The sequence below is a fragment of the Streptomyces sp. NPDC091387 genome, from assembly GCF_044756945.1.
GTDB lineage: Bacteria > Actinomycetota > Actinomycetes > Streptomycetales > Streptomycetaceae > Streptomyces.
In genome coordinates this window covers 227,036-454,663 of record NZ_JBIVTZ010000005.1, presented here as the reverse complement: position 1 = coordinate 454,663, position 227,628 = coordinate 227,036, and the positions used below count along the sequence as shown (strand labels likewise).

198 protein-coding genes, 1 tRNA gene and 9 pseudogenes (2 of these 208 only partly in view) are annotated in these 227,628 nt (G+C 71.3%); 140 read left to right on the top strand and 68 right to left on the bottom strand.

Annotated features, from left to right (window positions below; all coding sequences use genetic code 11):
• Positions 1–147 carry the 5' end (the start) of a glycoside hydrolase family 15 protein gene (locus ACIQM0_RS13700; protein WP_401286146.1) on the bottom strand. Its footprint begins 1,656 nt before the window's first position, so the window shows 147 of its 1,803 coding nt (coding positions 1–147); the start codon lies at positions 145–147; its stop codon lies beyond the left edge, outside the window.
• Between the two features lie 408 nt (positions 148–555).
• Here ACIQM0_RS13700 and ACIQM0_RS13695 point away from each other — a divergent pair, with 408 nt between their 5' ends.
• The 13 genes from ACIQM0_RS13695 to ACIQM0_RS13635 all read left to right on the top strand — a co-directional run bounded on the left by ACIQM0_RS13695 (position 556) and on the right by ACIQM0_RS13635 (position 15,394).
• Positions 556–2,229 (top strand): CTP synthase, encoded by a 1,674-nt coding sequence (locus tag ACIQM0_RS13695; protein ID WP_363025462.1) that lies wholly within the window; start codon positions 556–558, stop codon positions 2,227–2,229.
• 88 nt (positions 2,230–2,317) lie between these two features.
• Complete coding sequence (locus ACIQM0_RS13690) at positions 2,318–2,944, top strand: NUDIX domain-containing protein (protein WP_401286104.1); 627 nt, start codon at positions 2,318–2,320, stop codon at positions 2,942–2,944.
• 221 nt (positions 2,945–3,165) lie between these two features.
• On the top strand, positions 3,166–5,229 hold the full coding sequence (locus tag ACIQM0_RS13685; protein WP_401286103.1) for a tetratricopeptide repeat protein: 2,064 nt from the start codon (positions 3,166–3,168) through the stop codon (positions 5,227–5,229).
• 142 nt (positions 5,230–5,371) lie between these two features.
• Entirely contained in the window at positions 5,372–6,487 is a 1,116-nt protein-coding gene (gene ald, locus ACIQM0_RS13680) for an alanine dehydrogenase (RefSeq protein ID WP_401286145.1), read from the top strand.
• Between the two features lie 401 nt (positions 6,488–6,888).
• A complete protein-coding gene (locus ACIQM0_RS13675) occupies positions 6,889–8,007 on the top strand; it encodes a ParA family protein (RefSeq protein WP_123468964.1) in 1,119 nt (372 codons plus the stop codon).
• Positions 8,004–8,594, top strand: a complete 591-nt coding sequence (locus ACIQM0_RS13670) for a hypothetical protein (RefSeq protein WP_401286144.1) — start codon at positions 8,004–8,006, stop codon at positions 8,592–8,594. Before ACIQM0_RS13675 ends, ACIQM0_RS13670 begins: the two co-directional genes overlap by 4 nt.
• Before the next feature lie 77 nt (positions 8,595–8,671).
• The gene (locus ACIQM0_RS13665; protein WP_401286102.1) at positions 8,672–9,766 is read left to right on the top strand and encodes a segregation and condensation protein A; all 1,095 of its coding nucleotides are present in this window, start codon (positions 8,672–8,674) and stop codon (positions 9,764–9,766) included.
• Complete coding sequence (gene scpB / locus ACIQM0_RS13660) at positions 9,763–10,410, top strand: SMC-Scp complex subunit ScpB (RefSeq protein WP_401286101.1); 648 nt, start codon at positions 9,763–9,765, stop codon at positions 10,408–10,410. The genes ACIQM0_RS13665 and scpB overlap by 4 nt, the downstream gene beginning before the upstream one ends.
• Complete coding sequence (locus ACIQM0_RS13655) at positions 10,410–11,639, top strand: pseudouridine synthase (protein ID WP_401286100.1); 1,230 nt, start codon at positions 10,410–10,412, stop codon at positions 11,637–11,639. The genes scpB and ACIQM0_RS13655 overlap by 1 nt, the downstream gene beginning before the upstream one ends.
• Before the next feature lie 133 nt (positions 11,640–11,772).
• Positions 11,773–12,852 carry an AAA family ATPase gene (locus tag ACIQM0_RS13650; RefSeq protein WP_401286099.1) on the top strand — a complete coding sequence of 360 codons (1,080 nt, stop codon included), beginning with the start codon at positions 11,773–11,775 and terminating at the stop codon, positions 12,850–12,852.
• Entirely contained in the window at positions 12,849–13,583 is a 735-nt protein-coding gene (locus tag ACIQM0_RS13645; RefSeq protein WP_401286098.1) for an NUDIX domain-containing protein, read from the top strand. The genes ACIQM0_RS13650 and ACIQM0_RS13645 overlap by 4 nt, the downstream gene beginning before the upstream one ends.
• Positions 13,580–14,602, top strand: a complete 1,023-nt coding sequence (locus tag ACIQM0_RS13640; protein ID WP_401286097.1) for an ADP-ribosylglycohydrolase family protein — start codon at positions 13,580–13,582, stop codon at positions 14,600–14,602. Before ACIQM0_RS13645 ends, ACIQM0_RS13640 begins: the two co-directional genes overlap by 4 nt.
• A gap of 3 nt (positions 14,603–14,605) precedes the next feature.
• Positions 14,606–15,394 (top strand): DNA polymerase beta superfamily protein, encoded by a 789-nt coding sequence (locus ACIQM0_RS13635; RefSeq protein ID WP_401286096.1) that lies wholly within the window; start codon positions 14,606–14,608, stop codon positions 15,392–15,394.
• Between the two features lie 39 nt (positions 15,395–15,433).
• Here the strand turns inward: ACIQM0_RS13635 and ACIQM0_RS13630 are convergent, their stop codons facing one another.
• Positions 15,434–16,141 carry a DNA polymerase beta superfamily protein gene (locus ACIQM0_RS13630; RefSeq protein ID WP_401286095.1) on the bottom strand — a complete coding sequence of 236 codons (708 nt, stop codon included), beginning with the start codon at positions 16,139–16,141 and terminating at the stop codon, positions 15,434–15,436.
• An 84-nt stretch (positions 16,142–16,225) separates the two neighbouring features.
• Here ACIQM0_RS13630 and ACIQM0_RS13625 point away from each other — a divergent pair, with 84 nt between their 5' ends.
• The 7 genes from ACIQM0_RS13625 to der all read left to right on the top strand — a co-directional run bounded on the left by ACIQM0_RS13625 (position 16,226) and on the right by der (position 21,932).
• Positions 16,226–16,588: a DUF1304 domain-containing protein gene (locus ACIQM0_RS13625; RefSeq protein WP_401286094.1), complete on the top strand. Its 363-nt coding sequence runs from the start codon at positions 16,226–16,228 to the stop codon at positions 16,586–16,588.
• A 4-nt stretch (positions 16,589–16,592) separates the two neighbouring features.
• On the top strand, positions 16,593–17,225 hold the full coding sequence (locus ACIQM0_RS13620) for a TetR/AcrR family transcriptional regulator (RefSeq protein ID WP_401286093.1): 633 nt from the start codon (positions 16,593–16,595) through the stop codon (positions 17,223–17,225).
• A gap of 51 nt (positions 17,226–17,276) precedes the next feature.
• The gene (gene aroH, locus ACIQM0_RS13615; RefSeq protein ID WP_362965575.1) at positions 17,277–17,639 is read left to right on the top strand and encodes a chorismate mutase; all 363 of its coding nucleotides are present in this window, start codon (positions 17,277–17,279) and stop codon (positions 17,637–17,639) included.
• Complete coding sequence (locus tag ACIQM0_RS13610; RefSeq protein ID WP_401286092.1) at positions 17,636–18,721, top strand: prephenate dehydrogenase; 1,086 nt, start codon at positions 17,636–17,638, stop codon at positions 18,719–18,721. Before aroH ends, ACIQM0_RS13610 begins: the two co-directional genes overlap by 4 nt.
• A 301-nt stretch (positions 18,722–19,022) precedes the next feature.
• Positions 19,023–19,739 (top strand): (d)CMP kinase, encoded by a 717-nt coding sequence (gene cmk, locus ACIQM0_RS13605; RefSeq protein ID WP_401286091.1) that lies wholly within the window; start codon positions 19,023–19,025, stop codon positions 19,737–19,739.
• Positions 19,736–20,398 carry a lysophospholipid acyltransferase family protein gene (locus tag ACIQM0_RS13600; RefSeq protein WP_363025431.1) on the top strand — a complete coding sequence of 221 codons (663 nt, stop codon included), beginning with the start codon at positions 19,736–19,738 and terminating at the stop codon, positions 20,396–20,398. Before cmk ends, ACIQM0_RS13600 begins: the two co-directional genes overlap by 4 nt.
• Positions 20,399–20,462: 64 nt before the next feature.
• Positions 20,463–21,932, top strand: a complete 1,470-nt coding sequence (gene der, locus ACIQM0_RS13595; RefSeq protein WP_385345502.1) for a ribosome biogenesis GTPase Der — start codon at positions 20,463–20,465, stop codon at positions 21,930–21,932.
• Positions 21,933–22,099: 167 nt separating this feature from the next.
• On the opposite strand, the gene ACIQM0_RS13590 is transcribed toward der, so the two are convergent.
• Positions 22,100–22,444 carry a hypothetical protein gene (locus ACIQM0_RS13590; RefSeq protein ID WP_401286090.1) on the bottom strand — a complete coding sequence of 115 codons (345 nt, stop codon included), beginning with the start codon at positions 22,442–22,444 and terminating at the stop codon, positions 22,100–22,102.
• A 137-nt stretch (positions 22,445–22,581) separates the two neighbouring features.
• Positions 22,582–23,364 carry a hypothetical protein gene (locus ACIQM0_RS13585; protein ID WP_401286089.1) on the bottom strand — a complete coding sequence of 261 codons (783 nt, stop codon included), beginning with the start codon at positions 23,362–23,364 and terminating at the stop codon, positions 22,582–22,584.
• Positions 23,365–24,023: 659 nt separating this feature from the next.
• Between ACIQM0_RS13585 and ACIQM0_RS13580 the strand changes: the two genes are divergently transcribed.
• Complete coding sequence (locus tag ACIQM0_RS13580; protein WP_401286088.1) at positions 24,024–24,239, top strand: I78 family peptidase inhibitor; 216 nt, start codon at positions 24,024–24,026, stop codon at positions 24,237–24,239.
• Between the two features lie 161 nt (positions 24,240–24,400).
• Here the strand turns inward: ACIQM0_RS13580 and ACIQM0_RS13575 are convergent, their stop codons facing one another.
• Positions 24,401–25,447, bottom strand: a complete 1,047-nt coding sequence (locus ACIQM0_RS13575) for a phosphatase PAP2 family protein (RefSeq protein ID WP_401286087.1) — start codon at positions 25,445–25,447, stop codon at positions 24,401–24,403.
• A 555-nt stretch (positions 25,448–26,002) separates the two neighbouring features.
• Between ACIQM0_RS13575 and ACIQM0_RS13570 the strand changes: the two genes are divergently transcribed.
• Together ACIQM0_RS13570 and ACIQM0_RS13565 are read left to right on the top strand one after the other, a co-directional pair.
• Positions 26,003–27,730 carry an MFS transporter gene (locus ACIQM0_RS13570; RefSeq protein WP_401286086.1) on the top strand — a complete coding sequence of 576 codons (1,728 nt, stop codon included), beginning with the start codon at positions 26,003–26,005 and terminating at the stop codon, positions 27,728–27,730.
• Positions 27,731–27,827: 97 nt separating this feature from the next.
• Entirely contained in the window at positions 27,828–29,039 is a 1,212-nt protein-coding gene (locus ACIQM0_RS13565; RefSeq protein WP_401286085.1) for an acyl-CoA dehydrogenase family protein, read from the top strand.
• A 36-nt stretch (positions 29,040–29,075) separates the two neighbouring features.
• On the opposite strand, the gene ACIQM0_RS13560 is transcribed toward ACIQM0_RS13565, so the two are convergent.
• On the bottom strand, positions 29,076–29,519 hold the full coding sequence (locus ACIQM0_RS13560; RefSeq protein ID WP_401286084.1) for a cell division protein SepF: 444 nt from the start codon (positions 29,517–29,519) through the stop codon (positions 29,076–29,078).
• Positions 29,520–29,826: 307 nt separating this feature from the next.
• On the opposite strand from ACIQM0_RS13560, the gene ACIQM0_RS13555 reads away from it, so the two are divergent.
• Positions 29,827–31,089 (top strand): DUF5685 family protein, encoded by a 1,263-nt coding sequence (locus tag ACIQM0_RS13555; RefSeq protein ID WP_401286143.1) that lies wholly within the window; start codon positions 29,827–29,829, stop codon positions 31,087–31,089.
• A gap of 7 nt (positions 31,090–31,096) precedes the next feature.
• On the opposite strand, the gene ACIQM0_RS13550 is transcribed toward ACIQM0_RS13555, so the two are convergent.
• Complete coding sequence (locus tag ACIQM0_RS13550) at positions 31,097–32,038, bottom strand: ABC transporter substrate-binding protein (RefSeq protein ID WP_401286083.1); 942 nt, start codon at positions 32,036–32,038, stop codon at positions 31,097–31,099.
• A gap of 519 nt (positions 32,039–32,557) precedes the next feature.
• On the opposite strand from ACIQM0_RS13550, the gene ACIQM0_RS13545 reads away from it, so the two are divergent.
• The 8 genes and pseudogenes from ACIQM0_RS13545 to ACIQM0_RS13510 all read left to right on the top strand — a co-directional run bounded on the left by ACIQM0_RS13545 (position 32,558) and on the right by ACIQM0_RS13510 (position 41,252).
• Complete coding sequence (locus tag ACIQM0_RS13545) at positions 32,558–33,424, top strand: amino acid ABC transporter permease (protein WP_363025413.1); 867 nt, start codon at positions 32,558–32,560, stop codon at positions 33,422–33,424.
• Positions 33,421–35,262 carry an FAD/NAD(P)-binding protein gene (locus ACIQM0_RS13540; protein WP_401286082.1) on the top strand — a complete coding sequence of 614 codons (1,842 nt, stop codon included), beginning with the start codon at positions 33,421–33,423 and terminating at the stop codon, positions 35,260–35,262. Before ACIQM0_RS13545 ends, ACIQM0_RS13540 begins: the two co-directional genes overlap by 4 nt.
• Before the next feature lie 110 nt (positions 35,263–35,372).
• Positions 35,373–36,125, top strand: coding sequence for an amino acid ABC transporter ATP-binding protein (locus tag ACIQM0_RS13535; protein ID WP_401286142.1), 753 nt, complete (start codon positions 35,373–35,375; stop codon positions 36,123–36,125).
• Positions 36,126–36,206: 81 nt separating this feature from the next.
• Positions 36,207–37,286, top strand: coding sequence for an LLM class flavin-dependent oxidoreductase (locus ACIQM0_RS13530; protein ID WP_401286081.1), 1,080 nt, complete (start codon positions 36,207–36,209; stop codon positions 37,284–37,286).
• Positions 37,283–38,584 (top strand): NtaA/DmoA family FMN-dependent monooxygenase, encoded by a 1,302-nt coding sequence (locus ACIQM0_RS13525; RefSeq protein ID WP_401286080.1) that lies wholly within the window; start codon positions 37,283–37,285, stop codon positions 38,582–38,584. The genes ACIQM0_RS13530 and ACIQM0_RS13525 overlap by 4 nt, the downstream gene beginning before the upstream one ends.
• A gap of 4 nt (positions 38,585–38,588) precedes the next feature.
• Positions 38,589–39,387 (top strand): annotated as a pseudogene (locus ACIQM0_RS13520) (DUF1684 domain-containing protein).
• Positions 39,388–39,644: 257 nt separating this feature from the next.
• The gene (locus tag ACIQM0_RS13515; RefSeq protein WP_401286079.1) at positions 39,645–40,544 is read left to right on the top strand and encodes a S1 family peptidase; all 900 of its coding nucleotides are present in this window, start codon (positions 39,645–39,647) and stop codon (positions 40,542–40,544) included.
• 228 nt (positions 40,545–40,772) lie between these two features.
• Positions 40,773–41,252: a hypothetical protein gene (locus tag ACIQM0_RS13510; protein WP_401286078.1), complete on the top strand. Its 480-nt coding sequence runs from the start codon at positions 40,773–40,775 to the stop codon at positions 41,250–41,252.
• Between the two features lie 27 nt (positions 41,253–41,279).
• Here the strand turns inward: ACIQM0_RS13510 and ACIQM0_RS13505 are convergent, their stop codons facing one another.
• The gene (locus tag ACIQM0_RS13505) at positions 41,280–42,209 is read right to left on the bottom strand and encodes a DUF4231 domain-containing protein (RefSeq protein WP_401286077.1); all 930 of its coding nucleotides are present in this window, start codon (positions 42,207–42,209) and stop codon (positions 41,280–41,282) included.
• A 331-nt stretch (positions 42,210–42,540) separates the two neighbouring features.
• Here ACIQM0_RS13505 and ACIQM0_RS13500 point away from each other — a divergent pair, with 331 nt between their 5' ends.
• The 5 genes from ACIQM0_RS13500 (at position 42,541) to fxsT (ending at position 51,338) form a co-directional block, all read left to right on the top strand.
• Positions 42,541–43,224 carry a hypothetical protein gene (locus tag ACIQM0_RS13500; RefSeq protein ID WP_401286076.1) on the top strand — a complete coding sequence of 228 codons (684 nt, stop codon included), beginning with the start codon at positions 42,541–42,543 and terminating at the stop codon, positions 43,222–43,224.
• Between the two features lie 236 nt (positions 43,225–43,460).
• Positions 43,461–43,658, top strand: a complete 198-nt coding sequence (gene fxsA, locus ACIQM0_RS13495; RefSeq protein ID WP_401286075.1) for an FxSxx-COOH cyclophane-containing RiPP peptide — start codon at positions 43,461–43,463, stop codon at positions 43,656–43,658.
• Between the two features lie 30 nt (positions 43,659–43,688).
• Positions 43,689–45,917 carry a radical SAM/SPASM protein FxsBH, inactivated beta-hydroxylase extension form gene (gene fxsBH / locus ACIQM0_RS13490; RefSeq protein ID WP_401286074.1) on the top strand — a complete coding sequence of 743 codons (2,229 nt, stop codon included), beginning with the start codon at positions 43,689–43,691 and terminating at the stop codon, positions 45,915–45,917.
• Between the two features lie 187 nt (positions 45,918–46,104).
• The gene (gene fsxC, locus ACIQM0_RS13485; protein ID WP_401286141.1) at positions 46,105–47,406 is read left to right on the top strand and encodes an FxsC protein; all 1,302 of its coding nucleotides are present in this window, start codon (positions 46,105–46,107) and stop codon (positions 47,404–47,406) included.
• On the top strand, positions 47,403–51,338 hold the full coding sequence (fxsT, locus tag ACIQM0_RS13480; RefSeq protein WP_401286073.1) for an FxSxx-COOH system tetratricopeptide repeat protein: 3,936 nt from the start codon (positions 47,403–47,405) through the stop codon (positions 51,336–51,338). The genes fsxC and fxsT overlap by 4 nt, the downstream gene beginning before the upstream one ends.
• Before the next feature lie 57 nt (positions 51,339–51,395).
• Here fxsT and ACIQM0_RS13475 read toward each other — a convergent pair whose 3' ends face one another.
• Positions 51,396–52,280 (bottom strand): alpha/beta fold hydrolase, encoded by an 885-nt coding sequence (locus tag ACIQM0_RS13475; protein WP_401286072.1) that lies wholly within the window; start codon positions 52,278–52,280, stop codon positions 51,396–51,398.
• 425 nt (positions 52,281–52,705) lie between these two features.
• Between ACIQM0_RS13475 and ACIQM0_RS13470 the strand changes: the two genes are divergently transcribed.
• The 3 genes from ACIQM0_RS13470 to ACIQM0_RS13460 all read left to right on the top strand — a co-directional run bounded on the left by ACIQM0_RS13470 (position 52,706) and on the right by ACIQM0_RS13460 (position 56,498).
• Complete coding sequence (locus ACIQM0_RS13470; protein WP_401286071.1) at positions 52,706–53,791, top strand: S1 family peptidase; 1,086 nt, start codon at positions 52,706–52,708, stop codon at positions 53,789–53,791.
• Between the two features lie 224 nt (positions 53,792–54,015).
• Positions 54,016–55,470, top strand: a complete 1,455-nt coding sequence (locus ACIQM0_RS13465) for a Gfo/Idh/MocA family protein (RefSeq protein ID WP_401286070.1) — start codon at positions 54,016–54,018, stop codon at positions 55,468–55,470.
• Between the two features lie 26 nt (positions 55,471–55,496).
• Positions 55,497–56,498 carry an NEW3 domain-containing protein gene (locus ACIQM0_RS13460; RefSeq protein ID WP_401286069.1) on the top strand — a complete coding sequence of 334 codons (1,002 nt, stop codon included), beginning with the start codon at positions 55,497–55,499 and terminating at the stop codon, positions 56,496–56,498.
• Positions 56,499–56,813: 315 nt separating this feature from the next.
• Here ACIQM0_RS13460 and ACIQM0_RS13455 read toward each other — a convergent pair whose 3' ends face one another.
• Entirely contained in the window at positions 56,814–57,887 is a 1,074-nt protein-coding gene (locus tag ACIQM0_RS13455) for a DUF3533 domain-containing protein (protein ID WP_401286068.1), read from the bottom strand.
• Between the two features lie 205 nt (positions 57,888–58,092).
• Here ACIQM0_RS13455 and ACIQM0_RS13450 point away from each other — a divergent pair, with 205 nt between their 5' ends.
• From ACIQM0_RS13450 to ACIQM0_RS13435, 4 genes are all read left to right on the top strand, one after another.
• Positions 58,093–61,572 (top strand): DNA polymerase III subunit alpha, encoded by a 3,480-nt coding sequence (locus ACIQM0_RS13450; RefSeq protein ID WP_401286067.1) that lies wholly within the window; start codon positions 58,093–58,095, stop codon positions 61,570–61,572.
• Positions 61,569–62,576 carry a DNA polymerase thumb domain-containing protein gene (locus ACIQM0_RS13445; RefSeq protein WP_401286066.1) on the top strand — a complete coding sequence of 336 codons (1,008 nt, stop codon included), beginning with the start codon at positions 61,569–61,571 and terminating at the stop codon, positions 62,574–62,576. Before ACIQM0_RS13450 ends, ACIQM0_RS13445 begins: the two co-directional genes overlap by 4 nt.
• Before the next feature lie 188 nt (positions 62,577–62,764).
• Positions 62,765–63,655, top strand: a complete 891-nt coding sequence (locus ACIQM0_RS13440; protein WP_401286065.1) for an esterase/lipase family protein — start codon at positions 62,765–62,767, stop codon at positions 63,653–63,655.
• Between the two features lie 121 nt (positions 63,656–63,776).
• Positions 63,777–65,255, top strand: coding sequence for a trifunctional class I SAM-dependent methyltransferase/NUDIX hydrolase/VOC family protein (locus tag ACIQM0_RS13435; protein WP_401286064.1), 1,479 nt, complete (start codon positions 63,777–63,779; stop codon positions 65,253–65,255).
• Positions 65,256–65,291: 36 nt separating this feature from the next.
• On the opposite strand, the gene ACIQM0_RS13430 is transcribed toward ACIQM0_RS13435, so the two are convergent.
• Together ACIQM0_RS13430 and ACIQM0_RS13425 are read right to left on the bottom strand one after the other, a co-directional pair.
• Entirely contained in the window at positions 65,292–65,798 is a 507-nt protein-coding gene (locus ACIQM0_RS13430; protein ID WP_401286063.1) for a DUF402 domain-containing protein, read from the bottom strand.
• Complete coding sequence (locus ACIQM0_RS13425; RefSeq protein WP_401286062.1) at positions 65,779–66,699, bottom strand: GNAT family N-acetyltransferase; 921 nt, start codon at positions 66,697–66,699, stop codon at positions 65,779–65,781. The genes ACIQM0_RS13430 and ACIQM0_RS13425 overlap by 20 nt, the downstream gene beginning before the upstream one ends.
• A 123-nt stretch (positions 66,700–66,822) precedes the next feature.
• Between ACIQM0_RS13425 and ACIQM0_RS13420 the strand changes: the two genes are divergently transcribed.
• Positions 66,823–67,197, top strand: coding sequence for a GntR family transcriptional regulator (locus ACIQM0_RS13420; protein WP_363025370.1), 375 nt, complete (start codon positions 66,823–66,825; stop codon positions 67,195–67,197).
• A gap of 78 nt (positions 67,198–67,275) precedes the next feature.
• Here ACIQM0_RS13420 and ACIQM0_RS13415 read toward each other — a convergent pair whose 3' ends face one another.
• The gene (locus ACIQM0_RS13415; RefSeq protein ID WP_401286061.1) at positions 67,276–68,382 is read right to left on the bottom strand and encodes a DUF5925 domain-containing protein; all 1,107 of its coding nucleotides are present in this window, start codon (positions 68,380–68,382) and stop codon (positions 67,276–67,278) included.
• Between the two features lie 246 nt (positions 68,383–68,628).
• Here ACIQM0_RS13415 and ACIQM0_RS13410 point away from each other — a divergent pair, with 246 nt between their 5' ends.
• The 3 genes from ACIQM0_RS13410 to ACIQM0_RS13400 all read left to right on the top strand — a co-directional run bounded on the left by ACIQM0_RS13410 (position 68,629) and on the right by ACIQM0_RS13400 (position 70,792).
• Entirely contained in the window at positions 68,629–69,432 is an 804-nt protein-coding gene (locus ACIQM0_RS13410; RefSeq protein WP_385345456.1) for an SGNH/GDSL hydrolase family protein, read from the top strand.
• A gap of 304 nt (positions 69,433–69,736) precedes the next feature.
• Positions 69,737–70,000 carry a hypothetical protein gene (locus ACIQM0_RS13405; RefSeq protein WP_123528064.1) on the top strand — a complete coding sequence of 88 codons (264 nt, stop codon included), beginning with the start codon at positions 69,737–69,739 and terminating at the stop codon, positions 69,998–70,000.
• A 177-nt stretch (positions 70,001–70,177) separates the two neighbouring features.
• The gene (locus ACIQM0_RS13400; RefSeq protein WP_401286060.1) at positions 70,178–70,792 is read left to right on the top strand and encodes a TetR/AcrR family transcriptional regulator; all 615 of its coding nucleotides are present in this window, start codon (positions 70,178–70,180) and stop codon (positions 70,790–70,792) included.
• A 13-nt stretch (positions 70,793–70,805) separates the two neighbouring features.
• Here ACIQM0_RS13400 and ACIQM0_RS13395 read toward each other — a convergent pair.
• From ACIQM0_RS13395 to ACIQM0_RS13385, 3 genes and pseudogenes are all read right to left on the bottom strand, one after another.
• Positions 70,806–71,339: pseudogene (locus tag ACIQM0_RS13395) on the bottom strand (ABC transporter permease); the annotation flags it as partial.
• 105 nt (positions 71,340–71,444) lie between these two features.
• Positions 71,445–71,645 (bottom strand): cytochrome P450, encoded by a 201-nt coding sequence (locus ACIQM0_RS13390; RefSeq protein WP_401286140.1) that lies wholly within the window; start codon positions 71,643–71,645, stop codon positions 71,445–71,447.
• A 37-nt stretch (positions 71,646–71,682) separates the two neighbouring features.
• Positions 71,683–72,093: pseudogene (locus ACIQM0_RS13385) on the bottom strand (TetR/AcrR family transcriptional regulator); the annotation flags it as partial.
• Between the two features lie 450 nt (positions 72,094–72,543).
• On the opposite strand from ACIQM0_RS13385, the gene ACIQM0_RS13380 reads away from it, so the two are divergent.
• The 3 genes and pseudogenes from ACIQM0_RS13380 to ACIQM0_RS13370 all read left to right on the top strand — a co-directional run bounded on the left by ACIQM0_RS13380 (position 72,544) and on the right by ACIQM0_RS13370 (position 74,055).
• Positions 72,544–72,891, top strand: coding sequence for a hypothetical protein (locus ACIQM0_RS13380; protein ID WP_401286059.1), 348 nt, complete (start codon positions 72,544–72,546; stop codon positions 72,889–72,891).
• Positions 72,892–73,086: 195 nt separating this feature from the next.
• Positions 73,087–73,296 (top strand): annotated as a pseudogene (locus tag ACIQM0_RS13375) (30S ribosomal protein S1); the annotation flags it as partial.
• 252 nt (positions 73,297–73,548) lie between these two features.
• The gene (locus ACIQM0_RS13370) at positions 73,549–74,055 is read left to right on the top strand and encodes a hypothetical protein (RefSeq protein ID WP_401286058.1); all 507 of its coding nucleotides are present in this window, start codon (positions 73,549–73,551) and stop codon (positions 74,053–74,055) included.
• Between the two features lie 66 nt (positions 74,056–74,121).
• On the opposite strand, the gene ACIQM0_RS13365 is transcribed toward ACIQM0_RS13370, so the two are convergent.
• Entirely contained in the window at positions 74,122–75,300 is a 1,179-nt protein-coding gene (locus ACIQM0_RS13365) for a S8 family serine peptidase (protein ID WP_401286057.1), read from the bottom strand.
• 276 nt (positions 75,301–75,576) lie between these two features.
• Positions 75,577–76,131 carry a GNAT family N-acetyltransferase gene (locus ACIQM0_RS13360; protein WP_401286056.1) on the bottom strand — a complete coding sequence of 185 codons (555 nt, stop codon included), beginning with the start codon at positions 76,129–76,131 and terminating at the stop codon, positions 75,577–75,579.
• A 790-nt stretch (positions 76,132–76,921) separates the two neighbouring features.
• Here ACIQM0_RS13360 and ACIQM0_RS13355 point away from each other — a divergent pair.
• Positions 76,922–77,314, top strand: coding sequence for a DUF6281 family protein (locus tag ACIQM0_RS13355; protein ID WP_401286055.1), 393 nt, complete (start codon positions 76,922–76,924; stop codon positions 77,312–77,314).
• Between the two features lie 439 nt (positions 77,315–77,753).
• Positions 77,754–77,905, top strand: a pseudogene (locus tag ACIQM0_RS13350) (sulfite oxidase-like oxidoreductase); the annotation flags it as partial.
• Positions 77,906–77,943: 38 nt separating this feature from the next.
• Here the strand turns inward: ACIQM0_RS13350 and ACIQM0_RS13345 are convergent.
• The 3 genes from ACIQM0_RS13345 to hmgA form a co-directional block, all read right to left on the bottom strand.
• Entirely contained in the window at positions 77,944–79,161 is a 1,218-nt protein-coding gene (locus ACIQM0_RS13345) for a type ISP restriction/modification enzyme (protein ID WP_401286054.1), read from the bottom strand.
• Between the two features lie 114 nt (positions 79,162–79,275).
• Entirely contained in the window at positions 79,276–80,061 is a 786-nt protein-coding gene (locus tag ACIQM0_RS13340; protein ID WP_401286053.1) for a GntR family transcriptional regulator, read from the bottom strand.
• A gap of 44 nt (positions 80,062–80,105) precedes the next feature.
• Positions 80,106–81,434: a homogentisate 1,2-dioxygenase gene (gene hmgA / locus ACIQM0_RS13335; protein ID WP_401286052.1), complete on the bottom strand. Its 1,329-nt coding sequence runs from the start codon at positions 81,432–81,434 to the stop codon at positions 80,106–80,108.
• Between the two features lie 122 nt (positions 81,435–81,556).
• Here hmgA and ACIQM0_RS13330 point away from each other — a divergent pair, with 122 nt between their 5' ends.
• From ACIQM0_RS13330 to ACIQM0_RS13295, 8 genes are all read left to right on the top strand, one after another.
• A complete protein-coding gene (locus ACIQM0_RS13330; protein WP_401286051.1) occupies positions 81,557–83,743 on the top strand; it encodes a right-handed parallel beta-helix repeat-containing protein in 2,187 nt (728 codons plus the stop codon).
• On the top strand, positions 83,740–84,597 hold the full coding sequence (locus tag ACIQM0_RS13325) for a hypothetical protein (RefSeq protein ID WP_401286050.1): 858 nt from the start codon (positions 83,740–83,742) through the stop codon (positions 84,595–84,597). The genes ACIQM0_RS13330 and ACIQM0_RS13325 overlap by 4 nt, the downstream gene beginning before the upstream one ends.
• A gap of 65 nt (positions 84,598–84,662) precedes the next feature.
• A complete protein-coding gene (locus ACIQM0_RS13320) occupies positions 84,663–85,946 on the top strand; it encodes a hypothetical protein (RefSeq protein ID WP_401286139.1) in 1,284 nt (427 codons plus the stop codon).
• 45 nt (positions 85,947–85,991) lie between these two features.
• Entirely contained in the window at positions 85,992–86,612 is a 621-nt protein-coding gene (locus tag ACIQM0_RS13315; protein ID WP_401286049.1) for a TetR family transcriptional regulator, read from the top strand.
• Between the two features lie 150 nt (positions 86,613–86,762).
• The gene (locus tag ACIQM0_RS13310; protein WP_401286048.1) at positions 86,763–89,015 is read left to right on the top strand and encodes a molybdopterin oxidoreductase family protein; all 2,253 of its coding nucleotides are present in this window, start codon (positions 86,763–86,765) and stop codon (positions 89,013–89,015) included.
• Between the two features lie 156 nt (positions 89,016–89,171).
• On the top strand, positions 89,172–90,527 hold the full coding sequence (locus ACIQM0_RS13305) for an ABC transporter ATP-binding protein (protein ID WP_401286047.1): 1,356 nt from the start codon (positions 89,172–89,174) through the stop codon (positions 90,525–90,527).
• Between the two features lie 164 nt (positions 90,528–90,691).
• Complete coding sequence (locus ACIQM0_RS13300) at positions 90,692–92,086, top strand: aldehyde dehydrogenase family protein (RefSeq protein WP_401286046.1); 1,395 nt, start codon at positions 90,692–90,694, stop codon at positions 92,084–92,086.
• Positions 92,087–92,151: 65 nt separating this feature from the next.
• Positions 92,152–93,231: a Zn-dependent alcohol dehydrogenase gene (locus ACIQM0_RS13295; protein ID WP_401286045.1), complete on the top strand. Its 1,080-nt coding sequence runs from the start codon at positions 92,152–92,154 to the stop codon at positions 93,229–93,231.
• 8 nt (positions 93,232–93,239) lie between these two features.
• On the opposite strand, the gene ppk2 is transcribed toward ACIQM0_RS13295, so the two are convergent.
• The 3 genes from ppk2 to ACIQM0_RS13280 form a co-directional block, all read right to left on the bottom strand.
• Positions 93,240–94,208, bottom strand: coding sequence for a polyphosphate kinase 2 (gene ppk2, locus ACIQM0_RS13290; RefSeq protein WP_401286044.1), 969 nt, complete (start codon positions 94,206–94,208; stop codon positions 93,240–93,242).
• Complete coding sequence (locus ACIQM0_RS13285) at positions 94,174–95,139, bottom strand: DMT family transporter (protein WP_401286043.1); 966 nt, start codon at positions 95,137–95,139, stop codon at positions 94,174–94,176. The genes ppk2 and ACIQM0_RS13285 overlap by 35 nt, the downstream gene beginning before the upstream one ends.
• 129 nt (positions 95,140–95,268) lie before the next feature.
• Positions 95,269–95,943 (bottom strand): TetR/AcrR family transcriptional regulator, encoded by a 675-nt coding sequence (locus ACIQM0_RS13280; RefSeq protein WP_401286042.1) that lies wholly within the window; start codon positions 95,941–95,943, stop codon positions 95,269–95,271.
• A 63-nt stretch (positions 95,944–96,006) separates the two neighbouring features.
• On the opposite strand from ACIQM0_RS13280, the gene ACIQM0_RS13275 reads away from it, so the two are divergent.
• The 3 genes from ACIQM0_RS13275 (at position 96,007) to ACIQM0_RS13265 (ending at position 98,253) form a co-directional block, all read left to right on the top strand.
• The gene (locus tag ACIQM0_RS13275; protein WP_401286041.1) at positions 96,007–97,158 is read left to right on the top strand and encodes an acyl-CoA dehydrogenase family protein; all 1,152 of its coding nucleotides are present in this window, start codon (positions 96,007–96,009) and stop codon (positions 97,156–97,158) included.
• Positions 97,159–97,255: 97 nt separating this feature from the next.
• Positions 97,256–97,546 carry a YiaA/YiaB family inner membrane protein gene (locus ACIQM0_RS13270; RefSeq protein WP_207316538.1) on the top strand — a complete coding sequence of 97 codons (291 nt, stop codon included), beginning with the start codon at positions 97,256–97,258 and terminating at the stop codon, positions 97,544–97,546.
• A gap of 83 nt (positions 97,547–97,629) precedes the next feature.
• Complete coding sequence (locus ACIQM0_RS13265; RefSeq protein WP_401286040.1) at positions 97,630–98,253, top strand: TetR/AcrR family transcriptional regulator; 624 nt, start codon at positions 97,630–97,632, stop codon at positions 98,251–98,253.
• Positions 98,254–98,274: 21 nt separating this feature from the next.
• Here ACIQM0_RS13265 and ACIQM0_RS13260 read toward each other — a convergent pair whose 3' ends face one another.
• Complete coding sequence (locus ACIQM0_RS13260) at positions 98,275–98,736, bottom strand: MaoC family dehydratase (protein WP_362956430.1); 462 nt, start codon at positions 98,734–98,736, stop codon at positions 98,275–98,277.
• 143 nt (positions 98,737–98,879) lie between these two features.
• Here ACIQM0_RS13260 and soxR point away from each other — a divergent pair, with 143 nt between their 5' ends.
• On the top strand, positions 98,880–99,362 hold the full coding sequence (gene soxR, locus ACIQM0_RS13255; RefSeq protein ID WP_401286039.1) for a redox-sensitive transcriptional activator SoxR: 483 nt from the start codon (positions 98,880–98,882) through the stop codon (positions 99,360–99,362).
• Between the two features lie 78 nt (positions 99,363–99,440).
• Here soxR and ACIQM0_RS13250 read toward each other — a convergent pair whose 3' ends face one another.
• The gene (locus ACIQM0_RS13250) at positions 99,441–100,052 is read right to left on the bottom strand and encodes a hypothetical protein (RefSeq protein ID WP_401286038.1); all 612 of its coding nucleotides are present in this window, start codon (positions 100,050–100,052) and stop codon (positions 99,441–99,443) included.
• Between the two features lie 231 nt (positions 100,053–100,283).
• Here ACIQM0_RS13250 and ACIQM0_RS13245 point away from each other — a divergent pair, with 231 nt between their 5' ends.
• Complete coding sequence (locus tag ACIQM0_RS13245; RefSeq protein ID WP_401286037.1) at positions 100,284–103,130, top strand: penicillin acylase family protein; 2,847 nt, start codon at positions 100,284–100,286, stop codon at positions 103,128–103,130.
• 51 nt (positions 103,131–103,181) lie between these two features.
• Here the strand turns inward: ACIQM0_RS13245 and ACIQM0_RS13240 are convergent, their stop codons facing one another.
• A complete protein-coding gene (locus ACIQM0_RS13240) occupies positions 103,182–104,471 on the bottom strand; it encodes an exo-beta-N-acetylmuramidase NamZ domain-containing protein (RefSeq protein WP_401286036.1) in 1,290 nt (429 codons plus the stop codon).
• 184 nt (positions 104,472–104,655) lie between these two features.
• Here ACIQM0_RS13240 and ACIQM0_RS13235 point away from each other — a divergent pair, with 184 nt between their 5' ends.
• The 4 genes from ACIQM0_RS13235 (at position 104,656) to ACIQM0_RS13220 (ending at position 108,318) form a co-directional block, all read left to right on the top strand.
• Entirely contained in the window at positions 104,656–105,420 is a 765-nt protein-coding gene (locus ACIQM0_RS13235; protein ID WP_401286035.1) for an SDR family oxidoreductase, read from the top strand.
• A complete protein-coding gene (locus tag ACIQM0_RS13230) occupies positions 105,417–107,075 on the top strand; it encodes a class I adenylate-forming enzyme family protein (protein WP_401286034.1) in 1,659 nt (552 codons plus the stop codon). The genes ACIQM0_RS13235 and ACIQM0_RS13230 overlap by 4 nt, the downstream gene beginning before the upstream one ends.
• Before the next feature lie 38 nt (positions 107,076–107,113).
• Positions 107,114–107,707, top strand: a complete 594-nt coding sequence (locus ACIQM0_RS13225) for a TetR/AcrR family transcriptional regulator (RefSeq protein ID WP_123468809.1) — start codon at positions 107,114–107,116, stop codon at positions 107,705–107,707.
• 446 nt (positions 107,708–108,153) lie between these two features.
• A complete protein-coding gene (locus ACIQM0_RS13220) occupies positions 108,154–108,318 on the top strand; it encodes a hypothetical protein (RefSeq protein ID WP_363025315.1) in 165 nt (54 codons plus the stop codon).
• Positions 108,319–108,367: 49 nt separating this feature from the next.
• Here ACIQM0_RS13220 and ACIQM0_RS13215 read toward each other — a convergent pair whose 3' ends face one another.
• Both ACIQM0_RS13215 and ACIQM0_RS13210 read right to left on the bottom strand, forming a co-directional pair.
• Positions 108,368–109,582, bottom strand: a complete 1,215-nt coding sequence (locus ACIQM0_RS13215; RefSeq protein ID WP_401286033.1) for an acyl-CoA dehydrogenase family protein — start codon at positions 109,580–109,582, stop codon at positions 108,368–108,370.
• Between the two features lie 8 nt (positions 109,583–109,590).
• Positions 109,591–110,613, bottom strand: a complete 1,023-nt coding sequence (locus ACIQM0_RS13210) for a phosphotransferase family protein (RefSeq protein ID WP_401286032.1) — start codon at positions 110,611–110,613, stop codon at positions 109,591–109,593.
• 155 nt (positions 110,614–110,768) lie between these two features.
• Between ACIQM0_RS13210 and ACIQM0_RS13205 the strand changes: the two genes are divergently transcribed.
• Positions 110,769–112,058 carry a glucarate dehydratase family protein gene (locus ACIQM0_RS13205; RefSeq protein ID WP_401286031.1) on the top strand — a complete coding sequence of 430 codons (1,290 nt, stop codon included), beginning with the start codon at positions 110,769–110,771 and terminating at the stop codon, positions 112,056–112,058.
• Between the two features lie 78 nt (positions 112,059–112,136).
• A complete protein-coding gene (locus ACIQM0_RS13200) occupies positions 112,137–113,072 on the top strand; it encodes an NADP-dependent oxidoreductase (protein WP_401286030.1) in 936 nt (311 codons plus the stop codon).
• 58 nt (positions 113,073–113,130) lie between these two features.
• Here the strand turns inward: ACIQM0_RS13200 and ACIQM0_RS13195 are convergent, their stop codons facing one another.
• Genes ACIQM0_RS13195 through ACIQM0_RS13180 form a run of 4 tightly spaced genes read right to left on the bottom strand, consistent with a single transcriptional unit; the run spans position 113,131 to position 115,314 of the window.
• Positions 113,131–113,442 (bottom strand): DUF202 domain-containing protein, encoded by a 312-nt coding sequence (locus ACIQM0_RS13195; protein WP_401286029.1) that lies wholly within the window; start codon positions 113,440–113,442, stop codon positions 113,131–113,133.
• Positions 113,439–113,834, bottom strand: coding sequence for a YidH family protein (locus ACIQM0_RS13190; RefSeq protein ID WP_401286028.1), 396 nt, complete (start codon positions 113,832–113,834; stop codon positions 113,439–113,441). Before ACIQM0_RS13190 ends, ACIQM0_RS13195 begins: the two co-directional genes overlap by 4 nt.
• A gap of 43 nt (positions 113,835–113,877) precedes the next feature.
• Positions 113,878–114,390 (bottom strand): NUDIX hydrolase, encoded by a 513-nt coding sequence (locus tag ACIQM0_RS13185; RefSeq protein WP_401286027.1) that lies wholly within the window; start codon positions 114,388–114,390, stop codon positions 113,878–113,880.
• A gap of 30 nt (positions 114,391–114,420) precedes the next feature.
• Complete coding sequence (locus ACIQM0_RS13180) at positions 114,421–115,314, bottom strand: DMT family transporter (RefSeq protein ID WP_401286026.1); 894 nt, start codon at positions 115,312–115,314, stop codon at positions 114,421–114,423.
• Positions 115,315–115,532: 218 nt separating this feature from the next.
• On the opposite strand from ACIQM0_RS13180, the gene ACIQM0_RS13175 reads away from it, so the two are divergent.
• Together ACIQM0_RS13175 and ACIQM0_RS13170 are read left to right on the top strand one after the other, a co-directional pair.
• The gene (locus tag ACIQM0_RS13175) at positions 115,533–117,188 is read left to right on the top strand and encodes an FAD-binding dehydrogenase (RefSeq protein ID WP_401286025.1); all 1,656 of its coding nucleotides are present in this window, start codon (positions 115,533–115,535) and stop codon (positions 117,186–117,188) included.
• A gap of 93 nt (positions 117,189–117,281) precedes the next feature.
• Positions 117,282–118,520, top strand: a complete 1,239-nt coding sequence (locus ACIQM0_RS13170; RefSeq protein ID WP_401286024.1) for an aromatic acid exporter family protein — start codon at positions 117,282–117,284, stop codon at positions 118,518–118,520.
• A 50-nt stretch (positions 118,521–118,570) separates the two neighbouring features.
• On the opposite strand, the gene ACIQM0_RS13165 is transcribed toward ACIQM0_RS13170, so the two are convergent.
• Positions 118,571–119,002: an ASCH domain-containing protein gene (locus ACIQM0_RS13165; RefSeq protein ID WP_401286023.1), complete on the bottom strand. Its 432-nt coding sequence runs from the start codon at positions 119,000–119,002 to the stop codon at positions 118,571–118,573.
• Positions 119,003–119,112: 110 nt separating this feature from the next.
• Between ACIQM0_RS13165 and ACIQM0_RS13160 the strand changes: the two genes are divergently transcribed.
• A complete protein-coding gene (locus ACIQM0_RS13160) occupies positions 119,113–119,877 on the top strand; it encodes a molybdopterin-dependent oxidoreductase (protein ID WP_385033575.1) in 765 nt (254 codons plus the stop codon).
• Positions 119,819–120,508, top strand: coding sequence for a cytochrome b/b6 domain-containing protein (locus tag ACIQM0_RS13155; protein WP_401286022.1), 690 nt, complete (start codon positions 119,819–119,821; stop codon positions 120,506–120,508). The genes ACIQM0_RS13160 and ACIQM0_RS13155 overlap by 59 nt, the downstream gene beginning before the upstream one ends.
• A 41-nt stretch (positions 120,509–120,549) precedes the next feature.
• On the opposite strand, the gene ACIQM0_RS13150 is transcribed toward ACIQM0_RS13155, so the two are convergent.
• Positions 120,550–121,947 (bottom strand): GntP family permease, encoded by a 1,398-nt coding sequence (locus tag ACIQM0_RS13150; RefSeq protein ID WP_401286021.1) that lies wholly within the window; start codon positions 121,945–121,947, stop codon positions 120,550–120,552.
• A gap of 11 nt (positions 121,948–121,958) precedes the next feature.
• Positions 121,959–122,468, bottom strand: coding sequence for a gluconokinase (locus ACIQM0_RS13145; RefSeq protein WP_363025287.1), 510 nt, complete (start codon positions 122,466–122,468; stop codon positions 121,959–121,961).
• 143 nt (positions 122,469–122,611) lie between these two features.
• On the opposite strand from ACIQM0_RS13145, the gene ACIQM0_RS13140 reads away from it, so the two are divergent.
• Positions 122,612–123,313, top strand: a complete 702-nt coding sequence (locus ACIQM0_RS13140; RefSeq protein WP_363025286.1) for an FCD domain-containing protein — start codon at positions 122,612–122,614, stop codon at positions 123,311–123,313.
• Between the two features lie 60 nt (positions 123,314–123,373).
• Positions 123,374–123,571: pseudogene (locus tag ACIQM0_RS13135) on the top strand (amidohydrolase family protein); the annotation flags it as partial.
• A 63-nt stretch (positions 123,572–123,634) separates the two neighbouring features.
• On the opposite strand, the gene phsA reads toward ACIQM0_RS13135, so the two are convergent.
• Positions 123,635–125,515 carry an O-aminophenol oxidase PhsA gene (phsA, locus tag ACIQM0_RS13130; protein ID WP_401286138.1) on the bottom strand — a complete coding sequence of 627 codons (1,881 nt, stop codon included), beginning with the start codon at positions 125,513–125,515 and terminating at the stop codon, positions 123,635–123,637.
• Between the two features lie 285 nt (positions 125,516–125,800).
• On the opposite strand from phsA, the gene ACIQM0_RS13125 reads away from it, so the two are divergent.
• Together ACIQM0_RS13125 and ACIQM0_RS13120 are read left to right on the top strand one after the other, a co-directional pair.
• Positions 125,801–126,886 carry an S-(hydroxymethyl)mycothiol dehydrogenase gene (locus ACIQM0_RS13125; RefSeq protein WP_401286020.1) on the top strand — a complete coding sequence of 362 codons (1,086 nt, stop codon included), beginning with the start codon at positions 125,801–125,803 and terminating at the stop codon, positions 126,884–126,886.
• Positions 126,886–127,515 (top strand): MBL fold metallo-hydrolase, encoded by a 630-nt coding sequence (locus ACIQM0_RS13120; RefSeq protein ID WP_401286019.1) that lies wholly within the window; start codon positions 126,886–126,888, stop codon positions 127,513–127,515. The genes ACIQM0_RS13125 and ACIQM0_RS13120 overlap by 1 nt, the downstream gene beginning before the upstream one ends.
• Positions 127,516–127,536: 21 nt before the next feature.
• On the opposite strand, the gene ACIQM0_RS13115 is transcribed toward ACIQM0_RS13120, so the two are convergent.
• The 3 genes from ACIQM0_RS13115 to ACIQM0_RS13105 form a co-directional block, all read right to left on the bottom strand.
• Positions 127,537–128,472 carry a pseudouridine synthase gene (locus tag ACIQM0_RS13115; protein WP_401286018.1) on the bottom strand — a complete coding sequence of 312 codons (936 nt, stop codon included), beginning with the start codon at positions 128,470–128,472 and terminating at the stop codon, positions 127,537–127,539.
• A 95-nt stretch (positions 128,473–128,567) separates the two neighbouring features.
• Positions 128,568–129,773 carry a hypothetical protein gene (locus tag ACIQM0_RS13110; RefSeq protein ID WP_401286017.1) on the bottom strand — a complete coding sequence of 402 codons (1,206 nt, stop codon included), beginning with the start codon at positions 129,771–129,773 and terminating at the stop codon, positions 128,568–128,570.
• The gene (locus ACIQM0_RS13105; protein ID WP_401286016.1) at positions 129,770–130,837 is read right to left on the bottom strand and encodes a hypothetical protein; all 1,068 of its coding nucleotides are present in this window, start codon (positions 130,835–130,837) and stop codon (positions 129,770–129,772) included. The genes ACIQM0_RS13110 and ACIQM0_RS13105 overlap by 4 nt, the downstream gene beginning before the upstream one ends.
• Positions 130,838–131,141: 304 nt before the next feature.
• Between ACIQM0_RS13105 and ACIQM0_RS13100 the strand changes: the two genes are divergently transcribed.
• Positions 131,142–131,876, top strand: coding sequence for a dienelactone hydrolase family protein (locus tag ACIQM0_RS13100; RefSeq protein WP_401286015.1), 735 nt, complete (start codon positions 131,142–131,144; stop codon positions 131,874–131,876).
• 39 nt (positions 131,877–131,915) lie between these two features.
• Here the strand turns inward: ACIQM0_RS13100 and ACIQM0_RS13095 are convergent, their stop codons facing one another.
• Entirely contained in the window at positions 131,916–132,608 is a 693-nt protein-coding gene (locus ACIQM0_RS13095; protein WP_401286014.1) for a TetR/AcrR family transcriptional regulator, read from the bottom strand.
• A gap of 53 nt (positions 132,609–132,661) precedes the next feature.
• Here ACIQM0_RS13095 and ACIQM0_RS13090 point away from each other — a divergent pair, with 53 nt between their 5' ends.
• Positions 132,662–133,780, top strand: a complete 1,119-nt coding sequence (locus tag ACIQM0_RS13090; protein ID WP_401286013.1) for an FAD-dependent oxidoreductase — start codon at positions 132,662–132,664, stop codon at positions 133,778–133,780.
• A gap of 67 nt (positions 133,781–133,847) precedes the next feature.
• Here the strand turns inward: ACIQM0_RS13090 and ACIQM0_RS13085 are convergent.
• A tRNA-Leu gene (locus ACIQM0_RS13085) sits at positions 133,848–133,935 on the bottom strand.
• Positions 133,936–134,118: 183 nt separating this feature from the next.
• Between ACIQM0_RS13085 and ACIQM0_RS13080 the strand changes: the two genes are divergently transcribed.
• The 3 genes from ACIQM0_RS13080 to ACIQM0_RS13070 all read left to right on the top strand — a co-directional run bounded on the left by ACIQM0_RS13080 (position 134,119) and on the right by ACIQM0_RS13070 (position 136,765).
• The gene (locus tag ACIQM0_RS13080; protein ID WP_401286012.1) at positions 134,119–135,453 is read left to right on the top strand and encodes a M20/M25/M40 family metallo-hydrolase; all 1,335 of its coding nucleotides are present in this window, start codon (positions 134,119–134,121) and stop codon (positions 135,451–135,453) included.
• Between the two features lie 142 nt (positions 135,454–135,595).
• Complete coding sequence (locus ACIQM0_RS13075) at positions 135,596–135,829, top strand: chaplin (RefSeq protein WP_363025269.1); 234 nt, start codon at positions 135,596–135,598, stop codon at positions 135,827–135,829.
• 138 nt (positions 135,830–135,967) lie between these two features.
• On the top strand, positions 135,968–136,765 hold the full coding sequence (locus tag ACIQM0_RS13070; RefSeq protein WP_401286011.1) for a chaplin: 798 nt from the start codon (positions 135,968–135,970) through the stop codon (positions 136,763–136,765).
• A 61-nt stretch (positions 136,766–136,826) separates the two neighbouring features.
• Here the strand turns inward: ACIQM0_RS13070 and ACIQM0_RS13065 are convergent, their stop codons facing one another.
• Complete coding sequence (locus ACIQM0_RS13065) at positions 136,827–137,015, bottom strand: DUF5703 family protein (protein WP_250970632.1); 189 nt, start codon at positions 137,013–137,015, stop codon at positions 136,827–136,829.
• A gap of 47 nt (positions 137,016–137,062) precedes the next feature.
• Here ACIQM0_RS13065 and ACIQM0_RS13060 point away from each other — a divergent pair, with 47 nt between their 5' ends.
• Positions 137,063–137,722, top strand: coding sequence for a hypothetical protein (locus ACIQM0_RS13060; protein ID WP_363025265.1), 660 nt, complete (start codon positions 137,063–137,065; stop codon positions 137,720–137,722).
• Between the two features lie 58 nt (positions 137,723–137,780).
• On the opposite strand, the gene ACIQM0_RS13055 is transcribed toward ACIQM0_RS13060, so the two are convergent.
• Together ACIQM0_RS13055 and ACIQM0_RS13050 are read right to left on the bottom strand one after the other, a co-directional pair.
• Positions 137,781–140,042: a helix-hairpin-helix domain-containing protein gene (locus ACIQM0_RS13055; protein ID WP_401286010.1), complete on the bottom strand. Its 2,262-nt coding sequence runs from the start codon at positions 140,040–140,042 to the stop codon at positions 137,781–137,783.
• Positions 140,039–141,022 carry an aldo/keto reductase gene (locus ACIQM0_RS13050; protein WP_401286009.1) on the bottom strand — a complete coding sequence of 328 codons (984 nt, stop codon included), beginning with the start codon at positions 141,020–141,022 and terminating at the stop codon, positions 140,039–140,041. The genes ACIQM0_RS13055 and ACIQM0_RS13050 overlap by 4 nt, the downstream gene beginning before the upstream one ends.
• Positions 141,023–141,162: 140 nt before the next feature.
• Here ACIQM0_RS13050 and ACIQM0_RS13045 point away from each other — a divergent pair, with 140 nt between their 5' ends.
• Entirely contained in the window at positions 141,163–142,212 is a 1,050-nt protein-coding gene (locus ACIQM0_RS13045; protein WP_401286008.1) for an LLM class F420-dependent oxidoreductase, read from the top strand.
• Positions 142,213–142,459: 247 nt separating this feature from the next.
• Entirely contained in the window at positions 142,460–143,248 is a 789-nt protein-coding gene (locus ACIQM0_RS13040; protein WP_401286007.1) for a ferritin-like domain-containing protein, read from the top strand.
• A 36-nt stretch (positions 143,249–143,284) separates the two neighbouring features.
• Here the strand turns inward: ACIQM0_RS13040 and corA are convergent, their stop codons facing one another.
• The gene (gene corA / locus ACIQM0_RS13035; RefSeq protein ID WP_401286006.1) at positions 143,285–144,280 is read right to left on the bottom strand and encodes a magnesium/cobalt transporter CorA; all 996 of its coding nucleotides are present in this window, start codon (positions 144,278–144,280) and stop codon (positions 143,285–143,287) included.
• Positions 144,281–144,339: 59 nt separating this feature from the next.
• Between corA and ACIQM0_RS13030 the strand changes: the two genes are divergently transcribed.
• The 5 genes from ACIQM0_RS13030 to ACIQM0_RS13010 all read left to right on the top strand — a co-directional run bounded on the left by ACIQM0_RS13030 (position 144,340) and on the right by ACIQM0_RS13010 (position 151,100).
• The gene (locus ACIQM0_RS13030) at positions 144,340–145,050 is read left to right on the top strand and encodes a histidine phosphatase family protein (RefSeq protein WP_401286005.1); all 711 of its coding nucleotides are present in this window, start codon (positions 144,340–144,342) and stop codon (positions 145,048–145,050) included.
• Between the two features lie 105 nt (positions 145,051–145,155).
• The gene (locus ACIQM0_RS13025) at positions 145,156–145,746 is read left to right on the top strand and encodes a DUF3090 domain-containing protein (RefSeq protein WP_363030388.1); all 591 of its coding nucleotides are present in this window, start codon (positions 145,156–145,158) and stop codon (positions 145,744–145,746) included.
• A complete protein-coding gene (locus ACIQM0_RS13020; RefSeq protein WP_401286004.1) occupies positions 145,710–146,549 on the top strand; it encodes an SCO1664 family protein in 840 nt (279 codons plus the stop codon). Before ACIQM0_RS13025 ends, ACIQM0_RS13020 begins: the two co-directional genes overlap by 37 nt.
• Positions 146,550–146,716: 167 nt before the next feature.
• Complete coding sequence (gene mshC, locus ACIQM0_RS13015; protein WP_385039836.1) at positions 146,717–147,946, top strand: cysteine--1-D-myo-inosityl 2-amino-2-deoxy-alpha-D-glucopyranoside ligase; 1,230 nt, start codon at positions 146,717–146,719, stop codon at positions 147,944–147,946.
• Between the two features lie 109 nt (positions 147,947–148,055).
• Positions 148,056–151,100 (top strand): NPCBM/NEW2 domain-containing protein, encoded by a 3,045-nt coding sequence (locus ACIQM0_RS13010; RefSeq protein WP_401286003.1) that lies wholly within the window; start codon positions 148,056–148,058, stop codon positions 151,098–151,100.
• 63 nt (positions 151,101–151,163) lie between these two features.
• Here ACIQM0_RS13010 and ACIQM0_RS13005 read toward each other — a convergent pair whose 3' ends face one another.
• Positions 151,164–152,297, bottom strand: coding sequence for a PAC2 family protein (locus ACIQM0_RS13005; RefSeq protein WP_401286002.1), 1,134 nt, complete (start codon positions 152,295–152,297; stop codon positions 151,164–151,166).
• Between the two features lie 257 nt (positions 152,298–152,554).
• Here ACIQM0_RS13005 and ACIQM0_RS13000 point away from each other — a divergent pair, with 257 nt between their 5' ends.
• From ACIQM0_RS13000 to ACIQM0_RS12980, 5 genes are all read left to right on the top strand, one after another.
• Positions 152,555–153,892, top strand: coding sequence for an L-fuconate dehydratase (locus tag ACIQM0_RS13000; RefSeq protein WP_401286001.1), 1,338 nt, complete (start codon positions 152,555–152,557; stop codon positions 153,890–153,892).
• Complete coding sequence (locus ACIQM0_RS12995) at positions 153,889–154,668, top strand: SDR family NAD(P)-dependent oxidoreductase (RefSeq protein ID WP_401286000.1); 780 nt, start codon at positions 153,889–153,891, stop codon at positions 154,666–154,668. Before ACIQM0_RS13000 ends, ACIQM0_RS12995 begins: the two co-directional genes overlap by 4 nt.
• Before the next feature lie 104 nt (positions 154,669–154,772).
• The gene (locus tag ACIQM0_RS12990) at positions 154,773–155,813 is read left to right on the top strand and encodes a sugar ABC transporter substrate-binding protein (RefSeq protein ID WP_401285999.1); all 1,041 of its coding nucleotides are present in this window, start codon (positions 154,773–154,775) and stop codon (positions 155,811–155,813) included.
• A gap of 2 nt (positions 155,814–155,815) precedes the next feature.
• Complete coding sequence (locus ACIQM0_RS12985; RefSeq protein ID WP_401285998.1) at positions 155,816–157,336, top strand: sugar ABC transporter ATP-binding protein; 1,521 nt, start codon at positions 155,816–155,818, stop codon at positions 157,334–157,336.
• Positions 157,333–158,385 carry an ABC transporter permease gene (locus tag ACIQM0_RS12980; RefSeq protein ID WP_401285997.1) on the top strand — a complete coding sequence of 351 codons (1,053 nt, stop codon included), beginning with the start codon at positions 157,333–157,335 and terminating at the stop codon, positions 158,383–158,385. Before ACIQM0_RS12985 ends, ACIQM0_RS12980 begins: the two co-directional genes overlap by 4 nt.
• Before the next feature lie 100 nt (positions 158,386–158,485).
• On the opposite strand, the gene ACIQM0_RS12975 is transcribed toward ACIQM0_RS12980, so the two are convergent.
• From ACIQM0_RS12975 to ACIQM0_RS12955, 5 genes are all read right to left on the bottom strand, one after another.
• Positions 158,486–159,157, bottom strand: coding sequence for a FadR/GntR family transcriptional regulator (locus ACIQM0_RS12975; RefSeq protein WP_123468707.1), 672 nt, complete (start codon positions 159,155–159,157; stop codon positions 158,486–158,488).
• A gap of 208 nt (positions 159,158–159,365) precedes the next feature.
• Positions 159,366–160,979 (bottom strand): FAD-dependent oxidoreductase, encoded by a 1,614-nt coding sequence (locus ACIQM0_RS12970; RefSeq protein WP_401285996.1) that lies wholly within the window; start codon positions 160,977–160,979, stop codon positions 159,366–159,368.
• Between the two features lie 5 nt (positions 160,980–160,984).
• Positions 160,985–162,535, bottom strand: coding sequence for a glycerol kinase GlpK (gene glpK, locus ACIQM0_RS12965; RefSeq protein WP_401285995.1), 1,551 nt, complete (start codon positions 162,533–162,535; stop codon positions 160,985–160,987).
• A gap of 54 nt (positions 162,536–162,589) precedes the next feature.
• Positions 162,590–163,381 (bottom strand): MIP/aquaporin family protein, encoded by a 792-nt coding sequence (locus ACIQM0_RS12960; protein WP_401285994.1) that lies wholly within the window; start codon positions 163,379–163,381, stop codon positions 162,590–162,592.
• Positions 163,382–163,620: 239 nt separating this feature from the next.
• Positions 163,621–164,403 carry an IclR family transcriptional regulator gene (locus tag ACIQM0_RS12955; protein ID WP_401285993.1) on the bottom strand — a complete coding sequence of 261 codons (783 nt, stop codon included), beginning with the start codon at positions 164,401–164,403 and terminating at the stop codon, positions 163,621–163,623.
• A gap of 221 nt (positions 164,404–164,624) precedes the next feature.
• Here ACIQM0_RS12955 and metH point away from each other — a divergent pair, with 221 nt between their 5' ends.
• The 3 genes from metH to ACIQM0_RS12940 all read left to right on the top strand — a co-directional run bounded on the left by metH (position 164,625) and on the right by ACIQM0_RS12940 (position 170,938).
• On the top strand, positions 164,625–168,137 hold the full coding sequence (gene metH, locus ACIQM0_RS12950; protein WP_401285992.1) for a methionine synthase: 3,513 nt from the start codon (positions 164,625–164,627) through the stop codon (positions 168,135–168,137).
• A 120-nt stretch (positions 168,138–168,257) separates the two neighbouring features.
• Positions 168,258–168,959: an HAD family hydrolase gene (locus tag ACIQM0_RS12945; RefSeq protein WP_401285991.1), complete on the top strand. Its 702-nt coding sequence runs from the start codon at positions 168,258–168,260 to the stop codon at positions 168,957–168,959.
• 377 nt (positions 168,960–169,336) lie between these two features.
• A complete protein-coding gene (locus ACIQM0_RS12940) occupies positions 169,337–170,938 on the top strand; it encodes an ABC transporter substrate-binding protein (protein ID WP_401285990.1) in 1,602 nt (533 codons plus the stop codon).
• A 31-nt stretch (positions 170,939–170,969) separates the two neighbouring features.
• On the opposite strand, the gene ACIQM0_RS12935 is transcribed toward ACIQM0_RS12940, so the two are convergent.
• A complete protein-coding gene (locus ACIQM0_RS12935) occupies positions 170,970–171,641 on the bottom strand; it encodes a response regulator (RefSeq protein WP_401285989.1) in 672 nt (223 codons plus the stop codon).
• 9 nt (positions 171,642–171,650) lie between these two features.
• Complete coding sequence (locus tag ACIQM0_RS12930; RefSeq protein WP_401286137.1) at positions 171,651–172,496, bottom strand: RecB family exonuclease; 846 nt, start codon at positions 172,494–172,496, stop codon at positions 171,651–171,653.
• A gap of 171 nt (positions 172,497–172,667) precedes the next feature.
• Here ACIQM0_RS12930 and ACIQM0_RS12925 point away from each other — a divergent pair, with 171 nt between their 5' ends.
• The 3 genes from ACIQM0_RS12925 (at position 172,668) to ACIQM0_RS12915 (ending at position 175,717) form a co-directional block, all read left to right on the top strand.
• Entirely contained in the window at positions 172,668–173,918 is a 1,251-nt protein-coding gene (locus tag ACIQM0_RS12925; RefSeq protein WP_401286136.1) for a site-2 protease family protein, read from the top strand.
• Between the two features lie 60 nt (positions 173,919–173,978).
• Positions 173,979–174,884, top strand: coding sequence for a tRNA (adenine-N1)-methyltransferase (locus ACIQM0_RS12920; RefSeq protein WP_363030407.1), 906 nt, complete (start codon positions 173,979–173,981; stop codon positions 174,882–174,884).
• 242 nt (positions 174,885–175,126) lie between these two features.
• Positions 175,127–175,717 carry a hypothetical protein gene (locus ACIQM0_RS12915; protein WP_401286135.1) on the top strand — a complete coding sequence of 197 codons (591 nt, stop codon included), beginning with the start codon at positions 175,127–175,129 and terminating at the stop codon, positions 175,715–175,717.
• Positions 175,718–175,756: 39 nt separating this feature from the next.
• Here the strand turns inward: ACIQM0_RS12915 and ACIQM0_RS12910 are convergent, their stop codons facing one another.
• On the bottom strand, positions 175,757–176,068 hold the full coding sequence (locus ACIQM0_RS12910; protein ID WP_363030408.1) for a ferredoxin: 312 nt from the start codon (positions 176,066–176,068) through the stop codon (positions 175,757–175,759).
• A gap of 241 nt (positions 176,069–176,309) precedes the next feature.
• Between ACIQM0_RS12910 and arc the strand changes: the two genes are divergently transcribed.
• From arc to prcA, 6 genes and pseudogenes are all read left to right on the top strand, one after another.
• Positions 176,310–178,076 (top strand): proteasome ATPase, encoded by a 1,767-nt coding sequence (arc, locus tag ACIQM0_RS12905; protein ID WP_363030409.1) that lies wholly within the window; start codon positions 176,310–176,312, stop codon positions 178,074–178,076.
• Between the two features lie 238 nt (positions 178,077–178,314).
• Complete coding sequence (gene dop, locus ACIQM0_RS12900; RefSeq protein ID WP_401285988.1) at positions 178,315–179,826, top strand: depupylase/deamidase Dop; 1,512 nt, start codon at positions 178,315–178,317, stop codon at positions 179,824–179,826.
• Between the two features lie 120 nt (positions 179,827–179,946).
• Positions 179,947–180,165, top strand: a complete 219-nt coding sequence (locus tag ACIQM0_RS12895; RefSeq protein WP_073737565.1) for a ubiquitin-like protein Pup — start codon at positions 179,947–179,949, stop codon at positions 180,163–180,165.
• A gap of 120 nt (positions 180,166–180,285) precedes the next feature.
• A pseudogene (locus ACIQM0_RS12890) lies at positions 180,286–180,477 on the top strand (endonuclease VII domain-containing protein); the annotation flags it as partial.
• Positions 180,429–181,274, top strand: a complete 846-nt coding sequence (prcB, locus tag ACIQM0_RS12885) for a proteasome subunit beta (RefSeq protein ID WP_363030411.1) — start codon at positions 180,429–180,431, stop codon at positions 181,272–181,274. The pseudogene ACIQM0_RS12890 and the gene prcB, both read left to right, overlap by 49 nt.
• A gap of 59 nt (positions 181,275–181,333) precedes the next feature.
• A complete protein-coding gene (gene prcA, locus ACIQM0_RS12880; RefSeq protein WP_401285987.1) occupies positions 181,334–182,212 on the top strand; it encodes a proteasome subunit alpha in 879 nt (292 codons plus the stop codon).
• A gap of 56 nt (positions 182,213–182,268) precedes the next feature.
• Here prcA and ACIQM0_RS12875 read toward each other — a convergent pair whose 3' ends face one another.
• Positions 182,269–183,306, bottom strand: a complete 1,038-nt coding sequence (locus ACIQM0_RS12875; protein ID WP_401285986.1) for a LacI family DNA-binding transcriptional regulator — start codon at positions 183,304–183,306, stop codon at positions 182,269–182,271.
• Positions 183,307–183,439: 133 nt separating this feature from the next.
• Here ACIQM0_RS12875 and ACIQM0_RS12870 point away from each other — a divergent pair, with 133 nt between their 5' ends.
• The 12 genes from ACIQM0_RS12870 to ACIQM0_RS12815 all read left to right on the top strand — a co-directional run bounded on the left by ACIQM0_RS12870 (position 183,440) and on the right by ACIQM0_RS12815 (position 195,585).
• The gene (locus tag ACIQM0_RS12870) at positions 183,440–184,699 is read left to right on the top strand and encodes an MFS transporter (protein ID WP_401285985.1); all 1,260 of its coding nucleotides are present in this window, start codon (positions 183,440–183,442) and stop codon (positions 184,697–184,699) included.
• Between the two features lie 9 nt (positions 184,700–184,708).
• Positions 184,709–186,070 carry a Pup--protein ligase gene (gene pafA / locus ACIQM0_RS12865; RefSeq protein ID WP_356317448.1) on the top strand — a complete coding sequence of 454 codons (1,362 nt, stop codon included), beginning with the start codon at positions 184,709–184,711 and terminating at the stop codon, positions 186,068–186,070.
• Positions 186,071–186,220: 150 nt separating this feature from the next.
• On the top strand, positions 186,221–187,189 hold the full coding sequence (locus ACIQM0_RS12860; protein WP_401285984.1) for an FKBP-type peptidyl-prolyl cis-trans isomerase: 969 nt from the start codon (positions 186,221–186,223) through the stop codon (positions 187,187–187,189).
• A gap of 43 nt (positions 187,190–187,232) precedes the next feature.
• Positions 187,233–187,604 (top strand): FKBP-type peptidyl-prolyl cis-trans isomerase, encoded by a 372-nt coding sequence (locus ACIQM0_RS12855; RefSeq protein WP_401285983.1) that lies wholly within the window; start codon positions 187,233–187,235, stop codon positions 187,602–187,604.
• A gap of 113 nt (positions 187,605–187,717) precedes the next feature.
• Entirely contained in the window at positions 187,718–188,671 is a 954-nt protein-coding gene (locus tag ACIQM0_RS12850; protein ID WP_385033636.1) for a helix-turn-helix transcriptional regulator, read from the top strand.
• Positions 188,672–188,684: 13 nt separating this feature from the next.
• Positions 188,685–189,641, top strand: a complete 957-nt coding sequence (locus ACIQM0_RS12845; RefSeq protein ID WP_401285982.1) for a helix-turn-helix transcriptional regulator — start codon at positions 188,685–188,687, stop codon at positions 189,639–189,641.
• Positions 189,642–189,658: 17 nt separating this feature from the next.
• Positions 189,659–189,937, top strand: coding sequence for a hypothetical protein (locus ACIQM0_RS12840; RefSeq protein ID WP_401285981.1), 279 nt, complete (start codon positions 189,659–189,661; stop codon positions 189,935–189,937).
• Between the two features lie 107 nt (positions 189,938–190,044).
• On the top strand, positions 190,045–190,242 hold the full coding sequence (locus ACIQM0_RS12835; RefSeq protein WP_363074481.1) for a hypothetical protein: 198 nt from the start codon (positions 190,045–190,047) through the stop codon (positions 190,240–190,242).
• 228 nt (positions 190,243–190,470) lie between these two features.
• Positions 190,471–190,764, top strand: coding sequence for a Sec-independent protein translocase subunit TatA (tatA, locus tag ACIQM0_RS12830; RefSeq protein ID WP_401286134.1), 294 nt, complete (start codon positions 190,471–190,473; stop codon positions 190,762–190,764).
• 49 nt (positions 190,765–190,813) lie between these two features.
• A complete protein-coding gene (gene tatC / locus ACIQM0_RS12825) occupies positions 190,814–191,779 on the top strand; it encodes a twin-arginine translocase subunit TatC (RefSeq protein WP_401285980.1) in 966 nt (321 codons plus the stop codon).
• Between the two features lie 18 nt (positions 191,780–191,797).
• Positions 191,798–192,706 carry a diacylglycerol kinase gene (locus ACIQM0_RS12820; protein ID WP_401285979.1) on the top strand — a complete coding sequence of 303 codons (909 nt, stop codon included), beginning with the start codon at positions 191,798–191,800 and terminating at the stop codon, positions 192,704–192,706.
• A gap of 44 nt (positions 192,707–192,750) precedes the next feature.
• On the top strand, positions 192,751–195,585 hold the full coding sequence (locus tag ACIQM0_RS12815) for a DEAD/DEAH box helicase (RefSeq protein WP_401286133.1): 2,835 nt from the start codon (positions 192,751–192,753) through the stop codon (positions 195,583–195,585).
• Positions 195,586–195,975: 390 nt separating this feature from the next.
• On the opposite strand, the gene ACIQM0_RS12810 is transcribed toward ACIQM0_RS12815, so the two are convergent.
• The 5 genes and pseudogenes from ACIQM0_RS12810 to ACIQM0_RS12790 form a co-directional block, all read right to left on the bottom strand.
• Positions 195,976–196,419 (bottom strand): SPW repeat protein, encoded by a 444-nt coding sequence (locus ACIQM0_RS12810; RefSeq protein WP_401285978.1) that lies wholly within the window; start codon positions 196,417–196,419, stop codon positions 195,976–195,978.
• Between the two features lie 113 nt (positions 196,420–196,532).
• Positions 196,533–197,525, bottom strand: a pseudogene (locus ACIQM0_RS12805) (ADP-ribosylglycohydrolase family protein).
• A 155-nt stretch (positions 197,526–197,680) separates the two neighbouring features.
• Positions 197,681–197,857 carry a hypothetical protein gene (locus ACIQM0_RS12800; protein ID WP_401285977.1) on the bottom strand — a complete coding sequence of 59 codons (177 nt, stop codon included), beginning with the start codon at positions 197,855–197,857 and terminating at the stop codon, positions 197,681–197,683.
• Between the two features lie 429 nt (positions 197,858–198,286).
• Positions 198,287–198,931, bottom strand: a complete 645-nt coding sequence (locus tag ACIQM0_RS12795; protein ID WP_401285976.1) for a fasciclin domain-containing protein — start codon at positions 198,929–198,931, stop codon at positions 198,287–198,289.
• 118 nt (positions 198,932–199,049) lie between these two features.
• A complete protein-coding gene (locus ACIQM0_RS12790; protein ID WP_401286132.1) occupies positions 199,050–200,618 on the bottom strand; it encodes a molybdopterin-dependent oxidoreductase in 1,569 nt (522 codons plus the stop codon).
• 231 nt (positions 200,619–200,849) lie between these two features.
• Here ACIQM0_RS12790 and ACIQM0_RS12785 point away from each other — a divergent pair, with 231 nt between their 5' ends.
• Genes ACIQM0_RS12785 through ACIQM0_RS12765 form a run of 5 tightly spaced genes read left to right on the top strand, consistent with a single transcriptional unit; the run spans position 200,850 to position 206,326 of the window.
• Entirely contained in the window at positions 200,850–202,124 is a 1,275-nt protein-coding gene (locus tag ACIQM0_RS12785; protein WP_401285975.1) for an NAD(P)/FAD-dependent oxidoreductase, read from the top strand.
• Positions 202,118–202,843: a DUF1365 domain-containing protein gene (locus ACIQM0_RS12780; RefSeq protein ID WP_401286131.1), complete on the top strand. Its 726-nt coding sequence runs from the start codon at positions 202,118–202,120 to the stop codon at positions 202,841–202,843. Before ACIQM0_RS12785 ends, ACIQM0_RS12780 begins: the two co-directional genes overlap by 7 nt.
• A 44-nt stretch (positions 202,844–202,887) precedes the next feature.
• On the top strand, positions 202,888–204,156 hold the full coding sequence (locus ACIQM0_RS12775) for a class I SAM-dependent methyltransferase (RefSeq protein ID WP_401286130.1): 1,269 nt from the start codon (positions 202,888–202,890) through the stop codon (positions 204,154–204,156).
• Positions 204,156–205,523, top strand: coding sequence for a class I SAM-dependent methyltransferase (locus ACIQM0_RS12770; RefSeq protein WP_401286129.1), 1,368 nt, complete (start codon positions 204,156–204,158; stop codon positions 205,521–205,523). Before ACIQM0_RS12775 ends, ACIQM0_RS12770 begins: the two co-directional genes overlap by 1 nt.
• Complete coding sequence (locus ACIQM0_RS12765) at positions 205,520–206,326, top strand: DUF1295 domain-containing protein (protein ID WP_401285974.1); 807 nt, start codon at positions 205,520–205,522, stop codon at positions 206,324–206,326. The genes ACIQM0_RS12770 and ACIQM0_RS12765 overlap by 4 nt, the downstream gene beginning before the upstream one ends.
• 269 nt (positions 206,327–206,595) lie before the next feature.
• On the opposite strand, the gene ACIQM0_RS12760 is transcribed toward ACIQM0_RS12765, so the two are convergent.
• Positions 206,596–207,375: an anti-sigma factor domain-containing protein gene (locus ACIQM0_RS12760; protein WP_401285973.1), complete on the bottom strand. Its 780-nt coding sequence runs from the start codon at positions 207,373–207,375 to the stop codon at positions 206,596–206,598.
• Complete coding sequence (locus ACIQM0_RS12755; protein ID WP_073737408.1) at positions 207,372–207,956, bottom strand: sigma-70 family RNA polymerase sigma factor; 585 nt, start codon at positions 207,954–207,956, stop codon at positions 207,372–207,374. Before ACIQM0_RS12755 ends, ACIQM0_RS12760 begins: the two co-directional genes overlap by 4 nt.
• A 186-nt stretch (positions 207,957–208,142) precedes the next feature.
• Here ACIQM0_RS12755 and ACIQM0_RS12750 point away from each other — a divergent pair.
• Positions 208,143–208,313, top strand: a pseudogene (locus tag ACIQM0_RS12750) (ABC transporter permease); the annotation flags it as partial.
• A gap of 92 nt (positions 208,314–208,405) precedes the next feature.
• On the opposite strand, the gene ACIQM0_RS12745 reads toward ACIQM0_RS12750, so the two are convergent.
• Positions 208,406–209,248: a siderophore-interacting protein gene (locus ACIQM0_RS12745; protein ID WP_401285972.1), complete on the bottom strand. Its 843-nt coding sequence runs from the start codon at positions 209,246–209,248 to the stop codon at positions 208,406–208,408.
• Between the two features lie 76 nt (positions 209,249–209,324).
• Positions 209,325–210,233, bottom strand: a complete 909-nt coding sequence (locus ACIQM0_RS12740; protein WP_401286128.1) for a 5'-3' exonuclease H3TH domain-containing protein — start codon at positions 210,231–210,233, stop codon at positions 209,325–209,327.
• 319 nt (positions 210,234–210,552) lie between these two features.
• Between ACIQM0_RS12740 and ACIQM0_RS12735 the strand changes: the two genes are divergently transcribed.
• The 4 genes from ACIQM0_RS12735 (at position 210,553) to ACIQM0_RS12720 (ending at position 215,677) form a co-directional block, all read left to right on the top strand.
• Positions 210,553–211,617, top strand: coding sequence for a glycine betaine/L-proline ABC transporter ATP-binding protein (locus ACIQM0_RS12735; RefSeq protein ID WP_385033587.1), 1,065 nt, complete (start codon positions 210,553–210,555; stop codon positions 211,615–211,617).
• Complete coding sequence (locus tag ACIQM0_RS12730; RefSeq protein WP_401285971.1) at positions 211,610–214,246, top strand: ABC transporter permease/substrate binding protein; 2,637 nt, start codon at positions 211,610–211,612, stop codon at positions 214,244–214,246. The genes ACIQM0_RS12735 and ACIQM0_RS12730 overlap by 8 nt, the downstream gene beginning before the upstream one ends.
• 168 nt (positions 214,247–214,414) lie before the next feature.
• Positions 214,415–214,960: a helix-turn-helix domain-containing protein gene (locus ACIQM0_RS12725; protein WP_363030535.1), complete on the top strand. Its 546-nt coding sequence runs from the start codon at positions 214,415–214,417 to the stop codon at positions 214,958–214,960.
• Positions 214,961–214,972: 12 nt separating this feature from the next.
• Positions 214,973–215,677, top strand: a complete 705-nt coding sequence (locus ACIQM0_RS12720; RefSeq protein WP_401285970.1) for a helical backbone metal receptor — start codon at positions 214,973–214,975, stop codon at positions 215,675–215,677.
• On the opposite strand, the gene ACIQM0_RS12715 is transcribed toward ACIQM0_RS12720, so the two are convergent.
• Positions 215,616–216,764 (bottom strand): TDT family transporter, encoded by a 1,149-nt coding sequence (locus tag ACIQM0_RS12715; RefSeq protein ID WP_401285969.1) that lies wholly within the window; start codon positions 216,762–216,764, stop codon positions 215,616–215,618. The genes ACIQM0_RS12720 and ACIQM0_RS12715 overlap by 62 nt on opposite strands.
• 70 nt (positions 216,765–216,834) lie before the next feature.
• On the opposite strand from ACIQM0_RS12715, the gene ACIQM0_RS12710 reads away from it, so the two are divergent.
• Complete coding sequence (locus ACIQM0_RS12710) at positions 216,835–217,767, top strand: LysR family transcriptional regulator (protein WP_401285968.1); 933 nt, start codon at positions 216,835–216,837, stop codon at positions 217,765–217,767.
• Positions 217,768–217,895: 128 nt separating this feature from the next.
• The gene (locus ACIQM0_RS12705; RefSeq protein ID WP_401285967.1) at positions 217,896–218,870 is read left to right on the top strand and encodes an aminoglycoside phosphotransferase family protein; all 975 of its coding nucleotides are present in this window, start codon (positions 217,896–217,898) and stop codon (positions 218,868–218,870) included.
• Positions 218,871–218,908: 38 nt separating this feature from the next.
• On the opposite strand, the gene ACIQM0_RS12700 is transcribed toward ACIQM0_RS12705, so the two are convergent.
• Complete coding sequence (locus ACIQM0_RS12700; protein ID WP_401285966.1) at positions 218,909–219,610, bottom strand: gamma-glutamyl-gamma-aminobutyrate hydrolase family protein; 702 nt, start codon at positions 219,608–219,610, stop codon at positions 218,909–218,911.
• 131 nt (positions 219,611–219,741) lie between these two features.
• On the opposite strand from ACIQM0_RS12700, the gene ACIQM0_RS12695 reads away from it, so the two are divergent.
• Genes ACIQM0_RS12695 through ACIQM0_RS12680 form a run of 4 tightly spaced genes read left to right on the top strand, consistent with a single transcriptional unit; the run spans position 219,742 to position 224,245 of the window.
• On the top strand, positions 219,742–221,109 hold the full coding sequence (locus ACIQM0_RS12695; RefSeq protein WP_401285965.1) for a glutamine synthetase family protein: 1,368 nt from the start codon (positions 219,742–219,744) through the stop codon (positions 221,107–221,109).
• Positions 221,110–221,117: 8 nt separating this feature from the next.
• Positions 221,118–222,482 (top strand): aldehyde dehydrogenase family protein, encoded by a 1,365-nt coding sequence (locus ACIQM0_RS12690; RefSeq protein ID WP_401285964.1) that lies wholly within the window; start codon positions 221,118–221,120, stop codon positions 222,480–222,482.
• Between the two features lie 6 nt (positions 222,483–222,488).
• On the top strand, positions 222,489–223,277 hold the full coding sequence (locus ACIQM0_RS12685; protein WP_401285963.1) for a 3-oxoacyl-ACP reductase: 789 nt from the start codon (positions 222,489–222,491) through the stop codon (positions 223,275–223,277).
• 32 nt (positions 223,278–223,309) lie between these two features.
• Positions 223,310–224,245 (top strand): DUF2510 domain-containing protein, encoded by a 936-nt coding sequence (locus ACIQM0_RS12680; protein ID WP_401285962.1) that lies wholly within the window; start codon positions 223,310–223,312, stop codon positions 224,243–224,245.
• 18 nt (positions 224,246–224,263) lie between these two features.
• On the opposite strand, the gene ACIQM0_RS12675 is transcribed toward ACIQM0_RS12680, so the two are convergent.
• Positions 224,264–225,466, bottom strand: coding sequence for an amino acid deaminase/aldolase (locus tag ACIQM0_RS12675; RefSeq protein WP_363030545.1), 1,203 nt, complete (start codon positions 225,464–225,466; stop codon positions 224,264–224,266).
• A 449-nt stretch (positions 225,467–225,915) separates the two neighbouring features.
• Here ACIQM0_RS12675 and ACIQM0_RS12670 point away from each other — a divergent pair, with 449 nt between their 5' ends.
• Together ACIQM0_RS12670 and mycP are read left to right on the top strand one after the other, a co-directional pair.
• A complete protein-coding gene (locus tag ACIQM0_RS12670) occupies positions 225,916–226,800 on the top strand; it encodes a hypothetical protein (protein WP_401286127.1) in 885 nt (294 codons plus the stop codon).
• Between the two features lie 5 nt (positions 226,801–226,805).
• A protein-coding gene (gene mycP, locus ACIQM0_RS12665) for a type VII secretion-associated serine protease mycosin (protein WP_401286126.1) crosses the window boundary here: on the top strand, positions 226,806–227,628 show its 5' portion. It continues 392 nt past the right edge of the window; 823 of the gene's 1,215 nt are visible here — the first part of the coding sequence; the start codon lies at positions 226,806–226,808; its stop codon lies beyond the right edge, outside the window.

Genomic DNA, 227,628 nt, shown 5'->3' with positions numbered 1-227,628 from the left:
ATGTTCCTCGGTACCCAGAAGTCCCGCGAACACGGCGTGTGAATCGAAGCGGGGCAGGCACAGCCAGTCAGCTGTACCGTCCCGGCAGACCAGGGCTGCGGTCTGCATGTCTCCGATGAGTGCGTAATCCTCGATGCGCCCGGCCACGTGCATCTCCAGTCGAACGGCCATGTCGCCCCGTAGGGCGCTTACTGCGGGTCAAGAGGTCGTTGCTAGGGGTTGAAGTGGGGGAATGTGCAAGCTCATACCTCGCCCTGGGCGAGTGTGCGAGCAGGATACGACGCACCTGGGTGATCCGCGCGACGGTCTTGGGAAGAGAGATGAGCCGAACGGGTGTGGCGTGAAAGACATGCGGTGATCGTGTGTGGCGACTGTGCCGGGTGTGGCCGGAAGCAGGCTCCCCTCGTCGCTGATACCCTGGTAGCCCGTGGACCGGTGGTCGTCTGGCGACAGCAGACGAGGCCCCCGAACCGCAGCGACGGCGCCTCCGGAAATCTCCGGACGGCAACGCCGGAACGCACCTCACGATCGCGACCACGGGAGCCCCCTTTGGCTATGCAGCCCACATCCACGACGACCAAGCACATCTTCGTCACCGGGGGTGTCGCCTCTTCCCTCGGCAAGGGTCTGACTGCCTCCAGCCTCGGCGCCCTGCTCAAGGCGCGCGGCCTTCGGGTCACCATGCAGAAGCTCGACCCCTACCTGAACGTCGACCCGGGCACGATGAACCCCTTCCAGCACGGCGAGGTGTTCGTCACCAACGACGGCGCCGAGACCGACCTGGACATCGGCCACTACGAGCGCTTCCTCGACGTGGACCTCGACGGTTCCGCCAACGTCACCACCGGCCAGGTGTACTCGCAGGTCATCGCCAAGGAGCGGCGCGGCGAGTACCTGGGCGACACCGTGCAGGTCATCCCGCACATCACCAACGAGATCAAGCACCGCATCCGCCGCATGGCGACCGACGACGTCGACGTCGTCATCACCGAGGTCGGCGGCACGGTCGGCGACATCGAGTCGCTGCCGTTCCTGGAGACCGTCCGTCAGGTCCGCCACGAGGTGGGCCGGGACAACGTCTTCGTCGTGCACATCTCGCTGCTGCCCTACATCGGCCCGTCCGGTGAGCTCAAGACCAAGCCGACCCAGCACTCGGTGGCGGCGCTGCGCAACATCGGTATTCAGCCGGACGCGATCGTGCTGCGCGCCGACCGCGAGGTGCCGACCGCGATCAAGCGCAAGATCTCGCTGATGTGCGACGTAGACGAGGCCGCAGTGGTGGCCTGTCCGGACGCCAAGTCGATCTACGACATCCCCAAGGTGCTGCACTCCGAGGGCCTGGACGCCTATGTCGTGCGCAAGCTCGACCTGCCGTTCCGGGACGTCGACTGGACCACCTGGGGCGATCTGCTGGACCGCGTCCACAACCCCGACCACGAGGTCACCGTCGCGCTGGTCGGCAAGTACATCGACCTGCCCGACGCCTATCTCTCGGTCACCGAGGCCATCCGGGCCGGCGGCTTCGCGAACAAGGCCCGCGTCAAGGTCAAGTGGGTCGCCTCCGACGACTGCAAGACCCCGGCGGGCGCCAAGAAGCAGCTCGGTGACGTCGACGCCATCTGCATCCCGGGCGGCTTCGGCGAGCGCGGTGTGATCGGCAAGGTCGGCGCCATCCAGTACGCCCGTGAGAACAAGGTGCCGCTGCTCGGCCTCTGCCTCGGTCTCCAGTGCATCGTGATCGAGGCGGCGCGCAACCTCGCCGAGATCCCCGACGCCAACTCCACCGAGTTCGACGCAGCCACCGCCCACCCCGTCATCTCGACGATGGAGGAGCAGCTCGCGTACGTCGAGGGCGCGGGCGACCTGGGCGGCACCATGCGGCTCGGCCTCTACCCGGCGAAGCTCGCGGAGGGCTCGCTGGTCCGTGAGGCGTACGACGGCCAGCCGTACGTGGAGGAGCGCCACCGCCACCGCTACGAGGTCAACAACACCTACCGCGCCGAGCTGGAGAAGAAGGCCGGTCTGGTCTTCTCCGGCACCTCCCCGGACAACAAGCTCGTCGAGTACGTCGAGTACCCGCGCGAGGTCCACCCCTACCTGGTCGCCACCCAGGCGCACCCGGAACTGCGCTCCCGCCCGACCCGCCCGCACCCGCTGTTCGCCGGCCTGGTGAAGGCGGCCGTCGCGCGCAAGACGGGTGCCGGGGCCGAAGGAACGCCGGGCAAGTAACGGCGCCCCCGCAGGCGTTACGGTTGACCGGGGTACGCGTCCTTCGAGGACGGGTATCCCGGTCACTGTTTTTTGTGGGAGGACGTAGATGCGTTTCCAGGACACGCCCGAGGAGTGGCCGGTCACCGCGACCGAGACTCCCTTCCGGGGCAACAAGACCAGCGTCCGCACCGATGACGTCGCCATGCCGGACGGCACGGTCGTGCGCCGCGACTACCAGGTCCACCCGGGCTCGGTCGCCGTGCTCGCGCTCGACGCGGAGGACCGCGTCCTGGTGCTGCGCCAGTACCGCCACCCGGTGCGCCACAAGCTGTGGGAGATCCCGGCCGGACTGCTCGACATCCCGGGTGAGAACCCGCTGCACGCCGCGCAGCGCGAGCTCTACGAGGAGGCGTACGTCAAGGCCGAGGACTGGCGGGTGCTGACCGACGTCTACACCACGCCGGGCGGCTGCGACGAAGCCGTACGGATCTTCCTCGCCCGGAACATCTCCGAGGCGGACGGCGAGCGTTTCGAGGTCTCCGAGGAGGAGGCCGACATGGAGCTGGCCCGGGTGCCGCTCCAGGACCTCGTACGGGGTGTGCTCGCCGGGGAGCTGCACAACAACTGCCTGGTGGTGGGCGTGCTGTCGCTCGCCGCTGTGCTCGCGGGCGACGGGGTCGAGTCGCTGCGGCCCGCGGAGGCCCCCTGGCCCGCCCGGCCGTTCGAGGCCTGACCGAGGTCTGAGGTCTGACGGGCCGTCCGGAATCCGGGGCAGCCGCCGCGCTGCCGCTCCCCGGACCCTCCCGGATCACCCCCGATCGGAAAAGATGCTGATCCGATCGGGGGACCTGTCCGCCGCGCTCCACCGGATTCGCCCACTCGCCTGAACTACGCTCGGAATGCCCTGACCGGAGTCCCGGCGGGCGACGCGTGCAGCGAAGTGGAGCGTGGCCCGTGACGGATCAGGCGGTGGACACCAGCGGCCCGGCCGAGGCGCCGGGGACCGAGGAGCCGGAAGCCGCCGAACCCTCTCAATTCTTCGGGCGCGAGCGCGAGTTGAAGGAACTCCGGGCCGATATCGAACGGGCCGGACTGGACACCATGGCCGGGCGCAAGAGCGGCCGGGCCCGGGTCCTGCTGATCGCCGGACGCCCCGGTTCCGGCCGCACCGCGCTGGCCGGTGAACTCACCCGGCGGCTGCTCGCCACCGGCGACTACCCCGACGGCCTGCTCCGCGTCCGCCTCACCGAACCGGGCGGCGCCCCGGTCCCCACCGAACGCGCCGCCCGGGACCTGCTGGGCCAGCTGGACGTGGTGGGACCGCCCGGCGCGGACGAGGACGAACTGTCCGAGATGGTCCGCGAGGCCCTCGCCGTCCGCCGGGCCCTGCTGCTGATCGACGACGCACCGGACGCCGAACAGGTCGACCCGCTGCTCCCGGACAACCCGGACTGCCTGGTCGTCGCCACCGCGCAGGGCCCGCTGACCGGAATCCCCGGCGTCCGGCCCTGCACCATCGGCGGACTGGAGGCGGGCCCGGCGGTCCAGCTGCTCGCCCGCACCATCGGACAGGTCCGCATCACCGTCGATCCGCGGACCGCCGAGACCCTGGCCGAGGAGTGCGGGGGACAGCCCGCCGCACTCGTCATGGTCGGGGGCTGGCTGGCCGCGCACCCGACCGCCTCGGTGGCCGACATCACCAAGCAACTGCGGGAACTGCCGGACGACACCGAGCAGCCCACCGGCGCCCGCCCGCTGGCCCGCGCCTTCCGGCTGATCCACGACTCACTGCCGCCGACCGCCGCCCGGATACTGCGGCTGCTCTCCCTGGCCCCCGCCGGACTCGCCGACGCCCACACCGCGTCCGCCCTGGCCGGCTGCTCCGTCTCGGCCGCGCAGACCACGCTCGACGACTTCGTGCGGCTCGGCGTGCTGCGCGGCGACGGGGCGGGTCAGCCCCAGTACGAGGTGCCCGGCTGCCTGGCCCCGCTGCTGCGGGCGCTCCTGGAGGACCGGGACCGGCCGGCCGAGATCCAGCTCGCGCAGGCGAGGATGCTGGAGCGGACGGTGCGCCGGCTCCAGTCCTGCCGGGCGGTCACCGAACCCGAGGGCTCCCCGGCCCGGCGCAGACTCGCCGGGCTGCCGCGCTCGCTGCGCTTCCCCGGCCCCGAGGCCGCCGCCGCATGGCTGCGGATCCGTCGCCCCGCACTGCTCGCCTCCGCCCGGATCGCCGTACAGGACGGTGAACTCGACACGCTGGCACGGCGGTTGGTGGCCGCGCTGGTGCGGGCGCTGGCGGTGCACGAAGGCACGGAGGCGGCCGCACCCGAGCTGTACGGACTGCACGGTCTGGTGCTCGCGGTCGCCGAACGGCGCGAGCTGCCGCGCGAACGGGCGGCGGCCCTGCTCAACCTCGCCGACCTGGACGCCGGGACCGGCCGGACCCGGGAGGCGCTGGCCCGCTACCGGGCCGCGCTCGATGCCGGACGGGCCGCGAAGGACCCGTACGCCACCGGACGCGCGATGGAATCCGTGGGCGGCGCCTACGCGGAGCTCGGGGACTTCCACCGGGCCTCCGACTGGTACGGCCGGGCGCTCGCCCAGCGGCTCACCCAGGGCGAGAAGGCCGACGAGGCACGGCTGTACGGGCGGCTGGGCACCGTCCACACCTACTCCGGGCGGTACGGCGAGGCGCTGCGGAACTGGCGGGCCGCGGCGGCCGGCTACCGCAGGCTCGGCGATCTGCCCGCCCAGGCGCGGGCGCTCAGCGAGGTCGCCCGGGTCCAGGAGTACGCGGGCCGTCCCCAGGAGTCGCTGCATACCTGCCGGCAGGCCGTGGAGTGGGCGCGCCAGGCCAAGGACGTACGGCTGCAGGCCGCCCTTGAGCTGCGGCTGGCCGACACGCTGGACCGGCTCGGTGACCCCGCCGCCGCGGGGCTGCACCGGAGTACGGCCGACAGATTGCTGGGAGAGGAGAGCGCAGCCTACGAAATCCGTAGTGGGTCGACGGAAAATTAATGCTTTGTAAGGCTAGACAGCGGGAAGCCCTTCATTAGACTGGCTCTGCCGCGGGTGTTCGCGGTGTCTCCATTTACGCTGCGTATATGCGGGTATGTGCCGCTGTGCCCGGTAACCCTCTGAGTCAAGGACCGTGATCGACGTGAAGGTCGGCATCCCCCGCGAAGTCAAGAACAACGAGTTCCGCGTGGCGATCACGCCTGCCGGTGTGCACGAGCTCGTCCGTCACGGCCACCAGGTCGTCGTCGAGGAGAGCGCCGGGGCCGGCTCCTCCATCACGGACGAGGAGTACGTCGCCGCCGGGGCGCGGATCCTGCCCACCGCCGACGAGGTCTGGGCCATCGCCGACCTGCTGCTGAAGGTCAAGGAGCCGGTCGCGGAGGAGTACCACCGCCTCCGCAAGGGCCAGACCCTCTTCACGTACCTTCACCTCGCCGCCTCCCGCGCGTGCACCGACGCGCTGCTGGAGTCCGGCACCACCGCCATCGCCTACGAGACCGTCGAGACCGCGAACCGCGCGCTGCCGCTGCTCGCCCCGATGTCCGAGGTCGCGGGCCGGCTGGCCCCACAGGTCGGCGCGTACCACCTGATGCGTTCGGTCGGCGGCCGCGGCGTGCTGCCCGGTGGTGTCCCGGGCACGGCCGCCGGGCGGGCCGTCATCATCGGCGGCGGTGTCTCCGGCTGGAACGCCACCCAGATCGCCGTCGGTCTCGGCTTCCACGTCACGCTGCTCGACAAGGACATCAACAAGCTCCGCGAGGCCGACCGGATCTTCGGCACCAAGGTGCAGACGGTCGTCTCCAACGCCTTCGAACTGGAGAAGGCCGTCGTCGAGGCGGACCTGGTCGTCGGCGCCGTACTGATCCCCGGCGCGAAGGCCCCGAAGCTGGTCACCAACGAGCTCGTCGCCAAGATGAAGCCCGGAAGTGTACTTGTCGACATTGCAATTGATCAGGGTGGTTGCTTCGAGGACTCCCACCCGACGACGCACGCCGAGCCGATCTTCATGGTTCACGACTCGGTCTTCTACTGCGTCGCCAACATGCCGGGCGCGGTGCCGAACACCTCCACGTACGCCCTCACCAACGCGACGCTGCCCTACATCGTGGAGCTCGCGAACCGGGGCTGGGCCGAGGCGCTGCGCCGTGACGCCGCACTGGCCAAGGGCCTCAACACCCATGACGGGCAGGTCGTTTACCGCGAGGTGGCGGAGGCGCACGGCCTCGACCACGTCGAACTGAGCACGCTTCTCGGCTGACGGTTCCCCACCTCCCGGCGGGCGTGGGAGGGGTTCCTTTCCGCGTCCCGTCAACCTCGTGCGTCCGGCCGGACCTTGCCGAGCAAGGTCCGGCCGGACGTGTGTCCGCGCTCCCGCGGGCCCCGCGCAACTCGTCTCGAACGTAACCCTTTAACCGTTTCGTGCACCCGTGAAAAGCGCGCCCGAGGGGCTGCGCACCCTTGACAGAGGGGTGTTCGATTGCCGACACATCGGGCCGGGTCCGGCGGATTGTGTTGCTGCGGAGCGGTGACACGCCATAGAGTCGCCAATCGTCGGCATGGTGCCACGCTGACCTATCGATAAGTTTCCTGGTCACGTCCAAGGAGGTAAGACGACTTGTGAATGAGTCGACATTTACTCCCGGGGGTGTTCAACCAGGGATGCCTGCACGGGGCCAGAGCCCGAACGGGCTGGAGGCTGTCGGCTCCGTCGCTGTCCGCACCTTCGCCACCCACCAGCACATGACGACAGCCCCCCAGATGATGGACGGCCTACACGTGAACGCCATGGCCGGCAACGAGAGTGGCCGGGACACCGCCCACTTCGCCGACTTCGACGAGGCGCCCCAGGGGCGCTTCTACGACCCCGACGCCGAGTACGAGCCCGATCCGGAGTACGCGGCCACTCTCGCGCCCGACGCCGCCCGGCAGCGCCGCGAGCGAGTCGGCCCCACCGGCCGGCCCCTGCCCTACTTCCCGATCCCGGGCCCGCTGACCGATCACGGTCCCGCGAAGATCATCGCGATGTGCAACCAGAAGGGCGGCGTGGGCAAGACCACGTCGACCATCAACCTGGGCGCCGCGCTCGCGGAGTACGGACGGCGCGTCCTGCTCGTCGACTTCGACCCGCAGGGAGCCCTGTCGGTCGGTCTCGGCGTGAACCCGATGGAACTCGACCTCACCGTCTACAACCTGCTCATGGAGCGGGGCATGGCGGCCGACGAGGTCCTCCTGAAGACCGCCGTGCCCAACATGGACCTGCTGCCGAGCAACATCGACCTGTCGGCGGCCGAGGTCCAGCTGGTCAGCGAGGTCGCCCGGGAATCCACGCTGCAGCGCGCCCTGAAGCCGCTGATGGCCGACTACGACTACATCGTGATCGACTGTCAGCCCTCGCTGGGCCTGCTCACCGTGAACGCCCTGACGGCCGCGCACAAGGTGATAGTGCCGCTCGAGTGCGAGTTCTTCGCCCTGCGAGGCGTGGCGCTGCTCACCGAGACCATCGAGAAGGTCCAGGAACGGCTCAACCCGGAACTGGAGCTGGACGGCATCCTCGCCACCATGTACGACTCCCGTACGGTGCACAGCCGCGAGGTCCTCGCACGCGTCGTCGAGGCCTTCGACGATCACGTCTACCACACCGTCATCGGGCGCACGGTGCGCTTCCCGGAGACCACGGTCGCCGGCGAGCCCATCACCACGTACGCGTCCAACTCGGTCGGTGCCGCCGCCTATCGCCAGCTCGCCAGGGAGGTGCTCGCCCGGTGTCACGCCGAGTGAGTCTGCCGGGGGCCGACGAACTGTTCCGTACCACCGGGGGGATGGGGCTGCAGTCCTCGTCCCCCGCGGAACGGCGGCGCAAGGCGAACGGCGAGTCCCGGGTGCCCGCACCGACGGCCGGCGAGAACGACTCCGGGGCCGACGCCCCGGGGCCGGGCTCCGAGGCGACGGCTCCCGCCACGCAGGAGGAGCACGCCACGGCCAGGGCCGACGCGGGCGATTCGCGCAGCCGCGGCGGTGAGAACGACCGGATGGCGGTGGCCGCGCAGGCCGGACGCCGTCCGCAGCCGCCGTCCTCGCAGGAGCCGGTTCCCGCACCCGTCGTCCAGCAGCAGCGCAGACGCGGTGGCGGGCGCGGTGCGAACCGCCGGCCCAGCGGCCGGGAGCGCCACGACGAGAAGATCACGGTCTACGTCTCCGCCGAGGAGCTGATGGATCTCGAACACGCGCGGCTGGTGCTGCGCGGCGAACACGGGCTGGCCATCGACCGCGGGCGGATCGTCCGTGAGGCGGTCGCCGTCGTCCTCGCCGACCTGGAGTCGCGGGGCGACGCGAGCATCCTCGTACGGCGGCTGCGCGGCCGCTGACGGGCGCGGCGCCGGTAGCCTGCCCCGGAGGGCGGGCCGCCGTCCGTCGCCCGTGTCCCGCCGCACCCTGGATCCTCATGCCCCCACCCGACGAGCCCGCCCGCACCACCCGCCGCCCGCTGGGCCGCGGGCCGGGGGGCGGGCCCGTGCCCGGACGGGCGGGGAACGACGAGTGCGCGGAGGCGGAGTCCGCCGTCCCGCCCCCGCCCCCCTCCGCCGAAGCCGGTGAAACGCTCCCGGAAGCACCGGACGCACCGGAAGCACCGGACGACGCTCCGGAGCCCCCGGACACCCCGGCCCCCGCGATCGAGATCACCGTCCCTGTTGCTGCCGCCGTCCCCGCCCCCGCGGCCGACGACGGTCGTTTCACCGTTCGGCTGGCGAACTTCGAGGGGCCGTTCGATCTGCTGCTCCAGCTCATCTCCAAGCACAAGCTGGATGTGACCGAGGTCGCCCTGTCCAAGGTCACCGACGAGTTCATGGTCCACATCCGGGCCATGGGGCCGGACTGGGACCTGGACCAGACCACCGAGTTCCTCGTCGTCGCGGCGACCCTCCTGGACCTCAAGGCCGCCCGGCTGCTGCCCACCGCAGAGGTGGAGGACGAGGGGGACCTGGCGCTGCTCGAAGCCAGGGACCTGCTCTTCGCTCGGCTGCTGCAGTACCGCGCGTACAAGCGCGTCGCCGAGATCTTCAGCGCCCGCCTCGAATCGGAGGGCCGCCGCTTCCCCCGTACCGTCGGACTGGAACCGCACCACGCGGAGCTGCTGCCCGACGTCGTGATCAGCATCGGGGCCGAGGGCTTCGCCCGGCTGGCCGTGAAGGCGATGCAGCCCAGGCCCCGGCCGCAGGTCTACATCGACCACATCCACGCCCCGCTGGTCAGCGTGCGCGAGCAGGCCGGGATCGTGATGGCGCGGCTGCGGGAGGCGGGGGAGATCAGTTTTCAGCAGCTGACCGAGGACGCTCCGGACACCCTCACCGTCGTCGCCCGGTTCCTCGCGCTGCTGGAGCTCTACCGGGAGAAGGCCGTCGTCCTGGACCAGGACGAGGCGCTGGGGGAGCTCATGGTGCGCTGGGCCGGTGAGCCGGGGGCCGAGCCCCTCGTGACGGACGAGTTCGACCAGGAGGCACCGCACGTGCGGGACGAGCAGCAGGGTGTGAAGGCATGAGCGAGCAGGACGTCACCGTTTCCACCGTCGCGGACCTCGATCTCAAGCCCGCCCTGGAGGCCGTCCTCATGGTCGTGGACGAGCCCGCCACCGAGGAGCACCTGGCCAAGGTGCTGGAGCGGCCCGGGCGGGCCGTCGCCGACGCGTTGCGCGAGCTGGCCGACGAGTACACCGTGCAGCGCCGCGGCTTCGACCTCAGGCTGGTCGCGGGCGGCTGGCGGTTCTACACCCGCCCGGAGTACGCGGCGGCGGTCGAGGGCTTCGTCCTGGACGGCCAGCACGCCCGTCTCACCCAGGCCGCGCTGGAGACCCTCGCGGTGGTCGCCTACCGGCAGCCGGTGAGCCGTTCCCGGGTCTCCGCGGTGCGCGGAGTGAACTGTGATGGGGTCATGCGGACCCTGTTGCAGAGGGGGCTGGTGGAGGAGGCGGGCGCGGAACCCGAAACAGGTGCGATCCTGTACAGGACGACGAACTACTTTCTGGAGCGAATGGGCCTGCGTGGCCTGGACGAGCTCCCGGAGCTCGCGCCCTTCCTCCCAGAGGCGGACGCGATCGAGGCTGAGACGCTAGAGGGTGTGCCGTCGTTCGATCCGGACGCACCGGACACCCCGGATACTCACGCAGACGACAAGACGGAATTTTGATGCGAAGCAGTGGCAGGAACAGCGGAAGCGGCAGCGGCGGCGGCAGGAGCGGCGGCAGCGGCGGCAACCGGAGCGCCGGCAGCGGCGGTAGCGGCGGCGGCAGGAGCGGCGCCGGCAGGAGTGGCGGCAGCAGCGGCGGCGCCCGCAGCGGTGGCGGTGGCGGCAGGACCGGCAACCCGAACCCCCGGGTCTCCGGATCCGGTCGCGACGACAAGCAGGAGGAGCGCCCCCGCCGTCCCAGGCCCGAGGAGCGCCGCTACGACGTCGGCAACGACAAGCCGGGCGGCGACGGCGGCACCCGCAAGGGGCGCGGCGCGGCGGCCCGCGGCGGCGCCAAGGGCGGCCCGAAGGCGGCGACGAGCGGCTCCAAGAGCGGCGGCCGGCGTGCCCCGTACGGTGCCCCCGCCCGCCCGCGCGAGCTCGACGCCAAGATCGAGCAGCGCAACCGCGACAGGTACGCGGACAAGCCCGAGATCAAGACGCCCAGGACCAACCCGGGTGCCGAGGAGGAGGGCGAGCGCCTGCAGAAGGTGCTGGCCCGTGCGGGAATGGGCTCGCGCCGCTCGTGCGAGGAGCTGATCGACCAGTCCCGCGTCGAGGTGAACGGCGAGATCGTCGTCGAGCAGGGCATGCGCGTCGACGTGAACAGGGACGAGATCAAGGTCGACGGCCTGACCGTGGCCACCCAGTCGTACCTGTTCTTCGCGCTGAACAAGCCGGCCGGCGTCGTCTCCTCGATGGAGGACCCGGACGGCCGCCAGTGCCTCGGCGACTACGTCACCAACCGTGAGACGCGTCTCTTCCACGTCGGCCGGCTCGACACCGAGACCGAGGGCATCATCATGCTCACCAACCACGGTGAGCTGGCCCACCGTCTCACCCACCCCCGGTACGGCGTGAAGAAGACCTACCTGGCCGCCATCCAGGGACCGCTCCCGCGCGACCTGGGCAAGCGGCTCAAGGACGGCATCCAGCTGGAGGACGGGTACGCCCGCGCCGACCACTTCCGCGTCGTCGAGAACACCGGCAAGAACTATCTGGTCGAGGTGACCCTCCACGAGGGCCGCAAGCACATCGTCCGCCGGATGCTGGCCGAGGCCGGCTTCCCGGTCGAGCGGCTGGTGCGGACCGGGTTCGGACCGATCCCGCTGGGCGACCAGAAGTCGGGCTGGCTGCGCCGGCTCACCAACACCGAGGTGGGCATGCTGATGCGCGAGGTCGGTCTGTAGACCGCCCGCACCCGCGGCCCACGGCCCGCGGCCGGTTCCTGTACTCCGATTTTCGGACAGAACCGGTCGCGGGCCTTTTGCTACCCGCGTTCGACCTTTATAGTCAGAATGACCATTAAGGGACGGGGGGCAGATGAACCGTTTCGCGCACGGACTGGTCCTCGGCAGGTTCTATCCGCCGCACGCCGGCCACCACCACCTCGTCCGGACCGCCCAGGACCGCTGCGAGCGGCTGACCGTGCTGGTCCGCGCCGCCTCGGCGGAATCCGTCCCGCTCGCCGACCGGGTCGCCTGGATGCGCGAGGTTCACCCGGACGTGACGGTGGTGGGCGCCGTCGACGACACCCGGACGGAACCCCACGACCCCGCGATCCGGGACGCCCGCCTGGCCGCACTCACCACCGCCGTGCCCGAGCCCGTGGACGCCGTCTTCACCTCGGAGCCGTACGGGGACGCACTCGCCCGCCGCCTGGGGGCCGAGCCCGTCCGCGTCGACCCCGGCCGCACGGTCTTCCCCGTCTGCGGTACCGCTGTGCGCGAGGACCCCGCGGGCTGCTGGGACTTCCTCGAACCGCCGGTACGGGCCGCGCTCACCCGCCGGGTCGTCGTTTTGGGCGCCGACTCCACCGGCACCACCACCCTGGCCCGCGCCCTCGCCGCCCACTACCGCCGGCGCGGCGGCGTCTGGGCGCTCACCGGGTACGTCGCCGAGTACGGGCGCGAGTTCGGCGAACAGAAGCTGGCCGCGCTGCGCGCCCGGTGGCCGCGGGCCCAGTGGGAGGACGTCGTCCTCACCACCGACGACTTCCCGCTGATGGCCGAGGTCCAGAACGCCCGGGAGGAGGCGGCCGCCCGCACCGGATCCCCGGTGCTCGTCTGCGACACCGACTCCTTCGCCACCACGGTCCGGCACGAGCGGTACGTCGGCGGCCGCAACCCGCTCGTCGAGCGCGCGGCCGACCGGGTCACCCATCACCTGTGGCTGCTCACCGACCACGAGGGCGTCGCCTTCGAGGACGACGGGCTGCGCGACGGCGAGGAGCTGCGGCCCTGGATGACCGACCGCTACCGCGCCGAACTCACCCGTACCGGAAGGAACTTCATCGAACTCACCGGAAGCCGCCAAGAGCGCCTCGCCACGGCCGTCGAGGCGGTCGACGCCCTGCTCGCCCAGGGCTGGGACTTCGCCCCGCCCCTCCCGGAGCGGCGATGAGCGGCGCCGTCCCCGAGGGCTACGACCCGCACGCCTTCGAACCGTTCGCGGTCACCGTCGACCTGGCCGTCTTCACGGTCCGCGACACCCGCCTGCACGTCCTGCTCGTCGAGCGGGGCGAGGACCCGTACAAGGGCCGGTGGGCGCTGCCCGGCGGCTTCGTCCTGCCCCGCGAGTCCGCCGGGAGTGCGGCCCGCAGGGAGCTGGCCGAGGAGACCGGGCTGAGCGAGGACATCGTCTCGGCCCTCCACCTGGAACAGCTCAGGACCTACAGCGACCCGGACCGCGACCCGAGGATGCGCGTCGTGTCCGTGGCCTACGCCGCGCTCGTACCCGATCTGCCCGAACCGCAAGGCGGCGGCGACGCGGCCAGCGCCGGGTGGTGGGACGCCGCAGAGCTCGGCACGCTCGCCTTCGACCACGACCGCATCCTCGCCGACGCACAGATCAGGATCGGCGCCAAACTCGAGTACACCTGTCTGGCCACCGCGTTCTGCCCGCCCGAATTCACCCTGGGGGAGCTCCAGCAGGTGTACGAGACGGTCTGGGGCGTCGAGCTGGACCGGCCCAATTTCCGGCGCAAGGTCCTCACCACGCCCGGCTTCGTCCAGGCCGTGGAAGGGTCACCGCGCCGTACCGGCGGACGCGGGAAACCGGCCGCCCTCTACCGGGCGGGCGCCGCGACCGCCCTGCACCCTCCACTGCTGCGACCGGAAGGAAGAAGTACGTGATCGTGACCAGGACCATCACCAAACAGGCCGCCACCGGTGCGCTGACCGGGCTCGCGCTCGGCGACGCCCTGGGCTTCCCGACCGAGTTCAACAACGTCCCCTCGATCCTCGCCAAGTGCGGGCCGTGGCGCCAGATGCGGCTGTCGAGGCCGGCCGTCGTCAGCGACGACACCCAGATGACCCTGGCCCTGGGGCGCGGCATCCGCGCCGCCATGGACCGCGGACTGCTCACCCCGCTGCGGCTGGTGCGCCCGGTGCGCGACGAGTTCGTCGACTGGTACCACTCGCCCGACAACAACCGCGCCCCCGGCCGCACCTGCATGACCGCCTGCCGGATGCTCGACAGCGACCGGATCTGGCAGGAGGCCAGCCAGACCGGCTCCAAGGGGTGCGGCGCCAACATGCGGGTAGCGCCCGTCGGACTCGTGCCCGGACTGAGCGACGAACAGCGCGCCGGGGCCGCCCAGTTACAGGCGGCCCTCACCCACGGACACCCGACCGCGCTCGCCGCGTCCGACCTGATGGCCCGCGCGGTGTACCTGCTGGCGCAGGGCGCCGAACCGGTGGGCCTGATCGGGCAGCTGCGCAGCTACGCGTACGAGAACAGCAGTCACTACCTCACGCGCTGGCTCGGCGACCTCTGGCGCTACGCGGGCGACTCCTCGCCGGAGCTCTACATCCAGCGGGGCTGGGAGGAGTGCCTCACCGCGCTGGAACGCGTCCAGGACGCGCTGCGCGACCCGTCCCCGGAGACCGATCCCTGCGAGGCGACCGGTGACGGCTGGGTCGCGGAGGACGCCCTGGCCACGGCCCTGCACTGCTTCCTGCTCTTCCCCGACGAACCGGTCACCGCCCTGCGCCGTGCTGCCTGCACCCGGGGCGACTCGGACTCGCTCGGCTGCCTGACCGGCGCGCTCGCCGGGGCGCACCTGGGCTCGGGGGCCTGGCCCAAGGAGTGGTCGGAGCGGATCGAGTACCGCAGCGACCTGCTGTCACTGGGGGCGCTCTGGGACTCTTGAGCCATGGGTACGGACATGACACACCTCCAGAACGCCGGGCTGCCGGTCACCGACCTCGGCCCGGTCGTCACCGGTGAGCGGTACCCCCTGCTGTTCGCCACGGTCTCCGGCGCGCACCTGTACGGGTTCCCCTCCCAGGACTCGGACGTGGACCTGCGGGGGGTCCACCTCCTGCCCGCCGAGGATCTCGTCGGGCTGCGCGAGCCGCAGGAGACCCGCTCGCGGATGTGGGACCGGGACGGCGTGGAGATGGACCTCGTCACCCATGACCTGCGCAAGTTCGTCCGGCTGATGCTGAAGCCGAACGGCTACGTACTGGAGCAGCTGCTCTCCCCGTTGGTCGTGCACACGACCGAGCTGCACGCGGAGCTGGTGGCCCTCGCCCCGACCGTCCTCACCCGTAACCACGCCCATCACTACCGGGGCTTCGCGAACACCCAGTGGCGGCTCTTCGAGCGGACCGGGGAGCTCAAACCGCTCCTCTACACGTTCCGGGCGCTGCTCACCGGCATCCACCTGATGCGCAGTGGCGAGGTGCTGGCCCAGCTGCCGGCTCTCCTCGCCCGGGTGCGGGCGCCCGCCTGCCTCCCCGGCCTGATCGCGGCCAAGGCCGAGGCCGAGCACGGGTCCGCGGAGGGCGTGGACCGTACGGAGATGGCCCGGCACATCGAGTCGCTGCACAGGGTGCTCGACGAGGCGCAGGCGGAGTCAGGGCTTCCGGACGGGCCCGGCGGGTTCGACGCGCTGCACGCACTGGTGGTGCGGGCGCGGCTGGCTCGGCCCTCCGCCTGAGCCGTCACCGGCCGGGCGTGCCGGGGGCCGCCGGGGCGCTCAGCCCGCCTCCGGTGCCCGGAGCGCCGACGCCCGCCGGGCCCGGATCAGGAAGTCCTCGATCCGGGCCCGGTCCGGCTCCGCGGGCAGCGGGGACGCGGGGGCGGCCGCGTCGTTCTCCTCGGCCAGCCGCGTCATGCGCCGCTCCACCTCCGGCCAGGGCACCTCGCCCCGCTTGACCGCGAGCAGCCCCTCGCGGTCCGCGCCCACGTCGATCGTGAGCTCTCCCGTCCGCAGCAGATCCCGGCCGCTCGCCAGCAGCCGCAGCAGATGCATGGCGTGCTTCCAGCGCGGCGCCCCGTACTGCCGTACGTCCGCGTCCAGCTTCCGGCGCTGGCCCAGCGCGTAGCGGACGAACGTTCCGTGGGCCTGCCGGGACAGGAACGCCCCGCGCAGCGAGAGGAGCTCGCGGCCGGTCGCGTCGGCCCGGTCCACCAGAGGCGAGTGCAGGCACTCCAGCACATTGGGGTTGGCGCGCAGCGCCAGTTCGCAGAAGCGCTCCAGCTCCCAGGAGAACTGCTCATCGGCCGGTCCCTCGACATGGGCCGGAGGCTTGTCGAACCGCCAGAACAGCGGGGTCGGCGCGAGGAAGACTCCCCGCCGGTCGGTGTCGCTGCCGTCCGTGGCGAGCCCGAAGGCGCGCGAGCCCATCACGCAGGAGTACACGGTGTGGTCGCGCACCAGCGCCTCGTCGGAGGGAGTGATCATGCGGGGAGGGTACGCGAGCTACTTCCTGTACAGTTGTCCAGGAAGTCGACGCGGGTCGACGCGGAAGGTCGTCAGGTCCTCACCATGCAGACAGCAGCCCAGGTGCTGGTCGCGCTCGTCGCGCTGATCCACGCCTGTTTCCTGGTCCTCGAGATGTTCCTCTGGGACACCCCGCGCGGCCGCAAGGTCTTCGCCACGACACCGGAGTTCTCCCGGGAGAGCGCACCGCTGGCGGCGAATCAGGGGCTCTACAACGGGTTCATGGCCGCCGGGCTCGTCTGGAGCCTGATCGCGGGCGACCCCGTCGCCCGTCCGGCGCAGATCTTCTTCCTCTGCTGCCTGGTCGTGGCCGGGGTGTACGGCGCCGCCACCGTCAGCCGGAAGATCCTCCTCGTCCAGGCGGTCCCCGCCGCCGCGGCCCTCGTGCTCGTCCTGACGGCGGGCTGAACCCGTGGCGCCGGCGACGACCGCGGGCAGCGGCGATCCGCGTACCGCACGGACCCGCGGCAGGCTGCGTGCCGCGCTCCTCGCGGCGTGCGAGGAGCAGCCGCTCGACCGGGTCAGCGTGTCCGAGGTCGTCCGCCGGGCCGGAGTGGGCCGGGCCACGTTCTACCTGCACTACGACGATCTGCGCACCCTCGCCGTGGACGCCTGCGCCGAGATCGTCCGGCAGGCCGTGGACGCCCTGCACGCCTGGGACGGGGCGCCGCCGGGGCCCGACGCGCCGCCCGCGGAGCTGACCGGCCTGCTGGGCGCCGTCCGGGACCGCGCCGAGGTCTACCGGAGCCTGCTGGGCACCGGCGGCGGCGGACCGCTCGGCGAGCTGCTGCACGAGGAACTCAGGGCGCGCAGCCTCGACGAACTCACCCGCCGCCGCCCGGCGGGGACGGGAGCCGACGTCATCGCCAGTGCCGTGGCGGGGCTGTTCGCCGGGGTCCTCGCCGACTGGGTCCACGGGCGCGTCGACGCCACCCCCGCACAGCTCGCCGGAAGGATCTGGCGGATGCTGACCGCCGTGCACGCCACCGCCGCGTCTCACGGACAGGGCACCCCGGCGCGGGACCGCACCGCCCCTCTACGCTGAAACAGCCGGAACACAGGCGCACGGAGCCTACGGACAAGCAAGGAGCACGACGTGGCGGTACGAGCGGTCCGCGGAGCCGTCCAGCTGGAGCGGGACGAGGCCGGGCACATGGACGAGCAGGTCAGCGCCCTCCTCACCACCGTCCTGGAGCGCAACAGCCTCGTCGCGGACGACCTGATCAGCATCTGGTTCACGGCCACCCCCGACCTGCACAGCGACTTCCCGGCCGCCGCCGCACGCGGGATCGGTATCGTCGACGTACCGCTGATCTGCGCCCAGGAGCTGGACATCGAGGGGGCGATGCCCCGGGTGGTCCGGATCCTCGCCCACATCGAGACCTATCTCCCCAAGTCGGAGATCGCCCACGTCTACCTCGGCGCCACCGCCGCCCTTCGCAAGGACATCGCCCAGTGAGAACCGCCGTTGTCATCGGAACAGGCCTCGTCGGCACCTCCGCGGCCCTCGCCCTCGCCGGGCGCGGCATCAAGGTCCACCTCGTCGACCAGGACCCGGAGTCGGCCCGGACGGCCGCCGCGCTCGGCGCGGGCACCGACGAGGCGCCCGAGGGCCCGGCCGACCTGGCGATCATCGCCGTACCGCCGGCGCACACCGCGTCCGTGCTCGCCACCGCCATGCGCGGCGGCGTCGCCCGCGGCTACCTCGACGTCGCCAGCGTCAAGGGCGGCCCGCGCCGCGAACTCGAAGCGCTGGGCGTCGACCTCACCCCGTACATCGGTACGCATCCCATGGCCGGCAAGGAGCGCTCCGGTCCGCTCGCCGCCACCGCGGACCTCTTCGAGGGCCGCCCCTGGGTCCTCACCCCGACCCGCGACACCGACACCGAGGTGCTCAACCTCGCCCTGGAACTCGTCGCGCTCTGCCGGGCCGTCCCGGTCGTCATGGACGCCGACGCCCACGACAGGGCCGTCGCCCTCGTCTCCCACACCCCGCAGCTGATCTCGTCGATGGTCGCCGCCCGGCTGGAGGAGGCCGACGAGACCGCCGTACGCCTCTGCGGCCAGGGCATCAGGGACGTCACCAGGATCGCCGCGTCCGACCCCCGGATGTGGGTGGACATCCTCTCCGCCAACCCCGGACCGGTCGCCGACGTCCTGGCCGGGGTCGCCACCGATCTGGCGGAGACCGTCGCCGCGCTGCGCGGGCTCCAGTCCGCCGACGAGGACAAGCGGCGCGAGGGCACCGAAGGCATCCATGACGTCCTGCGCCGAGGCAACGCCGGCCGGGTCAGGGTGCCGGGCAAGCACGGGGCGGCCCCCGCCTCGTACGAGATCGTCGCCGTCCTGATCAGCGACCGGCCGGGCGAGCTGGCCGGGATCTTCGCGGACGCGGGCCGGGCCGGGGTCAACGTCGAGGACGTCCGGATCGAGCACGCCACCGGCCAGCAGGCGGGTCTCGTGCAGCTCATGGTCGAGCCGAGCGCCGCCCCGGGCCTCAGCGCCGCCCTGCGCGAGCGCGGCTGGTCGATCCGGCCCTAGAGCCTGTATTGGGTTGTCCCGCGGCGTCACGGGGCTGGGCACGCACGCTCGCAGCGTTGCCGAAACGCCCTGGTAGCGGAGCTACCAGGGCGCTCCGGCGCCTTGCGACCGCACGCACCCAACCCCGCTCCTCCTTCCGCGGGACAACCCAATACAGGCCCCAGCGGCCGCCTCCCGGCCCTTGCGGCACCCGGTCCGGAGGCACTTTTCCACAGGGGTGGTCGGGCCCGCGCCCGCACTCGGTAACCTTGTGCGGGGCGGGTTCGCGCGTCCCGTCCCGCCCACCCCGTGTACCAGGAAGGTGTCCACCACCGTGGAAACCGCAAGCGCCGCCGCCCGGACCGCCCCGGCCGCAGTGATCGTCGCCATCGACGGGCCCTCCGGCACCGGCAAGTCCAGCACGTCCAAGGCCGTCGCCACCCAGCTCGGCCTGAGCTATCTGGACACCGGTGCCCAGTACCGGGCGATCACCTGGTGGATGCTGAACAACGGCATCGACGTGAACGACGCGGTGGAGGTGGCCACCGCGGCCGCCAAGCCCGTCATCGTCTCCGGCATCGACCCCACCGGCCCGACGATCACCGTCGACGGCGAGGACGCCTCCGGACCGATCCGCACGCAGGAGGTCACCTCCAGGGTCAGCGCCGTCAGCGCCGTCCCCGAGGTGCGCACCCGGATCACCGAGCTGCAGCGCACCATCGCCCAGGGCGCGGAGAAGGGCATCGTCGTCGAGGGCCGGGACATCGGCACGACCGTGCTGCCCGACGCCGACATCAAGATCTTCCTGACCGCTTCGCCGGAGGCGCGCGCCGCCCGCCGCAGCGGAGAGGTGAAGGGCTCCGATCTCGCCGCCACCAAGGAGGCGCTGATCAAGCGCGACGCCGCGGACTCCGGCCGCAAGACCTCACCGCTCGCCAAGGCGGACGACGCCGTCGAGGTGGACACCACCGAGCTGACCCTCCAGCAGGTCATCGAGTGCGTCGTCACCCTCGTCGGGGAGAAGCAGGCCGCGAAGTGAGCCCAGCCACGCCTGCCCCCACCCTGCGCGGAGCGGCGGTCGGGCGCGGCATCGGGATCGGGCTGATGTACGGGCTGTTCAGGCCCCGCGTGCTCGGCGCGTGGCGGGTCCCCGCCTCGGGACCCGTCATACTCGCGGTGAACCACTCGCACAACGTCGACGGTCCGATGCTGATGGGCACCGCGCCGCGGCCCGTCCACTTCCTGATCAAGAAAGAGGCGTTCGTCGGCCCCCTGGACCCGTTCCTGCGCGGAATCGGTCAGCTGAAGGTGGACCGTACGACCGCCGACCGCACCGCCATCACCCACGCCCTCGGCGTGCTGGGGGACGGCGGGGTGCTCGGGATCTTCCCCGAGGGCACCAGGGGCGAAGGAGACTTCGCCTCGCTGCGCGCCGGGCTCGCGTACTTCGCGGTACGCAGCGGGGCGCCGATCGTGCCCGTGGCCGTCCTGGGGAGCACCGAGCGGCGCGGACGGCTGATATCGGCGCTGCCGCCGCTGCGCAGCCGCGTCGATGTCGTCTTCGGGGAGGCCTTCGAGGCCGGCGACCGGAGCGGCAGGCGGACGCGCAAGGCGCTGGACGAGGCGACCGTGCGGATCCAGGGAAGGCTGACCGGCCACCTGGAGCAGGCCAGACGCCTCACCGGGCGTGCTGAGTAAGACTTGAGTAGTGGACCGCGTGCTGCGTGGTCCATCGATGATGATGCAAAGAGGAACGGACTTCATGAACGACCAGATTCACTCCGGCGGCTCGGACCACGAGCACGGAGCGCTTGGCGATGCCGAGTACGCGGAGTTCATGGAGCTCGCCGCGCAGGAGGGGTTCGACCCCGAGGACGTCGAGGGCGCGATCGGTGAGGCCGGTCACGGACCGCTTCCGATCCTCGCCGTCGTCGGCCGCCCCAACGTCGGCAAGTCGACCCTGGTGAACAGGATCATCGGCCGCCGCGAGGCCGTCGTCCAGGACAAGCCGGGCGTCACCCGTGACCGCGTCAGCTACGAGGCCGAATGGGCGGGCCGCCGCTTCAAGGTCGTCGACACCGGCGGCTGGGAGCAGGACGTGCTGGGGCTCGACGCCTCCGTCGCCGCTCAGGCCGAGTACGCCATCGAGACGGCCGACGCGGTCGTCTTCGTGGTCGACTCCACGGTCGGCGCCACCGACACCGACGAGGCCGTCGTCAAGCTGCTGCGCCGGGCCGGCAAGCCCGTCGTGCTCTGCGCCAACAAGGTCGACGGGCAGAGCGGCGAGGCGGACGCCACCGCGCTCTGGTCGCTCGGCCTCGGCCAGCCGCACCCGGTCTCCTCGCTCCACGGCCGCGGCACCGGCGACATGCTGGACGCCGTCCTGGAGGCGCTCCCCGAGGCGCCCGCCCAACTGTTCGGCACCGCCCTCGGCGGCCCCCGCCGGATCGCGCTGATCGGCCGTCCGAACGTCGGCAAGTCCTCGCTGCTGAACAAGGTGGCCAACGAGGACCGGGTCGTCGTCAACGAGCAGGCCGGCACCACCCGTGACCCGGTCGACGAGCTGATCACGCTCGGCGGCATCACCTGGAAGTTCATCGACACGGCCGGTATCCGGCGCCGGGTCCACCTCCAGGAGGGCGCGGACTACTACGCCTCGCTGCGTACCGCGGCGGCCGTGGAGAAGGCCGAGGTCGCCGTGATCCTGATCGACTCCAGCGAGTCGATCAGCGTCCAGGACCAGCGCATCGTGACCATGGCCGTCGAGGCCGGACGCGCGATCGTCGTCGCCTTCAACAAGTGGGACACCCTCGACGAAGAGCGCCGCTACTACCTGGAGCGTGAGATCGAGACGGAGCTCGCGCAGGTCGCGTGGGCCCCGCGGGTCAATGTCTCGGCCCTCACCGGCCGCCACATGGAGAAGCTGGTCCCGGCGATCGAGACCGCGCTGGCCGGCTGGGAGACCCGTATTCCGACGGGCCGGCTGAACGCCTTCCTCGGCGAGATCGTCGCCTCCCACCCGCACCCGATCCGCGGCGGCAAGCAGCCCCGTATCCTCTTCGGCACCCAGGCGGGCACCAAGCCGCCGCGCTTCGTGCTCTTCGCCTCGGGCTTCCTGGAGCACGGCTACCGGCGCTTCGTCGAGCGCCGGCTGCGCGAGGAGTTCGGCTTCGAGGGCACCCCGATCCACATCTCGGTACGGGTCCGCGAGAAGCGCGGCCGCAACAAGTAGACAGCGGACGACGCGGTCCCGGTGCGCGAGCGCCCGGACCGCGTCCCCTCCCGGGGCCTCACGGAGCCCCGGACACGGAGGAGCCCCGGACCACTCGGAGAACGAGTGGTCCGGGGCTCCTCCGTACCGTCGGGTGCCTCCGCGGCCGGGCTCCGTCGTACGACGGCTCAGGCTCCCCGGGAGCCCGGCGGCAGCGCGGCCTGGACCCGGCCCGCGTGCCGCCCCACCCGCTGCCAGGAGCCGAGGCTCCCGGTGTGCGTACCGGGGCTGCTGCTGCCGTGCCCGGCGGCTCCGCCCGTCCCGCCGGACGCCCCTGAGCCGCCGTGGCCCGAGCGGCCGCCCAGCGGAGCGCGGGAGCCGAAGAACCCGCTGCCGAAACTCGGGAGCCCGAGGCTCTCCTCCCCGCTCCGGTCACCTGGCAACGCCTTGAACGACCGGCGGTACTCGGAGTACAGCGCGTCGTAGATCGGGGTGCGGGACGGGCCACCCGATGGGTCCTGCGCGGGACGCATGGCAGGGATCGGGCTCGGACGCTGGTGGGAGGGGTCGTATGAGTGCACGTACGTGCCAACGACCCCACCGCCCGTCGGATGCGGGCCCGCCGGAGAAATAGCTGTTCGGTAAGGCGCTCCGGGGTGCGCGGCCATGATCAGGTACCGGCCAGCGGCATCGCCGCGGCGACCAGGACCCCGCCCGCCGAGGCCTTCTCCAGCGCGTCGCGCAGCAGGTCCTCGCGGGGCTGCTGGCCGATCGAACCGGCCGGGGCGGCGTAGACGAGCACGGTCTGGGACTTGTTGGCCGCGGCCCGCCAGCCGTCGGTCACCTGGAGGGGCGCGTGCGCCTGCCACCAGGCCACCGGGGCGCCGCCGCCGGTGCCCGGCTGGAGCACCGCGTGCAGCTGCCCCGCGGCGAGCAGGATCGACCAGCCGTGCAGCACCTCGGGGACCTTGCCCATCCGCTGGACCGGGTGGAAGCCCTGCTCCAGCAGCAGCTGGAGGAACTCGTCGCCGCCGCTGCCGTCCGTGCCGGGCCGGGCGATCGCCCCGGTCGGTTCGACGACCAGCGCCGGGTGGAGTTCGTCGTCGATCAGGACGAGGCCGCTGGTGATGCCCAGCACGGCCTGCTCGGGGTTCAGCCCGTCATGGACGTCCTGCTCGCTTCCGGTGATGCTGCGCACGGCCCCCTGCAACTGCTCCTCGGCGACCTGGACGACCTGGGAGGGGATGCAGGTCGCGTGGGCGAAGGCGAGGACCGCGGTCTCGTCGCCGACGAACAGCACCGTGCTGGTGCGTTCCTGCTCCGAGTCGCCGGGGGTGCGGCAGGAGGTGCAGTCGTAACTGCCGGGGGCGTTGTCGCCGACAAGCAGCCGGTCGGCTTCGGCGTCGCCGATCTCGGCGCGTACGTCCTCGCTGACGTCGAGCATGCGCGGCACGGGTGGCTCCTCGAACTCGGTACGTGCGCCGGGCGGTTCCCGGCTCATGAAGAAGACAACGGGTGAGCTGCTGCCGGGGTCACGCGAGAAAGCGAACGGAATCGAACCGAGGAGCCGACCGGTTCGGCGATACCCCGACAAGTCCTGAAATGGTGGCGCGTGGTGCGAGGCCGGCGCCTGCGGAGGAGGCGGTGCCCGTGCCGACGGGAGCCGCGCTCGTGCCGCCCCCGGCGGCGGTGCCCGAGGCGGTTGCTCCGATGCCGGAAAGCGGGTGATTCGGGTCGTCCGCTATACGGGCGGAACCGCGCGGCCGGGCCGGTCCGATGGTGTGGATATTGTGAGCATGGGATAAGGGTGCGATAAGGAAGGATGAATTCCCGACGGTCCACTCGCTTGCGGGAGGTTATCGCGGAGGGAAATCGATGGCCTCCGGCGTCAGATATTCGACCCGCTTTCCGGCCTTCTTCGCCGGTCGTTTCCGGGCTTGTGCGATTACTGTGCGTCGAGTTGTGAATCGCACGTTCGGGTGAGGGAGCCCGGCGGGAACGCGTGTGGTGATCCTGTGACACAAGCGTGACCGGTGGAGGACGTGAGGATGCCGTGCGACCGGCCGGCGCCCCGGGTTACGCCTCCGTCCGGGGCCGCATACGGTGAGAGGTATGGCACCCATACCGACTCCTTCCGCCCAGCCCGACGACACGACCGGCGCGTATGTCGGCCTCACCGCCGACACCGCGGAACGGCGGGCCCGGGAGCGTGGCTGGACCACGGTCAGAGCCCTGCCGCCGGGCGCCATCATCACCATGGAGTTCCGGAGCGGCCGGATCAACTTCGAGGTCGACGGCGGCGCCGTGAAGCGCTGCTGGATCGGCTGAGGGCCGGCCGCAGGTCACCCGGACAGGCTCTCGGGCCCCCGGGCGGGCCCCGGGCCGACGGCGGCGCGTCCCCGCCCCATGAGTGAGGGCCCCGACCGGAGTCGGGGCCCTCACTCATGCGGGGGAGCGGCGGTGCGTACCGTCCCCGTCGCTCGCGGGGGTCAGCCGCCCGCCACCGGCCGGGCCGGTGCCGTGCCGCCGCGTGGTGTGCGGTCCGCGTGCGGCGGGCGGCGGCTGCCGGCCGGAGTGACCGGAGTGCGTTCCGAGCGCACCGCGTGGCCCTGGTGCGCGGGCGGCGCGGTGTGGGCGCGCGGGCGCCCGCCCGCGGCCGTCGCCGTCACCGCGGACGCCTGACGGCTGCCCGCGGCGACCGGTTCGCGGGCCGGGCTCTGCGCCGCGGTCTCGCCCACGGCCGCCTGTCCGGCCGGAACCGGCCGGGGATCGCGCGCTGCGGCGGGCGGGGCCGGCACCAGCCTGCTGCGGGCGCTCAGCCGCTCGCGGGCGGCGAAGATCCACTCCTCCGCCCGGGTGATCAGCGGCTCGCACCACGGCAGGCCGAGCAGGATCAGCAGCCCCGCCGCCCAGCCGAGCACCACATCGCTGAGCCAGTGCGTACCGAGGTAGACGGTCGTCAGGCCGACGCCGAGCGACACGACGGCGGACATCGCCGACAGATAGCGCCTGGCCCGCGGAGTGGCGGCCAGGTAGGCAAGGATTCCCCAGGTCACGACCGCGTTGGCGGTGTGCCCGGACGGAAATATATCGCCGCCGGCGAAGAGTTCGGCCGAGCCGATCTGGGTCGCGTAGTGCGGGCCGAGCCGGCCGAGGCCGTACTTGACCGCCCCCACCGTCGCGTTGAGCAGCAGCAGGGAGACACCCAGTGTCAGCAGGGGGCGCAGGGTGTGCTGCCGCCAGGAGCGCCAGCCGAGCCAGCAGGCGACCATGACGGCCGTGGGCCCGCGCTGACCGAGTACGACGTAGTAGTCGAGGAAGGCATGGATTCCGGGCCACTGCTGGTACGGCCGGAAGAGCATGACCTTCCAGTCCAGGGTCACCAGCCAGGACGACATGAGCACGGCTATGACGATGGCGAGATAGAACGCCAACGTCCCGCCGAAGAGAGCGATGCGGTGACGGCTCATCCGCGGTGTCTCTATCTTCGGCGGTTCCGGCTCCCGGTCCAGGCGGGCAAAGATGTCGGTACGCACCCAATCGACGTTACAGCGAGTGAGTGGGTGACCTGGTCGATCCGGCCGCTTTGTGATGACGATGTGATGTGGACTATGTCTCAGCGCGGTCTGTTTTCCTGAACCTCAGAAGAATCCCGGATTCCTTTCGTTCTCTTTCTTCGGCACTCGCGCCGGAAGAGTTTTTGGATATTGACGGAAAAGCGCACGGGATACCGAAGTGCATTTGGCGGGAGCCCGGGGAGAGCGGAACGGACGGTGTCGGTCCGGTTACTCGACGCCTTCATCCGTCGCCCGGCCGACGATTCGAGGCACCCCCGGAGCTCATCGCACGCACCGCCGAACGGGCCGTTCTCGCAGGTCGCGAGGGGTCTCCTGGTGGGTCGGACCTGCTGGGGGCAGTGGCGTACACCACACTGGGAGGCCGTCGGCGGTATGAGATGGGCCACGTGTAGCCCTGCCGAACTCGCGTACGCTGACGCATCACTCGCCCGTCGATGCCGGGCCCGGAGGGGCAGCGAACGCTGAATCCCCAGGGGCCTGCCGAGCGCGAGGGACCTTTTGGGAGGTAGATGCATGTCCGGGACGACCACAGCCCGAACCCGCCTGCGCGCAGCCGCCGACGGTGCCAATCGATGGGTCGTCCTGGTCGTCCTCTGCCTCAGTCTGCTGCTCGTGGCGCTCGACGCGACGGTGCTGCACGTCGCCGTCCCCGCCGTCACCGAGGACCTGCGGCCCAGCGCCGTCGGCCTGCTGTGGATCGTGGACGCGTACCCGCTGGTCTGCGCCTCACTGCTGATCCTCTTCGGCACCCTCGGTGACCGGGTCGGGCGGCGGCGCGTCCTGCTGCTCGGCTACGCGCTCTTCGGGGTCGCCTCCGCCGTCGCCGCCATGGCCGACAGCGCGGGCGTGCTCATAGCGGCGCGGGCCCTGCTCGGCGTCGGCGGCGCGATGATCATGCCGGCCACCCTGTCGATCCTCCGCCAGGTCTTTCCGGACCGGCGCGAGCGCGCCGTGGCGATCGGCGTGTGGTCCGCGGTCGCCGCGGTCGGCGCCGCCACCGGACCGGTCATCGGCGGCTTCCTCGTCGAACACTTCTGGTGGGGCTCGGTCTTCCTGATCAACATCCCGCTGATGGCCCTGATCCTTCCGCTCGGCCGGCTGCTGCTCCCGGAGTCCCGGGGCAGCAACGACGGCCCGTGGGACGTGCTCGGCGCCCTGATGGCCGCGGCCGGAGTGCTCGGGGTGGTCCTGGGCGTGAAGCGGGCGGGCACCGGCGACGGTCTCCTCGTACCGGCCACGCTCCTGCCGCTGCTGCTCGGGGCGGCGCTGCTCGTCGCGTTCGTCCGCCGCCAGAAGCGGCGGACGCACCCGCTGATCGACATGGGGATGTTCGCCAGGCCCGCCTTCTCCACCGCGGTGGGCTGCATCGTCCTCGCCATGCTGGCCCTGGTCGGCCTGGAGCTGATCGCCGTCCAGTACCTCCAGCTCGTCCTGGGCCTCAGCCCGCTGGAGACCGGCCTGCGGCTGCTGCCGCTCACCTTCGCCGCGATGGCCGCGGGCGCCACCGGCTCGTACACCCTGCGCCGGGTCGGGCCGCGCCGGATGGTCGGCTGGGGCTTCGTCCTGACGGCCGCCGCGGTGCTGATGCTGACCGCGATGGGGCAGCACGACCGGCCGGGCCTGCTGACGGCGTCCTTCGTCCTGCTCGGCTTCGGCCTCCAGTCCACCCTCTTCGGCGCGTACGAGTCGATGCTCAGCGAGGCCCCCGCGGACCGGGCCGGCGGGGCGGCCGCGATCGGTGAGACCTCCTACCAGCTGGGTGCCGGCATGGGGATAGCGCTGCTCGGCAGCGTCATGAACGCCGCGTACACCCCGGGCCTCGCGCGGCTCCCGGAAGCGGGTGTCCCCGCCTCGGCCGGCGCCGCCGCCTCCCGCTCGCTCGGCGAGGCGTACCAGGTGGCCTCGCAGCTGGGCGGCCCGCTCGGTCAGGTGCTGCGCTCCACGGCCCGCACCGCCTTCATCGGAGGGCTGCACATCACGCTGCTGGTCAGCGCCGCTCTGCTGCTGCTCGGGGCGCTCGCCGCGCTGCGGCTGCCGAGGGTGATGGAGTGCGCGCCGGTGCTCTGCGAACCCCGCGAATCCATGGACGGCCGCCGGACAGCGGAGGCCGGGCAGGACGAGGATTCGCGCGGCCGCAGAGGCCGCGAGGCACCCGGGGCCGACCGGCCCAAGGCGCTGCTCCCGCTCCCCGCCGCGCGGCAGCCCGCCGAGGCGACCGGCTCTGGACGCACGGCACACTGAGTCGTAACGTCAGCACGGCGCCGTGACTAACACTGCTAGTTTTCGGCGTTCCCCGTACCGCCCTCAGTACCGTGCGAGCCGCCGGAGGCGCATCCTCATGTCCACCGCTCCGTCCTCGAAACTCCCGCCCTTCGACCCCCGCGACCCCATCGGCATCGACGACCTCCTGGGCACCGAGGACCTCGCGATCCGCGACACCGTCCGGGCCTGGGCCGCCGACCGGGTCCTGCCGCACATCGCCGAGTGGTACGAGAACGGCGAGCTGCCCGGCATCCGCGAGCTGGCCCGCGAACTCGGTGCGCTCGGGGCCCTCGGCATGTCCCTGGAGGGCTACGGCTGCGCGGGCGCCACCGCCGTGCAGTACGGGCTGGCCTGCCTGGAGCTCGAAGCGGCCGACTCCGGAATCCGCTCGCTCGTCTCCGTACAGGGCTCCCTCGCCATGTACGCCATCCACCGCTTCGGCTCCGAGGAGCAGAAGCGGCAGTGGCTGCCCGGCATGGCGGCCGGCGAGATCATCGGCTGCTTCGGCCTCACCGAGCCCGACCACGGCTCCGACCCGGCCGGTATGCGCACGTACGCCAGGCGCGACGGCGAGGACTGGGTGCTCAGCGGCCGCAAGATGTGGATCACCAACGGCTCGGTCGCCGGGGTCGCCGTGGTCTGGGCGCAGACCGACGAGGGCACCGCGGGCGCCGGCATCCGCGGTTTCGTCGTGCCGACCGGTGCCCCGGGGTTCTCCGCACCCGAGATCAGGCACAAGTGGTCCCTGCGCGCCTCCGTCACCAGCGAGCTGGTCCTCGACGAGGTGCGGCTGCCGGCCGACGCCGTACTGCCCGGCGTCACCGGTCTGCGCGGGCCGCTCAGCTGCCTCAGCCATGCCCGCTACGGCATCGTCTGGGGAGCCATGGGCGCCGCACGGGCCAGCTTCGAGGCGGCCGTCGACTACGCGAGGACGCGTGAGCAGTTCGGGAAGCCGATCGGCGGCTTCCAGCTCACCCAGGCCAAGCTCGCCGACATGGCCGTCGAACTCCACAAGGGCATCCTGCTCGCCCACCACCTGGGCCGCCGGATGGACGCGGGCAGGCTCCGCCCGGAACAGGTCAGCTTCGGAAAGCTGAACAACGTGCGGGAGGCCATCGAGATCTGCCGCACCTCACGCACGATCCTCGGCGCCAACGGGATCTCGCTGGAGTACCCGGTGATGCGGCACGCGACGAATCTGGAGTCGGTGCTCACCTACGAGGGAACCGTGGAGATGCACCAGCTGGTGCTGGGCAAGGCGCTCACCGGCCTGGACGCGTTCCGGTGAAGGACGACCACCGGAGCGATCCGGTGAGCGCCCCGCTCAGCTCTGGTTGAAGAAGCCGTCGGCCTGCCGGCCGGGGGCTTCGCCGATGACGACCTGGGTGTCGGCGGGGGTCAGCAGGAAGACCCGGGTCGCCACGCGGTCGATCGACCCGCGCAGCCCGAAGATCAGCCCTGCGGCGAAATCCACCACGCGCTTGGCGTCGGCGGAGTCCATGGAGGTGAGGTTCATGATCACCGGGACGCCGTCCCGGAAGAGCTCACCGATGCTCCGGGCGTCCCGGAAGCTGTCCGGGGTCACGGTGGCGATCCGGCGGTCCGTCTCCTGGGCCGTCTCGGACGCCACCCGCACCCGCGGATCGGTCACCCAGGCCTGTCCGGTCCCGGTCCGTGCACCCTCGGAGTACTCGTCGTCGTCGTAGTACCGCTCGTCGTTGTCCTCTACGAGGCCCAGCCAGGCACTCGCCTTGCGCACCGATCCCATGGACGCCTCCTCTCTCCGCGGTTCCTTGGCGTTCCGCATCTCTTTCGTATCCCTATGGTCGTCCATGATGCGGATCGTGCGCCAAGGGGATAGGCGGCGCGCAGGGCATTCGTGACGGTACTGGTGCAGAGGATGTGGCGATTCGTCAAGGTTCCTCCTGCAAAAGGGCACTGGCGAAAGAAAATATGATGCTCCGGGCCGTACGGGTGACATGGGGGACGTACGGGTGAACGGGACGCTCGATACGATGCACGGCGCGCCCTCGCCCGAGCGTGGCGCACGGCTGAACGGCACCCGGGGGATCGTCGTGTTCGGAATAGTCAGGCCCTGCACCCATCGACTGTCGGAGGGGTTGAAGGCCGAGTGGATGGCCCATCTCTGCGGGCTCTGTCTGGCACTTCGATCCGACCATGGGCAGTTCGCCAGGATTGTCACGAACTATGACGGCCTGATCGTCTCCGTTCTGACGGAGGCTCAGACCGAACGCACACCCGCACAGCGCCGCACGGCGGGGCCCTGCCCGCTGCGTGCCATGCGGACCGCACCGGTCGCGCGGGGTGAGGGAGCCAGGCTGGCGGCCGCCGTCTCGCTGGTGCTGGCGTCGGCCAAGGTGCGGGACCACGTCGCCGACCGCGACGGGCTGTTGAAGCGGCGCCCGGTGGCGGCGGCGGCCCGCAGGGTGGCGGCGGGCTGGGACCGTGCCGGTGCGCGTACCGGCGCACAGCTCGGTTTCGACACGGCGTTGCTCGTCGACGCCGTCGACCGGCAGACCGGCATCGAACTGCTCGCGGGCCCCGGCACCCCGCTGCTGACGGTCACCGAACCCACCGAGACCGCCACCGCCGCGGCCTTCGCGCACACCGCCGTACTCGCGGGCAAGCCGCAGAACGCCGGGCCGCTGGCCGAGGCGGGACGCCTCTTCGGACGCCTCGCGCATCTGCTGGATGCCGTGGAGGACCAGGAAGCTGACGCCGCGTCGGGTGCCTGGAACCCGCTCACCGCGACGGGCACCTCGCGCACCGAGGCCCGGCGGCTGTGCGACGACGCGCTGCGCGGCGTACGGCTGGCACTGCGCGACGCGGAGTTCACCGACAGCAGGCTGGCGCACGTGCTGCTGGCGCACGAACTGCGGCGCTCGGTGGACCGCGCCTTCGCCACGGACGTCTGTTCCCACCAGTCGGGGGGCCTGCTGACCGGGGGAGCGGCCGGTCCCGGTGCAGCCGGCCATCTGTCAGGAGGGAGACACGCGGGGGCGTTCGGGCCGCCGCCCGGCAACCCGTACGCGCCCTCGGGGCCCGGAGCCCCCTTCGGTCCGCCGCAGCCGCCGCCGGAGCCCCCGCGCGACCGGCGCGGACTCGTCATGGGATGCCTGGTGTGGGCGGGTCTCGCCTGCACCTGCCAGATGTGCTGCGGCACCTTCGACGATCCGTGGAGCCGACAGCGCCGCGAGGGGCTGTGCAGTCAGTGCGACTGCGGTGACTGCTGCGACGGCTGTGACTGCTGCGGCAATTGCTGCGACGGCTGTGATGGCTGTGACTGTTGCGACTGCGGTTGTGACTGCAGCTGCTGAGCCCGCGTCACTTGATCTCGGGCGGTGAGATCTGCGAGGTCTCGATCGCCGACTCGCTGATGCCCCACTTCTTCAGGATCCGGTCGTAGGTGCCGTCCGCCTTGAGGCTGTTGACCGCGGCCCGGAAGGCGGGCGCCAGCGGAGTGCCCTTCTTGAACGCGAAGCCGACGTCGAGACGCTTGAACTCGTTGAGGAAGCGCACGCCCTCCTGCTGTTTCACGGCGTACCGCAGCCCGTTGATGGTCGACATCACCACATCGGTCCGCCCCTGCTGGAGCCCGGTCCATACGGCGGCCAGGTCGGAGTACGTCTTCACGTCGTACGGCTTCTTGCCGGCCTCGGCGCACCGGTGCTTGTTCTCCTCCAGCGTCACCTCGAACGTGGTGCCCGCGGCGGTGCCCACCGTCAGCCCGCAGAGCTGGGTCAGATCGGTGACCTTCTTCAACGCGCTGTCGTCGCGGACCGCGAAGCCCTGCCCGTCATTGAGGTAGGTGACGAAGTCGATGGTCCGGCGGCGCTCGTCGGTGACCCCGAAGTTTCCGGTGCCCACGTCGTACTTCCCGCTGCCGAGCGCGGGCAGGATCGCCTCGAACGCGGCGACCTCCCACTTCGGCTTCAGGCCGAGCGCCCTGGCCACGGCGTTCCCGAGGTCGATGTCGGTACCGGCCAGGGTCCTGCCGTCCTCCAGGTAGGTGGCACCGGGCGGGGTGCTGACGCTGGCGGCGATGGTCACGGTCCCGGAGGAGCGCACGGAGGCAGGCAGGAGACCGGTCGCCGTCTTGTCCCGCTTCACCCCCGACACGACGTCGGTCGTGGGGATCGCGTTCTTGGCGGCGGGACCGGCCGCACCGGCGGGGGCGGCCGCCGGATCGCCGGAACCGCACGCGGTGAGAGCAAGCATGGCCGCCGTGATCAGCGCGAAGGCAGCGGTGTGCCGGGTACGGGGCATCAGGGAGGGTTCTCCAGTTTCGGCGGCCGTGCACGGGCGCCGGGCAGCGCGAGGCAGCCCACGGCCGGGGCGGAGGAAGACATCCTGCGACGTCGGAGGACTCGGTGCGAGGGGAGGGCGGAGCGCTGTCGCGTACGCGAGGGCACGCAGGGAGAGAGGCTTCCGCGCCGGTCAGCGGCGCGAGGAGAAGCGGGAGAGGAACGGGAAACGCAGGGGGTCAGCTCAACAGGAACAGGACCACACGCGACCGAAGTCGATGTGGGAGCGCTTGACCAGCCACTTCTGCGAATACATGGCCCAAGTTGAACAGGCATCCGGTGGTCCGTCAACTGGCCCCCGTGTACGGCTCACAGTGTGGACAGGCTTGACATCCCGTTGTGAACAGCGCTTACCTCGGAGGCAGTGGACCGCGCTGAGGGGCCGGTCCGCCTCGTTCTCCGAGCTGTCGCGTTCCAAGCTGTCGTGTTCCGTGCCGAGGGCACGCCCCGTGTTCGATCGCCGCATCCACGGAGCCCTCGTATGTCCGCCCAGACCGATACCCTCCCGCCGGCACTCCCGGCCCCGCCCCTCAAGGACGACGACGCCGACCGGCTGCGCATCGTCCCGGTACGCCGGACCGGCCAGTGGACCGCGGCCGTCGCCGTACTGGTCCTGCTGGCCCTCGCGCTGAACTCCGTCATCCGCAACGACGCCTTCCAGTGGGACGTCGTCGGCGACTACTTCCTGACCACCGCGGTGCTGCGCGGCCTCTGGCTCACCCTCTGGCTCACCGCGCTCGTCATGGTGCTCGGCTTCGCGCTCGGAACGCTGCTCGCCGTCATGAGACTCTCCGCCAACCGCGTTCTCCAGGCCGTCGGCTGGGGGTACGTATGGCTCTTCAGGTCCACCCCGATCCTGGTCCAGCTCCTGTTCTGGTTCAACATCGGCGCGCTCTACCCCGAGATACTCGGCGTCCGCACGGTGAACCTCCTCGGCCCCGTCACGGTCGCCGTCATCGGACTGACGCTCCACGAGGCCGCGTACGCGGCGGAGGTCGTACGCGGCGGCATCCTCTCGGTGGAACGCGGACAGCTGGAGGCCGCCCAGTCCCTGGGCCTCGGCCCGTGGCGGCGGCTGTACCGGATCGTGCTGCCCCAGGCGATGCGCTCCATCGTGCCGCCCGCCGGGAACATGCTGATCGGCACCCTCAAGGGCACCTCGATCGTCAGCATCATCGCCGTGCAGGACCTGCTGTACTCGGTCCAGCTCGTGTACCACCGCACCTACCAGGTCATCCCGCTGCTGCTGGTCGCCACCCTCTGGTACGTCGCGGTGACCTCGCTGCTCGGCATCGGCCAGCACTACGTCGAACGGCACTACGCCCGCGGCACCGCGGACGCCCGGTGAGCCGCCGGCCGTCGCTGGTCGTCATCGGCGCCGGACCGCGCGGCACCGGCCTGGTCGAGCGCATCGCCGCCAACGCCGCAGAACTGTACGGCCACCGGCCGCTCGACCTGCACCTCGTCGACCCCTACCCGCACGGCGCCGGCCGGATCTGGCGCCACGACCAGTCGCCGCTGCTGTGGATGAACTCCATGGCGGAGGACGTCACCATGTTCACCGACGACACCGTCCGCCAGGAGGGGCCCGTACGGCCGGGGCCCGCTCTCGACGCCTGGGCGGCGGACGTCCGCGAGGGCCGGACCGAGCCGCCGGGCGATGCGGCCGAGCCCGGACTCCGGGCCGAGATCGACGCGTTGAGCGGGCAGGACTTCCCGAGCCGGCGGCTGCAGGGCGCCTATCTGCGCTGGGTGTACGAAGAGGCCGTGGCCGCCCTCCCGCCCTCGGTCACCGTCCACGAACACCGTGACCGGGCCCTGCGCGTCACCGGTCCGCCGGACGGCCGTCAGCACGTCCGGCTGGAGGGCCGTACCGAACCGCTCGTCGCCGACCTCGTGGTCCTCACCATCGGCCACCTGGACGCCGAACCGGACGCCGAGCAGCAGGAGCTGTCCGCCTTCGCCGACCGGCACGGTCTCGTCCACCTGCCGCCCGAGTTCACCGCCGACAGCGATCTGAGCGCCCTGCGCGCGGGCGAACCCGTCATAGTCCGCGGCTTCGGACTGGCCTTCATCGACCTGATGGTGCTGCTCACCGAGGGCCGCGGCGGACGGTACGAGAACGGGACCTATGTGCCCTCGGGCCGGGAGCCCGTCCTGCACGTCGGGTCGCGGCGCGGGGTCCCGTACCACTCCAAGATCGGATACGGCTGGCAGGGCGAGCGGCCGGAGCTGCCGCGGTTCCTCGGCCCCGACCGCGCCGGCGAGCTGCTCAGCCGGACGGAGCCGCTCGACTTCCGCCGCGATATCTGGCCACATATCGACAAAGAGCTCGGGTACGCCCACTACCACCGGCTCTTCACCGCCCACCCCGAGCGCACCACCGCGGACCGGACCGCCTTCGAGGAGAAGTACGCGGCCGCCGAGCCGGGCAGCGACGAGCTGCGGGCCCTGATCGCCGCGGCCGTCCCCGACCCCGCCGACCGGCTCGACATCGCGGCGCTCGACCACCCGCTGGACGGGGTGCGCCACTCCTCGTACGACGCCTTCCAGGAGGCGACGCGCCGCTACATCACCGCCGACCTCGACCGCCGGCACGACCCCGGGCACAGCGAGGATCTCGCCGTCTTCCTCGGACTGCTCTCCGCCTACGGGCAGTTGATCCGCTTCGGCGACATCGGGAGCTGGTGGCACGGCTTCTTCAGCTACCTCGCCTCAGGCCCGCCGGGCCCCCGGCTGCGGCAACTGCTCGCGCTCTCCCGGGCCGGTGTCGTCCGCTTCCTCGGCGCCGGGACGAGGGTCGAGGCCGACGAGCGCCAGGGTGTCTTCCGGGCCGGCAGCGTCACCGTTCCCGGCGAACGGGTCGAGGCCCGCGCCCTCGTCGAGGCCCGGCTGCCCGACCCCTCGCCGGAACGCACCCGCAGCACCCTGCTCCGGGCCCTGCACGAGGACGGGGCCGCCGCCACCGCCACCGGACTGCTCGCGGTCGACCCCGGCGACGGCCGGATCCTGGACCGCGAAGGACTCCCGCACCCGCGCCGCTTCGCCCTCGGCCCGCACACCGCGGCCCGGACCGGCGGCGCCTTCACCCGGCCGCGCACCGGCGGCCCGGCCTTCCGGCAGAACGACGCCACCGCACGCGCCGCCCTCACCTTCCTGCGCGGCCTCGCAGGCACCGATGGCTGACCGGTCCGCGCACCTCCGCCCCGAACCGCCCGAGGAACCCCATGACAACGACCAGCCGTCCACCCGAGAGCGAACCGGCCGCGGAGCGCGCCCCCGCACCCGCCGACGCCATGGTGCGGATCCGCGGCGTGCACAAGAGCTTCGGCTCCCTCCACGTGCTGCGCGGGATCGACCTGTCCGTGCATCCCGGCGAAGTGACCGTGATCCTCGGCCCCTCCGGCTCCGGGAAGTCCACCCTGCTGCGCACCGTCAACCACCTGGAGAAGCCGGACCGCGGCTCGATCACCGTCGACGGTGACTTCGTCGGCTACCGCAGGAAGGGCGACAGGCTCCACGAACTCCCCGAGCGCGAGGTGCTGCGCCGCCGCACCCGGATCGGCTTCGTCTTCCAGAACTTCCACCTCTTCCCCCACCTCACCGTCCTGGAGAACGTCACCGAGGCCCCGGTCGCCGCGCTCGGCCGCCCCAGGGCGCAGGCCACCGCCGCCGCGCACGAACTCCTCGACCGGGTCGGCCTCGCCGACAAGGCGCGGGCCTACCCCCGGCAGCTCTCCGGCGGCCAGCAGCAGCGCGTCGCCATCGCTCGGGCGCTCGCCCTCGAACCGAAGCTGCTGCTCTTCGACGAACCCACCTCCGCGCTCGACCCGGAACTCGTCGGGGAGGTCCTCGACGTCATCAAGGACCTGGCGGGCCGGGGCACCACGATGATCGTCGTCACCCATGAGATCGGGTTCGCCCGTGAGGCCGCCGACACCGTTGTCTTCATGGACGAGGGACGGATCGTCGAACAGGGCCCGCCCGCCGACGTACTGGACCGCCCCCGGCACGAGCGCACCCGCGCCTTCCTCTCCAAGGTCCTGTGACCCGAATCCCAGGGTTCCCTGCTCCGGAATCCGGGGTCCTGTGCCCGCTACCGCCTTCGAACCGTGCCGAAAGGGCCCGCCATGCCTCCGATCCGCCCCCTCCACCTGGCCGCCGAGATCGGCGGCCCGCCCCGCTACGACCCGGGGCACTACACCGGCCTGGCCCGGCTCGCCGAGCGCGGCGCCCTCGACTTCGTCACCCTCGGCGACTCGTTCGCCCGGCCGGGACCCGACGCGCTCTCCGTGCTGTCCCGGGTGGCGCCGGCCACCCGCCGGATCGGGCTCGTGCCGACGGTCACCACCACGCACACCGAGCCGTTCCACGTCTCTTCGGCCGTGGCCACCCTGGACTGGGTGAGCCGCGGCCGGGCGGGCTGGCAGGTGGACGTGTCGACGACCGGGGCCGAGGCCCGGCTGTTCGGCCGCCGCCCGGCCGCACCCGCCGCAGAGCTGTGGCGCGAGGCCGGCGAGGTGGCGGACGTCGGTGCGCGGCTCTGGGACAGCTGGGAGGACGACGCCGAGATCCGGGACCCCGCCACCGGGCGCTTCATCGACCGCGACAAGCTGCACTACGTCGACTTCGAGGGGTCCGCCTTCAGCGTCCGCGGACCGGCCATCGTGCCCCGGCCCCCGCAGGGCCGCCCGGTCACCGTCGTCGACGGCACGGCGGACCCGGCCCGGGAGACCGCCGCCCGCCATGCCGACGTCGTGCTCGTACGGGCCACCACACCCGAGCGGACCGCCGAGATCCGCGCCGATGTGCGCCGCCGCGCCGCGGCCCACGGGCGCGACCCCGACGCCCTCCGGGTGCTCGCCGCGCTCACCGTCGACCTCGGCGACGCCGAATCCGCCCCGGAGCCCGGACTGGAGAGCGGACCGCCGCTCGCCGCGCAGGGCACGTACTACCGGGGCGGTCCGGTCGACCTCGCGGATCTGATCACCCAGTGGCACCGCGCCGGGGCCGTGGACGGCTTCCACCTCACACCGATCACCCCCGAACGCGATCTCGAACGGATCGTCAACGGCACGGTGGCCCTGCTCCAGCACCGCAGTCTCTTCCGCACCTTCCACCCCGGCGGGACCCTCCGTGAGCACCTGGGCCTGGCCCGCCCGGCCAACCGGTACGCGCCGGGCCGTGTCCTCCAAGGAGAACGGGCATGACGACCGCCCAGAAACAGCTGCATCTCGCCGCCCACTTCCCGGGGGTGAACAACACCACCGTCTGGGCGGACCCCCGGTCCCGCAGCCAGATCGACTTCTCCTCCTTCGAACATCTCGCGCGCACGGCCGAACGCGGCCTGTTCGACTTCTTCTTCCTCGCCGAGGGGCTGCGTCTGCGTGAGCACAACGGGCTGATCCACGACCTGGACGTGGTGGGCCGCCCCGACTCCCTCACCGTGCTCAACGCGCTGGCCGCCGTCACCGACCGGCTCGGTCTCGCCGCGACCGTCAACGCCACCTTCAACGAGCCCTTCGAGCTGGCCCGCAGGCTCGCCACCCTCGACCACCTCAGCGCCGGCCGGGCCGCGTGGAACGTCGTCACCTCGTCCGACGCCTTCACCGGTGAGAACTTCCGCCGCGGCGGGTACCTCGACCGGGCCGACCGGTACACCCGGGCCGCCGAATGCGTCGCCACCGCCCGTGAGCTGTGGGACTCCTGGACCCCCGACGGCGCCCCGCGCCGCTTCGCCCACCGCGGCGAGCACTTCTGCGTCGAGGGCGAGTTCACCCTCCCGCGCCCCCCGCAGGGCCATCCCGTCGTCATCCAGGCCGGCGACTCGCCGGAGGGCCGAGAGTTCGCCGCGTCCGCCGCCGACATCATCTTCACCCGGCACGGCACCCCGGAGGCGGGCCGCGCCTTCTACGCGGACGTCAAGGCACGGCTGGCGAAGTACGGCCGGGAGCCCGACGAGCTGAAGATCATGCCCGGCGTCGGCTTCGTGCTCGGCGACAGTGACGCCGAGGCGCGGGAGAAGGCGGCCGCGATCCGCCTCCAGCAGATCTCCCCGCAGAACGCGATGCTGGCCCTGGAGCAGGTCTGGGGCCGGGACCTCTCCTCGTACGATCCGGACGGGCCGCTCCCCGAGAGCGACCCGGTGCCCGATTCGGCGCTGGTCCAGGGCCGGGTCAGGACCGGCGACCCCCTCGCGGTCGCGGCCCGCTGGCGCGCGCTGTCCCGGCAGAAGGGGCTCTCCATCCGGCAGACGGTCATCGAGGCGACCGGCCGGCAGCTGTTCGTCGGCAGCGCGCGGACCGTCGCGGCGGAGCTGGCCGGATGCGTCGCCACCGGAGCCGCCGACGGCTTCATCCTCGTACCGCACCTCACCCCGGGCGGACTCGACGACTTCGTCGACGAGGTCGTCCCGCTCCTCCAGGAGCGCGGGGTCTTCCGCTCCGCGTACACCGGTTCCACACTCCGGTCGCACCTCGGGCTCGCGGAGCCCGTATGGAAAGGTTGAGCCCATGAGCACGGACGCACAGCAGCAGGCAGCGCGGGACTGGGACCACTGGCACGAGGAGCGCACCGCCACGGTCTCGGCACCGTACGGACCTCTCTCCCTCACCGGCACGCACTGGCTCTCCGACTACCCGGAGGGCCGAATTCCGGCCGTTCCGGGGCAGTGGCGGGAGAACGGCGACGAGCTAGCTCACCGCGGGCCCCGAGGACGGGCTGACCGTCGACGGGAAGCCGTTCACCGGACAGGTCGGGCTCGGCGCCGACCGCGGCCCGATCGACGGGTCCCGGGTCGCGCACGGCGAGCGGCGGCTGTTCGTGCTGAGCCGTGAAGGACTTTGGGCGGTAAGGGATTTCGACCCGGAATCCGCGGCGCGGCGGGCCTTCCGCGCGATCGAGGCGACGCCGTACGACCCGCGCTGGGCGCTGTCCGGCACCTTCCGCCCGTACGACACCTCGCGCACCGTCCGGGTCGAGAACGCCGACGGGGTCGAGCGCGGACTCGGGCTCGGCGGGGAGATCGCCTTCGGGCTGGACGGTGTCGAGCACACGCTCCAGGTCGCGGTGGAGCACGACGGCTCGCTCTGGGCGGTCTTCGCCGACGCGACCAGCGGGAACAGTAGCTACCGCTTCCGCTTCCTGCGGCCCCCGGCCCCGGCCGCCGACGGCACGGTGGCGGTCGACCTCAACCGTGCGCTGCTGCCGCCCTGCGCCTTCGCGGACCACTTCATCTGCCCCTTCCCGCCGCCCGGCAACACCCTCCCCGTCGCCGTCGAGGCGGGGGAGCGCAGCCGGGTCGACGGCTGAATCACCGCCTCCGTTCCAGCGGTGTCCGGCCCCGGTGCGCGTGGTGCGCCGGGGCCGGACGCATGGGTGCCAGGTAAAGCTCAGGCCAATAGGCCCTCTTGCGCGAGAAGTTGACGCCTTGAATACTCCCGAGCAGCGCTTGTCAGGAGCACGGCAGGTTCGGAATCCGGACAGACTTCTGCCGTGCGGCTGACTGCGCCTCACGGGTCCGGCCACCCCACGGGCGGACCCCCAACCCCCCTCGGGAGGATTGCCAAGTGAGGATCAAGCGCACCACCCCCCTCAGCGGTACCGCGAGACGCACCAGGGCTGTCGCCATTGCCGCAGGTCTTGTAGCGGTCGCCGCGCTCGCCGTCCCCAGCGCACAGGCCAGCTCCACCGGAACGTACAGCGCGAACCAGCTCTCCGCCGCCAGTGACGCCGTCCTCGGCGCCGACGTGGCCGGCACCGCCTGGACCGTCGACCCCGTGAACAAGAAGGTCACGGTCACGGTCGACAGCACGGTCTCCGCGGCGGAGGTCCAGCAGATCAAGGACTCCGCGGGAGCCAACGCGGGCGCCCTGAACATCGAACGCACGCCCGGCCAGATCCGCAAGCTGCTCTCCGGCGGTGACGCTGTCTACGGGCCCGGCTTCCGCTGCTCCCTCGGCTTCAACGTCCGCAGCGGCAGCACGTACTACTTCCTGACGGCCGGCCACTGCACGGAAGGCAGCCCGCCGTTCTACACCAACTCGTCGAACTCGACGAGCATCGGTCCGACGGCCGGCTCCAGCTTCCCGACCAATGACTACGGCCTGGTGCGCTACGCCAACGCCTCGGTCTCCCACGAGGGCACCGTGGGCAGCGTCGACATCACCGGCGCGGCCAATGCCACGGTCGGGCAGTCCGTCACCCGCCGGGGCTCCACCACCGGCATCCACAGCGGCACCGTCTCCGCGCTCAACGCCACGGTCAACTACGGCGGCGGCGACGTCGTCTACGGCATGATCCAGACCAACGTGTGCGCGGAGCCCGGCGACTCCGGCGGTCCGCTCTACTCCGGCTCCAAGGCGATCGGCCTCACCTCGGGCGGCAGCGGCAACTGCTCCTCCGGCGGCACGACGTTCTTCCAGCCGGTCACCGAAGCGCTCAGCGCGTACGGCGTCAGTCTCTACTGACACCCCGGCGGCCGGTTCCGTCCCCCGGGACCGGCCCCCGGTTCGAAAGAGCACTCGAACACGCCGAGCCCCCGCCCGAATTCCGGGCGGGGGCTCCCGCTGACCCCGCGGCTTTTGAGAGGATGTGGCACACGACGGTCGCGCAGGAACAACGGGGGCGGACAGCGTGCCTCCTGGAGGGACGCCCTCCGGGAACCCCCGGCAGAGACCCCAGGGGGATCCAGGTCCGTGAATCGCATCGGAGTGACCGGCCACCGCAGCATCCCGCAGGAAGTGCACGCCCATGTGCTGGCCGCGATGCGTGCGGCGCTCAGCGGGTTCGACGGCGCGGTGGAGGCGCTGTCCAGCCTGGCCGTGGGGGCGGACCAGATCTTCGCCGACCTCGCGCTCGCCCACGGCGCCGAACTGACCGCGGTCATCCCCAGCGGCGACTACGAGGCCTGTTTCGAGGACGGCGCCGAGCTGGCCCGCTACCAGAGCCTCAGGGCCCGCGCCGCACGGGAGGTCCGGCTGGACTTCGCGCACTCCACCGACGAGGCGTACTACGCGGCCGGCGCCTACATCGCCGACCACTGCGACCGCCTGCTCGCCGTCTGGGACGGACTGCCCGCCCGCGGTCTCGGCGGCACGGGGGACATCGTGACCTACGCCCGAGGGCTCGGCCGGCCGGTCACGGTGATCTGGCGCGACGGGGTCGTCCGCGCCTGATCCGGAGCGGAGTCGGCCGGCCGGGTCTCACGTCCGGTGCCTGACCAGCCAGTCCGTGTGCTCGGGGGAGACGATCCGCTCGGTCTCGAACACGGCCGCCGGCCACTGCCGTTCGGTCAGGACGGTCTCCATCGCGGCCTGCATGTTCTCCAGGTCCTCCTCCACCAGTGAGTGCGCGGACACGAGCGGGTGATGACGGCGCATCTCGTTCCAGGCGAGGCAGGCGGCCGCGGCGGCGGAGAACGACCCCGTCAGCGCGAAGGACCCGGCGGCGGAGAACGTCTGCAGCACGGCGAGGACCAGGGCGGGCAGCGTCAGCGCGGCGATGGTGCTGGACCAGACGAACGCACCACGCCGGGCCCCCTGCTGCCGCTTGCGGTACCAGCGCCGCTGCTCGATCAGACGGTCCCGGATGTACGTCTCCTTGCGCACGGTGAACGCCCTGTTCCGCAGCTCCCGCATGGAGGCCGTGATGAGCCCGCCGCCCTCTTCGGTCATCTCCTCGCGGGGATCGTCCCACCCCACCTTCCGTAACTCCTGAAGCCCTTCCTCCAGCCGGTTGGCGAAGACGGCCTCCGGATGCTCTGTGCCGGTGTCGAAGGGGGAGCCGTGGACCGCGTAGCGCCAGCAGTTGGACTTGATGAACTCCGCCGCGGAGCGGTTGAGTTGCCAATGCGACTTTGCTTTGCGCCGGGAGGCCAGGAAGGTCGCGACCAGGACACCGAGATACGCCAACACCGCTACGACGTGCCGGAGTTGAATGTCCCCGCCGACCTCGCCCTGCCAGGGCAGGGCGGCGGGCACGGTACCCAGGACGAGCAGGACCAGCTGACAGCGGGTGGTGTTGACCGCTTCCCGTTGGCGTGCGACCGCGATGGCGTCCGTGTGATGGAAGAGCGCGGGCAGGTCCTCGCTCCGGAAGACCATGGACTGAAGTGGTCCGGGAATCGCCGTCATGTCACCCCGTCTGCAGTTGTGGATATGCCCTTCGAGCCGTACGGCCGGCCTGGCCGTCGCCGGATCGCGGGTGCGGTCCCGGGGCTCGGTAGCGTGCGCGCGGAGGCCTGCCGGGGCCACGAGAGTAGGGTCGCGCCCCGGAGACCGCAATGGCGCCTCCGCGCGGACAGGTGCTGTCCGCGCCCTCGCCGAGACGCTCTCGTGCTATCCGTCGCTCTGTGGGAAAGTCTGACAACTGCGGTGCACGCAAGGCGAGATGACTCGGCAACACGCGGGTGCTCGTCATTCGGCGGGGGGAGCGACCGTGAACGGGGCAGGCCGGAGAGGCGACGTGCCGTTGTCCGATGTGCAGCGCAGGATCCGCCGGAGTCCGTTGCTGTTCACGACTCCTCTGGTGCTGCTCGGACTCCTGGTGCTCGTCCTCGTCTGGGAGATGGTTCGCGCCAACATGACGGGCACCGCGCGGACGCAGTGGCCGTGGCGCCTGCAGTTGCTCGACATGGAGGCGCTGGGAAGCCTGCTGGCCGTCGCGGCGGGTGCCGTCCTGGCCAGGGCGCAGTACGCCCGCACCGTGCGGCCCTACCTGGGCTGGCGGGCGGCGTGGGTGAAGGGGGACCTCAGGGGCGACGTGCGGGCGTGGCGCGTGGGCATAGTCAACGGCGGGCAGCACATCGCGGCGATCGAGTCCTGGGAGTGCCAGGTGGTCATGAAGGGGAGCGGCGTGCGCGCCGGTGCCCGGTGGGCCGGCATCGACGAAGCCGTGACCGAACTGACCGCGGCCGGACTCGTGGTCGCGGAGGACTTCCAACTCGTCGAGTTCGGCCCGGGATTCCCGCTGGTGGGCACCGGAAGCCACGAGACGGTGCTCGTGGGCGCCTTCTCGAAGAGGTTCGTCGAGGACGTCGAGTCCCTGTTCGTGCGGGTACGGGTGACCGACGTCGTGGGCGACAGCCACGAACGCGTAGGGGACTGCATGAAGGGCGCGAGAGCCGTCGCTCGGGCGCCCCTCGACTGAGCCTCGACCGGACCGTGGAAGGGGGGCGGAACGGCCCTGCGGGGCGAGCCGGCCACAAGCCCCCGACCTGCGCGTTACGTCGTCACCCGGCCGGGTCAATGGCCGTCGGGATTTCCTGGATCGTATTGCTGGGTGAACGGAAGGTTTCGAGCTGCGTCGACGTGTGCGGAAGGCTGGGTTGGGAGTAAAGTCATCCCGCTGGGCCCTGTGAATATGCAGGTGCCGACAGCAATCCAATGTCCAGAAACAAAGCATCGAGGACGGCCGTGAAGACCTACGCAACCTCCCCCTCCTTCGCTATCGCGAAGAAGAGCCGTGTGCCACTCACCGAGATCGACGCCCGCAGCGCCGATGCCTCCAGGAAGCTCGGCCGGGTATTCGGTACCTCAGCCGGCCGTTCGACTCAGACTTCGACCTTCAGTTCGGCACTCTGAGAAGAGCCCCGACGTGGCTAGACTGGGGGAATGACAGGACCCCTGGTCCCCTTCCGCGAGATCGTTCTCAAGGTACACAGCCGCTGTGATCTCGCGTGCGACCATTGTTATATCTATGAACATGCTGACCAGAGCTGGCGTACCCGCCCGAAGACAATCTCTGACGAAGCTGTTTCATGGGCGGCTCGACGATTGGCCGAGCATGCGTCCGCGCATGCGCTCGATTCGATGTCAGTGATCCTGCACGGAGGCGAGCCGCTCCTGGCGGGCCCAGCGCGCCTGCGCCGTGTCTGCGAGGAGCTTTCAGCGGCTTTGAACGGTATCGCTGAGCTGGACCTCAGGATCCACACCAACGGCGTCCAGCTCAGCCCCCGATATCTCGACCTCTTCGACGAGTTCGACGTCAAGGTCGGCATCTCGCTCGACGGCGACCGCACGGCGAACGACCGGCACCGCCGCTTCGCCAACGGCCGCACCAGCCACCCCCTCGTGCTCGGGGCCGTCGAACTGCTCCGGCAGGAGCGCTACCGCCATCTCGATCTCGGGCTGCTGTGCACCATCGACATCGAGAACGACCCCCACGCGGTCCTGGACGCCCTGGTCGAACTCGAACCACCGCTCATCGACTTCCTCCTCCCGCACGCCACCTGGGACGACCCGCCGCCCCGGCCGGACGGGTCGGAAACGGCCTACGCCGACTGGCTCCTCAAGGTCTACGACCGCTGGCAGGAACTGGGCGGCCCGGTGCCCGTGCGCCTCTTCTCCTCCGTGCTGTCCACCCTGAGCGGCGGCCCCAGCCTCACCGAGTCCCTCGGTCTCGCACCCACCGATCTCGTGGTGGTCGAGACGGACGGTCAGCTGGAACAGGTCGACTCGCTCAAGAGCGCCTACGACGGTGCGGCAGCCACCGGATTCAACGTGTTCTCCCACTCCTTCGACGACGTCGCCGCCCATCCGGGGGTCCGCGCGCGCCAGCTCGGTCTGGCCGGCGTCAGCGAGACCTGCCGCCGTTGCCCCGTCGTGCGTTCGTGCGGCGGAGGGCTGTACACGCACCGGTACCGCTCGGCCAACGACTTCGACAACCCGTCCGTGTACTGCCGCGACCTGGAGGCGCTGGTGCGCGGCATCGAGACGCGCGCCCCGGTGCACCCCGCGGTGGCGGACCGCGCCGAACTCCTCGACGCGCAGCAGGACCTGACCCGCACCCTGCTCGCCGGCCTCCACGCCGACCTGGACGGCCGCGGCGGCGCGCGGTGGGACGAGGCCTGGGACCTGGCCGGCGTCCTGGAGACGACGGAGGAAGGCGCCGCCGGGCTCGATCACGTGCTCGCGCACCCGTACACCCGGACCTGGCTGCTGGAGGCGCTGGGAGGACTGCGCGCGGATCGGCCCGGCGCCGTGGACGAGGCACTGCGCCTCCCCGACTACCTCGCGGCCGCCGCGGTGCGGTCGGGCCTCGGCCTGACCGTGCGGGCCGACTACCGGGACGGGCGGCTCCACCTCCCCACGCTCGGCGAGCTCCGGGTCGGCCGGGAGGGCGAGCACGGCACGGTCGGGTTGCGGCCGGCCGGGGACGGGTTCGTCGTCCGGCGCGACGACGGCGAGGGCGAATGGCGCGTCCTCGACGGGGTGGACAGCCCCGGCTGGAGCCCGGTGCGCCGCCTCGGCCGGGACGGCGCGCCCCGCTTCGCCCTCGACGACCTGGACCCGTACCGGGACTGCTTCGGCGCTCCTGCGCTGCCGCGGCTCGGGAAGGCCGCGGCAGAGGAGTGGGAAGCCGGTCTCGCCGAGGCGTGGGAACTCCTGGTGAGGGAGGCGCCCGAGCACGCCGCGGCGGCCGCCGGCAGCCTGACGACGCTGACCCCCCTCACCGCCGGACAGCACGCCGAACGGCGGCACGGATACGGGACCGTCGGCCTGACGCGGACGGACGACGCGAAACAGCTGGCGCTCGAACTTCTGGGCGGTTTCCGGCGGACCACCCTGCGGGCATTGCTCGACGTCACCGATCTCTACGCGTCGGACGGGACCTGGACCTATCGCCCCCGATGGCAGGAAGAGGCAGTTCCGTTTTCCCGGCTGTTGGCCGAAACCCATGAACGGGTGGCGTTGTCCGCCCTTGATCCCTGTTTCATGGACGGTATTGACGAGGCGCTCGGCATGATGGGTTCCGCGGCCGAGCCCACGGTCGGGGGAAGGCAGTTCATCGCCGCGCTCAAGGCAGAGGTGAAGGAAACCCAGGACAAGTGGGCCGAATAGCCTCAAGATTGTTACGGCTATGAACGTACAGGGTGAATCCTGGGTATGGATGACTGAAAAGCGGCGTTGAATGACCGAACGCCATGGGGGTGGAGCAAGGTCCGCTCCGGAATGATGAATTCGATCGCACCCCTCGATAGCCTGGGATGCGGTGATCACACAGGACGGGGGTCGTGTGCACGCATCGATGCAGCAGCGAGCGACGGACCATCGGCCGTACTTTTTCCTGAGCTACGCGCATACACCGGGGTACGGCGGTGGAACGGACCCCGATATGTGGGTCGAACGGCTTTTCCAAGATCTCTGCGGTCATGTTATGGCCATGACCGATCTGCCCGCGGGCGCGTCCGCGGGGTTCATGGACCGGGAGATACGTTCCGGGGAGGGCTGGTCGGAACGGCTGGGCAGCGTGCTCGCGAGCTGCCGGGTCTTCGTACCGCTGTTCTCGCCGCGGTACTTCGCCAGCGAGATGTGCGGCAAGGAGTGGTACGCGTTCGAGCAGCGCGCCATTCACCAACGGGCCCGGTCGAACCAGTCGGCCGAGGCGATCGTCCCGGCGCTCTGGGTCCCGGTGCCGCCCAGCCAACTGCCCGGATCGGCCGAGCGGTTACAGTTCAACCACCGTGATTTCGGGGAACGTTACGTCAGTGACGGACTCTACGGACTGATCAAACTCCGGCTGTTCGCCCAGGAATACGAACGGGCCGTCTACGAGCTCGCCAAGCGCATCGTCAGTGTCGCCGACACGGTACGGATCGACACCGGACGGCCCGTCGACTACCGCCTCGCCCCCAGCGCTTTCGGATCACTGAGCAGCGGCGCGGGAGCCCCGCGGCCGATGCAGATCACCATCGCCGCCCCCACCCGGCACGACCTGCCCGAAGGACGGATAGCCGACTACTACGGCGACCATCCGCAGGACTGGAATCCCTACCATCCGGCTGCCGCGCGACCGCTGGCCTATGTCGCCAAGGAACTGGTCCGCGCACTCAACTACCAGGCCGTCATCACCTCGTTCGACGAGGAGTCCGGACAGCGCGAGGGCAAGCAGGAACCCCGTACGCCGGAGATACTCCTGGTCGACCGCTGGGCCCTCCAGGACGAGGACCGCAGACGCAGGCTCGCGGCCTTCGACGCGGAGAACCGGCCCTGGGTGACCATGGTCGTGCCCTGGTGCCGCGACGACCACCAGAGCAGGGCCGCCGAGGCCGAACTGACCGAGAAGCTCGAACAGACGTTGCCGACCAAGATGCGGCAGGGGCGGGCCTTCTGCCGCGCCGCGGCCAAGGGGGTGCCCACCATGGAGGCGTTCGGGCAGGTCCTTCCCCAGGTGGTCGAGGTGGCCGCCCAGCAGTATCTGAGACATGCCACGGTCTATCCGCCGGCGGGCGGGCGGCACAGTGAACGGACGCGACTGATGGGGCCCATGGGCGGCACGCAGTTCATACCCGACATGCACGACCCTGCGACGGATGCGGAGGACGTATGACAGCCGGCCGTGACGGGCGCATCGTCACCTTCTACTCGTACAAGGGCGGTACAGGGCGCACCATGGCCCTGGCGAACACCGCCTGGATCCTCGCCGCCAACGGCAAACGGGTACTGGCCGTCGACTGGGACCTGGAGGCTCCCGGGCTCCACCGGTTCTTCCACCCCTTCCTCGACCCGTCGACGCTCGGTGCCACCACCGGGGTGATCGACCTGATCACCGAGTACGCCTGGGCCGCGACCAACCCCGTCCAGCGGTCCGACGACTGGCACCGCGACTACGCCCGCATCCAGCCGCACGCCGTCTCCCTCAAACCGGAGGCGCTGGGCTGGCAGTTCCCGCGGGGCGGCACGCTCGACTTCGTCTCGGCCGGGCGGCAGAACCGCGAGTACTCCGCCACTGTCTCCACCTTCGACTGGGACAACTTCTACGACCGGCTCGGCGGCGGCCACTTCTTCGACGCCCTGCGTGACGACATGAAGGCCAACTACGACTACGTCCTCATCGACAGCCGTACCGGTCTCAGTGACATCGCCGACATCTGCACGGTCCACCTCCCGGACGTGCTCGTCGACTGCTTCACCCTGAGCGACCAGTCCATCGACGGCGCGGCCTCCGTCGCCCGGCAGATCGCCGAGCGCTACACCGGCCGGCCCATCTCCATCTTCCCCGTCCCGATGCGCATCGACGAGGGCGAGAAGGAGAAGGCGGACGCCGGCCGGGCACTGGCCCGGCTGAAGTTCGACCGGCTGCCGCGCGACCTGTCCGGCGACGAACTCACCGCCTACTGGGGCGCGGTGGAGATTCCGTACCGCCCCTACTACGCGTACGAGGAGACCCTCGCGACCTTCGGGGACGAGGCCGGTCTCAGTAACTCGCTGCTGTCCGCCTTCGAACGCCTCACCGCGGTCGTCACCCAGCAGGAAATCACCTCGATGCCCCCGGTGGGCGAAGAGGTACGGCTGCGCATCCGCGACGCCTTCACCCGGCGCAGGCCGGGCCTGCCCGCCGATCTCCTCCTCAGTTATGTGGCGGAGAACCGCATGTGGGCCGACTGGATCGAATCGGTCCTCACCCGGGCCGGATTCCGGGTCGTCCCGCGTGACGTGTCGGCCGATCCCGCGCTGGCGGACGCCCCGCCCTCCGTGGCCGAGACCGCGACCCGCACGGTGGTGCTGCTCTCCAGCGCCTACCTCAAGTCCCAGCGGGCCGTGGACCTGTGGGACCGGGCGGTCTCCGAGGACCCGGGGGGCGGGCGGCGCCAGCTGCTGCCGCTGCGGATCAGCGATGTCCGGCTCTCCGCGCCCTACATCGACCGCAACCCGGTCGACCTGTTCCGGCTGGACGAGGTGCAGGCCACCACCGCCCTGATGCGGGCCCTGGACCGGTCGGTGCAGCTCGGTGACGCGGCGGCGACCGGTCCCCGGTTCCCCGGCACGGTGCCGAGGATCTGGAACGCGCCGCCCCGCAACCCCGGCTTCACCGGCCGTTCCCTGGTCCTGGAGCGGATGCGCGATCAGCTGGGCGGGGGCATGGCCGTCGTGCTGCCGCAGCCGCAGACCCTGTACGGACTCGGCGGCGTCGGCAAGACGCAGGTGGCCCTCGAGTACGTGCACCGCTTCATGGCCGACTACGACCTGGTCTGGTGGATATCGTCGGAGCAGACCGACGACGTGATCGCGGGACTCGCCGAACTGGCCGTACGGCTCGGCGCCCAGGGCGGCGACGACATGGCCGCGGCCTCCCAGGAGGCCGTCGACCTGCTGCGGCGCGGCGTGCCGTCCGACCGGTGGCTGCTCGTCTTCGACAACGCCGACGACCCCGAACGCCTCAGGCGCTACTTCCCGCAGGGTGGCTCGGGGCACATCCTGGTGACCTCCAGGAACCAGGCGTGGTCCCAGCACGGTGACGCGCTGCCCGTGGACGTCTTCCTCCGGGAGGAGTCGGTCGAGCACCTCCAGCGGCGGGCCCCGGGGCTGAGCGCCGAGGACGCCGCGCAGGTGGCGACCGCCGTCGGTGACCTGCCGCTCGCCGTCGAGCAGGCGGCGGCCTGGATCGCCGAGACCGCGACGCCCATCGACACCTATCTGGAGCAGCTGGCCCGCCAGGCCCCCGAGGTCCTGGCCCTGAACCAGCCCGCCGGATATCCGCAACCCGTCGCGGCGACCTGGAACATCTCCATCGAACGCCTCAAGGAGCGTTCGCCGGCGGCGGTGCGGCTGCTCCAGCTCTGTGCGTTCTTCGCACCCGAGCCGATCTCGGCGAACCTCCTCTACAGCAAGGAGATGATCGAGGCGCTGAAGCCGTACGACTCCTCGCTCCAGGAGAAGCTGGTGCTGGGCCGGGTCATCCGGGAGATCGGCCGGTTCGCCCTCGCCAAGGTCGACCAGGTCTCCAACTCCATCCAGGTCCACCGGCTGGTGCAGGCCGTGATCAGGGCCCAGCTCAGCGACGAGGAACAGCGCGAGGCCCGGCACGTCGTCCACCGCATCCTCGCCGGTGCCAGGCCCGATGACACCGAACCGATCGACAACCCGGAGACCTGGCCGCGCTTCGCCACGATCTGGCCGCACCTGGGCCCGTCCGACGCGCGCAACTGCCGGGACCAGGAGACCCGCAGGCTCCTGATCGACCGGGTCCGCTATCTCTGGAAGCGCGGAGACGTCAGGACCGCGGGCACCCTCGGGGAGGAACTGCGCGAGACCTGGCTGGAGATGCTCGGGGAACGGGACATCCAGTACCTGTACCTCTGCTTCCACCTCTCCAACATCCTGCGCACCCGCGGACGGTACGTGGAGGCGAGGGAGCTCGACGAGTTCACTCTTCGGCTGCAGCGCGAGGTGCTGGGGCCGGAGCACCCGCACACGTACATGACCACCAGCAGTCTCGCCATCGACCTGGGCCTGCTCGGCGACTACGGGCGTGCGATCGAGCTGGCGACCGAAGCGCACGACGGCTTCAACCAGATCTTCCACGAGAGGCACGCCCGGACGCTGGCGGCGGCCAACAACCTGGCGCTGAACCTGCGGAGCGTCGGGCAGTACGCCAGGGCCAGGGAGATCGACCAGGACTGCTACGACCTGCGGTCGGAGGTGCTGGGCCAGGAGCATCCGCACAGCCTGTCCTCCGCCCTCAACCTGGCCCGTGACCTGCGCGAGGTCGGGCGGTACGAGGACTCGGTGGGCCTGCTCAGCCGCACGTACGAGAGCCTCAAGGCCACCCTCGGCCGGACCTATCCGACCACCCTGAGTGCCTCGAAGAGCCTCGCGGTGTCCCTGCGCCGTGCGGGGCAGCTGGAGGACGCGCGCAGGCTGACGGTGGCCACGCGCACCAGGTACCGGGCCAAGTACACCTCGGCGAACCCGGAGTCACTGGCCTGCGACCTCAACATGGCGGCCGACCTGTTCGCCGCGGGGGAGGCGGCCGAGGCCCGGGACACCGCGCAGGAGGTCGTCAACCAGTACATGAAGGTGCCGGGGGAGCAGCACCCGTACACCCTGGCCGCGCAGAACAACCTCGGCGCCTACCTCTCGGGGACGGGTGTGCCCGGGGAGGCGGAGAGGCTGCTGACGAAGGTGGTCGCCTCGATGCGCGAGGTGTTCGGGCGGGAGCATCCGAACACCCTGTTCTCCGTCATGAACCTGGCCAACGCGACAGCCGTCGAGGGCGACCTCGAACTGGTGCTGGAGACCGAGCGGCGGGTGTCCGGCCAGCTCAGGGAGGTTCTGGGGGCGCACCACCCGGAGACCCTGGCCATGACCTCCAACCTCGCGGTCACGCTCGACGCGATGGGGCGCAAGGACGAGGCGCTGAGACTGCGGGCGGAAACCGGTGACGAGCTGGCCCGACAGCTCGGGGACGATCATCCGCTGACCCGGATAGCGAGGGACGAGCGCAGGTTCTGGCGGGAGCTGGAACCGATGTCGGTGTGATCCGGGCCGGGGCTCCCGTCAGGAGCCCCGGTCATCCGGATCACCGGACCGCTGTCCTCAGCAGACCGCGGCCTCCCGTTCGTCCAGCAGCCAGTTGAGCACGGACGGAAGCACGGACAGCGCGTCGAAGTGCGCCGCCGCCGGTTCCATCACGGCGGTGACGTCCGGGATCTGACCGGCCAGCCAGCGGGAGTGGCCGATCGGCGAGAACACGTCCTTCTCGCCGTGCCACAGCATCACGGGACCCGTGATGTCCGCGGGGTCGAACCCCCAGGGCCGGCAGAACGCGATCGCGTCGTCGATCCATCCGTACGCCGATGTGCGCAGCCCCTCACGGTAGTTGGCGAGCAGCATGGTGCGGATGCCGACATCGTTGACCACGACCCGGTCGGAGTCGGTCAGCTCGCGGCGCAGGTCGTCCAGGAGCCGGGCCGGGTCCTGCCGGATCACCGCCGAGCGGCTGATGAAGGACTCCGCGAGCCCGTCGGGATCGGCCGCGGCGGTCGAGTACGCGAGTACGTTCGACGCGGCCATCCCGTCGAACCAGTCGAGGCCCTCTGCGTCCCAGGGGGCGAGGCCCACCAGTGCGGCGGTACGGGTCACCCGGTCGGGCATCATCGCGGCGCAGGCCAGGGCGTGCGGCGCGCCGCCGGACCGGCCGACCACGGCGAAGTGCTCCAGGCCCAGCGAGTCCGCGATGGCCCGTACGTCCTCGACGACATCCACCACCCGGCGTCCCGGCAGCCGGTCGGAACCGCCGTAGCCCGGACGGTCGTAGGCGATCAGCTGCATCTTGCGCTGGTAGAGGACCATGCCGCGTGGAGCGGGGCCGAGCCGGCTGCCCGGCATTCCGTGGAGGAGGAAGACAGGTCTGCCGTGCGGATCCCCCTGACGCTCGACCATCAGATGCCGCCCGTCCGCCACCCGCACCCGACTGCGCACCCCGACTCCTCCGTCCGTCGACCCCGCCCGTTCCGGGCAGCAACTGCCCGGTGTGTGCTGACAGTTCGATGATGGCGCATCAAGGGCACGACCGGCACTCCTTGTCGGAAGTAACCCGTGTTCGCCGGAGGGGACCCGCACCGCATCCGGACGCGCGGACCCAGCATCCGGACCCCGAAGGGCGAGAACAGGACAGGACTACTCCTCACCCGCTGCCGACCCGGTGATCGCACCGGGTGTTCGCAGGCGGAACCGGCAACGCCTGACCTCGGCAAGTGAACACGGTGAGACCGAAGAGGTGTTGTCGTGTGTGCGTCCTGAAGTCGGTCTTGTGTGCTATCTACTCCGTCGGAATAGTGGGCGCCCCATCCTCCGTGTACGGGAGACCCCACATCACCCGTGCGCGGCCCCACAGGAGGTCGAAGTTGAAGCATCGACGCATATCCAGGAAGCGTGCAGTGCTGGCGGGTTCGGCGGTGGTCGCCCTGGTCGCAGCGGGAGCGACGTTCCAGAGTGCGAACGCCAGTGAAGGAACGCCCGAGATCACCGCGCGAACGCTGACGGCCGACGCGGCCGGAAAACTCGCCACCGGTCTCGGGAAGGATCTGGGTGCCGGCGCGGCCGGGTCGTACTACGACGCCAAGTCGAAGAACCTGGTGATGAACGTGGTCGACCAGGCCGCCGCCGAGCAGGTGCGGCAGGCGGGCGGCCGGGCCAGAGTCGTACAGAACTCGCTGACCGAGCTGAAGTCCGCCCGGCAGACCCTGGCCGGCAAGGCCGCGATCCCCGGCACCTCATGGGCCGTCGACCCGGTCAGCAACAAGGTCGTCGTCACCGCCGACCGCACGGTCAAGGGCGCCGACCTGAGCCGGCTCACCTCGGTGGTCGAGGGGCTGGGCGGCAAGGCCCGGCTCAAGAAGTCCGCCGGCGAGTTCAAGCCGCTCATCGCGGGCGGCGACGCGATCTGGGGCGACGGCGGGCGCTGCTCGCTCGGCTTCAACGTGGTCAAGGGCGGCGAGCCGTACTTCCTGACCGCCGGGCACTGCACCGAGGCGATCTCCAGCTGGTCGGACTCGCAGGGCGGCGGGGAGATCGGCACCAACGCGGGCTCGGAGTTCCCGGACAACGACTTCGGGCTGGTGAAGTACACCTCGGGCACGGCACACCCCAGCGAGGTCGACCTCTACAACGGCTCCACCCAGCCGATCACCAAGGCGGGCGAGGCGACCGTCGGGATGACGGTGTCGCGCAGCGGTTCCACCACCCAGGTGCACGACGGCCAGGTGACGGGGCTGGACGCCACGGTCAACTACGGCAACGGCGACATCGTCAACGGGCTGATCCAGACGACGGTCTGCGCCGAGCCCGGCGACAGCGGCGGCTCGCTCTTCGCCGGTGACACGGCGATCGGGCTGACCTCGGGCGGCAGCGGCGACTGCTCCTCGGGCGGCGAGACGTTCTTCCAGCCGGTGCCGGAGGCGCTGGCGGCGTTCGGGGCCGAGATCGGCTGACAGCTCCGCGCAGTGGTGAATGGCCCCCGGCAGTGCCGGGGGCCATTCCTCTGTGTCCGGAGGCGATGGGGCAGGGGGTGCCGGCGGCTTTCCGCCCCCTCGGGGCACGTGCTCGCTCTTGCTCGAAACGCGATGGCGACGAACAACTATTGACATGTCGCGGACATTCCCGCGAGAGTCGTTCACGCCAGTGATGCCGGTCGCGTATCGAGGAGCGTTGTCGCATGCCCGAAACCCCCGAAGTCTCACGCCGCTTGGTCCTGGGAGGAACACTGGCCGCAGGGGCCCTGGCCGTAGGGATCGGATCCGCCGAGAGCGCGTCGGCGGATCCCGTGTCCGGACCGGCCCCCGCCGCCGCGCTCGCCGGGGCCGCCGCGCCCCGGCGCCGGCCCGGCCAGAAGTCCATGATCGGTGTCCCCTTCGAGCCCCACAAGACCGTCCGCGTCGGCGTCATCGGGCTCGGCAACCGGGGCTCCGGGATGACCACGGGCTGGTCCGTCATCCCCGGCTGCGTCGTGGCGGCGGTCTGCGACATCCGCGCCGACCGCGCGAAGCGCACCGCGGACCAGCTCGTCGCCGCCGGCAAGACGCGTCCGGCGGAGTTCGGCGGCTCCGCCGACTCCTACGCGCAGATGCTCAAGCGCGACGACATCGACCTCGTGTACATCGCGACGCCCTGGGAGTTCCACTACGAACAGGGCAGGGCCGCACTCCTGTCCGGCAAGCACGTCGTCGTCGAACTCCCCGTCGCGACCCGGCTCGACGAGCTGTGGGACCTCGTGGACACCTCGGAGCGCACCCGCAGGAACCTGATGCTGTCCGAGAACTGCAGTTACGGCCGCAACGAGCTGGCCATGCTCAAGATGGCCCACGAGGGCCTGTTCGGGGACGTCACCAACGGCCACGGCGGCTACATGCACGACCTGCGCTCCCTGCTCTTCTCGGACACGTACTACACCGACTCCTGGCGCCGCCTCTGGCACACCCGCTCCACCGCGTCCTTCTACGCCATGCACGGTCTCGCCCCCATCGCGGCGGCCATGGACATCAACCGCGGCGACCGGATGACCACGCTGAAGGCCACCGCGACCGCTCCGAAGGGACTCGCCGACTACCGCGAGCGCTTCATGCCCAAGTCCCACCCGTCCTGGAACGAGACGTACATCAACGGCGACCTCGTCACGTGCCAGATCGAGACGGCGAAGGGCCGGATGATCCGCGCCGAGCACGCCGTCAGCTCACCCCGCCCGTACAGCAGGATCAACTCGCTCGTCGGCAGCCGGGGCATCTTCGAGGACTACGCGGGCACCTCGCCCACCGGCGCACGCATCTACGTCGAGCCGGATCACGGCGGCGACACGTGGCGCGACTTCGACGCGTACCGCAAGGAGTTCGACCACTGGCTGTGGAAGGAGCTCGGTGACGAGGCCGAGAACGGCGGCCACGGTGGCATGGACTACATCCTCCAGTGGCGCACGGTCCAGCTGATGCGGGCCGGTCTGGTCCCCGACATCGACGTGTACGACTCCGCTTCGTGGTGCGCGCCGGTTCCGCTGAGCGTCACGTCCCTCGCCGCCAAGGGCCGTCCCGTCGACATCCCGGACTTCACCCGCGGCTCCTGGGTCAACCTGCGTACCGGTCTCGACTCGCGCACCACCGAGATGCCCCCCGTCGCCTGAAGACCTCCCTCACCAAGGAGTACGTCATGAGACCGGCCCGACTCATCAACCCGCTCAGAGCCGTCGCCGTGGCGGCGGCGGTCATGCTCGTTCCCGTACAGGCGGCCTCGGCCGCGCCGGCCCGCCCGGCGGCCGCTTCCGACGCGCGGACCGAGGTGACCGTCTCTCCCGTGGATCTCGACGGACCGGCCATCTCGGAGGTGGAGGTCACCGTCAGGAACACCGCCCCGCAGCGGCTGCGTTCCCTCAAGGTGTCGTTCGCCGGGCCTGTCGGGTGGGCGGTCCAGCCGTCCGTGACCAGCGTGGGCGGCTCCCTCGCGACGGGCGCCTCCGCCTCCGCGACGTTCCGGGTCCAGGTCCCGGAGAAACGTTCCGGATTTGTGCTCCGCACGTTCACGGCGACCGCGGTCTACCAGGGCGGGGACGGCCGCGGAACGGCCACCGGCACCCGGACCGAGCGCTCCGGATCGCCCCTGGCGAACCTGGCGGCCGCGTACAACGGGGTGGCGATCACCGACGAGTCCGCCACGACCGCGGGCGACTACGACGGCGAGGGCAACACCTTCTCCGCGCAGAGGCTCGCCACGGCCGGTCTGACTCCCGGGGCGACCGTCGAGGCCCTGGGCGCGAGGCTGACCTGGCCGGACGTGGCGGCCGGTTCGAAGGACAACGTGGCGAGTTCCGGGCAGGCGGTCGAGCTGAGCGGCAAGGGCACCGAGCTGGTGTTCCTCGGCTCCGGTGTGGGCAGCGGCGCCACGGGCAACGCCACCGTCTTCTACACCGACGGCACATCCGGCACGGGTTCGTTCGGCTTCCCCAACTGGTCGTTCGACCCGGTCACGGCGCACGGTGCGACGCTGGTCAAGTCCACCGACGGCCGCAACCGGCCCGGCGGGTACGGCGACGCCACGGTGAAGTACAGCGTGTTCGCCAACTCGGTCCCGCTGGACGCGTCGAAGACGGTCGCGTTCGTGGTCCTGCCCGCGAACGCGAATGTCCACATCTTCGACATGGCGATCGCTCCCTGACGTCCCCGGGCGCCCCGCTTCGGGCCGCCGGCACGGCAACGGGCTCGCCCGCATCACTCAGGTGACGCGAGCGGGCCCGTTCTCCGTGTTCCGCACGTATGCGTACGTTCGCCGCCCGGTGACGGGGGACCTGGTCCGTGTGGGTGAGCGACCGTCCGTGCCGCATAGTTTCGCGGGAACGATTCGTCCCGCCAGTGCCACCGCGAGGCCGCACCCGAGCCCGTCCCGCGCCTTCGGTTCACGGGCTCCCGAGTGCCCGGTCCGGAGCGGAGATCGCTTGCGCCACGGTCTGACCGCTGCCGGGTCCGCCGTCCGCTAGGCGAGTGTCGAGCCGCCGCTCGCCGTCCCCGTCCCCGTTCCCGTTCCCGTGAGTGGGGACGGGGTGTCGTCCGCCGTGTCCGGCTTCCCGCGCAGGGACAGCAGCAGGGTGATGACCGTGCCGACCACCGCCCAGGCGGACAGCACCAGCAGCGGACCGGTCACCGCGTTGCCCTTGAAGTACGCGATCGAGCGGGCCACCCAGGTTCCGGCCCCCGGCGGCAGCGCGGGGCCGATCGCCCGCCAGAAGTCCGGCAGCATCGGGAGCGGGAAGGCGCCGCCCGCGCTCGGGTTGCCCGCGATCACCACGATCAGGACGGCCAGGCCGATGCCGACGATGCCGGTGAGCGCCTCCAGGGCGAGGGTGATCATGCCGACCGCGAAGACGGTCAGGGCGCCCAGGCCCGACATTCCCCAGAAGCTTCCGGGGAGCGCGCCGAGGATCGGCCCGATGATCACCGCGCCGCCGATGCCGCCCGCGATCGAGTACAGCGCCATGACCCCGGTCCGGATCACGGCGCGCTGACGGTTGGCGGGGCGGCTGCCGGCGCTGATCGCCAGGATCGAGGCGCAGAGGTATCCGCCGACGCACCAGCCCACGACCAGGTAGAAGGACGAGAGCCCGTCGAAGTCCTCGCTCGAGGCCGGGGCCACGTCCACGGAGCGGACCGTGCGCCGCTGGGCGAGGTCGACCTTCGTGATGATCTTCGTCAGCGAGTCGGCCAGCACGGTGCCCCCGCCGGAGGCGACCAGCACGGTGTCGGTGGTGCCGCGGGGATCGACGATCAACGCGCCGTCGATGTCGCGGTCGAGGATCTGCCGGCGGGCGGTGGCCGCGTCGCTGACCGTGCGGGGGTCCAGCGGGCCGCCGGGGAGATCCTTGAGCTCGGTGAGGAGCCGGGCGGAGACCTGCTGGGGTGCGACGACCCCGAAGGGGACGTCCGTCGCCTTCGGCTTGTGCAGTGCTCCGATGTAGGACGCGATGAACAGCAGCTGCAGCGCCAGTACGCCGATGACGAGCAGTGCGGCCCGCGGAGTGACGGCGTTCTTCACCTCATCAGCGAAAGTCATGCCCCCACCGTCCGGGGTGTCCGCCGTTCATGCAGTCGGGGCCGGGCCGAATGGCTGAGAGGGCGGTCGGCGTGAGGGTGGCCAGGCGATGTGCCGAGGGGCGGGCCGAAGGGTGGCGCTCCTCTCGCGTATCGCACGAATGTTCGAACGTGGTCTATGGTGGAGAGCGAGGGGGTGGAGTAACGGATCGGTCCAGGAGGTGCGGGTGTCAGGGTTCACGCATCTGCATACCGTTTCCGGGTTCTCCCTGCGGTACGGGGCCTCGCACCCGGAGCGGCTGGCGGAGCGCGCCGCCGAGCGGGGGATGGACGCTCTCGCGCTGACCGACCGCGACACCCTCGCGGGCACGGTCCGGTTCGCCAAGGCCTGCCAACCGGCAGGCGTGCGGCCGCTCTTCGGAGTGGAACTCGCGGTCGCCCCCGCCGGACGTGCGGAGGGCGACGGGCGTACGCACCGGCTGCGGACCCCGGTCCGCGGTGGTGCCTTTGTCGATGAATCCGCCCCCCGCGTCACCTTCCTCGCCCGCGACGGAGCACAGGGCTGGGCCGAACTGTGCCGCCTCGTCACCGCCGCCCACGCCGCCGTCCCCGACGGCGGCCGTCCCCTGCTCGACCGGTCCTCGCTGCCCGCCGAAGGGCTCACCGTGCTGCTCGGCCCCGCCTCGGAGGTGGGCAGGGCGCTGGCCGCGGGCCGTCCCGACCGGGCGGCCGCCCTGCTCGCCCCCTGGCGGGAGGTGTACGGCGACGACCTGCGGCTCGAAGCCGTCCACCACGGCCGGGACGGCACCGGACCCGGTTCGCTGCGGCTCGCCGCCCGTACCGTCGGCTTCGCCGCGGAACAGGGGGTACGGGCCGTGCTGACCAACGCCGTCCGGTACGCCGACGCCGGGCAGGGCCCGGTCGCCGATGTGCTCGACTCGGCGCGCGGGCTCGTCCCCGTCGACCCGCGCCGCGCCCCGCTCGACAGCGGTGAGCGCTGGCTCAAGGACGCCCGCGCGATGGCCGGGGCCGCCGAGCGGATCACCTCCGCCGCCGGACTCGGCCCCGGTGCCGGGGCCCGGCTGCTCGCGGAGACCCGGCACACCGCCGACGCCTGTGTCGTCGACCCCGAGGGCGATATCGGCCTCGGCTCCGTCCACTTCCCCGAACCGCACCTCGTCGGTGCCGGCCGCCGCACCGCCCAGCGGGTGCTGACCTCCCGCGCCGCCGCGGGCATGGTGCTGCGCGGCTACGACCGCAGGCCCGGCTACTGGGACCGGATGCACCACGAGCTGGACATCATCGCCCACCACGGCTTCGCCTCCTACTTCCTCACGGTCGCTCAAGTGGTGGACGACGTGAGGGAGATGAAGGTGCGGGTGGCCGCCCGCGGGTCCGGGGCGGGCTCCCTGGTCAACCACCTCCTCGGTATCGCCCACGCGGACCCGGTCGAGCACGGGCTGCTGATGGAGCGCTTCCTGTCCAAGCGCCGCTTCGTGCTGCCCGACATCGACATCGACGTCGAGTCGGCCCGCCGCCTCGACGTCTACCGCGCGATCATCGGCCGCTTCGGCGCCGAACGCGTCGCCACCGTCGCCATGCCCGAGACCTACCGGGTGCGCCACGCCATCCGGGACGTCGGAGCCGCGCTCTCCATGAACCCGGCCGAGACCGACCGGCTCGCCAAGGCCTTCCCGCACATCCGGGCCCGCGACGCCCGCGCGGCCATGGAGGAACTGCCCGAACTGCGCGAGGTGGCGAGGGAGAAGGAGAAGTACGGGCGGCTGTGGGAGCTGGTGGAGGCACTGGACGGGCTGCCGCGCGGTATCGCCATGCACCCGTGCGGGGTCCTTCTCTCCGACGCCTCGCTGCTGCGCCGCACCCCCGTCATGCCCACCAGCGGCGAGGGCTTCCCCATGGCGCAGTTCGACAAGGAGGACGTGGAGGACCTCGGGCTGCTCAAGCTCGATGTGCTGGGCGTACGGATGCAGTCGGCGATGGCGCACGCGGTCACGGAGGTGAAGCGCGCCTCGGGGCGGGAAGTGGACCTGGACGCCGTGCCGCCCGGTGACCCGGAGACGTACCGGCTGATCAGGACCGCCGAGACGCTGGGCTGCTTCCAGATCGAGTCGCCCGGCCAGCGCGATCTGATCGGCAGGCTCCAGCCGGCCGGCTTCCACGATCTGGTGGTCGACATATCGCTCTTCCGGCCCGGTCCGGTCGCCGCCGACATGGTGCGGCCGTTCATCGAGGCCCGGCACGGCCGTGCGCCCGTCCGCTACCCGCACCCCGACCTGGAGGGACCGCTGCGCGAGACCTACGGAGTGGTGGTCTTCCACGAGCAGATCATCGAGATGGTCGACATCATGACCGGCTGCGGCCGGGACGAGGCCGATCGGGTCAGGCGCGGGCTCTCCGACCCCGAGTCGCAGGGTCGGATCAGGCTCTGGTTCGCCCAGCACGCGGCGGCCCGGAAATACAGCGCCGAAGTGATCGCCCGAGCCTGGGAGATCATCGAGGCGTTCGGCAGCTACGGCTTCTGCAAGGCGCACGCGGTCGCCTTCGCGGTGCCGACGTACCAGTCGGCCTGGCTGAAGGCCCACCACCCGGCGGCCTTCTACGCCGGGCTGCTCACCCACGACCCCGGGATGTACCCGAAGCGGCTGCTGCTCGCCGACGCGCGGCGGCGCGGGGTGCCGGTGCTGCCGCTGGACGTGAACCGGTCGGCGACAGCCCATCGAATCGAACTGGTGTCCGGTAGTGGGGTAGAGGGAGGCGGGGCGGAGAGCGAGGTCTGGGGGCTGCGGCTGGCGCTCTCGGACGTCCACGGGATCAGCGCGGCCGAGGTCGCCCGGATCGAGGCCGGACAGCCCTACACCTCACTGCTGGACTTCTGGCAGCGGGCCTGTCCGGGCAAGCCGGCGGCCGAACGGCTCGCCCAGGTCGGTGCGTTGGACGCGTTCGGCGCCAACCGCCGTGATCTGCTGCTGCATCTGTCCGAGCTCCACCGCGCCCAGCGGGGCGCGGGCTCCGGTGGCGGCGGGGGCGCGCAGCTCCCGCTCGGCGGCGGGCACCGGACCGGCTCCATCGGCCTGCCCGACCTCAACGAGGCGGAACGGCTCAGTGCCGAGCTGGGCGTGCTGAGCATGGATGTCTCACGCCATCTGATGAGCGATCACCACGCCTTCCTGGAGGAGCTCGGAGCGGTCTCCGCCAAGCGGCTGCGCGAGGCACGGCACGGGGAGACCGTGCTGGTCGCGGGTGCCAAGGCGGCCACCCAGACCCCGCCCGTCCGCTCCGGGCGCCGGGTCGTCTTCACCACCCTGGACGACGGTACGGGCCTGGTCGACCTGGCGTTCTTCGACGACAGCCACGCCTCCTGCGCGTACACCGTCTTCCACTCCTGGCTGCTGCTGGTGCGCGGGGTGGTCCAGCGGCGCGGGCCGCGGAGCCTGAGCGTGGTCGGCGCCGCCGCCTGGAATCTGGCCGAGCTGGCCGAACTGCGGCGTACCGGCGGGCTCGACGCGGTCGCGGCCCGGCTGGCGCAGGAGCCCGCGCCGGAGGAGGCACCCGCCGACGCCGACGGCCGCCGGATCCGGATGCCCACCGGTTACGAGATGAACCCCTGGGCGGACCTCCAGCCGCCCGGCGAGGGGGCGCCCACCGGAAGGAAGCTGTGGCACCAGAGTTCGGGGAGCGCGGGATGAGTGAGCAACCAGAGGCCCCCGGCATCCTCTGCCTGCGGTTCCGCCGGGTCGGCGGCGGCCCCCCGGACAGCGCCGGCTTCGCGGGGCTGCTGGCCCTGCTCGGTTCGTTCACCCCGGCCGTGGAGGCGATGCCGCCCGAAGGGGCGCTCGCCGATGTGCGGGGCGCGCTGCGCTACTTCGGGCGGGACCCGGCAGGTCTGGCCGCGGTGATCCGGGTCCGCGCGCTGGCCCTGCACGGAGTGGACTGTGCGATCGGGGCCGCCGAGAACCCGATGCTGGCACGGATGGCGGCGCGGCGGGCCGGGCCCGGGACGACCTTCGTGGTGCCCGTCGGCGGGGCCGCCGCCTTCCTCGCGGACCGGCCGGCCGCCGCACTGGACGGCGTCGGGGCGGCGACGGCCCGCATCCTGTGCGGATACGGGCTCGACTCCGTCGGCCGGATCGCGGCCGCCCCGCTCGGCACCCTCCAGCGGATCACCGGGGTGCGGACCGGGCGCGAGCTGTGGGAGCGGGCCCGCGGCATCGACCGTACGGCGGTGGTGCCGAACGCCGCCGCCCGGTCGGTCGCCGCCGACCGCACCTTCCCGCGCGACGAGCTGGGCCGGGAGCGGCAGCGGCGCGCGCTCATGTCGCTCACCGAGGAACTGGGCGCGAGGATGCGCGGCGACGGGCAGGTGTGCCGCTCGCTCGCGGTCTCCGTGCGCTATGCCGACCGGACCGGATACTCGACGCTGACCCGCAGCCGTACGCTCCGCGAGCCCACCGCCCACTCCGCGGAGCTCACCGCGCTCGCGTACCGGATCCATGACTCGTTCGCCCTGCAGCGGGCCCGGGTGCGGGGGATCGCCCTGCGCGCCGAGGGGCTCGGTGACGCGGGGCGGGCCGCGCATCAGCTGACCTTCGATCCGGTGGACGAACGGGCGCGGCGGATCGAGGCGGTGGCGGACCGGCTGCGGGCCAGATTCGGACCGCGGGCCGTGATGCCGGGGCGGCTCGCGGCCTGAACCACCGGCCGCGGGCTGTCCTGAAGCCGTGGTTACCACCGCGTCAGTTTTTACCGACGCGTAACTTCCCAGGCAACCTTACCCGTGCGTAGTTTGGCATGAGCACGTAGAACGTCGTCGGAACTTGTGGTCCGGGCCGCAGGGTGCACAGACATCGCAACTCCCTTGAGCCGCAAGGAGACCCCACGATGCTGCCCTGGACCCGTGCGCCGCGCACCCCACGAGCGCGCAGAACCCTCGCCGCACTGCTCCTCGCAGTCGCCGCAGTCGCCACCCCCGCGGCCACTGCCGCCGCAGCCACCCCCGCCGCCGCGGCCACCTCGCGTGGCTGGAACGACTACTCCTGCAAACCCTCCGCAGCCCACCCCCGGCCCGTCGTCCTGGTCCACGGAACCTTCGGGAACTCGGTCGACAACTGGCTCGTCCTCGCCCCCTACCTGGTGAACCGGGGCTACTGCGTCTACTCGCTCGACTACGGGCAGCTCCCCGGGGTGCCGCTCTTCAACGGCCTGGGCCCGATCGACAAGTCGGCCGGGCAGCTCGCGGTCTTCGTCGACAAGGTGCTCGCCTCCACCGGGGCGCCCAAGGCGGACATCGTCGGCCACTCCCAGGGCGGCATGATGCCGAACTACTACCTGAAGTTCCTCGGCGGGGGAGACAGGGTGAACGCCATGATCGGGCTCGCGCCCGACAACCACGGCACCACCCTCCTCGGCCTGACGAAGCTGCTGCCGTACTTCCCCGGCGCCGAGGACCTGCTCAACGCCGGCACGCCCGGACTCGCCGACCAGGTGGCCGGATCCCCCTTCATCACCAAGCTCAACGCGGGCGGCGACACCGTGCCCGGCGTGCACTACACCGTCATCTCGACCAAGTACGACGAGGTCGTGACCCCGTACCGGACACAGTTCCTGGACGGACCCGACGTGCACAACGTCCTGCTCCAGGACCTGTGCCCGGTCGATCTCTCCGAGCACGTGGCGATCGGGACCGTCGACCGGGTCGCCTACCACGAGGTGGCGAACGCCCTGGACCCGGCGCACGCCACCCCGACCACCTGCGCCTCGGCCGTCGGTTAGGGTCTTTCGCCAGGAACGGGTCAGGAGACCGGACGGCCCCGGGAGCGCCCGGGGCCGTCCGGTCTCCCGGCGGCCGTGCCGTGTGGTGGAGACGGCCGGCGGCAGATGGCACGATCGGTCCATGACGACGATCGACTGGGACTCCGCCGCCGATTCCTTCGACGAGGAGCCCGACCACGGTCTGCTCGACCCCGTGGTCCGGCACGCCTGGGCGCAGCGGCTGGAGAGCTGGCTGCCCCAGGAGCGTTCCGAGGTTCTCGACCTGGGGTGCGGCACCGGAAGCCTGGCGCTGCTCGTCTCCGGGCAGGGGCACCGGGTCACCGCCGTGGACCGCTCGCCGCGCATGGTGGAGCAGGCGCGCGCCAAGCTGGCCGGTACGGGCACCGAGGTGCTGGCCGGGGACGCCGCCGCACCGCCCGTCGGCAAGCAGCGGTTCGACGTGATCCTGGCCCGGCACGTGGTGTGGCTGCTGCCCGACCCGGCGGCGGTCCTGCGGCACTGGTTCGGCCTGCTGCGGCCCGGCGGCAGACTGGTGCTGATCGAGGGCGTGTGGAACGGGGTCGGGCTGTCCGCCGCCCAGCTCACCTCGTTGCTCGCTCCGTTCACCGAGCGCATCCACCACGATCGGCTCTCCGGCGACCGCGATCTCTGGGGCAAGGACGTCGACGACGAGCGCTACACCCTGGTGGCCCGCGCCGAACCGCCCCGCCGGCACACCGAGGTCGTGGACGTGCACCTGCTCCTGCGGCGCGGCTCCGACGTCCTGCTCGCCCGCCGGGCCGGCACCGGGTACGCGGACGGGCTGCTGCACGCCCCGTCCGGACACGTCGAGGACGGCGAGGACGTCCGCGAGGGCATGATCCGCGAGGCGGCCGAGGAGATCGGGATCGCCCTGGAACCGGAGGAGCTGCGGGTGGCCCTCGTCATGCAGCACCGGGGGCCCGGCGGCAATCCCCGGACCGGCTGGTTCTTCGAGGCGGAGTACGACCCGGCCCGGCCGCCGTACAACCGCGAACCGGACAAGTGCTCGGAGCTGGCGTGGTTCCCGCTGGACGCCCTGCCGGACGACATGGTCGCGTACTGCCGGGCCGGACTGGACGGCTACCGGGCGGGGGAGCGGTTCCTGATCCACTGGCACGAGGACGGCGACACCGTCGCGTACGAACCGTGGGGCCCCCGCCGCGCGGTCCCGCTGCCGACCGGCGGGGTCCGCACCGGGCGGGTCCACCACATCGAGCTGTGGGTGCCCGATCTCGCGGTGGCCGAGACGGGATGGGGCTGGCTCCTCGGCGAGCTGGGCCATGTCCCGTACCAGCGGTGGACGCACGGGCGCAGCTGGCGGCGGGCCGACAGCTATGTGGTGATCGAACAGTCGCCCGACCTGGTTCCCGGGGCGCACGAGCGGTGCCGTCCGGGCCTCAACCACCTGGCGTTCCACGTGGCGGACCGGGCGGCCCTCGACGCGCTGGTGGCCCGCGCCCCGGACCACGGCTGGCGGCTGCTCTTCACGGACCGCCATCCCCACGCGGGCGGCGACGGCCACGTGGCCGCGTACCTGGAGGACGCGGCGGGGTACGAAGTGGAGCTGGTGGCCGGCTGAGGGCCCCTCGGCCGGTCCGGGCGGCGCCGGGAGCCCTCAGCCCAGCAGGCCGGCGAACCCCTCCGGCGTACGGGCGAGGCGCTCCAGCTCGTCCAGCGCCGCGACGGCGGCACCCGCCGCCTCCGGATCGCGCCCGGCCAGTCCGCTCTCCTCGAACTCGTCCTCGTCCAGGCGCAGTACGCCGGAGCGGTCCGCCGACACCCACAGATCGAGATCCAGGTCCTCGACGACCAGCTCACCGTCCCGGAGCACGGCCGGGCGGGTCACATCGCAGTACCAGCCCTTGAGTTCGCCCGCACCGCCGCGGACCTCCTTCACCGCGAACCAGGCGTCGCGCCAGTAGTGCTCGGTGAACACGTCACCCGGCTCGAAGCGTACGAAGCCGAAGTCACGGACCCGCGGGGAGGCCCAGGGGGCCCGTACCGTCACCCGGGTGCCGTTGTCGGCGAGCAGGGCGGCGGGGTAGCTGATCCTGGTCTTTCCGGCCTTGACCAGGACGACCGTCAGTTCCGCCGGTTCCGCCTCAGCCGACGCTGCGGACATGGCGCACCTCCGTGGCACAGATCTCGTAGCCGAACCAGCGGTTGATCGCCAGCATCGGTCCGTTGCCGGCGTCATTGCCGGTGTACGCGTCGGTGTACCCGGCGGCGCGCGCCCGGTGCAGCGAGTCGTTCTTGGCGAGCTTCGCCAGCCCGCGCCCGCGGTACGCCCGCCGGGTGCCGGTCATCCCCGACCAGTAGCGGCCCGAGCCGTCGCACTCCGCCGCGCTGAACGCCGCGACCTCGCCGTCGACCACCGCCACCGAGGTCAGCCGGTGGTCGAGCCCGGGACTGCGCCAGGTCTCGGTGAGCCACTTCTCGTAGTCCGACGGCTGGGACGGTGTGTCGCCGGGCTCGTCCGCGGTGGTCTCCGCGTCCGCCTCGAACAGCGCTCGCGGGTCGTCGTCGAAATCGGCGCCGGTCCGCAGCTTCACACCCGCCGGGAGCTCCTGACGGGGCGGCAGGGTGCCACCCGCCAGATCCAGATGCATGAAGTGCGCCGGCCGGCTCGGGACGTATCCGTGCCGCTCGGCGAACGCCCGGTCGCCGGGGGTGTCCAGCACCCAGCTGTAGATCTCGGTCGCACCGGCCAGGGCCAGATGCTCCTCGGCCGTGCGCAGCAGCAGGGAGCCCGCGCCCCGGCCGGTCCGCTCCGGATGGACGTGCGGATTGCAGGACGCCTGACCGGGCCGGGGGCTCTCGTGGGACAGACCGGCCTCGGCCGTTCCGATGATCTCGCCGTCCTCCTCCGCGACCAGCAGGCGGTACCGCTTGTCGGGATGGGCGTTCGCCAGACCGAAGACGACCGCTTCCGGGGTGGTCACCATGAACGGGAGCGCCGCGCGCCGTACCCGTACCCAGTCCTCGGCGTCGGAGGTGCGGAAGTCGCGCACGATGACAGTCATGCGCCGGACCGTACCCGGAGGCACCGCCAGGCCGCCCGTGATTTTCCGGCGGCGGGCCGCTCCGGGGCCGGACGCGGGCGGCAGGTGCCGGCGGACGCGGGCGGTGGGGGGAGAATCGGGCCCGTGACTCTGAAGATCTCCGTTGACCCGGATTCCGGCACCGCCCCTTATGAGCAACTGCGCACGCGGATCTCCGAACTGGCCCGCTCCGGCGCGCTGCCGGTCGGCCACAGACTCCCGACCGTACGCGGCTTCGCCGAGGAGCTGGGCCTCGCCGCCAACACGGTCGCCAAGGCGTACCGGGCGCTGGAGGCGGACGGGGTGATCGAGACCCGCGGCCGCAACGGGACGTTCGTCGCCGCCGCGGGGGACGCGGCCGACCGCAACGCGGCGTCCGCGGCACGGGAGTACGCGGAGCAGGCCCAACGGCTGGGCGTGTCCCGTGCGAGGGCGCTCGCGCTGGCGCAGGACGCGGTGCGGGCGGTGTACTCGGGGTGAGGCGGCCCGGCACGGCGTCCTCGGCCGCCCGACGCGGGCGGACCTGCGCCCGCGGGCTCGACCCGCTCCCGCCGGCCCTCAGAGGTACAGGCCCGCGTCCGCGCCCGAGTCCTGCTGGGGGACCGACGCGGGGCCCGTGCCGCGGCGCAGCGCGTACAGCTCCGCCAGGGTCGCGCCCTCGTGGGCCACGTCGCGTCCCAGGCCCTCGTCCGTGCCCAGCCAGGCCACCGACTCCTTGCGGGTCAGCGGGCCCACCTCGATCCGGGCCAGGCAGCGGCCCGGCCTGACGACCGCCGGGTGCAGCCGCTCCAGGTCCTCGTTGGTGGTCACCCCGACGAGGACGTTGCGGCCCTGGCCCAGCAGCCCGTCCGTGAGGTTCAGCAGCCGGGACAGCGCCTGGCCGGCCGTGTGCTTGGCCTCGCCGCGGATCAGCTCGTCGCAGTCCTCCAGGAGCAGCAGCCGCCAGCGGCCCTTCGCCGTGCCGTCGTCCTCGCCGATCGCGATGTCCATCAGATAGCCGACGTCGTTGAAGAGCCGCTCGGGGTCGAGTACGCAGTCGACCTGGCACCAGTCCCGCCAGGACCGCGCCAGGGTGCGCAGGGCGGAGGTCTTGCCGGTGCCCGGCGGGCCGTGCAGCAGGAGCAGCCGGCCCGCGACGTCGTCCGGGGTGACCTTCATCAGCCGGTCCATGGCATCGGCCACCGGGGCGGTGTAGTTGGCGCGGACCTCGTCCCAGGTGCCGGCCGTGATCTGCCGGGTGGTGCGGGAGGGGCCGCGGCGCGGCGACATGTGCCAGAAGCCCATGGTCACGTTCTCGGGCTGCGGATCGGGCTCGTCCTGGGCGCCGTCCGTGGCCTCGTCGAGCACCTTCCGGGCCAGTTCGGGGCTGGTCGCGGTGACCGTGACGTCGGCGCCGCGGTTCCACCGCGAGACGAGCAGCGTCCAGCCCTCGCCCTCGGCGAGCATGGCGCTGCGGTCGTCGTCACGGGCGGCGCGCAGCACCGTGGCGGCCGCGGGCAGCAGCGTCGCCCCGCTCTTGACCCGGTCGAGGGAGGTGCTGTGCGAGTACGACTGCTCGCCCGTCGCGAAGCGGCCGAGGAACAGCGCGTCGACGACGTCGGACGGGGAGTCGCTGTCGTCGACGGTGAGCCGGATCGGCAGCGCGGACTCGGGGTTGGCGGACATGGCGCCCATGATCCGGCACCGGGGCACCCGGCGCACCCAGGTTTCGCCACCTTCCTGCGCGCCGGCCTGGCAGCGGGCGGGCGCTCGCGCGATCTTCCGCGCGCCGGAGTGACGCGCACTCAGGGGACCGGCGCTCAAAGGTCATCCGTTGGACTTGGCATGCACACTTCCGGAATGGCCATCCCTGCTGCTACCACGTAGGTGGCAGAGATCCTGCTGGTCGGTCCAAGGGAGATTCCATTGAAAATGTCCAGACTCGTGGCGTTCTCGTCCTCGCTCCTGCTCGGTGCCGTCATCGCCCTGACCGGGGCGGCCACCGCGAACGCCGCTCCGTCGGTCCAAGCCGTCGACTACGTCGCCCTCGGCGACTCGTACTCCTCGGGTGTCGGCTCGGGCAGCTACATCAGCTCCAGCGGGGACTGCAAGCGCAGCACCCTCGCCTATCCCTCGCTCTGGGCGGCGGCGCACTCTCCCGCCTCGTTCGCCTTCACCGCCTGCTCCGGGGCGCGTACCGGTGACGTGACCGCCGGCCAGCTGGGGCCGCTCAACGCCTCGACCGACCTCGTCTCCCTCTCCATCGGCGGCAACGACGCCGGATTCTCCGACGTCATGACGACCTGTGTCCTCCAGTCGGAGGCCACCTGCCTCAGCCGGATCGCCACCGCCCGCAGCTATGTGGACACCACGCTGCCGGGCAAGCTCGACTCGGTGTACTCGGCGATCAGCGCCAAGGCTCCGTCCGCCCACGTCGTCGTCCTCGGCTACCCGCGCTTCTACAAGATCGGCGGCAGTTGCGTCGTCGGTCTGAGCGACAAGGTGCGCTCCGCCATCAACGGCGCGTCCGACTACCTGAACGCGGCCACCGCCAAGCGCGCGGCCGACCACGGCTTCACCTTCGGTGACGTCACGGGGAAGTTCACCGGGCACGAGATCTGCTCGGGAAGCGCCTGGCTGCACAGCCTCAACTGGCTCGACATCGGGGAGTCGTACCACCCCTTCGCCGCCGGGCAGTCCGGTGGCTATCTCCCCGTCCTCAACTCGGCCGCCTGACACCCGCGCCGACGCCCTTCCTCGGTCCGCCTCGGCCGTCCGCTCCGGTCGTCCGCTCCAGCCGTCCGCCCGAAGGAGGCCCCGCAGGCAGGGGCCTCCTTCGGGTGCCTTCTGCCGGACGGCCCCGGGGTGTCCGATCGCTGACGCTCTGTCCAACTCGCCCTGGAATCGGGCAGATTCGGAGAACCGTCGTCAACCTCCGTATGTGTGTGCTCAATCCTGTGCCCGGGATACACGAGTGTCGTCGCGGGGGGATAGGGTTAACCTGCCCGGGTCGGGTGCCCTCGTACGGGTGGGGAGTGACATGGAACAGATAACGGTGCGCAGCAGGCCGCGAGTGCCTGCTATTACCTGCGGGAGCGGTGCGACGAGTTCGCGCCTCGACCGCCATCTCGCGGTGCTGGGCGGCCCTGTCGTCCCGCAGCGCGATTCCGCGGAGGCGACGCTGCTGATGCGCGAGCTGACCTCGCGCGACGCCGCGCACACACGCCGGAGCAAGAGCGCGCGTGTCTCGCTCTTCGCGCCTCTGCGACGACTGCGACGCTCGCTCTTCGGTAGCCGCCGCTGATCCGACGGCCCCGGTCCAGGTTCCGCGCTGCTGCCCGCTCTCCCGTCATCCCCGGGGCCGGCAGTGGCGCGTCGCCATGTCCGCGTGAGGCTCTCGGCGTGGCTGTGGGTCCCCGTCGGCCTGCGGTGAAATGGGTGGCGAGGTAATTCGGTGTCGAAGTACTTCTAGACTGGCCGTATGCCCGAAAAGCGAGCCGCGCGCCTGAGCCCCGACGAGCGAAAGGCGCAGTTGGTATCGATTGGCGTGGACATGCTCGCCGATTGCTCGCTGGACGAGCTCTCCACCGATGACGTGGCGCGCCGCGCCGGTATCTCCCGGGGGCTGCTCTTCCACTACTTCGACTCCAAGCGCGACTTCTACCGCTGCGTGGTGCGGCGGGAGTGCGACGACTTCGCCGCGGCCACGGAACCGGACCCCTCGCTGGAGCCGGTTCCCTGGCTGCGGTCGTTCATCGCCGGTTTCGCGGCGTACGTCACGGAGCACCGCAAGGTCTATCTCGCGCTGGTCCGCGGCGCCGCAGGCAGCCATCCCGCGGTGGAGGACATCGTCGAGTCCACCCGAGCCACCCTGGCCCGGCGGGTGGAGGAGGGTCAGCGGCGGCTCGGGATGCCGGATTCACCCCGGCTGCTCGTCGCCGCACGGGCCTGGATGGCCTTCGCCGAGGAGGCCGTCACGAGCTGGCCGCTCGACGAACCGGACGCCCTCGCGGAGCTCGGCGCGTTTCTGGAGTCGAGCTTCATCTCCCTGCTGGGCGCGCTGGACCGGCCGGCCGCGCTGTCCGACGGCCCCTGAGGGGCGCCGCCCGTCACTCGCCGCCTGCGTACCGGCGTACGGACAGCGGTACGGCGACCGCGAGCAGCACCGCCGACCGGGGAAGCGTCCCGGCCACCGGATGGGCGACCGGCCAGGCTGCGTCCGCGGCCGGTGCGGCGTTACCGAAGAGATCCCGGGCGGCCGCGGCGGCCGCGCTGATCGGGTTCCACTCCGCGAGGGTGCGCGGCGGGCCGGGCGGATTGCCGGTCGGGATGTACGCGCTGGAGAGCAGCGGCAGGATGAACGTGGCGGCGCCCAGCTGTCCGGCCGCCTCCTCGCTGCGGACCAGCGGCCCGAGCCAGCAGCCCGCCCACGCGGCGGCGAACCGGAACAGCGTCAGCAGTCCGAACGCCCCCAGCGCGGCGGCCGGCCCGCCCTCGATCCGCCGGCCCACCGCGAGCCCGACCAGGATCAGCGCGGCCATGCCGACGGCCGTGGTCAGCAGGTCGGCCGCGGTCTGCCCGAACGGCACGGCGGACCGGCTCATCGGCAGCGTGCGGAACCGGTCCGTCACGCCCGGGTGCGTACCAAGAACGTGGAGTCATGCCGCGGCCGGGACCGCTCCCCGGAGCGTGCTGCCCCTCACGGGAGGCAAGGCGTTCGGGGAGCGGTGCCCGGAACCGGGGTTGGGTCAGCGGGTGACCATGAGCTTGCGGACGCCGTAGTTGGTACCGGTGAAGTCCATGGGGACTTCCTCCAGCGGGGTGGCGAGCCGCAGGTTGGGGAAGCGCTGGAAGAGCTTGGGCAGGACGGTCCTGAGTTCGGCGCGGGCGACGTTCTGGCCGAGGCAGGCGTGGACGCCGTAGCCGAAAGGCGAGCTGCAGGACCAGATCTTCCGAAAACTCGTCGTGGTAGAGGCTGTGGTGCAGCGAGACCATGCCGTGAAGTCCGGCCCACAGCGTCTGCGCGGCCTGCTCCACCGGAAGGGACAGGCCGAACCCGCCTTCCGCGCGGCCGCGCAGTCCGGCGCGCAGGCCGGCGGAAATGTGCCGCGCCGGGTGGGCGCCGATCCTGCTCGGGTCCGCCGCCGGCTGGTGCACCTCGAACATGAGCCGGTAGTGGCCCGGACTGCCCAGGGCGAACCGGCAGTACGCGTGCGCCTGCGCCCGGACCCGGTCCCGCGGATCCGCGTCGCCACCGGCCAGGGCCGCGGCGGCCATCTGGGCGGCCAGTTCGCCGTAGCGGTCCTCGAGCGCCGCCCACACCAGCTCGGTCTTGTCCTGGAAATGCAGGTAGATGCTCGGAGCGGAGATGCCCACCTCCTTGGCGACCGCCCGCATCGTCAGCCGCTCGGAGCTGCCCCATTCGCCGAGCAATCGCTGGACCGCGGCCACGATCTCGCGGCGCCGCCGCGAACCCTGCCCGTCCCGCTGACCGCCACCGGTCGGCCCTGCCTCCATCGCGTGCACTTCCCTTCCGCCAATCAGGTTACGACCTTGGGGGTAATCGTTCCGAGCGGCGGATCAAGGCCGCCGGCTTGCCCCGCGACAAGTCGCTGCGTGCCGTCAGCTTCGACGCGCCCCCACTGGACCCCGCCATCATCCACACTCTTCCTGCGAGTTGGTCAGGAAAGGGCTGCCGCTGCAGCCAGGTGACCCCGCACCCCGGACCGGCTCTCGGTACAGGCACCCTTGCGGAGCCGAGGACCCGGAGAAAGGCGGTCGACAGCTGGTGACTCAGACGGCGAGGATGCCCTTGAATCCGATCAGACCGCACACCAGGAGTCAGGCGTGTCCCGGACCTCGGACGTAGGCCTTGTGTTTGCGCGTGCCGTCACCGTGAGCGACGTGGTGAGCGCCTTGACGGAAGCGGGGTGGTCGCTGGAGGAACCACTCGGGCTCTCCTACGTGGTGAACGACGACGGCATGTTTGACTGGCAAGCGACAGTTGTTGACCGGGCCGACGAGGTTCTGTCGCTACTGGATGCCCCGGACAATCGTGCGTTCGACGTCGCGATCTGCGTCTACCACCCGCAGGCGGGAACCGGTGGCCAGTTGCTGTTCCCGGGGCCGTTCTCAGTGTTGCTTCCTCCCGACGATCGACCGGCGAAGCCTTCCTGGAGCGCCAAGGCTTACTGACATCGCCTGGTACGTGAACGTGCTGATCCCCGCCCTTCTGCCCGTCGGGCTCCTCAGCTACGAAGCACGCGATCTCGTCGACCAGGGATGCTGCGGGCGATCAAGGTGTGGCGGCTGAAGCATGGCGGATTGCGGACGGTCGCCGCAGCTTGAGGGCATGGCCGGCACCTGACGTCGTGTGTCAGGGCTGCGGGTATGGATTGGCAGTCTGAGAGCCCGGAACTCTGGGCGTTCCTGGATTCCCCGCACTGCGGCGACATCCTGTCCGGTACCGTCGCGGCGATCGAAGGGTTCGGGGTCTTCGTGGCCCTGGACGACGGGCCTGGCCATCCCATCCTGCCCGGTGTCGGGTTCCTCGGTATCCCCGAACTGTCCTGGCGGCGCTTGGATGATCCCACCGATGTCTCGGGCCCGGCAGGCCCCGCAAGAAGCCGGACAGCCTCGCTGAGGACAAGGCTTACAACAACGGCTCCGTCCGCGACTACCTGCGGCTCCACGGCGTCCAGAACGCGATCCCGGAGTGCCGAGCCCTTACGTTCCGCCTGGTTACCTTGACGGCGGATCACTGGGCCATTTGATCGCGTTCAAATATAGTCTAGGTTCGGTCGATGAGGCCGCGAGGAAGGCGGCCGCCCGGAGGTATGGGGAGGGGCTGGCGTGAGCCGAAAGTTGTGGCGCTCGATCGGCTTCACAGGGCTGATGATCGCGCTGACCGTGTCCTGTGGCTTGGCTGCGAGGATCTATGCCGCAGACGTTTCAGCGGACCAGGTTCAGGGGCGATGGACCAGCGAAGCGGGCACGTCCCTGACCTTTCACGAGGATCACACCTTCGCTGCCGAGCACTTCGACTGGCTGCGCGCGTCAGACTGCAAGAACCCTTCGGCCCTGTCATCTGGCCGCTGGGCGTTCTACGCATCTGCTGATGCCGACCAGTTCAACGCCGCTGACGAGACGGCCACGCATGGCGCCGTCCTGTCGCTGATCTTCTCCTCCGGCGGCTGCGAGGTAAATGTCTATCTCTTCGGTGACGAAGACCACCCTTCGATGTGTCCGACCGGAGACCCGGATGACGGCTGTCCTGGTGATGGCTATCTGCACCGGAAGCAGACTGCGGCTTCCGCCCTTGATACAGCCGGAACTCGGCTTGCCGGCTCAGGTAAGTAGCACTCGCTTCCAAAGGCAGACGCTGAGCCCTGCGCCCATTGACCGTCCCCCCGGATTGCTTCGAGATCACAACCCGCTGGTGTACAGAAGCCGGTTGGGGGAGCCGTCGGTGACCGAGAGGGTGTCCTTCGTGGATGCGTCGTCGAGCCAGCCGGCCACGGTTGCGGCGTCCGCCTGCGGGTGTGCCGCCTTGTACAGCAGGGCAACGCCCGCTACGTGCGGACTGGCCATCGAGGTGCCGCTCTTGGAGACGCTGCCGCCACCGAGCCTGGCCGAGATGATGTCCTGCCCGGGGGCGAACAGCGACACGCAAGGGCCGTAATTGCTGAAGCCCGTCTGGCGGTCGGTTCTATCGCTGGCCCCGACGGCCAGCACTTCGGGTGCGCTCGCGGGCGAGGCAGTGCAGGCGTCCTTCGCGTCGTTGCCCGCCGCGACCACCGGAAGGACGCCGCTTTCGGCCAGGGCGTCGGCTGCGAGGTTCAGCGCCGGTGAGTAGGCGTCGCCGAGTGAGGCGTTGAGCACCGCGGGCTGTACGGCGTTCCGCGCGACCCAGTCCAGACCCGCGATGGTCCCGGCGATGCTGCCCTCGCCCGAGCAGTCCACTACCCGCACGCTCACCAGCTTCGCCGAACGTGCGATCCCGAAGGTCTTGCCGCCGACCGTGCCTGCCACATGGGTGCCGTGGCCGTTGCAGTCCTGACCGTTTTGGCCGTCTCCGACCGCGTCGAAGCCCGCAACCGCGCGCCCGCCGAACTCGCTGTGGCCGAATTCGATGCCGGAGTCGAGAATGTAGCCCGTCGTGTTCGCCCCGGTGCCGACGGCGTTGAACTGCCCGTCGAGCGGCAGGTTTCGCTGGTCGATCCGGTCCAGCCCCCACGACGTGGCGGCGGCCCGGGACTGCCGCTCGCTGCGCGTGCCGTCGGACACGGCGACGGTGGAGTTCTCTTCGACCGCCGTGACGCCGGGCGTCGCGCGTACCGCGTCGAGCTGCGCACCGGTCAGCGCGGCGGAGAAGCCCCGCAGCACCGTGTCGTAGGTGAACATCGTCTTGATGCCGAGGCTTGCGACCATCCCCGACACGTTCGCAGTCCTGTCGAGCCGGACGATGTACTGGCCCGGCACGGCCCGACCGGAATGGTAGAGGGGGGCGTCCGCCACGGGGGCAGCCACAGCCGATGGCAGGGGGAATCCCAGCGGCGCGATCAACAGAGCGGCGGCGGTCACGCCGCCCCAGAGCATGCGCATATCCAACACTCCATCGCTGAGGCTGTGGGCCTGCGACCCGCCTGGCGGCGGCAGCAGGGCATGGCCCTCGTAGACTCCGACGCCACCGTGCCCCGTTGGCCCCGACACGCCGCCCCTGTCGGCCCCGTCAGCCGATCAGACCCACCCTGCAAGAAGGTGTTCGACAAGCGGCTGCCGCACACAGAGCCCAAGCCCCGTGAGCTGTTCGCGAAGTTGCAGGCCGAGCACGGAACGGCGCTGGTCGTGCCCGACCAGCCGGCCTCGTCGTTGTTCGTGTCAAGCGAACTCGACGCTGAGTTGGGAACCCAGTTCCTCGAAGCCCAATACGGCCGCAACACGGCGGGAGGCGGGAGGGCGGGCGCGCCACTGCGGGAGCAGCCCGACAGCGAGGGCGTGAGTGACCGCCGCTGAGCCCGTCACCTGTGCCAGTCCACGTCCGCGTGCTTGTGGCGCCGTCAGTACGCCGATATGGGCCGTCCGCCTCGGCCAGGCCCGGTATCCCGCAGCAGCGACCACCTGGCCGTGCTCGCGGACCACGAACGCGGGCGACGTGATCTCCTCCAGATCAGCCTCACCAGCGTCCTCATGGCCAGCCATCCGCTCCAAGCTCCGCACATCCTGATGAACGGCCGGCAGTTGCTCCACCGCCAACGCACCGGTGTCCGCCGGCCGGAATCCCCCTGCGGACACGTATGACAGCGCCGCCGGCCCGAGCACCCGCGCGACCGGAAGGGCCTCCCGGATCAACGCAGCGTCCACGACGGCCTCAACCGGCAGCCTCCCCAGTGCGTCACGAACGATCACGGCGGCGCTGTCATTCGGCGTGGTCACGATCGCTGATCCGCCCAGAGCTACCACTCCGACCCAGCCAACCGGGCACAGCCCGGACCGCGGGGAGACCACAACATTCACACCGCACGGCTGGGCGAACGACACTGGCGCCCGCGCCAGTTCCTCCCAGAGCTCACGGGCTCGGGCCACCAAGGGTTCCATCGGCATGGCCTCGATCCTGCCAGCCGAAGCAAGTCGCTGAACCGGGAATTCCGTCGTCCGCGCCGAGGTGCTCGGCGAGCTGTCAGCCGTGCCTGCGGTCCACCGGGCCCAGTGGCCCACGGACGTAGTCCCGCGTCCGGTGCCGGGGCTCCGCACGGACAAAGCGGCGCCCTATCCGCAAGGGGGGATCACCAAGTCCTTCCTATGGCTTGCTTGTTGGTACATCAGTCATGCTGGCGGGTTGCCCGACACGCCGTCACTACAAGCAGCGCGGCCATACGTTCGTGGAACAACCCGACAAAGCCCGTCCCGGCCCTGTGCCGCATATCGGCGGGCGCTTCGGACGGCTGCTCGAATTTGCCGCGCCGCCGGTGCGCCAGGAGCAGTGGCCGACGTCGCTCGGTTGGCCTGAGTGTGATCCTTGCCGCCTGCCCCAGGCTGCGGGATCACATCGCGGGCCGAAAAAACGCGCGGCAAGGGAACTTGATCCGAGTTGCCTGCGTCAAACCGCGGAACACGAGGGCCTCACCATGGGCACGGTCTCGTTCCCGTGCTGAGCGATGGCGAGGTTACTCGGGGAAGAGGAAGCGCCTTTCTTCCTTGCAGCATCCACTGAGGGGGAACACGTATGAGCAGGACCGGGCGATCCACTGGCTTGCTGGTGGCGGCGGCCATGGTGATGTCAGTAGCCGCATGCACAGCCGGCGGTGGGGGCGGTGGCGATGCCTCCTGCGCCAATCTGTACACCTATCAGGACAGATCGTATCTGGACGTGAGTCCAAACGTGAGGTTCACACCCGGGAAGAAGATCGGCGTCGCAACCCACACAACCTGCGATGACACCGGCGGTCAGGATGAGAGCGAGGAGTCGGTTTCGTCAGAGAATGCCTACGAAGTAGACGGCATCTCTCCCAAGGTCGCCCTCGCCATTGGGGACACGCCGGAGACGGCCACGTTCTTCGCCGTTAACTCTGGCAAAGAGGTCCCGTCCGAGGTGCAGAAACTGATCGACGGCTCCTGATCTGAAACGCGGGGTTCGGTGTGCTTCGAAGCTGACACCACACCGAACCCCGCGCACCAGGCGGGGCAGCCACGTAACGACCGTTCTCAGCCTCGCTGTCCAGCTGGGCGCGTCCAGCACGCTCACAGTCGCTAGAGCGGGTGTTCTAGGGGTGAGTCGGGTCGTGATCTATCTGCGCGTTTCGCGCTCGTCGAGCGGGCGGGTCCGGTAGTCCGTCATGCATGGCACGGGCGCAACTGGCCGACGTGGAGCGGGAGTACGCAAGAGAAACAAATCAGGCCGGGCGCCGATGATGTCGTCGAGCGAAGACGCCTCCGGCGGCGCCGCAGCTTCCGACCGAAAGCCGCCCTGCTCGGAGGCTCGCGGGGCGGGCAGGCAACCAAGGGGGCGGAAAGGCGTACTCCTCCCGCCACAACCGCGCCTACTTGTGCAGACGAAACATCAGGGTGGCTACAAAGGGCCCAAGTGGCTTCGGGCCATTGAGTACATGACCCAGGACCGGCGCGGCTTCTGGGGGAGCGTGGCTTCCACAACGTCGCCGATCCCAGCACTGGCCGACGGCACTCGTACCAGGAGGACGAGAGCCGGTAGACGGCCTCGGGGTCAACGGAAAGCTGGTAGCCGCGCTGTCACAGCAGCGCGAACTGCCCGTCCGGGCCCTCCTCCTGGTGGTCGAGTACGGACGCGGGCCGCCGTGCCGCGGCCGCCACCGGCAGTACCCCCGCCGCCCAGAGCTCCTCCGCGCCGATCCGCGGGCCGTGTGCCAGTTCGTCCTGCCGGGGCCGCAGTTCGGCGAGCAGGGCGAGCAGTGTGATCAGTTCCAGCAGCTCGGACGTCCACTCCTGCGGCCAGACTCGGGGCCGTACGGCCTCCAGGCCGTCCGCCCCGGCCACCGTCGTGCGCCGCTCGAACCACAGCTCCAGCATCCGTACGCCGCCGACCCGGAACTCCCACGCCCCGGCAGGCACCGGCGAGACGCGGCCCGTGCCGAGGACCAGCGCCTCTTCCTCGGAGTCGTACGACAGGTCCGACGGGGTGGGAGGCACCGCGGCGCGCACGTAGGGGCGGCGTCCGCCCGGCAGGCGTGGCCGCTCCCCGCCGCGGGCCCCGCGCAACTGGAGCCGCAGCAGCTCCCGGCCCAGCTCCACCCCCGCCAACCAGCGCGCCGTGTCCGCGGGCAGGGGCACCACGCAGCCGGCCGGGGAGTGCCGGGCCGCCGCCAGGATCCACGCGAGCACGCACTCCGCGCCGACCGCGTCCCCGTGACGGTCGCGCAGCAGGGCGAGCAGGCCGGGTGCCAGATTGGGTTCGAGGCCGCCGGGGCGCCGGTAGAGCGGACGGATCCGGCCGGGGCGGCCCGCGGGGGAGTGACCGTCGGGCAGCAGCGCCGTCACGGACAGGGCGGGGCCGGTGTCCTGGGGCACCCGGCCGTGCTCGACGGCGAAGAGCTGGTGCCCGTCGGCCACCCGCCACAGTTCGGGACGGGCGGCGTCTATCAGCCGGTGGTCGGGGAGCAGCCACTGCTCGTCGAACGGGCCGTGCAGGATCCGTACCGGCTCCGGGCACCGGCCGGGCTCGCGGGCGAACCGGCCGGTCCCGGTGTTCTGTCCGGGCAGGGCGGCCACCGGAGTGTGCGGGGTACGGGAACGGGTGGGCCGGAACAGCCGCTCGCGCTCGGCGTCCCCGGCCCGCACCAGGCGGTCCCAGCGGGCCCTGAGCGAGGCCGCGTCCGGAGCCGTCACCCAGGGGCGTCCGGTCCGCAACGGCCGTACGGACCAGGGCATGAGGTCGTCGAGGAGCGGGCCGCTCGGGCCCTCGCCGGAGCCGGCCGCTGCCGGTGCTGCCACCGTGTCGTCCTCCCCGTCGCCACGTCCGCCGCCTTCCCCGGCATCGTAACGGCGCGGCCGGGGCCGCGGCAGGGTGCCTGTGCGGTGGGCCGGGAGGCGGAGGCGGCCGGGGCGTCAGTGCGCCTCCACCGTGACCGAGAACGAGAAGCGGTCGCCCCGGTAACGGATCTGCGCCACATCGACCACCCGGCCGCTCTCCTCGTACGTCACGCCCGTGTAGTACAGGATCGGGCTGAGCAGCGGGACCCGGAGCAGGTCGGCGGTGACCGGGTCCGCGAGCCGGGCCTCGACCGTGTCGGTGATCCTCGCGATCCGGACACCGACCCGGTCGCGCAGCACCTTCGTCATCGGCCAGCGGTCGAGATCGGCGGGGTCGAGCCCGGCCGCGACCTCCGGATGGATCCAGTTCCGGGCCCAGTTGGTGGGCTCGCCGCTCTCCTCGTCGCACCGCAGCCGCCGGTAGCCGACGACCTCCGCGCAGCCGGGGAAGTACTCCGCGACATCACCCGGAACGGCGAACGGGCCGTGGTCGAGCACCGTGGTCAGCTCGCCGGACTGCTGGGCGACGATCGCGTCGATCGAGCCGAGCAGCCGGACCGGTGACACCCGGCGGGCGCGCGGTTCGATGAACGTGCCGCGCCGCCGGTGCCGGCTGATCAGCCCCTCCGTCTCCAGCTCCTTGAGTGCCTGACGCATGGTGAGGACGCTGACGCCGTAGTGCGCGGCGAGCCGCTCCTCGGTCGGCAGCCGCAGTGTGGCGTCCGGGGTGCGGCCCAGTATGGAGGCCCGCAACGACTGCGAGACCTGGTACCACAGCGGCAGTTTGCGGTTCAGGACCAGCGAGTCGGGCGCGAAGGCGGCCCCCTGGGGCGCGGGGGGCTTCAGAGGGGGCTGCGGCACCTTGGGTCACCTGTATTCGTCGTGGCCGGCTCTTGCGCGGCCCGTCACGGCCTGAAGTTGCGGCTCAGACCCTGCCACACCTCGTCGTAGCCGTGCTGGAGGTGTCCGGCGGTCGCGGCCTGCCCGGTCGCCGTGACGGGCCAGCGGGTCTCGAACATGAAGGCCAGGCCGTCGTCGATCCTCTGCGGCTTCAGCTCCGCCGAGCTCGCCCGGTCGAAGGTCTCCCGGTCGGGGCCGTGCGCCGACATCATGTTGTGCAGCGAGCCGCCGCCGGGCACGAAGCCCCCCTTGCCGGCCGTCTTCGCGTCGTACGCGCCCTCGATCAGGCCCATGTACTCGCTCATCACGTTGCGGTGGAAGTACGGCGGCCGGAAGGTGTTTTCGCCGACCAGCCAGCGCGGGGCGAACACCACGAAGTCGACCCCGGCCAGACCGGGGGTGTCCGACGGCGAGGTCAGCACCGTGAAGATCGACGGGTCCGGGTGGTCGTAGCTGATCGAGCCGATCACGTTGAACCGGTGCAGGTCATAGACGTACGGGGTGTGGTTGCCGTGCCAGGCGACCACGTCGAGCGGCGAATGGTCGTACGTCGCCGACCAGAGGTTGCCGCAGAACTTGTTGACCACCTCGACCGGGCGCTCCACGTCCTCGTACGCGGCGACGGGTGCGAGGAAGTCCCGCGCGTTGGCGAGGCCGTTGGCGCCGATCGGGCCCAGTTCGGGGAGGACGAAGGGCTGGCCGTAGTTCTCGCAGACGTAGCCGCGCGCGGTGGCGTCGAGCAGCTCGACCCGGAAGCGGACGCCGCGCGGGATCAGCGCGACATGGCCCGGTTCGGCGCGCAGCAGGCCCAGTTCGGTGCGGAGCAGGAGGCCGCCGTGCTCGGGGACGATCAGCAGCTCGCCGTCACTGTCGCTGAACACCCGGTCCTTCATCGAGGAGTTGGCGTGGTAGAGGTGCACGGCCATGCCGCTGCGCTGCACCGCGTCGCCGTTGCCTCCCAGCGTCCAGAGGCCGGACAGGAAGTCCGTACCGGGCGAGGGCTCCGGGAGGGGGTCCCAGCGCAGCCGGTTGGGATCGGGGACGGATTCGGTGAACGGGGCGGTGCGGACGGCCCCGTTGTCGATCCGGCGGAACGGCGGATGGGCCGCGGAGGGGCGGATCCGGTAGAGCCACGAGCGCCGGTTGTGGGCGCGCGGCTCGGTGAAGGCCGAGCCGCTCAGCTGCTCCGCGTAGAGCCCCAGGGGTGCGCGCTGCGGTGAGTTGCGGCCGTGCGGCAGTGCCCCCTGCGCCGCCTCCGAGCTGTGCTGATTGCCGAAACCCGCGGAATGCCGCAGCCCTTCCGCCGTCTTCCTCGCCTGCTCGATGCCGCTCATGTGCGCTCCCGGTGCCGAAGGAATCCTATGGGTAACCGTAGGAATCAAAAGGAGGTGAGTCAACGGCATTCGTCGTGCGCAGGGGGGTTCCAAAAGTTGAACAATGCTCTACTCTCCGGCACATGTCGTGGACACGAAGACTTCTGGTGATCCTGGCGGCGCTCGCCGCCGCCCTCCTCGCGGTCCCGGCCGCCCAGGCGCACGAGGAACGGCCGGTCACCCTGCCCGACGGAACCGGCAGCGTCCCCGAGCACCGAGGCGGCGAGCCGGACCTCCTGGTCTGCAAGAGCGACCGGGCCGACTTCGAGCACCGGATATCGGGCTTCCCCGACGCCCTGCGGTCCAGGAACCTCAAGCTCTTCGACCGGTGCCAGACGTCCGGCTACCGCCATCTCCAGCAGGCCGTCGACGCGGTCACCGAGCCAGGAAAGAACATCGCGATCCTGCCCGGCCTCTACGAGGAGGAGCCCTCGCTGCCGGCGCCGGCCGGGGAGTGCGCCCGGCTGAAGGCCCCCAACTCCCAGCTCGGCTACCAGATCCTGAGCTACGCCCAGCAGGCGAAGTGTCCGCACAACCAGAACCTGGTGGCGATCCTCGGCAAGAAGGACCTCCAGATCGAGGGCACCGGTGCCGAGCGCACCGACGTCGTCATCGACGCCAAGTACCGGAAGCTCAACGCGGTCCGGGCGGACGGCTCCGACGGCGTCTACTTCAAGAACTTCACCGCCCAGCGCACCACCTTCAACTCGCTGTACATCCTGGCCCAGGACGGCTTCGTCATCGACGACGTACTGACCCGCTGGAACGACGAGTACGGCTTCCTGACCTTCGCCAGCGACCACGGCCTCTACAAGAACTGCGAGTCGTACGGGAACGGCGACTCCGGCATCTACCCGGGCAGCGCGTCCGACATCAACGACGGCTACGGCTACAAGGTCCCGCGCTACTCCATCGAGATCACCGGCTGCCACAGCCACCACAACATGGTCGGCTACTCCGGCACCGCCGGTGACTCCGTCTACGTCCACGACAACGAGTTCGACCACAACATGGGCGGCGCCTCGATGGACAGCGCCTTCCCCGGCCACCCGGGGCTGCCGCAGAACCACGCCCGCTTCGAGCGCAACCTGATCCACGACAACAACGCCGACTACTACCCGTACGTCGCCGACGGCACCTGCGCCAAGCCGCCGGTCGAGCGCGGTTACGAGAACGGTGTGGTCTGCCCGCAGATCTCCATGCCGCCGGGCACCGGCATCATCACCGCGGGCGGCAACTGGAACATCTACGAGAACAACTGGGTCTACGGGCAGCAGCGCGCCGCCTTCTTCCTGAGCGCAGTCCCCGCCTTCATCCGCGGCGAGAGCGCCCTCGGCAAGCAGACCGACACCTCGCACCACAACCGGTACGCCAACAACCATCTCGGCGTGGACAAGGCGGGCAACGCGCGGCCCAACCACGCCGATGTGTGGTGGGACGGCCAGGGCGACGGCAACTGCTGGCAGTCGGACGCCGGCCCCTCCACGCCCCGCTCGCTGCCCGCCTGCGGCGACGAACGCGGCGCGGTCACCGGCCGCACCGACCGCCTGGCGGGCGAGCCCGTCAAGCTCGCCCAACTGCTCGTCTGCGCCGACTACAACGTGCAGGCGCGCCGGCTGCCGGCCGGCTGCGACTGGTACGGGGCACGCGGGATCGAGCGCATCGAGTTCCAGGCGGCCCTGGGCATCGCGGTGGTGCTCGTGCTGGTCGGCGGCGTGCTGTGGTGGCGCAGGCTGCGATCGAGCAGGCTCGCCACGGCGGCCTCGGTCCTCGGTCTCATCGGCCTCGGCCTGGACGTCGCCGGGTCGACCATGGGGCTCGCCTCCTCGTACCTGCCCGCCGTCGCGCTGCTCCTGACCGGGCTCTGGTGGACGGGCATCGGGCTGGTCCTGCGGCGGGAGCGGCCGGGCCTGGGCTGGACCACGGTGGTGCTGGGCGCGCTCACGCTCCTCGACGCACTGGACAAGGGCGTGTTCATGATCCCGTGGATCCCGCTGAGTCCCGCCTGGGTGCGGGGCCTGCTCGGCGTGGTCTGGGTGGTGTGGGCCGTGGTGGCCGCCGCCCGGCACGGCGAGCGGGAAACCGGGAAGCCGGTTCCGGACGGCGGTGCGGGCACGGGCCGGGCGGGCCCGGAGCGGGTTCCGGCCGCCGGTGCCCCCTCTGCCTCAGCGCCTGACTCTGCCTCTGCTTCCGCCTCTGCTTCCGCCCCGGACGGCACCTCGCCGCCGCAGAGTCCCCCGGCTCCCGCCCCGGACGGAGACGCCTCGTGACACGCCTTCAGAATCAGGTGCAGACTGCCCCGCGGTCGCGACCGCGGACCGGCCGCAGGGCCGCCCTCTCCGTGCTCACCGCGGCCGCCCTCGTGCTCGGCGCGGGTGCCTGCGGCGGACGGGCCACCACACATCACAAGCCCGGCACCAGCCATGAGCAGGCCACCGGCAGCGTCGGCCGGCTTCTGTCCTCGGACGACGGTTCCGGTCACCGCCTGCGTCAGGTCGACGCCAAGGGCGCGCCGGAGGTGACCGTCGCCGTGCGGCCGGACTCGGAGGACGGCTGGAACGTCCACCTCTCGGTACGGAACTTCCGGTTCACCCCGGACAGCGTGGGCGGCGGTGCACTTCTCGGCCGGGGCCACGCCCGCCTCTTCCTCGACGGCCATCCGCTCGCCCGGGTCTACGGAGCCTGGTTCCACCTGCCGGAGTCCCTGCTCCGCGGCGCCGGGGGCGGCACCGAACTCACCGCCCGGCTCTACGCCGACGACCACACCGCCTGGGCCGTCGGCTCCACCCCGGTCCAGGCCACCGCCGCCCTCACCGCCACGGCGACGACCCCGCCCGCGTCCACCCCCGCCGAGCCCGCCCCCGGCACCACGCTGGAGATCTCCGTCCGCGACGGCAAGGTCAGCCCGGCGCCGGGGCGCGCCGAGATCAAGAAGGGTCGGACCGTGCGGCTCCGGGTCCGCAGCGACCACGACGACACCCTGCACGTGCACGGCTACGACAAGGAGGCGCGGCTGCCCGCGGGCAGGACCGTCACGCTCACGTTCACCGCCGACCGCACCGGGCTCTTCGAGGTCGAGACGCATGAGTCCGATCTGCTCCTGACCCAACTCGTCGTACGGTGACGGCCGGTCCGGGCGGCGGTAGCGGCACCGGCGGCGATACCGCCGCCGGTGCCGGTGCGGATGCCGTGCGCGTCCTCGCCCATGGCATCGGCGCCCAGCACGACCTGCCGCTCTCGCCCTTCTACGCGTTCGCGGGCGCCTTCGCCGCGCTGTTCGTCTCCTTTCTCGCACTCGGCCTGCTCTGGTCCGCCTCCCGGTTCCGCGGCGGACTGGCGGGCCGCCCGCTGCCGGCCGCCGTCCAGCGCGCGGCCGACGCGCGTGCCACCCGCGCTGTGGCCCGCGCGCTCGGCCTGGCCGCCGCGCTGTACGTCGTGCTGTACCTCCTCCTCGGCCCGGCCGGCCCGGACCGCAATCCGGCCCCCGGCGCCGTCTACGTACTCCTCTGGGTCGGGCTCGTCCCGGCCTCGCTGCTGCTCGGCCCCGTCTGGCGGCTGCTCAACCCCCTGCGCACCCTCCACCTCCTGGCCTGCCGCGTACGGGGGCGCGACCCCGACGCGGGCCGTCCCGTGCCCGCACGCCTCGGGACGTGGCCCGCTGCGGCCGGGCTGCTCGCCTTCACCTGGCTGGAACTCGTCGCCCCCGACCCCGCGTCACCCACCGCACTGCTGCTCTTCCTCGGCCTGTACTCCGTCGTCCACCTCGTGGGCGCCGCCCGCCACGGCGCCCGCTGGTTCGACCACGCCGACGCCTTCGAGGTCTATTCGGGACTCCTCGCCAGGCTCTCCCCGCTCGGCCGCCGCCCCGCCGACCGCCGCCTCGTCCTGCGGTCCCCGTTCAACGGACTCGACGCCACGCCACAACTCCCCGGGCTCGTCGCCACCGTCTGCGTCATGCTCGGCTCCACCGCCTACGACGGCTTCTCCGACGCACCCTCCTGGATCACCACCGTCCAGACCTCCCCCCTGGGCCGCACCACCGCGGCCACGCTCGGGCTTCTGGGCGCCGTCGCCCTCGTCGCCACCCTCTACGCGCTCTGCGCCGGGGCCACCCGGCTGCTCTCCGGCCAACTGCCGCACCCCCTCACCGCCTTCGCGCACTCGCTCGTCCCGATCGCCCTCGGCTATCTCGTCGCCCACTACTTCACGCTCTTCGTCACCGAAGGTCCACGTACGGTCATGGTGGCACTCGGCACTGACAATCCGGCTCCGCCCGAACCGCTCCTGGGGCCGGGCGGTGTCGCCACCCTCCAGGTCCTCGCGATCGTCCTCGGCCACGTCCTCGGAGTCGTCGCCGCCCATGACCGTTCCGTACGGCTCTTCCCGCCCGGACGCGCGATAGCCGGCCAACTCCCCCTGCTGATCCTGATGATCGCGTACACCATCGGCGGGCTGAGCCTGCTCATCGCCTGAGGCCGGTCCGCACCCTCGTGCCCGGCGAAGGAGGCCCACGGCATCATGGAGTCCGTGCCCCATGCGAACACGAACCTCCGCCGCGCCCCCGTGCAGCAGCGCAGCGCCGAGCGCCTCGCCCGGATTCTCGACGCCTGCGCCGAACTCCTCGACGAGACCGGCTACGAGCAGCTCTCGACCCGGGCCGTGGCCGTGCGCGCCGAAGTCCCCATCGGCTCCGTCTACCGGTTCTTCTCCAACAAGCGCGCCCTCGCCGACGCCCTCGCCCTCCGCAATCTGGACAGCTACGCCGAGCGCATCAAGGCCCGGCTGGTCAGCATCCCGGCCGGCGACTGGCACCGCGCCATCGATGCGGTACTCGACGAGTACCTGGCGATGAAACGTTCCGTACCCGGCTTCGCGCTCATCGACTTCGGCGCACCGGCACCCGACGAGGACCCGGCCGACGACGCCAATCACCGGGTCGCGAGCCGGCTCGCGGACCTCATCTCCGGGCATCTGGGCCGTACGTCCGACGAGGATCTGCTGCGCACCGTCCTGGTCTGCGTGGAGGCCACCGACGCCCTGCTCAAGCTCGCCTTCCGCATGGCCCCGGCCGGCGACGAGGCGATCGTCACCGAGACCCGGGTGCTGATCCAGGCGTATCTGGCGCGCGTACTGGAGTGAGTCCGCCCGGTGCACGGCGTCCGGCCCGCCCCGGGCGGAGGGCCGGACAACCGGCTCGCCGCAACACCTCCCCACCATGCGTACCGGTCGGTATGCTCGGCCCCGGTCGACCACGTACGCGCCTCAACGCCGCCGCCCCGGGGAGGGCCCATGCCGCACGACCCCAGCCGTACCCGCACCGCCCTGCGCATCTGCCCCCTCTGCGAAGCCACCTGCGGACTCACCCTCACCATCGAGGGGAGCAGGGTCACCGGCGCCCGCGGTGACCGTGACGACGTGTTCAGCCACGGCTTCATCTGCCCCAAGGGCGCCTCCATCGGCGGACTCGACGAGGATCCCGACCGGCTGCGCACCCCGCTCGTCCGCAGGAACGGTGTCCTGACGGAGGCGAGCTGGAGCGAGGCGTTCGACGCGATCGCCCGCGCCCTGCCCGCCGTCACCGAGGAGCACGGCCCGCAGGCCGTCGGCGTCGTCCTCGGCAACCCCAACGTGCACACCATGGCCGGGGCCCTCTACCCGTCCGCCCTGCTCGGCGCGCTGCGCACCCGGGCCCTGTTCACCGCGAGCACCCTGGACCAGATGCCCAAGCACGTCTCCAGCGGGCTGCTCTTCGGTGACCCGAACTCCATCCCGGTCCCGGACCTCGACCGCACCGGGCATCTGCTGCTGCTCGGCGCCAACCCGCTCGAATCCAACGGCAGCCTCTGCACCGCCCCCGACTTCCCCGGCAAGCTGAAGGCGCTGCGCCGCCGCGGCGGCAGCCTCACCGTCGTCGACCCCCGCCGCACCCGCACCGCGCGCCTCGCCGACCGGCATGTCGCCATCCGGCCCGGAACCGACGCCCTCCTGCTCGCCGCCCTCACCCACGTACTGTTCGAGGAGAAGCTGACCGACCCCGGCGCGCTCGCGGACCACGTCCAGGGGATCGATCAAGTCGCGGAAGCGGTGCGGGACTTCCCGCCCGAGGCGGTGGCCGCGGCCTGTGACGTGGACGCCGGAACCATCCGCACGATCGCCCGGGAGCTCGCGGCCGCCCCCACCGCCGCCGTCTACGGCCGGATCGGCAGCTGCACCGTCGAACACGGCACCCTCGCCAGCTGGCTCGTCGACGTCCTCAACATCCTCACCGGCAACCTCGACCGCCCCGGCGGCGCCCTCTTCCCGCTCTCCGCCACCGCCCGCGCCCCGCGACCCGCCGCCCCCGGCAAGGGATTCGCCCTCGGGCGCTGGTCGAGCCGGGTCTCCGGGTACCCCGAGGCCAAGGGCGAACTGCCCATCTCCGCACTGGCGGAGGAGATCACCGCACCGGGGGAGGGGCGTATCCGCGCACTGATCGTCCTGGCCGCCAACCCCGTGCTCTCGGCGCCCGACGGCGACCGGCTCGACCGGGCGCTGGCCGACGGGCTCGACTTCATGGTGAGCGTCGACCCGTACCTCAACGAGACCTCGCGCCACGCCGATGTGCTGCTCCCCCCGCCGCCGCCCTCGCAGAGCGCTCACTTCGACTTCGCGTTCAACACCCTGGCCGTGCGCAACCAGGTCCGCTACAACCGGCCCGCCGTCCCCCTGGACGCCGACCGGATGGACGAGGGCGAGATCCTCGCCCGGCTCGTCCTGGCCGTCTCCGGGATGCACGGCGCGGAGCCGGACGCGGTGGACGCCATGGTCATCGACCGGACCCTCGGCAAGACCGTCGCCGACCCCCACTCGCCCGTGCACGGCCGGGCCCCCGCCGAACTCGCCGCCGCGCTCACCGGCCGCACCGGCCCCGAACGCCGCCTCGACCTGATGCTGCGCCTCGGCCCGTACGGCGACGGCTTCGGCGCCGACCCCGACGGCCTCACCCTGGAACGGCTGCTCGCCCACCCCCACGGCATCGACCTCGGCCCCCTCACCTCCCGGGTCCCCGAGATCCTCACCACCCGCAGTGGACGCGTCGAGCTGTTCCCCGCGCCCATCGCCGCCGACCTGCCCCGGCTGCGCGACGCCCTCGCGGGCCGTACCGACCCCGACGCGCTCGTCCTCATCGGCCGCCGCCACCTGCGCTCCAACAACAGCTGGATGCACAACGTCGCCGCGCTCACCGGCGGTTCCAACGTCTGCACCCTCCAGATGCACCCCGAGGACGCGGCGCGGCTCGGACTGGCGGACGGTGCTGCCGCCACCGTCACGGGGGACGGCGGTGAGCTGACGGCCCCGGTCGAGATCACCGACGGGGTACGGACGGGCGTGGTGAGCCTCCCGCACGGCTGGGGGCACAGCCGCCCCGGCACCCGGATGTCCGTCGCCGCGGCGACGCCCGGCGTCAACGTCAACCAGCTGCTCGACGGCACCCGGCTCGATCCGCTCTCCGGCACCGCCGTGCTCAACGGCATCCCCGTCACCGTGACACCCGCAGGCTGACCGAAGCCCTGCGGGCCGGTCCGGCGCGGCCCCGAACCCGGCCCAGTGCCCGGCGACCTTTGCGCGAGTCATTCCCTCACCCCGCCCAGTGGGTTAATTTCAGGCCACTGCTGCCGCTCCCCACCGCTCCACCACCATCCTTCCGGGCGGAACCACATGACTCGCGCCATCACTCTGAACAATGTCAGCAAGGCGTACGGGCGGTCCTCGCGTGCCGTCGACCGCCTCTCGCTCTCCATCGACCCGGGCGAGTTCGTCGTCCTGCTCGGCCCCTCCGGCTGCGGGAAATCGACCGTGCTCCGCATGATCGCCGGTCTTGAGGACGTCTCCGAGGGCGAGGTGCTGCTCGACGGTGAACCGGCCAACCACCTCTCGCCCCGCGAACGCGGGATGGCCATGGTCTTCCAGAACTTCGCGCTGTACCCGACCATGACCAACCGGGCCAACATCGGCTTCCCGCTGAAGCTGGAGAACCCGCGCCAGGACCACAACGAGCGCATCGAGAACACGGCCAGGATGCTCGGGATCGAGCGCGTCCTGGACCGGCTCCCCGGCCAGCTCTCCGGCGGCGAGCGCCAGCGGGTCGCCATGGGCCGGGCCATTTCGCGCCGGCCCTCCGCCTTCCTGATGGACGAGCCCCTCTCCAACCTCGACGCGAAGCTCCGCAACCATCTGCGCGCCGAGATATCGCAGCTCACCAAGGAACTCGGCGTCACCACGGTCTACGTGACCCACGACCAGGCCGAGGCGATGTCACTGGGCGACCGGGTCGCCGTGATGCGCGGGGGAGTGCTCCAACAGGTCAGCCCGCCGCGCGAGGTGTACGCCCTGCCGGAGAACGTGTTCGTCGCCGCGTTCATCGGCACCCCGCGGATCAATCTGCTCCAGGCGGTCGTCCACGCGCCCCTGGAGGGCCGGATGTCGATCGACCTCGGCCGCCAGCGCCTCCCGCTGCCCGAACCGCTCAGCCCCGACCACCAGTTGCTCCGCATCCAGCAGGGCCGCCGGATCATCGTCGGACTGCGCTCGGAAGCGGTCCGGATCGCCCCGCCCAGCCAGGCCCGCCCCGGGGAGGTCGCGCTCAGCGGCATCGTCGAGCACGTCGAGTACCAGGGGCACGAGGCACTGGTCCACCTCAACACCGGTTCACAGCCCGCCGTGGTGCCCGATCTGGAATCCGCCCGCCAGGAACGCGGCATCCCGCGAAGGCGCCGCGCCGAAGGCGGAGCCGGCGTGCTGGAACGCCTCAGGGAACGCGCCACCGGGTACGTCAGCGGTCCCGTCGCCGTCCTGGACGAGCCGGGTCCCGAGGCGCTGCCGCCAGGGGCGCGCAGCCCCGACCGCCCCGCGGTCACGGCCAGCGACCTCGTCGTGCGCACCGGCCCCGACATGCGGCTGCGCACCGGGGGCCAGGTCCCGCTCCTGGTGGACCTGGCGCACCTGTACGTCTTCGACCACCAGGGGCGCCGGATCTGCCCGCTGCCGAAGGACGTCCCCGGGCTGGACACGTAACCGAGGCGCCGGGCTCGACCGTTCGACGGAGAAGGAGGCCACCCCGCCCACTCCCGGGTGAAACGGGGGACCACACGTTACCCTTGTCTCTGGCGCCTGAAAACTAACAGCGCTAGTTTGGGGCGTGGACGACCCTGTCCGTCACCGTGCCCGGGAGGAACACCATGAAGGCCCACGACGGTATGTACATCGGCGGCGAATGGCGGCAGCCCGCGGGGGCGGACACGATCGCGGTCGTGAATCCGGCGGACGAGCAGGTCATCGCCCACGTCCCGGCCGGAACGGCGGCCGACGTCGATGACGCGGTACGGGCCGCGCGCGCCGCCTTCCCCGGCTGGGCCGCGACCCCGCCGGCCGAGCGCGCCGCCCGGATCGGCGCGCTGCGCGACGTGCTGGCGGCCCGCAAGGACGAGATCGCCGAGACGGTCACCGCCGAACTGGGCTCACCGCTGCCGATGTCGCAGATGGTGCACGCGGGCGTGCCGGTGCTGGTCGCCGGCTCGTACGCCGAACTGGCCGCGACGTACGCCTTCGAGGAGCGGCACGGCAACTCCACCGTGCTCCTGGAGCCCGTCGGTGTGGTCGGCGCGATCACCCCGTGGAACTACCCGCTGCACCAGATCGTCGCCAAGGTCGCCCCCGCGCTCGCCGCGGGCTGCACCGTCGTCCTCAAGCCCGCGGAGGACACCCCGCTCACCGCTCAGCTCTTCGCCGAGGCCACCGCGGAGGCCGGTCTGCCCGCCGGGGTCTTCAACCTGGTGACCGGCCTCGGCCCGGTCGCCGGACAGGCCCTCGCCGCGCACGAGGACGTGGACCTGGTCTCCTTCACCGGGTCCACCGCCGTCGGGAAGCAGATCGGCGCCACCGCGGGCGGCGCGGTCAAGCGCGTCGCCCTGGAGCTCGGCGGGAAGTCCGCCAACGTCATCCTGCCCGGCGCCGATCTCGCCAAGGCGGTCAACGTCGGCGTCGCCAACGTGATGTCCAACTCCGGCCAGACGTGCAGTGCCTGGACCCGGATGCTGGTGGACGCCGACCGGTACGAGGAGGCGGTCGCCCTCGCCGCGACGGCCGTCGCGAAGTACGTACCCGGCGAGCGCGTCGGCCCGCTCGTCAACGCCAAGCAGCAGGCCCGGGTCCGCGGCTACATCGAGAAGGGCATCGAGGAGGGCGCCCGCGTCGTCGCGGGCGGCCCCGACGCGCCGCTCGGCACCGGCTACTACGTCAGCCCCACCGTCTTCGCCGATGTCACCCCGGACATGACCATCGCCCAGGAGGAGATCTTCGGCCCGGTCCTCTCGATCCTGAAGTACGAGGACGAGGACGACGCCCTGCGGATCGCCAACGGCACCGTGTACGGGCTCGCCGGCGCCGTGTGGGCCGCCGACGACGCGGAGGCCGTCGCCTTCGCCCGCCGGATGGACACCGGACAGGTCGACATCAACGGCGGCCGCTTCAACCCGCTCGCCCCCTTCGGCGGCTACAAGCAGTCCGGCGTCGGCCGCGAGCTCGGTCTCCACGGCCTCGCGGAGTACCTCCAGACCAAGTCCCTCCAGTTCTGAGCCCGTTACCGCCCGAGTCCGCACCGCCCCGAGTCCGCACTCCTCGATCAGCAAGGAGCAAGTCCGTGGTCCGCGCCGCCGTACTGCCCGCCGTCGGAGCTCCGCTGGAGATCACCGGCATCACCCTTCCGGAACCAGGACCCGGCCAGGTCCGGGTCCGTCTCGCAGCCGCCGGGGTCTGCCACTCCGACCTCTCGCTGTCCAACGGCACCATGCGGGTGCCGGTGCCCGCCGTCCTCGGCCACGAGGGAGCGGGCACCGTCGTCTCCGTGGGCGACGGCGTCACCCGTGTCGCGCCCGGCGATGCCGTGGTGCTCAACTGGGCCCCTTCCTGCGGGAATTGCCACCACTGCGGGATCGGCGAGGTCTGGCTCTGCGCCAACGCCCTGGCCGGCGCGGCGAACATCCACGCCCGCACCGCCGACGGCACCGAGCTGCACCCCGGGCTGAACGTCGCCGCCTTCGCGCAGGAGACCGTCGTCGCCGCGAACTGCGTGCTGCCCGCCCCGGACGGCATCCCGCTCACCGACGCCGCCCTGCTCGGCTGCGCGGTGCTGACCGGGTACGGCGCGGTCCACCACAGCGCGCAGGTCCGCGCGGGTGAGTCCGTCGTGGTGTTCGGTGTCGGCGGGGTGGGCCTCGCGGTGCTGCAGTCCGCCCGGATCGCGGGCGCCTCGCGGATCATCGCGGTGGACGTCTCCCCGGAGAAGGAGGAGCTGGCCCGGCGGGCGGGCGCCACCGACTACGTCATCGCCTCCGCCACCACACCCCGCGAGATCCGCGGCCTCACCGGCGGTCAGGGCGCGGACGTCGCGATCGAGTGCGTCGGCCGCGCCGCCACCATCCGTACCGCGTGGGAGTCCACCCGCCGGGGCGGCCGCACCACGGTCGTCGGCATCGGCGGCAAGGACCAGGAGGTGACCTTCAACGCCCTGGAGATCTTCCACTGGGGCCGCTCCCTGACGGGCTGCGTGTACGGGAACAGCGACCCGGCCCGTGATCTGCCGGTGCTGGCCGACCACATCGGGGCGGGCCGTTTCGACCTCTCCATGATGGTCACCGAGCGGATCGCGCTGGACGGTATCCCGGCGGCCTTCGACAACATGATCGCCGGAAAGGGCGGCCGCGCCCTGGTGGTCTTCTAGGGCAGGAGTCAGAGGCTGTCGCGCGACCGGCCCGTCGGCAGCGGCCGGGCCGACGTCTCGCCCTTCTCGAACAGCCGGGAGGCCGGGCCCACGATCAGCGGGTCCGGCTCCCGGGCCACCGACGCGTCCTTGTCCGGGTAGTCGAAGCGGTGCAGCACGTGCCGGATCGCCTCCAGCCGGGCCCGCTTCTTGTCGTTGCTCTTCACCACCGTCCAGGGCGCGTCCGCCGTGTCCGTGTGGAAGAGCATCAGCTCCTTCGCCTCCGTGTACGCGTCCCACTTGTCGAGCGAGGCGAGGTCCACCGGGCTCAGCTTCCACTGCCGCACCGGATCGGTCTGCCGGGCCAGGAACCGGCTGCGCTGCTCGTTGCGCGAGACGGAGAACCAGAGCTTCACCAGATGGATGCCGTCGCGCGCGAGCATCCGCTCGAACCCCGGCGCCTGGTGCATGAATTCGAGGTACTCGGGGGTCGTGCAGAACCCCATCACCCGCTCCACACCGGCCCGGTTGTACCAGGACCGGTCGAAGAGCACGATCTCCCCGGCCGCCGGGAGATGGGCCACGTACCGCTGGAAGTACCACTGGGTGCGCTCGCGTTCGGAGGGCTTCTCCAGCGCCACCACCCGCGCGCCGCGCGGATTGAGGTGCTCGGTGAACCGCTTGATCGTGCCGCCCTTGCCCGCGGCGTCGCGCCCCTCGAAGAGGATGACGAGGCGCTCGTCGTGCTCCTTGACCCAGTGCTGGAGCTTGAGCAGTTCGATCTGGAGGGCCCGCTTGGACGTGTCGTACGCCTCGCGGCCCAGCTTCCTGTCGTACGGGTAGTCCTCCCGCCAGGCGTCGCGGGCCGGGCCCTCGGGCGTCACCAGGGGCAGGCCGCCCCCGGCGGACGCCTGCTTCCGCTTCCCCCCGCTCTCCGGCCGCTTCGCCTTCTTCGTTCCGTGGCTACGGCCGCTCCGCCGCTCGGCGCTCCGCGTCATGACGGGGTCCCTCCATCGACCGGGCCGGATTCCTCCGCGTCGGACCAGTCTGCGGACGCGTCCGGGACACCGCCACCCCGGCAAGGCAGAGCAGCCCGCCGCCGATGGTGAGCAGCGCGGGCACCTCGTCCAGCAGCAGCCACGCCATCACCACGACGAGCGCGGGCACCGCGTAGGTGGTGGCGCCCATCCGCCCGGCGGTGGTGCGGGCCAGCGCGTAGGCCCAGGTGGTGAACGCCAGCGCGGTCGGGAAGAGGCCGAGATAGACCATGTTCAGCGTCGCGGACAGCGGCGCGTCGGCTGCGTCCGAGAGCAGCGCACCGGAGAACGGCAGGCACGCCACCGTGCCGACCAGGCAGCCGAACGTGGTGATCTGGAGCGCCGATCCATGCCCCAGCGCGGGCTTCTGGCCGACGACCCCGGCCGCGTACGCCACCGCGGCCAGCAGACAGAGACCCACGCCCAGGACCGAGGAACTGCCCTTCCCCGACATGGAGAGCCCCACGACCACGGCGCCCGAGAAGGACACGGCCATGCCCAGCACCAGCCGGCGTGGCAGTCCCTCGCCGAGCAGCCGGGCGCCGAGCAGTGCGATCAGGAGGGGCCCGATGTTCACGACCATGGCGGCCGTCCCCGCGTCCACCTGCTGCTCACCCCAGTTGAGCACCACCATGTACAGGCCGAACCACAGGAGCCCGGAGGTGATGATCCCCGGCCAGGCGGCCCGGGACGGAAGGCCTTCGCGCCGTACGAGCAGGAGCGCGCCCAGGGCCAGGGAGCCGGTCAGCAGGCGCCCGAGGGCCAGCGCGCCCGGGGAGTAGGCCTCGCCCGCGCTGCGGATGGAGACGAAGGCGGAGGCCCACAGGACCACGGTGGTGCAGGCGGCGGCGGGGGCCCGCCAGTCGGAGCGCGGGGCGGGGGTAGTCGTCATGGGTCCGACGGTAAGGCCGCGAGGCTTCGGCACCTACCGAATAGTGTCCGGCTCGATGCCCAGTGGCGCGGCCAGGGCGGCGAGCCGGGGCGCGGCCGGGTCGGGGTATGCCATGTGTTCCAGGATGCGTCAGGAACGCTTCGGCGCGGGCCGAACGGTCCCGGCCGCCGCGGGCGGCGTGTACTGGAGGGCGAGGCCGTCGATCAGCGCCCGCAGGCCCGTCTCGAACGCCCCCTCGTCGACCTGCTGGCGGCGCTCGGCCAGCAGGTGGGCCTGGCCGAGGTGCGGATAGTCGGCGGGGTCGTACGCGGTCTCGTCGTCCACGAAGCCCCGGGCGAAGGAGCCGAGCGCCGAGCCGGTGATGAAGTAGCGCATCAGCGCGCCGATGTACGTGGCCTGGGCGGGCGGCCAGCCCGCGCGGACCATGGCGCCGAACACCGCGTCCGCGACCCGCAGGCCCGCCGGGCGGCGGCCGGGGCCCTGGGCCAGCACCGGGACGATGTGCGGGTGCTCGGTGAGCGCCGCACGGTAGGAGACCGCCCAGTCGTGCAGGGCGGCCCGCCAGTCACGGCTGTCGGACTCGTCGAACATCGACAGATCGACCTGTGCGGAGACCGCGTCGGCGACGGCGTCCAGGATCTCGTCCTTGTTGCGGAAGTGGTTGTAGAGCGACGGCCCGCTGACCCCGAGCTCGGCCGCCAGCCGGCGGGTCGAGACGGCGTCGAGCCCCTCGGCGTCCACGAGGGCACCCGCTGTCGCGATGATGCGGTCTCTGCTGAGGAGGGGCTTGCGCGGGCGGGCCATGCGGCACATAGTAGGGCCAGGTCATAAAACTAGCAGTGCTAATTAAAACTGGAGGGTCGAACGATGAACCTGGAGCTCAGCGAGGAGCAGGAAGCCGTCCGGCAGCTCGCCAAGGACTTCGTCGCCCGTGACATCGCCCCGCACGTCGTCGAGTGGGACCGGGCCGAGAGCGTCGACAAGTCGATCGTGAAGAAGCTGGGCTCGCTCGGCTTCCTCGGGCTGACGGTCCCCGAGGAGTACGGCGGCTCGGGCGGCGACCACCTCGCGTACTGCCTGGTGACCGAGGAGCTCGGCCGCGGCGACTCCTCGGTCCGCGGCATCGTCTCGGTCTCCCTGGGCCTGGTCGCGAAGACCATCGCCGCCCGGGGCGACGAGGAGCAGAAGCGCCGGTGGCTGCCGCGGCTGACCTCGGGCGACGCGGTGGGCTGCTTCGGCCTCACCGAACCGGGCACCGGCTCGGACGCCGGGAGCCTGACGACCAGGGCCGTGCGGGACGGCGGGGACTACGTCATCAACGGCTCCAAGATGTTCATCACCAACGGCACCTGGGCCGACGTGGTGCTGCTCTTCGCCCGCACCGACGACACCCCCGGCCACAAGGGCATATCCGCCTTCCTGGTCCCCACCGACACCCCCGGCCTCACCCGCCGCACCATCCACGGCAAGCTCGGACTGCGCGGCCAGGCGACCGCCGAGCTGGTGCTGGAGGACGTCCGCGTCCCCGCCACCACGCTTCTGGGCCCCGAGGGCAAGGGCTTCTCCATCGCCATGTCCGCCCTGGCCAAGGGCCGGATGTCGGTCGCGGCCGGTTGCGTCGGCATCGCCCAGGCCGCCTTGGACGCTGCCGTCGGATACGCGGGCGAGCGCGAACAGTTCGGCAAGTCCATCGCGGGCTACCAGCTCGTCCAGGAGCTCATCAGCGACATCGCCGTGGACGTCGACGCCGCCCGGCTGCTCACCTGGCGGGTGGCCGACCTGATCGACCGCGGCGAGGACTTCGCCACCGCCGCCTCCAAGGCCAAGCTCTTCGCCTCGGAGGCCGCCGTCCGCGCCGCCAACAACGCCCTCCAGGTCTTCGGTGGCTACGGCTACATCGACGAGTACCCGGTCGGCAAACTGCTCCGCGACGCCCGCGTGATGACGCTGTACGAGGGCACCAGCCAGATCCAGAAGCTGATCATCGGCCGGGCGCTGACGGGGGTCTCCGCGTTCTGAGACGCCCTGAGGCCGCGCGCTTCGAACGGGCGTCTGAGTACCGGGCTGAGTACCCGGACGGATGCGGTGCGCGCCGGGCCGCCGGATGCTGAGCGGCATGAGTGAGACGACATCGGTCAAGCAGCAGGGCACCGCCGCCTTCTACGGGCAGGCCGTCGCATCCTTCGGGGTGGCGATGGGCGCGGTGGCCCTCGGGATCTACTTCCTCGACGCGGACGCCTGGGTGCGTGGGTTTCTCGCCATCGGCGTCCTCTATCTGGTCACGTCCTGCTTCACCCTGGCCAAGGTCATCAGGGACCGGCAGGAGGCGGGGCAGCTGGTCAGCCGGGTCGACCAGGCCAGGCTGGAGAAGATCCTCGCCGAGCACGACCCCTTCCAGAAGCTCTGACGATCTCAGCCACCGGACCCCTAAGCGCTTGCTCAGGATCGGGGTATGGTGTTCGTCCTGCTGACTGAGAGGGGCGACTGACGATGAGCACGGCGCAGGAGACCGACGGCGAGAACACGCCGTGGGCCGAAGTGACGCCCGAGGCCGCCCGGCGGCTCCTCGTCGCCGCCGTCGACGCCTTCGCCGAGCGCGGGTACCACGCGACCACCACCCGGGACATCGCGGGCCGCGCCGGAATGAGCCCAGCCGCGCTCTACATCCACTACAAGACGAAGGAAGAGCTGCTCCACCGGATCAGCAGGATCGGTCACGACCGCGCCCTGTCCGTCCTGGAGGCGGCGGCCGACAGCGAGGGCACGGCCGCCGAGCGACTCGCCCGCGCCGTGCGGTCCTTCGTCCGGTGGCATGCCGAACGGCACACCACCGCACGCGTGGTGCAGTACGAGCTCGACGCCCTCGGCCCGGAGCACCGCACCGAGATCATCGAACTCCGCCGCCGGAGCGACGCGGTGGTGCGCCGGATCATCGGCGAGGGCGTGGCGGCGGGGGAGTTCGACGTCCCCGACGTGCCGGGCACCACACTCGCCGTGCTCTCGCTCTGCATCGACGTGGCGCGGTGGTTCAACGCCCAGGGCAGCCGGACGCCGGACGAGGTCGGCGAGCTGTACGCCGACCTCGTGCTGCGCATGGTCGGGGCCGAACGCTGACGCGGTCGCCCCCGGGAGCGGTCAGAAGTAGTACCGCGACACCGACTCGGCCACGCAGGCGGGCTTGTCGCCGCCCTCGCGCTCCACGGTGACGACCGCGGTGACCTGCACGCCGCCGCCCGCCTCCTCGACGCTCTTCAGGACGGCCGTCGCCCGCAGCCGCGATCCCACGGGCACCGTGGAGGGGAAGCGGACCTTGTTGGTCCCGTAGTTGATGCCCATCTTCATGCCCTCGACCCGCATGACCTGCGGCACGAGCGCCGGCAGCAGCGAGAGCGTCAGGTAGCCGTGCGCGATCGTGGTGCCGAACGGTCCCGTCGCGGCGCGCTCCGGGTCCACATGGATCCACTGGTGGTCGCCGGTGGCGTCCGCGAAGAGGTCGATCCTCTTCTGCTCGATCTCCAGCCAGTCGCTGTGCCCCAGCTGCTCGCCCACTCCGTCACGCAGCTCCTGCGCGGACGTGAAGATCCTCGGCTCTGCCATGTTCCTGGTCCCTGCCTTCCGCTCCCGGCCATCCGTCCCAGGCCGTGTCCAAGTGCCTGTCTAAGCGCTTGCTCAGCATGGTTCGCGGGTGCGTTCCTGTCAACGACGGACCGGCCGGGAACCGGGCACGTAGGGTTCGAGGAGTGCCCCAGATCCCACAGACACTCCATGAACTCACGGTCGGCCAGCTCTCCGCGCGCAGTGGCGCCGCGGTTTCGGCCCTGCACTTCTACGAGGCCAAGGGCCTGATCGGCAGCCGTCGCACCAGTGGCAACCAGCGCCGCTACACCAGGGACGCGCTGCGCCGGGTCGCCTTCGTCCGTGCGGCGCAGCGGGTCGGTATCCCGCTCGCCACCATCCGGGACGCGCTCGCCGAACTCCCGGAGGAGCGCACCCCCAACCGCGACGACTGGGCGCGGCTCTCCGAGGCGTGGCGCTCCGAGCTGGACGAGCGGATCGAACAGCTGGCGCGGCTGCGCGACCACCTCACCGACTGCATCGGCTGCGGCTGCCTGTCGTTGGATACCTGCGTGCTCTCCAACCCGGACGACATCTCCGGTGAGCGCATCAGCGGCTCGCGCCTGATGCCGGGCAAGGTCACGAAAAGGGCGTCGGGAGGCTGCTGAGGGCGTGGCCCCGGGTATGTGTGTTGCCCGTCCGGCAGCCGCGTGTCGCGTCGGGCGCCGGGCGGGCCGCTCCGTTCCTCAGGCCACCGATGCCAGGTCGTCCATCCGGGTGCGCCGGGCCTTCGCCAGCGCCGCCCGGGTGAGCACGGGCCGCGGCACCACGATCCCGCACCCGGTGCAGACGGGACCGGACCGCGGCTCGCGGTCCAGGTCCTGCCGCCAGGCGATCCGGGCCTGCGCGCACACCGGGCAGCCGGTGCCCGGCTCCGACTCCAGGGCGGAGATCAGCCGCGCCAGGACCTCCGCGAGCGGGGCCGCCGGGTGAACGGCCGGGTCGTCGCACCGCGCGACCCCGTTCCCGCCCCAGGTGCGCCGGTGCCAGTCGTCGAACGCGCCCGGCCGGCGCAGTCCGTCGTGCTTCTCCCGCCGGCGGCGCTCGGCGAACCCCGCCTCGTAGCCCAGCCAGACCGCGCGGGCCGTCTCCAGCTCCTCCAGCGCGCGCATGAGGCGCACCGGATCGGGGGCCCGGTCCTCGGGCCCGATTCCGTGCCGGGCACACAGGTGATCCCAGGTCGCCCGGTGCCCGTAAGGGGCGAAGCGCTCCAGACACTTGCGCAGCGAGTACCGCCGCAGTGCCAGGTCGCTCCGCGGATCGCGGACCTGTCTCGCAAGACTCCGGAAACCGGCCATTGCTCCGCCACCTCCCTCGCTCGTACTCCGTCGCCCGCACATGCGGCGTCACTGAATGGACGTACAACTGCCCGGATCGGCTCCATCCAAAGGTGTGGGCGTCCAGTTGGTGAGATGACCGATCGTCAGGCGACCGCATGTGACGATTCGGAAAAGGTGACCGATGTTCACCTTACCGGCGCTTCATACCGCCGGTAACCTCCGGCGCATCGGCCTCTCCGAGGAGCATGCATGCCCCCACGCACCGGCACTTCCGCCCGCACCGGCAAGTTCCGAGCCGCCACGATCGCGGCCGTTCTCGCACTCGGTGCCTCTCTGCTGGCCACCGCGCCCCACGCGGGCGCCGCCGAGCCTGATCCCGTACCCGTCAACGACTACTGCCAGGGGCAGTGCGACGACATCCTGCCGCCCGGCGAGAACGGCAACGCCACCCTCGTCGACATCCTCGGCAACAAGGCGTTCGGTACCCATCCCGCGCACAGCGACGACCAGCTCGACCGCTACGACGGGCTGGTCGCCGGGCACACCGGCCTCACCGACCAGAAGCTGACCGACTTCTTCAACGACGCCTCGTTCGGCGTCCCGAAGGGCCAGGTCGAGTCCGTCACCTCGCCCCGCGACGACGTCACCATCACCCGCGACAAGGTGTCCGGCGTCCCGCACATCAAGGGCACCACCCGCTACGGCACCGAGTTCGGCGCCGGATTCGCGGCCGGGCAGGACCGCCTCTGGCTGATGGACCTCTTCCGCCACATCGGGCGCGGGCAGCTGACCTCGTTCGCCGGCGGCGCGCTCGCCAACCAGGGCCTGGAGCAGCAGTTCTGGCCGCAGGCCCCCTACACGGAGGCCGATCTCCAGGCCCAGGTCGAGTACATCAGGACCCATGAGGGCCCCCGCGGCGAACAGGCCATGGCGGATGCCCAGGCCTATGTGGACGGCATCAACTCCTACCGTGACAAGTCGAAGAAGGGCCGCTACTTCCCCGGCGAGTACGTCCTCACCGGCAAGATCGACGCCATCACCAACGTCGGTGAGATCCAGCCGTTCGAGCTGACCGACCTGATCTCGATCGCCTCCGTGGTCGGCGGCCAGTTCGGCGGCGGCGGTGGCGGCGAGGTACAGGCGGCGCTCTCGCTGCTCTCCGCCCAGCAGAAGTACGGAGTCGCCGAAGGCACCAAGGTCTGGGAGTCGTTCCGGCAGCGCAACGACCCCGAGGCCGTGCTGACCGTCCACGACGGCACCTCGTTCCCGTACGCGAACAAGCCCGACAAGGCCGTCGGAACGGCGCTCCCCGATCCGGGCTCCGTCACCACCGAGCCGATCATCTACGACCGCACCGGCTCCGCGGGCACCAACGCGAAGGCCCCGGTCAAGGCCCCGGCCCAGCTCAAGAAGGCCCAGGGCATCTACGACGACGGGGTCATCCCGGAGGGCTCGCTCCCCGGCTCCGGCTCCGGCGCCCAGAAGCGCGGCATGTCCAACGCCCTGCTGGTCTCGGGCAAGAGCACCGCGAGCGGGAACCCGATCGCCGTGTTCGGCCCGCAGACCGGCTACTTCGCCCCGCAGCTGATGATGCTCCAGGAGATCCAGGGCCCCGGCATCAGCGCCCGCGGAGTCTCCTTCGCCGGTGTCGGCATGTACATCCAGATGGGCCGCGGCCAGGACTACGCCTGGAGCGCCACCTCGGCCGGACAGGACATCACCGACACCTACACCGTCGAACTGTGCGAGCCCGACGGCTCCGCGCCCACCAAGAACTCCACGCACTACCTCGACCACGGCGACTGCGCCGCCATGGAGAAGCTGGAGCGCACCAACTCCTGGAGCCCGACCGTCGCCGACTCCACGGCGAAGGGCTCCTACCGGATGCAGGTGTGGCGCACCGGCTACGGCGTCGTCACCCACCGCGCCACGGTGGACGGCAAGCCGGTCGCGTACACCTCGCTGCGCACCACCTACCGGCACGAGGCCGACTCGATCATCGGCTTCCAGATGCTCAACGACCCCTCGTACGTCACCGACGCCGCCTCCTTCCAGCAGGCGGCGAGCAACATCGACTACGCGTTCAACTGGTTCTACGCCGACTCGCGCACGGCCGCCTACTACAACAGCGGCATGAACCCGGTGCGCGCCCCGGGCGTCGACCCGTCGCTGCCGATCAAGGCGGAGAAGGCGTACGAGTGGAAGGGGTACGACCGGGCGGCCAACACCGCCGAGTACACCCCGTTCGCCGAGCACCCGCACTCCAGCGGCCAGGACTACTACGTGTCCTGGAACAACAAGCAGGCCGAGGGGTACGCCTCCGCGGGCTTCGGGCTCAGCGCGGTGCACCGGGCCGATCTGCTCGACGAGCGGGTGTCGAAGCTGGTGGAGGAGGGCGGCGTGACCCGCGCCTCCCTCACCCGGGCGATGGCCGACGCCGCACTCACCGATCTGCGCGGTGAGCAGCTGCTGCCCGAACTGCTGAAGGTGATCCGCTCCCAGCCGGTCACCGATCCGGAGCTGAACGCGGTGGTCCAGCAGCTGGACTCCTGGCGGGCGGCGGGCGCCCAGCGCAAGGAGAGCAGCCCGGGTTCGCACGCGTACACCTACGCCGACGCGGTACGGATCATGGACGCGTGGTGGCCGAAGCTGATCGACGCGGAGTTCAAGCCGGGGCTCGGCGACAACCTGTACGGCGCGCTGACCGCCAACCTCGCCACCGACGAGTCCCCGGCGGCCAGCCACGGGCCGAGCGGCGCGCACAGCGGTTCGGCCTTCCAGTACGGCTGGTGGGGCTTCGCCGACAAGGACCTGCGCCAGGTGCTGGGGCAGCCGGTCAAGGGACCGCTGGCCAGGACGTACTGCGGCAACGGCGATCTGAGCAGCTGCCGCGCGGCGCTGCTGTCCTCGCTGAAGCAGGCGGCGGCGGCACCGGCGGCCGAGGTCTACCCGGCCGACGGCACCTGCAAGGCCGGCGAGCAGTGGTGCACCGACTCGATCATCCACCGGGCACTGGGCGGGATCGCGCAGAAGGCGATCCACTGGCAGAACCGCCCCACGTACCAGCAGGTCGTGGAGTTCCCGGCGCACCGCTAGGAGCGTCCCCGCCGGGCGGGCCCGCACTCCACGGGCCCGCCCGGCCACGCCTCACCGGTACTGCAGATACCGCTTGCGCACGGAGCGGAACGCGGCGAGGTCCTTCGCCCACGCCCCCACGACCTCGTCCGTGTCCGCACCCGCGTCGATCATCGTGCGGACCCGGGTGTTGCCGGTGAGCTTGTCGATCCAGTTGTCCGGCCGCCAGGCGAACCCGCTCCAGGTCTGCTTCGCCGTGATCAGGAGCGCGATCCCGGTGCGCACCGGGTCGAAGACCTCCCGGTCCTGGACGTGCACCTGCACCCCGCCCACCGTCCTGCCCTCGAACTTCGAGAACGACGGCGCGAAGTACGCCTCACGGAAGGCCACTCCGGGCAGGTCGAGCGCGTTCGCGGCGGCCGCCCAGGTGTGGTCGATCCCCTCCGCGCCGATCAGCTCGAACGGCCGTGTGGTGCCGCGTCCCTCGGAGAGGTTCGTGCCCTCGAAGAGGCAGGTGCCCGAGTAGACCAGCGCGGTGTCGGGCGTCGGCATGTTGGGGCTCGGCGGCACCCACGGCAGCCCGCTCGCGTCGAAGAAGTCCGAGCGCGACCACCCCGACATCTTCACGATCTCCAGCTCGGCCGGACGGTCCGCCAGGAACTCCCCGTTGAACAGCAGAGCGAGTTCGGTGACCGTCATGCCGTGCGCCTGGGCGATCTCCCGGCGGCCCACGAAGGTGCCGAAGGCCGGATCGAGGACAGGCCCGAGAGCCGCCCGCCCGGACACCGGGTTCGGCCGGTCCAGGACGACGAACTTCTTGCCCGCGAGGGCCGCCGCCTCCATGCAGTCGTAGAGCGTCCAGATGTACGTGTAGAAGCGGGCGCCCGCGTCCTGGATGTCGAACACGACCGTGTCGACGCCGGACGCCGTGAACACGTCGGCCAGCGGCTGCCCGCTCTTGAGGTACGTGTCGTAGACCGGCAGGCCGGTCGCCGGGTCGTCGTACCGGCCCTCGGAGCCGCCCGCCTGCGCGGTGCCGCGGAAGCCGTGCTCCGGGCCGAAGACGGCGGTCAGGTTCACCCGCCGGTCCGCGTGCATCACATCGACGATGTGCCGGACGTCGGAGGTGACCCCGGTCGGGTTGGTGACGATGCCGACCCGGCGGCCCTTGAGCAGCGCGTAGCCGTCCGCCGAGAGCCGGTCGAAGCCGGTGAGCAGCTCGCGGTGCCCGCCGCCGCCCCCGTGCCCGTGTCCTTTTCCGTGCGGCGCACCGGCGGCCGCGGGTCCGGCCGACACGGCCGTTGCCGCGAGGGCTCCGACGGCACCGCCGGCGGCCAGCAAACCACGTCTGGTCAGGCTCATTGGGCTACCTCCATGATCGCGACATCTGTCATGGTCACGCACGCTAGCGCGCGCACGGGCCGCAGGGAACGAGCGCGACGGGACGGATGTGACAGGAGTGACGCATGAGTCGCGCCAGCCCCTTCCGCGACGACATACCGACTGGTTAGTCTGCTGGTGCAGTCGGCTGAGAGAGGCGGGACCGATGAGTACGGTGCAGGGCGCGGGTGTAGTGGTCACGGGAGCCGGGGGCGGCATCGGCGCCGCGCTGGCCCGCAGATTCGCCGCCGAGGGCGCACGGGTCGTGGTCAACGACCTCGACGAGTCCAGGATCAAGGCCCTCGCCGAGGAGATCGGCGCCGTCGCCGTGGCCGGTGACGCCTCACGGATCGTCGACGCCGCCCGGGACGCCCTGGACGGCACGGTCGACGTCTACTGCGCCAACGCGGGCCTGGCCTCGCCCGGTGACGTCTTCGCCGACGAGGAGGTCTGGGCCGCCGCCTGGGACGTCAATGTGATGGCCCACGTCCGCGCGGCCAGGGCGCTGCTCCCGGACTGGCTGGAGCGCGGCAGCGGCAGGTTCGTCTCCACCGCCTCGGCCGCCGGACTGCTCACGATGATCGGCGCGGCGCCGTACAGCGTCACCAAGCACGGCGTGGTCGCCTTCGCCGAATGGCTCGCCCTCACCTACGGCCACCGCGGCGTCAAGGTCCACGCGATCTGCCCGCAGGGCGTCCGTACGGACATGCTGACCGCCGCCGGATCGGCCGGGGAGCTCGTGCTCGCCCCCAGCGCCATCGAGCCGGAGGAGGTCGCCGACGCGCTCTTCGCGGCCATGGCGCAGGACCGCTTCCTCGTCCTGCCGCACCCGGAGGTCGCCGGGTACTACCGGGCCCGTGCCAAGGACACCGACCAGTGGCTCGGCAGCATGAACCACCTTCAGCGCAAGTGGGAGGCGACCGGCGCATGACCGAGTCGATCTACGCGGCGAAGCCCTGGCTCCCGCTGCTCAGCGAGGCCCAGCGGGCCCCCGTCCACCCCGCCGAGACCCTGGTGCACGCCTTCCGGGACTCCGTCGCCCGCACCCCCGGACACCCCGCGCTCGCCTACTTCGACGGCCGCCTCACCTACCGCGAGACCGACGAGCTCTCCGACTCCGTGGCCGGCCACCTCGCCGCCCGGGGGCTGGAGCGCGGCGACCGGGTCGCGATCATGCTGCAGAACTCGCCGCAGTTCGTCCTCGCGCTGCTGGGCGCCTGGAAGGCCGGGGCGACCGTCGTCCCCCTCAACCCGATGTACAAGTCCGGCGAGGTCGGCCATGTGCTGAAGGACGCCGAGGTCACCGCGCTGATCTGCTCGGACCGGGCCTGGGAGGCCTACCTGCGGGACACCGCGGCAGCCGCCCCGGCCGTCCGGATCGCCGTCACGGCCTGCGAGCTGGACTTCCAGACGGAGAACGACGAGCGGGTGCTCAACTTCGACCGGCTGCCCGACGCCGCCGACGCCGACGATCTGGTCACCGTCGCCCGGCAGGGCCTCGCCGCCCCCGCGGGCCGCGAGCCCACCGCCGCCGACGTGGCGCTGATCAGCTACACCTCCGGGACCAGCGGCACCCCCAAGGGCGCCATGAACTCCCACGGCAACATCATGGTCAACGCCGAGCGCCAGCGCACCGGCCACCCCGTCGCGGAGGGCTCCTCCTACTTCGCCCTCGCCCCGCTCTTCCACATCACCGGCATGGTGTGCCAGCTGGCCCCCTGCCTCACCAACGCCGGCACCCTCGTCCTCGCGTACCGCTTCCACCCCGGCGTGGTCCTCGACGCCTTCGCCGAGCACCGCCCCGCCTACACCGTCGGCCCCTCGACCGCCTTCATGGCGCTCGCCGCCACCCCCGGCGTCACGCCCGAGCACTTCGCCTCCTTCCAGGTGATCTCCTCCGGCGGCGCGCCGCTGCCGCCCGCACTCGTCGAGAAGTTCCGGACCGGCTTCGGCCCGTACATCCGCAACGGCTACGGCCTCACCGAGTGCACCGCGCCCTGCGCCTCCGTACCGCCCGAGCGCGAGGCCCCGGTGGACCCGGTCTCCGGCACCCTCTCGGTCGGCGTGCCCGGTCCGGACACGGTCGTGCGGATCATCGACGAGAACGGCGCGGACGTGCCCTTCGGCGAACAGGGCGAGATAGCGGTGCGCGGCCCGCAGGTGGTCTCCGGCTACTGGCGGCTGCCCGAGGCCACCGCCGCCGCCTTCCCGGACGGCGAACTGCGCACCGGCGACATCGGCTTCATGGACCGCGAGGGCTGGCTCTACGTCGTCGACCGCAAGAAGGACATGATCAACGCCTCCGGCTTCAAGGTCTGGCCGCGCGAGGTCGAGGACGTCCTCTACACCCATCCCGCCGTCCGCGAGGCCGCCGTCGTGGGTGTCCCCGACGCCTACCGGGGCGAAACGGTCCGCGCCTACGTCAGCCTGCGGCCCGGCTCCGCGGTGGAACCGGACGAATTGGGTGCGTACTGCAAGGAACGGCTCGCCGCGTACAAGTACCCGCGCGAAGTCGAGATCCTGACCGAACTTCCCAAGACGGCTAGTGGGAAGATCCTGAGGCGGGAACTGCGTTCACCCCGCTAGAACCGGTTCACGCACCGCACGGAAGGAAGGTGGCGGCTATGGCCAAGGCGACGGACGGGAGCGGTACCCCCGTTCCCCAGCGGCTGCTCGCCGCCGCCACCCGGCTCTTCGCCGAGCAGGGCTACGACCGCACCTCGGTCCAGGAGATCGTCGAGGCGGCCGGTGTCACCAAGGGCGCGCTCTACCACTACTTCGGCTCCAAGGAGGATCTCCTCCAGGAGGTCTACGCCCGGGTCCTGCGGCTCCAGCAGGAGCGCCTCGACGCCTTCGCGGACGCCGACGCGCCCGTCGAGCAGCGGCTGCGTGACGCCGCGGCCGACGTGGTCGTCACCACCATCGAGAACCTCGACGACGCCTCGATCTTCTTCCGCTCGATGCACCATCTGAGCCCCGAGAAGAACAAGCAGGTACGGATGGAGCGGCGCCGCTACCACGAGCGCTTCCGGGCCCTGGTGGAAGAGGGGCAGCGCAGCGGGGTGTTCTCCACGGCCACCCCGGCGGACCTGATCGTCGACTACCACTTCGGCTCGGTCCACCACCTGTCCACCTGGTACCGGCCGGACGGCCCGCTCACCCAGCAGGAGGTCGCCGACCACCTCGCCGACCTGCTGCTGCGCGCCCTGCGCCCTTAGGGCCTGTATGGGGTTGTCCCGCGGCGTCACGGGGCTGGGCACGCACGCTCGCGGCGTTGCCGGAGCGCCCTGGCAGCTCCGCTACAAGGGCGCTCCGGCGCCTTGCGACCGCACGCACCCAGCCCCGCTCCTCCTTCCGCGTGACAACCCCATACAGGCCCTGGAAAGCCGGCGGACGGACGAACGCAGGGCGGGCCTCCCCGGCGGCGGTGCCGTCGTCGAGCGGCGACCCCGGAGGCCGGCGAGTCCGGACCCGCTGCCGCGGCGGAAGAACGACACCGAGATCCAGCGGCTCAGCGGCGACGCGACGCCACGCGTTCAGCCGTGAGGAGGTCGCCGCGACGCTGGAACGCGGAGCTGACGTATCTCCGTCCGTCCACCGTATCGATCGCGGCCGGCCGATCCATCTGTTGGACCGGCCATGAGGTCGGGGTGAAGCTGGATACATGGCGCACATCCAGGCTTCGTCCCGTGTCCCCGCCCTGTGGACCGTGGCCTACGGGCCGCACCGGCCCCGCGGCGTCCGTCTCCTCGCGCGCTGCCTGCTGCGGGTGCGGGCCTTCGCCCGCGAACTGGCGCTCGCCGACCACGTACCGTACGGCGGCTACTGACGGACGCCGGACGGGCCCGTACCGGAGTGCGGGCCCGCCCGTACGGTCCTTACAGGTACTTCTTGATCTCGCGCCGCGCCAGCGACCGCTGGTGCACCTCGTCCGGGCCGTCCGCCAGGCGCAGCGTCCGCGCCGCCGCCCACAGTTCGGCCAGCGGGAAGTCCTGGCTGACGCCGCCCGCACCGTGCAGCTGGACCGCCTGGTCGAGGATGGCGACCACCGCACGCGGGGTGGCGATCTTGATGGACTGGATCTCGGTGTGCGCACCGCGGTTGCCCACCGTGTCCATCAGCCAGGCCGTCTTCAGCACCAGCAGCCGCAGCTGCTCCACCGTGACCCGGGCGTCCGCGATCCAGTTCTGCACCACGCCCTGCTGGGCGAGCGGCTTGCCGAAGGCGTCGCGGGACACCGCGCGCCGGCACATCAGCTCGATGGCGCGCTCGGCCATGCCGATCAGCCGCATGCAGTGGTGGATGCGGCCCGGTCCCAGCCGCGCCTGGGCGATGGCGAAACCGCCGCCCTCCTCGCCGACCAGGTTCGTCGCGGGCACCCGCACGTCGTCGAAGACCACCTCGGCATGGCCGCCGTGGGAGTGGTCCTCGTAGCCGTACACCTTCATGGCGCGCTTCACGGTCAGACCCGGGGTGTCGCGCGGGACGAGGATCTGCGACTGCTGCCGGCGGATGTCCTCGCCGTCCGGGTCGGTCTTGCCCATCACGATGAAGATCCTGCAGTCCGGGTTCATCGCCCCGGAGATGTACCACTTGCGGCCATTGATGACGTAGTCCTCGCCGTCCCGGGCGATCCGCGTCTCGATGTTGGTCGCGTCCGATGACGCCACCTCCGGCTCCGTCATCGCGAACGCGGACCGGATCTCACCGGCGAGCAGTGGCTCCAGCCACCGCTTCTTCTGCTCGTCGGTGCCGAACTGGGCGAGCACCTCCATGTTCCCGGTGTCCGGCGCCGCGCAGTTCAGCGCGGTCGGCGCCAACTGCGGTGAGCGGCCCAGGATCTCGGCCAGCGGGGCGTACTGGAGATTGGTCAGCCCGGCGCCGTACTCGGCGTCCGGCAGGAAGAGGTTCCACAGCCCCTGCCTGCGCGCCTCGGCCTTCAGGTCCTCCACGATCCGCGGGGTGTCCCACGGCGACGCGAGCAGCTCCCGCTGCTCCTCCGCGGTCCGTTCGGCCGGGTGGACGTGCTCGTCCATGAAGGTGAGCAGCCTGGCGCGCAGCTCTTCGGTACGGGCGTCGAATGCGAAGTCCATGGGGTTGATCAGCCTTCCTGGAGGGTGGTGAGGCCGTGCGCGATGAAGACGGGGACGAGATCGCCGATGCGGTCGAAGCCGCCGCCGACGGTCTGGCCCAGCGTGTAGCGGTAGTGGATGCCCTCCAGGATCACGGCGAGCTTGAACCAGGCGAACGCCGTGTACCAGGAGATGGCGGAGGTGTCCCGGCCGGAGCGTGCGGCATAGCGCTCGATCAGTTCGGCGGGGGAGGGGTGGCCGGCCGCGCCGCTGGTGGTGGAGACCGGTGAGGCGGGCAGGCCGAGGTCGGAGCTGTACATCACCAGCAGGCCGAGGTCGGTCAGCGGGTCGCCGAGCGTCGACATCTCCCAGTCGAGTACGGCCCTGATCCGGTCGTCGGGGCCGATCAGGACGTTGTCCAGGCGGTAGTCGCCGTGCACCACCGTCGGGGCCGGGGAGACGGGCAGTTCGCGGCCGAGCGCCGCGTGCAGCTCGTCGATGCCGGGCAGTTCGCGGTTGCGGGAGGCGTCCAGCTGCTTGCCCCAGCGGCGCAGCTGCCGGTCGAGGAAGCCCTCGGGGCGTCCGAAGTCGCCCAGCCCGACGGCCGCCGGGTCCACGGCGTGCAGCTCGACGAGGGTGTCCACCAGACCGAGCACGGCCTCGCGGGTGCGCTCCGCGCCGAGCGGGGCGAGCTCCTCGGCCGTGCGGTACGGGGTGCCCTCGACGTACTCCATGACGTAGAACGGCGAGCCGATGACGGAGTCGTCCTCGCAGAGCAGCAGCGGTTCGGGGACCGGGACGGCCGTCGGGTGCAGTGCGCTGATCACCCGGTGCTCGCGCTTCATGTCGTGCGCGGTGGCCAGCACATGACCCAGCGGCGGCCGGCGGACCACCCAGCGGCCGGTGCCGTCCGTGACGACATAGGTCAGGTTCGACCGGCCGCCCTCGATGAGCCGGGCGTCGAGCGGTCCGTTCACCAGCCCCGGCCGTTCGCGGTCGAGATGTCCGCGCAACCGGTCGAGGTCGAGACCTGGCGGGTGGACTGGGCTCATCGTGCGCACCTCCGGGGTGAATGAACGGTCGGTGTTCATGATGCCGACCAGTCGGTATGTCGTCCAGTGAACTCCCGGAACCGGATGGGGCCGGTCCAGCCCGAACGGCTGCCGGACCTCTGGTGTTCAGTCGTATCTCTGAATAGAGTTCACGTATGGATACAGCATTGTTGATCGACGCAGTCCGGCTGACCCCGATCCTCATTGCCGACCCGCCGCTCCTCAACACCCAGGGCGTCCACCAGCCGTACACCCCGCGCCTCGTCGTGGAGGTCGTCACACGCGGCGGAGTGACCGGTATCGGGGAGACGTACGGCGACGGCAAGTACCTCGAACTGGCGGAGCCGCTCGCCACCGCCCTGGTCGGGCGCCCGGTCAGCGATCTGAACGGCCTCTTCGCCCTCGCCGACGAGGTGTGCGCGGACTCACGCGCCGCCGACGAGCGGGTCGACGCGGGCGGGCTGCGCGGCGTCCAGACCGCGGACAAGCTGCGGCTCTCGGTGGTGTCCGGCTTCGAGGTGGCCTGCCTGGACGCGCTGGGCAAGTCCCTCGGGCTGCCCGTGCACGCACTGCTCGGCGGCAAGGTCCGCGACACCGTCGAGTACAGCGCCTACCTCTTCTACCGCTGGGCGGAGCACCCCGAGGGCGGCGAGCGGGACGACTGGGGAGCCGCGGTCGACCCGGCCGGGGTCGTCGCCCAGGCGCGGCGCTTCGCCCGCGACTACGGCTTCTCCTCCTTCAAGCTGAAGGGCGGCGTCTTCCCGCCCGACGAGGAGATCGCCGCGGTCCGCGCGCTGGCCGAGGCGTTCCCGGGCCGGCCGCTGCGCCTCGACCCCAACGGCGCCTGGTCCGTCGGGACCTCGCTGTACGTCGCCGAGCAGCTCAGGGGCGTACTCGAATACCTGGAGGACCCGGCGAGCGGCACGGAGCTGATGGCCGCCGTCGCGGCAGGCACCGACGTACCGCTGGCCACCAACATGTGCGTCACCACGCTCGCCGAGGTCCCCGAGGCCTTCGCCAGGGACGCCGTCCAGGTCATCCTCTCCGACCACCACTACTGGGGCGGACTGCACCGCACCCGTGAACTGGCCGGGATCTGCCGCACCTTCGGCGTCGGGCTCTCCATGCACTCCAACACCCACCTCGGGATCAGCCTCGCCGCGATGACGCAGGTCGCGGCCACCGTCCCCAACCTCGACTACGCCTGCGACAGCCACTACCCCTGGCAGACCGAGGACGTGATCACCACCCGCCATGTCTTCGAGGACGGCCGGCTCACCGTCTCCGACGCGCCGGGGCTCGGGGTCGAGCTCGACCGGGAGCGCCTGGCCGCACTGCACCGCCGCTGGCTCGACGACGACGGCACGATGCGCGAGCGCGACGACGCCGCCGCGATGCGCAAGGCGGAGCCGGGGTGGGCGACGCCCTCGATCCCGCGCTGGTGAGAGCCGCGCGCCGGGCGGGCGGGCGGGGCCGCCGCGGCATGAGTTGCGCCGCTCCCGGCCCGCGCGGATGGTCGAAGGATGAAGGCGATCAGCTACAGCGCGTACGGCGGGGCCGACGTCATGGAGTACGGCGAGCGGCCCGATCCCAAGGTGGGCCCCGACACCGTCCTGGTGAAGGTGCGGGCCGCCGCGGTCAACCCGGTGGACCGGCAGGCGCGGCAGGGGAATCTGGACTCCGTGCTCGACGCGGTCTTCCCCGTGATCCCCGGCTGGGACGTGTCCGGGGTCGTCGTGCAGCCCGGCGCGGCCGTGGACGAGTTCGCCGTCGGCGACGAGGTCATCGGGTACGTGCGGGAGGACTTCCTCAGCCGCGGCACCTTCGCCGAGTACGTCGCCGCCCCGGTGCGCACCCTCGCCCGCAAACCGCTGAGCCTGAGCTTCGAGGAGGCCGCGGGACTGCCGCTGGCCGGCCTCACCGCGTACCAGGTGCTCCACCGGTCCCTGCGGATCCGCAGCGGTGACACGGTCCTCGTCCACGCGGCGGCGGGCGGTGTCGGCTCGCTGGCCGTCCAGCTCGCCCGCCACGCGGGCTGCCGGGTCATCGGGACCGCGAGCGCCCACAACCACGAGCACCTGCGGCAGCTCGGCGCGGAACCGGTGGAGTACGGGGACGGGCTCGCCGACCGGCTGCGGGCCCTGGCCCCGGACGGGATCGACGCCGCCTTCGACACCGTGGGCGGGGAGGCCCTGCGGGTGTCCGCGCAGACGCTCGCACCGGACGGGCGGCTGACCTCGATCACGGACGCCGAGGTCTTCTCGTACGGCGGCAGGTACGCCTTCGTACGGCCCGATGCCAAGGATCTGGCGCACCTGGCGGAACTGGCCGAGCGGGGCATCGTCACGGTCCACGTCGACCGGGTCTTCCCGCTGGCGGAGGCCGCGGAGGCCCACCGGCTCAACGAGCAGGGGCGCACCCGCGGCAAGATCGTCGTCACCGTGGACTGGGACGGCTGACGGGACCGGCCGCCGGGGCTCCACCGGGTGCGCTCCGAGGCCCCGGAAGGGCAGCCCCTCAGAAGAGCATGGCCGCCGCGAACACGGCCAGCGCGATGGTGCACGCCGCCGCCGTCAGGGCCTCGCGCGCCCCGAGCTGCCGGGGACGGGCGGTGCCCATGCCCTGCACCCGGCGGTTCGCCACCCGCAGGAAGCCCAGCCAGGCGAGCACGCTCAGCGACAGCGCGATGATCCCCGCCGGGCCCGCCCCGCCGTGCAGCGCCTGCTTGCCCGCCAGCAGTGCCACCACCGTGCAGGAGAGCGTGGTGCGGCGCCAGGCCAGCCTGGTCCGTTCCGGCTGCAGGCCGGGATCGCGCTCAGCGGCGCTCACCGCCCCTCCCAGCCGAAGAGGACCACCACCACCATCGTGACGGCGACGACGGCGACCGCGAGACCCAGCAGCGTCGGGAACCGGGAGACCGGCAGGTCCTCGCCCCGCCGCATGGCCCGCTCGCAGCGCACCCAGTGGTTGACCGCCCGCAGGGCACACAGCACACCGGCCGCGAGCAGCGCCAGCGCCAGACCGGCCCGGATCCCCCAGGAGAGCCCCGGCAGGAACTGATCGACCGCGAATCCGCCGCCGATCAGCGCGAGAGCCGTCCGGATCCAGGCGAGGAAGGTCCGCTCGTTGGCGAGCGAGAAGCGGTAATCGGGGGTGTCGCCCTCTTCGCGGATCCGCTGCGGCGCGAACCACAGCCGAAGGCTCTGTACGAATTCGTTCACGTCCGGACCTTATCTGCCGCTTCGGTGCGCGCTGCGGGGCGGTTCAGGACGCCTCACGGAACGCCCGCAGCCGCCGGTGGGCCTCAAGACCGTCCGGCACCCACGGCCAGTCGCCGAGCCGCCGCTCCAGCTCCTCGTCGGTGAGGAAGGTGTGCCAGGCGACCTCTTCCGCCTGCGGCTTCACCGGCAGCTCGCACCGCACCTGGTACACGTACGACCACCAGCTGTGCCCGTCGCCGTCGTAGAGGAACTTGAAGAGCGGCTCGGGCCGGGGGAGGCCCGTGACACCCAGCTCCTCCTCGGCCTCCCGCAGGGCCGCCTCGTCGTAGGTCTCGCCCGTGCCGACCACCCCACCGACGAACATGTCGTAGTGGGAGGGGAAGACCAGCTTGGTGGCGGTCCTGCGGTGCACGAAGATCCGGCCGCCGGCGTCCCTGGCCTCGATGAACGCGCAGCGGTGGCGCAGGCCGCGCGCGGTCGCCTCGCCGCGCGTGGCCTGCCCGACCACCTCGTCGTTCTCGTCGACGATGTCCAGGATCTCGTCAGAAGGTGTCATGCGCCTCATCCAACAGCAGGGGCGGGCGCCTCAGCGCGGTTCGAGGGTCTTGGTGCGCCGCCCGCCCACCGGCCCCTCCGGCATCGCTGGATGCAGCCCCAGCAGCACGATCCCGACCACGATCGCCGCGAGCCCGGCCGCCTGCCAGGCCAGCGCGCCGGTGTCGGTGCGCACCTGGTCGCCGAGGAACCCGATGCCGCAGGCGATCCCGGCCAGCGGCTGGGCCGCGGTCAGCGCGGGCAGCGACATCCGCAGCGGACCGGTCTCGAACGCGCTCTGCACCAGGAGCAGGCCCGTCACGCCCAGCACCAGCACCGCGTACGGCTGCCAGTTCATCACCAGTGCCGCCCAGCCGTTGTCCCCGATGAGCTGGCCGCTGACCCTGGTCAGGGCGTCCTGGAGCCCGTAGAGCAGTCCGGCCGCCACCGCGAGGAGCGCCGGGGCCGCCGTCGCCCGCGAGCGCGCGGCGAACATGGTGAGCGCCAGGGCGATGCCCGCCACCACGCCGATGACCAGCCAGTGCCGCAGCGGGCTCGACACCGCCGTGCCGCCCTTGGGCTCGCCCGCCACCAGGAACGCCGCGACCCCGCACGCCAGCAGCCAGAGCCCGGCCCAGCCCTGCCGGCCCAGCCGCTGGCCGGTGCGGTGGCGGGACAGGGTCATCGCGAAGAGCAGATTGGTGGCCAGGAGCGGCTCGACGACGGAGACCTCGCCCTTGCCCAGGGCCAGCGCGCCCAGCACCATGCCGCAGACCATCAGGCCGATACCGGCCAGCCAGCTCCGTACCCGCATCAGGTCCAGCAGCAGCCGGAACGACAGGTAGTCGCTCCTGGGGGCGTGGCTGGCGGCGGCCTGCTGCAGCACGAAGCCGAACCCCAGACAGCAGGCCGCGCCCACGGCGAGTACGAGAACCAGCACCGACACGCTTCTCTACCCCAAGTCAGGCCGGAAGAGAGTGAATTGTTTCGACGATAACGCCTGGACTCCACCGGTGCGGCCGGAGTACCGCCGACCGGGCGGTTGACGCCGGGGCGGCCGGTACCGAAGATCTGACGCACCAGTAACTTCGCGAGGCGCCGCACGGGTGATGTGCGGTCCTTCCGCCGGACCCGGTCCGGACCGCCCCGACAAGGATGGAACCCATGGCGTACGACGCTGATGTGATCGTGATCGGGGCAGGACTGGCCGGGCTGGTCGCCACGGCCGAGCTGGTCGACGCGGGCCGCTCGGTGATCCTGCTCGACCAGGAGCCCGAGCAGTCGCTCGGCGGCCAGGCGCACTGGTCCTTCGGCGGCCTCTTCCTGGTCGACTCGCCCGAACAGCGCCGGATGCGGATCAAGGACAGCCACGAGCTGGCGCTCCAGGACTGGCTGGGCACGGCGGGCTTCGACCGCGAGGAGGACCACTGGCCGAAGAAGTGGGCCGAGGCCTACGTCGACTTCGCCGCCGGTGAGAAGCGCTCCTGGCTGCACGAGCGGGGAGTGCGGTTCTTCCCCGTCGTCGGCTGGGCCGAGCGCGGCGGCTACGACGCGAACGGCCACGGCAACTCCGTCCCCCGCTTCCACATCACCTGGGGCACCGGCCCCGGTATCGTCGCCCCGTTCGAGCGCCGGGTGCGCGAGGGCGTCGCCAAGGGCCTCGTCACCTTCTGCTTCCGCCACCGGGTCACCGCTCTCGGCCGCACCGGGGGCACCGTCGACACCGTGAGCGGCGAGATCCTGGAGCCGAGCGGCGCGGCCCGCGGGACCGCGAGCAGCCGGGAGACGGCCGGCGACTTCGAGCTCAGGGCCCAGGCGGTGATCGTCACCTCCGGCGGCATCGGCGGCAACCACGACCTCGTGCGCGCGCAGTGGCCGGAGCGGCTCGGCACCCCGCCCGCCAAGATGCTCTCCGGCGTACCCGCCCATGTGGACGGGCTGATGCTCGGCATCACCGAGGAGGCGGGCGCCCACCACATCAACCGCGACCGGATGTGGCACTACACCGAGGGCATCGAGAACTGGAACCCGATCTGGGCCAGGCACGGCATCCGCATCCTGCCGGGACCGTCCTCGCTCTGGCTGGACGCCCGCGGCAAGCGGCTGCCCGTCCCGCTCTTCCCCGGCTTCGACACTCTCGGCACCCTCGACCACATCATGCGCAGCGGCCACGGTTACACCTGGTTCGTGCTCGACCAGAGGATCATCGGCAAGGAGTTCGCGCTCTCCGGCTCCGAGCAGAACCCCGACCTGACCGGCAAGTCCGTCCGCGGCGTGATCGGCCGGGCACGCGCGGACGTACCCGCTCCGGTGAAGGCGTTCATGGACAACGGGGCGGACTTCGTCGTCGAGAACGACCTCGGCGCGCTGGTCCGCGGCATGAACGCGCTCACCGGTGACTCACTCATCGACGAGGCCGAACTGCGCCGCGAGATCACCGCCCGCGACCGCGAGATCGCCAACCCCTTCACCAAGGACCTCCAGATCACCGCGATCCGGGGCGCCCGCACCTACCTGGGCGACAAGCTGATCCGTACGGCCGCACCGCACCGCATCCTCGACCCCAAGGCCGGGCCGCTGATCGCCGTCCGGCTGAACATCCTGACCCGCAAGTCGCTCGGCGGCCTGGAGACGGACCTGTCCTCCCGGGTGCTCACCGCCGACGGCACCCCGCTGGCCGGGGTGTACGCGGCCGGCGAGGCGGCCGGTTTCGGCGGCGGCGGGGTGCACGGCTACCGCTCGCTGGAGGGCACGTTCCTCGGCGGCTGCCTCTTCTCCGGCCGGGCGGCGGGCCGGGCCGCGGCGGAAGCGGTCGGATAGCCGTATCGATCACGGGCGGGGATCACGCGTCCGTCCGGTGGGGTTCGGGGCCGGAAACCGTACGGGGGCACCGGATGCGGGCAGAGGAAGGAGATGCCAGCAGTAGCCGAACCCGTGATCGACCTCGTCCGGCGCACCACCGAATCCGTGCGCGTCCAGACCCTGCGTTCCACGGGTGCCGCGGTGATCGCCTATGTCGTGGCGACGTCGACCCTGTCCCAGCCCGCCCCGCTGACCGCTCCGCTCACCGCGCTGCTCGTCGTCCAGGTCACCCTGTACGCCACGCTCACCACCGGGATCCGGCGGGTGAACGCCGTGGTCGTCGGGGTGCTCATCGCGAGCGGATTCAGCTCCCTGGTCGGACTGACCTGGTGGAGCCTCGGACTGACGATCTTCACCTCACTGATCATCGGCCGGCTGGTCCGGGTGAACGAGTTCGTCCCCGAGGTGGCGATCAGCGCCATGCTGGTGCTCGGTGTCGCGCAGGTCGCCGACACCGCCTGGGAGCGCGTGTTCGAAACCCTGATCGGCGCGGGCGTGGGCCTGCTGTTCAACCTGCTGTTCGCCCCGCCCGTCTGGGTCCAGTCGGCGGGGGCGTCGATCGACGGCCTCGCCCGCGAGATGGGGGAGATGCTCCGCGACCTGGGCGGTGACCTGGGCGGCCGGGTCACCGTCGACCAGGCGGCCGAGCGGCTGCACCGGGCCCGCCGCATCGACCACGACATCGTGGCCGTGGACGCCTCGCTGCGGCAGGCCGAGGAGAGCCTCATGCTCAACCCGCGGGTCCGGCAGGGGCTGCTCTACCGCGTCGTGCTGCGCACCGGTCTGGACACCCTGGAGATCTGCGCCGTGGTGCTCCGGGTGCTGGCCAGGACGCTGACCGACCTGGCCAAGGACCGGGTCGACGAACCCCTCTTCCCCGCCGATGTGGCCTCCGGGCTCACGGAACTGTTCGGGCAGCTGGCGGACGCCGTCGAGAGCTTCTCGATGCTGATCACCACCCCGGTCGCCGCGAGCGCGGAAGGCGCGGAGGCACGGTTGGCCGACGCGCTCACCGTCAGCCGCGCCACCCGGGACCAGGTGGCGGACCTGCTGCTGGCGGCGGTCCAGGACCACCCCAGGAAATGGCAGCTCCACGGAGCGCTGCTCGCCGAGGTCGACCGCATTCTGGACGAGCTCGACATCGAGAAGCGCACGGAGCGCCTCGGCAAGGAGCTCGACCGCCGCTCGGGAGAGATGCACGAGCGCCATCCCCGCCTGCTCGCGCTCAGGCGGCGGCTGGACCTCGTCCGGCGCGCGAACCAGGCGCAGGCCGCCGCGGGCGGAAGGTGAGGAACCGCCCGGCCCCGCCGCGCTGTCCGCCCGCCGCCCCGTCCTCCCGCTCAGGCCGGGGCGATCAGCTCCACGACCCGGAAGCGTTCGGCGACGACCAGGGTGTCGTCGTCGACCGTGAACTCCGGGTCGCCGAGCCCCTCCCGCATCTCGTCGCTGTGCCAGAACCGCTCGTGGCCGGCCCGCCACTGCGCGACCGACGTGTCGCCCTCGCCCTCGTCCAGCACATGCTGGAGGTCCACGTCCCCGAGGCGCAGGATCCGTACCTCCGTCACCTCCAGGACCGCGATCTCCCGGCCGTCCGAATCGATCAGCGCCGACCGCTCACCCACCGGGGGCGGCTCCTCCTGCTCCGCCTCGTACTCCACGAGCAGTCCGGTCGTCGACACCTTCCGGCCGTCGAGCACCGCGGCGACCAGCTGATCGCGCAGCGGTCCCGGGAAGACCAGGAGGAAGGGCTTGAGCGCTTCACGGTTCGGCATGGCGCAAGTCTGGCATCCGCGGTCCGCCCGTGACCGGGAGAATCTGACGGGCCGGTGACGGACCGCCGCCGCCCCTGGCATCCGGCGCCCCGGAGTGCTCGAATCGAGGAGTGAACAGTCCCCCTCCCGGCGCCGGACCCGAACCGGCGGAGCCGGGCCCTGATCCCGACGCGGTCGGCGCCCCCGTCGGCCGCCGCCTGGTCCTGACGATGCTCGGCCTCGGCGCCGCCGGGCTCGTCGCCGCCCCGGTCCTGCAACGGACCATGGAATCGGGTCTGGGCGCGCTCGCCGACAAGGACCCCACCGGGCTGACCGGGCTGCTGCCCAACGGCGGCGGCTTCCGGTACTACTCCGTGGCCTCGTCCGTACCGTCGAAGGGCGCGGCCGACTACCGGCTGACCGTCGACGGGCTGGTCGACCGCCCGGCCACCTACACCCTGGACGCCCTGAAGGCGCTGCCGCAGACCCGGATGGTCCGCGACGTGCAGTGCGTGACCGGATGGCGGGTGCCCGAGACCCCGTTCGAGGGCGTACGGCTCTCGGCACTGCTGGACGCGGCGGGTGTCCGGCCGGGGGCGAAGGCGATCCGCTTCACCTGCTTCGACGGCACCTACAGCGAGAGCCTCACCCTCGCCCAGGCCCGCCGCGCCGACGTACTGGTCGCACTGCGCATGCAGGACCGGCCGGTGTCCCACTCCCACGGCGGCCCGGTCCGGCTCTACGTGGCCCCGATGTACTTCTACAAGTCGGCGAAATGGCTCTCCGGGATCACCGTCACGGACTCCGTACGCCCCGGTTACTGGGAGGAGCTCGGATATGACGTCGACGCCTGGGTCGGCCGGTCCAACGGCCGTGACGACGCCCCCACGACCTGAGGTGCCCGGCCGGGTACGGCGGTTCGGCCGGCCGGTGCGCTGGGTGCACCGCGGCACGGCGGCACTGATGCTGCTCTGCGTGGCCACGGCCGCCTGCCTGTACGTGCCGCAGCTCGCCGAACTCGTCGGGCGCCGCCATCTGGTGGTCACCGTGCACGAGTGGTCCGGGCTGCTGATCCCCGTACCGCTGCTGGCGGGGCTGTTCTCGCGGGCCGTGCGGGGGGACGTCTCGCGGCTCAACCGGTTCGGACCGCACGACCGGAAGTGGCTGCGGGCCGTGCGCCGCCGCGACCACCGGCCCGGCTCCAGGCCCGCCGGGAAGTTCAACGCCGGGCAGAAGCTCTACGCGGCCTGGATCGCGGGTGCGGTGCTGGTGATGGCCGGCACCGGGCTGCTGATGTGGTTCACCGGGCTGGCCCCGCTGATGTGGCGGACCGGCGCCACGTTCGTCCACGACTGGCTGGCGCTGGCGATCGGCATCGTGCTGGGCGGCCACATCGCGATGGCGTACGCCGACCCGGAGGCGCGCCGCGGCATGCGCACCGGGTCGGTCGAGCGGCGTTGGGCCCGTCGGGAGCACGCGCTGTGGCGGATCCCCGCGGACCCGGCCGAACCGCCGGAAGACCGGTGACCGACGATCCGGTCACCGGCCTTCCGGTCTGCTGAACATGCCTAGAGGATCAGCGACAGCAGCAGGATGAAGACCAGCGAGACCACCGAGATGATGGTCTCCATCACCGACCAGGTCTTCACCGTCTGGCCGACGTCCATCCCGAAGTACTCCTTCACCAGCCAGAACCCGGCGTCGTTGACATGGCTGAAGAAGAGCGAACCCGCGCCGACGGCGAGGACCAGCAGCGCGGCGTGCGACGTCGACATGTCGGCCGCCAGCGGGGCGACCAGACCGGCGGCCGAGATGGTCGCCACGGTCGCGGAGCCGGTCGCGAGCCGGATCCCCACGGCGATCAGCCAGCCGAGCAGCAGGGCGGGTATCGACCAGTTCTCGGAGAACTCCAGGATCATCCGGCCGACACCGGCGTCGATGAGGGTCTGCTTGAACCCGCCGCCCGCGCCCACGATCAGCAGCACGCCCGCGATCGGGGCGAGGGACTTCTCGACGGTGGTGGCGAGCCGGCCCTTGGTGAACCCGGCCGCCCGGCCCAGCGTGAACATGCCGACGACGACGGCGGCGAGGAGCGCGATCAGCGGGGAGCCGATCACATCGGTGACCCGCTGGACACCCTGCTCGGGGTCGTCCACCACGATGTCGACCAGTGCCTTGATCAGCATGAGGACGACGGGCAGCAGAATCGTGGCCAGCGTGGCACCGAAGCCGGGCCGGCGGTCCAGGTCCTCGGACGGGCGCTGCGGGATCATATTCTCCGGCGCCTCGATGTCCACCCAGCGGGCGGCGTAGCGGGAGAAGACCGGACCGGCGAGGATCACCGTCGGGATCGCGACCAGCACACCGAGGGCCAGCGTGACGCCCAGGTTGGCGTCGAGCGCGTCGATCGCGACCAGCGGGCCGGGGTGCGGGGGAATGAGTCCGTGCATCACGGAGAGGCCGGCCAGCGCCGGGATCCCGATCCGCATCAGGGAGTAGTTGCCGCGCTTGGCGACGAGCAGCACCACCGGGATCATCAGCACGATCCCGACCTCGAAGAACAGCGGCAGGCCGATGATCGAGGCGATCAGGACCATCGCCCAGGGCATGGCCCGGCCGCTCGCCCGCGCGAGGATGGTGTCGACGATCTGGTCCGCGCCGCCGGAGTCCGCGAGGAGCTTGCCCAGGATCGCGCCGAGCGCGATCAGGACGCCGACGCCCGCGACGGTCGAGCCGAGGCCCGCGGTGAAGCTCGCGATCGTCTTGGCCGGCGCCGCGCCGGCGAACGAACCGAGCGCCAGCGAGCCGATGGTCAGTGCGAGGAACGCGTGCATCTTGAACTTGGTGATGAGCAGGACGATGACGGCGATGCCCGCCAGTACGGCGATGCCCAACTGCGCGTTGCCGGCCGAGGTGATCGGTTCGACGGCGTCCGCTGCCAGCGTCTCGACGCTGAGACTGGTCACGGTGATGATCCTTAGCTGTCCAGCCGGCGCAGTGCCGCGACGGCTCGCTGGGTTATCTCTTCGGGGGTGCCGGACACGTCCACGGCGACGCCGGCCTCGTCGTCCTCAAGGGGCTGGAGGGTGGCGAACTGCGAGTCGAGGAGCGCGGTCGGCATGAAGTGGCCCTTGCGGTCCGCCATCCGTTCCTCGATCAGGGACCGCTCGCCGGTCAGATGCAGGAACAGGGCACCGGGGGCCTCGCCGCGCAGCCGGTCGCGGTAGACCCGCTTCAGCGCGGAGCTGCTGACCACGCCGCCGAGCCCGGCCCGGCCGTGTGCCCACTGCCCGATCGCGTCGAGCCAGGGCCACCGGTCGGCATCCTCCAGCGGGGTTCCGGCCGACATCTTGGCGATGTTCGCGGGGGGATGGAAGTCGTCGCCCTCGGCGTAGGGAACGCCGAGTGCGGCGGCGAGCAGGGGACCGATCGTGGTCTTGCCGGTCCCTGCCACGCCCATCACCACGACGACGTGGGGGGTGCTCATTACGGTGCCTCGCTGTTCTCTTCGATGTCGTCCTCGACATCGGTCCGTCGCGCTACTGAAACCTATACGTACGACTTATTCAAGATGCTGTGACGTAAAAGTCGTACTTAATGTTCCCTGAGGGTCCCCGTACTCTTGTGCTCATGACCACACAGGGCCAGGGGCTGCATACACATGTGCTGGACACCCTCGGTCTGGAGATCGCAGCGGGTGAACACCTGCCCCGTCAGGTGCTGCGTACTGATGAACTGGCCCAGCGATTCGACGTCTCGCGCACGGTCGTACGGGAAGTGATCCGCGTCCTGGAGTCCATGCACCTGGTCGAGTCCCGGCGCCGGGTCGGCGTGACCGTACGGCCCGCCGAGGAGTGGAACGTCTACGACCCGCAGGTCATCCGGTGGCGGCTGGCCGGCGCCGACCGCCCGCGCCAGCTGCGCTCACTGACGGTCCTTCGCTCGGCGATCGAGCCCGTCGCCGCCTCGCTCGCCGCCCGCCACGCCACCCCGGAACAGTGCGCGCAGCTCACCGAACGGGCCCTCGGCATGGTCGCCACCTCGCGCGGCCAGCAGCTGGAGGGGTACCTCGAACACGACATCGCCTTCCACCGGATCGTGCTCAACGCCTCCGGCAACGAGATGTTCGCGCGCCTGGGCGACGTCGTCGCCGAAGTCCTGGCGGGGCGCACCCACCACCAGGTGATGTTCGAGGACCCCGACCCGGCGGCCGTCACCCTCCATGTCCGGCTCGCCGAAGCGGTGCGCGAGGGCGACGCCGCGGAGGCGGAGCGGCTGACGAAGGAGATCGCGGTGGGCGCCCTGCACGAACTCGACGTGCTCGCCCCCTGATCCGACCGCCCTCGGCCTGCCGTTCCTACGGCCTTACGTGCTGCAGCCGCGCGGCGCGGGGACGCAGCCGGCTTCCGGACCCACTTCCACGCGCTGGGCGACCGCGCGGTCCGCCAGGCGCTGGACGCCGTCGAGGCCGCCCGCACCGCCAACGGGCACACCGGCACCCGCCCGCACCTCGCCCATCTCCAGATCGTCCACCCCGACGACTTCCCCCGCTTCCGCGCCCTCGGGGCCACGGCCAACATCCAGCCGCTCGGGGACTGACCCCCGGCATCCCTCCGCGCCGCCACGCGGAGGGACGCCGTACCTCCGGCAGGATCAGCCGGTGTGCCCCTCATGGCCGCCGTGGCCACCGCCGTGCCCGGCGCCGTGGTCGAACTTCATGGCCTGTGGCGGCATCACGACGAACGGCCGCATCATGCCCATGTCCTCGTGCTCCAGCAGATGGCAGTGGTACATGAACCGTCCGTACGCCCCGTCGAACAGGCCGAGCACCTTCACCAGCTGCCCCTGGGGGACCAGGAAGACGTCCTTCCACCCCCGCTCGTTCGGCGGCGTCGGGACCGCGGTGCCGTGGTCGAACTCGACCGGGGAACGGGTCCCGCCGACCGCCGGGTCGAAGCCGTCCAGGGTGTACGCCTCCCGGCCCATCACCTGGAAGTCCGCCAGATGGATGTGCATCGGATGCGTCGGCACACCCAGGTTGAGGAACGACCACTGCTCGTACGTGCTCTCGCCGACCGTGAACCCGAGACCGTCGTTGAAGGTCCGCGCGGTCCTGCGGTACGTGCGCACGGCGCCGTCCTCGCCCCGCACCTGGATCACGCCGTCCGACGGCACCGCCACTCCGGCGGCGTCCTCGACCTCCGTCATCTCCCAGATCTCCGGGTGGCCGCCGCCCCCGAGCGTGCCGGGCGCGGTCAGTACGACGAGCCGGTGCCCGTGCTCCACCTGGCCGTGCTCGTACCGCCGGAAGGAACCGGACAGCACCTCGGGCAGCTCGAAGCCGTCCCGGCGCCCCGTCTCCCGCACCCGGAACTCCATCACCTGCGGGAACGGCACGTCCGCCGCCGGGTCCGGCACGCCGGGGGCGAGCTTCCCCTTGTTGACCAGGCGGACCCGGCGGCCCGCCAGCGACGAGAAGTCGATCAGCAGGTCCATCCGCTCGGCCGGGCCGATCCTCAGCGTCGGCAGCACCTCGTCGAAATCGACCGGCACCGGCCGCGGCAGCAGCCCGCCGTCGCTGCCGATCTGCCGGATGACGCCGGGGACCGGGTTGTTCTCGTCGTCGACCAGCACCAGATCGTAGATCCGCGCGTTGGAGGCGTTGACGAGCCGGAAGCGGTACCAGGCGTCGTCCACGTCCAGGTACGGCCAGATGCGGCCGTTGACCGTGGTGTACGGGCCCAGGAACGGCAGCGAGACCGGCTTCCCGGTCTCCGGGTCGGCCTCCACGACCGTGGTCGTCTTGTGCAGCAGCCGCCCGTTGAGCCGGCCGTCCTCGTCGGTGTCCAGATTGCGGTCCGTGAGGATCAGCGGCAGCTCCCGGTCGCCCGAGGGCAGACCGAGCGCGTCCTCCTCGTCGTCCCTGATCAGATAGGTGCCGACGAGTCCGGCGTACACGTTCCACCGGGTGATGTTCATGGCGTGGTCGTGGTACCACCACTGGGCGGCCTGATGATCGTTCGGATACTCGGAGAGCTGCGCGTCGCCGTGGCCGACCGCGTTGTCCGCCCAGCCGTCGTTGCCGCCGCCCGTCTGCGCGCCGTGCAGATGCGTCACCGTCCACGCGGGCAGCGCCGCGACGTCCGCGTCCGGCTCGACGCCGTCCCGGCCGGGACGGTTGTGCGGCGCCGGCTCACCCGGCTTCACCGGGCCCACCTCCACGGCGGTGACCGGGTACTCGCTCCCCTCCGGGATGCGGTTGGTCCAGGCGATCCTGATCCGCTGCCCGCGCCGCACCTCGATCGTCGGACCGGGCACCGTGCCGTTGTAGCCCCACATCAGGGTCGGCGGCAGCTGCGCGTGCAGCCGCACCCAGGCCGGGGTGAGCGCGATCTCCGTCTCCGTGAGCACGTTCCCGCTGTGCGGACGCAGCACCGGCGGTACGGTCAACGCGTCCGTGTAGGGGACGAGTCCGCCGACCCGCGCCCCGATGTCCTCGTGTTCCCCGCTGATCTTCTCCGTGTGTACGCCCATACGTACGGCAGTCTCGGTCAAGGTACTTCCCCCGTGATCCGTCAGCTTCGGAACCCGGGCCCCTGCCCCCGCAGGTACCGGCTCCGGGCTCCCTCTGCACCGGAAAGGACGTCCCGGAACCGGGCACAGTTCAGCGCTACGTACCCTCTGTCCGAAACCGGTGCGTTCGCGCCGGGGAAGGCCACCCGGTTCGCGCCAACGCGGCGCGCCGCCGTGACACGCTCGCACCGCGTACGGTTGTTCGTGATCGATCTCAGTAAAAGTCGGGAAAGGGAGACCACGGGAATGGCGCAGCAGGTACAAGGGGTCATCGCACCGGGAAAGAACGAGCCGGTACGGGTCGAGACGATTGTCATCCCGGACCCCGGCCCCGGTGAGGCCGTGGTGAAGATCCAGGCGTGCGGCGTGTGCCACACCGACCTGCACTACAAGCAGGGCGGCATCAACGACGAGTTCCCCTTCCTCCTCGGCCACGAGGCCGCGGGCGTCGTGGAGTCCGTCGGCGAGGGCGTCACGGACGTGGCACCGGGCGACTTCGTCGTCCTCAACTGGCGCGCGGTGTGCGGACAGTGCCGTGCCTGTCTGCGCGGCCGCCCCTGGTACTGCTTCGACACCCACAACGCCAAGCAGAAGATGACCCTGCTGGACGGCACGGAGCTGTCGCCCGCACTCGGCATCGGCGCCTTCGCCGAGAAGACCCTGGTCGCCTCCGGCCAGTGCACCAAGGTCGACCCCGAGGTCGCCCCGGCCGTCGCCGGACTCCTCGGCTGCGGCGTGATGGCGGGCATCGGCGCCGCCATCAACACCGGCGAGGTCGGCCGCGGCGACTCGGTCGCCGTCATCGGCTGCGGTGGTGTCGGTGACGCGGCGGTCGTCGGCGCCCGGCTGGCCGGAGCGGCGAAGATCATCGCCGTGGACATCGACGACCGCAAGCTGGAGACGGCGAAGAAGATGGGTGCCACGCACACCGTCAACTCCCGCACCCAGGAACCGGTCGAGGCCATCCGCGCGCTCACCGGCGGCAACGGCGCCGACGTCGTCATCGAGGCGGTCGGCCGCCCGGAGACGTACAAGCAGGCGTTCTACGCCCGCGACCTCGCCGGCACCGTCGTCCTGGTCGGCGTCCCCACCCCGGAGATGCAGATCGAGCTCCCGCTCCTGGACGTCTTCGGCCGCGGCGGCTCGCTCAAGTCCTCCTGGTACGGCGACTGCCTGCCCTCGCGCGACTTCCCGATGCTCATCGACCTGCACCAGCAGGGCCGGATCGACCTCGGCGCGTTCGTCACCGAGACCATCGGACTCGGCGACATCGAGCAGGCCTTCGCCCGGATGCACGACGGCGACGTCCTGCGCTCGGTGGTGGTGTTCTGATGACGGCCCGCATCGACCACCTCGTCACCTCCGGCACCTTCGCCCTCGACGGCGGCGAATGGGACGTCGACAACAACGTGTGGATCGTCGGGGACGACACCGAGGCGGTCGTCATCGACGCCGCCCACGACGCCGCCGCCATCGAGGCCGCACTCGGCGGCCGCACGCTGCGCGCCATCATCTGCACCCACGCGCACAACGACCACATCGACGCGGCACCCGCGCTCGCCGACGCCACCGGCGCGCCGATCCTGCTGCACCCCGACGACCTGCCGCTGTGGAAGCAGACCCACCCGGACCGGGCCCCCGACGGCGAACTGGCCGACGGCCAGGAGCTGAGCGTCGCCGGGACGAGCCTCACCGTCCTGCACACCCCCGGCCACGCGCCCGGCGCCGTCTGCCTGTACGCCCCCGAGCTGTCCACCGTCTTCACCGGTGACACGCTCTTCCAGGGCGGGCCCGGCGCCACCGGCCGGTCGTTCTCCCACTTCCCGACGATCGTCGCGTCGATCAGGGACCGGCTGCTCGCCCTGGACCCGGCCACCGCCGTCCGCACCGGGCACGGCGGCTCCACGACCATCGGCGCGGAGGCCCCGCACCTGGACGAATGGATCGCCCGCGGCCACTGACGACGGCACGGGTGCCGGCGCTCACCCCTCCGGCCACGCGGAGAGCCGCAGCCCGCTCTCGAAGCGGCGCGGCCCTCCCGTGACCGGATCGGTGAACTCCAGCACCCGTGCCAGCAGTTGGAGCGGGCGCGACCAGTCGTCGGGCGCACCCTCCGCCTCGACCACCGGATAGACCGGGTCATGGACGAGCGGCAGACCCAGGCTGTTCATATGGACCCGCAGCTGATGCGTCCGCCCGGTGGCGGGCAGCAGCCGGTAGCGCCCGAGCCCCTCCCGGTGCGCCAGCAGCTCGATCCGGCTCTCGCTGTTCGGCTCGCCCGGCTCCTCCCGGGCGGCGATCACCCCGCGCTCCTTCACGATGCGGCTGCGCACCGTGCGCGGGAGGACCAGCCGCGGCTCGTACGGCGCCACCGCCTCGTACTCCTTGCGCACCAGGCGGTCCCGGAACAGCGTCTGGTACGCGCCCCGCTCCTCGGGCCGGACGACGAACAGCACCAGTCCCGCCGTCAGCCGGTCCAGCCGGTGCGCCGGCTGCAGCAGGGGAGCGCCCAGCTCGCGGCGGAGCCGGGCCACGGCCGTCTCCGTGATGTGCCGGCCGCGCGGTGTCGTCGCCAGGAAGTGCGGCTTGTCCGCGACGACCAGGTGCTCGTCCCGGTACACGACACCGACCGGGAACGGCACCGGCTCCTCCGGCGCGAAGTCCCGGTGGAACCAGAGGTACCGGCCCGCCCCGTACGGCTCCCGGCCCGTCACCGCGCCCCGGACCGAGACGAACAGGCCGCCCGCGAGCATGGAGTCGACCTGCTCCGCCCCGATCGCCTCGCCGAACCGCGCCAGCAGATGATCACGGACCGTGGGCCACTGCCCGTCGGGATCCTCCGGGAGCCGCACCCGGACCGGATCGATCCCGTCACGCTGCGGCAGCGGCGACGGGGGAGGCTTCGCGCGGCCCCTCACCGGAGCCCGCCCGCTGTTCCGCCCGGCCCCGGGGTGCTGGTTCTCATGGTGCGGAGAATCCTTCCACAGGAACGGCGCCCCGCGCGCCGGACCCGTCAGGCGCGCGGGAGGGGCACCTTCTCGGTGCCGCAGCCGATGCGCTCTGCCTCCGCCGCGACATAGCCGGGCAGCAGATCACCGGTGAGCCCGAACTCGCCCTTGTCCGTCTGCGTCAGCTGCTCCACCACGAACACCACGTGACCGGTCTGACAGGACGCCCGGTACACCGCCCGGTTCCCGGCCAGCCTCCCGTAGCCCTTGGTGCCCTTGAAGGGAACGCCGGAGCGCAGCGCGTCCCAGGAGAAGATCTCGGCCAGCGCCGGGTCCACCACCGTCGTCATCCGCAGCACCGGTTCGCGGGAGCCGCCACCGACCTCGCAGACCCGGGCCGGGCCGTTGCCGCCACCACCGACCCGGGTGCGCGACAACTCCTTGCGGTACGCCGCCGGCAGGGCGAGCCCCTTGGTGCCGCAGAGCGCGGCCACGTCGGTGTCCTGCCAGGTCACGACAGCCGGCAGGGTCCGCGGTGACCGGTAGCCGCCCGAGCAGCCGAAGGACCGGATGACCCCGTTGGCCGCCTCCACCAGGGTGTCGGTGAGGGCGACGCGGTCCTCCCGCGCGAGCTCCGAGGTGACGTCCAGGCCCGCCATGCCCATGCTGACGTCCACCACGGTGGGTCCGGAGAACTCGCCGCGCCCCGTGCAGCCCTGGGGCAGCGCCAGCCAGCCGCGCGACGCGGACGCCATACCGGGGAGGCCCTCGCCCAGCGACACCATGCCGGCCGCCAGGAACTCCTGCGGCCACTGCCTACCGTCGGTCCCTCGCAGGCCGTCCAGCTGGTGCACGTCGACGGTCACCTGGCGCATGACCCGGTCGTTCCTGAAACTGGTGATGCGGCACTGTCCGTACGACAGCCCGTCACCCTGCCGGCTGCTCTGCAGCGGCTGTTCGGCGACCTCGGTCCTGCGGTCACCGAAGAGCTCCGACACGGTGGCGTCGCCGAGCGAGTCCCAGCAGGGCGCGGGCCCGAGGAACGGAAGGGTGTCGGTGCGCCAGGCGACCGCACCGGCGCCGAGCAGCGCGCCGACCAGACCGGCGGCGGTGACGGCACGGGCCGTACGGCTCCGCAGCAGGCGGCGCACGAAGGAGGGGCGGTCGCCCGCCGGAACGGTGGGCTCGTCCTTGTCCGGCCCGGCGCCTTCGGGAGTGGTGGATCCGGTTCCGGAGGGACCGGCGTTCTCGGGGTACTTGTCCTCGCTCACGCGTCCTCACCGTCCCCGCACCCGATGCGCTGGCCCACGGACTCCGCGAAGCGGTCGAACACCCGCCGGTCGTCGGGTCTGCCCCGGCCCTTCAGGCCGGTCTCGACGTTTCCGTAGAACACCGTCGGACGGCCACCGCAGGTCGTGCGCAGCAAGCCGTGCGCGGAGCCGGCGGGAAGGCCGTCGAACAGCGCGACCATGCGCGGCCGGCGCGCCATCACATACTGCGCCGACGGCTCGTCGGGTGCGCGTGCGGTCCGCCACGCCACCGAACACGTCTGGAGCCGGTCGGTGACCGTGCCCACCTGCTGCTGGTAGCGCGAACCCTCGCCGAAGTCGAAGGTCATGCCGGGTATCCGGCACAGCGGACTCTCCGCCCGCTCGTCGTCCTCGGCCACCGTCACGATGGGCGAGGTCGTGTGCAGCGGCTCGCCCGGTGCGCAACCGGCCTTCTCCATCGTGGTGTTGGCGGCGTCGAGCAGCATCCGGCCGACATCGGCGGTGCTGCCGATCGCGAACGGCATGGCCACCTTGCCGAGATGGCCGTCGCCCGAGCTGTCGCTCCGGATCGTCACGGCCGACGGCCTGCCGTCCGCGTCGCACTCCTGAGGCAGCACCAGCATGGCCCGGTCACTGGCGACCAGCCCGTCGAGCCCGTCCGGGAGCGGCGAGGCCGAGCCGTGGAAGTACTGGGCTATCCAGGCCCGTCGCTCCTTGGCGCCGGCGGGGACCGGCCCGTACTCCAGGGTGATCTGCTCCTTGAAGGTGAGCGGCTGGTCCGAGTCGTCGTCCTCGACCTCGGAGGTCACCGCCAGGGTGCAGCTGCCGTGCGGCCGACCGGCCGAGGGCGGCGCGGACTCGGTGGCCCGCCGCTCGGAGCCTGACTTGCCGAGTGCCTCGTCGCCGAGGAACGACGCGCCGCTGTCCTGCTCCCACGCCCCCCAGCAGTAGGTGTCGCGGAACGGCCAACTGTCGGTGGCCCAAAGGCCGATGCCGGACGCGAGCACCGCCCCGGTGACCACCCCGGCAAGGACCGTGACCCGCCGTCTTCCCCCGCTGACCATGACATTTCCCCCTTGCGAACCGCGACGGACACAGCGGAGCCGATGCTACGGCGTCAACGGACGGGACGTGCAGGGAGGTTGGAGCCGGCTGCTGGCGCCGCCCTCGGCCGGCGGGCTACGCTGCGCGGCGATGACTACCGGGACGGCCTTGCGCCACACACGGATTGGCTACCCGGCGCTCCACTGAGCGCTGTACGGGCCGGAATCGGCCCGCTGTCCGACCGAGGATCCGGCGCTGCCGCGCGGGCTCCACCTCCTGTCGTGTTGACCACAGATCTGGACGTCAACCACGACAGGAGAAACCATGCCCAGCAAGATGCTGCGGATTCCCACCGCGGACGGCCAGGCCGAGGCCTTCGCCGCCTTCCCCGACCGCGGCGAGCGGCACCCGGGGGTGCTGATGTACGCGGACGGCTTCGGTATCCGGCCCGCGCTGCGGGAGATGGCCCTCGAACTGGCCGGACACGGGTACTACGTGCTCGTCCCCCACCTCTTCCACCGGCACGGTCCGGTGCCGGTGGTCGAACTCCCCGAGCACATCGGGGAAGAGGACCGGCCCCGGGTCATGGCCCAGGTGATGCCCCTGATCCAGGCGCACACCGCTGAACGCGTCCTGAGCGACACCGACGCCTACCTCCGCTTCCTCACCACCCGGCCCGAGGCCGGTGCCGGTCCGGTCGCGGTGACCGGATACTGCGTCGGCGGACTCCTGGCGATGCGCACCGCTGCCGCCCACCCGGGCCAGGTGGCCGCCGTCGCCGGATTCCACGCCCCCGTGGGCGCCGACGGTCCGGGCCTCTTCTCCGGGCTCACCGCCGAGGTGTACCTCGGTCACGCCGAGGGCGACATGACACCCGAGGCGCTCCGCGAGCTCAACCGGTCCCTGGACGCCGCGGGTGTCGGCCACACCTCCGAGATCTACCCCGGCACCGTCCACGGCTTCACCATGGCCGACACCGACGCGTTCAGCGCCTCCGGGCTGCAGCGCCACTGGGACAGCCTGCTGCCCCTCCTGGACCGCACCCTGGCCCATGGCTGAGGTGGCGGCGCGGACCCGGCCGCCACCGTGAGCTGACCGTCAGGCCGGTGGGAGGGCGAGCCTGGCGGCCACGGCGTCGAGGACCCAGTCCAGGCCGGTCGCGAAGGATGCCTCGGCGTCCACGTCGGTGCCGTCGTACACGGCCTTGGACAGCGCCGGGAAGCGGCCCGTGGCCAGCATCCTCGTCAGATGCGGGCCGCGGGCACGCTGCCAGTCGTGCTTGGACAGGCCCGTGGCGCGCTCGGCCCGCAGGTTCGTGATCTCCCGCCTGATCGCACCGTTGAAGTAGGCGCTGACGGTCTCCACGGCGCGCATGACGGTGTCGATGTCGGCGAGGCCGTCGAGGGCGGACAGCGTGGCCTCGCCCACGGCGAGGCCGTTCGGTCCCAGGGCCGGGCGGCCGCCGAGCAGGTCGGCCAGCCATTCATGACGGAGAGCGGCCTGCCGGGTGCGATGGGCGAGGACGCGCAGCGCCTCCCGCCAGTCACCGGGCTGCTCCTCGGGGAGGATCTCCGCCTGGACCTCGTCCAGCATGAGGTCGAACAGCTCCTCCTTGGTGGAGATGTATCCGTACAGCCGCATCGGGCCGGCGTTCAGCCGGGCGGCGACCTTGCGCACCGACACGGCCTCCAGCCCGCCCTCGTCGGCCAGCGTGACGGCGGCGGCGACGATCCGCTCCCGGTCGAGCGGAACGGGGCGCGTCGGCGGCTCCGGCCGGTCCCACACAGTCATGGCCCCATCGTACGCTTGCGATGCATTGCATCGCGGCAATACAGTGTATTGACATGAGACATCGAATCGCCGTGGTCGGCGGCGGCCCTGCCGGCCTTGCCTTCGCCCGTGTCCTGCACCGCCATGGCTACCCCGTCACCGTCCTCGAACGCGATCCAGCCCCCGACGCCCGTCCCCCGGGCGGCACCCTGGACCTGCAGGAAGGGCTGGGCCAGCTCGCGCTGGACAAGGCGGGGCTGCTGGCGGAGTTCCAGGAGCTGTCCCGCCCCGAGGGGCAGGCCATGCGCATCCTGGACACGGACGGAGCCGTCCTGCGCGACTGGCAGCCCCGCCCGGATGACCGGGCCAATCCCGAGATCGACCGCGGACAACTCCGCGACCTGCTGCTCGGCCCCCTCGACGTCCAGTGGGGCCGGGACGTGACGCGGGTGGTGCCGGGGGCCCGGGACGGCGCACTGGTCCGCTTCGCCGACGGGCGGCAGGAGGCGTTCGACCTCGTGGTCGGCGCGGACGGTGCCTGGTCCCGGGTCCGCCCGGCGCTCTCGTCGGCGACACCTCACTACACCGGCGTCACCTATGTCGAGACCTCCCTGGACGACATCGACACCCGCCACCCCGATCTCGCCCGGCTGGTCGGCGACGGCTCCCTGGCCGTGTTCGGCGTGAACCGGGCCCTCGTCGCCCAGCGCAACAGCGGCGGCCACGTCAAGGCGTACGCCCAGTTCCGCGCGCCGCTGGACTGGCACGCGGACCTGGACCTGGCCGACGTCGAGGCCATGCGATCGAGCCTGCTGGCGCTGTTCGACGGCTGGGCCGCTCCCGTCCTCGATCTCCTCCGCCGCGGCACCGCCTTCGTCCACCGCCCCCTCTACGTCCTGCCCGTGTCCCATACCTGGGCCCATGTCTCCGGGGTGACGCTGCTGGGCGACGCCGCCCATCTGATGCCCCCTCTGGGGGCGGGCGCGAACCTCGCGATGCTGGAAGGCGCCGAACTCGCCGAGTCCATCGCCACTTGCGCCGGAGACCTGGACGAGACCGTCCGCGCCTTCGAGGAGCAGATGTGGGCACGGGCCGGCAGGTGGGCGGGGATGACGGCGGCCGGTCTGGAACGCCTCTTGGGCCCGGACCCCGCCGAGGCCCTCGCCGTCTTCGACGAGGTCCAGCCGTCCTGACCGCCGGGCGCGCGAGCACGTCGCGGCCCGAGAAACAGAAAAACCCCACATGAAGTGGGGTTCCTGCTGGTGTCCGAGGGGGGACTTGAACCCCCACGCCCGATAAAGGGCACTAGCACCTCAAGCTAGCGCGTCTGCCATTCCGCCACCCGGACCAGGTGTCTGTCTCGCGGGCCGTGCCCGTTCCGACGTGGAAAACCATAGCAAACATTGGGAGGTGCTCGATCACGCGCGGGTCGGTGTGAAGGGCGCATGACGAGAGGTGGGGGGCCTTGGGCGTGCGGGCCGGGCGCGGGAGGATGAGGGGGAGCACCGCAGCGACAGTGGAAGGAACCAGCGTGAGCGAGACCAGAGCGGCCCGGACCGGCTCGGGCGAGAGCGCCGAGAACGAGGTCGTGGACCTCTGTCGTGATCTGATCCGGATCGACACCAGCAACTACGGGGACCATTCGGGGCCGGGCGAGCGGCTGGCCGCCGAGTACGTGGCCGAGAAGCTCGCCGAGGTCGGGCTGGAGCCGCAGATCTTCGAGTCCCACAAGGGCCGTGCCTCCACGGTGGCACGGATCGAGGGCGAGGACTCCTCCAAGCCGGCCCTGCTGATCCACGGCCACACCGACGTCGTCCCGGCGAACGCCGACGACTGGACGCACCACCCCTTCTCGGGCGAGATCGCGGACGGCTGCGTGTGGGGCCGCGGCGCGGTCGACATGAAGGACATGGACGCGATGACCCTCGCGGTCGTGCGCGAGCGGATGCGCAGCGGCCGCAAGCCCCCGCGGGACATCGTGCTGGCCTTCCTCGCGGACGAGGAGGCGGGCGGCACCTACGGGGCCCGCTATCTCGTCGACAAGCACCCCGGCCTGTTCGAGGGCGTCACCGAGGCGATCGGCGAGGTCGGCGGCTTCTCGTTCACGGTCAACGAGAACCTGCGGCTCTACCTCGTGGAGACCGCCCAGAAGGGCATGCACTGGATGCGGCTGACCGTGGACGGCACGGCCGGCCACGGTTCCATGACCAACGACGACAACGCGATCACCGAGCTGTGCGAGGCGGTCGGGCGGCTCGGCCGGCACAAGTGGCCGGTGCGGGTGACCAAGACGGTGCGGTCCTTCCTGGACGAGCTGTCCGACGCGCTGGGCACCCCGCTGGACCCCGAGGACATGGACGCAACGCTGGCCAAGCTGGGCGGCATCGCGAAAATGGTCGGCGCCACCCTGCGCAACTCCGCCGCCCCCACCATGCTGGGCGCGGGCTACAAGGTGAACGTGATCCCCGGGCAGGCCACCGCCCATGTCGACGGCCGCTTCCTGCCGGGGTACGAGCAGGAGTTCCTGGCCGACCTCGACCGGATCCTCGGCCCGCGCGTCAAGCGCGAGGACGTGCACGGCGACAAGGCACTGGAGACCGATTTCGACGGTTCGCTGGTGGACGCGATGCAGATCGCGCTCAGGGCGGAGGACCCGATCGCCCGCGCGGTCCCGTACATGCTCTCGGGCGGTACGGACGCCAAGTCCTTCGACGACCTGGGGATCCGCTGCTTCGGATTCGCCCCGCTGAAGCTCCCCCCGGAGCTCGATTTCGCGGGCATGTTCCACGGTGTGGACGAGCGGGTGCCGGTCGACGGCCTGAAGTTCGGCGTGCGGGTTCTTGACCGTTTCATCGACAACAGCTGACCTCGCGCCGACTTAATCGACAGCGTGTGCGTACAGACCGGAATGAGTGAAAGGGGCTTCCTGCTCGTAGCCCGATTGCTTTCTCCTCGTTACAGGTGATGCGGTCCGCGGCTGGGACCGCATTTGCCAACTAGGAGGAATAATGATCAAGAAGATCGTCGCCGCTGCGGCTGTCACCGGTGGTCTGGTGCTCGCGGGCGCCGGCATGGCCGTCGCCGACGCCGGCGCCCAGGGTGCCGCTATCGGCAGCCCCGGCGTGCTCTCGGGCAACGTCATCCAGGTTCCGGTTCACGTTCCCGTGAACCTGTGCGGCAACACCGTGAACGTCATCGGTCTGCTGAACCCGTCCTTCGGCAACACCTGCGTCAACGCCTGACGTTGTGCGTCAACCCGCAAGGGTTTGAGCCCGGTCGGCCCCGGAGCGCGCGCCATGTGCTCCGGGGCCGCCGGGTCCTTTGCCTCCGCACGGTCAAGTCCGGGGGTATTCCGGAAGGTAGAAGGCAGGAAACAACCTATGCGACAGGTCACGCGTAAAGGCCTGATCACCATGGCGGCTGCGGGCGGCGTTCTCGCGCTCAGTGGCGGTTACGCGCACGCCGACGCGGGAGCGTCCGGCGGCGCATCGAATTCCCCGGGGGTGCTTTCAGGGAATTCGGTACAGATCCCGGTCGAGGTTCCGGTGAACGTCTGCGGTAACTCCGTGAGCGTCGTCGGACTGCTCAACCCGGCCATGGGAAACACGTGCAAAAACGGTTCGGGAGGTGCGGCCGCGGGCCGGACCGGATCGACCGCGGGTACGTCGGGCGCTCACGCGCCGGACAGCCGGACCTCCGGCAGCCGCGCGTCGGACGACCACGGCCAGGGGGCGCGGACGGGCACCGGCAAGCACCGGGCCGCCCGTACCGACAACGGGGGCGGGGCAACGGCGGAGGGGTACGCACAGGGCTCACCCGGTCTGCTCTCGGGCAACCAGGTCCAGGTCCCCATCGACATCCCCGTGAACGCCTGCGGGAACAGCATCGACATCATCGGGCTGCTGAACCCCAGCTTCGGCAACACGTGCGAGAACGAGAGCACGCCGCAGGTCGACGTTCCGGCCCCGCCTCCGGTGACCCCGGTCACCCACGAGGCACCGCCGGCACCCGGACCGCGCACCGTCCCGAACGTGCCGGAGCCGCGGAGCATGCCCCCGGGCACCCCGCAGCTCGCACACACCGGATCGGGCGGCCTCGACGTGCTGATCCCGGCGAGCGTGGGTCTGCTGCTGGCAGGCGCGGGCACGGTGCTCTACCGCCGCGGCAGGGCCGCCTAGCGAACCGGCAGCAGGCAACGGCGAACGGAGCGGGCCCCGCGGCAGCGGGGCCCGCTCCGTTTCACCAGGTGGCCCGCAGCTGGCGGATGATCCGCCGGCGCAGCCGGACCCGGCGGCTGCCGTCGCGACGCAGCGACAGCCGGTCCAACTCCCAGTGCCCGTACTCCGCATGGTCGGTCAGCAGGCGGGTCGTCTCCTTCCGGGACACCCCGCGCGGCACGTACACGTCGACAAATTCGTATTCCGGCATCGCATCTATTGTGCGGGCAGAGCCCCTGTACGGATAGCGTCTGCCCTATGTCTGATGCTGCGCAGCCATCTGCTGCCGAGGTACGCGCCGCCGCCGATGCGGTCAAGGTCGCGCTCGACCGTCACCTCGACGCGGTCGAACGCCGGTCCGGGGACGACGACCCCGCTGTTTACGACGCGTTCAACGCACTGGCCGCTGCGGCGGAGGTCTATGACGAACTCCTCTACGACCGCCACGACGAGGTCACCCCCTTCGAGATCCCGGGCGCGGAGGACTCCCTGCCGCCCTACAGCGGTCCCGAGGAGCCGAACGCACTCAGTGTGCTGATCCGCCGCGACTACGCGGTGGTGGAGCCGCAGCGGCTGCTCGCCCAGGCGCAGCGGCTCGCGGACCTGGACCCGGACAGCCGGGGCAGCGGGACCGCGGCCGTGGTCGGCGGCAGCGTCCACGCGGCGCTGGGGGTGGTGTTCGGGGAGTACGAGGCGGACGAGATCGCCTCCCGGCACACGGAATTCGGCCTTGAGGAGGGTGACTCCACCCTCTGGGTCGCGGCGGCGGACGAACTGCCGGAGCCGGGGGAGTGGCTGGGCGCGCCCTTCGACGACGCCGACCCGCAGCTGGTGATCTGCCGTTTCGACGCCAGTGCCGTCTTCGACGAGGACGAGCTGGACGAGGAACTGGACGGTCTGGCGAGGGACAGCTCCTGACCGGTGCCGTGCCGGAGGGCCGGGCGGACGCGCGACGCATCCGCCCGGCCCTCCCGTCTCAGCCGTCCGACGCCTCCAGCAACATGCGCAGCCGGGTCGTGCGGTCCTGCGCGGGGGACTCGGCGACGGCGCGCGGCAGGGCCTGATCCACCCCGTGCACCACCGACAGATGCCGCTCACCCCGGCTGAAGGCGGTGTAGACCCAGGGGCGGCTGAGCCCCTGCGCCGCGTCACCGGGCAGTACGACGACCACCGCGGGCCACCGCATACCGGCCGCCTGATGGGCGCTGAGCGCCCAGGCGTGGCGCACGGACGCCTCCACCCGCTCCTGCGGCACGACGACCGGGGTCCCCGCGCAGTCCAGGTGCAGGCCCTCGGTGTCGGCCGAGACGACCACGCCGGGCACGGTCCTGCCCGGTGCGGGGACATGGGCGATCCGGTCGCCGGGGTCGAAGCCGCCGAACCGTCCGGGGCCGGGGTTGAGCCGCTGCTTGAGCGCCTCGTTCAGCGCCCGGGTACCCGCGGAGCCGCCGTGGCCGACGGTGATCACCTGGGTGCCGGACGACGGCACACCGATGGCGCGCGGCACCGAGTCGGCGACCAGCTGCACCGTGCGGTGCACCGCCTCGCCCGCGTCACGCACGGGCACGATCACCACTTCCCGGCCCGGCGCCGCCACCTGGTTCAGCTCCCCGATACCGATGCCGGAGACCAGCTCACCGATCGGACCGGGGTCCGGCGTACGGGAGACGATCTGCGGGCACGCACGGGCGGCCAGCACATCGGCGAACACCCGCCCCGCACCCGCAGAGCCCAGCACGCCCGGATCGCCGCTGAGTACCAGACGGGTCCCGTCGGCCAGGGCCTCCACCAGCATCGCGCCGGTCTCGACGTCGAGCTGCGGGGCGTCCAGCACGACGAGGAGATCGACGGCCACGGCCCCCTCCTCGTCCCGTCCGGGGCCCTCGGTGCCGGAGAGCAGCCCGGCCAGTGTGACGGCCGCCGACGGGTCGCCGACCGCCTCGGCCAGCCGCTGCCGGCCGTCCACGCTGTGGGTGGCGCCCAGCGCCCGCAGACCGAGGCCGCTCGCCGCCGCGATCAGCGCCGCGGGCTCGGCCCTGGCGGCCTCGCCGCCGGTGTGCGCGACGAGCCCGTGGGCCGCGGCCGTACGGATCAGCTCGGCGGCCGAGGGGGAGGGCGCGGACGAGGCGGCCTCCGACCAGTCGGCGTCCTTCTCGCAGGCGTTCACCAGCCGGGCCAGCCCGTCGGCGAGGCTCTCCTCGGCCAGCGCGTACCGGTCGAGGCCGAGGAACACCTGCACCGGCTCCCGCCCGTCCCCGGCCTCCGCGCCCTCGTCGGAGTCGGCGCCCGCGGCCGGGTCCTCGGCCGGGTCCTCGGTCTCCTCGTCCTCCGGGCCGTCCTGGAAGACCAGGACGACGCCCTCGGCGACGGCGTGCCGCACGGCCGCTTCGGGGTCGGCCACCGCCCGCCCGGCGAGCGCGGCCCGCACCTCCGCGGCGTCCAGCGCGGTGTGGCCCTGGAGCGCGGCGCGCTCCAGCAGCCAGCCGACCAGGGCCGCGGTGCGCCGCTCGTCGTCGGGCCCGCACCCATCACCCAGGAGCGCCCGTGCGAAGCCGTCCGCCTGCTCGGGCCCGACGCCGGGGAGGGAGAGCAACTGCCAGGGGTCCTCGCGCAGGGCCTCGGCGGCCTGTGCGCCGAGCGTTCCGGCGGCCGGGGCGGCCAGGTTCTCGGGAGCCCCGCCGGCGGCCAGCACGGCCGCCACGGCGGCGACCGCCTCCGGAGCGGCGCCCAGGGGGGCGCGGACGGACTCGGCGGCCCGTTCCCGGACCGGGGGCGGCGCGGGGACGGTCCGGCGGGGCGCGGTGGGAGCGGGGGAGTCGAAGAACGCGGCTCCCGGCTTCTCGCCGCTCTCCACGGCGCGCACGGCGGCCAGCAGATCGGCGGCCGGTCCGCTCAGCTTCGTACCGGCGGGGATGGGGCCGTCCTTCTCGGCCTTGCGCTTCTCGATCCGCTCCAGCAGCTCGCGCTGGGCGGCCAGCTCCGCCTCGGCCTCGGAGACGGCCGGGGCAGCCGGGGTGTCACCGTCGGCGCTCCCGTCGGTCCCCGCGGCGGGGTCCGTGCCGGCCGCCGCCTCGTCATCGGTACCGTCGGCGCTTTCCTCGTCGCTCGCTTCGGAGGCCGCCTCTTCGGGCCCGGCCGCCGACTCCTCGGCCGGGGTGTCCGTGGAGGCGTCCGCGACGACGCTGTCGTCGTCGGTGGCCGAGGGGCCGGGGGATTCCCCCCGGGGAAGCGCAGTCACAGCGTGCTCCAGTCCTGGTCGGGATAGCGGTGCACGGGCGCCGACACATCGTCGAGCGCGCGGCAGATCTCGTCAGGAAGACTAAGCGCCTCCACTGACAATGCCTCCGCGAGCTGCCGCGCGTTGCGCGCGCCGACGATCGGGGCCACCACCCCCGGCCGGTCCCGCACCCAGGCGAGCGCCACCTGGAGCGGCGTCGTGGCCAGCCCGTCGGCCGCGGTCGCCACGGCGTCCACGATGCGGCTCGCCGGGTCGTCGAGGTACGGCTCGACGAACGGGGCCAGCAGCTCGGAGGCGCCGCGCGAGTCCGCCGGGGTGCCGGTGCGGTACTTGGCGGTCAGCACGCCCCGGCCCAGCGGCGACGACGGCAGCAGCCCGACACCGAGGTCGAGCGCCGCCGGCAACACCTCGCGCTCCACGCCCCGTTGCAGCAGCGAGTACTCCATCTGCGTACTGGCCAGCCGGGTCCGCACGCCGGGCGAGGCCAGCTGCCAGGTCGCGGCCTTGGCGAGTTGCCAGCCGCAGAAGTTCGACACCCCCGCGTACCGGGCGCGCCCGCTGGACACCGCGATGTCGAGTGCCTGGAGCGTCTCGTCCAGCGGCGTCACCGGGTCGAAGGCGTGCACCTGCCACAGGTCCACGTAGTCGGTGTCGAGCCGGGCCAGCGAGGCGTCGAGGGCGGCCAGCAGGTGCCCGCGCGAACCGTTGAACCTGCGGTAGGGGTCGGGCACGCTGCCGGCCTTGGTCGCGATGACCAGATCGTGCCGCGGCACCAGGTTGTCGACGAGGCGCCCGAGCAGGTACTCGGACTCGCCGCCGCCGTACACGTCCGCGGTGTCGACCAGGGTGCCGCCCACCTCCCAGAAGGCCTTCAGCTGCTCGGCAGCGTCGTGCTCGTCGGTGTCCCGGCCCCAGGTGAGGGTGCCGAGCCCGATCCGGGACACTCGAAGGCCGGTGCGGCCGAGATGCCTCTGCTCCATGGGCGCTGAGATTACTGGCCAGGGGTCCGGTCGTCGCAGGGCTGTGGACAACCGGGGCCCGGGTCACCCCTGCCGGATCGTGTTCCCGCGCGCTAGAGTCCGGAGCACAGGGACGTTACTGATCAGTAAGGGGAGCGGTTATGCGGCTCGGCATCAATCTCGGTTACTGGGGCGCGGGCATGGACGGGGACAACCTCGCCGTCGCGCAGGAGGCCGACCGGCTCGGCTACGACGTCTGCTGGGCGGCCGAGGCCTACGGTTCGGACGCCCCGACCGTGCTGACCTGGGTGGCCGCGCAGACCGAGTCCATCGACATCGGCTCCGCGATCATGCAGATCCCGGCCCGCCAGCCCGCCATGACGGCGATGACCGCGGCTACCCTCGACTCGCTCTCCGGCGGCCGGTTCCGGCTCGGCCTCGGGGTGTCGGGACCGCAGGTCTCCGAGGGCTGGTACGGCGTCAAGTTCGACAAGCCGCTGGCCCGCACCCGGGAGTACGTCGAGATCGTCCGCAAGGCGATGACCCGCGAGCGGCTCTCGTACGAGGGGCAGCACTGGACGCTCCCGCTGCCGGACGGACCGGGCAAGCCGATCAAGCTGACCGTCCACCCGCAGCGCGAGCACATCCCGCTGTACATCGCCGCGATCGGCCCGAAGAACCTGGAGCAGACCGGCGAGATCGCGGACGGGGCACTGCTGATCTTCCCCTCCGCGGACCACCTGGAGGACACCGCGGTGAAGCATCTGCGGGCGGGCCGGGAGAAGGCCGGCAAGACCATGGAGGGCTTCGACGTCTGCCCGACCCTGCCGCTCGCCGTCGGCGACGACGTCAACGGCCTCGCCGACATGTTCCGGCCGTACACCGCGCTGTACGTCGGCGGTATGGGCAGCCGCAAGCAGAACTTCTACAACCAGCTCGCCCGGCGCATGGGGTACGAGAAGGAAGCCGCCGAGGTCCAGGACAAGTACCTGTCCGGCGACAAGAGCGGTGCGGCCGCCGCCGTACCGCACCAGCTGATCGACCAGACCACGCTGCTGGGGTCGGTGGAGCGGATCTCCGACCGGATGCAGGCCTACGCGGCCGCGGGGGTCACCACCCTGACCCTGGCCCCGGCCGGCTTCACGCTCGACGAGCGGATCGCCGCGCTGCGGGCCGGTACGGACGCGCTGGAGCGGTCCGGGCTCGCCTGAGGCCCGTTGCCGGAAGCCGGGCCGTACTACGGCCGTGGTGGGGGCTCGGGGGGTCTCCCCGCCACGGCCGTCACACGGGACAACGCGACCGGGGCGGTCTGGTTACGGGGCATGTGCGGAAACGGTTCCCCAACGTTGTATCCGCACCGCGTGCACGTTCGGCCCAGTCCGGGGGCCTTCCTGTTGCCCGTCGGTGCCGGGAGCATTTGACTGTCGCTCGGCGGATGCCGGCACGGAGGTGGCAGTGATGCTCTCGGCAAAGAACCTGTTCCAGGAGATTCTCGACGACGACGAGTCGTTCCGGCTGTTCTGCTCCATCGCCGCCGGCGGGGAGTCCCAGGGAGGCTGGGAGAACGGCCGCATCGCGGCCCTCGCACCCGCCAGCCAGCGCGCGCTGGCCCCCAAGATCGCCCGGCACGGAGCCGACGAGGACAAGCACGGCCGGATCTTCAACGCCCTGCTCAGGAAGCGCGGACTCACACCCGTCGAGGTCCCGCACGAGACCGACTACACGATGCTGCTGGAGAAGTACGGCATCGGCCTCCCCCATGAGCAGCTGGGGCGGGAGGAGCCGCTCGCCGAGCGCGACATCATCACCTACCTCGCACACAGCCGGGTGACCGAGCAGCGCGCCTCCGAGCAGATGCGGCTGCTGCGGAGGTACTTCGCCGACCACCCCGACCTGGGCCGCGCGGTGCGGATGATCTCGAACGACGAGGACAACCACCTGGCGTACTGCCACGAGGAACTGCTGCGCTTCGCCCGGTCGGGACACGGCCGTACGATCCAGAGCATCCTGCGCGAGTGCGCGCTCGGCGAGATCCGCGTCTACCGCGACGTCAGCCTCGCGGTGATGGACCACATGGGCCGCATCCTGGGCTGGCCGAGGGCCAAGGCCGCGGTGCTGGCCGCGGGAATCCACGCCGTCTACGCGTACGAGCGCCTCGTGGGCTGGCGGCGCATGGTGAGCCTGGTGCCGCCCGAGCGGCGCGACGCGCTGGGCGGTCCGGCCGTGCCGGCGCCCGAGTTCGGCTGAGGGGCTGTCGCGTGACCGCCGGCCCCGCCGCCCCCGTCAGAGCCAGCCGCGCCGCTTGAACTGCCGGTACAGGCCCAGGACCACGCCCGCCATCAGCAGGATCACCGCCGGATAGGCCCACGCCCACTTCAGTTCCGGCATGTGCTCGAAGTTCATGCCGTAGATCCCCGCGACCATGGTCGGCACCGCCGCCATCGCCGCCCAGGCCGAGATCTTGCGCATGTCGTCGTTCTGCCGCACTCCCATCTGGGCGAGGTGCGCGGACAGGATGTCGGAGAGCAGCCGGTCGAGCCCCTCCACCTGCTCGTTGGCGCGCGTCAGATGGTCCTGGACGTCCCGGAAGAAGGGCTGCGACTGCTCGCGGACGAAGGGCACCCCCGCGCTCGCCAGCCGGGCCATCGGGGCGGCCAGCGGGACCGTCGCCCTGCGGAACTCCAGCACCTGGCGCTTGAAGGTGTAGATGCGGGCCGCGGTGTTCTTGGAGTCGCCGGTGACGGACGGGGCGAAGACCTCCGTCTCCAGCTCCTCCAGGTCGACCTGGAGCTCGCCCGCGACATCGATGTAGTGGTCCACGACCGCGTCGCTGATCGCGTACAGCACCGCCGTGGGCCCGTGCTTGAGCACATCGGCCTCCGACTCCAGCCGGCGGCGCACGGCGGCCAGCGGCGCGGCCTCGCCGTGCCGGACCGTCACCACGAACGAGTCGCCTATGAACACCATCAGTTCGTCCGTGCTGACCGTGTCGCTCTCGTGGTCGTACAGGACCGGCTTTATCACCGCGAACATCGAGTCGTCGTACACCTCCAGCTTCGGCCGCTGGTGCGCGGCCAGGGCGTCCTCCACCGCCAGCGGGTGCAGCCCGAACTCGCTGCTGACCAGTTCGAACTCCTTCTCCGTCGGTTCGTGCAGGCCGATCCACAAGAAGGCGTCGCCGGTGGCCCGGGCCTCTTCGAGAGCGTCGGAGAAGTCGGCCGGGCCGTCGGTGCGGCGTCCGTCCCGGTAGATGGCGCAGTCCACGATCACGGCGCGCATTCTGCCCTGCTCCGGTCCCCGGCGCACCTTTGCCGGAGCGGCGGCCTACGCTGGCCCGTATGCCCACCCTGATCCTCGTACGCCACGGACGCTCCACCGCCAACACGGCTGCCGTGCTCGCGGGCCGGACTCCCGGAGTCGCGCTCGACGAGCGCGGCGCAGAGCAGGCCGCGGCGCTCCCCGGCCGGCTGGCCGCGCTGCCCATCGCCGCGGTCGTCAGCAGCCCCCTGCAGCGCTGCCGCGAGACGCTGCGGCCGCTGCTCGACGCCCGGCCGGACCTGCCGCTGCACACCGAGGAGCGGATCAGCGAGTGCGACTACGGCGACTGGTCGGGCCGCAAGCTCGCGGAGCTCGCCGACGAGCCGCTGATGACGGTCGTGCAGCAGCACCCCTCGGCGGCGGCGTTCCCCGGCGGCGAGTCCATGAGGGCGATGCAGGCACGCGCCGTCGACGCGGTCCGGGAGTGGAACGCCCGGATCGAGGCGGAGCACGGCGAGAACGCCGTCTACGTGATGTGCTCGCACGGCGACATCATCAAGTCCCTCGTCGCCGACGCGCTCGGCATGCACCTGGACCTCTTCCAGCGGGTCCACGCCGACCCGTGCTCGGTCACCGCGATCCGCTACACCAGGCTGCGGCCCTTCCTGCTGAGGCTCGGTGACACGGGCGATCTGGCCTCGCTGGCCCCGCGCGAACCGGCCCCCGACGAGGGCGGGACGGCGGACGGAGAGGCCGATGCCGCGGTCGGGGGCGGCGCTGGGGCGCCGTGATCGCTCCGCGCAGTAGGGTGGACGCGCCGTAGGCGCCATTCCGGGAGATCCCTCCCGTGCCCCGGCCGACCCCTCATCCGCGTCAAATCACAAGGGAGACAGGACGTGTCCCGTCAGGTGTTCCTCTACGACCCCCCGGACCGTTTCGTGGCCGGTACGGTCGGGCTGCCTGGACGTCGTACGTTCTTCCTGCAGGCATCCTCAGGCGGACGTGTCACCAGCGTGGCCCTGGAGAAGACCCAAGTCGCCGCGCTCGCCGAGCGGGTGGAAGAACTGCTCGACGAGGTGGTCCGCCGCACCGGGGGAAATTCCCCGGTGCCCGCGGTGGCCCCGATGGACGTCACCGACACCGCTCCGCTCGACGTCCCCGTCGAGGAGGAGTTCCGCGTCGGCACGATGGCACTCGCCTGGGACGGCGAGGAACAACGCATGATCGTCGAGGCGCAGGCCCTGGTCGAGCTGGACGCGGAATCCGTCGAGGATCTCGCGGAGGCCGAGGAGCGGCTCCTCCAGGACGAGGAGAACGGCCCGCCGATGCTCCGGGTCCGGCTCAGCGGGGCGCAGGCCCGTGCCTTCGCCAAGCGCGCCCTGGACGTCGTGAACGCCGGCCGCCCGCCGTGTCCGCTGTGCAGTCTCCCGCTCGATCCGGAAGGACACGTATGCCCCCGCCAGAACGGATACCGCCGCGGGGCCTGACCGACGCCGAGCGGATGACCCTGCTCGGCAAGGGCGAGCTCACCGTTCTCGGACAGGTCCGGGGAGCGTCCAACGCGGTGCTGTACTGCTCGGTCGCGTACGAGGGCGAGCAGACGCACTGCGTCTACAAGCCGGTGGCCGGCGAACAGCCCCTGTGGGACTTCCCCGACGGCACGCTCGCCCAGCGCGAGGTGGCCGCCTACGAGGTCTCCGAGGCGACCGGCTGGGGTCTGGTGCCGCCGACCGTGCTGCGGGACGGGCCCTACGGCCAGGGCATGTGCCAGCTGTGGATCGAGGCCGCACCGCGGGACGAGGACGAACCGGGGCTGCTCGCGCTCGTCGAGGACGAGGAGCCGGCCGAGGGCTGGAAGGCCGTGGCCCTCGCCGAGGTCGGTGAGGGGAAGACCGCGCTGCTGGTCCACGCGGACGACCCCAGGCTGCGGCGGCTCGCGGTCCTGGACGCCGTGATCAACAACGGCGACCGGAAGGGCGGACACTTGCTGCCCGCGCCCGACGGCCGGCTGTACGGGATCGATCACGGCGTCACCTTCAACGCCGAGGACAAGCTGCGCACCCTGCTGTGGGGCTGGGCGGGCGAGCCGCTGCCGGCGGAGGCCGTGGAGGTGCTCGACCGGCTGGCCGGGGAGCTGGAGGCGGGGGCCGCGCTGGTCACCCGGCTGGGCGAACTGATCACCGCGGCCGAGATCGAGGCGCTGCGGGCCCGTGTGGCGGGGCTGCGGTCGACGGGGCTCCACCGGGAGCCGAGCGGTGGGTGGCCGGCCATTCCGTGGCCGCCGGTATAGGCCGGGGCCCGGCGGGCGGCCCCTGACGCGACCGCCCCTCCCGGACCGGCCCGGGTACGCGGCCGGGGGAGCGACGCACCTTTCCGGGCCGCGCGCAAGAGTGCCTCTTCGGACAGGTTGCCCCCTCCGGTTCGTATCCGGAAGCCGCGTCCGGTTACGCTCATCGCATGCATGCCTGGCCCGCTTCTGAGGTCCCCGCCCTGCCTGGCAAGGGCCGCGACCTTCGGATCCACGACACCGCGACCGGCGGACGGATCACCCTTGACCCCGGTCCCGTCGCCCGCATCTATGTCTGCGGCATCACGCCGTACGACGCGACCCATATGGGTCATGCGGCGACTTACAACGCGTTCGACCTCGTTCAGCGCGTGTGGCTCGACACCAAGCGGCAGGTTCACTATGTCCAGAACGTGACCGACGTGGACGATCCGCTGCTGGAGCGGGCCGTGCGCGACGGTGAGGACTGGACCGAGCTCGCCGAGCGCGAGACGGCCCTGTTCCGTGAGGACATGACTGCCCTGCGCATGCTCCCGCCGCAGCACTACATCGGAGCCGTCGAGGCGATACCCGGCATCGTGCCGCTCGTCGAACGACTCCGTGACGCGGGCGCCGCCTACGACCTCGACGGCGATGTGTACTTCTCCGTCGACACCGACCCGCGCTTCGGCCAGGTCTCCAACCTGGACGCCGAGGCGATGCGGCTGCTCTCCGCGGAGCGCGGCGGCGACCCGGAGCGCCCGGGTAAGAAGAACCCCCTCGACCCGATGCTCTGGATGGCCGCCCGTGAGGGCGAGCCGAGCTGGGACGGCGCCTCGCTCGGTGCCGGCCGGCCCGGCTGGCACATCGAGTGCGTCGCCATCGCCCTGGACCACCTCGGCATGGGCTTCGACGTCCAGGGAGGCGGCTCCGACCTCGCCTTCCCGCACCACGAGATGGGCGCCTCGCACGCCCAGGTGCTGACCGGCGAGCACCCGTTCGCCCAGGCGTACGTGCACGCCGGCATGGTCGGCCTGGACGGCGAGAAGATGTCGAAGTCCAAGGGGAACCTGGTCTTCGTCTCGGTGCTCCGCCGCGACGGCGTGGACCCGGCGGCGATCCGTCTCGCCCTGCTCTCGCACCACTACCGGTCCGACTGGGAGTGGACCGATCAGGTGCTCGCCGACGCGGTCGAGCGGCTCGCTCGCTGGCGCGCCGCCGTCTCGCGGCCCGACGGGCTCTCCGCCGACGCCCTGGTCGAGGAGGTCCGCGAGGCCCTCGCCGACGATCTGGACACCCCGGCGGCCCTGGCCGCGGTGGACCGCTGGGCCGAGCGGCAGACCGCCGACGGCGGCACGGACGAGGGGGCGCCGGGACTCGTCTCGCGCACCGTCGACGCGCTGCTTGGTGTCGCGCTGTAACTGCCCGCGGTATTACGTCCGTTCACCGGCCCCGAACTTCTTGATGAAGTTCGGGGCCGGTTCCGTTTTGTCCATGGTCAAATGCTCGATGCTGCGCTAAAAGCGCTCTATGCAATCATCCACACGCATCAGAACGGCAGTTGTTGCAGCGCTGCTGGGGCTGTTCGCCGTCCTCTCCGGACCGGGCAGCGCACAGGCGGATCCGGCCGCCCCCACCGGGTCGACGGTCGGCGATCTCACCGGCTTCTCGGCCGACGGATCCGTCTACCACCTGCGTGCGGGGGCCGCCGAGGCCCGCGTCAGCTTCGTGTCCGACGAGACCTTCCGGATCGAACTCGCCCCGGACGGCACGTTCTCCGACCCGGCCGGCGACGCCATCGTGCTGCCCCAGGGATCGCCGCCCCGCACCCGGTGGAAGGAGCGCAGCGACCGTTACGACCTCTCCACCGGGGACGTCACGCTGCGTGCATACAAGTCGCCTCTGCGATTCGCCCTGTACCGGGCCGACGGCAGCCGGGTCTGGTCCGAGGCCAAGGGGCTCAGCTGGGACGGCGAGAAGACCACCCAGACCCTCGCACGCGGCGGCGACGAGCAGTTCTACGGCGCCGGTATGCAGAACGGCCGCGGCAACACCTCGCACCGCGGTCAGACCGTCGAGGTCGGCGTCGACTACAACTGGGACGACGGCGGACACCCCAACTCGGTGCCGTTCTACCTCTCGTCGGCCGGCTACGGCGTGTTCCGCAACACCTTCGCGCCCAACACCTACGCCTTCACCGACCCGGTGACCGCCAGCGCTGAGGAACAGCGCTTCGACGCCTACTACTTCGCGGGTGACGCCAAGGACGTCATAGGCCAGTACACGAAGCTCACCGGCAAGCCGTTCCTGCCGCCCGTGTACGGCATGGAGATCGGTGACGCCGACTGCTACCTGCACAACGCCAACCGCGGCGAGCGTCACACCCTGGACTCGCTGAAGGTGGCCGACGGCTACGTCGAGAACGACATGCCGAACGGCTGGATGCTCGTCAACGACGGCTACGGCTGCGGTCACGAGGACCTCGCGGAGACCGCCAAGGGCCTCCAGGACCGCGACATGCAGCTCGGCCTGTGGACCCAGGACGGCATCGACAAGATCGCTGAACAGGTCAAGGCCGGCCAGCGCGTCGCCAAGCTCGACGTGGCCTGGATCGGGGACGGCTACAAGTTCGCCCTGGACGGCTGCAAGGACGCCTACAAGGGCATCGAGGACAACAGCGACGCCCGCGGCTTCACCTACGCCCCCGAGAGCTGGTCGGGCGCGCAGCGCTGCGGTGTCCAGTGGTCCGGCGACCAGTACGGCACCTGGGACTACATCCGGTGGCAGATCCCGACCTACGCGGGCGCCACGATGTCCGGCCTCGCCTACACCACGGGCGACGTCGACGGCATCTTCGGCGGCAGCGCCAAGACGTACACCCGTGACCTCCAGTGGAAGATGTTCCTGGGGACCACGATGACCATGGACGGCTGGGCGGCCAGCGACAAGCAGCCCTTCCGCTACGGGGAGCCCTACACCTCCGTCAACCGCGACTACCTCAAGCTCAAGGAGTCGCTGCTGCCCTACCAGTACTCCTACGCGCACGAGGCGACGAAGACCGGCGTCGGCATGGTCCGCCCGCTGGTGCTGGAGTACCCGGACGACCCGAAGGCCGCGACGGACGCGGCGAAGTACGAGTTCATGTCCGGCGAGGACTTCCTCGTCGCCCCGGTCTACCAGGACAGCACCGAGCGCGACGGCATCTACCTGCCGAAGGGCACCTGGACCGACTACTGGACCGGGCGGACCTACCAGGGCCCGACCACCGTCAACGACTACAGCGCCCCGCTCGACACCCTGCCGCTGTTCGTCAGGGGCGGCGCCGCCGTGCCGATGTGGCCGGGCATCCGCTCGTACAAGGACCGCACCGCCGGCTCCCCGCTCGCCTGGGACATCTACCCGCAGGGCAAGTCCTCGTTCACCCTGTACGAGGACGACGGCGTGACCCGCAAGCACCGCGACGGCGCGTACGCCACCCAGACCGCCGATGTCCGCGCGCCGGCCAAGGGCGCGGGCGACATCACCGTGAACATCGGTGAGAGCAAGGGCAAGTTCACCGGGAAGCAGAGCGGCCGCCCGTACGAGTTCAGTGTGCACACCGGCTCCGAGCCGAGCGCGGTGAAGCTCACCGGCAAGCTGCCCCGGCTCGGCTCCGCCGCCGCGTACGCCTCGGCGAAGCAGGGCTGGTGGTACGACCGCGACGACCGCGGTGGTGTGGTGAAGATCAAGACGGCACCGCTGTCCACGGGCAAGAAGTTCTCCGTGAAGCTGGAGAACACCAGCGCGGTCGGCGGACGGAACGCGGCCGCGACGGCCACCGTCTCCGCGCCGCAGGGCCAGGAGATCGGCGCGGGCGCCACGGGCACCGTCGCCGTCGACGTCACCGCGGGCAAGGCCGATGTCACGGACGCGGCCGTCTCCCTGGACGTCCCCAAGGGCTGGAAGACCACCGCGGCCCCCGCGGTGCACCGGATCCCGGCGGGCACCACCCGGCGGGTCGAGGTGTCGGTCACCCCGGCGAAGGACGCCGCGCCGGGGGAGGCGCGGATCACCGCGCGCGCCCGCTACCGCTCTGCGGGTGAATCCCGTACGGCGGTCCGGCGGATCGCCGCCGGGGTGATGCCGGCGCCGCCCACCGGTGAGGTGTGGGCGAGCGATCTGGAGTGGCTGAGTTCGGTCAACGGCTACGGTCCGGCGGAGCGCGACCGCAGCAACGGCGAATCGGGCGCGGCCGACGGCGGCCCGCTCACGCTGGCCGGGAAGGTGTACGAGAAGGGGATCGGCACTCATGCCGACTCCGACATCGAGGTCTATCTCGGCGGACAGTGCTCGAAGTTCACCGCGGACGCGGGGATCGACGACGAGATCGACGGATACGGCGAGGTGGCGTTCTCCGTCGAGGCCGACGGCAAGGTGCTCTGGACCTCGCCGAAGGTGACGGGGGCGTCGGCGACCGTACCGGTGGACGTGCCGCTCGACGGCGCGCGCCATGTGCGTCTGAAGGTCACGGACACCAACGGGTCCAAGACCGGCGACCACGGTGACTGGGGCGCCGCGCGCTTCACCTGCTCCTGAGTGTCCGCGACGAAGCTAGGGAGCCGGGCGGGTGTCCACCCGCCCGGCTCCCGGCTGTCCGGCTCAGTCCTCCGACGAATCCTCCGACGCGCTCCCCGGCGAGTCCTCCGGCGGATCCTGCGAGGCATCCTCCGGGGCACTTCCCGGGGCGGCCTCCGGCCGTCCGCCCGGTGCGGAGCCCGGCGCGGAGCCTCCCGAGGAGCCGGTCGCGGACCCGCTTCCCGATCCGCTCACCGGCCCCGGTCCGGTATCCGGCCGGGTCGGCTTCGGCGGCCTGGTCCGGCCGCTCGACGTGTCCCGCAGATACGAGCCGTCGCCGCTCTCCGTCGCGTGTCCGCCCGGACCGGAACCCGGGCCGGGGTCCCGGCGCCGCAGATAGCGCTCGAACTCCCGGGCGATGGCCTCGCCGCTCGCCTCGGGAAGCTCCGCGGTGTCCCGGGCCTCCTCCAGCGTCTGCACGTACTCCGCCACCTCGCTGTCCTCGGCGGCCAGTTGGTCGACCCCGAGCTGCCAGGCGCGCGCGTCCTCGGCCAGTTCACCCAGCGGGATGCGCAGCCCGATGAGATCCTCCAGGCGGTTCAGCAGCGCCAGGGTGGCCTTCGGGTTGGGCGGCTGCGACACGTAGTGCGGCACCGCCGCCCACAGGCTCACGGCCGGCACACCCGCGTGGGTGCACGCCTCCTGGAGGATGCCGACGATGCCGGTCGGCCCCTCGTACCTGGTCTCCTCCAGGTCCATGGTCCGCGCCAGGTCCGGATCGGACGTGACGCCGCTGACCGGTACCGGACGGGTGTGCGGGGTGTCGCCGAGCAGCGCACCGAGCACCACCACCATCTCGACGCCCAGCTCATGGGCGAAGCCCAGGATCTCGTTGCAGAACGAGCGCCAGCGCATCGACGGCTCGATGCCCCGGACCAGGACGAGGTCGCGGGGCTTGTCCCCGCCGATGCGGACCACGGAGAGCCGGGTCGTCGGCCAGGTGACCTTGCGCACCCCGCCGTCCAGCCACACCGTCGGGCGGTTGACCTGGAAGTCGTAGTAGTCCTCGGCGTCCAGCGCCGCGAACACCTCGCCCTTCCACTCCCGGTCCAGGTGCGCGACCGCGGTGGAAGCGGCGTCACCTGCGTCGTTCCACCCCTCGAACGCGGCCACCATGACCGGGTCGATCAGCTCGGGAACGCCCTCGAGCTCGATCACCCAGGCCTCCTTCCGAAGTTCCCTTGCGTACGGAACAACCTTACGGCTTCCGGCCACCCTCGCCGCAGTCCCTGCGGACGGCCGGGCGAACCCGGGCCACGAAGGTGCATCACCGGCCGAATCAGGGCATCAGGCCCGCCATACATCCGAGCTGTGTGGGGGCAATTTCGCCTCAACCCTGGACGTTGGGGCCTTCGGGGCGCTATACATCGGATGACCAGAGCAGAGGTCCGATGTTATTTCCCCTGGGGGCGCGCATGAGTCAGACCGTCACGGATTTCGAGGTTCACGACATCCGTTTTCCGACCTCGGAACAACTGGACGGCTCGGACGCCATGAACCCCGATCCCGACTACTCGGCTGCCTATGTCGTACTGCGTACCGACGCCGCGGACCATGATGGTGGCGGTATCGAGGGACATGGCTTCTGTTTCACCATCGGGCGCGGCAACGAGGTGATGGCGGCCGCCATCCAGGCGCTGCGGCCCTATGTGGTGGGGCGTCCCGTGCCCCGCACCGCGGCCGACCTCGGTGCGCTGTACCGGGACCTCACCCACGATTCCCAACTCCGCTGGCTGGGGCCCGAGAAGGGCGTGATGCACATGGCGGCCGGCGCGGTCGTCAACGCCGCCTGGGACCTGGCGGCGAAGCGGGCGGACAGACCCGTCTGGCAGTTCCTGGCCGAGATGACGCCCGAGGAGCTCGTCTCCCTCGTCGACTTCCGCTACCTCAGCGACGCCCTCACCCCCGAGGAGGCGCTCGCGATCCTGCGCGCCGCCGAACCGGGCCGGGCCGAGCGGGCCGAGCGGCTGCGCGCCGAGGGATACCCCGCCTACACCACCTCGCCCGGCTGGCTCGGCTACTCCGACGACAAGCTGGTCAGACTGGCGAAGGAGGCGGTCGCCGACGGCTTCACCCAGATCAAACTGAAGGTCGGCGGAAACCTTGAGGACGACGTCCGCAGGCTCGGGCTCGCCCGCGAGGCCGTCGGCACCGACGTACGGATCGCGGTCGACGCCAACCAGCGCTGGGACGTCGCCGACGCGGTGGAGTGGATGACCGCGCTCGCGCCGTACGACCCGCACTGGATCGAGGAGCCGACCAGCCCCGACGACATCCTCGGCCACGCCGCCGTGCGCGCCGGGCAGCCGGTCAAGGTCGCCACCGGCGAACACGTCGCCAACCGGGTCGTGTTCAAGCAGCTGCTCCAGGCCGGCGCGGTCGACTTCGTCCAGATCGACGCCGCGCGGGTCGCGGGTGTCAACGAGAACCTGGCGATCCTGCTGCTCGCCGCCAAGTACGGCGTTCCGGTCTGCCCGCACGCGGGCGGCGTCGGACTGTGCGAGCTGGTGCAGCACCTCTCGATGTTCGACTATGTGGCGGTCTCCGGCACCTGGGAGGACCGAGTGATCGAATACGTCGATCATCTGCACGAACACTTCGCCGACCCCACCGTGATCGACTCGGGCCGCTACCGGACGCCTTCGTCCCCGGGCTTCTCCGCCCGGATGCTTCCCGAGTCGATCGCCGCACACCGCTACCCGCAGGGCCCCGTATGGCAGGCCCGCCGCACCACTGAGGAGGACGGCCGATGACCGGCACACGCGACTTCGAGGGAATGAACGCCCTGGTGACGGGCGGTGCCTCCGGGATCGGGGCCGCCGTCGCGACCATGCTCCTGGAGCGCGGGGCCCGTGTGGCGGTCCTCGACCGGGAGACCGCGGGCGCCCCCGAGGGCACCCTCGCCGTCGAGGCGGACGTCAGCGACGACGCGGCCGTGCGCGAGGCGGTCGACCGGGCGGCAGCCGAACTGGGCTCCCTGCACACGCTCGTGTCGAACGCGGGCATCGGTTCCATCGGCACCGTCGAGGACAACGACGACGACGAGTGGACCCGGGTCCTGGACATCAACGTCCTCGGCATGGTCCGCACCGCCCGGCACGCCCTGCCGCATCTGCGGCGCGCCGCCGCCGAGCGCCCCGGCGCCGTCTCGATCACCCAGACCTGTTCGATCGCCGCGACCGCCGGGCTGCCGCAGCGCGCCCTGTACAGCGCGAGCAAGGGCGCGGTCCTCTCGCTGACCCTCGCGATGGCCGCCGACCACGTCCGCGAGGGCGTCCGTGTCAACTGCGTCAACCCCGGCACCGCGGACACCCCGTGGGTCGGCCGGCTGCTCGGCCAGGCCGACGACCCGGCCGCAGAGCGCGCGGCGCTCAGCGCCCGGCAGCCGCTGGGCCGGCTGGTCTCCGCCGACGAGGTGGCCGCCGCGGTCGTCTACCTCGCCAGCCCCGCCGCGGCCTCCGTGACGGGTACCGCACTGGCCGTCGACGGCGGAATGCAGGGCCTGCGCCTGCGCCCCGCCGGCAGCTGACCTGAGGGTGCGCTGCCCGAGCCGAACACCTGGGCCGCACACCCCGCACCCCAGTAATGCCATCAGATCTCCGAGCCGGTACTCCACAAAGGAACGGGACACCAATGAGAGTGCGTACGACGAGTGCGGCAGCCTGCGCCGTACTGCTGGCCGTCACTGCCCTCGCGGGCTGCAACCGCGAATCATCGGACGACGGTGCGGGTGGCGGGAAGGTCGGTATCGACCTGCCGCGCAGCGACAGCGACTTCTGGAACTCCTACCAGAACTACATCCAGAAGGGGGTCAAGAGCGGCGAGGTCAAGGCGCTGCCGCTGACCAACTCGCAGAACGACATCGGCAAGCTGGTCGCCAATGTCCAGACCTTCACCGACCAGGGCGCCAAGGCCGTGGTGATGGCTCCTCAGGACACCGGCGCGATAGCCGAGTCGCTGAGCACCCTGAACGAGAAGAAGATCCCGGTCATCAGCGTCGACACCCGCCCCGACAAGGGCGACATCTACATGGTGGTGCGCGCCGACAACAAGGCGTACGGGGCCAACGCCTGCAAGTACCTCGGCGAGCAGCTGAAGGGCAAGGGCAAGGTCGTCGAGTTCCAGGGCGACCTCTCCTCGATCAACGGCCGCGACCGCTCCGAGGCCTTCAAGACCTGCATGGAGAAGGACTTCCCGGACATCAAGGTGTTCGAGCTGGCCACCGACTGGAAGGGTGACGTCGCCTCCGCGAAGCTCCAGTCGACGCTGGCCGCCCACCCCGACATCAACGGCATCTACATGCAGGCGGGCGGTGTCTTCCTGCAGCCGACCCTCGCGCTCCTGGAGCAGAAGAAGCTGCTGAAGCCGGCCGGTTCGCCGGGCCACATCACCATCATCTCCAACGACGGCATCCCGGAGGAGTTCGACGCCATCAAGGCCGGGAAGATCGACGCGACGATCTCCCAGCCGGCCGACCTGTACGCGAAGTACGCGCTGTACTACGCGAAGGCGGCGCTGGACGGGAAGACCTTCAAGGAGGGCCCGACCGACCACGACTCCAACATCATCAAGATCCCCAACGGCTTCGAGGACCAGCTCCCCGCGCCGCTGGTGACCAAGGACAACGTCGACGACCCGAAGCTGTGGGCCAACCAGCTGGAGAAGAAGAGCTAGCCATGGACCAGGCACCACCACCTGCCGTACAGGCGGAAGGCGTTGTCAAACGCTTCGGACCCACCGTCGCGCTCGACGGGGTGCAGCTCACCGTGCGACCCGGTGAGTCGCACGCCCTCGTCGGCCGCAACGGCGCGGGCAAGTCGACCCTGGTCAGCGTGCTGACCGGACTCCACAGGGCCGACGCGGGCACGGTCACCTTCGGCGGGGAGCCCGCGCCCGCCTTCGGGGACACCACGGCCTGGCAGTCGAAGGTCGCCTGCGTCTACCAGAAGTCCATGGTCGTCCCCGATCTGACCGTCGCGGAGAACCTCTTCCTCAACCGGTTCGACGACAACGCCCGCTGGATCAGCTGGGGGCGGCTGCGCAAGCGCGCGGAGCAGCTCCTCGCCGACTACGGCGTCCAGGTCGACCCGAACACCCGGGCCCGCGATCTCGCCGTCGAGCAGCGTCAGTTCGTCGAGATCGCCCGCGCGCTGTCCTTCGGCGCGCGGCTGATCATCCTCGACGAGCCGACCGCCCAGCTCGACGCCCGGGGCATCGGGCGGCTCTTCGACAAGCTCCGGGAACTGCAGAGCCAGGGAGTGGCGTTCCTCTTCATCTCCCACCACCTGCAGGAGGTGTACGAGCTCTGCACGGCGGTCACCGTCTACCGCGACGCCCGCCACGTCCTGACCGCCCCGGTGGCGGACGTGTCGAAGACGGATCTGGTGGCGGCGATGACGGGCGAGAAGTCCGGCGGCGCCGTCGCCTGGCACGCGGCCGGCACCGCCACACCGCCCGACGCGTCGGCGGAGCCCGTCCTGCGCACCGAGGGGCTCACCCTGGAGGGCAGGTTCGAACCGCTGGACCTCCAGGTGCGCCCCGGTGAGGTGCTCGGCCTGGCCGGCTCTGCGGCGAGCGGCAACACCGCGCTGGGCGAGGTCCTGGCGGGGATGCGCAAGGCGGGCGGCGGCACGGTCCGGGTGCACGGCGAGGCCGTGCGCTCGGGGAGCGTGCCGCACGCGCTGGCCGCCGGAATCGGCTACATCCCCGAGGACCGGCACGACCAGGGCCTCGTCCTGCAGCGCAGCGTCGCCGAGAACGCCACCCTCACGGTCACCGACCAGCTCGGACCGTGGGGAACCGTACTGCCCTCCCGTACGCGGGAGTTCGCCCGGGGCATGATCGACTCGCTGGACATCAAGACCCAGGGCCCCGAGCAGCCCGTCTCCGGGCTCTCCGGCGGCAACCAGCAGAAGGTGGTGGTCGCCCGCGCGCTGGCCCGCAAGCCCAGCGTGCTGGTGGCCGTCCGGCCCACCGCGGGGGTGGACGTCAAGTCCAAGGACTCGCTCCTCGGGGTCGTCCGGCGGGTCGCCGACGAGGGCAATGCCGCAGTCGTCGTCTCGGACGAGCTGGACGATCTGCGGGTCTGCGACCGGGTGCTCGCCCTGTTCCACGGGCGAGTGGTCGCCACGTTCGCAAGCGGGTGGAGCGACGGGGAACTCGTCGCCGCCATGGAAGGTGTGGGGGAAAGGGAATGACCGGCACGATACGGCCGTCCACGGCCGACGACATCAACAGGGAACCGAAGGGCGGGCTCGGCGACGACAGTCCGCTGAGCCGGCTCAAGCTGATCCGGTGGAGCGACTTCTCCCTGGTGCCGGTGATCCTGGTGCTGATGGTGATCGGCTTCATCGTCTCGCCGGTCTTCCTGACCTCGGACAACCTGATCAGCGTCGTCCAGCAGTCCTCCGAGCTCAGCCTGCTGGTCCTGGGCCAGGCGCTGATCCTGATCTGCGGGCGGATGGACCTGTCGCTGGAGTCGACGATCGGCATCGCGCCCGTCGTCGCCATGTGGCTGGTGCTGCCCGGCGACGACGGCCGCTTCGCCGGCCTGGGGGTCCTCCCCACCTGGATGGCGATTCCGCTCTGCCTGCTGGTGGGCCTCGTCATCGGCGCGATCAACGGCTTCCTGATGCTGAAGCTGCGGGTCAACGGCTTCATCGCCACGCTCGGCATGCTGACGATGCTGCGCGGACTCCACATCGGCATCACCGAGGGCAAGTCCATCACCGACGTCCCGGAGTCCTTCCGCTACCTGGGCAAGAGCCAGTGGTTCGGTGTTCCGGCCGCGGTCTGGATCTGCCTGGTGCTCTTCGCGATCGGCGGCGCGGCGCTGGCCTGGCTGCGGCACGGACGCTCGCTGTACGCGATCGGCGGCAACCCGGAAGCGGCGCGTGCCGCGGGTATCCGGGTCGACCGGGTCACCTGGATCGTGCTCGCCATCGGCGGTCTGCTGGCGGCCTTCGCGGGCATCCTCTACACCGGCCACTACGGCGCGGTCGCCGCGACGCAGGGCAACGGCTGGATCTTCCAGGTGTTCGCCGCGGCGGTCATCGGCGGTATCAGCCTCAAGGGCGGGCGCGGCACCCTGTTCGGTGCGCTGACCGGCGTACTGACGCTTCAGCTGGTGGTCAACGTGATGACCCTCGGTGGCGTCCCGGCCCTCTGGAACCAGTTCCTCAACGGCGCGATCATCATCGTCGCGCTGGTCATCTCCCGCTTCGCGAGCGGTGAGAAGCAGGACTGAGCGGTACCAGCTCAAAAGAACGCCGGTGGGGCTGAATTCTCTTCAGCCCCACCGGCGTTCCGGGTGCGGGGCGGAGCCCCGGTTCACCCCGCACCCTCCGCTACAGCGTCGACCGCAGCCACTGCTCCACGCTGGCCACATGCACCGTCGCCCAGGACCGCGCGGCCTCCGCGTCACGGTCCCGCAGCGCCGACACGATCGCCCGGTGCTCGTGCAGCGTCCGGCTCACCGCGTCCTCCTGGGTCAGACCGCGCCAGACCCGGGCCCGCGTCGTCGGCCCGGAAAGACCGTCGAGCAGCGAGCAGAGCACCGAGTTGCCCGACGACTGGACGATGCCGCGGTGGAATTCCAGATCGCAGGCCACGAGCTCCTCGACCGAGGGGCGGCTGCCCAGGGCGTCCAGCTGGGAGCTCAGCAGATCCAGCTGCTCCTCGGTGATCCGGCTCGCCGCCATCGCGGTCGCGGCCGGCTCCAGGATCCGGCGGACCGCCAGGAACTCCAGCACCGTGTCGTCGCGGTGGAAATCCACCACGAAGCTCAGCGCCTCCAGCAGCAACTGCGGATCCAGACTGGTGACATACGTGCCGTCGCCCTGGCGCACGTCGAGAATGCGGATCAGCGACAGGGCGCGCACCGCCTCCCGCAGCGAGTTGCGGGACAGGCCGAGCTCCGCGGCGAGTTCGCTCTCCTTGGGGAGACGATCGCCGGGCCGTAGCGCACCCGAGACGATCATTCCCTTGATCTTCTCGATGGCCTCGTCAGTGACAGCCATGGGCGACCTCCAGACATCCGATGTATCGCCCTATTATGCGTCCCCGGAGGCGCCGGGTGCGCACTTCGGAGCAACCCGTGCGACGGCGGCCCCCCTGGGTGAGTTGTTTCGCCCGGTTCCGTCCTGCGGGGTCCGAAAGCGTCCACCGCGGCCGGCACACGCGGGAGGGGGCGGCGTCCACGGATGGACGCCGCCCCCTCCCGGCGCGTCAGCTCCTGCGGTCGCCGAGCACGGACTCGACGCCGGCCCGGATCTCGTCCGTGGCCAGACCCCGGATCGTCAGCGTCGTCCGGCGCCGCAGCACGTCGTCCGCCGTCTCGGCCCACTCGTGGTCGCGGGCGTAGGCGACCTGCGCCCAGATCTCCGGCGCGTCCGGGTGGATGCGCGCGGCGAGCGCCGGGTTCTCGTTGGCCAGCCGGGCGATGTCGAAGGACAGCGAACCGTAGTGCGTCGCCAGGTGCCGTGCCGTGTCGGCGGACATCCGAGGTCCGGGAGTGCCGCCGTCGACCAGCAGCCGGTGCGCCACCGCGTTCGGGTTGGCGATCCCGGGCAGCGGGAGCTTCTTCGGCAGCCGGGCCATCGGCTCCATGTCCTCGCCCAGCGGGTGCCCGGGGAGCGCGGCCAGCTTGTTCATCACGGTGCGGCCGATGTGGCGGAACGTCGTCCACTTGCCGCCCGCCACCGACAGCATCCCGCCGCGGCCCTCCGTCACGACGGTCTCGCGCTTGGCCTTGGCGGTACCGCCAGGACCACCCGGCAGCACCCGCAGACCCGCGAAGGAGTACGTGATCAGGTCGCGCGACAGCTGCTGGTCCCGGACCGAGAACGCCGCCTCGTCCAGGATCTGCGCGGTGTCCTGCTCGGTGACCGCGACATCCGCCGGATCGCCCTCGTACTCCTCGTCCGTCGTACCCAGCAGCAGCATGTCCTCCCACGGCAGGGCGAACGTGATCCGGTACTTGTCGATCGGGGTGGCGAGCGCGGCCTTCCACGGGCGGGTCCGCTTCAGGACGAGGTGCGCGCCCTTGGAGAGACGTATGGAGGGCGCCGCGTCCGGGTTCTCCATCTTCCGCAGGTGGTCGACCCACGGCCCGGTGGCGTTGAGCACCAGCCGGGCGTCGATCCCGAACTCCGTGCCGTCCACGGAATCCTGCAGCTCGGCACCGGTTACCCGGCCCCTGGTGAAGCGGAGCCCGGTCACGGCGGCGTGGTTGAGCACGGCGGCGCCCGCCTCGACGGCCGCACGGACCGTCATCAGCGCCATCCGCGCGTCGTTCATCTGGTCGTCGCCGTAGACCGCGACGGCCTTCAGGTTGTCGGTACGCAGCTCCGGCACGTCGCGCTGGGCCTTCGCCGGGCTGATCACGTGGCCGACGCCGTCACCGAAGGCGGAGAGCGCCGAGTACGCGAACACGCCCGCGCCGAGCTTGGCCGCGCCGTGCGGCCCGCCCTTGTAGACCGGCAGGTAGAAGGTGAGCGGGTTGGCGAGGTGCGGTGCGACCTGACGGGACACCGCACGCCGCTCGAAGTGGTTCTCCGCCACCAGCTTCACCGCACCGGTCTGCAGGTAGCGCAGACCGCCGTGGAGCAGCTTGGAGGAGGCGGAGGAGGTGGCGCCGGCGAAGTCGCCGGCGTCCACCAGGGCCACCCGCAGTCCGGACTGCGCGGCGTGCCAGGCGGTGGAGATGCCCAGGATGCCGCCGCCGATCACCAGGAGGTCGTACGTCGCCTTGGAAAGCTGCTCCCGGGTCTCGGCGCGGCTCGGAAGGGAGCCGGAGGCCGGATGCGTCCCGAGGGCGGGGACGCTCTGCAGGGTGGTCATGTTCTCTACTCCTCGGCTGTGCTGTCGTCGAGCCAGCCCATGGAGCGTTCCACGGCCTTGAGCCAGCTCTTGTACTCGCGGTCGCGGGTGTCCGCGTCCATGCGGGGGGTCCACTCGGCGGCCCGGCGCCAGTTGGCGCGCAGCGCGTCGGTGTCCGGCCAGAAGCCGACGGCGAGGCCGGCGGCGTAGGCGGCGCCGAGGCAGGTGGTCTCGGCGACCATGGGCCGCACCACGGGTGCGTCCAGGAAGTCGGCGAGCGTCTGCATCAGCAGGTTGTTGGAGGTCATGCCGCCGTCGACCTTGAGCGCGGTCAGCTCGACGCCGGAGTCCTTGGTCATGGCGTCGCTGATCTCGCGGGTCTGCCAGGCGGTGGCCTCCAGCACGGCACGGGCGATGTGCGCCTTGGTGACGTAGCGGGTGAGGCCGGCGATGACGCCGCGGGCGTCGGGGCGCCAGTACGGGGCGAACAGTCCGGAGAAGGCCGGCACGAAGTACGCGCCGCCGTTGTCCTCGACCGACGAGGCCAGGGTCTCGATCTCGGCCGCGGACTGGATCAGGCCCATCTGGTCGCGCATCCACTGCACCAGCGAACCGGTGACGGCGATCGACCCCTCCAGGGCGTAGACCGGCTTCTGCTCGCCGATCTGGTAGCCGACCGTGGTCAGCAGCCCGTTGTAGGAGTTGACGGGCGTCTCGCCGGTGTTCAGCAGCATGAAGGTGCCGGTGCCGTACGTGGACTTGGCCTCGCCCTCGGCGAAACACGTCTGGCCGAACAGCGCGGCCTGCTGGTCACCGAGTGCGGAGGCGACCGGTACGCCGTCGAGCACGCCGCCCTTGGCGTGGCCGTAGACCTCGGCCGAGGACCGGATCTCGGGCAGTACCGCGGCCGGAATGCCGATGGACGCGAGGATCTTGCTGTCCCACGCCATGTTGTGCAGGTTCATCAGGAGCGTGCGCGAGGCGTTGGTGACGTCGGTGACGTGCACGCCGCCCTCGGTGCCGCCGGTCAGGTTCCAGATGATCCAGGAGTCCATGGTGCCGAAGAGGATGTCGCCGCGCTCGGCGCGCTCGCGCAGACCCTCGACGTTGTCGAGCAGCCAGCGGACCTTGGGCCCGGCGAAGTACGAGGCGAGCGGCAGCCCGGTCTCGCGGCGGAAGCGGTCCTGGCCCACGTTGCGGCCGAGCTCCTTGCAGAGCGCGTCGGTGCGGGTGTCCTGCCAGACGAGGGCGTTGTGGACGGGCTCACCGGTGTTCTTGTCCCACATCAGCGTGGTCTCGCGCTGGTTGGTGATACCGATCGCCTTCACGTCGGCGGCGGTGATGCCCGCCTTGACGATGGCGCTCGCCACGACCTCCTGGACGTTCTCCCAGATCTCGGTCGCGTTGTGCTCGACCCAGCCCGGCTTCGGGAAGATCTGCTCGTGCTCCTTCTGGTCGACGGAGACGATCCGGCCGTCCTTGTCGAAGACGATGCAGCGGCTGGAGGTGGTGCCCTGGTCGATGGCCGCGATGAACGGCCCGGTCCCGTGGGTGCCGGTGGTAGGTGCGTCGGTCACGGTGTGCTCCCGGAGGTCTGTGAGGTCTTGGGGTTACGGCGCGGGCTCTGCGGCTCAGGCGAACGCGAGGTTGTAGAGCCCGCCCGCGAGCGCGCCGCCGATGAGGGGGCCGACGACCGGGATCCAGGCGTAGCCCCAGTCGGAACCGCCCTTGTTCGGCAGCGGAAGCAGCGCGTGCACGATACGCGGACCGAGGTCGCGAACCGGGTTGATCGCGTATCCCGTCGGGCCGCCGAGCGAGAGGCCGATGGCGACGACGACCAGGGCGGTGATCAGCGCGCCGAGCGTACCGAGGCCGTTGCCGTTGTCATTGAGGCCCTGGGTGAGGATCGCCAGGACGAGTACGACGGTGGCGATGACCTCGGTGACGACGTTCTGCACGACGTTGCGGATCTCGGGGCCCGTCGAGAAGATGCCGAGCACCGGTCCCGCCTTGGGGGCCGCCGCCGGGTCGACCATGCCCTCTTCACCCGTATGGGCCTTCAGGATCTCCGGATCCGTCAGATGCGCCCGGAACTGCCCGTAGTAGGTCAGCCAGACCAGTACGGCGCCGATCATCGCGCCGAGGAGCTGGGAGGCGAGGTAGAGCGGTACGTCGCTCCACTTGGTACCGCCCTCGATCGCCAGGCCGATGGTGACGGCCGGGTTGAGATGCGCGCCGGAAACGCCGCCCACCAGATACGCGCCGGTCAGGACCGCGAAACCCCACCCGAAGGTGACCGCGAGCCAGCCGGCGTTCTGTGCCTTCGAGTGCTTGAGGGTGACGGCGGCACAGACACCGGCGCCGAGCAGGATGAGCACGGCGGTACCTATGGTCTCGCCGATGAAGATGTCGGAGCTGGACACCCGCGACTCCTTTGTCCTTCGTCCAGGAAGCCGAACCCCGGGTCCCTCCGGTGGTCCGCGCCCTCATGTGAGGGCGTTACCGGCCCTTGGCACTGTCACACCCTAACGCTTGTTTCCGTTAGGCGTTCGACAATGCCGACCGGTGAACGGCAGTGTTTCCCCCAGGTGAATGGGGCGTCAAGGGGTCTGTGGCCTATAACTCGATTGAGCGACTCATTCCCGATGATCCCGAACGGACCTCAGAAGCGCCGGGCGCCCAGATCCCGGGAGACGGCGCGGGCGCAGTCGCGCACCGCCGCGACGAGGTCGGGCCGCAGCTCGCCGTCCGCGCGGACCCGCTCCACCGCACCGGTCACGGCCACGGCGCCGACCGGCATCCGGCGCCGGTCGTGGATCGGGGCGGCCACCGCGGCGACGCCCTCCCAGGTCTCCTCCGTGTCCGCCGCCCAGCCGCGTGCGCGGATCAGGTCGAGCATCGACTCGAACTCCTCCGGATCGGTGACGGTGCGGGGCGTGAAGGACTGCCGCTCGGACTCCATGGCCTCCGTGTGCGCCACCGGGTCGTAGGCCGCCAGCACCTTGCCCAGGGCCGTGGAGTGCAGCGGCTGCATGGCCCCGACCTCCAGGACCTGCCGGCTGTCGTCGGGCCGGAAGACGTGGTGGACGATGAGGACGCCCTGCTGGTGCAGGACGCCCAGATGGACGCTCTCGCCGCTGGAGCGGGCCAGGTCGTCCGTCCAGACCAGTGCGCGGGCCCGCAGCTCGTGGACGTCCAGATAGCTGTTGCCCAGGCGCAGCAGCTCGGCGCCGAGCTGATAGCGGCCGGAAGCGGTGTCCTGCTCGACGAAGCCCTCGTGCTGGAGCGTGCGCAGGATGCCGTGCGCGGTGCCCTTGGCCAGGCCCAGCGAGGAGGAGATGTCGGAGAGTCCCAGTCGCCGCTCGCCGCCCGCCAGCAGCCGCAGCATCGCGGCCGCCCGCTCCAGCGACTGGATGTTCTTGGCCATCGCGCCGTACTCCTCCACTGTGGTTCGACAATGCTGAACAGTATCGGTCCATGCCGACCCATGCTCCATCGCAGGAGAAGTCTGCGGCACCCCGCCGGCCCGGACGGCCCCCGGAACAGCATGCAGTCCGATTCGTGGGACAGAGTGACGTCCCGGGACGCCGCCCGGCTACCCTGGCCGGGTGCGCCTTCCGCCGAAGCCGCAAAGCCGACAGCCGTCGCATCCCAGGGAGTACATCCATGGCCTCGTCGCCGACCCCTTCCGCCGACAGCCGGACCCGATCCGCAGCCCTCCGCGAAGCGCTCGCCACCCGTGTGGTGGTGGCCGACGGCGCCATGGGCACCATGCTCCAGGCCCAGGACCCCACCCTTGAGGACTTCCAGGACCTCGAAGGCTGCAACGAGATCCTGAACCTGACCCGTCCCGACATCGTGCGGTCCGTGCACGAGGAGTACTTCGCGGTCGGTGTGGACTGCGTGGAGACGAACACCTTCGGCGCCAACACCGCGGCGCTCGGCGAGTACGACATTCCCGAGCGGGTCCACGAGCTGTCCGAGTCCGGCGCGCGCATCGCCCGCGAGGTCGCCGACGAGTTCACCGCCTCGACCGGGCAGCAGCGCTGGGTGCTCGGCTCCATGGGCCCCGGGACGAAGCTGCCGACGCTCGGCCACGCCCCGTACGTGAAGCTCCGCGACGGGTTCCAGCAGAACGCCGAGGGGCTGATCGCGGGTGGCGCGGACGCGCTCATCGTCGAGACGACCCAGGACCTCCTGCAGACCAAGGCCGGCATCCTGGGCGCGCGGCGCGCGCTGGAGGCGCTGGGCAGCGACCTGCCGCTACTGGTCTCCCTCGCCTTCGAGACGACCGGGACGATGCTCCTCGGCTCGGAGATCGGCGCCGCCCTGACGGCCCTGGAGCCGCTCGGCGTCGACATGATCGGCCTGAACTGCTCGACCGGACCGGCCGAGATGAGCGAGCACCTGCGCTACCTCACACGCCACTCCCGCATCCCGCTGCTCTGCATGCCCAACGCCGGACTGCCGGTCCTGACCAAGGACGGCGCGCACTTCCCGCTCGGCCCCGAGGGACTCGCCGACGCCCAGCAGACGTTCGTCCAGGAGTACGGGCTCTCGCTGGTCGGCGGCTGCTGCGGTACGACCCCGGAGCACCTGCGCCAGGTCGTCGACCGGGTCCGGGGCTCCGCCCTCACCACCCGCGACCCGCGCCCCGAGCCGGGCGCCGCGTCGCTCTACCAGACGGTGCCGTTCCGCCAGGACACCTCGTACCTCGCGATCGGTGAGCGTACGAACGCCAACGGCTCCAAGAAGTTCCGCGAGGCCATGCTGGACGCCCGCTGGGACGACTGCGTGGAGATGGCGCGTGACCAGATCCGCGAGGGCGCGCACATGCTCGACCTCTGCGTCGACTACGTGGGCCGCGACGGCGTCGCGGACATGGAGGAGCTGGCCGGCCGCTTCGCGACCGCCTCGACCCTGCCGATCGTGCTCGACTCCACCGAGCTCCCCGTGCTCCGGGCCGGGCTGGAGAAGCTCGGCGGCCGCGCGGTCCTCAATTCGGTGAACTACGAGGACGGCGACGGGCCCGAGTCGCGCTTCGTCCAGGTGACCAGACTCGCCGCGGAGCACGGCGCGGCCCTGATCGCGCTGACCATCGACGAGGAGGGCCAGGCCCGCACCGTCGAGCACAAGGTCGCCATCGCGGAGCGCCTCATCGAGGACCTGACCGGCAACTGGGGCATCCAGGAGTCGGACATCCTCATCGACTGCCTCACCTTCACCATCTGCACCGGCCAGGAGGAGTCGCGGGGCGACGGCATCGCGACGATCGGGGCGATCCGCGAGCTGAAGAAGCGCCACCCGGACGTCCAGACCACCCTCGGACTGTCGAACATCTCCTTCGGCCTCAACCCGGCCGCCCGCGTCGTGCTCAACTCCGTCTTCCTCGACGAGTGCGTCAAGGCGGGCCTCGACTCCGCCATCGTGCACGCGTCGAAGATCCTGCCGATCGCCCGGCTGGAGGAGGAGCAGGCGAAGGTCGCGCACGACCTGATCTACGACCGCCGCTCCGAGGGCTACGACCCGCTGCAGAAGCTCATGGCGCTCTTCGAGGGCGTCAACATGAAGTCGATGAAGGCGGGCAGGGCCGAGGAACTCCTCGCGCTGCCGCTCGACGAGCGCCTCCAGCGCCGCATCATCGACGGTGAGAAGAACGGCCTGGAGGCCGACCTCGACGAGGCGCTCCAGACCCGACCGGCCCTCGACATCGTCAACGACACCCTGCTGGAGGGCATGAAGGTCGTCGGTGAACTGTTCGGCTCCGGCCAGATGCAGCTGCCGTTCGTGCTCCAGTCCGCCGAGGTCATGAAGACCGCGGTGGCCCACCTGGAACCGCACATGGAGAAGTCGGACGCCGAGGGCAAGGGCACCATCGTCCTGGCCACCGTCCGCGGCGACGTCCACGACATCGGCAAGAACCTCGTCGACATCATCCTGTCGAACAACGGGTTCAACGTCGTCAACATCGGCATCAAGCAGCCCGTCTCCGCGATCCTGGACGCCGCCGAGGAGCACCGGGCCGACGTCATCGGGATGTCCGGCCTCCTGGTCAAGTCCACCGTGATCATGAAGGAGAACCTCCAGGAGCTGAACCAGCGCAAGCTGGCCGCCGAATACCCGGTGATCCTCGGCGGCGCCGCCCTCACCCGCGCCTACGTGGAGCAGGACCTGCACGAGATCTACGAGGGCGAGGTCCGCTACGCCCGCGACGCCTTCGAGGGGCTGCGCCTGATGGACGCGCTCATCGCGGTCAAGCGCGGCGTCCCTGGCGCCACCCTGCCCGAGCTCAAGCAGCGCCGCGTGCCCAAGCGCGACACCGCCGCACCCGAGACCGAGGAGCCGGAGGAGGGCGTCCGCTCCGACGTGGCCGTCGACAACCCGGTCCCCACCCCGCCGTTCTGGGGCACCCGGGTCGTCAAGGGCATCCAGCTCAAGGAGTACGCCTCCTGGCTGGACGAGGGCGCACTGTTCAAGGGCCAGTGGGGCCTCAAGCAGGCCCGCGCCGGAGACGGACCGACGTACGAGGAACTGGCGGAGACCGAGGGCCGCCCGCACCTGCGCGGCTGGCTCGACAAGCTGCACACCGAGAACCTGCTGGAAGCCGCCGTCGTCTACGGCTACTTCCCCTGCGTCTCCAAGGGCGACGACCTGATCCTGCTGCACGAGGACGGCTCGGAGCGCACCCGCTTCACCTTCCCGCGCCAGCGCCGCGGCCGCCGCCTGTGCCTCGCGGACTTCTTCCGTCCGGAGGAGTCCGGCGAGACGGACGTGATCGGCCTCCAGATCGTCACCGTCGGCTCCAGGATCGGCGGCGAGACCGCCAAGCTCTTCGAGGCCAACGCCTACCGGGACTACCTGGAGCTGCACGGGCTCTCCGTCCAGCTGGCCGAGGCGCTCGCCGAGTACTGGCACGCCCGGGTCCGCTCGGAGCTGGGCTTCGCCGGCGAGGACCCCGCCGACGTCGAGGACATGTTCGCGCTGAAGTACCGGGGCGCGCGCTTCTCCCTCGGCTACGGCGCCTGCCCGGACCTGGAGGACCGGGCGAAGATCGCCGACCTGCTCCAGCCCGAGCGAATCGGCGTGCACCTCTCCGAGGAGTTCCAGCTCCACCCCGAGCAGTCCACCGACGCCATTGTCATCCACCACCCCGAGGCCAAGTACTTCAACGCGCGGTAATCCGCCGTTCGACGCGTGGTAGCGGGACGAGTCGTACACTGGTCGGTCCAGTGCAGGCCGGTCGCCCTCCCTCCGGGGAAGGGCGGCCGGCCTTCTCGCCCCTCACGAAAGGTGTGCCGGATGACCAGTACGATTCCCGCGTCCTTGACCCGTACGGCCGAGGGCGCGGCCCTGCAGGCCGTGTTTCTCGACATGGACGGCACCCTGGTCGACACCGAGGGCTTCTGGTGGGACGTCGAGACGGAGGTCTTCGCGGACCTCGGGCACCGGCTGGAGGAGTCGTGGCGGGAGGTGGTCGTCGGCGGCCCGATGACCCGCAGCGCCGGGTACCTGATCGACTCCACCGGCGCCGACATCACGCTCCCCGAGCTGACCGTGCTGCTCAACGACCGCTTCGAGAAGCGCATCGGCCTCGGTGTGCCGCTGATGCCGGGCGCGGCCCGACTGCTCGCCGAGCTGGGCAGGCACGAGATCCCCACCGCCCTGGTCTCGGCCTCGCACCGGCGGATCATCGACCGGGTGCTGGACTCCGTGGGCCACCACCACTTCGCGCTGACCGTCGCGGGCGACGAGGTCACCCGGACGAAGCCGCACCCGGAGCCGTATCTCGCCGCGGCGAGCGGCTTCGGCGCCGACCCGCGGCTCTGCGCGGTCATCGAGGACACCGCGACCGGCGTGGCCGCGGCGGAGGCGGCCGGATGCCGGGTGGTCGCCGTGCCGTCGGTGTCACCGATCGCACCCGCCGCAGGCCGGATCGTCGTGCGTTCTCTCGAAGAAGTCGATCTCGCGTTTCTCAGGGGCCTGGTCACGGGAATGCGTTGAGCCGCACACCGAGAGTGCTTCTGTGAATGAACAGAAAAACTCTCGGCGTCGGGGCGTGCTTTTTCTGTCGTGCTTGCGTGTGCACGCGTCGGGTCCATGTCAATGCCCGAAAGCGTGCGCCGAGGATTTTATTGCGTGATCTGTGTCACCCTTTTGAGTGTCGATGTGATCGCGGGATTCGCCCGGCTGTCCCTTTTGGTGTGTCCATGTGTCCCGTTTCATGAATCCCTGTACGAATCATTCCGGTATCCGGGAATCGGTTCGTCACGCATTCCTGTCATCCTCCCGATTACGTACCGGGCGGCACCGGTCCGGCATTGCCGACGGAGCCCACTAATGTCGTTTTCTCCATGACCGGATGAGGGAGAACGTCCACGATGAACCGCAAGACTCTGGTGCTGCCGGCCGTCGTCGGTCTGCTCGCGCCCGTACTCGTCGCCTGCGGCGCGTCGGACGGTGGGAGCGATGGCAACGGCGCCATCGTTGTCGGCACCACGGACCAGCTCGTCGGCTCGAAGGACGCCCCCGCACCGCTCGACCCCGCCATCGGCTACGAGGCGGGCGTCTGGAACGTACTGCGGCAGACCGTGCAGACGCTGACGCACGTCCCGCGCGGCGGCGGCGAGCCGGTCCCCGAGGCCGCCGAGAGCTGCGCCTTCACGGACAAGGAGAACGAGAGCTACCGCTGCAAGCTGCGCAGCGGCCTGCAATTCGCCGACGGCAGCGCGGTCACCGCCGAGGACGTCAAGTACTCCATCGACCGTGTCATCCGGATCAAGTCCACCAACGGGCCCGTCGCCCTGCTGGACAACATCGACACCATCGAGACCAAGGGCGACCGCGAGGTCGTATTCCACCTCAGGACCTCGGACGCGACCTTCCCCCACAAGCTCGCCACCCCGCCCGCCGGAATAGTCCAGCCGGAGAAATACCCGGCGACCTCCCCGCGCGACGGATTCCAGGTGGACGGCTCCGGTCCGTACACGATGAAGCCGGAAGTGAAGAACGATCAGGTCGTGAAAGTCGTCTTCACGAAGAATCCCCATTACAAGGGGGATCTCAAAGTGCTGAACGACAAGGTCGAACTGGATCTCTTCCCCGATGCCACCGCCATGGGCAGGGCACTCGAGGAGAAGAAGATCGACATGATGACGCGCACCATGTCGCCCGAGCAGTCGCAGAAGATGCTGGAGCACCCCCGGAACGGCATCAAACTGACCGAGATGCCCGGCCTCGCCATCAGCTACCTCGGATTCGACACCAACGACCCCGCCGTGCGGAACAAGGCGGTCCGCCAGGCCATGGCCCAGGTCATCGACCGCGGCCAGATCGCGAGCGAGGTGTACGGCGCCACGGCCGAACCCCTGTACTCGCTGATCCCGTCCACCATCGCCGGGCACACCAACTCGTTCTTCAACAAGTACGGCGAGCCCAGCACGGCCAAGGCCACCAAGATCCTCAAGGACGCCGGGATCCACACCCCGGTGAAGTTCACGCTGCACTACACGACCGACCACTACGGCGACGCCACCGCGACCGAGTTCAGGACACTGCGCAAGCAGTTCAACGACACCGGACTGTTCGACGTGACCGTTCAGGGCACCCCCTGGGCGAAGTACCGTGCGGCCGAACAGCGCGGCGAGTACGCCGTCTACGGCATGGGCTGGTTCCCCGACTTCCCGGACCCGGACAACTACACGGCGCCCTTCCTCGGCAGGAACAACTTCCTCGACTCGCCCTACAAGTCGGCCGTCGCCCAGGAGACGCTCATCCCGAAGTCCCGCCGCGAGGCCGACCGCAGGGTCGCCGCCAGGACCTTCGAGCAGCTCCAGGACATCGTCGCGCGGGACGTCCCGGTCCTCCCGGTCTGGCAGGGCAAGCAGTACGTCGCCTCCCGCGACGGCCTCACCGGCGTGGAGTGGGCGGTCAACTCCTCCGCCGACCTCCAGCTCTGGGAGCTCGGCCGCGGCACGACCTGAGCCCGCGGCACGACCTGAGCCCGCGGTGCGGTCACTGGGCGCCGGGGCGCACCAGGCCGCTCTCGTACGCGTAGACGGCCGCCTGCACCCGGTCGCGCAGCCGCAGCTTCGTCAGGACATGCCCCACATGCGTCTTGACCGTCGTCTCGCTGACGAAGAGATCGGCGGCGATCTCCGCGTTCGACAGCCCGCGCGCCACCAGCTTCAGGACCTCCACCTCGCGGTCCGTCAGCGTGTTCAGCGTGTCCGGCACCGCCTCCTCGCCGGACGGCAGATGGTCCGCGTACTTGTCCAGCAGCCGGCGCGTGATACTCGGGGCGAGCATCGCCTCGCCGCCCGCGACCACCCGGATCGCCTGCACCAGCTCATTGGCGGGGGCGTCCTTCAGCAGGAAGCCGCTCGCACCGGCACGCAGCGCCTCCACCACGTACTCGTCGAGATCGAACGTGGTGAGCACCAGCACCTTCGCCGGACCGTCCCGGCCCGGCCCCGTGATCTGACGCGTCGCCTCGACACCGTCCATCCGCGGCATCCGGATGTCCATCAGCACCACATCGGGCTGCAGCGCCCGCACCTGATCGAGAGCCTGGAGACCGTCACCGGCCTCACCCACCACCGCGAGATCACCCTCCGCCTCCAGAATCATCCGGAAGCCGGTGCGCAGCAACGGTTGGTCATCGACCAGTAGGACGCGGATTGCCACGGGATCTCCTCAAGGTCCTTCAAGGGCCACAGGCCGGCCGGCCTCAGCACGGACCGGGTCCATTCTGCCCTGGACATCCTGCGCCGCTTCCGCCGGGCGTACCGACAGCGGATAGACCGGGGGAGTCCCCCCGAATTCGGGACAGAGCGCCTGGTGGTCGCACCAGCCGCACAGCTTCGTCGGCCGCGGCCGCCACTCACCGGTCTCCGTGGCCAGCGAGATCGCCTCCCAGAGGGTCAGCAGCTTGCGCTCCACCCGCTCCAGATCCGCCATCACCGGGTCGTACGTCAGCACGTCCCCGCTGCCGAGATAGACCAGCTGGAGCCTGCGCGGCACCACGCCCTTCAGCCGCCAGACGACCAGCGCGTAGAACTTCATCTGGAAGAGGGCGCCCTCCGCGTACTCCGGACGCGGCGCCTTCCCCGTCTTGTAGTCGACGATCCGGACATCGCCCGTCGGCGTCACGTCGATCCGGTCGATCACCCCGCGCAGCCGCAGCCCCGACTCCAGCTCCGTCTCGACGAACAGCTCCCGCTCGGCGGGCTCCAGCCGCGTCGGATCCTCCAGCGAGAACCAGCGCTCCACGAGCCGCTCCGCCTCGGACAGCCAGCGCGAGAGCCGCTCACCCTCCGGGTCCTCGGCGAACAGCTCCGACAGCTCCGGCTTCGACTCCAGCAGCCGGTCCCACTGCGCCGGGATCAGCGCCGTGGCCCGGCCGGCCGTCCGCTCCGTCGCCGGGTTGTCGAAGAGCCGCTCCAGCACCGCATGGACCAGCGTCCCCCGGGTAGTCGCCTCACTGGGCTTCTGCGGCAGCTTGTCGATGACCCGGAAGCGGTACAGCAGGGGACACTGCATGAAGTCGCTCGCCCGGGACGGGGAAAGGGACGAGGGCGGCTGAGGCGGCCGCGGCACTGAGGTCATGACGAAGACCCTACGACCCGCCACTGACAACAACCGGCATACCATCGACCACAGACCCCCGAACACTGCATGATCGTGCCGGACGGCACCGACCGAAGGGACCTCGTGGACGAGAGCGGCAACAGCGGGCGGCCGCAGCCCGGCGCAGGGGGAACGGACCCCGGCACCGGCCCCGAGAAGGGCAAACCGGGGCACCGCGACGAGCCCGGAGGCGGCATCCTCATGGGCCGCCCCTTCGGAGTGCCCGTCTACGTCGCACCGAGCTGGTTCCTCGTCGCAGCCCTGATCACCTGGGTCTTCGGCGGCCAGCTCGACCGGGTCCTGCCCGGCCTGGGCGCGGCACGCTACCTCGTCGCGCTCTTCTTCGCCATTGCCTTCTACGCCTCCGTGCTCGTCCATGAACTCGCACACACGGTGGTCGCGCTCCACTACAAGCTCCCGGTACGCCGCATCCAGCTCCAGTTCTTCGGCGGCGTCTCCGAGATCGAGAAGGAATCCGAGACCCCCGGCCGAGAATTCGTCCTCGCCTTCGTCGGCCCGCTGCTCTCCCTCGTCCTGGCCGGCGTCTTCTACATCCCGCTGAACTTCGTCGAACGCGGCACCGTCCCCGGCGTGCTGCTCGGCGGGCTGATGATCTCCAACCTCATCGTCGCGGCCTTCAACCTGCTGCCCGGCCTCCCGCTCGACGGCGGCCGGATGCTCCGCGCCGTCGTCTGGAAGATCACCGGCCGCCCGATGAGCGGCACCGTCGCCGCGGCCTGGGTCGGCCGCGCCCTCGCCGTCATCACGCTCATCGGCCTTCCCCTCCTCACCCGGACCGGGTCGTTCGGGAACAACACCGACGACCTCAGCGGCATGGACACCGTCATCGACGCCCTGCTCGCCGCGGTCCTCGCCGCCATCATCTGGACCGGAGCCGGCAACAGCCTGCGCATGGCCCGGCTGCGCGAGCACCTCCCCGACCTGCGGGCCCGCGCCCTCACCCGGCGCGCCGTACCGGTCGAGGCGGCCACCCCGCTCTCCGAGGCCCTGCGCCGGGCCAACGAGGCGGGTGCCCGCGCCCTCGTCGTCGTCGACGGAAACGGCGACCCCAAGGCCGTCGTCCGCGAGGCCGCCATCGTCTCCGTCCCCGAACACCGCCGCCCCTGGGTCGCCGTCAGCGGCCTCGCCCAGGACCTCACCGACGGCATGAAGGTCCCCGCCGAACTGGCCGGCGAAGCCCTCCTGGACCGGCTCAAGGCCAGCCCCGCCACCGAGTACCTCGTCGTCGAGGACACCGGCGAGATCTACGGAGTGCTGTCCACGGCCGACGTGGAACGGGCGTTCGTCGCCGCCATGGCCCGGCCCGCCGCCTGAGCCCCGGGCCCCGTCCGGACGGGCGGTCGGAGCGCACGGAAACACCGGTACGCTGGTCACATGTCTGAACCGACCGGTGCCGCCCGCCGACGTGGGCCCTTCAAGGTCGGGGACCAGGTCCAGCTCACCGATCCCAAGGGACGCCACTACACCTTCACGCTCGAGGCCGGAAAGAACTTCCACACCCACAAGGGTTCTTTCTCGCACGACGAGCTGATCGGTGCTCCCGAGGGCAGTGTTGTCCGTACCACGGGGAACGTCGTCTATCTCGCGCTGCGTCCCCTGCTCCCCGACTACGTCCTGTCCATGCCCCGCGGCGCCGCCGTGGTCTACCCCAAGGACGCGGGGCAGATCCTGGCCTTCGGCGACATCTTCCCCGGCGCCCGTGTCGTGGAGGCCGGCGTCGGATCCGGCGCCCTCTCCACCTTCCTGCTCCGCGCCATCGGCGAGCAGGGCATGCTGCACTCCTACGAGCGCCGCCAGGACTTCGCCGACATCGCCCAGCAGAACGTCGAGCGCTACTTCGGCAGTCCGCACCCCGCCTGGGAGCTCACCGTCGGTGACCTCCAGGACAACCTGACGGACACCGACGTCGACCGTGTCGTCCTGGACATGCTCGCGCCCTGGGAGTGCCTGGACGCCGTCTCCAAGGCGCTCGTCCCGGGCGGCATCCTCTGCGCGTACGTGGCGACCACCACCCAGCTCTCCCGGACGGTCGAGTCCATCCGTGAGATCGGCTGCTTCGCGGAACCGCAGCCCTGGGAGTCGATGATCCGCAACTGGCACGTCGAGGGCCTCGCCGTCCGTCCGGACCACCGGATGATCGGCCACACCGGCTTCCTCGTCACCGCCCGCCGGCTGGCCGACGGGGTCCAGGCCCCGCCGCGCCGCCGCCGCCCCTCCAAGGGGGCCTACGGCGACGACTACGACGGTCCCGGCAGCCAGAGCGGCCCCGCCCGCGACTGACCCGCCGCAACGCACCGGCGCCGCCGCCGAGTTCCCGGACCGACCCGGGAACTCGTGGGCGGCGCCTTTTCGTTGTGCCCGGTGCCGGCGCACCGGGCACACGATCCGTAACGACCCCACCGTTCCGCTGGTGTGTGAGGTGTGGCACGATGCTGGCCACCCCCCACCCGGCCGACGACGCCCTGCCGACGGCACTGCCCCTCGGGCATTCCGCACCAAAGGAACCACAGGAGACATCCCGCGTGCAGACCTCCGCGCTCCCGGACCTCGCGCACACCGACACCACGACGATGCACTGGCTCGCCACCGCGGCGGCCATGGCCGCCGTCGTCGCGGCAGCCGGCCTGCTCCAGCCCGACACGGCCGCCTCGGCCTCCACCACGCCCCACCGCACCGTGGCCCAGCACGGCACGGCGACCGTCGCCCCGCCCGATCCGGACCGCGCGGTGTTCCCCCTGAAATGCGACGGCACCGGCCACACGGTCGCCAAACAGGTCCCCGGCGACCTCGACGGCGACGGCCGTCCGGAAACCGTCGCGGTCGTCCACTGCACGGCCGGACTCGGCACCCCGCCCAGCGGCGTCTACGTCCTCACACAGGGAAGCGGGGCCGCACCGAGGATCGTCGCGACCCTGGTGGACCCCGCCCAGAAGATGAGCGTCGGTGACTTCACGGTGCGTGACGGCGTCGTCGCCGCCACGCTCCTCGGCTATTCCTCGCCCGACATCCCGTCCTGCTGCCCCGACCAGCAGGAGAAGGTCACCTGGCAGTGGCAGAACGGGGCCTTCGTCCGGAGCAGCCAGTCCGACGACTCCGCCGACGGCAGCGTCTGACCGGTCACCCCGCGCAGCCGCCGGCCCCCGGGGCGGCGGTCAGGCGGCCTCGGGGCCGAAGACCTCGACCCTGTCCGAAACGCGTCGTACATGAATGCAGTCGCCCGGACACTCCTTGGCCGAGTCGACCACATCCTGGAGGAGCGGCAGCGGCACCGGGGTGGTCGCCCCCTTGTCCTGCAGCAGCTCGTCCCCGTCGCTCTTCACATAGGCGAGCCCGTCGATGTCCAGCTCGAAGACCTCGGGCGCGTACTGCACACAGATGCCGTCCCCCGTGCAGAGGTCCTGGTCGATCCAGACCTCCAGGTCCTGCGTCTCGCTACCGGTGGGAGCGTCCTGCTGCGCGGTCATTTCGCCTGCCGTTTCCTGCGTATCCGAACCAAAAAAAGCCAGCCCTGACGGGTGTTGAACACTTCGACGATACAACCGGCCGCTTTCCGATGTTGAAGGGTGGGTATTCCCCTGACACGAGGGAGAGCGCAAGGGTGAAGATCGGACACACCCCACAGTCTTTGTGATCTAGGGGTTTCAATCATCACCCACCCAGGTAGGGTCAGGAAGCGTCCAGCTCCCCTTGGAGGAGGTGAGGACCGTGGCAGCCCACGACGACGACATCAACCGCGGCATCCGGCCCGCGCGGGGGTCAGATGACCCAGCCGGCCAGGTCGCCTATCTCGAGCAGGAAATCGCCGTCCTGCGACGTAAGCTCGCCGACTCTCCGCGCCATACGAGGATTCTCGAAGAGCGGATCGTCGAGTTCCAGACCAATCTCGCGGGCGTGTCCGCTCAGAACGAGCGGCTCGCCAACACACTCCGCGAGGCCCGCGACCAGATCGTGGCCCTCAAGGAGGAGGTCGACCGGCTGGCGCAGCCACCGGCCGGTTTCGGTGTGTTCCTGCAAGGCAACGAGGACGGCACCTGCGACATCTTCACCGGGGGCCGCAAGCTCCGGGTGAACGTCAGTCCCAGTGTCGAGCTCGACGACCTCAGGCGCGGCCAGGAAGTCATGCTCAACGAAGCGCTCAACGTGGTCGACGCCATGGAATTCGAGCGGGCCGGGGACATCGTCACCCTCAAGGAGATCCTTGAGGACGGCGAACGCGCCCTGGTGGTCGGGCACACCGACGAGGAACGGGTGGTGCGGCTCGCCGAGCCCTTGCTGGACATCACCATCCGGCCCGGCGATGCCCTGCTGCTCGAACCCAGGTCCGGCTACGTCTACGAAGTCGTGCCCAAGAGCGAGGTCGAAGAGCTCGTCCTCGAAGAAGTCCCGGACATCGACTACGACAAGATCGGCGGTCTGGGCGACCAGATCGAGCTGATCCGCGACGCGGTCGAGCTCCCCTATCTGCACCCAGACCTCTTCAAGGAGCACGAGCTGCGGCCACCGAAGGGCATCCTGCTCTACGGCCCGCCCGGCTGCGGCAAGACACTCATCGCCAAAGCCGTCGCCAACTCCCTCGCGAAGAAGGTCGCCGAGGTCACCGGCCAGCCCACCGGCAAGAGCTACTTCCTCAACATCAAGGGCCCCGAACTCCTCAACAAGTACGTCGGTGAGACCGAGCGCCACATCCGCCTGGTCTTCCAGCGTGCCCGCGAGAAGGCGAGTGAGGGTACCCCCGTCATCGTCTTCTTCGACGAGATGGAGTCCCTCTTCCGTACCCGGGGATCCGGCGTCAGCTCGGACGTGGAGAACACCATCGTCCCCCAGCTGCTCGCCGAGATCGACGGCGTCGAGGGCCTGGAGAACGTCATCGTCATCGGCGCCTCCAACCGCGAGGACATGATCGACCCCGCGATCCTGCGACCGGGCCGTCTCGATGTGAAGATCAAGATCGAGCGACCGGACGCGGAGGCCGCGAAGGACATCTTCGCGAAGTACCTCACGCCTTCACTGCCCCTGCACGCGGACGACCTCGCCGAGCACACCGGCTCCAGGGAAGCCGCCGCGCACGCCATGATCCAGTCGGTCGTCGAGCGGATGTACACCGAGTCCGAGGAGAACCGCTTCCTCGAGGTCACGTACGCCAACGGCGACAAGGAAGTCCTGTACTTCAAGGACTTCAACTCCGGCGCGATGATCCAGAACATCGTCGACCGGGCCAAGAAGATGGCCATCAAGGCCTTCCTCGACCAGGGCCAGAAGGGCCTTCGCGTCTCCCACCTCCTCCAGGCCTGTGTGGACGAGTTCAAGGAGAACGAGGACCTGCCGAACACCACCAACCCGGACGACTGGGCCAGGATCTCCGGCAAGAAGGGTGAGCGGATCGTCTTCATCCGCACACTCGTCACCGGAAAGCAGGGCGCGGACACCGGGCGGTCCATCGACACGGTGGCGAACACCGGGCAGTACCTGTAGAGCGCGGACCGGCTGCGGATGCCCGGCCGGGCATCCGCAGCCGGTTGCTTTCCGGACAGCTCCGATGACACCACAGCAATGACGTAATTGATCTCCCCACCAGCACAGAGGCGCTCTAGGCTCTTGCGTACCGCCCGGTCGCGCAGTGCGGGTACGGGCAAACCGCGCACGCACCGGACAAGCAGCGGTACTTGAGCGCCGCTCCCGCGAGGGAGCGCCGCCGGGCAAGGAGGGCCGCATGACCGTACGGCGAGTAATGGGCATCGAGACCGAGTACGGGATCTCCGTGCCCGGCCACCCCAACGCCAATGCCATGCTCACCTCGTCCCAGATCGTCAACGCCTACGCGGCGGCGATGCACCGGGCGCGCCGCGCCCGCTGGGATTTCGAGGAGGAGAACCCGCTGCGCGACGCGCGAGGCTTCGACCTCGCCCGCGAGACCGCCGACTCCAGCCAGCTCACGGACGAGGACATCGGCCTGGCCAACGTCATCCTCACCAACGGCGCACGGCTCTACGTCGACCACGCACACCCCGAGTACAGCTCCCCGGAGATCACCAACCCCAGGGACGCGGTCCTCTGGGACAAGGCCGGCGAGCGCATCATGGCCGAGGCCGCCGAACGCGCGGCCCAGCTGCCGGGTGCCCAGCCGATCCACCTCTACAAGAACAACACCGACAACAAGGGCGCCTCGTACGGGACGCACGAGAACTACCTGATGAAACGGGAGACCCCGTTCTCGGACATCGTGCGCCATCTGACCCCGTTCTTCGTCTCGCGCCAGGTCGTCACCGGGGCGGGACGGGTCGGAATCGGCCAGGACGGCCACGAGCACGGCTTCCAGCTCAGCCAGCGCGCCGACTACTTCGAGGTCGAGGTCGGCCTGGAGACCACACTCAAGCGCCCGATCATCAACACCCGCGACGAGCCCCACTCGGACGCCGAGAAGTACCGCCGGCTGCATGTGATCATCGGCGACGCGAATCTCTCGGAGATCTCCACCTATCTCAAGCTGGGCACCACCTCGCTGGTCCTCTCCATGATCGAGGACGGCTTCATCAACGTCGACCTGGCCGTCGACCAGCCGGTGCGCACACTGCACCAGGTCTCCCACGACCCGGATCTCCAGCAGCTGGTCACTCTGCGCAGCGGGCGGACACTCACCGCTGTGCAGCTCCAGATGGAGTACTTCGAGCTCGGCCGAAAGTACGTAGAGGAGCGGTACGGGGCGGACGCCGACGAGCAGACCAAGGACATCCTGATCCGCTGGGAGGACACGCTCAACCGGCTGGAGAACGATCCGATGAGCCTGTCGAGTGAGCTGGACTGGGTCGCCAAGCGGGAGCTCATGGAGGGCTACCGCCGCCGCGACAACCTCGACTGGGACGCGGCCCGCCTGCACCTGGTGGACCTCCAGTACGCCGACGTGAGGGCCGACAAGGGCCTCTACAACCGTCTGGCGGCCCGTGGCAGGATCAAGCGCCTGCTGGACGAGAGCGAGGTCGAGCAGGCCCGTACGGCGCCTCCGGAGGACACCAGGGCCTATTTCCGCGGCCGCTGCCTGGAGCAGTACGCGGACGACGTCGCGGCGGCCTCCTGGGATTCGGTCATCTTCGATCTTCCGGGTCACGACTCGTTGCAGCGCGTACCCACCATGGAGCCGCTCCGGGGCACCCGTGAGCACGTCAAGGATCTCCTGGACCGCTGTCGTACGGCGGAAGAGCTGGTCCGGGTGCTGTCGGGCGGCTGAAAGGGCCGCAGGCTGGGAATCATTCCGATGACCTCCGGACGTTGAGACAAGTACCGGGCCAATGTCGGACCCCGTAGGTAGGGTCTGATCAAGTGCTTCGAACCGAGCGGGGTGAGCTATATGGCGACCAAGGACACCGGCGGCGGACAGCAGAAGGCGACGCGCTCCACCGAGGGAACCGAGGAGCAGGCGCAGGACGCGCAGGCTTCCGATGACCTCCAGGAGCGACAGGAGAAGCTGAGCGACGACGTCGACGACGTCCTCGACGAGATCGACGATGTCCTCGAGGCCAATGCCGAGGACTTCGTTCGATCATTTGTCCAAAAGGGTGGCGAGTAGTACGGCGTGCCCGACGTGAGCCGCTCGAAGGGCTGATCACGTAGCCACGGTCCCCACCACGGGGTGCCTCTGCCGACAGCAGGGCATCCCGTGGCGGGTGGCAGGCGCATTGGTTCAGCTGCTCCCGCCGTACATGTGGATCACTGCCACCAGACGGGTAGGGTCCGAGGCGTACTGTGCTTCAACTGCAATTCGGCCATCGGCAAGTTGGGAGATGATCCTGACACCTTGCGCAGGGCCATCGCTTACCTGGAGGGAAACGCGTGGAAGCCAACACTCGTAGCACCGGGCGTCTACCGGCTGCCTTCCTGACGCCAGGGTCCTCTTCCTTCATGGACTTCCTGACCGACCAGTCGCCCGGGATGCTTCCGGGCAACCGGCAGTTGCCGCCCATGAAGGGGGCCATTGAGGCTCCGCACGGGACCACCATCGTCGCGGCGTCGTTCCCCGGCGGCGTGGTCCTGGCCGGTGACCGGCGGGCGACCATGGGCAGCATGATCGCGCAGCGCGACATCCAGAAGGTCTTCCCGGCCGACGAGTACTCGGCGGTGGGTATCGCGGGTACCGCCGGTCTGGCCGTCGAGATGGTCAAGCTGTTCCAGCTGGAGCTGGAGCACTTCGAGAAGGTCGAGGGCGCCCAGCTCTCCCTGGAGGGCAAGGCCAACCGGCTCTCCACGATGATCCGGAGCAATCTGGCGATGGCCATGCAGGGCCTCGCCGTGGTGCCGGTCTTCGCCGGCTACGACGTCGACCGAGAGCGCGGCCGGATCTTCTCCTACGACGTCACCGGGGGCCGTTCCGAGGAGCAGGGGTACGCGTCCACGGGCTCCGGCTCGATCTTCGCCCGCGGCTCCATGAAGAAGCTCTGGCGCGAGGACCTGACGGAGGCACAGACGCTCACCCTGGTCGTGCAGGCGCTGTACGACGCGGCGGACGACGACTCGGCGACCGGCGGCCCGGACGTGGCCCGGCGTATCTATCCGATCATCACCGTCATCACCGACGAGGGTTTCCGGCAGCTGACCGAGACGGAATCCGCCGACATCGCCCGCTCGGTTCTGGAACGAAGGATGGAACAGCCCGACGGCCCGCGCGCCGAGCTGCTCTGACCCCTCGTTCCCAGGCTTCTTCGATGCTCTTGTCACTGACAGAAAGGGACGGATAGCCGGTGTCGACGCCGTTCTATGTCTCACCTCAGCAGGCCATGGCCGACCGGGCGGAATACGCCCGGAAGGGCATCGCCCGTGGTCGCAGCCTGGTTGTGCTGCAGTACACCGACGGCATTGTGTTCGTCGGCGAGAACCCGTCCCGTGCGCTGCACAAGTTCAGCGAGATCTATGACCGGATCGGTTTCGCCGCCGCCGGTAAGTACAACGAGTACGAGAATCTCCGCATCGGCGGTGTGCGTTATGCCGATCTGCGCGGATACACCTATGACCGTGACGACGTGACGGCCCGTGGACTGGCGAATGTCTACGCGCAGACACTCGGCACCATCTTCTCCAGTGCGGCCGAGAAGCCGTACGAGGTGGAGCTGGTCGTCGCCGAGGTGGGCGCGGCGGCGGACGGTGACCAGATCTACCGGCTGCCGCACGACGGCTCGATCGTGGACGAGCACGGCTCGGTCGCCGTCGGTGGCAACGCGGAGCAGATCAGCACCTTCCTGGACCAGCGGCACCGGGACGGGATGTCGCTCGCCGAGGCGCTGAAGCTTGCGGTGCAGGCGCTGTCACGCGATCCCAACGGCAGCGAGCGGGAGATCCCCGCAGAGCGGCTCGAGGTCGCGGTCCTGGACCGTACGAGGCCGCAGCAGCGCAAGTTCAAGCGGATCGTCGGCCGGCAGCTGGCCCGGCTGCTGGAGGCGGACGGCGCCGGCTCGACGCCGACGGACGCCCCCTCGGACACGGAGGACGGCGACGACACCGCCGCCGCGACGACGGACACCGCCAAGCCGACCGGCAAGTCGGGCGGGAAGAAGACCGCCACCGGCTCCGAGGATTCCAAGGACTCCACCGGTTCCACCGATTCCGGTGGGGACGTGGAGTAGCCCGTTCCGCTGAGTGCCTCTGCCCCGGTCCGCCTCTCCGGCGGGCCGGGGCTCCGTCATGAGTGCCGGTCCGCGGGCGGGGGAGCGGAGGAGCCGCGGACCACCAGGTGTACCGGCAGGCTGCCGGTCTCGGCCGTGCGGCCCTGCAGAACGGCCAGCAGGGCGCTCATGCCGCGTTCGCCGACCTGCTCGGCCGGCAGCCGCACGGTGGTGAGTTCCGGCTCCAGGGCCGTGGCCAGGGCCAGATCGTCGAAGCCGGTCACGGAGAGGTCGTCCGGTACCCGGAGCCCGAGCCGGCGGGCGGCCTTGCAGGCGCCCGCGGCCAGGATGTCGTCGTCGCAGACGATGGCGGTGGGGCGGGGCCCGGGGAGGGCCAGCGCGCGTTCCGCGGCCTCGCGGCCGGCCCGTACGTCCAGCGCCGCCGTCACGGTGCGCAGGTCGGTGCCGGGCACGCCGCGCAGCGCCTCGTGGACAGCTCCGGCGCGGACGGTGAACGTCCAGGTGTCGACGGCCGAGGCGAGATGGACGAAGCGGCGGTGGCCGAGAGCGAGCAGATGCTCCGTCACCTGGCGCATCCCGTCGGCGACATCCAGGTTGACCCGGGCCGCCGGACCCGGGGCCGAGGGATCGCTGTCGAGCATGACCAGGGGCAGACCCGCCCCGTGCAGGGCGCCCAGCGCGTCGGCGGCCATCGAGGAGGCGATCACCCCGTCGAGTGCGGCGCGGGCCGAGGCGAAGGGGTCCCGGGCCGGGCCGGTGCCGTCGGGCGAGGGGTAGAGGACGACGCCGAAGCCGTGTTCGGCGGCGACGGCGGCGGCCCCGGTGTACACCCGGGCGAAGAACTCGCTGGTGAGGGCCGGGACGACGAGCAGGGCGGTCCTGGTGCGGCCCAGGCGGAGATTCCGGGCGGCGAGATTCGGCCGGTAGCCGATGCCGCGGGCGGCCTCCCGCACGCGGTCCGCGGTGGCTTCGGAGACCCGGCCCCGCCACTTGTCGCCGAGGACCAGGGAGACGGTCGCCTGGGAGACACCTGCGGCCCGTGCCACGTCACGGCTGGTGGGCCGGGACGGGGCGGGTTGTGCTGGGCTGGTCACTCGGGCCTCCGGGCCGGTCGGGGCAGGCGCCGTGGGGTGGACCTGCGGACTGGCCACATGGTACGTATGAACCCGGAAGTTATACGTAAAACCTCGGGTGGCCGTAAGGGCGTCCCAGAGAGAGGGGCGGGACATGGCCGCGGGATATCTGGACATCCTCCGGGCGCGGCACGCCGCACGGCTGCTGACGGGCACCCTCGTGGGGCGGCTGCCGAACGGCACCGCCCCCATCGCGATCGTGCTGTTCACCCGTGCGGAGGGCGGCAGCTACGCCCTCGCGGGCGCGCTCGCCGCGGTGTACGGGCTGGGCACGGCCGTCGGACAGCCGCTGCTGGGCCGCGCCGTTGACCTGTACGGCCAGCCGCGCGTCCAGCTGCCCGCCGCCGTCCTGTCCGCCATCGGAATGGCCCTGCTCGCCCTGGTGGGCTTCGGGTCGCTGCCGCTCGCCTACGGGGCCGTGGCACTCGCAGGCGTGGCCACACCTCCCCTGGAGGGCGGTCTGCGCGCCCTGTGGCCCAGCGTCCTCGGCAGTGAGGACCGGGTGCACCGGGCGTACGCCATGGACGCGGTCGCACAGGAGGTCATGTTCACGGTGGGGCCGCTGCTGGTGACCCTCCTGGTCTCCCTCTGGTTGCCCGCCGCCGCGCTCCTCGTGATCAACGCGATAGGGGTCCTGGGGGCGCTGTCCGTCGTCCTGTCCGAGCCGTCCAGGACCTGGCGCTCCGCGCCGCGCGAGGCGCACTGGCTGGGGGCGCTCCGTTCGCCGGGACTGCTGGCGCTGCTCGGCTCGTTCTTCTTCGTCGGGCTGGCGCTGGGCTCCATCACCGTGGCGGGCGTCGCGTACGCCGACGACCACGGCCGGGACTCCGTCTACGGCTGGCTGATGGCGGCGCTGGGGCTCGGCGCGCTGATCGGCGGCGCGGTGTACGGGGCGCGGCAGTGGTCGGGGCCGCCCGAGCGCCGGCTGCGGGTGATCGTGGCGCTGCTCGCGCTCGGCTATCTGCCGCTGACGCTGACCCCCGGCGTGGTGGCGATGACCGTGCTGGCCGGCGTCGCCGGGGTGTTCCTGGCCCCCGCGATCGCCTGCTCGTTCATCGTCGTCGACCGACACGCCCCGCGGGGCACGGTGACGGAGGCGTTCTCCTGGCTCGTGACGACGTTCGGGGTGGGCGCGGCGGCCGGGACGGCCGTGGCGGGGCCGGCCGTGGAACTGGGCGGGACGGCGTGGAGCTTCGCCGTCGCGGGGGCCGGTGGAGTGGCCGCGCTGCTGGTTCTGCTGGCCACCGGAAGGGTCCTCGCAGCTCCCGGGCATAGTGCCGTTGCGGTGCGAGGATCGGAAAATGATCGAAACGGTGCCGTCGAACCCGGTTTCAGCTCGGGCCATCAGGCGTAATGTTCAGTCATGGACCGCCGCATTTTCGGGCTGGAGAACGAGTACGGCGTCACGTGCACGTTCAGGGGACAGCGCCGACTGTCTCCTGATGAAGTGGCGCGCTACCTCTTCCGCCGTGTTGTGTCATGGGGCCGCAGCAGCAATGTCTTTCTGCGGAACGGCGCCCGCCTCTACCTCGACGTGGGATCGCATCCGGAATATGCAACCCCCGAATGCGACAATCTGACCGAGCTGGTCACTCACGACAAGGCCGGCGAGCGCATTCTCGAAGGCCTGCTTGTCGACGCCGAACGCCGTCTGCACGAGGAGGGAATCGCGGGCGACGTCTATCTCTTCAAGAACAACACCGACTCGGCCGGAAACTCCTACGGATGCCATGAGAACTACCTCGTGGCCCGGCACGGAGAATTCTCCCGGCTCGCGGACATCCTCATTCCCTTCCTCGTCACGAGGCAGCTGATCTGCGGTGCCGGCAAGGTGCTGCAGACCCCGCGGGGCGCCGTCTACTGCGTCAGCCAGCGTGCCGAGCACATCTGGGAGGGCGTCAGTTCCGCGACGACACGCTCCCGTCCGATCATCAACACCCGGGACGAACCGCACGCGGACGCGGAGCGGTACCGCCGCCTCCACGTCATCGTCGGTGACTCCAACATGTCCGAGACGACCATGCTGCTCAAGGTCGGCGCCACCGACCTGGTGCTCCGCATGATCGAGGCGGGCACGGTGATGCGGGACCTGACCCTGGAGAACCCCATCCGGGCGATCCGCGAGGTCAGTCACGACACCACCGGGCAGCGCAAGGTGCGCCTCGCCAGTGGCCGCGAGGCATCCGCCATCGAGGTGCAGCGCGAGTACTACGAGAAGGCCGTGGACTTCGTCGACCGCCGCGGCATCCGCACGGGCAACGTCGAGAAGGTCCTCGAACTGTGGGGCCGTACGCTCGACGCGATCGAGGCCGAGGACCTCGACCGGATCGGTACCGAGATCGACTGGGTCATGAAGTACAAGCTCATCGAGCGCTACCGGGCCAAGCACAACATGACCATGTCGAACCCGCGGGTCGCCCAGATAGACCTCGCCTACCACGACATCCACCGCCGCCGCGGCCTCTACTACCTGCTGGAGCGCAAGGGGCAGGCGGCCCGCATCTGCAACGACCTGAAGATCTTCGAGGGCAAGTCGGTGCCCCCGCAGACCACCAGGGCGAGGCTGCGCGGCGACTTCATCCGGCGGGCCCAGGAGCAGCGGCGGGACTTCACCGTCGACTGGGTCCACCTCAAGCTCAACGACCAAGCGCAGCGCACGGTGTTGTGCAAGGACCCGTTCCGTTCCGTGGACGACCGGGTGGAGAAGCTGATCGCGGGTATGTGAGGCGGCCAAGGAAAGCACCTCGGCTCCCAGGGCCTGTCGGCAGGCCCCGGCGCGACTCGGGCCCCGTACGTTCCTCGTACGGGGCCCTGCGCACGCCCTAGAGTGTCGGGGACCGCGTAACAAATGTGTCGTCTGAGATCTGAGGAACCAGTGCGCCGACTTGCCGGCCTTGTAGTCGTCCCCCTGCTGCTGCTGTCAGCGGCCTGCGGCAGCGACGACAAGGGCTCCGACTCCGCTTCCGCCTCCGCTTCCGCCTCCGCGTCCGCCCCCTCCAAGGACGGATTCCCCGCGATCACCGCGGGCGCGAAGTTCGGCGAGAAGCCCACCGTGGCCAAGGGCACGGGAACGCCGCCCAAGAAGCTGGAGACCAACGTCGTCAGTGAGGGTGACGGCGCGAAGCTCAAGAACGGCGACGCGATCCAGGTCAACTACCTCGGGCAGGCGTGGGACTCCACCAAGCCGTTCGACAACAGTTTCGACCGCAAGCAGCCGTTCGACCTGACGCTCGGCGCCGGCATGGTCATCCAGGGCTGGGACAAGGGCCTCGTGGGCCAGAAGGTCGGCAGCAGGGTCGAGCTGGTCATCCCGCCGGACCTCGGTTACGGCGCGCAGGGCCAGGGCGACATCAAGCCGAACGCCACCCTCGTCTTCGTCGTCGACATCCTGAAGGCGAAGCAGATCCCGGCGTCGGCCAAGGGCAGCGAGGTCGCCCAGGACAACGTCGACCTGCCGAAGGTGGGCACCAACACGAACGGCAAGGCGCCGACCGTCAAGATCCCCAGCAAGGCCACCCCGCCCAAGAAGCTGGTCTCCAACTACGTCCTGGAGTCCAAGGGCGAGGTCGTCAAGGAGGCCGACAGCGTCGTCGTGAACTACGTGGGCCTGCTGTGGAAGGACGGCAAGACGTTCGACAGCACCTACGCGACGGGCAAGACGCAGACCTTCCCGCTGGCCCAGGTCACCCTCAAGGGACTCAAGAACGGCCTGATCGGGAAGAAGATCGGCAGCCGTGTGCTGCTCGTCGTCCCGCCGGACCAGGCCTTCGGCAGCAAGGCGCAGCAGTCCATCCCGGCGAACTCGACGCTCGTCTTCGCCGTGGACATCCTGGCGAAGATGTAAGACTGTCCCGGTTGCCAGTTCATCATTTAGAGGAGCAAAGTCAGTGAGCATCGAGAAGCCCGAGATCGACTTCCCGGGTGGCGAGCCGCCGGCCGACCTGGAGATCAAGGACATCTGGGAAGGCGACGGCCCGGTGGCCCAGGCCGGCCAGACCGTCTCCGTCCACTACGTGGGCGTGTCCTTCTCCACCGGCGAGGAGTTCGACGCCTCCTGGAACCGCGGCGCTCCGCTCCAGTTCAAGCTCGGCGGCGGTCAGGTCATCGCGGGCTGGGACAAGGGCGTGCAGGGCATGAAGGTCGGCGGCCGTCGCCAGCTGACCATCCCCGCGCACCTTGCCTACGGTGACCGCGGCGCCGGCGGCAAGATCGCCCCGGGCGAGACGCTGATCTTCGTCTGCGACCTGGTCGCCGTCTGATCCGCACCTGTGAGTCGCGAGGGCCCGTGCCGCAAGGCACGGGCCCTCGCTTTCGTCCGGGCCCTCCGGAGCGGTACGGTCGACGGTCGTAGCGCAAAACAGAAAGGGCGTCGATGGCGATTGCCAAGGCCGAGCGGCTGATGAACCTGGCACTGTGTCTGCTGGGGACCCGGCGCCCGCTCAGCAAGCGCGAACTGCGCGGTTCCATCGAGGCCTACCTGGAAGCGGGCTCCGACGACGCCTTCAACCGGATGTTCGAGCGCGACAAGGACGATCTGCGCGAGCTCGGTCTGGTCATCGAGACCGTGGAGAACCTGGACGGCGACACCGGCTATCTCGCCCGCCGCGACAGCAACCGGCTGCCCCCGATCACGCTGGACGCCGAGGAGGCCGCCGCACTCGGACTCGCCGCCAAGGTCTGGCAGCAGGCCCGGCTGGCCGGCGCGGCCAGCGGCGCCCTGCAGAAGCTGCGGGCGGCGGGGATGCCGGAGGCCGAGGACGCGTACGAGGTGCACAGCGCCCTCGAACCGCGTATCCCCGTCCACGAGGCGGCGTTCGAACCGCTGATGCTGGCCTGCCGGGACCGCCGCCCGGTGACCTTCGACTACCGCAAGGCCAACGCCGCCCGCCCCGAGCAGCGCCAGGTCGAGCCGTGGACGCTGGAGTGCTGGCGCGGGCACTGGTACCTGGCCGGCTGGGACCGCGAGCGGGGCGCCGAGCGGGTGTTCCGGCTCTCCAGGATCGCCGGCAAGGTGCGCTCCAGGGCCGGTGCGTTCACCGCGGAGGTGCCCGACGTCGTCACCGTCCGCGAGACCGTCGAGAGCTGGGCGGGGGAGACGGCGACCCGTACCGCACTGATCAGGCTGAAGGCCGACTCCGGCTACCCCCTGCGGGCCCGCGCCACCTCGGTGCGGGAACTCGGGAACGGGTGGGAGGAGTTGGAGATCCCGTACGGACACGGTCTGGACGCCTGGCTCGTCGAGTTCGGCCCGGACGTCGTCGTACAGGAACCCGCGGATCTGCGGGCCGATGTGGTGGACCGGCTGCGCGCCGTGGCCAAGGACTGAGGGGACCGTACTCGTGGCCACGAACGCCATCGACCAGACCCGCCGGATGCTCTCCCTGGTGACCTACCTGCGCGAGCGCCCCGGCGCCCACGTCCAGGACGTCGCGCGGGCCTTCGGGATCACCGAGGACGAGCTCATCTCGGACCTCGACGTCCTGCCCATGTGCGGGACCAGCTTCCGCGGCGGCGATCTGCTGGACATCGACACCGACGGCGACCGGATCTGGTGGCACAACCCGGACGACGTCGCGGAGCCGCTCCGGCTCGCCGCCGACGAGGCGACGGCCCTGCTGGTCGCCGCCCGTGCCGTCGCGACGCTGCCCGGACTGCGGGAGAGCGACCGGCAGGCGCTGCTGCGCGCCACCGCCAAGCTGGAGGCCGCGGCCGGTGAGGTGGGGGCGGCCAGCTCCCGGCTCTCGGTCACCTTCGAGTCCGAGGGCGGTGTCTTCGCCGATGTGGACCGGGCGATCTCCGAGCGGCGCCGGCTCTGGCTGCGCTACTACTCGCCCGCCCGCGACGAGCTCACCGAGCGCGAGGTGGACCCGATCCGGCTCTTCGCCGTCGGGCACACCTATATGGAGGCCTGGTGCCGGTCCTCCGAGGACCGGCGTACGTTCCGCCTCGACCGGGTCGCCGAGATCCGGCTGCTCGACGAGCCGGCCGCACCGCCCGAGCTGGAACTGCGGGACCTGTCGGAGGGGCTGGTCCAGCCCGCCGCCGAGGACCCGGAGGTCGTGGTCGAGGTCGGTCCCGGCGGGCGCTGGGTCGCCGAGTACTACCCGCACGACAGCGCCGACGAGCTGCCCGACGGCGGTCTGCGGATCACTCTGCGGACCCCCGACCCGGCCTCGCTGCGCCGCCTCGCGCTCCGGCTCGGCGGGGAGGGGCGCATCGTCTCGCCGCCGGAGCTGGCGCGGAGCGCGCAGAAGGCGGCCCGAGCGGCACTCGCCGCCTACGACGGCCCGGCCTGAGCGGACGGGGAGGAGATATGAGCAACCTGTCTGCGGTGTCGGACGTCTCTTCCGTCCCGACCGTCGTCGTTCCCGAGTCCGTACGGTTCAGGGCCGCCTGCCCGGACTGCCGCACACGGTTCGAGCTGGCGGCGGGCGCCATCCGGCTCGCGATCGGTGCCACCAGCCGGACGACGTTCTACTCCTTCACCTGCCCCGACTGCGACGTCGCGGTCCGCAGACCCGCGGGGGAGCGGATAATCGAGCTCCTCACCGACGGCGGCGTCCGGACGCTGCGCCTGCACACCGGCCGTTAGACAGACCGCACCCGCCCTCACAGGACACCGGCCGCCGGAACATCGGACGATGAAGACCCGGAACATCGGACGGCTACCCGGACACGAGAAACATCGAGGCTCTGCACATGTTCTGGCCCATGCTCGCCATCGCCCTGGGGTTCCTCGGAATCGCCGTCCTGGGCGTGCTGGCCATCAAGGTCTTCATCGAGGCCCAGCGGCTCGGCCACCAGGTGACGCGCACCACCGAGCGCATCAACCGGGCCGCGGAGGATCTGGAGCACGCGGCCACGGATCTCGCTGCCACGGGAGAAACCCTGAGGTAGACGGCCTGCCCGATCCGGGCGGGCGCGGCCTCCTGTTTCTCAGTCTCGGGGGGTACGCTGCTGGTGGCGGCCCAGGCAGGGAGGTGCTGGCCGCTATCCAATGTATGCACGGGCATTGCCTCGCGTTTACTCCTGCGGGTTACGATCGCTCCCAGCTAATTGGTCGGATGCGTGTCCGGCCCAAGGGCAGCGAGCCCACCTCCAGCCGCCTCAGCGAGAAGGAAGCACATCATGGGCAATCTGAAGCCTCTAGAGATCGTTCTGATCATCGCTGTCGTTCTGCTGTTGTTCGGTGCCAAGAAGCTTCCTGACATGGCCCGTTCGCTGGGCAAGTCGGCCCGCATCCTCAAGAGCGAGGCCAAGGCGATGCGGAAGGACGACGAGCCGGCCGCGACGCCCACGACAGACGCGCCCGCCGACCAGACGGCCCAGCCCGCCGCCGCGCGCACCATTCAGGCCGCGCCCGGTGATGTCACGAGCTCGCGCCCGGTGAACGAAGCGAAGCCCACCACCCAGAGCTGACAGCTGACGGTTCCTCCGGCAAGCTGCCGCACGAGACGAGGGAAGTGGGTTGCTCAAGTCTGCCCGCAAGCAGGAGAAGGACGGCGAGGGGCGGATGCCTCTCGCTGATCACCTGCGTGAGTTGCGTAACCGACTGCTGATCGCGGTCCTGGCGGTCATCGTCATCACGTCGGTCACAGCCTTTTTCTACAAGGAACTGATCGACTTCCTGATCCATCCGATCCTCGGATCGGTTGGCTGCAGCAACGGCGGGCCCAGGCAGATCAACGGCCGGCCGTGCGCGGAGATGACAGTGAACGGCCTGGTCGGTCCGTTCTCCATCGCGCTCAAGGTCTCCCTCATGGCGGGCGTGGTGTTCTCCACGCCGGTCTGGCTCTACCAGCTCTGGGCGTTCCTGGCCCCGGGTCTGCACAAGCACGAGAAGAAGTACGCGCTCAGCTTCGTCGGCGTGGGCGTGCCGCTCTTCCTCGTGGGCGCGGCCCTCGCCTACTTCCTGATGCCGCAGACCGCCGCGGTTCTGCTCGACTTCACTCCGGACAACACGACGAACCTGCTGCCCGTCGACGACTACCTCAACATCGTCACGCGCATGGTGATCGTGTTCGGCCTCGCCTTCGAGCTGCCACTCCTGCTCGTCCTGCTGAACTTCACCGGAGTGCTCTCGGCCAAGCGGCTCGCGTCCTGGTGGCGCGCCATGGTCATGGGCATCACGATCTTCGCCGCGGTCGCCACGCCTACGGGTGACCCACTGACGATGATCACGCTGGCAGCGCCGATCGTGCTGCTCTACTTCCTCGCACTCGGCATCTGCATGGCCAACGACCGGCGAAGGCGACGGAACAACCCCGACGCCGAGCTGGACGACGACGAGGCGTCCGAGCTGGACCTCACCCCCGATGACATCGGCGACATGGAAAACGTGTCGGCGTCGCGGCCCTCGCTGCCGGAACAGGCGGACGGGGAACGGGACGGCGGACGATCGCCGCGGTCGAACGGTTACGACGACATCACCTGACCTTGTAAGGTCCCCCGGGTGACCAGCGAGATCACTCTCTTCGTCAATCCCACCGCAGGACGCGGCCGGGGCGCGCACGCCGCGCAGCCGGCCGCTTCCGCGTTGCGGGACGCCGGATTCTCCGTCCGTACGGTCCTCGGTGAGGACGCCGACGACGCGCTGCGGCGGGCGCGCGAGGCCGTGGCCGGGGGGACCGGTGCGCTCATCGCCGTCGGCGGGGACGGGATGATGTCCCTCGCCCTGCAGGCCGTCGCCGGGACGCGGACGCCGCTCGGGGTCGTGGCCGTCGGCACCGGGAACGACTTCGCCCGCGCGCTCGGGCTGCCGATAAGGGATCCGGCCGCGGCAGGCCGGCTGGCCGCCGAGGCGCTCAAGGGGAGCGCCGTCCGCGAGATCGACCTCGGCCTGGTCGGCGACCGCTGGTTCGGGTCCGTGCTCGCCTCCGGCTTCGACTCCCGGGTCAACGACCGCGGCAACCGGATGCGCTGGGTCGGCGGCCGGTTCAAGTACGACCTGGCGATCCTCGCCGAACTCGCCGCGTTCAGGCCCATCACGTACCGCATGAGCCTCGACGGCGGCCCGGTCAGGGAGATCGAGGCGACGCTCATAGCCGTCGGCAACGGATCGACGTACGGCGGCGGCATGCGGATCTGCGCGGACGCCGTCATGGACGACGGGCTGTTCGACGTGACCGTCGTCGGCGACTGCAGCCGCACCACCCTGCTCAAGGTGTTCCCCAAGGTCTACAAGGGCACCCATCTCGGGCATCCCGTCGTCACCGTGCACCGGGTCTCCTCGATCGCGCTCGAAGCCGTCGGTGTCACCGCGTACGCGGACGGTGAACCGCTCGGCGCGCTGCCGCTGACCGCCACCTGCGTACGGGGCGCCGTCAGGGTGCTCGGGGCGGGTTCTGCCACGGTGAATTAAAGATCGCGTCACTGTCAGAGGCGGCGGGTAGGCTCGTGGACAAGATGACAGAGGACCTCTCACCAGCTGAGCGATACCAGGCTTCCCGGATCCGAGCCGCCGAGCAGGCGACCGCGCTCGGGCCGTTCCGCGAGATGTACGCATTCGATCTGGACCCCTATCAGATCGAGGCCTGTACGGCTCTGGAGGCCGGCAAGGGGGTGCTCGTCGCGGCCCCGACCGGCTCGGGCAAGACGATCGTCGGCGAATTCGCCGTGCACCTCGCCCTGGAGCAGGGCCGCAAGTGCTTCTACACCACGCCGATCAAGGCCCTCTCCAACCAGAAGTTCGCCGACCTGGCCAAGCGCTACGGCGCGGACAAGGTGGGCCTGCTCACCGGCGACAACAGTGTCAACGCCGATGCCCCGGTGGTGGTCATGACCACCGAGGTCCTGCGGAACATGCTGTACGCGGGCTCCCAGGCACTGGTCGGCCTCGGCTATGTGGTGATGGACGAGGTGCACTACCTCTCCGACCGCTTCCGGGGCGCGGTGTGGGAGGAAGTGATCATCCACCTGCCCGAATCCGTGACACTGGTGTCACTGTCGGCGACCGTGTCCAACGCCGAGGAGTTCGGCGACTGGCTGGACACCGTCCGCGGCGACACCGCCGTGATCGTCTCCGAGCACCGGCCGGTGCCGCTCTGGCAGCACGTGCTGGCCGGCCGCCGGATGTACGACCTCTTCGAGGAGGAGAGCGACCACGGCGGCCGCGGTGTCGGACGCCGTGAGGTCAATCCCGACCTGGTCCGGCTCGCCCGCATGGAGAACCAGCGCGGGTACAACCCGCGCGAGCGTCGGCGCGGAAAGATGGTGCGCGAGGCGGACCGCGAGCGCGAGCGGCGCCAGCGGAGCCGGATCTGGACGCCGTCGAGGCCCGAGGTCATCGACCGGCTGGACGCGGAGGGCCTGCTGCCCGCCATCACGTTCATCTTCAGCAGGGCCGGCTGCGAGGCCTCCGTGCAGCAGTGCCTGCACGCCGGACTCCGGCTCAACGACGAGGACAAGCGCCGGCTGGTGCGGGAGATCGTCGAGGAGCGCACGGCGTCCATCCCCACCGAGGACCTCCATGTCCTCGGCTACTACGAATGGCTCGAAGGCCTGGAGCGGGGCATCGCCGCGCACCACGCCGGGATGCTGCCGACCTTCAAGGAGGTCGTCGAGGAGCTCTTCGTCCGAGGCCTCGTGAAGGCGGTCTTCGCGACGGAGACGCTGGCTCTCGGCATCAACATGCCCGCCCGCTCCGTGGTCCTGGAGAAGCTCGTCAAGTGGAACGGCGAGCAGCACGCCGACATCACCCCCGGCGAGTACACCCAGCTGACCGGCCGGGCCGGGCGGCGCGGGATCGACGTCGAGGGCCACGCCGTGGTGCTCTGGCAGCGCGGCATGGACCCGGGCGCGCTGGCCGGACTCGCGGGCACGCGTACGTATCCGCTGCGCTCCAGCTTCCGCCCCTCCTACAACATGGCCGTGAACCTGGTGCAGCAGTTCGGCAAGCACCGTTCGCGGGAGCTGCTGGAGACCTCGTTCGCACAGTTCCAGGCGGACCGGTCGGTGGTCGGGATCTCCCGCCAGGTCCAGAAGAACGAGGAGGGCCTGGAGGGCTACAAGGAGGGAATGACCTGCCACCTCGGTGACTTCGAGGAGTACGCGCGGCTGCGCCGCGACCTCAAGGACCGGGAGACGGAGCTCGCCAAGCACGGCGCGTCGCAGCGGCGGGCCGCGGCGGCGGCGTCCCTGGAGAAGCTCAAGCCCGGCGACGTCATCCATGTGCCGACCGGGAAGTTCGCCGGACTGGCGCTCGTCCTGGACCCCGGGCTGCCCGCCGGGCGGACCAACGGGCACGGACACCGCGGGCTCGAATACCACGACGGGCCGCGGCCGTTGGTGCTGACGGCCGAACGGCAGGTCAAGCGGCTGGCCTCGATCGACTTCCCGGTTCCGGTGGAGGTGCTGGAGCGGATGCGCGTCCCGAAGTCGTTCAACCCGCGCTCGCCGCAGTCGCGCCGCGATCTGGCGTCCGCGCTGCGCACCAAGGCCGGCCACATCGTGCCGGACCGGCACCGCAAGGAGCGGTCCGTCGCCGCCGACGACCGCGAGATCGCCCGCTACCGGGCCGAGTTGCGCGCCCACCCCTGCCACGGCTGCGACGAGCGCGAGGACCACGCGCGGTGGGCCGAGCGGTACCACAGGCTGCAGCGGGACACCCAGCAGCTGGAGCGCCGCATCGAGGGGCGCACCAACACGATCGCCCGGACCTTCGACCGGATCGTGGCCCTGCTCACCGAGCTCGACTATCTGCGGGGCAGCGAGGTCACCGAGCACGGGCGGCGGCTGGCCCGGCTGTACGGCGAGCTGGACCTGCTGGCGAGCGAGTGCCTGCGGGCGGGCGTGTGGGAGGGGCTGAACCCCGCCGAACTCGCCGCGTGCGTCTCGGCGCTGGTGTACGAGGCACGGCAGTCCGATGACGCGGTGGCGCCCAAGCTGCCGTCCGGACCGGCGAAGACCGCCATGGGCGAGATGGTCCGGATCTGGGGGCGGCTCGACGCCCTGGAGGAGGACTTCAAGATCAACCAGGCGGAGGGGGTCGGACAGCGCGAACCCGACCTCGGCTTCGCCTGGGCGGTGTACATGTGGGCCTCCGGCCGGACGCTGGACGAGGTGCTGCGCGAGGCGGAGATGCCCGCGGGGGACTTCGTGCGGTGGTGCAAGCAGGTGATCGACGTGCTGGGGCAGGTGGCGGCCGCGGCTCCGCGTGAGGGCAGTTCGGTGGGGCGGAGCGCGCGCAAGGCGGTTGATGAGGTGCTGCGGGGAGTCGTGGCGTACAGCTCTGTGGGCTGAGGCGGGGAAGCGGGGCGGTGCGTTGCCGGGAACGGCCGCGCCGAAGGGCTGAACTACGTGGTGGCGCCGGAGTTGTAGGCGCGTCGGCCGCCGTAGCGGGTGATGTCCCGGGCCCCGCACCGCGTACGGCTCGCAGAGGAAGCCGGAGGGATACGTAGCCCGCCTTCGTGTACCCCGCGACGGTGCCCTCCGGTGCGCCCGCGGCGAGGTCGCTCAAGGCCCCCGCGGCCACCGCTGTCGCCACAGGACCCGTGAGGGGGATGGAAAGTCGCGGTCGTCCACCCGGCCTCCCCGAGGGGCCGGGCGCCTCGCGCGTCGTCCTGCGGGCACGCGGACGCCCGCACCGTGGACGCTCCACGGTGCAGGCCGTCCCAGCCCGTCGGGCGCGGTCTACGACCGGCGTCGGCTGCTCCTCAACGAGGCTCCTGTGCAGACCAGCCCCAGGAGGACGGTCAGGCCGCCGATGATGACGTTGTTCAGGACGACGCCCATGTCCGGGCTGCTGCCCACTATCCAGGGCGAGACGATCATCCAGGCGCCCATGGCGCAGATGGCCCAGCTCAGGCCGTACATCCGTTGCGGCATCACGGTGAACCCGAGACCCAGCACGGCGATCGCGATACCCATGATCAGGTTGTGGTTCACCAGGGTGGTCTGGCTCGTGGTGAAGTGCAGCACCCAGGGCGAGATGGCGCAGTACAGGCCGACCAGGAACACCGGTCCGTCCACGAGCGCCACATCGCGGCCACCCAGCACACGGGCGTAACGATCACGCATTTCGGAGGCGTCGGGGTGTCCGGCCAAGTCGTGGCCGGCATGCGAGACGTTTGACATGAGGTTCGTCTCCTTCGCTCCCGCAGGCCCGGACACGCCTGGTGCGATGAACGGCCTGCTCTGCCATTCTGCTCTTATTTGTGCTTTATGTGTAGTTTTCGAGGTGGCTGAATTCAGGCAGGAACCGCAGCGCTGCGGTGGCCGTCCAGCCGCCCGGCCAGGTCCACCAGATCCGGTGTGCGCAGCACCCGGTCCCCGTACCCAGGCAGTGGGACGTGCAGCGGCCCGGTCCACCGCGACGGGATGGCGCCGAACCCGTACACCGCGCCCGCCAGCGCACCGGTCACGGCCGCCACCGTGTCGGTGTCGCCGCCCGCGTCGATCGCCGTCGCCAGGGCGCTCTCGTACGAACGCGTTGTGCGTAGCGCCCACAGCGCGGTGCCCAGGCAGGGCTACACCGCGCCGTTGAACTCCGTCGCATCCTCCGGGCGCCACTCCGGCGCGAGGGCGGTGGCCCAGCGGTCGCGGTGGTCCGGATGCACGGCGGCCAGGGCGTCCGGGACGGCGGTGAGTGGATCGGCGCCGTCCAGGGCCGTCCGGATCAGTTCGTGCAGCACGGCGGTGCCCTCCCACGCCGCGCGGTCGCCGTGGGTCAGGGCGGCGATTCGGCGCGCCGCGTCCATGGTCGTCGTCCGCGCGGTGTCCTGGGCCCGCGCTCCGGCCGCCGTCCGGCCCGCCCCGGCGAAGTACACGGCGGACGTGGCGGCGCGCATCAGTGAACCGTTGCCCGCCGCCCGGCCGTTGACCTGGAAGTGCACCGCGGCCGCGGTGTCCCACGGGTCTCCGCTCGTCAGTACGTCCTCCGTCTGGAGGCCGATGTCCTTCGGCTCGCCCGCCGCCCACCGGCGGAACCTGTCGAACAGGTCGGGCAGATCGAGGCCGCCGCGCTCCAGCAGGGAATCCGCGACCAGAACGGCCATCTGCGTGTCGTCCGTCGCCTCGCCCGGGTCCCAGCCCCCGCCGCCGCACATCGTCCCGGCGCCATCCGGGAAGCGGGCCGTGTACACGCCTGCCGGGCCGAACTCGAACGGCGCCCCCAGCGCGTCACCCACCGCCGACCCGACCACCGCGCCCGCCACCCGGTCCTGCCTGCTCAGGGAGTTCATCCGGTCAGCGTACGGAGGGCGACCGCTTCGCGTGCACGCGATAGGCCGCGCCGAGCAGCACGGTGTGGCCAGGAAGAGCACCGTGAACCACTGGAAGTACCAGTGCCCGCCCGCCGGGTCGTACATCGCCGCCCCGGGCCAGGCCAGGCTGACCGTCATGCCGGTCCCGTACAGAAGGCCAGCGCGTTGACCGGCAGTCCCCAACGGCCCAGCGAAAAGAGGGGGTTGCCCGTCTCGTCGGCGTGCGGACCGGTGGCGGGGGAGACGGGCAGGCGGTGCAGTCTGCGCAGCAGCATCGGGCCCGTGACCATGGAGTACGCCAGATAGAGCATCGCGATGCAGGTGCTGCCGATGGCCAGGAACGCTTCGGGAGGCCAGGTTGAGCAGGTCCGAGCGCTGCCGCCGCCCCGACGAGCAGCGCGGGCGCGGCGGCATTCGGGTGCGCGCGGAGACCTTGGCGAACCGGGGCGAGCAGGGCAGCACCCCGTCACGTGCGCCCCATGGCCCGGTGCAGTTCCTGGCGATAGCCGAAACCGGCCAGGGAGGCGTGGTCGCCCTGGCCGGTCCGGGTGGGATCAGGTCGTGCTTCCGCGGGTGCGGTGGCGGTCAGGTCAGCCCCCTGTCGCCGATTTCCTGTCGGGTGACAGAAATCAGGGACGAGCTGTTTCGCGGGCGTGACGTGACCGTGTCCGTGGGCGGCCGAAGTCCTCACGTCCCCAGGCGGGTTGGCCGGGGAGCGCGCACCGTCCCGCGGTGACCCGCTACTTCGGGGGCATCAGGACCGAGTCGACGATGTAGACCGTCGCGTTGGCTGTCTGGACGTTGCCGCAGACGACCTTCGAGGAGTCGTTCACGGTGTACTCCATGCCCGAACCCGACGTCGTCAGCTCGCCCTTCTCCAGGGTCTCGAAGGAGCCCTTCTCCAGCTGCTTCGGCGTCAGCTTCTTGCCCACCACGTGGTAGGTGAGCACCTTGGTCAGCTCGGCCTTGTTCGCCAGCAGCTTGTCCAGGTCGGCCTTCGGGATCTTGGCGAAGGCGTCGTTGGTCGGGGCGAACACCGTGATGTTCTGCGCGTTGTTCAGGGTGTCGACCAGGCCGGCCTTCTTCACCGCGGTGACGAGGGTGGAGAGCGCCGGGTTGTTCGAGGCGGCCGTGGCGACCGGGTCCTTCGCCATGCCGTCGAAGGAGCCCGAACCGCTCTTCGGCACGGACGCGCAGCCCGGTCCGAAGGGCTTGTCCATGTTCATCGAGGCGTCGGCGGAAGCGGGCGCCGACGCCTTGGCCGAGCTGGCGGTGGAGCCGGACGCGCTGTCCTTGGAATCGCTGGAACAGGCGGTGAGGGCGAGCGGGAGTACCACTGCGGCGGACACGGCGAGGGCGGCGCGGCGGACGTGGAGGGTGTTCATGGTGATCTCCTGGATCAATATAAGTGATGAGATGATTACGTTCAGTGAAGGGTGGGGGGTGTGGGAGCCCGCGGCCGTGCTCCGTGCGCGATGCGGGCGGGGAGGCGGCGGTGTCCGCTCAGGACACGTCGACCACCACCGAGTGCCAGCCGGTCGCCCCGTTGGGGACCGTGCCGACCCGTTTGTCGGTCTGGGTGGCGCCGGTGCGGTCCGTCGCGCGGACCTCGAGGGTGTGGTTGCCCGAGGTGGCCGGCCACTCCCACACCCACTGGCGCCAGGTGTCCCGGCTGTTCTCCGCGGCCAGCCGCGCCTGGTGCCACGCGCCGCCGTCCACCCGGACCTCGACCCGCGAGATCCCGCGGTGCTGGGCCCAGGCGACCCCGGCGACCGGGATCGTCCCGGCCTTCGGAGAGGCGAACGGGCGGGGGGTGTCGATCCGGGACTCGGTCTTGATGGGGGCCTGCTGGGACCAGGACCGCTTGACCCAGTAGGCGTCGTAGTCGTCGAACGTGGTGAGCTCGATGTCCTTCATCCACTTGCAGGCCGACACATATCCGTACAGGCCGGGAACGACCATCCGGACCGGGAAGCCGTGCTCGAACGGCAGCGGCTCACCGTTCATGCCGAGGGCGAGCATCGCGTCGCGTCCGTCCATGACCGTCTCGACCGGGGTGCCGATGGTCATGCCGTCCACCGAGCGCGTGATGATCTGGTCGGCGGGACCGCCGCGGGACGGCGGCTTCACCCCGGCCTCGCGCAGCAGATCGGCCAGCCGCACACCGATCCACCGGGCGTTGCCGACATACGGTCCGCCCACCTCGTTGGACACACAGGTCATCGTGATGTCGCGCTCGATGATCTCGCGGCGCAGCAGATCCTTGAAGGTGAGCGTCACAGGGCGTTCCACGCCCTTCCCGTGGATCCTCAGCCTCCAGTCGTTCGCGTCGATGCGCGGGACGACCAGGGCCGTGTCCACCCGGTAGAAGCTCTTGTTCGGCGTGACGAACGGGCCGAGTCCCCGGATCCTGAGATCGGCACCCGCCGGTACGGCCGGCGCCGCGGAGGCGGGCACGGGCAGCACCAGGTCGTGCCGTGAGGCGGTGGCCCCGGCCTGGACGGCCGAGGTGAGCCGACGCCCCAGCAGACCGGCACCGGCCGAGGCCGCCGCCGCGGCGCTCGCCGCGATGACGAAGCCCCGCCGGTCGAAGGCACCGGACGCGGGCTCCCCGCCCCTCCCGCCAGCCGCGGGGGAGGGACCGGGAACCGGTGCGAGCCGTCCGACCAGCAGATACAGCACCCCTGCGGCCAGCACGGCGCCCACCACGGAGGGCAGCGCGTCCGCAGGCCGGCCCTCCGGCCGGCCCACCGCGGCGACTGCCCCGACCACACCGAAGACCAGGACGGCCGCCGAGCCGGTCACCCGGTGCCGCAGCGCCAGTAATCCCACCACCACGGCGAAGCCCGCCAGGAGAACCAGGATCCCCAGCTCCAGGACCAGCTTGTCGTTGGTGCCGAAATTCCGGACGGCGAAGTCCTTCAGCGCCGGGGGAGTGCGGTCGATGACCGCACCGCCCACCGCGGTGATCGGACCCGCCTCGGGCCGGACGGCCGCCGCCACCAGCTCGGCCACGGCCAGGGCGCTGAACCCGGCGATCAGACCGCTGAGCGCGGCGAACAGAGCACGCACCCAGCGGGACCGCCGGGACCCGGAGGCCCCGTCCTGCGCATCGTTCTGATCTTCGCTCACACCGGGGATTCGTCGCCGGACGCCCGGCGGATTGGTCCCTCACCCGAATGGATGAGAGTCGATCACGGCCAATCCACGGCGCGACCTGTAACGAATCACATCCGAGAGGCATCCGCCCTCCTCCGGAAACAGAAGGAGGGGTGAACGGGGCGGACACCGAAGGGAGCGGGTATGACAGGGATGCGGCGACGGACAGCCGTCGTGGGGAGCGGGGTGGCGGGGCTGACCGCCGCGCACGTCCTGCGGACGGCCCACGACGTGACGCTGTTCGAGGCGGACGACCGGGTGGGCGGCCACGCGCACACCCACGAGCTCCCCGCGTCGGACGGCCGTGTCCAGCACGTGGACTCCGGATTCATCGTGCACAACCAGCGCACCTACCCGCACCTGCTGCGGCTCTTCGCGGAACTCGGCGTCGCCACGCAGGAGTCGGAGATGAGCATGTCCGTACGGTGCGAGGGCTGCGCACTGGAGTACGCGGGCGCCCGCGGCCCGGCAGGCCTCCTCGCCCGGCCGCGGTCCGCCCGCGACCCGGCCTATCTGCGGATGCTGGCAGCGGTGCCCCGCTTCCACCGGACCGCCCGGCGCCTCCTGGCGGACGGCGGACCCGACGCGGACACCATGACGCTCGGCGAGTTCGCCGCCCGCGGCCGCTTCTCCCCGTACTTCACCGCCCACTTCCTGACCCCCCTCGTCTCCGCCGTCTGGTCCTGCGACCCGGTGACCGCGATGCGCTACCCGGCCCGCTACCTCTTCCGCTTCCTCGACCACCACGGGCTGCTCTCGGTCGGCGGCTCCCCGGTGTGGCGGACCGTCACCGGCGGATCGGGCGCCTACGTCGAACGGGTCACCAAACAGCTCGACGCCGTCCGCACCGCGACCCCGGTCCGCGCCGTGCGCCGCCACCCGGACGGCGTGGAGATCACCACCGCGGACGACACCACCGAGCAGTTCGACTCCGTCGTCATCGCCACCCACCCCGACCAGGCGCTACGGCTGCTCGCCGACCCCACGGACGAGGAACGCGACACCCTCGGCGCGTTCCGCTACTCCCGCAACCCCACGCTCCTGCACACCGACACCCGGCTGCTGCCGCGGGCCCGCGGCGCCCGCGCGTCCTGGAACTACCTGATGCCGTCCTGCACCGCGAGCCCCGACCACGTCACCGTCAGCTACGACATGAACCGGCTCCAGCGGCTCGACGCCCCCGAGACCTTCGTCGTCACGCTGAACGGCGCCGACCGCGTCGCCCCCGGCCTGGTCCGCGCCCGCATGGTGTACGAACACCCCGTCTACACCCCGGAGTCAGTGGCCGCCCAGGCCCGGCTGCCCGCCCTGTCCGGCCCGCTCACCGCCTACGCGGGGGCCTACCACGGCTGGGGCTTCCACGAGGACGGCTGCCGCTCGGGGGCGGACGCGGCCAGAGCCCTGGGGGTGGACTGGTGAACGCCCTCTACCCCTGCACCATCGCCCACGTACGGTCCGCGCCCGTCACGTACGCCTTCCGCCACCGCACCTACCTGTGGCTGATCGACCCGGACGGGCCGCCGCCGCTCCCCGGCGCCCTGCGCTTCCTGGCCGGCTTCGACCCGCGCGACCACTTCGGCGGCACGGCCCCGACGATCCGGGCCGGACTGAGCCGGTACCTGACCGCGAACGGGGTCGACCTCGCCGACGGAACCGTGCGGATGCTCACCCAGGCCAGGGTGTTCGGCCACGTCTTCAACCCGCTGACCGTCTACTGGTGCCGCCGCGCCGACGGCACCCCCCTCTGCACGGTCGCCGAGGTGCACAACACCTACGGCGAACGCCACTGCTACCTGCTGCACCCGGACGCCGCCGGCCGGGCCTCCACCGGCAAGGAGTTCTACGTGTCGCCGTTCTTCGGCGTCGACGGCGCCTACCGGATGCGGCTCCCCGAGCCAGGCCCCCGGCTCGAACTGGCGGTGCATCTGGAACGGGCCGGTACGCGGCCCTTCACCGCCACCGTGCGCGGCGTGCGACGCCCGGCGACCCCGCGCGTACTGCTCCGGCTCGCGCTGCGCCACCCCTGGTCCACGGCGGTCGTCTCGGTCGCCATCCGGCTGCACGGAATCCGCCTCCTGCTGCGCGGACTGCCCGTGCGGTCCCGTCCCCGCCACACCACTCAGGAAGGAATGCAGTGAGCGTGTCCACGTCCCACTCCCCGTCCCCCGCCGCCTCGCCCCAGGTGGCCGCCCCGTCCCCCGTCATCTCGCCCCCGGTGCACACCCCGGACACCGACCCTGAGCGCTGGCCGGACGTCGCCCGGCCGCCCCGCGCCTCCCGGCTCCGGACCGCCGTCGCCGAACGGCTCGTCCGCCGCGCGCTGGCCGGGCTCCCGCTCCGCGCCCGGCTCGCCGGACAGGAGGACATCGGCCTCGGCGGTCCCCTGATGGACATCCGAGACCCCGCCCTCTTCTTCCGCAGAATCGGGCTGAACGGCCTGATCGGCTTCGGTGAGTCGTACATGGCGGGCGAGTGGGACTCACCCGACCCGGTGGGTGTGCTGACGGTCCTCGCCGACCACGTCGCCGCCCTGATCCCGCAGCCCCTCCAGCGGCTGCGCGGACTCTGGGCCGGACGGCGGCCCCCGGAGCAACTGGGCACACCCGAAGGCGCCCGGGACAACATCAGCCACCACTACGACCTGTCCAACGAACTCTTCGCGCTCTTCCTCGACGAGACCCTCAGCTACTCGTCCGCCGTCTTCCGCAGCTTCCCCGCGGACGCCGAGGCACTGCCCGCCGCCCAGCACCGCAAGATCGACCGGCTGCTCGACCTGGCCGGCGTCGGACCCGGCACCGAACTCCTCGAAATCGGCACCGGCTGGGGAGAGCTGGCGATCCGGGCCGCCGCCCGCGGCGCCCGCGTCGTCTCCGTCACGCTCTCCGCCGAACAGCGGGACTTGGCCCGCCGCCGGATCAGCGAGGCCGGGTACGAGGACCGGGTCGACGTCCGGCTCTGCGACTACCGCAGCGTCGACGGGCAGTACGACGCGGTGGTCAGCGTCGAGATGATCGAGGCGGTCGGCGCCGAGTACTGGCCGGTCTACTTCCGCACCCTGGAGGAGCGGCTCGCCCCCGGCGGCCGTATCGCCCTCCAGGCCATCACCATGCCCGACGACCGGATGCGCGCCTCCCGCACCACCTTCACCTGGATCCACAAGTACATCTTCCCCGGCGGACTCCTGCCGTCCGTCGAGGCGATGGCAGAGGTCACGGCCGAGCACACCGGCCTGCGCATCGACCGCTGCGACGACTTCGGCACGCACTACGCCGAGACACTGCGGCTGTGGCGGGAGCGGTTCGAGGAGCGGACCGCGGAGGTCGACGCCCTCGGCTTCGACGCCACCTTCCGCCGTATGTGGACCTTCTATCTGGCTTACTCCGAGGCGGGATTCCGCTCCGGCTACCTCCATGTGCGGCAACTGCTGCTGACCCGTCAGGAATCCGCGTGATGACACTTACCGGCAAGCAGGCCACGACCGGCGCGGCCCAGCGACTGGAACCCCTCGTCGAGCAACTGCTCGGCGGCGCCCTCCCGGTCAGGGTACGGATGTGGGACGGCAGCGAGACCGGCGCCGCCGACGGCCCCCTGGTCCACGTCCGGTCCCGGCGGGCGCTGCGCCGGCTGCTCTGGGCGCCCGGCGAACTCGGCCTGGCCGAGGCGTACATCACCGGTGACGTGGACGTCGAGGGAGACCTCGCCGAAGGGCTGCGGGCGATGCGGCACGCCGTGCGCGAGCGCGGACTGCGCCCGCCGCGCCCCGGCATCGGCGACCGGCTGAGGGCCGCGCGCACCGCGCTGCGCCTGGGCGCGGTGGGCCCCCGGCCGCCGGTCCCCGCCGCCCGTGCGGGACTCCACGGCGTCCTGCACAGCAAGTCCCGCGACCGGGCCGCCATCAGCCACCACTACGACCTCTCCAACGCCTTCTACGCCCTGCTCCTCGACGAGACGATGGCGTACTCCTGCGGCTACTGGACGAGCGACGCCCCCGGTTACGGCCCCGCCGACGCCCAGCGCGACAAGCTCGAACTGATCTGCCGCAAGCTGGACCTGCGTCCCGGGGCGCGCCTGCTCGACATCGGCTGCGGCTGGGGATCGCTGACCCTGTACGCCGCACAGCGGCACGGGGTCCGCGTCACCGCCGTCACCCTCGCCAGGGAACAGGCCGCCCACGTCCGCGCGCAGGTGGCCGAACGGAACCTGGAGGACCTGGTCGAGGTCCGCTGCTGCGACTACCGGGACATCGACCGTGCGCCGGGGCACGAGGGCGGTTACGACGCGGTCTCCACCGTCGAGATGGGCGAGCACGTCGGGGACGCGGAGTACCCCGCCTTCACCGCGACGCTCCACGCCATGGTCCGGCCGCGCGGGCGGGTGCTGGTCCAGCAGATGTCCCGGGGCCGCGACGCGCCGGGCGGCGGCGCGTTCATCGAGTCGTACATCGCGCCCGACATGCACATGCGCCCGCTCGGTGAGACGGTCGCCCTGCTGGAGGGCGCCGGCCTCGAAGTGCGTGACGTCGAGGGGATGCGCGAGCACTACGTCCGGACCGTCGACGCATGGCGGCACACCCTGGAGCTGAACCAGCGGGAGTTCACCGACCTGGTCGGGGAGGAGACCGTCCGGGTGTGGCGGCTCTACCTGGCCGGCGGCGCCCTCGCCTTCGAGGAACGGCGGATGGGCGTCGACCAGATCCTCTCCGTACGGCCGGAGGCCACCGGCACGGCCGGGATGCCCGCCACCCGGCGCGGCTGGTACACGGAGCTGTCGGCGGTACCGGCCGCCCGCGACGGCGCGACGGCCGGGGCCACCGGATGAACGGCTTCGACTGGACGGCTTTCGCACAGGGCCTCGCGCCCAGTGCCGGCGCCGCCCTCGCTGTCATGCTCGGCACGTTCGCCGTCGCGCTGCGCAAGGGCGTGCACCGGGTCGTGGACGTCGCATGGGGCCTGGGCTTCACCGCCGTCGCGCTCGTCTCGTACGGCATGTCGGCCGACGGCGGGGGAGACGGCACCCGACGGCTCCTGGTCACCGTGCTCACCGCGGTGTGGGGGCTGCGTCTGGCCTGGCACATCGCCCGCCGGGGGAGGGGACACGGCGAGGACCCGCGCTACGAGGCGATGCTCGCCAGGGCACCGGGCAGTCCCGCGCTGTACGCCCTGCGGAAGGTGTACCTGCTCCAGGGGGCCCTGGTCTGGCTGATCTCGCTGCCGGTGCAGGCGGCCGGGTACGTCACGGGGCCGGTGGGAGCCTGGACCTGGGCCGGTGCCGCGCTCTGGGCGGTCGGACTCGGCTTCGAGGCGGTGGGGGACCGCCAGCTGGCCCGGTTCAAGGCGGACCCGGCCAACCGCGGGCGGATCATGGACCGGGGGCTGTGGTCCTGGACCCGGCATCCGAACTACTTCGGCGACTTCTGCGTGTGGTGGGGCCTGTTCCTGATCGTCTGCGACGTTCCGGCGGCTGCCGCGGCCACGGTCGTGGCGCCCGCGCTGATGAGCTTCCTGCTCATCGGCGGCAGCGGAAAGGCCCTGCTGGAACGGCACATGGCCGAGCGCCCCGGCTTCGCCGCGTACACCGCCAGGACCAGTGGCTTCTTCCCCCGGCCGCCGCGCAGGGGCTGATCCCTCGCGTGGTGCGTGCAGTGGGCCCCGTACCTCCATCGCCTCCCAACGGCGGAGGTACGGGGCGAGCACCGCGAAGTGGTCTCGGCCCGCCGGGACGACCCGACCCGGGGCGAGCGCCCTGACCACCGCGTCCGGGGGCGGGACCTTCGCGGCGTGGCCGCCGGTGGTCCCGCTCACGACATGTGCCCGTCGTGGCGCGGCTCATGCGGCCCGTGGGGGTCTGTCCGGAACAGGGCGTTCCGGACAGACCCCCACGGGCCGCCGCCTCATGCAGAGGGCAGCTTCATCAGCGCGAGGGGAGCGGAGGTCGGCTGCTTGGACCCGCCCGTCGGCTCCACCGTGATGCCCATGCCCGTGGCGCCGTCCACCGGCCCGTCGAGCAGGGCCGCGTAGGTCGTCGACGAGGAGCCGGTCGCCCGCATCAGGCCCGCGGACCGCATCGTGCCGCCGTCGTCGAACCACAGCTGGTAGACCTTGCCGCCGGGCGCCTCCGCCAGCCCCGAGGCGAGGAACACCGCCCGGTCCTGGCTCCTGGAGACCACCACGGTGCCCTTCGCGCCGTCGCTCAGCGTGGCCGAATCGGACCGGGCGTCGGGCGCCGAGATGACCTCGGCCACCTGTGCGCTCCGCTGCTCGGCGGCGCGGGCGTCGGACCGGGCGTCCTGCGCCTCCTGGTTCTGCCAGACGGCGACGCCGCCGAAGCCGGCCGCCGCGGCCAGGCACGCGGCCAGCGCGAACTTCGACCACCGCCCGGCCCGGCCCGTGCCGTCCCGGTCGGCGCCCCCGCCGGAGCGGGCGCGCCGACCGGTGGACGGCGACTCCTGGCGTACGGTCGCGATCTCCCGCAGCACCCGCTCACGCAGCTCCCGCGAGGGCGTGGCCGATACGGCGAGGCCGAGTCGGGTCGCCGTCTCCGACAGCTCCCGCACTTCCACGGAGCACGCCTCGCAGTCGCCCAGGTGGCGTTCGAACTCCCGGCGTTCCGCCTCCGGCAGCGCGTGCAGGGCGTAGGCCCCGGTCAGTGTGTGAAGTCCGGCGTCGCTCATGCGCTCACCCCGAGGCAGTCGCGCAGCCGGATCAGTCCGTCGCGCAGTCGAGTCTTGATCGTTCCGAGCGGCACCGCGAGCAGTTCCCCCACCTCGCGGTAGGTCAGTCCGCGGTAGTACGCCAGCGTGACGGACTCCCGTTGCAGTTCCGAGAGGGTCCGCATACAGCGGCGGACCTGTTCCCGCTCCAGCCGGCTCTCCACCTGTTCGGTGACGTCGTCGAAGGCGGGGGTGCGGTCGAGCAGCGCGGCCTTGTGCTCACGGGCCGTCGTCGCCTCCACCGAGCGCACCCGGTCCACGGCCCGGTGATGGGCCAGGGTCAGCACCCAGTTCATGGCGCTGCCGCGGGCCGCCTGGAAGCGCGGCGCGGTGCGCCAGACCTCGACCAGCACCTCCTGTGCGACCTCCTCCGACTGGGCGGGGTCGCGCAGGACGCTCCTCACCAGTCCGAGCACCGGGCCGCAGACCGCTTCGTACACCTGCGCGAAAGCGTCCTGATCACCCCGGGCGACCATTCCCAGGAGCTCCTGGAGGTCGGGTCCGGCCGAGGCCAGTCCGCTGATGTGCACGGCTTCTTTCACGCGGGCTTCCTCCCGGGACGGTCATCGGTCTCCAGGGGTGGTTCGGAGCCAGTGGCCATACGGATTGGTCGGTGGGGAAAAACCTTTCATGCCTTCCGGAATTCGCGATACGTCGTGGTTGACGCGTTCCGGAGACTCGCGCCGACCCCGGGCCACCCAGGTGCCGGTCGCCGGGGGAGGCACCCGATGAGCAGGCAGACCCCGTCCCAGACCTGGTACATGACCCAGAGGCAGCTGATGGCGATCCTCCGGCAGCCGGTCTTCCTGGTGATCTCGCTGATCCAGCCGGTGATCTGGCTGTTCCTGCTCGGCAACCTCTTCAAGAAGGTCGTCGAACTGGGCGGCTTCGGCACCACAGTCGGTCTGACCGGCCTGCCCCTCTCCTGCGCACATGGCTGTGCCCCGGTCCACGGACCGGGGCACAGCCATGTGCGTCACGCGGACGCGCCCTACGCGGCGCTCTCCTGCTCGCGCTCCACCTGGGCGTTCCACTCGCGCTTGACCGAGCGCCAGGCGTCGTCGTTCTGGCCCAGGCGCCAGTAGCCGGAGATCGACAGCTGGGGCAGCGGGATGCCGCGGTCCAGCCGCAGGTGGCGCCGGATGTCCTTGACGAAGCCGGCCTCGCCGTGGACGAACGCCTGCACCTCGCCCGCCGGGAACTCCAGCTCCTTCACGGCGGCGGTGAGCGCCTCGCCGACCGGGCGGTCGCCCCGGTGCAGCCAGGTCACCCCGACGCCGTCCGGCGTCGTGATCTTCTGCTCCTCCGCGGCGTCCGCGACCTCGATGAAGGCGCGCACCACCGCGTTCGCGGGCATCTGCTCCATCGCCGCGGCGATGGCCGGCAGCGCGCTCTCGTCGCCCACCAGGAGATGCCAGCCGGCCGAGGCGTCCGGGCCGTAGCCGCCGCCGGGTCCCAGGAACGTCACCGGGTCGCCGGCCGTGGCACGGGCCGCCCACGGGCCCGCGAGGCCCTCGTCGCCGTGCACCACGAAGTCGACGGCCATCTCCCGGGTGGCCGGGTCCCAGGAGCGCACCGTGTACGTACGGGTGGTGGGCCACAGCTCGCGCGGGAACTCCTCGCGGATGCGGGCCATGTCGAAGGGGTGCGCGTACTCGGCGCCCTCGGGGGCGAAGCAGAGCTTGATGTAGTGATCGCTGTAACCGGAGAGCGCGAAGTCCGCGAGACCGTCACCGCCGAGCACCACCCGGATCATGTGCGGGGTGATCTGCTCGGTGCGCAGGACCTGCGCACCCTGCGCCGTGGGGGCCTGCCGCGCCGGTCGTTCTGCCACGAGGTTCTCTCCCTGTGTTTCGGATACCCGGACCACTGACCGTGAACGTGGTCTTAGGGTTACCTAACCTAACACCTCAGTTCCGAAGTGTGGAGAGGAGGCGCTGCAGGGCGCCGCCCAGCCCCCACTGGTCCGCGAGCGCTTCGAGTGCCGCAGGGTCGCGCGGCTCGGCGGGGAGCGCGGGGTCGAACGCGGGCAGCGGTACGTCACCGGCGACCCGGACCACCTTCGGCGCGACAGCCACGTAGGCGCGGGCCTCGTCGAGCCGTTTGCGCTGCGAGGGCGTCAGCTTCGAGGCCGGGTCGTCCACCGCCGCCATGATTCCGGCCAGATCGCCGAAGGCGTCCAGCAGCTTCGCCGCCGTCTTCTCGCCGATGCCGGGCACGCCGGGCAGCCCGTCGCTCGGGTCGCCGCGCAGCAGCGCCAGATCGACGTAGCCGGAGCCGTCCACCCCGTACTTCTCGCGCAGCCAGGCCTCGTCCGTCACCTGGAGCGAGCCGACGCCCTTCAGCGGGTAGAGCACCCGCACCCCGCGGGCGTCGTCCACCAGCTGGTAGAGGTCCCGGTCGCCCGTGACGATGTCCACCGGGCCGGTCACGAGGCCGGCCAGCGTGCCGATCACGTCGTCCGCCTCGTACTCCGCGACGCCGACCCGCGCGATCCCCAGGGCGTCGAGCACGTCCTCGATGATCGGCACCTGCGGGGCCAGCGTGTCGGGCGTCTCCTCCTCGTCGGGCAGGCCCCCGGCGGTCTCCACCGCCACCCGGTGCGCCTTGTACGAGGGGATCAGCTCGACCCGCCAGTGCGGCCGCCAGTCCGCGTCCATGCAGGCGACCAGGTCGTCCGGCCGGTGGTCCTGCACGAGCCGGCCGATGAAGTCGAGCAGTCCGCGCACGGCGTTGACCGGGGTCCCGTCCGGCGCGCGCACCGAGTCGGGGACTCCGAAATAGGCGCGGTAGTAGAGGGAGGCGGTGTCGAGGAGCATCAGGCGTCGCGTCACACCCCTGATGATGCCGCACCCCACCGACAGTGGCCGCCGAGGGCGCGGTTCCCGATCCCGGACCGCTTTTGTGTGAGCTGGGTCACTCTTGCGTTTGCCCTGCGTAAGCGGGGGCAGGCGCGGCACCGGAGCGGACCACGTCGCATTTTCAACTAGTGCACGTGCCATGCGGACCGAATCCGCGCGCTCCACGGTCTGCCGGAGGGGGTGGCAGACCGTTTTCGGTTCAACGCGTGAGGTGTATGTGTCAAGGCTGCAAGCCGAACACTTGTACAAGGTTTTCGGCAGACGACCCGATCAAGCCGTGCAGAAACTCGAGAGCGGCTCCAGCCGTGACGACCTGCGCGCCGAGGGAACGACCGCAGCGGTGATCGACGCATCGTTCACCGTTGAACCGGGACAGATCTTCGTAGTGATGGGTCTGTCCGGGTCCGGTAAATCGACGTTGCTGCGGATGCTCAACGGGCTGCTGGAGCCCACCGCGGGGAAGGTGCTCTTCGACGACCAGGACCTGACCGCCCTGACTCCCGCCGAGCTCCGCCATGTCCGGTCCACCAAGATCAGCATGGTGTTCCAGCACTTCGCGCTCTTCCCCCACCGGAGCGTGCTGGAGAACGCCGGCTACGGCCTGGAGGTGCAGGGCGTGCCGCGCGACGAGCGCAACCGGCGCGCCGCGGAGGCCCTGGAGATGACCGGCCTGGCGGGCTGGGAGAACTCCTGGCCCGACGAGCTGTCCGGCGGTATGCAGCAGCGTGTCGGCCTGGCCCGCGCACTGGCCACCGACGCCGACCTGCTCCTGATGGACGAGTCCTTCAGCGCCCTGGACCCGCTGATCCGCCGCGACATGCAGGACCAGCTCCTGGAACTGCAGAAGCGGCTGAAGAAGACCATCGTCTTCATCACCCACGACCTCAACGAGGCCATGCGCCTCGGTGACCGCATCGCCGTGATGCGCGACGGGGAGATCGTCCAGCTCGGGACCGCCGAGGACATCCTCGTCACCCCGGCCAACGACTACGTCGCCTCCTTCACCCAGGACGTGGACCGCTCCCGGGTGCTCACCGCGGGCGCGATCATGGCCGAGCCGCACACCGTCATGGGCACCAGGACGGACGACGGCAAGGAACTCCGTACCCCGCAGGACGTCCTGCGGGAGGCCCCCGCCACCGTCACAGAGGGCACTCCGATCATCGAACTGTTCACGCCCTGCTCGCAGAGCGGTGTCGCGGTCGCCGTGACCGACGACAAGGGCAAGCTCGTCGGCGTCGTGCCCCGGGCCCGGCTGCTCGCCGTGCTCGGTGAGCCGATGACCCCCGCGGAGGCCCCCCAGGACGCCGCGACCGCGCTGAAGAAGGTGGCCAGTGTTTAGGCTCCACCTCGGCGACTGGGTCGACTCCGCCGTCGACTGGCTCCAGACCCATCTGGCCTGGCTCTTCGACGCCATCAGCTCCATAGTCGGCGGGATGTTCGACGGCATAGCCGCCGTACTCTCCGCCCCCGCACCCCTGCTCTTCGCGGGCATCGTCGCCGTCATCGCCTGGTGGCTGCGCGGTCTGCTCGCCGGTGTGCTCGCGTTCGTCGGCTTCGCCGTCATCGACTCGATCGAGTTGTGGGACGAAGCGATGGACACGCTCACCCTGGTACTCGTCGCCACCATCGTGACGCTGGTGCTGGCCGTGCCGCTCGGTATCTGGGCGTCCCGGTCCAAGGCCGTCAGCGCGGTGACCCGGCCGGTCCTCGACTTCATGCAGACCATGCCCGCCATGGTCTACCTGATCCCCGGCGTCATCTTCTTCGGCGTCGGCGTGGTCCCCGGCATCATCGCCACCATCATCTTCGCGCTGCCCCCCGGCGTCCGGATGACCGAGCTCGGCATCCGCCAGGTCGACGCCGAACTCGTCGAGGCGGCAGAGGCCTTCGGCACCACCTCGCGCAACACCCTGCTGCGGGTGCAGCTGCCGCTCGCGCTGCCCACGATCATGGCGGGCATCAACCAGGTCATCATGCTGGGCCTGTCCATGGTGGTCATCGCCGGCATGGTCGGCGGCGGCGGCCTCGGCGGCTCCGTCTACCGCGCCATCGGCAACGTCGACGTCGGCCTCGGCTTCGAGGCCGGTATCTCCATCGTCATCCTGGCGATGTACCTGGACCGGATGACCAGCGCCCTGGGCCGCGAGGTCTCCCCGCTGGCCCGCCGCGCGCTCGCCAAGGCGCAGTCCGTGGCCGGTGGACTGAAGGTGTGGAACTACCGTCCGCAGCCCGTCGTCGCCGTGGCCGGCATCGTCGCCCTCGCCCTCGTGGCCGGCGGCATGAGTGTGTTCGGCTCCTCGGACTCGGACGACACCGCGAGCAAGGACCCGAAGAACATCGGGGCCGGCAAGACGATCAGCATGGGCTACATCCCGTGGGACGAGGGCATCGCCTCCACCTTCCTCTGGAAGGAACTGCTGGAACAGCGCGGCTTCAAGGTCGACGTCAAGCAGTACGAGGCCGGCGCGCTCTACACCGGTATGGCCAACGGCCAGATCGACTTCGAGACCGACTCCTGGCTGCCGGTCACCCACGCCGCGTACTGGAAGAAGTACAAGGACCGCCTGGAGGACATGGGCTCCTGGTACGGACCCACCTCCCTGGAGCTGGCCGTCCCCTCGTACGTGAAGGGCGTCGACTCGCTCGACGACCTCAAGGGCAAGGCGTCCGACTTCAAGGGCCGCATCGTCGGCATCGAGCCGAGCGCCGGTGAGATGGGCCTGCTCAAGGACAAGATCCTGCCGGGCTACGGCCTGGACAAGGAGTACAAGGTCGTCGACGGCTCCACGCCGTCGATGCTGGCCGAGCTGAAGCGCTCGTACGCCAAGAAGGAACCGATCGTCGTTCCGCTCTGGTCGCCGCACTGGGCGTACAACCAGTACGACCTGACCAAGCTCAAGGACCCCAAGAACCTCTGGGGCAAGGGCGACGGCATCCACACCCTGACCCGCAAGGGCTTCTCCGACGAGAACCCCGAGGTCGGCAAGTGGCTGAAGAACTTCAAGATGACCGAGGACCAGCTCACCAGTCTTGAGGCGCAGATCCAGAAGAGCGGATCCGGCAAGGAGCAGGAGGCCGTCCGCACCTGGCTCAAGGCCAACCCGGGCGTCGCCGACAAGGCGGCCCCGGTCGCCAAGGCCGCCACCTCCAAGGGTGCCGACGGCAAGGACGAGCGCGAGCGCGCCGTCGAGATGGCCTGGTTCCCGTGGGAGGAGGACATCGCCGCCACGTACCTGTGGAAGGCCGTCCTGGAGGACCGCGGTTACAAGATCAACCTCAAGCAGTTCGAGGTCGGCCCGATGTACACCGCGATGTCCCGCGGTCAGATCGACGTGCAGTTCGACGGCTGGCTGCCGTACACCCAGAAGAACTACTGGGACAAGTACGGCTCGAAGCTGACGGACATCGGCTCGTGGTACGGCCCCACCTCGATCGAGGTCGCGGTGCCGGGCTACGTCAAGGACGTGAAGTCCCTGGCCGACCTCAAGGGCAAGAGTTCCCAGTTCAAGGGCCGGATCATCGGCATCGAGCCGGGCACGGCCACGATGGAGAACCTCAAGAAGAACGTGCTGCCGCAGTACGGCCTCGACAAGGAGTACAAGGTCGTCGACTCCTCGACGCCCGGCATGCTCGCCGAGCTGAAGCGCGCGTACGCCAAGAAGGAGCCCGTCGCCGTACTCCTGTGGACCCCGCACTGGGCCTACAACGAGTACAAGATGACGAAGCTCCAGGACCCCAAGAAGGCCTTCGGTGAGGGCGACCGCCTGCACACCATCGGCTCGAAGGACTTCCCGAAGAACTACCCGCAGCTGACCAAGTGGTTCAAGGACTTCAAGCTGAGCGAGGACCAGCTCGCCGGCCTGGAGAACGAGATCCAGAAGCTCGGTACGGGACACGAGGAAGACGCCGTGCAGGCCTGGATGGCGAAGAACCCGGGCATCGCGGACAAGATGGCTCCCCAGCAGTAACCCGTCGCGGCCCCGCCAGGGGCGCGGCACAGGAAGGGGTGGGCACCGCCGGTGGCGGTGCCCACCCCTTTCGGCCTGTCCGGACGCCTCATTACCGGCCGTCCTCGCGTAACCGTGTGCGTAAGGTGCTGGCAGCCGGAAGGATGGAGAGTCGGGAGGGAGCCGGACATGGACGACAAGGAAACACTCCGGGTGGGCGCGGCGGTCCGCAGACAGCGCAGATCCCTGGGACTCACGCTGGCCGCGGTCGCGACGCGCAGTGGCCTGTCCGTACCGTTCCTCAGCCAGATCGAGAACGAACGGGCCAGACCCAGCGCCAGATCCCTGGACCGGGTCGCGGACGCCCTGGAGACCACCCCCGCACGCCTGCGGGCCGCCGCCGACTCGGCGCGCGCCGTCGACGTCGTGCGCGGCGGGCAGGAGGACGGGGCGCGCCGGGTGGTGCGCGGGCGCCATCAGCTCAGCGCCCTCGAATTCACCGGTGAGCTCGATCTGGGGCGCGAGTTCCAGCACCGCAACGACGAGGTGATGTACGTGGCGGAGGGCGCCGCCGAGGTGGAGGCCGAGGGGCAGGCCTACCGCCTGGAGCGCGGGGACACGCTGTTCCTCTCGGGCGGGGTGCGCCACCGCTGGCGGGCCACGGCACCCGGCACCCGGCTGCTGTTCGTCGCGGTCGCCGAGCACATCGACGCCACCTTCGACCCGCGTCGCTGAGGAGGAGCCGCCGTGCGCGTCGTGTCCCTCGTCCCCTCGCTCACCGAGGCCGTCGCCGTGACCGCGCCCGGTCTGCTCGTCGGTGCCACCGACTGGTGCACCCACCCCGCCGGGCTGCGCGCCGCCCGCGTCAGGGGCACCAAGAACCCCGACGTGCCCGGGATCCTCACCCTGCGCCCGGACCTCGTGGTGGCCAACGAGGAGGAGAACCGGGAACCCGACCTCGCCGCGCTGCGGGAGGCCGGGACCGAGGTCCTCGTCACCACCGTCCGCACCCTCGAAGAGGCGTTCGCGGAACTGGACCGCCTCCTGACCGGTGCCTGCGGGCTGCCGAGGCCCCGGTGGCTGGACGAGGCCGAGGCCGCCTGGGCGGCACTGCCACCGCTCGCCCCGCGCCGCGCGGTCGTCCCTGTCTGGCGCAGGCCCTGGATGGTCCTGGGCCGCGACACCTTCGCCGGTGACCTGCTGGCCCGGCTCGGCGTCACCAACGTCTACGCGGACCACGCCGAGCGCTATCCCCGCGTACCGCTCGACGAACTGAACGCGGCCGGCGCCGACCTGGTCGTCCTGCCCGACGAGCCCTACCGGTTCACCGCCGCCGACGGGCCCGAGGCCTTTCCCGCGCTGCCCGCCGCACTCGTCGACGGGCGGTTCCTCACGTGGTACGGACCGTCACTGGTGCGGGCCCCTGCGGCGCTGCGAGCAGCGCTCCGCTGAGCAGCCCGCGCACCGTGCGGACACCGGCCACCGCCCAGGCCGTCACCAGCAGCACGTAGAGCGCGACGGCCAGCCAGGTGAACGCCGTCAGGCCGGTGTGCCGGGCCAGGCCCGCGGCGCCCGTGACACACGTGCCGACGGGGAAGGTGAAGCCCCACCACGTCATGCCGAACGTCATCCCGCCCCGCACCGCCCGCACCACCATGGCACCGGCCAGCGCCAGCCACATCAGCGCGAACCCCATGACCGGCACCCCGTACAGCACGGCGAAGGCACCGAACGCGGAGGCGTACGGGGCCCCGATCGCACCCGGCGCCACATCGGCGAGCGCGTTGACCGCGGTCGTCGACTGGCCCAGCGGGCCGAGCACCAGGAACAGCGTGGGCGTCAGCATGAGCGGCAGCGGACCCTGGTGGACCAGCCGGGAGAAGATCAGCGGCAGCATCACCAGCGTCGCCAGCAGGCTCAGCCCGAACATCGCGTAGCAGGCCAGCAGCAGCGCCTCCCGCCACTGGCCGGCCGGCAGTTCAGGCACCAGCAGCGGACCGAGAGCCGCGGAGACCATGGGCGCGACCACGGGAAGCAGCCACACCGGGGACGCGGTCCCGGGCTCCGGGCGATGGCGCACCATCATGAGGTACGGGATCGCCACCGCGACGAACAGCCCGGTCAGGGTGCCCGCGGTGAACAGCATCACATCCAGTACCAGCGCCGCCCGGTGCCCGATCACATCCTTGCCCACCACCATCCCGGCGCCCCCGACGGCCAGCAGCGCCATCGAGAGACAGCCGTAGAACGGGGCCACGCCCGGGTCCAGGAGATGGGTACGGGCCTGGTCGCGGTGCGAGGCCCAGTGTCCGGCGCGCGCCGTGAGCACCGCGGCGAGCATGAGCGCGGCCAGCACCCACACCACCGCGCAGACCGCCCGCAGGCCGGGGAGGTGCACGGGCAGGGCGGCGCCCGCGCTCGCGACGATCGAGGTACCCATCACGGTCGCGTACCAGTTGGGGCCGAAGTACCGCAGAGCCGGGCGCCTGGCCGTGCGGGCGTGCGGGAACGCGGTGCGGGTCTGCGGAAAGATGGCCATGCCACGATTCTTGGTTCCGGGGCCGTCCCCCACCAGGGAGTCCCGCTCTATGAGGTCATAAGGTGGACTTATGACCAGTGATGTACCCGCGCTTCTGTCCCACCGGGTGCCCGACCTGGGCGCGCTGGAGCTGCTCCTCGCCGTCGCCCGGCACGGCAGTCTCGGCCGGGCCGCACGCGACGTCGGCATCTCCCAGCCCGCCGCCAGCAGCCGCATCAGGTCGATGGAACGGCAGCTAGGTCTCGCCCTGCTCGACCGCTCGCCCCGCGGCTCCCGCCTCACCGACGCGGGCGCGCTCGTCACCGACTGGGCACGCCGGGTCGTCGAGGCGGCCGAGGCGTTCGACGCGGGCGCCCAGGCGCTGCGGGACCGGCGCGACTCCAGGCTGCGGGTCGCCGCCTCCATGACCATCGCCGAGTACCTGCTCCCGGGCTGGCTGATCGCCCTGCGCGCCGAACGGCCGGACACCGCCGTCTCCCTGCTCGCCGGCAACTCGTCGGCCGCCGCCCGGCGGCTGCTGAGCGGCGAGGCGGACCTGGGCTTCGTCGAGGGCCTGTCGGTGCCCGAGGGCCTCGACGGGACCGTCATCGCCCACGACCGCCTGGTCGTCGTCGTCGCCCCGTCCCACGCCTGGGCCCGCCGCCGCACCCCGCTGACCCCGAGCGAACTCGCCGGGACCCCGCTGATCCTGCGCGAGCACGGCTCCGGCACCCGGCAGGTCCTGGACGCCGCCCTCGCCGTCCACGGCGGACTGGCCCCGCCGCTCCTGGAACTCTCCTCGACCACCGCGGTCAAGGGGGCGGCCGAGAGCGGTGCGGGACCGTGCGTGCTGAGCGAACTGGCCCTCGGCGAGGAGCTGTCGTCCCGGCGGCTGGTCGAGATCCCGATCGCCGGGGTCCGGCTGCGGCGCCAGCTGCGCGCGGTCTGGCCGTCGGGACACCGCCCGACGGGGCCGGCCCGGGACCTGCTCTCCCTGACGCGGTCGGGCCGGCCCGGCGACTGAGCGCGGTGCGCGGCCCCCACCGAGCGGGCGCGCGGCCCCGCCCCTCGCGCAACGGATGGCCGTCGCGAAACGGATGGCCCGAGTAAAACGGCTGGCCCGCGATCCGGCCGAGCGGGAAGGATGGGCGGATGACCACGACCGCACCGCCCGCCCGCGGCGTCCGCCACGCGTGGGCCGACCTGCCCGCCGCCGTGCGCCGCGCCGTCGAGGACATCCTCGGCTCACCCGTCTTCGAGGCCCGCAGCCAGAGCGGTGGCTTCTCGCCCGGCGTCGCCGCACGGGTGCGGCTCGCGAACGGCGGGCGGGCCTTCGTCAAGGCGGTGAGCGCCGAGGTGAACGCCGGCAGCCCGGACCTGCACCGCGCCGAGGCCCGCCACACCGCCGCCCTCCCGCCGCACGCCCCCGTACCCCGGCTGCTCGGCTCGTACGACGACGGCACCTGCGTCGCGCTCGTCCTGGAGGACATCGAGGGCCGTCAGCCCCGCGTCCCCTGGGACCCCGCCGAGCTGGACCGCGTCCTGGCCGCCGTCGGCGCACTCGGCCGCCTCCTCACCCCGGCCCCGGCCGACGCGCCCCCCATCGCCCGGCGCGAGGCCTCGATGTTCACCGGCTGGCGGACCCTGCACGCCGCAGGGGGCGACGCCCGCCTCGACCCCTGGGCGGCCCGCCGCCTCGGCGCACTCGCGGAACTGGAGTCCGGCTGGGTGGGGCCCGCCACCGGCGACAGCCTCGTCCACGCCGATCTGCGCGCCGACAACATCCTGCTGACCGAGGACCGGGTCGTCTTCGTCGACTGGCCGCACGCGATGCGCGCCGCACCCTGGTTCGACCTGCTGGCGATGCTGCCGTGCGTCGCGGCCCAGGGCGGCCCCGACCCGGAGACCGTCTTCACGGCGCATCCGCTCGGCCGCGACGCCGACCCGGCGGGAGTCACCGCCGTACTCGCCGCCCTGACCGGCTACTTCGTGTCGCACGCGCTGCGCCCCGCCCCGCCGGGCCTGCCCACGCTGCGGGCGTTCCAGGCGGCCCAGGGCGCGGCCGCACTGGACTGGCTACGGGGCAGGCTCGGCCACCGGCCCGCCTGGGGAGTGCCCGAGGAGTAGCGTCGGCCGCCCGGACCCCGCGAGGCGGACGGGACTTCTCAGACACGACCCGTCCGCGCGGCCGCCACCAGCGCCGCCATCACCCGCACGTCGCCGCCCGCCTCCGGATGCCACTGCACCCCGAGCACCCATCCGGGCCCTGGCAGCTCGACGGCCTCCACCGTGCCGTCCGCCGCGTGCGCGGCCGCCACCAGACCCGCGCCGAGCCGGTCCGCGGCCTGGTGGTGGTAGGTGGGCACGTCGCAGTCGCCGGGGACCACGGAGGCGTACCGCGTCCCCGGCACCGGCGTCACCGTGTGCGCACCGAACACCCCCGCCGCCCCGCCGGGGCCCGCGTGCCCGTCCAGATGCTGTGTCAGCGTGCCGCCCAGGACCACGTTCAGCAGCTGCATCCCCCGGCAGATCCCGAGCAACGGGGTGCCCGACTCCAGCGCGGCCCCGATCAGGGCGCTCTCCCAGGCGTCGCGCTCCGGCGCGGGCGGCCCGGTCCGCGGATCGCGCCCGGCCCCGTACCGCTCCGGGTCAACGTCCGGCCCGCCCGCGACCACCACCGCGTCGAGCCGCGCCACCACCGACGCGGCCAGTTCCGGCGAGTCCGGCGGAAGCAGCACGGCCAGGCCGCCCGCCTCACGGACCTGCCGGCCGTACCCGGCCGGCAGCAGGGCCGCGGGCAGGTCCCAGACGCCCCAGCGCGCCGAGGCCTCCAGATACGTACTGATCCCGATCAGCGGGCGGTTCATCGGATCTCCCTCTCGGCACGGCACGCGGAACGCATCGGCACCGTATCCAAATGCCTTGCACTGCCCATAGATTTGGATCAGTCGCCCGTAGATCCGGATCATCCGTCGGCCCGCGAGGAGAGGATCCATCCGTGTCCGACCGAACAGCCCCGCTCGCCGTCGAGGAGCTGCGCCGCCTCGTCGACAGCGGTGAGATCGACACCGTGGTCCTGGCCTTCCCCGACATGCAGGGGCGGCTCCAGGGCAAACGCTTCGCCGCCGGCTTCTTCCTCGACGAGGTCGTGCCGCACGGCACCGAGGGCTGCAACTACCTCCTCGCGGTCGACACCGACATGAACACCGTCGACGGCTACGCCATGTCCTCCTGGGACCGCGGCTACGGCGACTTCGCCATGCACCCCGACCTCGCCACCCTGCGCAGGGTGCCGTGGAACGAGAGCACCGCGATGGTCACCGCCGACCTCGCCTGGAGCGACGGCTCACCCGTCGTCGCCGCGCCCCGCCAGATCCTGCGCCGCCAGCTGGAACGCCTCGCCGAGCACGGCTACACCGCCCACGTCGGCACCGAACTCGAATTCATCGTCTTCAAGGACACCTACGAACAGGCCTGGGACCGCCACTACCGCGACCTCACCCCGGTCAACCAGTACAACGTCGACTACTCCGTCCTCGGCACCGGCCGCGTCGAACCCCTGCTGCGCCGCATCCGCAACGAGATGGCGGGCGCGGGCCTCACCGTCGAGTCGGCCAAGGGCGAGTGCAACCCCGGCCAGCACGAGATCGTGTTCCGCTACGACGAGGCCCTGGTCACCTGCGACCAGCACGCCGTCTACAAGACGGGCGCCAAGGAGATCGCCGCGCAGGAAGGCGTCTCGCTCACCTTCATGGCCAAGTTCAACGAGCGCGAGGGCAACTCCTGCCACATCCACCTCTCGCTGCGGTCCACCGGCGACCCCGGACGCAGCGTCATGGCGGACGAGGACGGGGCCATGTCCCCGGTGATGCGGCACTTCCTCGCCGGCCAGCTCGCGGCCCTGCGCGACTTCTCGCTCCTCTACGCGCCGAACATCAACTCCTACAAGCGCTTCCAGCCAGGCTCCTTCGCCCCGACCGCCGTCGCGTGGGGCGAGGACAACCGCACCTGCGCGCTCCGCGTCGTCGGCCACGGCCAGTCCCTGCGCTTCGAGAACCGCCTCCCGGGCGGTGACGTCAACCCGTACCTCGCCGTCGCCGCACTCGTCGCCGCCGGCCTCCACGGCATCGAGCACGGTCTCGAACTGCCCGAGCCCTGCGCGGGAAACGCCTACACCGCCGCGTACGACCACGTCCCCACCACCCTGCGCGAGGCCGCCGGGCTCTGGGCGCACAGCGAGATCGCGGAGGCGGCCTTCGGGGCCGAGGCCGTCGCGCACTACGCCAACATGGCACGCGTCGAACTCGAAGCCTTCGACGCGGCGGTGACCGACTGGGAGATCAAGCGCTCCTTCGAACGTCTGTGAGGACTTCCTTGACCCGTGAGCACCACGTACTGAACCCGGCGACGGAAGAGCTCGTCGCCACCGTGCCCGCCACCACTCCGGCCGAGGTGGACGCGGCCGTCACCCGGGCGGCCGCCGCCCAGCGGACCTGGGCGGCGCTCGCCCCCGCCGACCGGGCCCGGCTGCTGCGCCGGTTCGCCGCCGCCGTGGACGGCCGCACCGAGGAACTGGCCCGGCTGGAAGTGCGCGAGGCGGGCCACACCCTCGGCAACGCCCGCTGGGAGGCGGGCAACGTCCGCGATCTCCTCGACTACGCCGCCGGGGGAGTGGAACGGCTGAGCGGACGGCAGATCCCGGTACCCGGCGGCATCGACATCACCCTGCTCGAACCCCTCGGCGTCATCGGCGTGATCGCCCCCTGGAACTTCCCCATGCCGATCGCCGCCTGGGCGCTCGCCCCGGCCCTCGCGGCGGGCAACGCCGTCGTCCTCAAACCCGCCGAGACCACCCCGCTGACCGCCCTCCGGCTCGCCGGACTGGCCCTGGAGGCCGGACTGCCCGAGCACCTCTTCCAGGTGCTGCCGGGCGCGGGCGACGAGGCGGGCAACGCCCTGGTCGAGCACCCGGACGTCGCCAAGATCGTGTTCACCGGCTCCACCCGGGTCGGCAAGCAGATCATGGCCAAGTGCGCCGAACACGTGAAGCGGCTCACCCTCGAACTCGGCGGCAAGAGCCCCAACATCGTCTTCGCCGACGCCGACGTCGAGGCCGCCGCGGCCGCCGCCCCCATGTCCTTCCTGGACAACGCGGGCCAGGACTGCTGCGCCCGCACCCGGATCCTCGTCCAGCGATCCGTGTACGACCGCTTCCTGGAACTGCTCGCCCCGGCCGTCGCCGCCGTCGTCGTGGGCGACCCGTCCGACGAGAAGACGCAGATGGGCCCGCTCATCTCGCGCACCCAGCTGGACCGGGTACGCGGGCACGTCCCCGAGGGCGCGGCCGCGATCCGGGGCACCGCGCCCCAGGGCCCCGGCTTCTGGTTCCCGCCGACCGTCCTCACCGACACCCGGCCCGACGCGCCCGTCGCCACCGAGGAGGTGTTCGGGCCGGTCGCGGTCGTGCTGCCCTTCGAGGACGAGGAGGACGCCGTCCGGCTCGCCAACGCGACGCGCTACGGCCTGGCGGGCTCGCTGTGGACCCGCGACGTGGGACGCGCGCTGCGCGTCTCGCAGGCCGTCCGGGCGGGGAACCTCTCCGTCAACTCCCACTCCGCGGTCCGCTACTGGACCCCGTTCGGCGGGTACAAGCAGTCCGGCCTCGGCCGGGAGCTCGGACCCGACGCCCTCACCGCCTTCACCGAAACCAAGAACGTCTTCCTCAGCACGGAGGCCTGAACCGGTATGACCACGGACAACGCACCCATCTGCCGCCGCCTCGTCGGCCGCACCGCCGTCGTCACCGGCGCCGGCAGCGGCATCGGTCTCGCCACCGCCCACCGGCTCGCCTCCGAGGGCGCGCACGTGGTCTGCGGCGACATCGACGAGACCGCGGGCAAGGCGGCCGCGGAAGCGGTCGGCGGCACCTTCGTACAGGTCGACGTGACCGATCCCGGACAGGTCGAGGCACTGTTCGCGGCGGCGCACGACACCTACGGCTCCGTCGACATCGCCTTCAACAACGCCGGCATCTCGCCGCCCGACGACGACTCCATCCTCACCACCGGCCTGGAGGCATGGAAACGCGTCCAGGACGTCAACCTCACCTCCGTCTACCTGTGCTGCAAGGCGGCCCTGCCCTACATGCGCCGCCAGGGACGCGGCTCGATCATCAACACCGCCTCGTTCGTGGCCAGGATGGGCGCGGCGACCTCCCAGATCTCGTACACCGCCTCCAAGGGCGGGGTGCTCGCGATGTCCCGTGAGCTGGGCATCCAGTTCGCCCGCGAGGGCATCCGGGTCAACGCGCTGTGCCCCGGGCCGGTCAACACCCCGCTGCTCCGGGAGCTGTTCGCCAAGGACCCGGAGCGCGCGGCCCGCCGGCTGGTGCACATTCCGCTCGGCCGGTTCGCCGAGGCGACCGAGATCGCGGCCGCCGTCGCCTTCCTGGCGAGCGACGACTCCTCGTTCGTCAACGCCACCGACTTCCTCGTCGACGGCGGCATCTCCGGCGCGTACGTCACACCCCTGTAGGAGGGGCGCGGCCCCCTCACTAGGCTGGGGCGATGAGCTATCCGACTCCGCCCGGCTGGTATCCGGACACGGCCGCACCCGGCAACGAGCGTTGGTGGGACGGTACTTCATGGACCGCCCACACCCGCCCGCACACTGCCGCGGCGCAGCAGCCCGGCCCCGGGCGGACCGCTTCCCCCGCCGCGCCCGGCCGGGGGAGCGGTGGCGGAAGCGGCCGGATCATCGCAGCGGTGGTGGCGGGCGCGGTGGTCGTCGGTGCGGCGGTGACCGGAGCCGTACTGCTCGGCAGGGACGACGGGGGACAGCAGCCGCAGGCCCGGTCGAGCGGCTCCGCCAAGCCGCCCGCGGCCACCGGCGGCGACGACAGCCCCTCGCCGGACGGGTCACCGGCCGGCGACGACCCCACCGTGCTCGTCGACCAGCTCAACGGCATCACCCTGCCGATCCCCGATGGCTGGGAGCGGGTCGAGCGCCCCGTCGACGAACTGCTCACGATGCGTACCGCCGACACCTACTCCTGCCCCGGCGCCTCCTCCGTGATGTGCTACCACGGCACGGTGACCACCCGCACCGCGAACGGCAACGACGCGACCACGCCGGAGAAGATCGCCGAGCAGGACGTCGTCGCCGCGGCGGACCGTGCGTACGACGAGGACGTCATCGGCCGGCCCATCCACGGCGGCCTCATGTCCCACAAGCAGACAGCCGCCACAGCGGTGAGCGTGGCCGGGCGCACCGGATACCTGGTGCGCTGGAAGGTCGTCACCGGGAAGGGCCCCGGCGGCTACGTGCAGTCCCTCGTCTTCCCCTCTGCGGTCGGCAGCGAGTCGCTCGTCGTCGTGCGGTACGCCTTCGACGCGGGCCCCGACGGACCCCGGCTCTCCCTCATGGACACCCTCACCCAGGGCATCCGCCCGATCGGCGACAGCGAGACGAGCGGCGGCGTCGGCAGCTCCGTCGCTCCCTGACGCCGCCCCTCCCCGGGCTCAGAGGAAGGTGCGGCCCTCGCCCCGGTACGTCGGCACGGTCGCCGTCACCCGGTCCCCCTCGATCAGGTGCAACGCGTCGAACCGCTCGCACAGTTCGCCGGCCTTCGCGTGCCGGAACCACACCTTGTCGCCGATCAGCAGATCGTCGGCCGGGGCGCCGAGCAGGGGCGTCTGCACCTCACCGGGGCCCTCCTGCGGGTCGTAACGCAGCCCCTCCGGGAGGTACGGGACCGGCAGCCGGTCCGGGCCGGCCGCACCGGACGCCGGGTAGCCGCCACCGAGCACCGTCACCACGCCCACCCCGGGCCTGCGCACCACCGGCTGGGCGAACAGAGCCGCCGGACGGGCCGTGAACGAGGTGTAGTTGTCGAACAGCCGCGGTACGTAGAGGCCGGAACCAGCCGCGATCTCCGTCACCGCGTGCTCCGCGGCGGTGTGCTGCACACTGCCGGTGCCGCCGCCGTTCACGAACTCCAGATCCGGTGCCACGGCCCGTACCGCCCGCACCACCTCGGCCCGCCGGACCGCCAGTTCCCGGCGGCCTGCGGCCTGCATCAGCCGGATCGCCCGGGACCGCAGCGGCCGTCCCTCGACCGAGTCGCCGACCCCGGCGATGTGGCCCTCGTACGCCATCAGCCCCACCAGCCGGAATCCGGGCCTGCGGGCCACGGACCGGGCCAGCTCGGCCAGTTGGGCGGGGGAGCGCAACGGCGAACGCAGCGCCCCGATCCTGACCCTGCCGCCGAGCATCCGCAGGGAGGTGTCCAGCTCCAGGCAGACCCGGATCTCCTCGGTGCCCCCGGCCCGTGCCGCGTCGATCAGCTCCAGCTGCGCGTGGTCGTCCACCATCACCGTCACGGCCGCGGCCAGCTTCGGGTCCGCGGCGAGTTCCGCGAAGGCCGTCCGGTCGGCCGACGGATAGGCCAGCAGCACGTCCTCGAACCCGGCCCGCGCCAGCCACAGCGACTCCGCGAGCGTGAACGACATGATCCCGGCGAAACCGGGCCGTGCGAGCACCCGCTCCAGCAGGGCACGGCAGCGCACCGACTTGCTCGCCACCCGGATCGGTTTCCCGGCCGCACGGCGTACCAGGTCATCGGCGTTGGCGTCGAACGCCTCCAGATCGACGACGGCGATCGGGGCATCGAGATGGGCGGTGGCCCGGTTGTAGCGGGTCCGGTCAGCGGCGCGGGCAGTCATGGCCGCAGCTTGCCAGACACCTGTACCGCTGGGTAGGGGGATGATCTGCGCAGATCGGTCCGGCGGTCCGCGGCCCGCTCCCCTCAGGGGCGCCCCAGCCCGTAGAGTGACGCTCACGCGGCGCGCAACGAGCCTGCCTGTGGCGGCGATCCGCGTGCGGTACGGACGGACCAGGGGGGCTGATGAGTACCGAGGCGCAGCGCGCTCCTGTCCCGCCACGCCCGACCACTCCTCCGCCCGGCCGGGTATCCGGACCCGCCGTGCCCGAGCCGCCCGCCGCGGAACCGACCCCTTCGACGGCCCCCGCCGCAGAGCCGACCGCCCCGTACCGCCCGGTGCCACCCGTCCCCGCGCACCCGGCGGGGCCCCCCGCCGCTCCGGCCTTCCCGCCGCCCCCCGCCGCGCCGCCCGCGCCGCCCGCGGCGACCCGGCGCCGCCCGGTGGGCGCCGTGGACCTCGGCGCACCGCCCCCGTGGGCCGACGGCCGCGCCGCGCCGCCCGCCTTCCGGCCACCGCATCACCGCGCCCCGCCCGAGACACCGTCCGAGACCACGACCAGGCTCCGCCCCGTGCGGGCCCGGCACCCCTTCAGGAGCGCGGCCGCCGCCGTCTGCGTGGTGCTCGGCCTCGGGCTGATCGGCGGGGCAGCCACCGGCAGCTGGCTGATCAGCGACTCCTCGGCCGATCCGGCGGCCCACAGCACCTACACCGTGGGCCGCGCCGCCTGGCACAGCGTGCCCGTGGACACCCTCTTCCCGCGCACCCTCAAGGGGACCGGGGCGGGGCCGGGCGGCTCCGACCGGGTCTGGACCAGGCTCGCCGTCGCCCCGGACAGCGGCTGCACGACTGCCCTGGACCCGCTGCTGGTCAAGACGCTCCGCCCGGCCGGCTGCGCCCGGCTGCTGCGCGCCACCTACAGGGACGCGACGTCCAGCAGCGTCACCACGGTCGGACTGCTCTTCACCGAGGGCGACGCCGATGCCATGCGGGCGCTGAGCACCCGGTTCACCGATCAGCACCTCGACGGACGCGCCGACCTGATGCCCCGCGCGTATCCCGTCAGGAACACGCCCGCGGCGGGTTTCGGGGACAAGCAGCGCGCCAGCTGGACCGTGCACGTCCTGGCCGAGGTGCCCGTCGTGGTGTTCGCCGTCTCCGGATTCGCCGACGGGCGGACGGTCACCACGCCGCAGCCCGCCGACAAGGCCATGGCGGCGAACGCCACGACGGCCGCCGCCCAGGCCGGGCTCGGTCACGAGGCCAAGGGGCTGGCCGACCGGGTCGAGCGCGGCCTGCGCAGGACCGTCACCCAGCTCACGGAGAAGCCGGAGTGACCCGAGTGCCCGGAGCGACCCGCCGCGCCCGTCACCGCCGCGTCGTCGCAGCGGTCTGCGCCGCCACCTCGCTCGCGCTGCTGCCCGCGTCACCGGCGCGGGCGGACACCATCCGGGCCCAGCAGTGGGGCCTGGACGCGCTCCACACCGAGCAGGCCTGGCAGACCACCCGGGGCAAGGGGATCACCGTCGCCGTCGTCGACACCGGGGTGGACGGCAGCCTGCCCGACCTGGCGGGCCAGGTACTGCCCGGCAAGGACATGATCGGCTTCGGCGCCGGGCGCGGCGACCGGTCGTGGGCACGGCACGGCACCGCGATGGCCGGGATCATCGCGGGCCGGGGCCACGGGGACGGGAACGCCGACGGGGTGCTCGGCATCGCGCCGCAGGCGAAGATCCTCCCGGTCCGGGTCATCCTGGAGGCGAGCGACCCGTCCCGGGCCAAGGCCCGCAAGTCCCGCGGCACGGCCCTCGCCGACGGCATCCGCTGGGCCGCCGACCACGGTGCCGACGTCATCAACCTCTCCCTGGGCGACGACAGCGAGTCCGCCCATCCGGAGCCCGGTGAGGACGCCGCCGTCCAGTACGCGCTGAAGAAGGGCGCGGTCGTCGTCGCGTCGTCCGGCAACGGGGGCGAGAAGGGCGACCACATCTCGTACCCCGCCGCCTACCCCGGAGTGATCGCCGTCGCCGCCGTTGACCGGTACGGCACACACGCCTCGTTCTCCACCCGCCGCTGGTACGCCGCCGTGAGCGCCCCCGGGGTCGACATCGTCGTCCCCGCCCCCGACCGCCAGTACTACGTGGAGTGGGGCACCTCGGCAGCCT

What these genes read in the sequence shown, in the direction of transcription:
- ACIQM0_RS13695 (WP_363025462.1), top strand. Translation starts at nt 556, where the DNA reads ATGCAGCCCACATCCACGACGACCAAGCACATCTTCGTCACCGGGGGT.
- ACIQM0_RS13690 (WP_401286104.1), top strand. Translation starts at nt 2,318, where the DNA reads ATGCGTTTCCAGGACACGCCCGAGGAGTGGCCGGTCACCGCGACCGAG.
- ACIQM0_RS13675 (WP_123468964.1), top strand. Translation starts at nt 6,889, where the DNA reads ATGCCTGCACGGGGCCAGAGCCCGAACGGGCTGGAGGCTGTCGGCTCC.
- ACIQM0_RS13665 (WP_401286102.1), top strand. Translation starts at nt 8,672, where the DNA reads ATGCCCCCACCCGACGAGCCCGCCCGCACCACCCGCCGCCCGCTGGGC.
- scpB (WP_401286101.1), top strand. Translation starts at nt 9,763, where the DNA reads ATGAGCGAGCAGGACGTCACCGTTTCCACCGTCGCGGACCTCGATCTC.
- ACIQM0_RS13655 (WP_401286100.1), top strand. Translation starts at nt 10,410, where the DNA reads ATGCGAAGCAGTGGCAGGAACAGCGGAAGCGGCAGCGGCGGCGGCAGG.
- ACIQM0_RS13650 (WP_401286099.1), top strand. Translation starts at nt 11,773, where the DNA reads ATGAACCGTTTCGCGCACGGACTGGTCCTCGGCAGGTTCTATCCGCCG.
- ACIQM0_RS13645 (WP_401286098.1), top strand. Translation starts at nt 12,849, where the DNA reads ATGAGCGGCGCCGTCCCCGAGGGCTACGACCCGCACGCCTTCGAACCG.
- ACIQM0_RS13635 (WP_401286096.1), top strand. Translation starts at nt 14,606, where the DNA reads ATGGGTACGGACATGACACACCTCCAGAACGCCGGGCTGCCGGTCACC.
- ACIQM0_RS13630 (WP_401286095.1), bottom strand. Translation starts at nt 16,141, where the DNA reads ATGATCACTCCCTCCGACGAGGCGCTGGTGCGCGACCACACCGTGTAC.
- ACIQM0_RS13625 (WP_401286094.1), top strand. Translation starts at nt 16,226, where the DNA reads ATGCAGACAGCAGCCCAGGTGCTGGTCGCGCTCGTCGCGCTGATCCAC.
- der (WP_385345502.1), top strand. Translation starts at nt 20,463, where the DNA reads ATGAACGACCAGATTCACTCCGGCGGCTCGGACCACGAGCACGGAGCG.
- ACIQM0_RS13590 (WP_401286090.1), bottom strand. Translation starts at nt 22,444, where the DNA reads ATGCGTCCCGCGCAGGACCCATCGGGTGGCCCGTCCCGCACCCCGATC.
- ACIQM0_RS13580 (WP_401286088.1), top strand. Translation starts at nt 24,024, where the DNA reads ATGGCACCCATACCGACTCCTTCCGCCCAGCCCGACGACACGACCGGC.
- ACIQM0_RS13570 (WP_401286086.1), top strand. Translation starts at nt 26,003, where the DNA reads ATGTCCGGGACGACCACAGCCCGAACCCGCCTGCGCGCAGCCGCCGAC.
- ACIQM0_RS13565 (WP_401286085.1), top strand. Translation starts at nt 27,828, where the DNA reads ATGTCCACCGCTCCGTCCTCGAAACTCCCGCCCTTCGACCCCCGCGAC.
- ACIQM0_RS13560 (WP_401286084.1), bottom strand. Translation starts at nt 29,519, where the DNA reads ATGGGATCGGTGCGCAAGGCGAGTGCCTGGCTGGGCCTCGTAGAGGAC.
- ACIQM0_RS13550 (WP_401286083.1), bottom strand. Translation starts at nt 32,038, where the DNA reads ATGCCCCGTACCCGGCACACCGCTGCCTTCGCGCTGATCACGGCGGCC.
- ACIQM0_RS13545 (WP_363025413.1), top strand. Translation starts at nt 32,558, where the DNA reads ATGTCCGCCCAGACCGATACCCTCCCGCCGGCACTCCCGGCCCCGCCC.
- ACIQM0_RS13535 (WP_401286142.1), top strand. Translation starts at nt 35,373, where the DNA reads ATGGTGCGGATCCGCGGCGTGCACAAGAGCTTCGGCTCCCTCCACGTG.
- ACIQM0_RS13530 (WP_401286081.1), top strand. Translation starts at nt 36,207, where the DNA reads ATGCCTCCGATCCGCCCCCTCCACCTGGCCGCCGAGATCGGCGGCCCG.
- ACIQM0_RS13525 (WP_401286080.1), top strand. Translation starts at nt 37,283, where the DNA reads ATGACGACCGCCCAGAAACAGCTGCATCTCGCCGCCCACTTCCCGGGG.
- ACIQM0_RS13505 (WP_401286077.1), bottom strand. Translation starts at nt 42,209, where the DNA reads ATGACGGCGATTCCCGGACCACTTCAGTCCATGGTCTTCCGGAGCGAG.
- fxsA (WP_401286075.1), top strand. Translation starts at nt 43,461, where the DNA reads ATGTCCAGAAACAAAGCATCGAGGACGGCCGTGAAGACCTACGCAACC.
- fxsBH (WP_401286074.1), top strand. Translation starts at nt 43,689, where the DNA reads ATGACAGGACCCCTGGTCCCCTTCCGCGAGATCGTTCTCAAGGTACAC.
- fsxC (WP_401286141.1), top strand. Translation starts at nt 46,105, where the DNA reads ATGCAGCAGCGAGCGACGGACCATCGGCCGTACTTTTTCCTGAGCTAC.
- fxsT (WP_401286073.1), top strand. Translation starts at nt 47,403, where the DNA reads ATGACAGCCGGCCGTGACGGGCGCATCGTCACCTTCTACTCGTACAAG.
- ACIQM0_RS13465 (WP_401286070.1), top strand. Translation starts at nt 54,016, where the DNA reads ATGCCCGAAACCCCCGAAGTCTCACGCCGCTTGGTCCTGGGAGGAACA.
- ACIQM0_RS13460 (WP_401286069.1), top strand. Translation starts at nt 55,497, where the DNA reads ATGAGACCGGCCCGACTCATCAACCCGCTCAGAGCCGTCGCCGTGGCG.
- ACIQM0_RS13455 (WP_401286068.1), bottom strand. Translation starts at nt 57,887, where the DNA reads ATGACTTTCGCTGATGAGGTGAAGAACGCCGTCACTCCGCGGGCCGCA.
- ACIQM0_RS13445 (WP_401286066.1), top strand. Translation starts at nt 61,569, where the DNA reads ATGAGTGAGCAACCAGAGGCCCCCGGCATCCTCTGCCTGCGGTTCCGC.
- ACIQM0_RS13440 (WP_401286065.1), top strand. Translation starts at nt 62,765, where the DNA reads ATGCTGCCCTGGACCCGTGCGCCGCGCACCCCACGAGCGCGCAGAACC.
- ACIQM0_RS13435 (WP_401286064.1), top strand. Translation starts at nt 63,777, where the DNA reads ATGACGACGATCGACTGGGACTCCGCCGCCGATTCCTTCGACGAGGAG.
- ACIQM0_RS13430 (WP_401286063.1), bottom strand. Translation starts at nt 65,798, where the DNA reads ATGTCCGCAGCGTCGGCTGAGGCGGAACCGGCGGAACTGACGGTCGTC.
- ACIQM0_RS13425 (WP_401286062.1), bottom strand. Translation starts at nt 66,699, where the DNA reads ATGACTGTCATCGTGCGCGACTTCCGCACCTCCGACGCCGAGGACTGG.
- ACIQM0_RS13415 (WP_401286061.1), bottom strand. Translation starts at nt 68,382, where the DNA reads ATGTCCGCCAACCCCGAGTCCGCGCTGCCGATCCGGCTCACCGTCGAC.
- ACIQM0_RS13410 (WP_385345456.1), top strand. Translation starts at nt 68,629, where the DNA reads ATGTCCAGACTCGTGGCGTTCTCGTCCTCGCTCCTGCTCGGTGCCGTC.
- ACIQM0_RS13405 (WP_123528064.1), top strand. Translation starts at nt 69,737, where the DNA reads ATGGAACAGATAACGGTGCGCAGCAGGCCGCGAGTGCCTGCTATTACC.
- ACIQM0_RS13400 (WP_401286060.1), top strand. Translation starts at nt 70,178, where the DNA reads ATGCCCGAAAAGCGAGCCGCGCGCCTGAGCCCCGACGAGCGAAAGGCG.
- ACIQM0_RS13365 (WP_401286057.1), bottom strand. Translation starts at nt 75,300, where the DNA reads ATGCGCATGCTCTGGGGCGGCGTGACCGCCGCCGCTCTGTTGATCGCG.
- ACIQM0_RS13355 (WP_401286055.1), top strand. Translation starts at nt 76,922, where the DNA reads ATGAGCAGGACCGGGCGATCCACTGGCTTGCTGGTGGCGGCGGCCATG.
- hmgA (WP_401286052.1), bottom strand. Translation starts at nt 81,434, where the DNA reads ATGAGCGGCATCGAGCAGGCGAGGAAGACGGCGGAAGGGCTGCGGCAT.
- ACIQM0_RS13330 (WP_401286051.1), top strand. Translation starts at nt 81,557, where the DNA reads ATGTCGTGGACACGAAGACTTCTGGTGATCCTGGCGGCGCTCGCCGCC.
- ACIQM0_RS13315 (WP_401286049.1), top strand. Translation starts at nt 85,992, where the DNA reads ATGGAGTCCGTGCCCCATGCGAACACGAACCTCCGCCGCGCCCCCGTG.
- ACIQM0_RS13310 (WP_401286048.1), top strand. Translation starts at nt 86,763, where the DNA reads ATGCCGCACGACCCCAGCCGTACCCGCACCGCCCTGCGCATCTGCCCC.
- ACIQM0_RS13305 (WP_401286047.1), top strand. Translation starts at nt 89,172, where the DNA reads ATGACTCGCGCCATCACTCTGAACAATGTCAGCAAGGCGTACGGGCGG.
- ACIQM0_RS13300 (WP_401286046.1), top strand. Translation starts at nt 90,692, where the DNA reads ATGAAGGCCCACGACGGTATGTACATCGGCGGCGAATGGCGGCAGCCC.
- ppk2 (WP_401286044.1), bottom strand. Translation starts at nt 94,208, where the DNA reads ATGACGCGGAGCGCCGAGCGGCGGAGCGGCCGTAGCCACGGAACGAAG.
- ACIQM0_RS13285 (WP_401286043.1), bottom strand. Translation starts at nt 95,139, where the DNA reads ATGACGACTACCCCCGCCCCGCGCTCCGACTGGCGGGCCCCCGCCGCC.
- ACIQM0_RS13280 (WP_401286042.1), bottom strand. Translation starts at nt 95,943, where the DNA reads ATGGCCCGCCCGCGCAAGCCCCTCCTCAGCAGAGACCGCATCATCGCG.
- ACIQM0_RS13275 (WP_401286041.1), top strand. Translation starts at nt 96,007, where the DNA reads ATGAACCTGGAGCTCAGCGAGGAGCAGGAAGCCGTCCGGCAGCTCGCC.
- ACIQM0_RS13270 (WP_207316538.1), top strand. Translation starts at nt 97,256, where the DNA reads ATGAGTGAGACGACATCGGTCAAGCAGCAGGGCACCGCCGCCTTCTAC.
- ACIQM0_RS13265 (WP_401286040.1), top strand. Translation starts at nt 97,630, where the DNA reads ATGAGCACGGCGCAGGAGACCGACGGCGAGAACACGCCGTGGGCCGAA.
- ACIQM0_RS13260 (WP_362956430.1), bottom strand. Translation starts at nt 98,736, where the DNA reads ATGGCAGAGCCGAGGATCTTCACGTCCGCGCAGGAGCTGCGTGACGGA.
- ACIQM0_RS13250 (WP_401286038.1), bottom strand. Translation starts at nt 100,052, where the DNA reads ATGGCCGGTTTCCGGAGTCTTGCGAGACAGGTCCGCGATCCGCGGAGC.
- ACIQM0_RS13245 (WP_401286037.1), top strand. Translation starts at nt 100,284, where the DNA reads ATGCCCCCACGCACCGGCACTTCCGCCCGCACCGGCAAGTTCCGAGCC.
- ACIQM0_RS13240 (WP_401286036.1), bottom strand. Translation starts at nt 104,471, where the DNA reads ATGAGCCTGACCAGACGTGGTTTGCTGGCCGCCGGCGGTGCCGTCGGA.
- ACIQM0_RS13235 (WP_401286035.1), top strand. Translation starts at nt 104,656, where the DNA reads ATGAGTACGGTGCAGGGCGCGGGTGTAGTGGTCACGGGAGCCGGGGGC.
- ACIQM0_RS13230 (WP_401286034.1), top strand. Translation starts at nt 105,417, where the DNA reads ATGACCGAGTCGATCTACGCGGCGAAGCCCTGGCTCCCGCTGCTCAGC.
- ACIQM0_RS13225 (WP_123468809.1), top strand. Translation starts at nt 107,114, where the DNA reads ATGGCCAAGGCGACGGACGGGAGCGGTACCCCCGTTCCCCAGCGGCTG.
- ACIQM0_RS13220 (WP_363025315.1), top strand. Translation starts at nt 108,154, where the DNA reads ATGGCGCACATCCAGGCTTCGTCCCGTGTCCCCGCCCTGTGGACCGTG.
- ACIQM0_RS13215 (WP_401286033.1), bottom strand. Translation starts at nt 109,582, where the DNA reads ATGGACTTCGCATTCGACGCCCGTACCGAAGAGCTGCGCGCCAGGCTG.
- ACIQM0_RS13210 (WP_401286032.1), bottom strand. Translation starts at nt 110,613, where the DNA reads ATGAGCCCAGTCCACCCGCCAGGTCTCGACCTCGACCGGTTGCGCGGA.
- ACIQM0_RS13205 (WP_401286031.1), top strand. Translation starts at nt 110,769, where the DNA reads ATGGATACAGCATTGTTGATCGACGCAGTCCGGCTGACCCCGATCCTC.
- ACIQM0_RS13200 (WP_401286030.1), top strand. Translation starts at nt 112,137, where the DNA reads ATGAAGGCGATCAGCTACAGCGCGTACGGCGGGGCCGACGTCATGGAG.
- ACIQM0_RS13185 (WP_401286027.1), bottom strand. Translation starts at nt 114,390, where the DNA reads ATGACACCTTCTGACGAGATCCTGGACATCGTCGACGAGAACGACGAG.
- ACIQM0_RS13175 (WP_401286025.1), top strand. Translation starts at nt 115,533, where the DNA reads ATGGCGTACGACGCTGATGTGATCGTGATCGGGGCAGGACTGGCCGGG.
- ACIQM0_RS13170 (WP_401286024.1), top strand. Translation starts at nt 117,282, where the DNA reads ATGCCAGCAGTAGCCGAACCCGTGATCGACCTCGTCCGGCGCACCACC.
- ACIQM0_RS13165 (WP_401286023.1), bottom strand. Translation starts at nt 119,002, where the DNA reads ATGCCGAACCGTGAAGCGCTCAAGCCCTTCCTCCTGGTCTTCCCGGGA.
- ACIQM0_RS13155 (WP_401286022.1), top strand. Translation starts at nt 119,819, where the DNA reads ATGACGTCGACGCCTGGGTCGGCCGGTCCAACGGCCGTGACGACGCCC.
- ACIQM0_RS13145 (WP_363025287.1), bottom strand. Translation starts at nt 122,468, where the DNA reads ATGAGCACCCCCCACGTCGTCGTGGTGATGGGCGTGGCAGGGACCGGC.
- ACIQM0_RS13140 (WP_363025286.1), top strand. Translation starts at nt 122,612, where the DNA reads ATGACCACACAGGGCCAGGGGCTGCATACACATGTGCTGGACACCCTC.
- phsA (WP_401286138.1), bottom strand. Translation starts at nt 125,515, where the DNA reads ATGGGCGTACACACGGAGAAGATCAGCGGGGAACACGAGGACATCGGG.
- ACIQM0_RS13125 (WP_401286020.1), top strand. Translation starts at nt 125,801, where the DNA reads ATGGCGCAGCAGGTACAAGGGGTCATCGCACCGGGAAAGAACGAGCCG.
- ACIQM0_RS13120 (WP_401286019.1), top strand. Translation starts at nt 126,886, where the DNA reads ATGACGGCCCGCATCGACCACCTCGTCACCTCCGGCACCTTCGCCCTC.
- ACIQM0_RS13105 (WP_401286016.1), bottom strand. Translation starts at nt 130,837, where the DNA reads ATGGTCAGCGGGGGAAGACGGCGGGTCACGGTCCTTGCCGGGGTGGTC.
- ACIQM0_RS13100 (WP_401286015.1), top strand. Translation starts at nt 131,142, where the DNA reads ATGCCCAGCAAGATGCTGCGGATTCCCACCGCGGACGGCCAGGCCGAG.
- ACIQM0_RS13095 (WP_401286014.1), bottom strand. Translation starts at nt 132,608, where the DNA reads ATGACTGTGTGGGACCGGCCGGAGCCGCCGACGCGCCCCGTTCCGCTC.
- ACIQM0_RS13090 (WP_401286013.1), top strand. Translation starts at nt 132,662, where the DNA reads ATGAGACATCGAATCGCCGTGGTCGGCGGCGGCCCTGCCGGCCTTGCC.
- ACIQM0_RS13075 (WP_363025269.1), top strand. Translation starts at nt 135,596, where the DNA reads ATGATCAAGAAGATCGTCGCCGCTGCGGCTGTCACCGGTGGTCTGGTG.
- ACIQM0_RS13070 (WP_401286011.1), top strand. Translation starts at nt 135,968, where the DNA reads ATGCGACAGGTCACGCGTAAAGGCCTGATCACCATGGCGGCTGCGGGC.
- ACIQM0_RS13065 (WP_250970632.1), bottom strand. Translation starts at nt 137,015, where the DNA reads ATGCCGGAATACGAATTTGTCGACGTGTACGTGCCGCGCGGGGTGTCC.
- ACIQM0_RS13060 (WP_363025265.1), top strand. Translation starts at nt 137,063, where the DNA reads ATGTCTGATGCTGCGCAGCCATCTGCTGCCGAGGTACGCGCCGCCGCC.
- ACIQM0_RS13050 (WP_401286009.1), bottom strand. Translation starts at nt 141,022, where the DNA reads ATGGAGCAGAGGCATCTCGGCCGCACCGGCCTTCGAGTGTCCCGGATC.
- ACIQM0_RS13045 (WP_401286008.1), top strand. Translation starts at nt 141,163, where the DNA reads ATGCGGCTCGGCATCAATCTCGGTTACTGGGGCGCGGGCATGGACGGG.
- ACIQM0_RS13040 (WP_401286007.1), top strand. Translation starts at nt 142,460, where the DNA reads ATGCTCTCGGCAAAGAACCTGTTCCAGGAGATTCTCGACGACGACGAG.
- corA (WP_401286006.1), bottom strand. Translation starts at nt 144,280, where the DNA reads ATGCGCGCCGTGATCGTGGACTGCGCCATCTACCGGGACGGACGCCGC.
- ACIQM0_RS13030 (WP_401286005.1), top strand. Translation starts at nt 144,340, where the DNA reads ATGCCCACCCTGATCCTCGTACGCCACGGACGCTCCACCGCCAACACG.
- ACIQM0_RS13020 (WP_401286004.1), top strand. Translation starts at nt 145,710, where the DNA reads ATGCCCCCGCCAGAACGGATACCGCCGCGGGGCCTGACCGACGCCGAG.
- mshC (WP_385039836.1), top strand. Translation starts at nt 146,717, where the DNA reads ATGCATGCCTGGCCCGCTTCTGAGGTCCCCGCCCTGCCTGGCAAGGGC.
- ACIQM0_RS13010 (WP_401286003.1), top strand. Translation starts at nt 148,056, where the DNA reads ATGCAATCATCCACACGCATCAGAACGGCAGTTGTTGCAGCGCTGCTG.
- ACIQM0_RS13000 (WP_401286001.1), top strand. Translation starts at nt 152,555, where the DNA reads ATGAGTCAGACCGTCACGGATTTCGAGGTTCACGACATCCGTTTTCCG.
- ACIQM0_RS12995 (WP_401286000.1), top strand. Translation starts at nt 153,889, where the DNA reads ATGACCGGCACACGCGACTTCGAGGGAATGAACGCCCTGGTGACGGGC.
- ACIQM0_RS12990 (WP_401285999.1), top strand. Translation starts at nt 154,773, where the DNA reads ATGAGAGTGCGTACGACGAGTGCGGCAGCCTGCGCCGTACTGCTGGCC.
- ACIQM0_RS12985 (WP_401285998.1), top strand. Translation starts at nt 155,816, where the DNA reads ATGGACCAGGCACCACCACCTGCCGTACAGGCGGAAGGCGTTGTCAAA.
- ACIQM0_RS12980 (WP_401285997.1), top strand. Translation starts at nt 157,333, where the DNA reads ATGACCGGCACGATACGGCCGTCCACGGCCGACGACATCAACAGGGAA.
- ACIQM0_RS12975 (WP_123468707.1), bottom strand. Translation starts at nt 159,157, where the DNA reads ATGGCTGTCACTGACGAGGCCATCGAGAAGATCAAGGGAATGATCGTC.
- ACIQM0_RS12970 (WP_401285996.1), bottom strand. Translation starts at nt 160,979, where the DNA reads ATGACCACCCTGCAGAGCGTCCCCGCCCTCGGGACGCATCCGGCCTCC.
- metH (WP_401285992.1), top strand. Translation starts at nt 164,625, where the DNA reads ATGGCCTCGTCGCCGACCCCTTCCGCCGACAGCCGGACCCGATCCGCA.
- ACIQM0_RS12945 (WP_401285991.1), top strand. Translation starts at nt 168,258, where the DNA reads ATGACCAGTACGATTCCCGCGTCCTTGACCCGTACGGCCGAGGGCGCG.
- ACIQM0_RS12940 (WP_401285990.1), top strand. Translation starts at nt 169,337, where the DNA reads ATGAACCGCAAGACTCTGGTGCTGCCGGCCGTCGTCGGTCTGCTCGCG.
- ACIQM0_RS12930 (WP_401286137.1), bottom strand. Translation starts at nt 172,496, where the DNA reads ATGCAGTGTCCCCTGCTGTACCGCTTCCGGGTCATCGACAAGCTGCCG.
- ACIQM0_RS12920 (WP_363030407.1), top strand. Translation starts at nt 173,979, where the DNA reads ATGTCTGAACCGACCGGTGCCGCCCGCCGACGTGGGCCCTTCAAGGTC.
- ACIQM0_RS12910 (WP_363030408.1), bottom strand. Translation starts at nt 176,068, where the DNA reads ATGACCGCGCAGCAGGACGCTCCCACCGGTAGCGAGACGCAGGACCTG.
- dop (WP_401285988.1), top strand. Translation starts at nt 178,315, where the DNA reads ATGACCGTACGGCGAGTAATGGGCATCGAGACCGAGTACGGGATCTCC.
- ACIQM0_RS12895 (WP_073737565.1), top strand. Translation starts at nt 179,947, where the DNA reads ATGGCGACCAAGGACACCGGCGGCGGACAGCAGAAGGCGACGCGCTCC.
- ACIQM0_RS12870 (WP_401285985.1), top strand. Translation starts at nt 183,440, where the DNA reads ATGGCCGCGGGATATCTGGACATCCTCCGGGCGCGGCACGCCGCACGG.
- pafA (WP_356317448.1), top strand. Translation starts at nt 184,709, where the DNA reads ATGGACCGCCGCATTTTCGGGCTGGAGAACGAGTACGGCGTCACGTGC.
- ACIQM0_RS12850 (WP_385033636.1), top strand. Translation starts at nt 187,718, where the DNA reads ATGGCGATTGCCAAGGCCGAGCGGCTGATGAACCTGGCACTGTGTCTG.
- ACIQM0_RS12840 (WP_401285981.1), top strand. Translation starts at nt 189,659, where the DNA reads ATGAGCAACCTGTCTGCGGTGTCGGACGTCTCTTCCGTCCCGACCGTC.
- ACIQM0_RS12835 (WP_363074481.1), top strand. Translation starts at nt 190,045, where the DNA reads ATGTTCTGGCCCATGCTCGCCATCGCCCTGGGGTTCCTCGGAATCGCC.
- ACIQM0_RS12815 (WP_401286133.1), top strand. Translation starts at nt 192,751, where the DNA reads ATGACAGAGGACCTCTCACCAGCTGAGCGATACCAGGCTTCCCGGATC.
- ACIQM0_RS12810 (WP_401285978.1), bottom strand. Translation starts at nt 196,419, where the DNA reads ATGTCAAACGTCTCGCATGCCGGCCACGACTTGGCCGGACACCCCGAC.
- ACIQM0_RS12800 (WP_401285977.1), bottom strand. Translation starts at nt 197,857, where the DNA reads ATGCTCTATCTGGCGTACTCCATGGTCACGGGCCCGATGCTGCTGCGC.
- ACIQM0_RS12795 (WP_401285976.1), bottom strand. Translation starts at nt 198,931, where the DNA reads ATGAACACCCTCCACGTCCGCCGCGCCGCCCTCGCCGTGTCCGCCGCA.
- ACIQM0_RS12785 (WP_401285975.1), top strand. Translation starts at nt 200,850, where the DNA reads ATGACAGGGATGCGGCGACGGACAGCCGTCGTGGGGAGCGGGGTGGCG.
- ACIQM0_RS12770 (WP_401286129.1), top strand. Translation starts at nt 204,156, where the DNA reads ATGACACTTACCGGCAAGCAGGCCACGACCGGCGCGGCCCAGCGACTG.
- ACIQM0_RS12765 (WP_401285974.1), top strand. Translation starts at nt 205,520, where the DNA reads ATGAACGGCTTCGACTGGACGGCTTTCGCACAGGGCCTCGCGCCCAGT.
- ACIQM0_RS12760 (WP_401285973.1), bottom strand. Translation starts at nt 207,375, where the DNA reads ATGAGCGACGCCGGACTTCACACACTGACCGGGGCCTACGCCCTGCAC.
- ACIQM0_RS12740 (WP_401286128.1), bottom strand. Translation starts at nt 210,233, where the DNA reads ATGCTCCTCGACACCGCCTCCCTCTACTACCGCGCCTATTTCGGAGTC.
- ACIQM0_RS12725 (WP_363030535.1), top strand. Translation starts at nt 214,415, where the DNA reads ATGGACGACAAGGAAACACTCCGGGTGGGCGCGGCGGTCCGCAGACAG.
- ACIQM0_RS12715 (WP_401285969.1), bottom strand. Translation starts at nt 216,764, where the DNA reads ATGGCCATCTTTCCGCAGACCCGCACCGCGTTCCCGCACGCCCGCACG.
- ACIQM0_RS12710 (WP_401285968.1), top strand. Translation starts at nt 216,835, where the DNA reads ATGACCAGTGATGTACCCGCGCTTCTGTCCCACCGGGTGCCCGACCTG.
- ACIQM0_RS12705 (WP_401285967.1), top strand. Translation starts at nt 217,896, where the DNA reads ATGACCACGACCGCACCGCCCGCCCGCGGCGTCCGCCACGCGTGGGCC.
- ACIQM0_RS12700 (WP_401285966.1), bottom strand. Translation starts at nt 219,610, where the DNA reads ATGAACCGCCCGCTGATCGGGATCAGTACGTATCTGGAGGCCTCGGCG.
- ACIQM0_RS12685 (WP_401285963.1), top strand. Translation starts at nt 222,489, where the DNA reads ATGACCACGGACAACGCACCCATCTGCCGCCGCCTCGTCGGCCGCACC.
- ACIQM0_RS12680 (WP_401285962.1), top strand. Translation starts at nt 223,310, where the DNA reads ATGAGCTATCCGACTCCGCCCGGCTGGTATCCGGACACGGCCGCACCC.
- ACIQM0_RS12675 (WP_363030545.1), bottom strand. Translation starts at nt 225,466, where the DNA reads ATGACTGCCCGCGCCGCTGACCGGACCCGCTACAACCGGGCCACCGCC.